Below are 230,686 nucleotides of genomic sequence, written 5' to 3'. Positions count from 1 at the left end.
TGCTTGCAGCATTGGAGAAGTGTCATCAGCAACTATACAAAAATATATTGAAAGTCAGAGATAATAAATAACGATTTACGAGGCTCCTCTCACCGCCTAAAGGCAGTGGGTTTCCGCCTATGACAAACAAAAGGATTTATTTATGAATACACTTATTAGAAATAATGATCATAGCTTACAGAATATCCAAGGAACTTTGGTGTTTGTGGTACCCACTTATGCCTGGAGAATACCTCGTATTGTTGAAGAATGGATTCGTTCGACAGCTTTTAAGGATGTTGAAGAAGTCTATTTTGTGATGGATTGTGGGGGAAATATAGGCAATGCAGGTCATTATAATAGAAAACTATGTGAGAAGAAGGGTTTCAATTATAAAGGTACAATGGAAATCATTATGCCAGAAAACTATCTCGCAATGTTTAATACACCAGAAGATGATGAAGCCAAAAAGATTATTAAACAGGCAGATTCTGTTATTAAACAAGCAGTTTCCTATATCCATCAGCATTTACCTTTTCCTAATATGTCATTACAATTGAAAGACAAGTTCCAATCTTCTATTGTGAATACAGTTTTCTATCCACTTTTTGTGAAAGCAGATGCTTTCTATAGTACGGATGAATGTATTGGATGTGGATTATGTGAGAAATTATGTCCGTTAGAAAATATACAAATAAAGGATCATCGTCCTGTATGGGGTAAGGAATGTACGCATTGTATGGCATGTATTGCGAAATGTCCTAAAAAGGCGATAGAATATGGGAAGAAAAGCAAGGGAAAGAATAGATATTATATTGACTAGGTACAACTTGATAGTTTATCGCTTATTCAACTAGATAGTTATGTTATAATAGTAGAAAAGAAAGGAGTGTCCATATGAGAAAAGCTATACCTTTAGGAGTAGTAGATTATGAAACCTTAAAGAATCAGAATTATTTTTTTATCGATAAAAGTATGATGATTTATGATTTTTTAATGAGAAAAAGTACTGTCACTCTTATTACTCGACCTAGAAGGTTTGGAAAAACAATCAATATGTCAATGATGTCTTCATTCTTTGATATTACTAAAGATTCTAAAGAAATATTCAAAGATACAAAAATTGTTGAAACAGAGTATATATCAGAAATGAATCAATATCCTACAATCTTCATTTCGTTTGCGAATGCGAAGAATGATAAATGGAATGTTGTAAAGGAAATTAAATTACAACTGCGTAAAGAATATGATCGATATGCTCATGTATTTGAACAAAAAATGACTGTATTTGAACAAAACGAGTATGAATCTCTTGTACAAGGGCTAATGACAAAAAATGATGGACTTCTAGATAATATTACCGATGCACTCTCTTTTTTGATGGAACGATTAGAGAAATACTATCACAAAAAAGTAATGGTATTCATAGATGAATATGACACACCTTTTATCGAAGCTCATGTTGGAGGATATTATGAAGAGTTGCGAGGGGGATTATCTTCCTTGCTTCATAATGCATTAAAGACATCTACGAGCCTACATTATGCAATGATGACTGGTATTCAAAGAGTAGCGAAAGAGAACATCTTCAGCGATTTGAATAATCTGGTTGTATGTACAGTAAAAGATCCAGAATATTCTCAATACTTTGGCTTTAAAGAAGAAGAAACGAAGCAAACATTAGAATATTATGATTTATCACTCAATGATGAAGTGAAATCTATGTATGATGGATATCATTTTGGAGAACATGATATCTATAATCCATGGTCTATCTTGAATTATGCTTCTAGAAAAGTATTAGAGCCTTATTGGGTGAATACGAGCAGTAATATAATGATTAAAAAAGCAATATCTAGCAGTGATGAAGCTTTTGAGAGAGGCTATGAGGAGCTTATTCGAAATGGCAAACTCGAAACCACTGTAAAAATGGATACGAGCTTTTTTGAAGTAAACAATACAGAAAACTTGTGGGGTCTTTTGGTTAATGCTGGATATCTCACATTACACAAAACAATATCTATTCAAGATAGCCTGTATATCATAAAAATTCCTAATCAAGAAGTTCAATTAGAGTTTAGAAAACTTACAGCCTATCATTTGAAAGCGACTGAAACAGATCTGACAGTACTATTTAATTCATTAAAACGTTGCAAAAAAGATGATTTTGAAGATAGATATCGAAAGATTTTACTCACATTACCTTCTTATCATGATTTGAAAGATGAAAATAGCTATCATATGATGCTGCTAGGAATGTGTGCCTGGCTTTCTAATGAGTATGAAGTAATCAGTAATCGAGAAGTAGGAAAGGGAAGATGTGATATCATACTAAAATCTAAGAAAAATCAAATATCATATATTCTAGAATTTAAGTATACAAATGATAGTTCAGTTGATTTGAAACAACTCGCAAAATCAGCGATAGATCAAATTGACAGTAGAAGATATGATAGTGAATTAAGTGGAACAGTGATTCGCATAGGACTAGCACATTATCAAAAAAATGTAGAAATTGAATGGCAATAAGAATATCGGATATTATTTCTGATATTCTTTTTTCTATGAAAAAGAGCTGTAACGCTCAAATATTCGTTACAACCTTTCACAAGTATTTTCCAATTTTACTATGCTTATTCTGCTTAATTTCTTCCACAGTTCCCGTCGCAATAATCTCTCCACCAAGTTGACCGCCCTCGGGTCCCATATCAATAATGTAATCAGAATTTCTAATAACATCTAAGTCATGTTCAATCACAATAATAGTCGCTTTTTGATGAATTAAAGTATCAAATACACGAAGTAGTGTCTCTACATCTAATGGATGTAATCCAATAGAAGGTTCATCAAAGATAAAGATGCTTCCATCTTGTACTTTTCCTATTTCTGATGCCAGTTTTAATCTTTGTGCTTCTCCACCAGATAAGGCAGGTGTTGCTTCACCAAGAGTCAAATAACCAATTCCTAAATCCACTAGAACCTGTAGTTTTTCTTTAATCTTCTTACTTTCTTTAAATACATCTAACGCTTCTAAGATAGTAAGAGACATCACATCCTTAATAGAATAACCATGGTACATTATAGAATCCACATCATTGCTGTAACGTGTTCCATCACAATGTTCACAAGTCATTTCTATATCTGGAAGAAACTGTATATCCATAGAAATAGTACCAGTACCTTCACATACAGGACATCTTAACTTACCTGTATTATAAGAAAAATCACCTGCACTATATTGATCACTTAATCTTCCATACAATCTTCTTAAATGATCAAATACACCAGAATAAGTTGCGACAGTACTTCTGACATTATTTCCAATAGGGGACGCATCGATCAAATTAATCTTATTGACCCATGATGCATCCAATTCTTTTACATGTTGAGGAAGTCTTTCGTGATTTAATGAAGCCTTTATAGCAGGATATAACGATTCAAGAATCAATGTTGTCTTACCACTTCCAGACATACCAGTAATTGTAGTAAGAACTCCTTTAGGAATAGAAATATCCAGTGGTTTGACAGTATGTATTGTATCTGTCTTAAGTCTTAAAAAGCCCTCATTAAAAATCTCTTTCTTATTTCTTACAAGAGTTTGATGTAAATCATTGAGATAAGGTCCAATGATAGAATTCTTATCCTGAATGATTTCATCAATAGTACCCTGACTAATTATAGAACCACCATTTTTACCTGCTTCAGGCCCTATTTCAATCATATAATCCGCTTCTTTAAGAATTCTTGTATCATGATCGACCAAAACAATAGAGTTCCCATCCTTAATCAATTCTTTCATAATCGCAATCAAGCCATCTACATTGGCAGGATGTAGTCCAATAGAAGGTTCGTCAAGAACATAAAGAACACCTGTCGTTCTGTTTTTTACAGTACGTGCAAGCTGTACTCTTTGTAGTTCCCCTGTTGATAATGTAGAAGAAGCACGATCAAGAGTCAAATAACCAAGACCTAAAGACAGCAATGCATGCGCATTAATCATGAATTCTTCAAGAATACTAGAACCTATTTCTTTCACATCATCATTAAGGGTATTGATTACCTGTGGAAGCCATGCAGCTAAATCCTTTAAACTCATCGCACATACTTCAGTTAAAGTCTTACCACCTAGCAATGTAGAATTCGCACGTGTATTAATACGAGAGCCATGACAAGTCGGGCATGTCTCTTCCTTAAGGAATTTACTGACACGCTTCATATTCTTTTCGTTCTTGACCTTCTTTAATGCATTCAAGACAGTTGCTTTGGCACTATAGTAAGTAAAATCTAATTCTCCTGCTTCCACGCTCTCTTTATTCTTAGGACGATAGAAAATATGTTTTTTAACCATTGGTCCATCATATACAATATGCTTCTCTTCTTCTGTTAATTCTTCAAAAGGAACATCAGTACGCACACCCATGGCGCGACAGACATCTTTCATCAATGACCACATGAGTGTATTCCATGGCGCCACAGCCCCTTCATCAATAGTTAGATGGGGATCAGGAATCAAAGAATCAATATTAATTGTTTGTACAATACCAGTGCCCTGACAATCAGGACATGCGCCTTGTGAATTAAAGGCATACTCCTGTGCACTTAATCCATTAAATCTTTCGTGGCAGATTGGACACTCAATCATTTCACCTCTCGCTACATTTGTACTCGCAGGTACTCTATGTCCGTTAGGACATAAATAATCTCCACAACGTGAAAATAATAAGCGAATAGAATTCAATAATTCTGTCAGTGTTCCAAAAGTAGAACGAATGCCTGGTATATTAGGTCTTTGATGTAATGCTAGAGTACTAGGAACATATCTAATAGAATCTACTTTGGCTTTTTCTCCTTGAGAGATTCGTCTTCTTGTATAAGTAGATAATGCTTCTAGATATCTTCTAGAACCTTCAGCATAGATGACTCCTAATGCTAAAGAAGACTTGCCACTTCCTGATACACCAGAAATAGCGACAATCTTATTTAGAGGAATATCAACGTCAATATTTTTTAAGTTATGTACCTTTGCGCCTCTTATTTCCATATGATCAATCATACAAAATCCTCCACATAATATAAAAAACTAGCTATCTCTAGCTAGTTCATCTTAATTAATGGTGCGGCCGATGAGATTTGAACTCACACAGACGTACGTCCACAAGTCCCTCAAACTTGCGTGTCTACCATTCCACCACGGCCGCAACTTTGTGCAACTCAAATTATACTTGAGTTGCACATAGAATTCAACTATTTTTTAAGAAGATTATAGAGAGACTGAGCGTAGATAGCAGCTGCAGTTAATAAATCATCTAATGAAATTAATTCATTTTCTTCATGCATATGATGGTTTTTGCCAGGGAATTCACAACCAAAAGCAACACAGTTAGGCATTTTCTTTGCATAAGTTCCACCACCGATAGTCTGAGGACCATGTTCATGATCATTTGTGAACTGTACATATGATTCATGAAGTTTCTGAACTAATTCACTATTAGGATCTACATATAATGCAGGACCAATATCATGTTCTTCACTCAAGCCATACTTATTAACAGCTTCATCTACATTCTTAACAAGTTCATCATTGTCTGAGTCATGAGGAAGACGTAAATCAAGAGTTAATGAACCTTCATTATTTTCATAATCTAAGATACCAAGGTTAACAGTTAAAGCACCCATTTCACCAGTAAATGCGACATTGAACTTTTCACCTAAATAATCATTGTATAAATATTCATCAACGAATTTTGCGTAGCTATTATCAGTTACACTTGCAATATAATGACATAGGTTACTTGCGGCATTATTACCTAACTGAGGCTGAGATGCATGGGCACTCTTACCTTTTAAGAATAAGTGTGTGTTACCATCTACAACTTCTAAAGAACCCTTGAAGTTATTTTCTTTTAAGAATGCATTATATGATTCTTCATAGTCAGTACCCTTTAATACAGCTTTAGCCTGATCTGGTACGATATTCACTACACGTCCTGAATGAATAGAGATTACCTTATCATCATCTGTTTTCCCCTTGATGATGAAATGACAGTTACCTTTTTCACCATATACAACAGGGAAATCAGCATCTGGAGTAAATCCCATCTTTGGATATGGACGATGCTGGAAATAGTAATGCATACAGCGAGAACCATTTTCTTCATTACATCCAAAGATGATACGAACCTTCATCTTCTTTTCAAAATCAAGTTCATTGACAATCTTAGCAGCATAATAAGCGGCAATTAAAGGCCCCTTATCATCAGCCACACCACGACCATAGAGTGTATCTCCATCAAGAGTCATATCATATTCTGGATAATCCCATTCCTGACCTTCAGTAGGTACAACATCTAAGTGTCCAAGAATACCAAAACAGTCTTCTCCTTCACCAATATCAATAGAACCAGCATATCCATCACAATCATCAGTAACAAATCCATCTCTTTGACCAATAGAAAGCATTAAATCAAGCGCTTTACGGTTGTTTTCACCAAATGGCTGATTTTCTTTCGCAGTAGATTCATCAAGAGTTGAAGGGATCAGACATAAGTCCTTTAAATCTTTCAGCATTTCATCTTTATGCTTTAATACTTCTTCTTTGAAATCAATCATTTTATTCACCTCAGTGACTATTATATACAATTTTTGAATTATTTGAAACACACATACTGCACCTTTTTGTAACGTTCGTTCAAGAGTTGTGCTAATATAGTAAAAAGGGGGCAAAAGAATATGGAGAATAAAGACATACAGTTTCATATTACAGTCAAAGGTATTGTGATTTATGAAGGTAAGACATTAATCTTGAAACGTGTGAGACCTTCATCAGATGGACTTGGTTATTGGGAATTACCAGGTGGGGGATTAGAATACGGGGAAGATCCTCACCAGGCATTAGTAAGAGAATTAAAGGAAGAAACAGGACTTGATATTGAAATCATTAAGCCAGTTTATACATTTACGGCTATTAGACCACATTATCAGACAGTGGGTATTGGTTTCTTGTGTATTCCTACAAATGATCAAGTTAAGATTTCATTTGAACATACAGATTATAAGTTTGTGGATGAAGATGAACTAGAGAAGACACTTGACCCACATATCTTTAATGATATTAAGAAAACAATCGAAGAATATAACCAGATAAGAGAATATAATGAACTAAAAAGAGAAGCGAACTAGCGCTTCTCTTATTTCATATAGATCTTTTCAACTTCACAGATATACATTGTATGAAAATCTTTATTAGGATAGTTCTTATCCACAAGCGTTTCATCTAAGAAACATTCAGGCTTGATTGTATCTTCATAGAGTTTCTTTCCCACAACAACAATGTCTGCTTCTTCAAATGTAGGAAGACCTTCAATAAAAGTAGGTGTTAAATCAGTCTTCGCAATCTTATCTCCATCACGTCCAGACTCTCTACCAAGTATTGTTAAATCTTTCATATGTTCTCCATTAAAGAATGAAAGAGTCATCTTATCATTAGAATCTATAAATTCCTTTGTATAACGCTGTGGTCTTACAAAACAAGTCATCACTGGCTTATTCCATAATGTACCCATCTCGCCCCATGAAATAGTCATAGTATTAAATGCGTCTTTATTACCTGCACTAAGTAGTGCCCATTCCTTATTCAATTTATTGAATATTTTTAAATCAAATGTATTTATATCTACTTCTTTAAACATAGTCATTACCTCCGTTTTTATATTATAAACTTATGCCACTATTTAATCAAATTTGTGCTTGTCAAACAATAGGTTATTTGATAAACTACAACTGTATTATACGACTGACGGAAGTGGAATTAACCACATGGAGTATAATTTCTTGAAGAGCCGACCGTCTGGGCAACGTCCTGGACTTAGTAGGCTCTTTTTTTGTTTTTTTAAAAAAATGGAAGCATGCAGGTACCGGATTAGTATATAATTGTTTTAAAAGAAAATAACCTGAAAGAGAGGAAAAACAAAAAAATGTTAACAGACGTAGAAATTGCACAGAGTACAGTCATGGAGCCAATTAAAAATGTGGCTGAAAAGATTGGACTGACTGAAGATGATTTAGAATTATATGGTAAATATAAAGCAAAAATCTCTTTGGAAACTATCAAGAAAGTTGAAAATAATCCAGATGGTAAATTAATCCTTGTAACTGCAATCAACCCAACACCTGCAGGTGAAGGTAAGACAACTACAATGATCGGTTTATCACAGGCATTACATCAGTTAGGCAAGAAATCTGTAGTTGCAATGCGTGAACCAAGTTTAGGTCCTTGCTTTGGTATTAAAGGTGGTGCAGCTGGTGGAGGATATGCCCAGGTTGTTCCTATGGAAGATATCAACCTTCATTTTACAGGTGATATTCATGCCATCACTTCAGCAAATAACTTGATTGCAGCAATGCTTGATAACTCTATTCAGCAGGGTAACCCTTTGAATATTGATACTAGACAGATTGTATGGAAGAGAGTTGTTGACTTAAACGATCGTGCTTTAAGACATATTGTTGTTGGTTTAGGCGGTAAACCAAATGGTGTTCCTCGTGAAGATGGTTTTGATATTAGTGTTGCAAGTGAAGTCATGGGTATCTTATGTTTATCTACTTCTCTTGAAGATTTAAAGGCAAGAGCAGCAAGAATGATTGTTGCTTATAATTATGATGGTGAACCAGTCACTGTTGATGATATTCATGCAACTGGCGCTGTGACTTTATTATTAAAGGATGCCATCAAACCTAACCTTGTACAGACTTTAGATCATACTCCAGTATTTGTACATGGTGGTCCATTTGCCAATATCGCTCATGGATGTAACTCAGTTATGGCTACGAAGCTTGCTATGAAGCTTGGTGATTATGCAATTACTGAAGCAGGATTTGGTGCTGATTTAGGTGCTGAAAAGTTCTTAGATATCAAGTGTCGTCAGGCTGGATTAAATCCAGATGCAGTTGTAATTGTTGCGACTGTTCGTGCATTAAAGATGCATGGTGGTGTCAATAAGAAGGAATTAGGTACTGAAAACCTTGAAGCATTAAAGAAGGGTATTGGTAACTTAACTAAACATATTGAAAATATTAAGAAGTTTGGTTTACCTTGTATCGTTGCTATTAATGCTTTCCCTACAGATACAGGAGCTGAATTAAAGCTATTAGATGATATGTGTAAGGAATTAAATGTTGAAGTATCTATTTCTGAAGTATGGGCTAAGGGTGGCGAAGGAGGCATTGATCTTGCTAACAAGCTATTAAATATCCTTGATACTGAAGAATCTCATTATGCACCAATCTATTCATTAGATATGCCTATTGATGAAAAGATCAAGACAATCGCCAAAGAAATTTATGGCGCAGATGATGTTGTCTTCACTAAGAAGGTGGCAAACAAGATCAAGAAGTTCACTGCTCAGGGCTTAGGTGATTTACCAATCTGTATTGCGAAAACTCAGTATTCTTTATCAGATGATCCTACTTTACTTGGACGTCCTGAAGGATTCAAGGTAACAATCAGTGATTTGATTCCAAATACTGGTTCTGGATTCTTAGTTGCTATTTCAGGAAATATTATGCGTATGCCAGGTTTACCAAAAGTACCTGCTGCCAATAATATGGACATTGATGAAGAAGGTAAAATTACTGGTTTATTCTAATAATTGAGGTCAAGTTTAGGTGAAAGGCCTCTGAGCACCTAGATCATGAAAGTCATAATGAAAATAATGGAGGACTGAAATGAAAGCTGCAGTAATTATGGGTTCTGCCTCTGATGAAGCAAAGGTAGAAAAAGGAATTGCTATATTAAAAGAATATGGCGTAGATGTTGAAGTACGTGCTTTATCTGCACACCGTGCACATCGTGCATTGAGTGAATTTGTAGAAGAATGCAACAACAATGGAACAGATGTTATCTTAACAGCTGCTGGTATGGCTGCTGCCTTACCTGGTGTCGTTGCTTCTATGACAGTGTTACCAGTTATTGGTATTCCAATTAAAGGTGCAAGTTTAGATGGAATGGATGCCTTATTATCAATTGTTCAGATGCCTTCTGGTATCCCAGTTGCAACAGTTGCAATTGATGGTGCTAAGAATGCTGCCTGGTTAGCACTTGAAATCATGGCAATCAAATATCCAGAATTAAGTGAAAAATTAAAGAACAACCGTCAGGCTATGGAAAAAGCCTGCTTAGATACAAATAACGAAATTTCAGAAAAATATAGATAAGAGGAGAAAACAACAATGGAAAAGAAAGAATTAATGTACGAAGGAAAAGCTAAGGAAATTTTTGCAACTGATAACGAAGATGTTATCTTAATGCATTATAAGGATGATGCAACTGCAGGTAATGGTGTAAAACATGATCAGTTTGCTGGTAAAGGTGTATTAAACCACACTATTTCAGGTATTATCTTTGACATGTTAGAAGAAGCTGGTATCAAGACTCATATGATTGAAAAGTTAAATGATACTGATGATTTAGTTAAGAAAGTAGAAATCTTCCCACTAGAAGTAATTGTGCGTAATATTACTACAGGTTCTTTCTGTAAGAGACTTGGTGCTAAGGAAGGTGTTGTTTTAGCAGAACCAATTTTTGAAATTAGTTATAAGAATGACGAATATGGTGATCCATTAATCAATGAAGACCATGCTGTAGCTTTAGGTCTTTGCACTAGAGATGAATATAACACTATCAAATCTGAAACATTAAAGATCAACGAATTACTTAAAGCTTTCTTCTTAAGATTAAACTTAAAGCTTGTAGATTTCAAAATCGAATTTGGTAAGACTAAAGAAGGCGAAATCGTATTAGCTGATGAAATTTCACCAGATTCTTGCCGTTTATGGGATGTAGATACTAACAAGAAGTATGACAAAGACGTATTCAGACAGGATATCGGTGACTTAATTGAAACTTATAAAGCAGTTCTTGCAAGAATGGAAAAATAATAGATAAAAGGATGAAGAAACATGGATTATAAAAAAGCTGGAGTAGATATTGAAGCAGGTTATAAGTCAGTGGAATTAATGAAGAAGCATGTTAAGGCTACTATGAGACCAGAAGTACTTGGTGGTATTGGTGGTTTTGCGGGTGCTTTTGATTTAAGCAAGATCAAGGATATGGAAGAACCAGTTCTTTTATCAGGTACTGATGGATGTGGTACAAAGGTTAAGCTTGCTTTTGTAATGGATAAACATGATACAATCGGTATTGATGCAGTTGCAATGTGTGTTAATGATATTGCTTGTTCAGGTGGAGAACCTCTATTCTTCCTTGATTACATTGCATGTGGTAAGAACTATCCTGAAAAGATTGCGACTATCGTTAAGGGTGTTGCTGAAGGATGTATTCAGTCTGAATGTGCTCTTGTTGGTGGTGAAACTGCAGAACATCCAGGTTTAATGCCTGTTGATGACTATGATTTAGCTGGTTTTGCAGTAGGTGTTGTAGATAAGAAAGATATTATCGATGGTTCTACAATCAAGCCTGGTGATGCTTTAGTTGGTATTGCATCTACTGGTGTACATAGTAATGGATTCTCTTTAGTACGTAGCGTATTTGATATGACTAAAGAATCTTTAGATACTTATTATGACGAATTAGGTACTACTTTAGGTGAAGCTTTAATTGCTCCTACTAAGATTTATGTAAAAGCATTAAAGAGCGTAAAGAATGCTGGTATCAAGGTTAAGGGATGCAGCCATATTACTGGTGGAGGATTCTATGAAAACCTTCCTAGAATGTTACCTGATGGTGTAAAGGCTGTTGTTAAGAAGGACAGTTATAAAGTACCTCCTATCTTTGGTTTAATTGCTAAAGCAGGAAACGTTGAAGAAAAGATGATGTACAACACATTCAATATGGGATTAGGTATGGTTCTTGCTGTTGATCCAGCAGATGTTGAAAAGACTATCGAAGCAATCAATGCTGCTGGCTATGAAAGCTATGAAGTAGGTTATATTGCTGAAGGTGAAAAGGGAGCAGAATTATGCTAAACATAGCTGTATGCGTATCTGGTGGTGGAACTGATCTTCAGTCCATCATCGATGCGTGTGAAGCCGGAAAAATCAATGGACAGATCCGTCTGGTTATTTCTAACCGTAAGAAGGCTTACGGTTTAGAAAGAGCCCGTCTTCATGGTATTCAGGCAGAATGGATCAAGGATGAAGATGAGATCTTAAAGAGATTTGAAGAAGAGAAGATTGATGTTGTTGTATTAGCAGGCTATCTTGCTATTGTGGGAGATAAGTTACTTGCACAGTATAAGAATCGTATTATTAATATTCATCCCTCACTTATTCCATCTTTCTGTGGTCCTGGATTCTATGGAATGCATGTCCATGAAGCGGTGTTTAAAAGAGGTGTGAAGGTGTCAGGTGCAACTGTTCATTTCGTTACTGGAGAAGTGGATGGTGGACCAATCATCTTACAAAGAGCGGTTGATATTTCAGACTTAGAGACTCCTGAAGACATTCAGGCACGTGTCTTAGAAATCGAACATGAAATCTTACCAGAAGCTGTTGCTTTATATTGTGAAGGACGTGTTTCTGTAGAAAATGAAAGGGTGAAGATCAGTTGAAAAGAGCGTTAGTATCAGTTACAAATAAAGAAGGTATTGTTGAATTTGCGAAAGGTCTTGAAGAATTAGGCTTTGAAGTTGTTTCTACTGGTGGAACATATAAGAAACTATTAGAAGCAGGTGTAAAAGCCATTGAAATTGATGATGTGACAGGTTTCCCTGAAATCCTTGATGGAAGAGTTAAGACACTTCATCCAAAAGTACATGGTGGTATTCTATTTAGAAGAGATGTAGAAGAACATGTCAAGACTGTAGAAGAAATGGGTATTACACCTATTGATCTTGTTTGTTGTAATCTCTATGAGTTTGAAAAAGCGCTTAAGGCTGGCAAGCCAATGGCTGAAATGATTGAAAATATTGATATCGGTGGACCTTCAATGATCCGTTCTGCTGCTAAGAACTTCAAGGATGTATTGATTGTTACTGATCCAAAAGATTATGATGCTGTATTAGAAGCTATTAGAGAAGATAAGACTGATTTTGAATTCAGAATGAATCTTGCTTATAAGGCTTATAGCTTAACAGGCAGCTATGATGCAATGATTTCTCGTTATTTCGCTGATCAGGTGCATGATGAATTCCCTGATATCTTAAATATTTCATTAAAGAAGACAGATCATTTACGTTATGGTGAAAACTCTCAGCAGAGTGCAAATGCTTATGTTGATCCATATGTTCAGCATTCTTTATTAGATTATGAACAGTTACATGGTAAGGAAATTTCTTTCAATAACGTGAATGACTTATATGGTGCAGTTGCCTGCGTAAGAGAATTTGGTGATCAGTTAGTGACTGTTGCAATTAAGCATTCAACACCTTGTGGAGTTGCTATTGGTAAGACTGGTTATGAATCTTATAAGCGTGCTTATGAAGGTGATCCAACTTCTATCTTTGGTGGAATCATCGCTGTAAACTATAAGATTGATAAGGAAACTGCTTTAGAAATGAAGAAGACTTTCTTAGAAATCATTGCAGCACCTGATTTTGATGATGATGCTTTAGAAGTATTAGAAAAGAAGAAGAACTTACGTTTATTAAAGCTTAAGAATCTTGATGCACGTGATGCTAAGTATGATATTAAGTATCTTGAAGGTAAAGCACTTGTTCAGGAATTAAATACTAAGCTTATTGATGAAATGAAAGTAGTAACTAAGAAACAGCCAACAGAAGCTGAATTATCTGATATGGAATTTGGTTTAAAGGTTGTTAAATATGTTAAGTCTAATGCGATTGTATTAGTGAAAGATGGATGTACTCTTGCAGTAGGTGGAGGACAGACTTCACGTATCTGGGCATTAGAAAATGCAATTCATAATAATCCTGATAAGGATTTTCATGGTGCTGTATTAGCAAGTGATGCATTCTTCCCATTTAGTGATTGTGCACAGGTGGCTGATAAAGCAGGCATTAAGGCTATTGTACAGCCTGGTGGATCTGTTCGTGATCAGGAATCTATTGACTATTGTGATGAACATGATATGACAATGGTCTTCAATGGTTATAGACATTTTAGACACTAAGGAGGCGTTATATGAAGGTTCTTGTTATTGGTAGTGGTGGAAGAGAACATGCAATTGCCTGGAAATTAAAACAGAGTAAACATGTTACTGAATTATATGCTATTCCTGGTAATCCTGGTATGGATGCTGTATGTATTCCAGGTAGTGTAGAAGATATGCCTTTTATCTTAAAGACTGTTGAAGAAAAGGGTATTGATTTAACAGTGATTGGTCCTGAAGTACCATTATGTATGGGACTTGCTGATTATCTTGAAGAAAGAGGACATAAAGTATTTGGCCCTAGAAAAGAATCAGCTATTCTTGAAGGTTCTAAAGCCTTCTCTAAGGATTTTATGAAGAAGCACAATATTCCTACTGCAAAGTATGAAGAAGTGACTGATTATGAATCAGCTGTTAAAGCATTAGATGCATTTGATCTTCCTGTTGTTGTTAAGGCTGATGGTCTTGCAGCAGGTAAGGGAGTTGTAATCTGTGAAACAAAAGAACAGGCAAAAGAAGAATTAAAGGTTATGCTTGATGGCAGTGCTTTTGGTGAAGCAGGTAAGAAGGTAGTTTTAGAAGAATTCTTAACTGGTTTTGAATGTTCTCTATTGTGCTTTGTAGACCATGATACAATCATACCTATGGTATCTGCAAAGGATCATAAACAGATTTATGATAATAATGAAGGTCCTAATACTGGAGGTATGGGTACAGTATCACCTAATCCATTCTTACCTGAAGGTATGGAAGGAACTTTCAAGGAAAAGATTCTTGATCCATTCATGAAAGCTTTACATGAAGATCATATGGATTATCGTGGGGTAGTCTTTATTGGATTAATGATCAAGGATCAGGATGTTAAGGTATTAGAATTCAATGTTCGTTTTGGTGATCCTGAAACTCAGGTTATCTTAATGAGACTTGACAGTGATTTATATGAAGTAATGTATGGATGTGCGACAAATACATTGAAAGATGTTGATGTTAAGTGGAAAGATGAACAGGCAACATGTGTTGTTCTTGCAAGTGGAGGCTATCCTGGATCTTATAAAAAGGGTAAAGTCATTACTGGTTTAGATCATCTTCCAGATGATATCGTTGTCTTCCATGCAGGTACTAAACGTAATGAAAACAATGAAATCGTCACAAATGGTGGACGTGTATTAAATGTTTGTGCATTAGGACATGATCTTGAAGAAACAAGAAAGAAAGTCTATGATGCAATTGAAAACATTCATTTTGATGGCATGTATATGCGTAAAGATATTGGCTTACATTAGGAGGATAACATGGCTAAAGTTTATCGCGTTTATGTAGAAAAAAGAAAAGAAAATGCGGTTGAAGCAGATTCTATCAAACATGATTTGATGACAAGACTTGGTTTAACTGACATTTCTAACTTAACAGTTGTCAACCGTTATGATCTTCAGGGTATTACTGAAGAAGTATTAGAAGAAGGTATTCCTACTATTCTTTCTGAGCCAATGGTAGATGAAGTATATCGTGAAGAATATGCAATTCCAGAAGGAGCTGTAAGTTTTGCGATTGAATATCTTCCAGGACAGTATGATGCTAGAGCTGATGCCTGTGAACAGTGCTTCCAGTTATTAACTGGTGAAAAAGGCGTTAAGGTTAAATGTGCAAAGCTTATTGTGATCGAAGGTGTTTCTAGTGATGAATTACCAGCAATTAAACATTATTTAATTAACCCTGTTGATTCTAGAGAAGCGTCTTTAGAAAAGCCAGCAGATTTAAATGATGCTGTTGTTGAAATCAAGAAGGTTCCAGTGATTGAAGGATTTATTGGTTTCACTGATGAAGAAGTTGAAGCATTACTTGAAAAGATGAGTCTTGCTATGAACTTTGATGACTTAAAGGTGACTCAGAACTACTTTAGAGATGTAGAAAAGAGAGATCCTACTGAAACTGAAATCAGAGTATTAGATACTTACTGGTCTGACCATTGTCGTCATACAACATTTGCGACTGTTATTACAGATATTGATATCGCAAATGGTGCATTTAAAGAAATCTTAGAAAAAGATGTAGAAAAATATAAAGCAAGCCGTCATGTTGTTTATGGTGTAGATACAAAGAGAACACTTACTTTAATGGATCTTGCAACTATTTCTATGAAAGAACTTAGAAAGCGTGGATATTTGGATGATATGGAAGTATCTGAAGAAATCAATGCATGTTCAGTTCGTTTAAAGGTTCATACAACTGATGGTGATGAAGATTGGTTATTAATGTTTAAGAATGAAACACATAACCATCCAACAGAAATTGAACCATTTGGTGGTGCTGCTACATGTTTAGGTGGTGCTATCCGAGACCCATTATCAGGTCGTGCTTATGTTTATCAGTCTATGCGTATTACTGGTGCTGGTGATCCTCGTCAGAAATTAGAGGATACACTTCCTGGTAAATTACCACAGAGAAAGATCTGTGAAGAAGCCGCTCATGGTTTCTCTTCTTATGGTAACCAGATTGGTTTAACAACTGGTTTTGTCCATGAAGTATATGATCAGGGTTATGTTGCTAAGAGAATGGAATTAGGTGCTGTTGTGGCAGCAGCTCCAGAAGAACAGGTTAAGAGATTAATTCCTGAAAATGGACAGATTGTCTTATTAATTGGTGGACGCACTGGTCGTGATGGTATTGGTGGTGCGACTGGTTCTTCTAAGAAGCATGAATTAAAGACAACTGAAACTGCTGGTGCTGAAGTACAGAAAGGTAACCCAGTTGAAGAAAGAAAGATTCAGAGATTATTTAGAAATAAAGAATTCTCTAAGAAGATTGTAAGATGTAATGACTTTGGTGCTGGAGGTGTCAGCGTTGCCGTTGGTGAATTAGCACCTGGTCTAGATATCAACTTAGATGCAGTATTAAAGAAATATGAAGGTTTAAATGGTACTGAACTTGCAATTAGTGAATCACAGGAACGTATGGCTATTGTCATCAATGAATGTGATAAAGACTTCTGTATCCAGGCAGCTCATGATGAAAACCTTGAAGTTGTACAGGTTGCTACAGTAACAGATAAGAACCGTTTAACTATGAAATATATGGGAGATACTATTGTAGATATCTCTAGAGACTTCTTAGATGAAGCAGGAGCTAAACGTTATCAGGATATCCATGTAGAATTACCTGATTTTGATCAGGCACCATTCAACCCAGAAGCAAAAGAAAACTTCACTGAAACAACTAAAGAAGTATTATCTCGTTTATCTACAGCTTCTCAGAAAGGCTTAGTAGAACGTTTTGACTCTTCTATCGGTAATGGTACTGTTCTTTCACCATTTGGTGGTAAGACATATCGTACAGAAACTGAAGGTATGGCTGCATTAATTCCAGTATTAGGAAAAGAAACAACTACATGTTCATTAATGAGTTATGGCTATAGCCCACTTATTTCTGAATGGTCACCATATCATGGTGCTATCAATGCAGTTGTAGAATCTGTAGCAAAGATCATCGCAATGGGTGGTACTTGGCATACAATTCGTTTCTCATTCCAGGAATTCTTTGAAAAGTTATTAAATGATCCTAAGAGATGGGGTAAACCATTCAGCGCATTATTAGGTGCTTATCGTGCTCAGGAAGAATTATTATTACCTTCTATTGGTGGTAAGGATTCTATGTCAGGTTCATTTGAAGACTTAGATGTTCCTCCAACTTTAGTATCATTTGCGATTACTGGTGGAGATGTACATAAAGTCATCACTCCTGAATTAAAAGAAGCAGGACATGTATTAGTAGAATTCATGCTTCCTAAGGATGAATTCCATGTATTTGATTTTGAAGCATTAAGAAAACAGTTCGATGCAGTAGAAGCATTGATCCAGTCTGGTAAGGCTTATTCAGCTTATACAGTTAAAGACGGTGGTTTAGTTGAAGCTGTTTACAAGATGGCATTTGGTAATGAAATTGGTGTAGCATTTGACGATGCATTAACACTTAATGATTTAGTTGAAAAGAACTTTGGACATATTGTTGTAGAAGTAGACAATGCAGAAGTTGTTGAAGGATATGAAAATGTTCGTATTATTGCTTCTACAAATGAAGAAAAGGCTGTATCATATAAGGGTGAGAAAGTTACACTTGATGATGCATATGAAATGAATAGTGCACCATTAGAATCTGTCTATCCTACTACAGCAAAAGCACCTACTACAAAAGTACGTACTGGTGGCTGCAATGAAAGAGGCAAAATGTTTGCTTCTAAGAAGTATGATGAAGTAAATGTTGTTATTCCTGTATTCCCAGGAACTAACTGTGAATTTGATTCTAAACGTGCATTTGAAAAAGCAGGTGCAAAGGTTCAGCTTGTTCTTATTAGAAATAAGACAGAAGAAGATATTAAGAAGTCTGTTGATGAATTAGAAAAAGCAATCCATAATGCACAGATCATGATGTTACCAGGTGGTTTCTCAGCTGGTGATGAACCTGAAGGTTCAGGTAAGTTCATTGCAACTGTATTACGTAACCCAAGATTAAAGGCTGCAATCGATGATTTATTAGACAATCGTGAAGGCTTAATGATTGGTATCTGTAATGGATTCCAGGCATTAGTAAAACTTGGTTTACTTCCTCATGGACATATTAAGGATATGAGTAAAGATGATCCTACTCTAACATTCAATACAATTGGACGTCATTTATCTCAGATGGTAACTACAAGAGTATCTAGTGTGAAGTCTCCATGGCTTGCTAATGTAGAGTTAGGTGATGAACATATTATCCCTATTTCTCATGGTGAAGGACGTTTCGTTGCACCTCAGGAAGTACTTGATCAGTTAATTGATAATGGTCAGGTAGCATTCCAGTATGTTGATCCAAATGGAAATGTGACTATGGAATCTCCATATAACCCTAATGGTTCTATGTATGGTATTGAAGGTATCATTTCTGAAGATGGTAGAGTATTAGGTAAGATGGGTCATTCTGAACGTCAGGGTGAAAACAGAGACCTTAACATCTACGGTGAAATGGATCAGAAGTTATTTGAAGCCGGCGTGAAGTATTTTAAAGGAGAATAACGAATGGATAAATTAGAATTTGAAAGTATGACACTCTGTCCTCTAGATGGACGTTATGGCAAGATTAAAGATCAGTTAGCTGATTATTTCAGTGAATATGCACTTGTTAAGTATAGAGTGTTTGTAGAAATCCAGTGGTTGAAGTTCCAGTTGGATCACCTTCATACAGAAACTTTAGACAAGGTTGATCCTAACAAGGTAGAGGATATTCTTGCGATTTCTAAGGATTTCAACTTTGATTCTTTCAAGAGAATTAAAGAAATCGAATCTGTTACAAGACATGATGTTAAGGCAGTAGAATATTTCATTGATGAAAAGCTTAAAGCTTTAGGTTATGAACATTTAGAAAGCTATGTACATATCGGATGTACTTCTGAAGATATCAACAATACATCATATGCATGTATGATTAAACATGGTTTAAAGGATGTTTGGTTACCTGCAGCTAAAGAATTTGCTTCAATGATCAATAAATTAGCAGTAGATCATAAGGATGATGCAATGCTTGCACATACTCATGGACAGCCTGCTACACCTACAACTATTGGTAAAGAATTCAAAGTCTATGCTTATCGTTTCTTTTCTAGTATTGAAAACGTTGAAAATGTCAAGATTAAAGCAAAATTCAATGGGGCAACTGGTAACTACAGTGCAATCTTAACAGCCTTCCCTAATGAAGATTGGCCTACATTAAATAAGGAATTCGTAGAAGACTATTTAGGACTTACATTCAATCCATTAACTACTCAGATTGAATCTCATGACTATACTTGTCATATCTTAGATGGTATCCGTCATTTCAATAATATATTGGCTGACTTAGATGTAGATATGTGGTTATATATCTCAATGGAATACTTTAAACAGATTCCTGTTAAGGGTGAAGTTGGTTCTTCAACTATGCCTCATAAGGTTAACCCAATCCGTTTTGAAAACTCTGAAGCAAACATTGATTTATCAAATAATCTATGTGTTGCATTATCTAACAAGCTTCCTAAGTCAAGAATGCAGAGAGACTTATCAGACTCTTCAAGTCAGCGTAACTTAGGATTATGCTTCGGATATTCATTACAGGCTATTTCTGAAACAACTGGCGGCTTAGCTAAGTGTGTTGTAAATAAAGAAAAGCTTGCAAAAGACTTAAATGAAAAATGGGAAGTTCTTGCAGAACCTATTCAGACAATGTTAAGAAAATATGGTGTACCAGATGCTTATGATACACTTAAGGCCTTAACTCGTGGTAAGAATATTTCTCAGGAAGATATTCAGGCATTCGCAAAGAGCCTAGAACAGTTAAGTGATGAAGACCGTCAGACTTTATTAGATATGACACCTTCTTCATACATCGGTTTAGCTTCAGAACTTTGTGATATCGAACTTTAATCATTAAGAGACAACCTCTATGGGGGTTGTCTTCTTTATTTTTGTAGATAGGTTTGTTATAATGTTGCAAAGGTGGTGAGAATCTTGAGAGATACACGATATGTATTTGCAGAATGCATCAAACAATTGATGAATCATCAGTCTCTTGATAAGATCACAGTGACTGATATTGTGGAAATAAGCGGTAAGACTAGACAGACATTTTATCGTTATTTTCGCGATAAATATGATCTTGTGAACTGGTATTTTGAAGTATTAGCGGATAAGTCTTTCTTACAGATTGGCAATAGTGAAACTTTAAGAGAAGGGCTTACTAAGAAATTTGAATTTATTTATCATGATAGAGTATTCTTTAAAGAAGCATTTAAATCTAAAGATTATAATAATGTAGAAAACTATGATTATAACTGTATTCTCACTTTCTATCAGAATATTATTAAGAGAAAGCTAGGTAATAATATCCCATCAGATATTGAATTCTTATTGGAAATGTATTGTCATGGGTCTATTACTATGACTGTAGATTGGGCAACAGGGGGATATAAGCTGAAGCCTGAAGAATTAGCTGATATGCTGATAGAAGCATTACCACCTAAGTTAGATGAACTATTAAGAGATCTGAAATAAGGTCTCTTTTTTGCATAATACAACATTCGTTCTAAATACTGTTCTTTTATGCTGCTTTTCAAGTTTTGTTAAAATAAAATAGTATAATAACAAAAGTCTTGAAAAGGATTACATAAGTAATCTATAAGAAGGGTAGACAATTATGTATAAACATTTTTACGCTTATGATGGACAGAAGAAATACATATGAAGGGACACTCTGATCTTTTTGACAAACTTATAGTGTATCGACATGAATTATTTATTCTTAATAGATATTCTATGCCTTTTTTGCATTATTAGAAAAGTTGAAAAGACTTCTTTTTGGGACAAATCAAATAAGGAGAAAACGATTATGAACAAGAAATTGATGACTATGTTAGTCGCTTGTGCTTTATCAGTATCAGCATTATCTACTACAGCAGTATTTGCAGAAGATGCAGTAGTCACTGGAGAAACTCCAGCTGTAACTGAAACTACACCTGCACCTGAAACCACACCTGCACCTGAAACTACACCTGCAGCTTATGAACCAGAAATCACTTTACTTACACCTAAATGGACAGGGGATAGTGATATTGTCTTTGAAGTAGATGCTAAAGGTGGAGCAGTTTATCCTCAGGAAATGTATGTTTATGGTGCAGACGACGCAGCAATGCCTATTATCAGTGTTTCATCTAAGGTAGAAGTAAATGAAGAAGGTAAAGGTAAGGTCACATTTACTAACGATGCATTAAAAAATGCAAAAACTTGGGATGATACTTTTACAAACCAGATTTCAGTAGATTGGACAAAGTATTCTAAAATTGAATTTGCTTTTGCATTCGAATTAAACGGTCAGGATAAATATAAGTCTATGTATGTAGAAACTTCAGTAAAGGCTCCAGCACCAACTGTAACTCCTACTACACCAGCTCAGCCTACTACACCTACAAAACCTGCAGGAAACAAAGGTACAACAACTACAACTACTACTAAGAAAGAAGCACCAAAAACTGGTGATACTATGAATATTGCATTATATGCTTCATTATTATTAGTCAGTGCTTTAGCAGCAGTTGTATTAGCTACAAAAAAGAAAGTTACTGAATAATCTGTCAATTAAAGTAAGCGTAAGTAAAATTGAATATTTAGGGAATGAAATGACAATTGAGAAATCGATTGTCTTTTTTTTAACAAGTTTTTGTAAAATTATTCACAAAGTGACAAATCTACTTATCTGTCACTTGAATGATAACACTTACAGTGTTAACATGAGTTCAGAAAAGTTAATTAAAAGGAGATTGATAATCATGTATAAGTTCATGTTAAATGAAACAAGTTATCATGGAGCAGGTGCTATTAAAGCTGTTCCTGAAGAAATTAAAGCAAGAGGATTTAAGAAAGTATTTGTTGCTTCTGACCCTGATTTAGTAAAGTTTGGAGTTACTAAGAAAGTAACTGATTTATTAGATGAAGCTGGTATTGAATATGTTCTTTACAGCAATATTAAACCAAACCCAACTATCGAAAACGTACAGACTGGTGTTGCTGCATTTAAAGAAGCAGGCGCTGACTGTATCGTAGCTATCGGTGGTGGATCTTCAATGGATACATCTAAAGCAATCGGTATCATCATTACAAACCCTGAATTTGCTGATGTACGTTCATTAGAAGGTGTTGCACCAACTAAGAATCCTTGTGCTCCAATCATCGCTGTTCCTACTACTGCAGGTACTGCTGCTGAAGTTACAATCAACTATGTAATTACTGATGTTGAAAAGAAACGTAAATTCGTATGTGTAGATAATCATGACATTCCAGTAGTTGCTGTTGTTGACCCAGAAATGATGTCTTCAATGCCAAAAGGATTAACTGCTGCTACAGGTATGGATGCTTTAACTCATGCTATTGAAGGTTATATTACTAAAGGTGCTTGGGAACTTTCAGATATGTTCCATATTAAAGCTATCGAAATCATCGCTCGTTCATTAAGAGGTGCTGTTGAAAACACTGCTGAAGGACGTGAAGGTATGGCTTTAGGTCAGTATGTTGCTGGTATGGGATTCTCTAACGTAGGTTTAGGTGTTGACCATTCTATGGCTCATACATTAAGTGCTTACTATGATATGCCTCATGGTAAAGCTTGTGCAATCTTACTTCCAACAACTATGGAATACAATGCTGAATATACTGGTGAAAAGTATAAAGATATCGCTAAGGCAATGGGTGTTGAAGGTGTAGATGGTATGACTCAGGAAGAATACCGTAAAGCTGCTGTAGATGCTGTTAAGAAGTTAGGTGAAGATGTTGGTATCGAAATGACTCTTAAGGGTGTTGTTAAGGAAGAAGATATTCCTCAGTTAGCTAAGGATGCATATGCTGATGCTTGCCGTCCTGGTAACCCAAGAGATACTTCAGTTGAAGATATTGAAGCATTATATAGATCATTACTTAAATAATAATCATTCATTGGGAGGAACATTTGTTCCTCCTTTTTGTTTTTTATTGATGTTTCTTATAAAAAATGTATAATAGACTTGTGCTTTTGTATATAGCACTCAATATAGTTATTAAAGGAGTATGATAGTGTCGTGGACTCGAGTCAGATAATGATGGTTGTTATTTTTATTATATTGATAGGATTGTCAGGCTTATTTTCTAGTGCAGAAACTGCATTTATGTCTGTTTCTAAGATTAGAGTAAAGACTGTAAGTGAGGATGAAGAGGATCCTCATCACGCCAAGGCTTTAATTGTTTCTAATCTTTTAGAAGATACAGATCATTTGTTAAGTACAATTCTAGTAGGCAATAACCTTGTCAACATTTTAGCTTCTTCATTGACTACATCATTTGTAATTAGTGTATTTGGTAATGAAGGAACAGGTGTTGCGGTTGCAACAGGGTTTGTTACGTTAATGATTCTTATTTTTGGTGAAATTACACCAAAGACTTTAGCTGTAAGTAAAGCAGAAGCATTATGTTATAGATTCTGTCGCTTTATTCAATTAATAAATTTCATATTTACACCAGTTGTCGTTATCTTAACAGCTGTGTCTCATGGCTTGATTCATATATTAGGTGGTAATATTGATCCACAACCTACACTTTCTGAAGAAGACTTAAAAACAATTGTAAACGTGTCTCATGAAGAAGGTGTATTAGAAGATGAAGAAAAAGAAATGATGCATAATATCTTTGATTTTGGTGATACTGATATTAAAGAAATCATGACACCACGTATTCACGTGGCTACAGTTGATTATGATGCGACTTATGATGAAGTGGTTGCTGTATTACAGGAATCACAATATTCTCGTTTACCTGTTCTTTCAGAAGAGGGTGATGAGATTGTTGGTGTATTACATATTAAGGATATCTTAATGAAGCCTGTTGATCATGAACATTTCCAGGTAAAGGATTATATGCGAGATGCTTATTTCGTTTATGAATTTAATCATATTTCAGATGTTTTTGCTTCTATGCGTAAGGAACATGTTTCTTTATCAGTTGTATTAGATGAATATGGTGTTATGGCTGGTATTGTGACATTAGAAGATATTGTCGAAGAAATCGTTGGTGAAATCGATGATGAATATGATGACAATAGTGAAGAAGTAAAGAAGATTTCTAAAAACGTCTATTTAGTAGATGGCAGTTTGAACATAGATGAAGTCAATGATCGCTGTGGTACAGAATTTGCTTCAGAAGAATTTGAATCTATTGGTGGTCTTGTCTTAGGTCAGGTGAATGGTTCACCAAATCCTCATCAGAAGGTTTATGTTGATGACTGTATGTTTATTATTGAAAAGATTGATAAAAACAGAATTGAATTATTGAGACTTATTATCCCAGAAGAGGAAAGTCAAAAAGAAAATGAAGAAAAACACGATTAAAGTGTTTTTTCTTTTGGAGGGGAGCAGTCATGAAAGATATATATAATAAGGCAATGGCTATATATGATGACTATCGTTATTATGTACCTAGTTTCTCTAGCGCCGCTTTATCATTTTATTTAATCATCCTGCTGATCCCTGCTACAACTATTATTGCAGTTGTGACATCTTCTTTACATATTAGCGTAGAGTTTCTAGAGATGTGTATTAAAGAATTTATTAAGCCCGCTTATGCAGAGATGATTCTTGATACATTAAAGGGCAACTCTTTAAATACAGTCTCTATATTAGTGTTTATTTGGTCTTTTTATGCTGTATCTAGAGGCATAGGGAATATCTATGATATTTCTAAGAAGATGTTTGCAGTAGAAGAGAGAAGTGAATCAGTGATTGCCTGGTATATTTATGTCTTTAAGGTGACAATGCTACTACTTGGTACATTACTGATTTCAATTGTATTACTTGCGACAGGACCTATATCAAGAGTATTTCATTTTTTATATGGCATTGCATTTATGCGCTTTGTCCTATTATTTCTTATTATGGTCCTATTTTTTATGGCTATCTATATGATAGTGCCTAGAGAACGTATCACATATCATGAAGCCCTTCAGGGAGCTTTTGTAACTTCTGGTGGGATAGTGATTTTATATATTGCATTAAACTATTATTTTAAATATGCAGATCTTACATCTTTATATGGACCACTTACCTCAATCTGTGTTATCTTATTTGTATTTGATTGGGCAAGTGAGATTTTCTATGTGGGAATGTATTTGACTCATATTGCATACTTAAGGAGGAACAACGCAAAATGGCAAGAGAAGATTTTGGAAAGAGTAAACCAAGAAGAAAAAATTTTGACAAAGACAGAAAAACTAGAAAGGATAGCCGCAAAAGCTTCAACAAGGGGTCTGATAAAGGCTATAAGAAAGAAAATAGAGGGCCAAGAAAAGATTTTGACAGAAAGCCAAGAAGAGACTCAGAATCAAAGCCAAGAAGAGATTTTGACAGAAAACCAAGAAGAGATTTTGATAAGAAGCCAAGAAGAGATTTCGACAGAAAACCAAGAGAAGACTTCGAAAAGAAACCAGTAAGAGAATTTGACAAAAAACCAAGAAGATTCACTTCAAAGCCAAGAAAAGATAGAGAAGAAATAAATATCAAGAAACTTGGTATTAATGGTGAAGGTATTGGTTATATTAAGAAGAAGGTTATCTTCGTACAGAATGCTTTACCATTAGAAATGGTTGAAGTAGAAATCGATAAGAAGACACAGACTTATATGTTAGGTCATGTGACTGCATATAAGAAGCCTTCATCAGCAAGAAAGGATCCTGAATGTGATCAGTACAATCAGTGTATGGGATGTGCTTTAAAGCATATGAATTATGCTGATCAGTTAGTTCATAAACGTGAATTATTAAAAGAAACACTTCATAAATATACAGATTTATCTGTAAAAGACTTGGATATCAAGCCTGTTGTAGGAATGAAAGAGCCAGAACATTATCGTCATATCGTTGCTTTCCCAATTACTTACTTTAGTGGAAAGTTATGTGTGGGCGTTTACCAGCGTGAAACAAAGTTCCTTACTTTAATGGATCATTGTCCTCTTCAGACACAGAAGATCAATTCCTTACTTGTGAAGATTGAAGATATTCTTAATGCAAATAAATGTCGTGATTATAATGATAAGTTCAAGAAAGGCTTAAGATTCTTAATCATTCGACAGATTGGTGAAGAAATGCAGGTGGCATTCGTTACTGGACAGGATGGTATCAGCCAGACTGTGACTAAGGAGATTGCTGCATTAGATGAAGTCACTGCATTATATTATACAGTGAATACATCTCGTTATCAGGATTTCTATGAACAGGGATTCAAGAGAATCTATGGTCAGACACATGCACAGTATAAGGATTTCAAGATTTCAGTACGTTCTGATATGATTCTTAATCCAGAAATGGATGATGAAAAGACAAGACAGATTGCTTCTTTATTAGATAAGAAGGAAGATGTTTTATCTATGGGTTGTGGTTCAGGAATCATGGAATTACAGTTAGAAAATAAAGTTGTCGCAATTGATGACAATAAGGTAAGTATCCATGATGCCACTGAAAATGCAAAGAGATTAGAGTTAGACAATAAGCTATTTATTGCTGGACATGTCAATGATCAGGCAGCACATCATTTAAAGAATCATAGTTATGATGCATTAATCATTAATGAAACTGTTGATGGAATGACTGATGACTTATTAAAGTCTATCACTTTATCAGGTATTAAGCATGTCATTATTGTTTCTGATAACATGAGTACTCTCGCAAAGACATTACATCAGTTAGAAGAAATGTTTGATGTGAATACTATAATTTCTTTAGATAAAGAACCTCATACACCTCGTTTAGAAATTATTGTAGATTTAAAGCGTAAGTAATATGGAAATAGTATTAAGTATTATTTGTATTGTATTATTGGTGATTGTTATCTATCTTCTCTATACATCACAGATGAAAATTCATGAAAAGATGATTCAGACAGAGGCTGCTCATTCATCACTTGATGGACAATATAATTCTATTATTTCTTTATTAAATGAAACAAATAGATCACTTGGTCAGTCCGATGTAAAAATTAATCATATGGTTGATGGCATGCATGAAATCAATGTGATTATGACCAATACAAAAAAGAGGGGGACTTTTGGTGAGTATCAGCTCTACCATATCCTATCTCTTTATTGTGGTGATAATCAGCATATCTATGAGGAACAGTATCATTTAAGCAATGGTAAGATAGGTGATGCAGCTTTACATTTACCTGGTAATACAAAAGTATTAATTATTGATTCTAAGTTTCCTATGGAAAACTATTTAAAGATAGTAGATAATCCAAAGGATATTTCTTATCAGAATGAATTCAAGAAGAATGTTAAGAAACATATAGATGATATCTCTAATAAATATATTACCGAGGAAACATTGGAAGAAGCGGTGATGTTTATTCCAAGTGAAGCCATCTATCTCTATTTATGTGATGAATGTGCTGATCTGTATGATTATGCACATAATAAGAAGGTATTAATGACTTCTCCTTCTACACTTATGGGAGTTGTCTTTACACTTATTAACATCACTAAGGACTTTAACCGTTCAGAGAATATTAAAGAAATAGAAAAACAAATTATCAAGCTTAAGAGTGATACTGATCGTTTAGATGACCGTTATGGTAAAGTTATGAAGAACTTAAATACTCTTGAAAAGAGTCTGAAGGAACTAGAGATATCTAAAGATAAGATCAGCAAAACAATCAATCAAGCTTATGATGGTGCTATAGAAGAGGAGTGATCCTCTTCTTTTTTATGCGTAAAAAAAACTGGAGGAAAATTCCTCCAGTAGACTAATTAAGTGAATTACTTTTATTCATGCTTTCAAGATATGTCATAATATCTTTCGCGTTATCACTATAATCACAACTCAAAACAGCCAATGACATCAATAAGAACAGATCACTATAATTACTTAATTCTAAGTCTATACCAATCGCATTCTCATCTCTTACTCCCACTAACTCCTGTGATTCATTCGCAAAGCCACGATCTACTGCCTGTGAAATAAGTAGTTCATAGCTTCCTTCATAATAACTAGAAACAAAATCATTAAAATCCTTACCTACAATCTCAATTACATTCTCGATTGTTTCATCAGATTCTTCTGCAAGTGTATTGATGAATTGTTCTAACATCACAATCACATACTCAATCACACTATCTGCATTTGCTGTTTTTTCGTTATATATGACATACATGCCTTTGTCATTATAGTAAGATGTAAATAAATGTTTCATTACTCTTCTTTACCTAAAGTTGCAACCATAACAGCTTTAATTGTATGAAGTCTATTTTCTGCTTCATCAAATACAACAGAGTTCTTGCTTCTGAATACTTCATCATCCACTTCACGAACATCTAATCCCTGTTCATGTTTTACTCTTGCTGTTTCTGTTTCGAAATCATGGTAAGATGGAAGGCAATGCATAAATAATGTATTGTCATTATGTGTCTTACTCATTAATTCTTTGGTTACTTTAAATGGACTTAATAATTCCACTCTTGGCTTATACAATGATTCATCTTCACCCATTGAAACCCAGATATCAGTATAGATGACATCTGCACCATCTACTGCATCTGTATCATCAGTAATAGTCAAACTTCCACCAGACTTTTTACATTCTTCCTGACAATAAGCTACAACTTCTGGATCCATTTCTAATGATTTAGGACCTAAACATACAAAATGCATTCCCACCTTACATGCACCATACATTAATCCATAACATACATTATTTCTAATATCACCAGTAAAGACAAACTTGATCTCATTTAAAGGTTTGTTTAGATGTTCCTGAATAGTAAGAAAATCAGCGAGTGTCTGAGTAGGGTGGTCAACATCGGTTAAACCATTCCATACAGGTACACCAGAGAACTTAGCCAATGCTTCAACATTTTCCTGCTTAAATCCTCTAAATTCAATCCCATCAAACATTCTACCTAGTACTTTTGCTGTATCTTCAATTGACTCCTTCTTTCCCATCTGTGACTGAGTCAAGAAAGTAGCATGTCCTCCTTCATCAAGAACACCTACTTCAAAAGCACATCTTGTACGTGTAGATGTTTTTTCGAATAATAAGGCAATATTCTTACCTTCAAGTGAATGGCCAATCTTTCCTGCTTTCTTCTTAGCCTTTAGCTTTTTAGCCAAGTCTAGAAGATAATAGATTTCTTCCTTAGTATAATCCTTAAGTGTTAAAAAACTTCTCCCGTGTAAATCCATAACTATACTTCCTTTCTACTTATATTTCTTTACCTACTACTTTACCAATTTCTCGTAATTCTTCAATAAGTTTTGTATATTTTTTAGGCTTTAATGACTGAGCCCCATCACATAATGCATGTTCAGGATCATTATGTACTTCAATAAGTAATCCATCACATCCTGCTGCAACACTTGCCTTAGCCATTGGTTCTACTAACCACCATTTACCACCAGCATGTGATGGGTCAATGATTACAGGAAGATGAGTCATTTTTCTAAGTACTGGAATAGCCTGTAAGTCTAGAGTGTTTCTTGTATATGTTTCGAATGTTCTTACACCTCTTTCACATAGGATGACATTCTCATTACCACTTGCCATGATATATTCTGCACTCATGATCCATTCCTGATATGTTGCACTTAATCCTCTCTTTAATAGGATAGGCTTCTTGACTCTTGCACCCACTTCCTTAAGTAAAGTGAAGTTCTGCATATTTCTTGCACCAATCTGAACGAGGTCTACCTTTTCATTGAATTCATCAATATCATCAGCACTCATAAGTTCTGATACGATTGGTAAGCCTGTTTCTTTCTTGGCAGCTACTAAGTAATCTAAACCAGTAGAACCTAATCCTTGGAATGCATATGGAGATGTTCTAGGCTTGAATGCACCACCTCTAAGCATATTAGCACCAGCTGCTTTTACTTCCTTGGCAATCGCAATAACCTGTTCTTCTGATTCTACAGAACAAGGACCAGCAATAAGAGCCATATGGCCTCCACCTACTTTTACACCATCTACATCCACAATAGTATCTTCTGGATGGAATGCACGGTTAGCTAATTTATAAGGCTGCTCAACTCTCATTACTTTTTCTACAGAAGGTGAAACTTCAATATCTCTTGGATCTACTTTAGTCGTATCACCAATTACACCGATAATAGTTGTTTCATGACCAGTAGAAACATGTGGTTCTAAACCATAGCCTTCAATCTTGTCAGTTACTTTCTTAATATCATTTTCATCACATTTTGGTTTTAATACAATAATCATAATCTTTTCTCCTTTGGATATATAAAAAGTCCCTCTCGATTATAAGGACGAGAGGGACTTCGCGTTACCACCTTATTTTATCCATATATCACTATATAGACCTCTGTGAGTACTATCATACTCTGACGATATAACGGTCGTACCCGTGGATACCTACTTTATTTCAATATCCCAACTCCTTGATGTATTTCATCCACATGGATCATTCCCTCTCAGCACTAGGAACTCTCTGTAAATCCAAAAACTGAATGTTCTTTTCAATTCACTGTCTTTTTTGTATATGAATCTAATATAAGAGCCTTAAAACTAAATGTCAATCATTTTTATAAAGTAAGCGAATACATTTAGAAAAAAATAAAATAATTTCTTTTAATGCTACCAATATAAGAGCCTTAAAACTAAATGTCAATCATTTTTATAAAGTAAGCGAATACATTTAGAAAAAAATAAAATAATTTCTTTTAATGCTACCAATATATACAAAATGAGATGTAGCTAAATATATCGTAGAGACATGAGTTAACATTTTGCTGAAATAAAACTATTTTTTTCTTGAAAACATCCTTTATGCATACTATAATAATAACGTTGTCAATGCCCTTGTGATGAAATTGGTAGACATAGCAGACTCAAAATCTGCCGGCTTCAAACCCGTACCGGTTCGAGTCCGGTCAAGGGCACCAACTATTAATGATTAAGCTGGGATATATTCTCAGCTTTTTTTGTGTCTAAAAAAAGGAATAGATGACTATTCCTCACTAAATAATACTTCTTCTACAATAGCAGCGGCATCTCTAATACAGTCAGGACAAGTTCTTAATAACTTACCTGTTTCTACACCTTTTAATACTTTACATGTAGTTGTAGAATTCTTTTCTTTAAATTTCTGCATGATTTCTCTAGATAACTTATAAGTACTTGCTTTACTATTTGGCTTATCTAGATTGCCTGTACTATTCTTACATCCTGCAAGAAGACATGCACCAGTAACAGCACCACAAGTCCCTTCCATGCAGCCTACACCTAGACCTAAGCCTTCAGCCACCTTAAACATTGTTTCTTCATCCATACCTACAAGATCACAATAAGTACATGCAATAGCCTGTGCACAGTTATAACCTTTATCATGTCTCTTAATAGTTTCATCAATACGTGTCATATCCTTTACCTCCATTCACAATTCAATAGATGATCATTATAAATGCCAATAGCCTGTAAATAGCTATAGACAATCACAGGACCAACAAACTTGAAGCCACGCTTTTTCATATCTTGAGATATCTTAGTAGACAATGCATCACTTGCAGGTATCTCTTTTTCATCTACATAACGATGATCAATTACCTTAAAATCTACAAAAGACCAGATATAATGATCAAAACTGCCAAACTCTTCCTGTACGCTTAAAAAAGCTTTCGCATTGATTATAATACTATTGATTTTCAAACGATTATGAATTATACCTTCAGCTTCATAGAGAGATTCTATTTTTTCTTTAGAATAAAAGGCAATCTTATGATAATCAAAATCATCAAATGCCTGATTATAAGCTTTTTCTTTCTTTAAAATAGTATCCCAGGATAATCCTGCCTGCATGCCTTCAAGAACAAGCATCTTAAATAACATTTTTTCATCGTGTGTTTCTTTACACCATCGATTATCATGATATTTGATTGCTTCTTTACTTTTAGCCCATGAACATCTCATTGAATAATCCCTCCTTTTCATATTGTAGCATATCAAAAGTAGTCAATACATCTATTTTTTTGTATAATAGTTCAGAAAGGACGTGAGTTTATGGAACAATTTGATGCCCGTATGAAGTCTTTATTAAAAGATGAATATGATGACTTTAAGAAGGCTTTATTAGAAAAGCCAGTTAAAGGTCTCTATTTAAATAGAAATAAGAAGAATGTAGAAAGGGTATTAGAAGAACAGTATATTGAACATCATCCTATTGTAGAGAATGGTTATCTCTATGATGAAAACTATCATCCAGGGAGAAGTGCTTATTTTCTTGCAGGACTCTATTATATCCAGGAACCAAGTGCGATGCTTGTAGCAGATGCATTACCTATTGAACCTGATGATTTTGTGTTAGATATGTGTGCGGCTCCAGGAGGTAAAAGCTGTGAGATTGCATCTCGATTAACAGGAGAAGGTGTATTAATTGCGAATGATATTGAAGCCTCTCGTGCACGCATTTTAAGTGAGAATATTGAACGTTTTGGATTAGACAATACAATTGTCACAAATGTTGATCCAATGCGCTTTACAAAGCAATTTCAGGAAGCGTTTGATAAGATCGTCCTAGATGCACCATGTAGTGGAGAAGGAATGTTTAGAAAGCTTGAACAGGCTGTAGATACTTGGAGTGAAGACAAGGTATTAGAATGTGCGCATATTCAAAAGAACTTGTTAAAAGGTGCCTATGATATGTTGAAACAGGGTGGTATGGTCATCTATTCTACATGTACTTATTCCTATGAAGAAAATGAAGCAATGGTTCATTATGCAGTCGATGAACTTGGCTTTGAATTACTTCCTCTTAGTAAATCTCATGGGTTATGTCCAGGCGTTGATCTAGATGAAGTAGTAAGATGTTATCCGCATCATTATCGTGGAGAAGGGCATTTTATAGCCTTACTAAGAAAGCCTGGAAACAGTCCAAGAAAAGTAGTTAGACCAATGAAACCTCAAGTGAGCCAAGCTGATTTAAAAGTATTAAAAGCCTTCTATCAGGAGACTCTCAATAAGAAGGTACCTGCTTATATCATAGAAAATAATGGTCATCTCTATGCAATCAAAAAGAACTTTCCAGAACTAAAGGGAATCAGAGTGTTACGTAACGGACTCTATTTAGGTGAAGTAAGAAAGAATAGATTTATTCCAAGTTATTCTCTTGCCTTAACTTTGACTAAAGAGGATGTAAAAAGAAGTTATGATTATTCATGTGATAGTGAAGAAATCAAGAAGTATATCCATGGTGAAACATTAGAAGGAACGGGAAATAAAGGATTTGGCGTCATCTTTGTCGATGGTTATCCACTTTCTTTCTACAAAGAAAGCAATCAGGTTAAAAATTTATTTCCTAAGGGACTCAGACGATGAATCGCTATTTTAGTATACGCGATGAGGTATTGCATCTTTTAGATGAAAAGAGTCATGGCTATTATAAAAGAGAGGCAATAGCGCATATGTTCCAAGTAGAAACACTGTGTGTACTTCTTGCGAAAGAAAGAGGACTTGATGAAGAATTATGTGCGATTATTGGTCTTCTTCATGATGTGGCAGTGCCTATTTATTCTTCTAGTTTCCAGCATGCGACGCGTTCAAGTGAATTGGCGAAAGAACTTCTTGGTCCAATATTTAGTGATGAAGAAAAAAATATCATTTTCACTGCGATTACTAATCATTCACGTAAAGAATGCATAGATGATGCTTATAGTGAACTGATTAAAGATGCAGATTGTTGGAGTCATTATCTTGAAAAGACAGTTTTAAAACACGAAGAATCAGAAAGACTGAAACTTCTTAAGATTGTGTGAATTTCTATATGAGATTGGGTTTTAATATAACTTGTGTTATAATTACTTGTACGTGAAGGAAGGTGATTTTGTGAAAAGAAGACATAAAATTGTGTCATTGCTTATTGCCGCTGCGATGGTAACACCGCTTGCTTTATCCAATGTGAATACAGTTGAAGCAGCTAATAAGTTTGCTGGTCAGGAATCAAAGTATTATAGACTTTGTTCATCAAAGACCCTTACTCGTTCAAATCAGAATACTTGTAAAGAGTTTAATAAGTACTTAAAGACAAAAAGTGCAAGTTTAAAAAATGAAATCAACAGTAAACAGAATAATGTTGATAGTGCGAAGTTATCTATCTCAGATGCAGCAAATAAGATTAATACTTTAAATAGTCAGATCAATGAAGCCAATCAGAAGATTGCTTATATGAATACTGCAATCACAAATGCAGAAAACAATCTGAACCAGAAAAAGGCTTTATTAAAAGATAGAATCTATTCAATGCAGAGTCAGATGAATTCTAATGCATATGTAGATTATTTATTTAATGCCAGCTCATTCTCTGATTTCTTCTCAAGAGCTGCTACTCTTAAAGATTTAACGGCTTATGAAACAGATTTGATGAATGAAATCAAAGAAGAACAGAAGCAGCTAGAAGTACAGAAGCAGACACTTGTTGATACTCAGACTGCATTAAATGCACAAAAGAGTGAAGCTGAAACATTACAGAAATCATTAGTAGCTAAACTTGAAGCCGAACAGAAAGCTTTACAGGATAAGCAGAGTGATTTATCTGATAATGAAAATAGTATTGGGACAATTGCACAGAACTTAGTTGAATTAAGTAAAGCATCAGATGAATCTAAAGTAAATGGTGTCACTCATGCAACACCTAATACAAATAGTGGTTCTTCTAGCAATAGTGGATCATCAAATAACAGTGGTTCATCAAATCATGGTGGTTCTTCTAATCATGGAGGAGGCAGTCAGAATACAACACCTGCACCAGCTCCAAGTGCTAATCAGTCTGCAAGAGGGCTTGCAATTGCGAATAAGGCATTAACACGTCAGGGCTATATGTATGTGTGGGGTGGATGCCACTCTATGAGTCAGATTTCTAATCCTAACTGGACTAAGTTTGACTGTTCTGGTCTTGTAAACTGGGCTCATTATCAGGCTGGTGTAAATATTGGATCAAATACAACAAAGTCATTATGTGGTGTAGGATCATATGTAGATCGTGGTTCTATGCAGGCTGGTGATATTATCTTATTTAGTTCAAATGGTTCATATTCTGGTGTTCATCATGTAGGTATCTATATTGGTGGTAACCGTATGGTGCATGCGCCTTCATCTGGTAAACCAGTACAGGTTGCATCACTAGCAAATAGCTATTGGCAGAGAAGTTTCTACCAGGCAAGAAGATGTTATTAATTACTGGCGAAAAAAACATAGGCTTGCCTATGGGATGAAAACCACATAATTTTTACTTAAGTTTTCTACCCGAATTGAGACTAATAGAATCAAAATAGCATAAAATAAACATCAGGGAGATTGACTATACTTCCATATCGCAAGATAGAAATTTACCGTTAATGTAGTCGTTGGACTGCTTGGTAATAGAAGTTCTTACTTAAATAGATTTACACTTGTATTCCGAAGTCTGAAAATGATGTACGATTATAAGCTAAACTTGACAATAAGAACCCCATGGGCAAGCCCGTGAGAGTAGTCAGTAAAAGGAATGCACAGGCATTCCTTTTTTTGTGTATAATAAAAAACGGTTATTAACCGTTCTTCTTTTTTAAGATTACTTTTGTAACGATGATGATTAATACTAATACGATTGCAGATGAAATATAGAAAGTATTCATTAGTGGTGGTTTGCTGAACCACTTAGTAGAATCTGCAATCATACGTGCAGCTAAGGCAATTGAGTAACCAGTAGAAGCAGCGCCTACTAAAGCAAGTAATGCTTTGAATAGTTTTCCAATAACTTCAGTAAATAGAATTGCGATTGCAAGAGTACATAACGCAATGAATATATAAATGACTAATTGCATCGGGGAAACCTCCTTTTCACACTTAGTAAAAGATATCATAAAATCTATATTTTTGCAATTGTGTTCTCATAATTAAACAGTAATATGTAAATTATGTGAAATCATAAGATAATATTCTTGTATTATGGACAAATTATGTGCCATTTGGTACTATTACTTGTGATATAGAAAGAGGTAAGAAGTATGAGAAGAAGAAAGAGAAATTATAATTATTCTCCTTACAGACATCGTAGAAGAATAAGATGGGATAACGTCTTAAAAGTTGTTATTCCTGTAGTTGTTGTATTGGTATTAGTTATTACATTTAACTTTTCACGTATTAGATTGGCTATGAAGGGTTATTCATGGTCTCAGCAGTCTGCTGTATTAAAACTAACAAGTGACAAAGTGAAGATGGTCATTGATGATGATTATTTAGATCATCTTGATTCATGGTTAAAGCATTCAAAGGATGTTAAGTATTATGCTGATTTTGAACAATATCAGTCTCTTCATAAGAAGATGAAATCTGCAGATGTTGTTGACACATTAACACCTTTGTTAGATGATCAGATTCCTACTTTAAAGAAGAAAGGCTTTACTGAAAAACAGATTTGGGCAATCTTAAAAACAGCGGATAGCGATGATTTGGATTATATTCTAGATAAAGGCTATAGCTATAATAAGATGAAGAATTATATGGCTGTTTCTGGTTTTAAATTCCAGGATTTGGATAAATATGAAGCAGCTTATAAATCAAGTAAGAATTATAACTATGCTGTATTAAGTACGTCTTATCCTTTTATTGGAGATTCTACTAAGGAAGCGACTAGACATACTATTACTAATCCAGCCCGTTACACTACACTTGTAAAGAAAGGCTTATATCTCCCTTCAGATTATAAACCAACTGATCTCGTGACACCTGATAAGAAATATATTACTAAAAAGTGTGATCATCCAAAACTTAGAAAAGAAGCCTATAAAGCATTCCTTGCTATGCGTAAAGCAGGTGAACAGGAAGGCTATTATATCATGATTAATAGTGGTTATCGTTCTTATCGTGAACAGAATGAAATCTACAAAGAATATAAGCAGAAGTGGGGAGAGCTTTATGCAATCCAGCACGTTGCTTTACCTGGTGCAAGTGAACATCAGACAGGACTTGGTATTGATATGAGTTCTGAAAGTGTCAATGAAGGTAAGAGACTTGTATTTGGTGATACATCAGAATATAAATGGGCATGCAAGAATGCACATAAATATGGCTTTGTATTACGTTTTGCGGATGGTACTTCTAAGATTACAGGTATTACACAGGAACCTTGGCATTTCCGTTATGTAGGTAAAAAAGCGGCTAAGATCATGTACGAAAACAACTGGACATTAGAAGAATATTGTCTTTATACAGGAGACCTTCCTGCATTAAAATCATAATGAATCCGGCATTTGCCGGATTTTTTTAAAGGAGATAAGAATTATGTTAAGTATGGTAGAGTATGTTCATGAACGTATGCATACATATGAAAATCTAGAAATAGGTGTAGATTTCACAATGGGTAATGGTCATGATACAAAGGCTTTAATTGAATGCTGCAAGGAAGTCTATAGCTTTGATATACAAGAAGAAGCATTAATACATACAAGAGAATTAGTAGGAGATAAAGCACACCTTATTCATGATTCTCATGAGAATTTTGATCATTATGTTGATACATTTGATATTGGTATTTTTAATCTCGGCTATTTACCGGAAGGAGATCATAACATCACAACAACACTTGATGTTACTCAAAGAACTCTTATTAAAGCTGTTGAACATATGAAAAAGGTCATCTTTATCACTTGTTATATTGGACATCCTCAGGGTAAAGAAGAAGCTTTATGGATTGATAACTATGTATCAGATTTAGATACACATACATTTAATGTATCAAGTTTTAAGATGATGAATAAAAAGAATGCACCTTATGTAATAGAAATAGAGAGAAAATAATGAAATATAAAGCTCTCATTTTTGATACTAATAAATACTCTTGATGTGAATATGATTCCTTTACATAAGATTCTTCAGAAAGAAAAGGGGGAAGAATGGACTTTAGAAGAAGTCTATCACTTTGCCTCATATCCAGGTATGAAGGCCATGGAAGAACTAGAAGTCAACAATCCTGAAGAAGTATATGCAAGATGGGTAAAATATGTGAATGAATATCAGGCAAGTCCTTATGAAGGAATGGATGACGTATTAAAGATATTGCATGAAAAGTTAAGATTTAGCGTTGTCTCTTCTAAAAATAAGAAACAATATGATATTGATGTAGTTTCTTTAGGACTAGATGATTACATGGAAGTTGTTGCGCTAGAGGATGATACCTCTAAACATAAACCGGATTCTGAACTATTATTATTGTGTATGGAACGTTTAGGATTAAGTAAAGAAGATGTTATTTATATTGGAGATGCTTATTCAGATCTTCTTGCTTCAAGAAATGCAGGCATTGATTTTGCGTTCGCAAAATGGGGTAGTGTAGAAAGTAAAGATATGAGTGATTCTGATTATATCTTAGAAAAGGTAGAAGATTTATTAAGAATCCTTTAAGTGTTATAATATAATACAAGGAGATGATTGTTATGAAGATAATCGCATTTACAGGTGCAGGAATATCTAAACAGAGTAATATTCCTACATTTATGGAAAGACCGGATGTCAGAGAAAAACTATTTAGAAGCTATGCACAAAGACATCACGAAGAATACAATGAAGTTATTAGACAATTAAAAGCGAATATGAATGGCGCAAAACCAAATGATGCGCATTATGCCTTGGCAGAGTATCATGTTCCTATTATCACAATGAATATTGATGGCTTACATAGACTTGCAGGTAGCGATGCATTAGAACTACATGGTGGTCTTCCTGAAGATGATGAAATGGATATTGCTTATTCTTTATACAATAAGCCAGTTCTTTATGGTGATCCAGCACCAAATTATCAATTAGCTTATGAAATGGTTTATACATTACAACCAGGAGATGTATTTTTAGTAGTAGGATGTTCATTCCATACAGGTATATCTGTAGATTTAAGAGAATTAGCCAAGTCTAGAGGAGCTCGTATTATTGAGATACAGGAAGATGCAGCTCATAATGTAAGAAAAGTGTTGAAAGAATTAACGGAAGAATGATGAATCAAACAATTTATTACCACTTACCAGGATTATTTGAATTCTATGAATTATATAAGAAATTCCTTCCTCTTTTTTATGATCATAGAGAATATTTTTATGACTGGTGTGAAATAGGTTCTATTTATGGTGCTCCAATGGACTGCTTATGGGGTGGAGGAAGACTAGGAGAAGGAGAAGATAACCCTCGTGAGGTATTAGACCTGATGAAAATGTATCATATTTCTGCAAGACTTACTTTTAGTAACTCTATGCTAGAAGAAGAGCATCTCTTAGATCCTAAATGTAATACATTATGTAGATTGTTTAATGAGGCAGGCAATAATGGAGTCATTGTACATTCTGATCTCTTGTTACACTATTTGATGAAGAAATATCCACATCTTTATTTTGTCTCTTCTACCACTAAAGTCATCACTGACTTTAATGAGTTTAAAGAGGAATGCGAAAGAGAAGAATTCCGTTATGTTGTGCCTGACTTCCGTTTGAATAAGAAACTTAAATTATTATCTACAATCAAACAGAAGGATAAAGTAGAATTCTTATGTAATGAATGCTGTTATGTAGGATGTCAGGATAGAAAGACATGTTATGAAACGGTGAGTTTACAGAACTTGGGTAAAGATATCCCGGATCATATTTGTAAAGCACCAAATGCAAAGCAAGGCTATCGTTTTTCTCATGCCATGCATAATCCTTCGTTTATCAGTATTGAAGACATACAGTCTATTTATAGGCCATTAGGCTTTACACAGTTTAAGATAGAAGGTAGAAGTCTAGGCAGTGCTCTTGTATTAGAGTTTCTGTTATATTATATGGTTAAGCCAGAATATTCAATTCATGTGAGAGAAGAAATCTATCTTGATAATATGCTTGATCTTTTTTAGATGTTATAATGAGTAAGAAAGAGAGGTTTCATATGAATGCATTAAAAGTAATGGAATTTGCGAAAGAACTGCTTTTAATTGATTCTCCTACAGGATATACAAAAGCAGTCATTGATTTTTATGAAAGGGAAGTCAAAGCCTTAGGCTATGAGACAATGCATACCAATAAAGGTAATCTGATTGTTAAGGTACCTGGTATCGGTCATTATACAAAGGCATTATGTGCTCACGTTGATACTTTAGGACTTATGGTCAGAAGTATCAAAGAAGATGGTACACTTGCATTCACTTTAGTAGGAGGCCCTATTGTTCCTACGCTAGATGGTGAATATTGTAAAATAGTAACAAGAGATGGCAGAACTTATACAGGAACAATTCTATCTAATTCTCCGAGTGCACATGTCTATGATGATTCTAAGAATGCCCCTAGAACTGATATGACAATGCATGTACGTATTGATGAATGTGTGTCATCTAAGAAGGAGGTAGAAGAATTAGGTATCATGCCAGGAGATTATATCTGTATTGATCCTAAAACTACAATTACTCCAAGTGGCTTTATTAAATCTAGATTCTTAGATGATAAACTCAGCGTAGCTATTCTATATGGCTTATTAAAGACAATGAAGGAAGAATTCATTATTCCTCGTGATACTTGGTATTTCTTGATTTCTACTTACGAAGAAGTAGGACATGGATGTGCTTATATTCCTGAAGAAATTGAAGAAGTTATTGCGGTGGATATGGGATGTATTGGTAAAGACTTAAGCTGCACTGAAAGAGATGTTTCTATCTGTGCGAAGGACTCTAGTGGTCCTTATGATTATCAGATGACAACAACACTTATTAATCTTGCGAAAGATAATGAATTATCTTATGCAGTTGATATCTATCCATTCTATAGTTCTGATGTCTCTGCATCTTTAAGAGGTGGCCAGGATATTAGAGGTGCATTGATAGGTCCAGGTGTGGCTGCAAGCCATGGTATGGAACGTTCACATATAGATGCAGTAGAGAACACAATGAAGCTGTTAATTGCTTATATGACAAAAAAAGACTGATGCTTATTGCATCAGCCTTTTTTATAATGATTATTCAACTACTGTAACGTTAGCTGCCTGTGGTCCACGATCGCCTTCAACAACGTCAAATTCAACAGTCTGACCTTCTTCTAAAGTCTTGTATCCATCAGCGTTGATTGCAGAGAAATGAACGAAGATATCTTTGCTCTGTCCTTCTACTGTAATGAATCCATAACCTTTTTCGGCCTTAAACCATTTTACTTTACCTGTCATCTGACATACCTCCTGTAAATTGCAATACATCAAGCAACTTTATTATAGGCTTTTGCAATCGATAGTGTACTACTGATAAAAAACCAATACAAAATGTCCTGTGTAACTGCTATCTATATCATATCACATGTGTAAAATAATAACAAGAAAAATGGAAATTCAACACGTAATATGTTATGCTTTTTCTGTTGACAAAGAATAGAAAATTCTTAGAATAATGGAGATGGGGTGTATTGATATGATGAATAAATATGCTGAATTGATAGTGAAAAAGGGCGTTAATCTTCAAAAAGGCCAGAAACTTGTAGTTACTGCGGATGTTGAATGTGCCTCTTTAGTGAAAGCAATCGCCAAAGAAGCGTATAAAGCAGGGGCTCAGGATGTAATCGCTCATTACGTAGATGAGGATATTACAAGACTTAGATATGAACATAATGATGTAGATTATTTCAAGAAGGTTCCTGATTATTTAGTTGAACTACGTAATAAGTATGCGTTAGAACATGCGGTTGTAGTTACTATTACATCAGAAAATCCTGATGGTTTTAAAGGTATTGACCCTTTAAAGATGGCTACTTACAGTAAAGCAATGCATGAACAGGCTAAGACCTTCTATGATCATTTAGATCTAGGTATTGATCGCTGGTGCATTGTTGGAGCACCTTCTCTTAAGTGGGCAAATAAGGTATTTCCTGATATGAATAATCAGGAGGCAACAGAAGCCTTATGGAAGGCTATTTATCATGTATGTTATGTAGATACAAAAGATCCTTTGAATGCCTGGGAAATGCATCGTGCGTCTTTTGAAGAACGTGTTAAGACACTTAATAAGATGACTATTGACTATTTACACTATACAAATAGTCTAGGAACTGATTTAAAAGTATACATGAATAAAGATTATTTATTTGCAGGTGGAGGAAGTTTTACAACTGATGGAGTTTATTCTTTCCCTAATATGCCTACAGAAGAAATCTTTACTTCTCCAGACTATCGAAAGACAGAAGGTATTGTTTATTCTTCATTGCCACTTAACCATGGTGGTTCACTCGTCAATGATTTTTATATTCGATTTAAGGAAGGTCGTGTTGTAGACTTTGATGCTAAGACAGGTAAAGATGTGCTTGCAAGCATCATTGATACTGATGATGGGGCTCATTATTTAGGGGAAGTGGCACTCGTGCCTGTTGATTCTCCTATATCAGAAATGGGGCTATTATTCTATAACACATTATTTGATGAGAATGCAGCATGTCATCTTGCTCTTGGTAAAGGGTTTAATGAATGTATTAAGGGCGGTTATGAGATGACTAAAGAAGAATTATATAAACATGGTGTCAATGATTCATTCACACATGTTGATTTTATGATTGGGACAAAAGACCTTGATATTGAAGCTGTGACTCAAGATGGAAAAACAGTGCAGATCTTCAAGAATGGTCAATTCGTAATTTAAGGAGGCTATATGTCAGAATTTGTAGATAAAGTAAGTAAACGTCGTACGTTTGCGATTATTTCTCACCCGGATGCTGGTAAAACAACATTAACAGAAAAGTTCTTATTATATGGTGGAGCTATTCAGGAAGCCGGTATGGTTAAGGGTAAGCAGAATATGCGTCATGCAGTCAGTGACTGGATGGAAATTGAAAAACAGAGAGGGATCTCTGTTACATCTTCAGTATTACAGTTCAACTATGATGGGTTCTGTATCAATATTCTAGATACTCCAGGCCATCAGGACTTCTCAGAAGATACATATCGTACTTTAATGGCAGCTGATTCAGCAGTCATGGTTATTGATGCATCTAAGGGTGTCGAAGCACAGACACGTAAGTTATTCAAGGTTTGTGCAATGAGACATATTCCTATCTTTACTTTCATCAACAAGATGGATAGAGAAGCCAAAGACCCTTATGAATTAATGGAAGAAATTGAACAGGAATTAGGTATGGATACATGTCCTGTTAACTGGCCTATTGGATGTGGTAAACAGTTCAAAGGTGTTTATGAAAGAGAATCTAAAAAAGTGATTCGTTTCGTACCAGTACAGGGTGGTAAGAAGGAAGTACAGGAAATCATTACTGATTATGATGATCCTGAATTAATTAAAGAAATTGGTGAAGATTATTATGCGACTCTTCAGGATGATGTCGAATTACTCGATGGTGCAGGTGCAGAATTTGATCTAGAAAGAGTACATCGTGGAGAATTATCACCAGTATGTTTTGGTAGTGCCTTAACTAACTTCGGTGTAGAGCCATTCTTACATCATTTCTTAGATTACTCTATGCCTCCTCAGCCAAAACAGAGTGATGATGGGCCAATTGATCCGTTCAATGAAGACTTCAGTGCATTTGTATTCAAGATTCAGGCAAACATGAATAAAGCACATAGAGATAGAATGGCATTCATGCGTATTACTTCTGGTAAATACACTAAGGGTATGGAAGTATTCCATATGCAGGGAAATAAGAAGATTAAATTAAGTCAGTCTAAACAGTTAATGGCTGATGACCGTGAAGAAATCCAGGAAGCTTATTCTGGAGATATCATCGGTGTCTTTGATCCAGGTATTTTCTCTATTGGTGATACAATCTGTACACCTAAGCACAAATTCAAGTTTGAAGGTATCCCTACATTCGCTCCTGAACATTTCGCACGTATCCGTAATACAGATACAATGAAGCGTAAACAGTTCGTTAAGGGTGTAGAACAGATTGCCCAGGAAGGGGCTATCCAGATCTTCACTGAAATTGGTGGTTCAATGGAAGAAATCATCGTAGGTGTAGTAGGTGTCCTTCAGTTTGAAGTACTTGAATATCGTTTAAAGAATGAATATAACGTAAATATCAAGAGAGAACCTCTTGGATATCAGTTCATCAGATGGATTGATAATGAAGAAATTGATCTATATAGCTTGAATCTATCTTCGGATACAAAGAGAGTTCAGGATTTAAGAGGAAAGTATTTATTACTCTTCTCTAATCAGTGGGGAATCAATTGGGCGACTGATAAGAACAAGGAATTAATCTTATCAGAATTCTCTAAAAACTAATGAAAAAGAATTGGCGTTATTGGTGGACGCTTTTGTACTTTGTAGTTTATCTGGTATGTTTCTTCTTTATTGAACATTTTATGCCAGTGACGCAATATCATATGATTTCTACACCAATAGATCATATGATTCCATTTAATGAGTGGTTTGTTTTCTTCTATATCAGCTGGTTTGGGTATATCTTCTTCTCTTTCTGGTATTTCTTCTTTAAAGATAAGGAAGAATACTTGCAGATGATCACATTCCTATTTACTGGTATGACACTCTTTGTAGTGGTATCAGTCATTTATCCTAATGGTTTAGATATTAGACCAAAACAATTAGGTCATAGTAATATTGCGTTAATACTTGTTGATTTGCTTTATAAGATTGATACACCAACCAATGTGTTGCCTAGTATTCATATCTTTAATTCTATTGGTATGTGTATGGCATTTAGTAAATCAAAGCATGCAACTCGTATTATGAAGAAGGGAACTACAATTCTTACAATAGGGATTATTATCTCTACTTTCTTAATCAAGCAACATGGAATTATTGATGCACTTTCTGCGGTTGTGCTATCAATCATTCTTTATGTTATTGTTTATAAGAAAAATACTTATTTATTAAAAAGAAAATCTTAAAAGTTCATGGGTGACCATGAACTTTTTTGTGTTAGAATACATACAGGGAGTGATAATGATGAAAATACTTGCTGCATTTGATTCTTTTAAAGAAAGCATGACTGCATATGCTGCAGGAGAAGCAGTACAGAGAGCTTATAATAATGTACATATTTGTCCTTTAGCTGATGGTGGTGAAGGGACAATGGAAGTCATGAATCGTTATCTGCATGGTGATATTCATGAAATAGAGGTAGCGGGACCGCTATTTAAGACAGTTCATGCAAAACTCGCTATTATGGATGATCTTGCTATTATAGAAAGTGCACAGGCATGTGGACTTGATTACCTGACTGAAGAAGAAAAGAACGGAACAGAAGCAACATCTTATGGTGTAGGAGAAATGATGAAATATGCTTATGATCATGGTGTCAAACGTTTCCTTTTGACTTTAGGTGGATCAGCTTGTAATGATGGAGGTATAGGTCTATTAAGTGGTATGGGTTATGGTTTCTTTGATCAGTTTGATCAGCGTATTCCAATGAATGCGAGAGGACTCGAAACACTTGATCATATTAAGAAAACACGTCTTGATTTATCAAATATAGAAGTAGAAGGGGCATGTGATGTCACCAATCCATTATGTGGGAATGAAGGAGCCACTTATGTCTTTGGCCCTCAAAAAAAGGTAAAAGATTTAGAAAAGACAGATCAGGCAATGAAGCATTATGCGAAAATAATGAGTGAATTAGTTGATAAGGATGATTCATGTGTACCTGGTGCAGGAGCAGCAGGAGGTATGGGCTATGCGATTGTTACAGGACTAAATGGTAAATTAGTGACTGGATTTGATGCAGTCAGTCGTACAGTTCATCTAGAAGAAGCAATCCAGAAAGCGGATATTATTTTTACAGGTGAAGGAAAAATGGATCATCAGACTTTATATGGCAAGACACCAATAGGTGTCTTGCGCTTAGCACAGAAATACAATAAGCCTGTTGTTGCATTTTGTGGAAAGTGTGAAGATAAAGAGACATTACTTGAAGCTGGATTTGAGGATGTACGCTGTATTAATCATACAGATGAACCTCTTTCTGTATTATTGGAAAAAGGTCCACAGTATTTAGAAGAAGAAGTGAGACGTTATTTGGAGGAAAAGAATGTATAAGGTTACAAAAGATGAATTACTATTAGATTCTCTTGTAGAGCATACTCGTAAGAAGAGAAATGATTGTAAGAATTTATTGAAATATAAATCAGTACAGGTGAATGGTGAAGTACAGACTTATCATGCCTTTGAATTACATCCAGGAGATGAAGTAGAAGTTGGTAAGAAGACGAATCTTCCTTTTGAACTTCTTTATGAAGATGATGACATGATAGTCATTAATAAGCCTTCGGGGCTTGTGAGTGAAGAGACACGTAATAATAAATATCAGACAGCTTTTTATATGGTGATGGAATATTGTCGTAAGAAGAGACAGCAGTGTTATCTTGTACATCGCTTAGACCAGGATACTTCTGGTGTACTTATGTTTGTGAAGAATAAGAAGCTTTATCAGGAATTAACTCATAACTGGAATAAGTATGTTAAAACAAGAGGCTATGTCGCAATATTAGAAGGACAATGTCGTAAGTCAGGCACAATAAAGAATCATCTTGTAGAAGATAAACAGTTAAAGATGCGTATTGCGAAAGAGGGACAATTGGCTATTACGCACTACAAGCCATTAGAAGTATCTAAGGATTATACAATGATGGAAGTATTTTTAGATACAGGGCGTAAGAATCAGATTCGTGTTCATATGGCTTCTTTGAATCATCCTATTATTGGTGATAGGAAATATGGTGCATGTACAAATCCTTTAAAGAGATTAGGTTTACATGCACATGAATTTGCATTCACACATCCTTTTACACATAAAACAATGACCTTTAAAGCACCGCTTCCTTCTTCTTTTAAGCAGATGTTTAAACCTTCTAAAAGATAAAGGAGAATAAACAGTGAAACATAGTAAACTGATCAGTCAAATTGTTGTACTTGCGGTATGTGTTGTTGCGGTCTTTTGTGGGTTGAAAATAAGAGACAAAATCAGACTACAGAAGGAAGTTGTCTTAAGTGTGAGTGTACATCCTTATGGCCTTATGGACGGAAAAGAAACATATTTAGTAGCCACACAGGTATTCTTTCCTAAGGCTGTTAATATGTCTCAGGCAAGCTTTACTGTAGGTGATTTTAGTCAGCTTGGTGAAGTGAATGAGACACTTTCTAAAGATAAGACTTTAACTGAGGATTATTATAATAGTAAGGTGTTGCTTGAAAAGAATACACGAGTCATGATTGATTATAAGATTGTACAGATGGAACGCCCGATGGATATAGAAAATCTCACAGTCAAGGCTACTATAAAGTATAGAGGCATAAAGATTCATGCGGTGAATGGTGTTATTACAGAAATTTAAAATAAATTAAAAAAAGTTATTGACAAGCACCTGTATATTAGGTAAGATGAACAAGTAAAAAGTGGAAAGAAGAAGTGCCTACTTCTCGCCCGATTGATACAGTCGATGGGCCAATGTCACTAGATTAAACTCTAACGATAAGTGGGCGCTAGTACGCTCACTTTTTATTTAATATGAAGTAAGCGGAGGTGGCTTTTATTAGACGTTATGATAGAACAAAACCAGTGAAGAAGGAAGATCCAATCAACGAAAATATTCGTTTTAAGGAAGTACTGGTTATTGATCAGAATGGAGAACAGTTAGGCGTTATGAGCAAGAGAGACGCAATGAATCGTGCTTATGATGCAGGACTTGATCTAGTTTGTGTTGCTCCTAAGGCAAAACCAGCGGTATGCCGTATCATGGATTACGGAAAGTATCGTTTCGAGCAGCAGAAGAAACAAAAAGAAATGAAGAAAAATTCAAAAGTTGTTGCGATCAAGGAGACGCAGTTATCTCCAACAATCGATGTACACGATAAGAACGTGAAGCTTAAACGTACTTTGAAATGGTTACAGGATGGCGATAAAGTCAAGGTAGCAATTCGTTTCAGAGGAAGACAGATGGCTCATGTTGATCTTGGACAGAAGATTATGGATGATTTTATTGCGGAATGTTCTGAATATTGCGTCGTTGAAAAGCCAGCTAAACTAGAAGGAAGAACATTGACAGCAATGCTCGCACCTAAAAAAGCAAAGTAAAATAGGAGGAAACTTATCATGCCAAAAATGAAAACACATAGCGGTCTTAAGAAGCGCTTAAAGAAAACAGCAAGTGGTAAATTAAAGAGAGGCCATGCATACGTATCTCACTTATCACATAATAAGACACATAAACAGAAAAAGCATCTCGCTAAGTCAACATTAGTACACCCATCAGATTACAAGAGAATCAAGTCTCGTATCTAATAGGTTAATTTTAAGGAGGATATACACATGGCAAGAGTAAAAGGCGGATTTACAACTAGACGCAGAAGAAAAAAGACATTAAAGCTAGCTAAAGGTTACTTCGGTAGCAAACATGCTTTATATAAAACAGCTCATGAACAGGTAATGCATTCTTTAAAGTATGCTTACAGAGATAGAAGACAGTTAAAGAGAGAAATGAGAAAGCTTTGGATTGCACGTATCAACGCTGCTTGCAGAATGAACGATATGTCATATTCAACTTTCATGCACGGTTTAAAACTTGCAGAAGTTAACGTTAACAGAAAGATGCTTTCAGAAATCGCAATTGCTGATCCTGAAGGTTTCAAGGCTTTAACTGATTTAGCTAAAGAACAGTTAGCAAAGTAATCTAAAGTGCCAGAGATGGCACTTTTTTCATGCTAAAAAATATAAGTGTTTTGGCTGTGATCTAGTGTATAATGAACTTATAAGTAAACAGAAAGTCATAGAAAAGGTGAAAAGCAGTGAAAGAAAAAGCGATGGATAGGTATGAAGATATAAAGCATGATTTTAGAACATCATATATCGATAGTGAGCAATCTGTGGGTATCTTCCATCTTAATGATTTAGGACCTCATTTTGATGAATGTCCTTTGCTTGCATTAAAAGTATCTCTTGCCTTGGCAACAATTGAAGCAGAATTATATCCTACACTTAATGACGGAGTAAACTATATGTTCTATCATACATATGAGAATGTTGATGAAATCATAGTGGGTGAGCATGTTGAAACGCAAGAGGAACTAGATGAGATGAAGCGTGACAGAGATTTTGTTCTAAATTCTGGAAAACTAGATTATGAAGATGCGTTTAGGGATGAGTAGAAGAAAATTTTTGAAATTTAATTTTTATTCGATATTCGGAGGTTAAAAGACATGCGCAATGATATAGTGATAGAAGTTATTGATAAGATAAAAAGTGGTAAACCTATACTTGTCATGCAGGCGATTCTTACAGGAATTGAAGCGAAAATAACTGATGAAGCCTTTGTTGAGGAAATAAAAAACAATAAAGAGAACGAAACGCGTTTGCTAAATATACCTATAGGTTATGTTGCAACAGCTGCATTAGATGTACTTGGAAAAGAAACATATATGGGTAGTAATGAATATATATTAAAAATGATAAGAGATTTTAAAAATGGTAGAACTAAAACCAATTGATGTCTTTTCGGTGTTTAAAAATATATATATAACAGAAATGGTTGAGAGTATATTATGTATAAGAGGATTAAAAAATGAGTGAATATTCTGATTTTAAACATGACTTTAGGACGGATTATGAAACCGGAGATCAATCAAGAGGTATGTTCCATCTTGATGACTTAGGACCTTCTTTTAAAGGTGACCCGATGTTTGCTTTGCGAGTATCTTTAGCTTTAGCAACTATCGAAGCAGAATTATATCCTACACTCAATGATGGTGTGAACTATATGTTCTATCACACTTATGAGAACGTAGATAGGATTATCGTAGGTGTACATGTTGAAACACAAGAAGAACTGGATGAAATGAAGCGAGACAGGGATTTTGTACTTAATTCAGGTAAACTAGATTATGAAGATGCATTTAGGGATGAGTAGGTAATTATGGAAGAACTAGAATATTATAGAGAAGTAAGAAATGATGTCTATCAGGAAATGGATTCACAGAAAGATACGCCTCATCCTATGTTTTATGGGAGTTCATATGTATTTTCAGACGAAATGCTAGGAGAAAATAGAGAACTGGAATATTTCATGTGCTTGTGCTATGTTGCTTGTGGACTCTATGAACTAGAACACTATCATGGTATTGAGCCAATCATTGAAATGTATATGACTTATTATATTTATCAATATGAAAATTATGGTAAATATAAGGATATGCTCTATGACTATGAGCTTTTAGAAAAAGACATCGAAAAGATCAAATCTATGAGAAAACTGAAGTTTGAACGATTAAAGTGCTACGAAGAATCAACCGACTGATGTCGGTTTTTTTCATGTTTAGAAAATTAATAGTGTGCTATGAAATGATTTTATATAATATATACCATGAATCTATTAAAAATATTAATCTGCTGTGGGGGTGGCTTCTCATCAAGCTATGTCACTACACGTATGCAGAAACAAATTAAAGAAAATCATTTAGAGAATCAAGTACAAGTTGATTTCTCACCCTTTAGCTTGATGCACGAAGTCATTGATCAATATGATGTAGTGATGTGCTGTCCACACCTGCTTATGGAAATTAAGTTGCATTTCAAGGATACAGGTGTACCTTTATATGTTCTTCCTCCTAGAATGTATGGCTTGATGAAACTTACTGAAATTGTAGATGATGCGAAAGGAGTAATAGACATCTATAAACAAACAAAACAGAATCCAGTTTATTTTCCTGGAGAAGAAAATATCTTAAGAGTGACACGTATTAACTCTTATCGCCATACTCATGGAGGTAAAGATCATGGGGACATTTAAATTTGCCTGTAAGATGTTGAAACGTGAAAAGAGACAAGCTATATCCTATGGTGTTACTGTTCTTTTTACTGTCTTTGTATCATTTATCTTCTTTAATATTATTAATAATGATACGTTAATAGATCAAACAGCAGCTGCAAGTGGTGGATCTTTTTCACAGGTCAGTGTTCCATTATCAAGTATTATCGCATTTGTTGTTATAATATTTTGTGGATTAATGATGGTTTATGCCAACTCATTCTTTTGTACACATAAGACAAAAGAATTTGCGATTCTTGCGATGAGTGGCAGCAGTTTTTTTGATTCAACGCTCTATTTATTTTATCAGGAAATCATTATCTCTTTAATTGCTTTACCTATAGGTTATTTGATTGGTATGGCAGGGGCAGTAGGAGTGAATTCAATCATGTATCACTCTATGCATATTCATAAGTCTATCTTCATGATTCCTATGCGTGCCTATGCAGATACACTTATGACTATTGCGATTCTTTTCTTTGTAACTATTCTAGGAGATTCAGGCTTTGTTTACCGCCATGATATCCAGACACTCTTACATGAATCTCATGAAAAGGTTGTGGATAAGAAATTACCTTCTTATCTTCCGCCATTCATTTATATATTTGCGATTATTTTATTAGTTACGACTCCTTATAGTCCAACTGGATTTGTATTCCCTTGTTTTGTGGGTGGAATAGGGGCGGCTTATGTATTATCGCAGTCAATCCCAGAAATACTTAGAAAAATCAAGAGTCAACGTTTAGGACATACTTTAGACCTGGTTTCTTTAAGTCATTTATCTACTTCTTTGACTAATTCAGGTGCTCTTATCCTTGTTTATGTTGTCACAAATGTTTGTATGAGTGCTATGATCATTGCTCAGAAAAATTCACCAAGAGAATATATGACCGCTATTATTGCTTACATTGTGATGACAATCTTATTATCTATCACAATTATGTATAAATATGCTGCAGAAACTATGAAAAGAGTGAAAGCCTTTAGTAATCTTTATAAGATAGGCTGTACAAGAAAGAAGATTGCTTCTTATATTAAGAAGGAAGTTATTCTCTTCTATGCATTACTTGTTTTAATACCTATTGTTTATCTTGCAATTGTCATGGTTCAGGTTTATATGCATACACCGGATACTTTAGGTCTTATTGTTATGTTGTTTGGTGTGGATATCATTCCACAGATGGTTCTTGCAGTGATGACTTATTATATTTATAAGAAGAATGTTTATACAGAAATCGGAGACGTACTATGAGTGAAATACTAGTTGCGAAAAATATAACTAAAATATATGGCATTGGTACAAGCCATACCTTTGAAGCGTTACATGGGGTCTCTATGACTATGAATGAAGGAGAATTCATCTGTGTCATGGGACCAAGTGGTGCAGGTAAATCAACTTTTATTAATAATCTATCTACAATAGATATTCCTACAAAAGGGAAGGTTTATATCAATGATACTGAAGTAAGAAGTATGGGTGAAAATGAAATAGGTAAGTTTCGTTATGAGAACCTTGGATTCATTTTCCAGGAATTCAACTTATTAGATTCTCTCACTATTCTTGAAAATATCGCAGTTCCTCTTTCTCTTGCGAATTTGCCACAGGAAGAAATAGAAGCAAGAGTTAAAGAAACAGCGTCACGTTTATCTATTGATTCATTACTTCATAAGTATCCTAATGAATGTTCAGGAGGACAAAGACAGCGTGCAGCCATCTGTCGTGCCCTTGTCACTCATCCTAAACTTATTGTAGCGGATGAACCAACAGGTAACTTAGATTCTCATACATCACATGAAATATTAGAAATATTCAAAGAACTCAATGATCAAGATGGTGTTTCTATACTTATGGTGACTCATGATCCAATGATTGCCAGTTATTCACAGAAACTGCTTTACATTAAAGATGGTGTCATTGCAAAGCAAGTCGTGAAGGGGGATTTGACACAGAAGGAGTATTTCCATAAAATAGTAGATGTTAACTCAGCAGAGTCAATGTCTTTATTTGAGGAGGAATAAGTATATGAGTGGAATTGTTTTAGAAGGTGGTACATTTAGACCAATCTTTTCATGTGGTATTATGGATTGTTTGAATGATCATGATATTATGTTTGATTATTGTATAGGTGTAAGTGCAGGGATCACTGATGGTGTTTCTTATGTATCAAAACAGCCTAGAAGAAATCTTGAGATACTAAAAACGTATCGTCATGATCCTCGTTATATTGGTCTTAGAAACTATAAGACGGATCATTCTTTATTTGGTTTAAAGTTTGCTTATGAAACAATGTCTAATGAACTTAATCCTTTTGATTATGATACATTTTATAAGTCTCATACAAAAGTACTTGTAGGTGTCACAAATGCGAATACAGGAAAAGCAGAATATATAGAGGGTCATAAAATAGATCGTCATTGTACAGTATTAAAGGCAACATGTGCTATTCCTATTGTATTTCCTGCAATCAAAATAGGTGAGAATGAATATTTTGATGGTGGTATTGCAGATTCTATTCCTGTAAAGAAAGCAATAGAAGATGGTAATAAGAAACTTCTGATTATTCTTACTAGACCAAAGGGCTATAAGAAGACACTCAATTTTTCAACTAAATTTGCAGCACAGGTTGTGTCTCGTAAATACCCACTTCTTAAAGATGCCCTGCTTTCACGTCATATCAACTATAATGAAACATTAGACTATATTGACAAGCTAGAAAAAGAAGGCAAGGCACTTGTATTCAGACCAACAGAAGAAGTCATAATTGATTCTATGGAAAAGGATTTAGATAAGATTCAAAGAATCTATGATTATGGTTATGCACTTGCTTTAGAACATCTAGAAGAAATTAAGGCAATATGTCATGAATAGAGTCTCTTGAAAGAGGCTCTTTTACTATTTATAATAGTTTCTGGAGGTTGATTTATATGAAACCTATTATCGGAATATTACCTTTATTTGATGAGAAAAAAGATAGTTATTGGATGCTTCCAGGATATTTGAAAGGTATTATGAATGCAGGAGGTATTCCTGTGATGTTACCTTTTATTGAAAATATAGAAGATATTAAACAATTATCAGAGAACTTTGATGGTTTTCTTTTTACTGGCGGACCAGATATAGATCCTGCTTATTATCATGAAGAAAAGAAGGAAAATTGTGGAGATTTAACACCTTATAGAGACACATTAGAAAGTCAATTATTTAAAGAAGTATATGCTTTAAATAAACCAATATTAGGAATATGTAGAGGGCATCAGTTACTTAATGTATTATGTGGTGGAACATTATATCAGGACTTACCATCAGAATATAAAAGTACTATAACTCACAGAATGAAACCACCTTATGACAATAAGCAGCATACAGTTACTCTTGTAGAGGATACACCATTAAAGAGTCTATTTAATAAAACTATTCTGCCAGTCAATAGCTGTCACCATCAAGCAATCAAAGAACTAGGAAATGATTTACAACCTATGGCCATAAGTGAAGATGGTTTAGTCGAATCATGTTATGCACCTAATAAGAAGTTTGTATGGGGTGTACAATGGCATCCTGAGTTTATGTGTACAGAGAAAGAAAGTCAGAAAATATTTGAAGAGTTTATAAGAAAATGCAGAGAGTAAAATGGAATATTGAATTAAAAGGACATATATACCCCTGTATTGTTTCATTTAAGAAGATGAAAACAATCAGAGTGAAGATCAGAGATAATTATTTAGAAGTCAGTGCACCTGTTGGTACGAGTGAGAAGTATATTCGTGATTTAATCTATGAAAATGAAGAGGATTTATATGCACGATTATCTTCCTATGTTCCTTATTTTGATCTAAGAGAGGATGGGTATGTCTATATCTTTGGTAAGAAATATCAAATAGTTGTCAGAGATATTAAGAAGAAACAATGTGCAATTCATGGAGATAGTATCTACGTGTATACTTCGTATATAGAAAATGCGTTAAGTATATATCTTTCTCAGATACTCTATGAATATTTAAAAAAGAGAACATCAGAATATCTTCCTTTATTTAATCGACCTATGCCACGTATACAAATTAAACAATATAAAGGAAGATGGGGCAGCTGTTATGATCAATTGAACTTTGTGACATTTAATTTCTCTTTAGTCTATTTAGATAAAGAGTTGATTGATTATGTAATTGTGCATGAGTTATGTCATTTTATTGAACCAAATCATTCTCCTCGATTCTATGCAGAAGTCAAAAAGAGAATGCCTGATTATAAGAAACGTATGAAAATATTGGAGGAAAAGCATGTATGATTCAATCAGTGAATAATAAAACAATTAAAGACCTTGTAAAATTAAAGAACAAGAAAACAAGAGATGAAAAAGGACTTTTTCTAGTGGATGGATTCCACATGGTAGAAGAAGCAAAAAAAGCAGGACTATGTGACTTGGTTATTAGTACAGATGAATCATTAGAAGGACAGGATAAAGTACTTGTTGTGTCTGATTCTGTCATGGAAAAGCTCTCTTATACTAAAACACCACAGCCTATTATGGCTGTATGCCATAAGAAGGATAATATTTTAAAACATTATGATCGTGTCTTGATTTTAGATGGTGTACAGGATCCAGGAAACTTAGGAACTATCCTTCGTTCAGCACTTGCCTTTGGCTTTAAACAGATTGTCATGAGTCCTGATTGTGTAGACTTATACAATGATAAGGCATTGCGTTCTACTCAGGGGGCTGTTTTTCATTTAGATATTGTCCGTGATGATTTGCATCATGTTATTCCAGAACTACAGAAGTTAGGGGTACGTGTCATTGCGACAAGCTTACATAATGCGTCTTCTATTGATGATATTAAATCAACAGATAAGATGGCATTTGTTATGGGGAATGAAGGGAATGGTGTGAGAGATGAAACAATTGCGATGTCTGATGCCTCTCTTTATATTCCTATTGATACAATGGAATCACTTAATGTTGGTGTAGCGGCAGGTATTGTGATGTATACATTTAAGGAGGTCTCATTATGATTAGACAGCATATCTATTTTTCAGGAAGAGTACAAGCTGTTGGATTTCGTTTTAGAGCACAGATGAATGCGACTCAGTTAGGACTTACTGGCTGGGTTAGAAATCTCTTTGATGGACGTGTAGAAGCAGAAGTACAGGGAGAAATAGAACAGATCAATCGTTTTATCAATAAAATGAAAAATGAACAATGGATAGATATCACAGATATAGAAGTGGAAGATATCCCTGTAGAAAAAGGAGAGAGAAGATTTGATGTCACATACTAGACAATCTCTTTTAAAATCTTTTCAGCATGCCTTTGAAGGCATTATCCATACAATAAAGAAGGAACGTAATATCAAAATACATCTTTCTTTTATGTGTGCAGTTATCTTATGTGGTTTCTATTTCCATATTACGAAGATTGAATGGATGATCTGTCTTATTCTATTTGCGCTTGTTTTGTCATTAGAACTTGTCAATACAGCAATTGAAGCCGTGGTGGACTTAGCCTCACCAGATATTCATCCTCTTGCAAAGCTCTCTAAAGACGCTGCAGCAGGTGCTGTTTTAATCAGTGCAATCATTTCAGCTATTATTGGCTTGATGATTTTTATTCCTTATATTATTTAAAAAAAGCGGGCTATTTAAATAGTCCGCTTTTATCCATCATGTCTAATGCATGTTCTATTGTATCATCGCTTTGTACAAGAGCCATACGTACATAACCTTCACCTTGAGTGCCAAATGCATTACCTGGTACCACAAGAACACCTGTTTTATCAAATAGTTCCTTTACAAAAGTTTCAGAATCTTTAAACTTATCAGGAATCTTTGCCCATACAAACATAGTACCCTTAGGCATATCGATATCCCAGCCAATAGACTTACAGCCATTGACTAATAAGTCTCTTCTATGTTTATAAGCATTTCTTGTTTTTTCTACACATGATTGATCCTGTGTTAATGCTTTAATCGCACCTTTTTGAACTGGTAAGAACATACCATAATCTAGATTAGATTTTAATGATTTCAGTTTTCCAATGATTTCTTTATTACCAAGTGCAAAACCAATACGTGCACCTGCTAAACCATATGTCTTACTTAATGAGTTGAATTCAATACCCACATCCTTAGCACCTTCAAACTCTAAGAAGCTGTGTCCGGGTCCTTCAAACAATAATTCACTATAGGCATTATCATGAAGAACCATGATGTTGTGTTTCTTTGCGAAGACAATGAGTTTCTTATAGAATTCATCATTCGCAACACCACATGTTGGGTTATTTGGATAAGACACAATCATATACTTTGCATCCTGTGCAGTCTTTTCATCAATCATGTCAAAATCAATTAAATAATCATTTTCCTTTAATAAAGGCATAGTAACAACTTTAGCTCCAGCAAGTAGTGGTCCATCTCTAAAGATTGGATAACATGGATCCTGGACAAGTACAATATCACCTTCATCTACTAAAGTTAAAGCAAGATGTGCTAAGCCATCCTGAGATCCAAGTAATGATGTCATTTCAGTTTTGGGATCAATAGTGACACCGTATCTTCTTTTATACCATTCTTTTACAGTGTTTTGAAGATCAACGGCATCCTTAATCGCATAAAGATAGTTTTCTGGCTTCATTGCCTCATTTGCGATTGTTTCCATGACTTCCTGAGTTGGAGGAATATTAGGTGCTCCAATACTCAAATCAATGACTTCTAGTCCTTGTTTTTTTCTTTCACTACGCATATTTGCGAGTGTAGTGAAGATGCTTTCTCCGAAGAGATCCATTCTTTTTGAAAATTTCATTTTTATATACGCCCTTTCTTCAAGTATCATAATACAAATATGAAACAAATGAAAGGGGGTTTCAATTTATAAAAAATCTACATGAAATGTATGTGTAATTACTATTTTCCTTGCTTTCGGCTTGTCCGATAGATTAGATTTCAGAAATGGATTTTGTAATCAATAGTTCTTATTGAAAATTAATGTATATGATGATATAAAAAATGGTGAAATAAAAGAAAGAAAAAATTTTATGAAAAATATGATTGTTGTAGGTGGTTTGTGTTTATCGACTGCTTGCAGCTCTGCTTTTTACATTGTTTCCAATGACAGTATATGCTATAAATACAATAGAATATGAAACTGAATATATGGAACCGATAGAAGAAAGTGATTATATTGTAAATCAAAATTCACGTAATATTTTTACAAAAATCGCAAAAAAAGCTATAAATAATAAGGCAAGATTAGTTGATTTTGCTGAAAAGGTGGCTGGTAAAACTGTAGCAAAAAATATAAATAAATTTTTTACACCTATAACAAAAGCATTAAAACCGTTATTAGAAGGGACATTATTTTAATATGAGAGAAGACGATTATAAATTATCAATGGAAAAATTATATCAACAAAATAGATTATTGATTTCGGCTTTACATGAAATATATGGAGAAGAAATTCAGTCAACAAGTTTATTTTGTTTAGAACATGATATTTCTTTTCTGACAAGGAACAAAATTATGTTGGTTTTAAATAAGTATTCAATGCAGCATACAATGTCTGAAGAATTATTTTGGAAAGAAAAGATATATTCAGAAGTAAAAGATTTTCCAAATTTGGATGATTGTGAATTTAAAAAAATGCTTTTGTTGTTTTGGAAAGATTATGTAATTACAGATGAATAACTATTAGAGATGCATATAAAATGCAAAAAAAGGACGGATTGTTCGATAGATTAGATTTCATCTTGTCTTTTTCCGAATAATTAGGTATAATACTTGAGAACACGAAGAAAAGGACTAGTATGTAATATACTTATATTGAGAGAGGAAGAGACAGGTGAAAATCTTCTTATAAGATATTATTGAATTCACCTTGGAGTGCGGCTAATCCCCGCCGTAACACTGACGTTATAAGTGATAAAGTGCATATAGTGTATACTATATGAATTTAGGATGGTACCGCGATTTAAGTCGTTCCTATTGGAACGGCTTTTTTATTTTTTTAAGGAGGAAAGTTATGGATGAATTATTAAAAATCCAGGAAGAAGCACTTGCTAAAATTTCTGCATGTGCTGATGCGAAAGAATTAAATGACTTACGTGTATTCTATCTTGGTAAAAAAGGACCTATTCAGGCTGCTATGAAATCAATGAAGACTATGGCTCCTGAAGAAAGAAAAACATTTGGACAGGTTTCAAATAAGACTAAACAGGAAATTGGACAGGCTATTGAAGAAAAGAAAGCTTATTTAGAAGAAAAAGCTTTAAATGAACGTTTACTTGCAGAAGATATTGATATCTCTTTACCAGGTAATCGCTTACCAGTAGGATCTGTACATCCTTTAACACGTGTTAAGGAAGACTTAGAAGAATTATTCCTAGGTATGGGATATAAGGTAGCTGAAGGACCTGAAGTAGAATCAGATCATTTCAACTTCGAATTAATGAACTTACCTAAAGGACACCCTGCAAGAGATATGCAGGATACATTCTATATTGATGAAAATACATTAATGAGAACACATACTTCTCCTGTACAGGCACATGTTATGTTAGAAGCAAAGGGTAAAGGTCCTATCAAGGTTATCTGCCCTGGTAAAACATACCGTCGTGATGATGATGATGCCACTCATTCACATCAGTTCATGCAGTGTGAAGGACTCGTCATCGATAAGAATATCACTATGGGTGATTTAAAGGGTACATTAGATGTTTTCGCTAAGAAGATGTTTGGTGAAAAGCGTGAAATTCGTTTAAGACCTTCTTATTTCCCATTCACAGAACCAAGTGTAGAAGTAGATATCTCTTGTGCCAACTGTGGCGGTAAGGGCTGTGCTATGTGTAAAGGTACTGGATGGATTGAAGTATTAGGTGCTGGTATGGTTAACCCTCATGTCTTAGAAATGTGTGGATTTGATCCTAAGGAATACCAGGGATTTGCATTTGGTATCGGACTAGAAAGAGTTGCTATGTTGAAATATGATATTGATAATATCCGTGATTTCTACAATAATGACTTAAGATTCTTAGAACAGTTCGAAAGAAAGGAGTAGTATATGTTAGCTAGTTTACATTTATTAAATAGATATGTGAAAGTAGATGATCAAGATCCTGCAGAACTTGCAGAAAAGATCACTCGTATTGGATTAGAAGTAGAAGGACAAGGACCTCTTGCAAAAGGAACTAAGCTTGTTGTTGGTTATGTAAAGGAATGTATTGAACATCCTAATTCTGACCATCTTCATATCTGTCAGGTAGAAACTGCCCCTGGTGAAGTAAGACAAATTGTATGTGGTGCACCTAATGTGGCTGCTGGTGAAAAGGTTATTGTGGCATTACCAGGATGTGAACTTGAAGGTGGTAAGATTTCTTCAGGTGCTATTAGAGGCGAAAAGTCTGATGGTATGATCTGTTCTATTGCAGAACTTGGATTAGATAGCCGTTTATTAAAAGAAGAAGATAAAGCTGGTATTCATGTATTACCAGAAGATGCACCAGTAGGGACAGAAGCACTAACTTATCTTGGTTTAGATGATTATATTCTTGATATTGGTTTAACGCCAAATAGAGCTGATTGTATGGCTATGCAGTCTTTAGCTTATGAAGCAGCTGCTGTATTAGGTAGAAAAGTTACTTTACCAGAAATCAAGAAATATCCTGAAGAAAAGAGTGAAATTGAAGTTCATGTAGAAACTCCTTTATGCTCATTCTTTGGTGCTAAATTAGTGAAGGGTGTAACAACTAAAGAATCACCTAAATGGATGCAGAATGCACTTCTTGCATCAGGTATCAAGCCTATTAATAATATTGTAGATATCTCAAACTTCGTCATGGTTGAAACAGGTCAGCCTATTCATATGTATGACTATGATAAGCTTGTAAAGAAGGCTTTCGTCATAAAGACTGGATTCAATCAGAAGGCTGTTCTTCTTGATGAAAATGAATATGAAATCTTACCTGAAGATGTTATTGTATCAACTGATGATGGCATTGGCTGTGTTGCTGGTGTTATGGGTGGTAATGACACTAAGATTGATGAGAATACTAAAAATATCGTTATCGAAGCAGCAACTTTTGATGGTGCTGCATTAAGAAATACAGCAAGACGTATGAACTTATTAACAGATGCATCACAGCATTATATCAAGGGTGCTATTGATACAATGAGTTCATTAAAGGTATTAGATCGCTGCACTGATTTATTAGTACAGTTTGCGGATGCTGAAACTATTTATGAAACAGTACATACACCTCTTGATGAAACAAGAAAAACTGTCACTATCGAATTATCAAGAGTAAACGGCTTACTTGGTACTTCATTAACTGTAAAAGAAGTATCTGATATCTTCGATAGCTTATGCTTTGAATATACATTAGAAGATGAATTATTTACTGTAACTGTTCCTACATATCGTAATGATATTACTATGGATGCAGATTTAGTGGAAGAAGTCGCACGTATCTATGGATATGATAATCTTCCAACTACTTTACCAGTTATGAATATGACAGATGGTGTCTTAACACCAAAACAGTCTAAAGAACAGTTAATTAGACATACACTTGTAGACCTTGGTTTACATGAAACATTAACTTATACATTAACAAGTGAAGCAACTGTCAATGAATTCAACTTATTCCATTCTTTAGACAATACAGTTAAGTTAATGAGTCCTTTAGGTGAAGAAAGAAGCGCTGCAAGAAAATCGCTTATTGGTTCTCTTTTACAGACAATTCATTACAACAATGCACATTCAAATAAGGATGTTAACATCTTTGAAATTGCGAATACATATTCTGACAAGGAAGTATCTAACTTAGCAATTGCAGTAAGTGGAGACTATGTCAATGTTCCTTGGATGGGTAAGAAGGAAGCCGTTGATTTCTATCTTGTGAAAGGTTTCGTAGAAACATTATTCAAGAAATTATGTATTGAAGAATCACGTTATACTTTTGAAAAGGTAGAAGCAGACAATAAGGATTTCCACCCAGGTAGAAGTGGTTATATCAAGATGGGTAAGGAAATTGTAGGTGTTATCGGACAGGTACATCCTGCAAAGGCAAAGGCTTATGAAGTTAATGATACATATGTGGCAGAATTGAACTTAACAGCTATTCTTGCATTACGTACTCGTGCATTAAAGTTCAAGGCTATTCCTCTATATCCAGCAGTATCTCGTGATATCGCTTTAGTTGTTGATTCTAAAGTACCTGCTGCAGATGTAGTTAAGACAATCAAACGTGCAAGCAAACAGCTTGTAAAGAGTGCAGAAGTATTCGATGTTTATGAAGGTGAACATATGGAAGAAGGTAAGAAGTCATTGGCTATCTCACTATTATTCCAGGATCCATCTCGTACATTGGATGACGCAACAATCAACTCAGCTATGGAAAAAATTCTTGAAGCCTGCAAGAAGGACCATAACGCCGTGTTAAGAGGTTAAGATCAGTGCTTGCACTGATCTTTTTTACTTATGAAACTGATTTTTTCGGATTTAGATGGGACACTCCTTCATAGTGATAATACGCTTTCTGATATGACATTACAGGCTATAAAGAAGGTGTATGAACATGATGATTTGTTTATTCCTATCTCTTCAAGACTTCCTGAAAGTATTCAATCATTTGTCCCTTATAAAGCACCTCTGGTGGCTCATAATGGCGCACTGATTATTTTAGGGGATGAAATCATCTCTTATACAATACCAACGGATATTGTCTATGATATATGTTCTTATTGTGATGATTTAGATTGGAATATTTATGATGGTAATAACTGGTATTCTACAAATCAATATTTTAAAGATCATGCGATAGAAGAGTCTTATATTGGTAAAATATCGATTAAGATTGGATTAGAAGACATAAAAAAAATACAGACCATTCATAAAATAGTCTGTATTGGATCTATTGATCATGTCACTTCTTATTTAAAGGAAACATATCCTTCTTTACATATAACACGTAGTGCTTCTTATTATCTAGAAATCACCAATAAAGAAGCCACTAAAGCCAATGCGATACAAACGGTGGCCCATCATTATCAAATACCATTAGAGAATACAATCGCCTTTGGTGATTATTATAATGATGAAGATATGTTAGATATTGCAGGGGTAAGTTATGTAGTAGACAATGCCCCTGATGACTTAAAAGAAAAAGCGGATCATGTTACTTTAAGTAATAATGATGATGGTGTTGCCTTTATTTTAAATCAATTTTACGATAAGGAATCGCTTTAATTGTTTCTTTAAAAAAGCCTGGATTCACTAAATCAAGAAGCTGTGCTCCTCTTTTTTCAATATCTAAAGCAGGATGCTTATGTTTTGTGATATTAGTGATGATTTTATATTCAGTATTCTTTTTAGCTGTCTTGATGTAACGCTGTCCACTCGCAGATAAGCCAAGAATATGAATATAATCAATATCCATGGCTTTTTTCATTTCTTCTTTTGTGTTATGAAGAAGAATATGAATAAGCATTCTTTGTATTCTGCTTCTTGTATAGCGTTTACTTGTTAAACTGTTAATTAACTCTTCTAGACTATAAGTTTCTTGATTCACTTTATACAAGCGGTCATCCAAACCTTCTTCTATCATATGAAGCCCTTCAAGAGGAGTAAAGGTAATTAAATACTTTAAATAAGGGTAGAACTCTTCGAGAGTAAAGAAATGAGAGTCTTTATATGTATTGTAGCCAGGTAATTGATGTGATACATCAATTCCTTGCTTGAGTGCAATGCGTAGAGATGTGGCGCTAGAAATTCTTTCAATATTTTTTGCATGATAATCATTGGTACGCTTAATGCAGTGCATGGAAATAGGATACTGATTATGAACCACCTCTTTGACATAACTTAGTCCTAATAAATCATTAGGTGTTCTCACTTCCTTATTTAAAATAAACTGCAATGCTTGATTACAAGCATCAGGATAGCGTAATCCATCCTTCATGCCTTCTTTTACTTTCATATTATAAGCATCAGGGTCTTGTTCAATGCCTTCAGCTATTTCTATGAATGTCTCAATATTGCCATCCTCACTGCCAAATACAAGATCAGTCACTCCCATTTCGTGGAGTAATGTCACTGCACCTTTTGCAAAATAATCGGCACTCTGACAGGCATAAACAAGTGGAAGTTCTATAACGATATCTATGCCTTCTTCTATTGCGATTGCAGCTCTTTTTTGATAGCTGATTATGGCAGGCTCACCTCTTTGTACAAAAGAACTGCTCATGACGCATATAGTTAAATCAGGCTTAATTAATTTTTTAGCTTCTTGAAGATGTAAACGATGGCCTAAATGATAGGGGTTATATTCTGTAATAATACCTAGTATTCTCATGGAATCACCTCAAAAAGTATTTTATCATAATGGACTGATAATACAAATAATGATATACTTTTTGTATTAGGAGGATTATTAATATGGCTTTAGAATTTAGATATGATACACAATTATTAATTGATGGTCATGACTTAGATGAAGATGAAATCAATGATTACATCACTGAACATTTTAAAGGAGACTGCCTTCTTGCAGTAGGCGATGAAGACTTAATTAAGATTCATTTCCATACAAATGAACCATGGCAGTTATTAGAATATTGTTCTACATTAGGTGAAATCTATGACATCGTTGTAGAAGATATGGATCGTCAGTCTAGAGGTCTTAAAGGATAACTTTCATCTTTGATGAAAGTTTTTTTATAACTATGTTTGGATTAGGTACGATTATTAACTGCAGTGCTATTATTATAGCGGGTATTGCAGGTATGGTATTTGGAAATCATTTAAAGGAGTCCATGCAGGATACTTTGATGAAGGCAGATGGCGTCGCTGTTATTTTCATAGGTATTGCAGGAGCATTAAGTAAAATGCTTGTAATAAAGGGTGGCACTATCGATACAACAGGTACTATGATGATGATTATTTCATTGTCTCTTGGTGCGATTGTAGGAGAAATGCTGGATTTAGATGGCAAGATGATTCACTTTGGTGAATGGCTTAAAATAAAAACTGGAAATGCGAAAGATAAGAAGTTTGTAGATGGCTTTGTGACAGCATCTTTAACAGTCTGTATTGGTGCGATGGCAGTTGTAGGTTCTATTGAAGATGGAATTCATGCCGATCATTCTATTCTTTTCGCAAAAGCAATACTCGATTCTGTGATTATTCTTGTCATGAGTGCAACTCTAGGTAAGGGATGCTTATTCTCTTTTGTACCAGTAGGCTTATTTCAGGGAACAATCACTCTTTTAGCAAGTCTGATCAGTCCTTTTATTACTGCATCAGCTATGAGTGCTCTCTCATATATAGGTTCAATACTTATATTTTGTGTAGGTGTTAATCTTGTATTTAATACAAAAATACGTGTTGCAAACCTTTTACCGGCTTTGATTGTGGCGTGTATATGCACTGTTTTTCCATTGTAAGAAACTTTTACTTGCAATTATTCTTGTTTTTTGTAGAATATTTATGAGGAGTGAAGACGATGGAAAACAAGATTCGATTAAGCCCGAAGAGAATCCTTAATAAAGAATTTTCTATTGAATCAAAAGGCTATAGCGCAAATGAGGTAGATAGTTATCTTGATATTGTGAAAGAAGATTATCTGAATTTCCAATCTATGCTGAATGATTCTTATGATGAAATTGAAAGTCTTCAAAAAGAGAATAGTGCTTTAAGAAGAAAACTCAATGAATTATTAAGAGAAAGACAGGAACAGAGAGATAATGTACGCGTCATGGAAGAGAACTTGAATAACAATGTCGATGTCCTCAGACGTATTTCTCAATTAGAAAGAGAAGTCTATCATAAAAATAAAGACTAATATGTGTCTGCGAGAACTGATCGCTGGAAACAGAGGAAAGTCCGTGCTGCCACTATCTGAGATGATAGTAGTGATCGTGCTGAGGCTAATAACCTCAGGCAGAAATGACAACGGTGAACGCCTAAGTCGTAAGATATGGAACTAGCCATAAAGTGCCACAGAAACGAATACTGTTAGAAATGACAGGGTGAAAAGGGGTAAACTTCGCGAGGCAGAAACCCAAATTTTGGTAGGGGAGTCTAGCAAAAGGAATTGAACGGATGCTAGGTAGAGTAATCTAAGATAAATGATGAGTTGAAAAACAGAACACGGCTTATAAGAGCAGGCTCATAGATGGTTTCCATTTGGGAACCGTCTTTTTTTGTCTGTCTATAATAGTTGTAAAATGCCACTATTTGTGGTTAAATAGACTTGATATAAATGCAAGGAGGCTTTGAAATGAATATTAGTGAAATAATAAAGAAAACGAGAGAGGAGAAAGGATTAACTGTAGAAGAGTTATCTTCTCAGACAATGCTTTCAGTTGCGATTATTAAAGATTTAGAAAATGGTGACTTTGATCATTATCAAGGTGAAGAAGCTTATGTGAAAATGTATTTAAGAAAGATTTGCCGCGCTCTTGATATAGATGAAAAAGAAGTACAGAACGAATATTTAAATCTTACTCAGAAAATTGAGTTAGAAGAACTACAGGAAGCAGAACAGCAGAATGAGGAAGTAAAGAAGAGACAGTCTGCAGATGAGGAAAAAGCTAAAGCTTTCCGTTTTGCAAAGCCACCGTTTACAAATTCAAATAAAGGTGTTATGGGTAATAAAAGTCATTTAAATGTCATAAGAGTGATTATTATTGTATTATTAGTGGCAATGATTTTCTTAGTGGCTTTCTTTGCAATCAGTAAAACAAAGTCAAATGTTGATGCACCATCATTTACATCCGACCAGCAGACAGCAGCAGGTGAAGTAACTAAGAAACCATCAAAGAAGAAAGACAAGACAACTCCAAAGAAGGATGAAACACCAGCTGTTACTTATACTAGAAATAGTGATTTAAATTATAATTTTAAATTAAAGGATTCTAATGCAGAAACATTCAAGTTAAAGGTTGAATATTCTAAGAAATGCTGGGGAAGCCTTTATGTAAACCGTGCTAAATATACTGAATTTGAAGGTAAGGTATATAATGAAGGTGATAGTGTTGAAGTGACACTCAATACTGCAGAATTCAATACATTAAGACTTGTAAGTGGTGAGCAGTCTGGTGTAAAGGTTTATGTTGATGATGTTGAAGTGCCATTAACAGACGAAGAAAAGGCTGAATCTGGATTGAAATATACTTATTTGACATTGGAGAAGTAAGATGAATTTACCAAATAGATTAACAGTAACACGTTTGTGTCTTGTACCAGTATTTATAATTTTATATTTATGTCCCTATTATACAGATATCAGTGTGCCTCAGATTCATTTCCTATTTACTGATATTTCTGTTATTCAGCTACTTGCCTTTGTTGTATTCTTAGGTGCTTCTATTACTGACTTTTTAGATGGCTACCTTGCAAGAAAAAATCATCTTATCACTACATTTGGAAAGTTTGTTGATCCAATTGCAGATAAGATGCTTGTTAACTCTGCATTAATCTTACTTGCCTGGAATAATAAGATGTCAGTTCTAGCACTTCTTGTTATGATTTTAAGAGATACTTTTGTGGATGGTGTTCGTCTTGTAGCCTCTGGCTCTAATAGAGTACTTGCTGCAAGTATTTATGGAAAATTGAAGACAGTGACTCAGATGGTAGGTATTTGTCTTCTTCTATTAAATAACCCAATCTTTGCATTATGGGATATTCCATTTGCAAACTATGTTATTAATGTTGCCGCATGTGTTTCATTATTATCAGGTGTTGATTATTTCTGGAAGAACAGAGATTTAATCATGGAGAGTATGTAAAATGGAAGAAATAGTAAGACTATTGATAGAAAAGAATGTTTCTATTTCAAGTGTTGAAAGTTTTACAGTAGGAAATTTTGCAGCAGCTCTTGGATCCGTTCCAGGAGTTTCTGCTGTTTATAAGGGAAGTCTTGTCAGTTATCAGAACATTATCAAGCATAAGGTGTTAGGCATCCCTCAGGAAGTCATTGACACTTATGGTGTTGTATCTAATGAAGTGGCAGGGCTTATGTGCATTAATGGACAGAAAATGTTCGATACAGATCTTTGTATTTCTTTTACAGGCAATGCAGGTCCAGATGCCATGGAAGGCAAGAAAGTAGGTCTCATTTATATTGGTATTGCCTATAAGAGTGATGTTCATACTTATGAATATGAACTGTCAGGAAGTCGCAAGCAGATTGTGGAACAGGCTATTGCGATTGGAAAAATGAAGATTTCTGAAATTTTGAAGTAATTTACAAATAATAATCGTATGAATATGTATGGAGGTATATGTTTATGGCGAAAGAAAAAAAGTCAGCGGTAAAAGATACTGATGCAGCATTGGATGATGCTATCAGTCAAATTGAAAAGAAATTTGGTAAAGGGTCAGTTATGCGTCTTGGAGACCGTACAGCAGTGGATGTGGATGTTATTCCTTCAGGCTCTTTAACTCTTGATAAAGCATTAGGTATTGGCGGTTACCCTAAAGGACGTATTATTGAAATCTATGGTCCTGAATCAAGTGGTAAAACAACTCTTACATTGCATGCGATTGCCCAGGCGCAAAAACAGGGTGGTAAAGCTGCATTTATTGATGCAGAGCATGCCATTGACCCTGTCTATGCAAAGAATTTAGGTGTTGATATTGATGAATTGATTCTTTCACAGCCGGATAGTGGTGAGCAGGCATTAGAAATTGCTGAAATGCTGGTGCGTTCTGGCGTGATTGATTTGATCGTTATTGACTCAGTTGCTGCTTTAGTTCCTCAGGTTGAATTAGATGGTGAAATGGGTGATGCGGCAGTTGGTTTACAGGCGCGTTTAATGAGTAAGGCCTTAAGAAAACTTTCAGGTGTTATGAATAAAACGAACTGCACAGTCATCTTTATTAACCAGTTACGTGAAAAGATTGGGGTTATGTATGGTAATCCAGAAACAACAACTGGTGGCCGTGCCTTGAAGTTCTATTCTTCTGTACGTGTAGAAATTAGAAGAAGTGAACAGATCAAACAGAATGGTGAAATTGTTGGTAATAAAGCCAATATCAAGGTTGTTAAGAACAAAGTAGCACCTCCATTTAAGACAACTCAGGTTGATATTATCTATGGTAAAGGTATTTCACGTGATGGTGAAATTCTTGATTTAGCAGTTGAAGGTGATATTGTGGAAAAATCAGGTGCCTGGTACGCTTATAATGGTGAAAAAATTGGACAGGGAAGAGAAAATGCGAAGAATTTCCTTCTTGAACATCCTGCCATCTTTGCAGAAGTAGAAGAAAAAGTTAAAGCACAGCTTTTTGGAACTGAAGAAGAAGCTGCTGCGTAAATAGTCTCATTTTCAGGCGGATGATTCCGCCTTTTATTGAAGTATGGTGTAAATATGAAGAAAACAGAACAACTTATTACAAAAACATTCTTGGAACTCGTTGAGGAAAAACCTCTTGATAAGATTACTATCCAGGATATTGCAGATCAATGTGGTATTAATAGAAACACTTTCTATTATCACTTTGCCGATATCTATTCCTTGATTGAAACAATCTTTAAAGATCATTTAGCAACTATTGAACAAATGTTTGAAGATGGTGCATCCTGGAGTGAATGTTCAGAGAAAGCCTTGAAATTTCTGGTAGAAAATCGTCGTGCTATTAGACATATTGCTTTCTCAATGAGTCGCAATCAGTTGGATCATTATCTATTTGTTGTTTTCAAAAAAATATTTACAGAATACTTATTAGATAACTTTATTGTGGATATATCTGATGAAAAGTTTGATGATCTTATTTTATTTTATACTTATGCAATCATGGGATGCATAGATCATAATTTTATTGAAAACAACAATGATATTGAATTAGAGGAACTTTTAGATAAGTTCAACACAACTTTATTGATGACAAATCCCCTTAAAACAAGTAAGTAGTCTTAATGGAAGACTGCTTTTTTCGTGTTTGTATGATTGAAAAGTTTATATAAATACCTTATAATGTAACTAGTGCTTTTTAGCACTTTTATACATAGGACACGGAGGACTTATATATGAGCTTAATTAAAGTCTTGACCTATGTTCTTGTATTTCTTTTAGGTATAGGATGTTATTGTCTATATATCCGTTTAAAAATTTCTAAAGCAAATACAGATGCCAAAACAATTGTTGAAGAAGCTAATACAAAAGCAGACAATCTAATTAAAGAAGCAACGCTTGATGCAAAAACAAAAGCTTATGAATATAAGCTTGAAGCTGAAAAAGAAGCAAAGCAGCAGCGCTTAGAATTGACTAAGTTTGAAAATAAGCTATTACAACGTGAACAGAACATCGACCGTAGAGATATTTCTTTACAGGGGAAGGAAGATGCTCTTGAAGCAAGAAGCCAACAATTAAATAAGAAAAAGGCGGAACTAGAGGTCAAGGAAGAAAAACTACAGCATCAGATTGATGAAAAAGTAGCCGAACTTGAAAAAATTGCAGCAATGTCTGCACAGGAAGCAAAAGCTGAACTCTTCAAGCAGGTAGAACAGCGTATGGAGACTGAAGTCACTGCTTATATCAAAGAACAGGAAGATGAAGCAAAAACAAAGGCTTCACTATTCGCAAAAGATATTATTGCGAATGCCCTTAATCGTTATTCTCAGGAAGAAGTCATTGAACGCACAGTCAGTGTAGTTGCTCTTCCAAGTGAAGAAATGAAAGGTCGTATTATTGGCCGTGAAGGTCGTAATATTAAAGCAATTGAAAATGCAACTGGTGTAGATTTGATTATTGATGATACTCCAGAAGTGATTACATTATCATGTTTTGATCCAATTCGTCGTGAAGTGGCACGTTTATCACTTGAAACATTAATTCATGATGGACGTATTCAGCCAGGACGTATTGAGGAAGTTGTCGCTAAGACTAAAAAAGATCTTGATGATACTATTTTAAAGGCAGGGCAGGATGCTGTCTTTGAATTAGGATTATCTAGAATGAATAAAGAACTTGTTATGATGATTGGTAAGTTGAAATATCGTACAAGTTATGGACAGAATGCTTTACAGCATTCATTAGAAGTGGCTCATTTTGCCGGTATTATGGCCGCTGAACTTGGATTAAATCAGCAGCTTGCTAAACGTGCTGGTTTATTGCATGACTTAGGAAAAGCAGTTGACCATGAAATGGAAGGAAGTCACGTTGAATTAGGTGCAAAATTCGCTAAGAAATTTGGTGAAAATGCGACTGTAATCAATGCGATTGAATCACATCATGGAGATGTTCCAGCAACATCAATTATTGCAGTACTGATCTCTGCAGCAGATACGTTATCAGCTGCTAGACCTGGTAGTAGAAGTGAAAAAATTGAAAATTATATCCAGAGACTTGAAAAACTTGAAGAATTACCTAAACAGTTTGACGGTGTGGATAAGGTATTTGCCATCCAGGCAGGTCGTGAAATCAGAGTAATCGTTAATCCAGAAAAGATTGATGACTTAAAAGCACATAAACTTGCAAGAGATGTCAAAGAAAAGATTGAAACCGAACTCACTTACCCAGGACATATTAAAGTAACTGTGATCCGTGAGATTCGTGCTAATGAAATAGCTAAGTAGATAGGATCATCCCTATCTACTTTTTAGTTAAGGATGTGAATAAAAATGAATATATTATTTATTGGTGATATTTTTGGTAAGACAGGACGTAAAATGATTGAAACGTACCTACCAAAAATTGTAGAGAAGTATAGTGTAGAATGTGTTATTGCGAATGGTGAGAATACAAGTCATGGCAAGGGATTACTACAGAAACACTATGATGAATTACTATCTCATGGCATTTCTTTGATTACAATGGGAAATCATACTTATTCTAAGAAAGAAATCTTTGAATATATAGATGAAGCAGACAAGCTGGTTGTCCCATTAAATAAGCCTAAGGCTATGCCTGGAGTAGGATCTAGAGTCATTGAAGTAAAAGGAAGGAAAATCAGGGTAACTAACTTACTTGGTCTTACATTTATGGATGGTAAACCACAGAATCCTTTTGAGGCAATTGAACCTGTTTTAGAAGATGATGACAGTGATATCCATATCATTGACTTTCATGGTGAAGCGACAAGTGAAAAGATTGCTTTTGGTTATTATGTCGATGGACGTGTCAGTGCAGTGCTTGGTACACATACCCATGTTCCTACAGGAGATGAAAAGATTCTTCCAAACGGAACAGCTTTTCAGTGTGATGTTGGCATGACAGGGCCGTATGAAAGTGTTATTGGCTGTGAAAAAGAAGCAATCATTGAACGTAGTGTAAAAGGTATCATGACACCTTTTAGAGTGGCTGAAGATGAAGGACAGCTATGTGCGACATTGCTTCATTTTGATGGTAACAAGTGTAAAAATATCGAAAGAATAAGAATTGACCCTCAGGTAAAGTTTAAGTAAAAATAAAAGAAAGCGTCTTCACTTTTTGTAAAGAATACAGTATAATGTTTCTAGTTATTGAAGGAGGACATAATTTTTATGGCTAAATGTAAAATTTTAATGCAGACTGCACAGGTGCAGAAGTTAATTACTTTTTTTGATGGATATAAGGATGACAAAGTAGAATTAAAGTATGTAAGCAAAGCTGGTATTAAGGCTACTTTTGAATGTGAAACAGAATTATCACCAGAAGATGCTGCTGCACATTGTAAGTCTTTATTCAAGAAGACTCCAGAAGGAAGTTATATGTACTTCTCAATCCAGCCTGACGGTTTCTTTGGATAAGATACATTTTGAGGCACAGGTGAATTCCTGTGCTTTTTTTGTTTAGAAGGGAGATTTTATGGATATAAATGTGATTATTGGACAGATGGTTGTTTTATTCGCCTTGATGGGGTTAGGCTTTTTATTGTATAGAGTAAATATTTTAGATTTGAATACCAATAGTAAACTCACATCTCTAGTTTTATCGGTCACAACACCGTGTATGGTGTTGAATTCTGTATTATGTACAGAAAAATATAGTGACTCTAAAACAATCTTTACTATTTTAGGTATTGCAGTTGTTACTTATTTTATTACACCTTTTATAGGATTATTAATTAATAAACTATTACGTGTACCAAGTAATCAAACAGGTTTATTTGTCTTTATGACAGTTTTTTCTAATATTGGCTTTATTGGTTATCCTATTATGAAGGCTATATTTGGAAATGATTCTGTTTTTCATACATCCTTATTTGGTATGGTTTTTAATATTATGCTTTTTACTCTAGGCGTATATTTGATTGAGATTGGCCAGCAGGGAAACAATAAACTGAATTTAAAGAACTTAATCACACCAGGCGTGATTTGTTCATTTTTAGCGCTTATTCTCTATTTGATGCATATAAGAGCACCTAAGATTATAACGGATTTTACAGGGATGGTAGGCGATATGACAACGCCTCTTGCAATGATTATTATCGGTGTCACACTTGGTGCTATGAATATTAAAGAGGTATTTAATGAATTGCGTGTTTATATATATACACTAGTCAAGCAGCTGATTTTACCAGTCATTGCCTATCCAATTATTGCATTTTTGATCAAGGACAATTATTTAAGAGGATTGACTTTGATTATGTTATCTATGCCAGTAGGTAGTTCTGCTGTCTTGTTTACTAATAAATATGGTGGAGATAGTGAATTAGCAGCTAAGACAATCTTTATGACAACGTTAATCTCTGTTTTTACTATTCCACTTGTCGTCTATATGTTTTTAATTTAACACTTTTACCCCAATTTAGGGGGTTTTTTTTATGAGGGGTATTTGTTATAATGGTGTCGAAAAGGAGCGTTTATGAAAGATTATAGTAAATATTTTAAAGGTCCTTCTTTGAAGGATGCACGTTCTAGAGGTCGTACTGAAGTACAACATTTAGATGATGCATTTGAGATTCCTGCGGATATGGTGGGAATTGGAAAAGGACAGACATATTATATCCAAACTTATGGATGTCAAGCGAATGAAAGAGATACTGAAACATTATCAGGTATCTTAGAAATGATGGGTTATACTCATACTGATGAAGTAAAACAGGCAGATGTTGTATTATTAAATACCTGCGCAATCAGAGAAAATGCAGAAGAAAAAGTATTTGGTAAGATTGGTTACTTGAAGAACATTAAGAAGACTAGACCAAATCTGATTTTTGGTGTATGCGGCTGTATGGCACAGGAAGAAGTAGTTGTTAATAAGATTCTAGAGAAATTCCCTCAGGTTGATCTTATTTTCGGTACACATAATATCCACCGTCTTCCAGTTTTATTAAAACAGGCAATGTTAGAAAAAGAACTTGTTCTTGAAGTCTGGTCTAAGGAAGGGGATGTTATTGAAAATCTTCCAAGTCATCGTGCCAATAACTACAAGGCATGGGTCAATATTATGTATGGATGCAATAAATTCTGTACTTATTGTATTGTTCCTTATACAAGGGGTAAGGAACGTTCTCGTGAATTAGAAGAAATTATCAAGGAAGTAGAAGAATTAAAGAATAGCGGCTATAAAGAAATTACATTACTTGGACAGAATGTTAACTCTTATGGTAAGGATTTAAATAACGGCACTGACTTTGCAACATTATTAGAAGCTGTCGCAAAGACTGGTATTGATCGTATTCGATTCACTACAAGCCATCCTTGGGACTTTAATGCGGATATGATTGATATTATCGCTAAGTATGATAATATCATGCCTTCTATCCATTTACCTGTTCAGTCAGGAAATGATGATGTTTTACAGCTGATGGGTAGACGTTATTCAAAGGAAAGCTATTTAAAACTATTTGATATGATTAAAGAAAAAATTCCGGACTGCACTGTGACAACAGATATCATTGTTGGTTTCCCAAATGAAACAGAAGAACAGTTCCAGGATACTTTATCTTTATATAACTATTGTAAGTATGATTTAGCTTATACATTTATTTATTCACCTAGAGAAGGTACTCCTGCAGCAAAGATGGAAGACAATGTCCCTCTTAGTGATAAGGAGCAGCGTTTATATCGCTTAAATGAACTTGTAAATAAATACGCAAATGAAGCCAATCAGAAATACTTAGGACAGGTTGTTAAAGTACTTGTAGAAGGTCCATCTAAGAAGAACCCGGATGTCTTATCAGGTTATACAGAACATAACAAGTTAATTAACTTTAAAGGTGATGCCTCAATGGTGGGACAGATTGTTGATGTTCGTGTGACTGAAGCAAAGACATGGGCTTTAACAGGGGAACAGGTTGAAAGCAGCAACTAAGACTAAGGCAGAAACTTTAAATAAGTTGATTCTAAGTGATCCGCTTATTCAGGAGTTTAAGAAGTATGAAGAGGCCTTAAAGCAGCACCCTGAATTGTTGGCTTTAGAAGATGAAATCAAAGAGGATAGCCAGATCATTCTAAAAAAGAAGGCACTTGGTGAGCTGACTGAAGAAGAGATGAAGGCTTATTCAAAGAAGAAAGAATACTTTGAAAATCATCCTCTCATTGTGAATTATTTGAATCTAAAAAGTGAAGTAAATGATTACCTTATACAAGTTGAAACAATCATCAATGAAGAATTATTAAAAGCTATTGACTAAATGTTTTTAAATGTTTATTATTGAACTAATTTATATAAAAAGGAGATTATTATGGCACATATTTTTAATGAACCCTCACACACTTTTAATGAATATTTATTGATTCCTGGTTATTCTAGTGAAGAATGCCAGCCACAGAATGTTAGTTTAAAGACACCTTTAGTTAAATTCAAGAAAGGTGAAGAACCAGCACTTTCATTAAATATCCCTCTTGTATCTGCAGTTATGCAGGCTGTATCTGATGATGGTATGGCAGTTGCTTTAGCAAGAGAAGGTGGATGTTCATTTATCTATGGTTCACAGACAATTGAATCACAGGCAGCAATGGTAAGACGTGTTAAAAACTATAAGGCAGGTTTCGTACCAAGTGATTCTAACTTAAGCGCTAATGATACTTTAGCAGATGTTCTTGCACTTAAAGAAAAGACTGGTCATTCAACTATGGCTGTTACTGAAGATGGTACAGCAAATGGTCGTTTGATTGGTTTAGTGACTGGTAGAGATTACCGTGTCAGCCGTATGGATGAAAATGAAAAAGTTGTTGATTTCATGACACCTTTTGATAAGTTAGTATGCGGACATAAAGATATTACTTTAAAAGAAGCAAATGATATTATCTGGGAAAACAAATTAAATGCTTTACCAATTATTGATGATGATAACAGACTTCTTTATTTCGTATTCAGAAAGGATTATGAATCAAGAAAATCAAATCCTAATGAATTATTAGATGAATCTAAGCGTTATGTTGTTGGTGCTGGTATCAATACAAGAGACTTTGCAGAAAGAGTTCCTGCATTAATTGAAGCAGGTGTAGATGTATTATGTATCGACTCTTCAGAAGGTTATTCAGCTTGGCAGGCTAACACTATCGCATGGATCAGAGAACACTATGGCGATACTGTTAAAGTTGGTGCTGGTAACGTTGTAGATGGTGAAGGATTCAGATTCCTAGCAGAAGCTGGTGCTGACTTCATCAAGATCGGTATCGGTGGCGGATCTATCTGTATCACTCGTGAACAGAAAGGTATCGGTAGAGGTCAGGCAACTGCAACTATCGAAGTAGCTGAAGCAAGAGATGCATATTTCAAAGAAACTGGTATTTATATCCCAATCTGTTCAGATGGTGGTATCGTTCATGATTACCATATGACACTTGCACTTGCAATGGGTTCTGATTTCATTATGTTAGGTCGTTACTTCTCTCGTTTTGATGAATCACCAACTAACAAGGTAAACATCAACGGTCAGTATATGAAAGAATACTGGGGTGAAGGTTCTGCACGTGCTAGAAACTGGCAGAGATATGACTTAGGTGGAGATAAGAAGCTTTCATTTGAAGAAGGTGTAGATTCTTATGTGCCATATGCTGGTAGCTTAAAAGATAATGTTAGTTTATCATTAAGCAAGATGAAGCATACAATGTGTAACTGTGGTGCACTTACAATTGCTGAATTACAGGAAAAAGCGAAGATCCAGCTTGTGTCTGCAACTTCAATCGTTGAAGGTGGCGCACATGACGTCTTATTAAAAGACTCTTCAAATTCAGGTAACAGATAATAGGAGGATGGAAGGAATAATATATTCCTTCCATTTTTGATTTTAAGGGGAATATTCATGGTAATTAATAAAGAAAGACTTGTTCAGACATTTTGTGAAATGGTTTCTATTGATAGTGAATCCTATCATGAAAAGAAGATGAAAGACTATTTGATGAAGGTTTTTAAAGAATGTCATATGGAGTGTATAGAAATGCCTATAGAAGGCTTTGAAGCAGGGAATATTTATGCGGTATTGAAAGGTGATGTTCATAAAGAACCTATTATGTTTTCAGGATATATGGATACTGTATCACCAGGTAATAGGAAGCATGCTATTGTTCATGAAGATGGACGTATTACAAGTGATGGAACAACAGTTTTAGGTGCTGATGATGTCTCTGCACTTGCTTCTTATATTGAAGCCATTCGTACAATCCAAGAACAGAATATTTCTCATGGTGATATAGAACTTGCTATCAGCGTAGCTGAAGAACCTTATGATGCAGGAAGCGCTTATTATGATTTTGGTCGTATTCAATCACGTATTGGTTATACATTTGATTTAGCCGGTGAAGTAGGCTTAGCAGCAATAGAGGCTCCTTCTATTGTTTCTTTTAAGATTGTTGTTAAGGGTAAAAGTGCCCATGCAGGTTTTAATCCTGAAGATGGTATTCATGCCTTAAAGATTGCCTCAAGTGCCATCATCCGTATTCCTAATGGCCGTGTCAATGATGAGACAACAGTCAATTTTGGTACTATTCAGGGTGGAGAAGGACGTAATATTGTCCCTAGAGAAGTTATTATTACCGGAGAAATAAGAAGTTTTGATCACCAAGATGCGCTTGACTGGAGCTGCTATATAAAGAAAATCTTCGAAGAAGAAGCAGCAAAAGAACATGGAGATATAGAATTCGGTGATTATGTGCATATAGAGGCCTATAAAATTGAAGAGGATGAAGAGGTTGTCGAACGCTTTAAACGTGCCTGTAATAAGCTTGGATTAGCACCCCGCCTTATTTCTACACATGGTGGTTCTGATAATAATAGATTTGTGAAAGAAGGAATCAGAGGTATTGTAGTTGCATGTGCCATGAATGATTGTCATAGTGTGAGTGAATATACAACAATAGATGAATTAGAAAAGAGTGCTCAATTAGCATTACTTCTTATGATTGATTAAAAATATGTTATAATGAGAGAGTTAGGAGTGGGTATCATTTTGAAAAAAGAAAAATACTCTCCCATGATGGAGAAATATTTAGAATTAAAAAAAGATTATCAGGATGCAATTGTAATGTATCGTATAGGAGATTTCTATGAAATGTTCTTTGATGATGCAGCAGTCGCTTCTAAAGCATTAAATCTTGCTTTAACAGGAAAAAATGCAGGTGTAAAAGAACGTGTTCCAATGTGTGGAGTTCCTTTTCATGCTGCAACAGGTTATGTAGAAGAATTGGTCAAACAAGGTCATAAGGTTGTTATTGTTGAACAGCTTTCAGATCCAAAAGCAAAGGGTCTTGTAGAAAGAGGTGTTGTTCAGATTGTTACACCTGGTACTTTGATGGACTTTAAGTTAAATGAGAAGGTTAATAACTTTATTGGTGCGTTAGGCGTTTTTGATTTTTCTTATACATTGGCTTATGCTGATTTATCAACAGGTGAATTCTATTGTTTAAATCTAGAGAAAAAGGAACATCTTTTACGTAATAAGATTGAATCGTTAGGTATTAAAGAAATAGTTGTGGAAGATGATTCTATTTCTATTGATGGCGTGATGATGTCTTCTTTTAAAGATGAAACAATAAAAGATAACTATAAGAAAATATTTGAGAATATTAATGATTTAAAACAAATCAAGATCTGTGCAAACCTATTGAATTATCTTCTTGATACACAAAAAAGAGAACTGGAATATATTCAGACGATTGTAGAAGTGAAACAGGAAGATTATGTTTATATGGAAAGTGCCACTAAAAAAGCACTAGAACTCACTAAGAATGCGAATAATGAAAAATATGGCACATTATTATGGTTATTAGATCATACACATAGTGCAATGGGTGGTCGTTTATTGAAACAATGGATTGATCAGCCTCTTATTTCTAAAGAGAAGATTGAAGAAAGACTCGATCTTGTTGAAGTGTTTATGGATAACTTCTTAGAAAGAGAAACGATCATTGATATGATCAATGATATTTATGATATTGAGAAGCTGGCTTCTCGAGTGGCTTTTGGAAATGTGAATGCGAGAGATTTAAAGTGGATTTGTTCTTCGTTGAAGGTGATTCCAGAATTAAAGTATCAGTTATTAAGTCTTGATCATCCACAATTAAATAATCTTGCTATGCAGTTGGTTGATTTATCACCTATTATCCAGACAATTGATGAAGCGATTGTCGATGATCCACCTCTAGTAATCAAAGAGGGAAATATCATCAAGGATGGCTACAATAAAGAGTTGGATGAATTGCGTGATATTCGTAAGAATGGTAAAAAATGGCTGATGGCCTTTGAGGAAAAAGAAAAAGAACGTACAGGAATCAAAGGTTTAAAGGTGGGTTATAACCGTGTATTTGGTTATTATATCGAAGTGACTAAAAGCTATTTACCTTTGGTTAAGGATGAATTCAACTATACAAGAAAACAGAGCTTATCAAATGCAGAAAGATTTATCACGCCTGAACTAAAGGATATGGAGAATAAGATTCTATCTGCGCAGGATCGTATTGTTGCTTTAGAATATGAAATATTCACACAGGTAAGACAATATATTAAAGGTTTTGTTCATGAGATACAGGATGTTGCCAAGGTTGTTGCTAAGGTGGATGTTTTCACATCTTTTGCACTTGTATCAGGTCGTAATGATTATGTACGTCCGGTTTTCAATGATGAGCATATTATCCATATTGAAGCAGGAAGACATCCTGTTGTGGAGGAAGTTATTTCAAAAGAGAATTATGTTAAGAATGATGTGTCTTTAGGTGAAGATGCAAAAATCATGTTGATTACTGGTCCGAATATGGGTGGTAAATCTACCTATATGCGTCAGATGGCTTTGACGATGATCATGGCACAGATTGGATGTTTTGTGCCGGCAAGAAGTGCCGTTCTTCCTGTTTTTGATGCAATATTTACACGTATTGGAGCAAGTGATGATCTGATTGGCGGTCAGTCTACTTTCATGGTAGAAATGTTAGAAGCAAATAATGCATTGAAATATGCAAGTGAGAACTCTTTAATCATCTTTGATGAAATTGGTAGAGGAACAGCGACATTTGATGGAATGGCACTCGCTCAAGGTATTTTAGAATATATAGCCAATCATAATCATTCGTTGACTTTCTTTTCGACGCATTATCATGAATTAACACGTATGGAAGGTGCTTCTATTAAGAATGTTCATGCAGGCGCTGATATCTCAAATGATTCTATTCGTTTCTTATATCATATTGAAGATGGACCTTCAGGTCAGTCCTATGGTATAAATGTTGCGAAACTGGCAAAATTACCTGAACAGGTTATTGTACGTGCTGATGCGATTTTAAAATCGTTAGAAAACAACAATATTGAAGAAAAGCTTCAAAATATAGAAGTGCAGTCTGTTGTTAAAACAAGTGCCGTAGAAGAAACACTTAAAGGTATTGATCCGATGAGTTTATCACCACTTGATGCTTTAAGTACATTAATTGAATTAAAGAAGATGTTGTAGGAGAGTATATGGGACATATTAGACAATTAAGTGAAAATCTAGCCAATAAGATTGCGGCAGGAGAAGTTGTTGAACGTCCTGCTAGTGTTATTAAAGAACTTACAGAAAATAGTATAGATGCCAAGGCAAAACGTATCACGATTCTTGTTGAACAGGGTGGTACAAGCAGTATGTCTGTTATCGATGATGGGATAGGAATGAATCGTACAGATGCACTTCTTTGTTTTAGTCGTCATGCGACAAGTAAGATTGTAGATGAGAATGATTTATTCAATATCACAACATTAGGCTTTAGAGGAGAAGCCATTCCTTCTATTGCTTCTATTAGTGTTTTCACACTTGAAACAAGTGACGGAGAAGAAAATACAAAAGTAGAATATGAATTTGGAAAAAGAAAATCAGTAGACAGCGTGGCAATGAATCGTGGTACAAAGATTACGGTTGAACGTATTTTCCAAAATGTGCCTGCGAGACTTAAATATATGAAGTCTATTAATGCTGAATTTGCAGCTATTTATTCTTATGTAGAACGTCTTGCTTTAGCACATCCTGAAATTTCTTTTACGCTTGTACATGACCATAAAACAATATTCAAGACCAATGGTAGAAATAATTTACTAGAAGTAATTAGCGAAATTTATGGTCTTCCTGTCGCAAAGAATATGATTCATGTTGATTTTGGAAATGAGGAATTCCATGTTTCAGGTTATATATCTAAGATTGATACATCGCGCTCTTCAAAAAATCATATTGTAACTCTTGTAAATCATCGTTATGTTAAAAATATGAAAACAATCAATACAATCAATGAGGTATATCGTCGCTACCTTGCGGATAAAAGATTTCCTATTGCGATTTTAGAGATTGATGTAGACCCTTATTTAGTTGATGTGAATGTTCATCCTGCTAAACTTGAAGTACGTTTTTCTAAAGAAACAGAACTTAAGGAATTACTTCTTAAAGGTTTAGAGGAGGCTTTATCTAAAAAGAATCTTACGTATAAACCTTCTACAAGAGAAACGGAAAAAGCATCTTTTAAGCCAAGTCTTGCTCAGATGACTATTCCTCTTGATGAAGTATTTGAAGAAGTCAAAGAAGAACCTGTTCTTGAAACAGTTGAAACAGTTCATGAAGACATACCTGTTTATGAACCTGAAAAGGTCGAAGTTAAAGCACAGCCAAAAGAAGAACCACTTAAACCTATTAAAGAAAAAATAAAGGTTATTGGACAAACAAGAGGCACTTATATTCTAGGAGAAAACGAACGTGGCTTTTATATCATTGATCAGCATGCTGCTCAGGAACGTATTAATTATGAATATTTCTTGAATAAGTTTTCTCATCCTGATTTATCTATACAGCCAATGATTGTTCCGCTTACTTTTGAATATCCAGAAAGTGAATGTTTAGTCATTGATGAGCATAAGGAACTGCTAGAAGAGGTAGGTATTCATCTTGAATCATTTGGCCGTCATTCTTATATCGTGCGTGGCCTGCCTTTGTGGATGAAAAATATTGATGAGAAGATTTTTATTGATGAAATGATCCAAGAGGTATTAAACAATCAGAGCGTGGATATTGTGGCAATGCAGGAGCATGCAATTGCGACACTTGCATGTAAAGCAAGTGTTAAAGGGAATACATATCTTACAACACAGGATATGCAGACTATTGTTGATAATTTGATGCGTTGTGATAATCCTTATGTTTGTCCTCACGGTAGACCAACAATTATATTCTATAGTGATTATGAAATAGAAAAGTTATTTAAGAGGGTTGTAGTATGAAAAAAGTAATTGCAGTTTGTGGACCTACAGCCGTAGGTAAAACACGTATGGGTGTTTCTCTTGCAGAAGCACTTCATGGAGAAGTCATTAGCGGTGATTCTATGCAGATCTACCGTACAATGGATATTGGAACAGCGAAAGCGACTCCTGAAGAAATGCAGGGCATTATCCATCATATGATTGATATCAAAAATCCTGATGAAACTTTTTCTGTCAGTGAATTCCAGAAAGAAGTGCGCCATTATATCGACACAATTGATATGCCTATAGTCGTAGGAGGAACAGGTCTTTATATTAAAGGGGCTCTTTATGATTATACTTTTGAAGAAACAGAATCAAAGCATGATGAAATCAAAGCAAAGTATGCACATTATACAAATGAAGAATTACATCAGTATTTAGCATCATTTGATCCTCAGTCTGCACAGGATCTTCATCCAAATAATCGCCAAAGAGTCTTGCGAGCTATTGAGATTTATGAGGAATCTGGTAAAAGAAAAAGTGATATTCTAGAGGCTCAGGAACATAAGCCTGTTTATGATATTTATTTTGTAGGGCTCACATTACCTCGTCCTGTTTTATATGAACGTATCAACAAGCGTGTTGATCTCATGATTGAACAGGGATTAGAAGAAGAAGTAAGAACTATCTATGACTCAGGCTTATCACGTAATGCACAATCTATGAAGGCGATTGGTTATAAAGAGTGGTTTGATTATTTTGAAGGTTTAAAATCAAAAGAAGAAATCATTGAAGAAATCAAGAAACATTCACGCAATTATGCGAAAAGGCAATATACATGGTTTAATAACCAGTTTGATGTTCACTGGTATGATGTGAATCTAGAAGATTTTGATTCAACGATTCAGAGCGTTTTAAAAGATATTAAAGAGTGGTATGAAAAAGGATAAGTCTCTTTAGCGAGGCTTATCCTTTTTGAGTTTTCTGATATTTGTTGTTCTGCCATGCTTGAGAATTCTTTGGTAATTCTCAGTCAATGACTTTTCATAACGGCTTGTCAGCCAAGGTACATAGAATTGTGCATCCTTGATTTCATCAGGAAGATACTGGAGATATTCCCATAAATCAGGTCTATTATAGTCATAACGATCTTCTTCAGCGACACCAACAGGTGTTAAACGGATATACTGAGGTGCCTTATGAGGTTCGCTGTGATAAGAAGCAAGCGCTGCATCGATTGCATCTTCACTAGATCTTGATTTAGGGGATAAAGCCAACTCTATAATACAGCTTGCAAGAGGAATTCTTGCTTCAGGAAAACCAATTGTCTTAGCTGCTTGAAAAGCGAGAACTGTACGCATACAGGCATTAGGATTGGCAAGACCTATATCTTCATAGGCAGTTGTGATCAATCTTCTTTCAAGAGATTCAATGTCTCCGGCATCAATTAGTTTTGCGAAATAATAAAGAGCACCATTAGGATCAGATCCTCTGATAGATTTCTGTAAACCGCTTAAAGTATCATAATATTGGTCCTCGTCTTTATCGAACTGCATATTAGCACGAGGTACAGCATCTTGTATTATATTTAATGTTATATGGGTATCAGGGGCATAGATAGTAGCAAGTTCTAAGCAATTATAAGCATAACGTACATCACCGCTGCTCATTCTTGCTATATAATCATAAACATCTTCATCTATTTCGTATGGATGATTCAGACCTCTTTCACTCACTGCTGCTCTTTTACATGCCTTTACAATTTCTTCATTATTTAAAGGCTTAACTTCGCATAAATGACATCTTGAACGAATGGCAGGATTGATTGAATGATAAGGATTGGCTGTTGTACAGCCAGCAATAATCAATAAGCCACTTTCGATATAGGGTAATAGATGGTCCTGCTTAGCTTTATTTAAACGATGAACTTCATCTACAATTACAAACAATCCTTCAGAAAGTTTTGCTTCTGTAATAATCTGATCCATTTCTTTCTTATTACCTGTAGAGGCATTAAAGATACGATAAGGAATATTCAGATCATGGGCAAGTGCTTTTGCGATAGTAGTCTTCCCACAACCTGGAGGACCATATAAGATAATGGACATAGGATGATCTTTCTTTACAAACTGTTTTAGTAATCTATTTTCGCCTACAAGATGTTTCTGTCCAATCACATCATCTAAACCAATAGGGCGCATAGAATCTGCAAGTGTCTTATGAATCATAGTTTGTTTCCTTTCTTTTAAGAATCATGTATAATTATAACATGATTTTGTAAGGAGAGCACAACATGAAAATTGTTTTACAAAGAGTAAAAGAAGCAAGCGTTACAATTGATGGAGAAATACATGGCGCTATTGGTAAGGGTTATATGATTCTTGTTGGATTTAATGAAGAAGATAATCACGAAATCATTGACCGTCTTGTAGAAAAAGTGATTCATTTAAGAGTATTTGAAGATGAAAACCAGAAAATGAATCGTTCGCTATTAGATGTCGAAGGTTCTATTCTTTCTATTTCACAGTTCACATTGTATGCAGATTGTCGTAAAGGAAGAAGACCAAGTTTTATTAATGCAGCTAAGCCAGATATATCTTCGCCACTTTATGATTATTTCAATGAATGTTTAAGAAATCAGGGGATTCATGTAGAAACAGGAATCTTTGGTGCTGATATGAAATGTGCGTTAATTAATGATGGACCAGTTACCATTGTTTTAGATAGCGATGAGTTAATACCACATAAATAAAGCAATTATAAGGTGATAAGAGGGCATGTAAGCCCCTTTTCATCTTTTTTAACAAAAAATGAATAAAATCGCAAAAAAGGCTTTACAAGCGAAATGAATGGTGGTAGTATAAGTGAGCACTCCGGTGAGGAGCGCGGACAGAACATTGAAAACTGAACAGATACACGTCAGATTTATTTGAAAACATTTAATTGATGAGCTGAACATCAGCTCTTCACATATTTTCGTGGAGAGTTTGATCCTGGCTCAGGATGAACGCTGGCGGCGTGCCTAATACATGCAAGTCGAACGAATCTTCTTCGGAAGATGAGTGGCGAACGGGTGAGTAATACATAGGTAACCTGCCCCTGTGCGGGGGATAACAGGAGGAAACTCCTGCTAATACCGCATAGCCATGAGCACCGCATGGAGCTCATGCCAAATATCCTTCACAGGATAGCGCAGGGATGGACCTATGGCGCATTAGCTAGTTGGCGGGGCAACGGCCCACCAAGGCAACGATGCGTAGCCGGCCTGAGAGGGCGGACGGCCACATTGGGACTGAGACACGGCCCAGACTCCTACGGGAGGCAGCAGTAGGGAATTTTCGGCAATGGGGGAAACCCTGACCGAGCAACGCCGCGTGAGCGAAGAAGGCCTTCGGGTCGTAAAGCTCTGTTGTAAAGGAAGAACGTCGGACACAGGAAATGGTGTGCGAGTGACGGTACTTTACCAGAAAGCCACGGCTAACTACGTGCCAGCAGCCGCGGTAATACGTAGGTGGCGAGCGTTATCCGGAATCATTGGGCGTAAAGAGGGAGCAGGCGGCCGCAAGGGTCTGTGGTGAAAGACCGAAGCTAAACTTCGGTAAGCCATGGAAACCGGGCGGCTAGAGTGCGGAAGAGGATCGTGGAATTCCATGTGTAGCGGTGAAATGCGTAGATATATGGAGGAACACCAGTGGCGAAGGCGACGGTCTGGGCCGCAACTGACGCTCATTCCCGAAAGCGTGGGGAGCAAATAGGATTAGATACCCTAGTAGTCCACGCCGTAAACGATGGTCACTAAGTGTCGGGGGTCAAACCCCGGTGCTGCAGTCAACGCAATAAGTGACCCGCCTGAGTAGTACGTTCGCAAGAATGAAACTCAAAGGAATTGACGGGGGCCCGCACAAGCGGTGGAGCATGTGGTTTAATTCGAAGCAACGCGAAGAACCTTACCAGGTCTTGACATCGATCTAAAAGGGATGGAGACATCCTCATAGCTATAGAGAAGACAGGTGGTGCATGGTTGTCGTCAGCTCGTGTCGTGAGATGTTGGGTTAAGTCCCGCAACGAGCGCAACCCCTGTCGCCAGTTACCATCATTGAGTTGGGGACTCTGGCGAGACTGCCTCTGCAAGGAGGAGGAAGGCGGGGATGACGTCAAATCATCATGCCCCTTATGACCTGGGCCACACACGTGCTACAATGGACGGGACAGAGGGAAGCGAAGGCGCGAGCCGGAGCGGACCCCAGAAACCCGTTCCCAGTTCGGACTGCAGTCTGCAACTCGACTGCACGAAGCCGGAATCGCTAGTAATCGCGGATCAGCATGCCGCGGTGAATACGTTCTCGGGCCTTGTACACACCGCCCGTCACACCATGAGAGTTGGCAACACCCGAAGCCGGCGGCCCAACCCGCAAGGGAGGGAGCTGTCTAAGGTGGGGCTGATGATTGGGGTGAAGTCGTAACAAGGTATCCCTACGGGAACGTGGGGATGGATCACCTCCTTTCTAGGGAGACAGACGTGTAATGTTCAGTTTTGAGTGCTCTGGCACTCAGGAGAGATCCTTGAAAATCAGATATGATCATCAAATGGAAAGTTTTAAAAACTTTCTGCACACAAAGATAAGATGTAAGTGAGATCGAGAAATCAAACAAAGATAAGAAGGTCTAGTACATCTGGTCTGAAGGCAAAAAATACTAAGAACAGAAATACTCAAGCGAACTAAAGAGAACCAATCACAAGGTCAAGGAAGAAAGGGCGTACGGAGAATGCCTGGGCACAGAGAGGCGATGAAGGACGCAGCGAACAGCGAAATGCGGCGGCGAGCGGTAAGCACGCGATGACCCGCCGATATCCGAATGGGGAAACCCCTCCGCTTTCGAAGCGGAGACCGCATGACGACCGTCATGACGGGGCAATACGCAGGGAACTGAAACATCTAAGTACCTGCAGGAAGAGAAAGAGAAGTCGATTCCGTAAGTAGCGGCGAGCGAAAGCGGAGGAGCCCAAACCGGACATAGTCCGGGGTTGTAGGACCGCCGAGAAAGATGACATGAAGAGTCAGGAGAATCCCATGGGAAGGGGATCCGCAGAGGGTGAGAGACCCGTATCCGAAGGCTCGACATGGATCGAGGCGGCACCTGAGTACGGCGGGGCACGTGGAATCCTGCCGGAATCATCGGGGACCATCCCGAAAGGCTAAACACTACTCTGTGACCGATAGCGAACCAGTACCGTGAGGGAAAGGTGAAAAGAACCCCGGGAGGGGAGTGAAAGAGAACCTGAAACCGCATGCCCACAAGAAGTCAGAGCCCGTCAAAGGGTGATGGCGTGCCTTTTGTAGAATGAGCCGGCGAGTCACGATCAGCAGGCGAGGTTAAGCAGGAGATGCGGAGCCGCAGCGAAAGCGAGTCTTAACAGGGCGACATAGTCTGAGGTCGTGGACCCGAAACCGGGTGATCTAGCCATGAGCAGGTTGAAGTCGGGGTGAGACCCGATGGAGGACCGAACCGACCCCCGTTGAAACGTTGGCGGATGACTTGTGGCTAGGGGTGAAATTCCAATCGAACCCGGAGATAGCTGGTTCTCCCCGAAATAGCTTTAGGGCTAGCGTCGCAGCGAGAGAGCCGTGAAGGTAGAGCACTGAATATGCGATGGCCGCATCCCGCGGTACTGAGCATAATCAAACTCCGAATGTCACGGTGTCATCTGCGGCAGTCAGACGGCGAGTGATAAGGTCCGTCGTCAAGAGGGAAACAGCCCAGACCATCAGCTAAGGTCCCAAAGTGCATGCTAAGTGGAAAAGGAAGTGGAGACGTGCAGACAACTAGGAGGTTGGCTCAGAAGCAGCCATCCTTCAAAGAGTGCGTAACAGCTCACTAGTCGAATGACTCTGCGCCGATAATTTACCGGGGCTAAGCATGACACCGAAGCTATGGACAGGAATGTGGTAGGGGAGCATTGCATGCAGCGGAGAAGCATGACCGAGAGGGCATGTGGAGCGCATGGAAGAGAGAATGCCGGCGTGAGTAGCGGCACGTGGGTGAGAATCCCACGCACCGATGGCCCAAGGTCTCCAGAGGAAGGCTCGTCCTCTCTGGGATAGTCGGGACCTAAGGCGAGGCCGAAAGGCGTAGCCGATGGACGACGGGTGGATATTCCCGTACCCGATGTGTGGCGATGGAGTGACGGAGAAGGCTCAGGCAACCAGCTGCTGGAATAGCTGGGGCAAGCGAGATACCTGCGCACCAGGGAAATCCGGTGCGCGCAGGGGGAAGGCGCGAAGCATACGGAAAGCTGCGGCAAGTACGGAAAAGCTGAGAGCAGGCTTCCAGGAAAAGCTTCTAGCACAACACGCATCGGCCCGTACCGAAAATGGACACACATGGGCAAGGAGAGAATCCTGAGGTGAGCGAGAGAACTATAGCTAAGGAACTCTGCAAAATGACCCCGTAACTTAGGGAGAAGGGGTGCTCCAGAAATGGAGCCGCAGTAAAACGGCCCAAGCGACTGTTTACCAAAAACACAGCTCTCTGCGAAGGCGCAAGCCGAAGTATAGGGGGTGACGCCTGCCCGGTGCTGGAAGGTCAAGGGGAGCTGTCAGCGCAAGCGAAGCAGCGAGCCGAAGCCCCAGTAAACGGCGGCCGTAACTATAACGGTCCTAAGGTAGCGAAATTCCTTGTCGGGCAAGTTCCGACCCGCACGAAAGGCGTAACGATTTGGGCGCTGTCTCAGCTGTAGACTCGGTGAAGTCTTAGTACCTGTGAAGATGCAGGTTGCCCGCGACTAGACGGAAAGACCCCATGGAGCTTCACTGCAGGTTGACATTGGGCTTGGATGCATGATGTACAGGATAGGTGGGAGGCTGTGAGCCGTGCGCGCCAGCGTACGGGGAGCCGCTGTTGGGATACCACCCTTCATGCATCTAGGTCCTAACCGGAGGCAACGGGCCACGGGACAGTGTCAGTCGGGCAGTTTGACTGGGGCGGTCGCCTCCCAAAGAGTAACGGAGGCGCCCAAAGATACCCTCAGCATGGATGGAAACCATGCATAGAGTGCAAAGGCATAAGGGTGTCTGACTGCGAGACATACAGGTCGAGCAGGGACGAAAGTCGGGCTTAGTGATCCGGCGGATCCGAATGGAAGGGCCGTCGCTCAACGGATAAAAGCTACCCTGGGGATAACAGGCTGATCTCCCCCAAGAGTTCACATCGACGGGGAGGTTTGGCACCTCGATGTCGGCTCATCGCATCCTGGAGCTGAAGTCGGTTCCAAGGGTTGGGCTGTTCGCCCATTAAAGCGGTACGCGAGCTGGGTTCAGAACGTCGTGAGACAGTTCGGTCCCTATCTGTCGTGGGCGCAGGAGGTTTGAGGAGAGCTGCCCCTAGTACGAGAGGACCGGGGTGGACGGACCGATGGTGCACCAGTTGTCACGCCAGTGGCACAGCTGGGCAGCCAAGTCCGGACGGGATAAGCGCTGAAGGCATCTAAGCGTGAAGCCCCCTCCAAGATGAGACCTCCCATTGGCGACAAGTAAGGCCCCTCGAAGACGACGAGGTTGATAGGCCGCGAGTGCAAGCGCAGCGATGTGCTTAGCGGGGCGGTACTAATAGGCCGAGGACTTGGCCAAGATTGGAGAGAGTAGAGAATAGTAGAGATGACGTATCTGGTTTTGAGGGATCCCTCGAGGATCTGGCGGCGATAGCATGATGGACACACCCGTTCCCATCCCGAACACGGAAGTTAAGCATCATAACGGCGACGATAGTGTGAAGACGCGACAATAGCAAGCTGCCAGGTCCTTTTTTTATGCCTTCCGCCAGGAGGGCTTTTTTTATTGAATTTGTTCATATCTTCTTGTAAAATTATTTTAGGAGGCGATATCTATGAAAAATATAGTTATTACAGATAAAGATATTCCTTTAGAATTTTTTAAAGAAAGCGTTGTAGTCAATCTTAATAATATTAAATATAGTCCCTGCACAGGCGATTATACTTGTCTTAAAAAGAGGACTCCATGTCGCTATCACGACGATATTTCTATAATCAATCAATGGATTGGGCAGGCTTCTCTCATTATTTTAGTTACACATATTTATTGTGGATGCTTTGATACACAGCTTAAATCCTTTATAGAACGCAATATTTCTTCATATGAGCCTTATTATACAACAGTAGGTGGAATAACCTGTCATGCTTCTTTAGCTCAGCAATCAAAGAAAATCCTTCTTATAGGCTATGGTGATATATCTGAGAAAGAACAGAAGATGTTGATGAATTATTTAAATGACTCACTTCTAGGTTATTTTATTTCTTCTATTAATACTTATTTTTGTACAGAGGAAGATTTAGATAACTCACTCAAGACATTTGGAGGTGTTGATTGTGGATAATATTCTTATAATTTTATCTGGTCTCATTTATACAAATAAGGTCATGTATAATCAAGCCTATAAGCTTGCTCATTATCTTAAAGGAAATGTATCAATCAAAACATTACAGGTGATAGAAGAAAAAGATGTAGAAGATAATAATACAATCATTTTTATGTTTCCTATTTCATCACAGACAATACCTTCATGTATGTTAGATTATATGAAAAATAATGAAAAATTGATGAATCATAAAACAATCTATAGTGTAATCTATTGTGATGAATATGAAGTTGATTATTGTGATTATGCAGATGAAATATTATCACTTTATTGCAAGAAAACACATGCCTATTATAATGGGTCTTTAAAGGTTGGAGCTTACTTTCTGATTGATCATATTCCTTATACATGGCGTGTCGCAAATACCTTAAAATCCTTTGCATCGTATATTAGAAAAGAAAAGGAAAGTGCTCTAGATATCACGTTTTTTTCTAGAAATCAATTCATTAAACGAGGAAATAAGTTCTGGGAAAAGGCCTATAAATCTAAAAAATAGTAATTCATTTTATGTCCTTTATTACGTGCTTTTTTTGTATTTTATCTCTTGAAATGATATGTAGATTTTGTTATACTACTCAAGGATAATTTATTAGGAGGCATTACAGAAGTGAATAAAAAAGAATTAATTAATATCGTTTCTGAAAAAAGAGATTTAACAAAAAAAGACGCTGAAATTCTTGTGAATACAGTTTTTGATACGATGGTAGAAAGTATGATTGATGGTGATAAAGTTCTTATTTCAGGCTTCGGCACATTTAAGATTAATCACTGCCTTGAACGTAAAGGCGTTTCACCAAAGACTAAGGAACCTATCATTATTCCAGCTAGTCGTACAGTTTCTTTCAAACCAAGTAATAGATTAAAAGATGCAATGAACTAATGCATCTTTTTTGTTTATATACAGTTAATAAATTTCATGTATACTAATTAATAGGAGTTGATGAAAATGAGTTATTATTTAATGACAAATCCAGGATATATGCTTGGTACAATCTTAGTAGGTATTGCGATGGTATTCTCTTTATATTGTCAGGCAAAGATTAAGTCGACTTATGCGAAATATCGTCGTAGACCAAATAGCCGTGGAATTACTGGGGCACAGGTTGCAAGGGAAATATTAGATTCTCATGGTATGACACATGTTCCGGTCTATGAAGTAAAAGGGGAATTATCTGATCACTTTGATCCTTCCAATAATAGTGTCAGTCTTTCTAGTGATATTTATCATGGTACAACAATTGCCGCTTGTGCTGTTGCGGCTCATGAATGTGGTCATGCTATTCAATATCATGAAAACTATATGCCAATAAGAGTAAGAAATGCGATTATTCCATTATGCAATGTAGGTAATTATTTGGGATGGATTGCGATTATGATTGGTCTTGCTTTAGGTTCTACAAGGCTCGCTTTTTTAGGATTCTTCTTAATGTGTGGTATTTTAGCTTTCCAGATTATTACATTACCAGTAGAAATTAATGCCTCTAAAAGAGGACTTGCGATATTACAAGCACAATATTTAAATGAAAATGAATATGCTGGTGCATGGCAGATGCTTTATGCTGCCGCATTAACTTATGTTGCTGGTGTATGTGCGACTCTTGCAAGTATGCTAAGAATTCTATTTATGATTTTAAGCAGTTCTAATAGAGATTCAAATTAATGAATCTCTTTTTTTTTGGTCCTAAATGCGCTATAATAGTGGCACTATGGAGGTCAATATGAATTATAATAATAAGAAAGACAATAATTGGATATATCGTGTAATTATCGCATTATTAGTGGTTATTCTTGTCTTTGTATCTTTCTGTATGTTGAATATACATGTCCCTTATTTCAATCATGAAAATAACATCGCATTAGAAAGAAACAAGATCATTACTAAATATAAGCTTAACTATGATGATTATTTCAATGAATATAACAGCTCTAAGACCTACTATATCATTCGTATTAAAGATAAGAAGAAAAAGATAGTTTACCAGGTCTACAATACTCAATATAAATTAGTAGATTCTTATAGTGGTTCTGTTGCAAAAAAGGAAGACATCATTCATACAATCAATAATGAATATAAAGTAAATGTCACTGATTTAACAATTGGATATGAAAATGGAGATCTTGTTTATTTTGGTAAATACCAGGACGATGCTCATCTCTATTATTTCTATTATTCTTTAGATGAAGGAAAGTTTGTGAAATATTATCGCCTATGAGTACACAAATGCTTACAGATTATCAATGTATAGACTTCAAGAAACTTCTCTTATTGAAGGGAAAGTCTATAGGACTAACAGATCAAGAAACACATATATTATTATTGATGATGACCTTGAGTGAATTAGGGGTAAGACCTATTTATCCTCAAAAAGTGGCTGAATTTTCTTCATTATCTATTAAAGACATTGATGATATCATGATAGGCCTTGTAGATCGTCATTATCTAGATAGAATTAATTTAAGAATTGATTTTAAACCTTTAGAAAAGCTATTACTTGGAATAAAGGTTGAAAAGAAGGAAGAAGTAAACCTTGTAGAAGTATTCGAAGATGCGTTTGGACGTACAATGAGTACTTTGGATATTGAATATATCAATCAGTTTAAAAGAACTGGTTACGATGATGAGATGATTGTATCTGCTTTAAAAGAAGCCGTAAAATCAAATGCGCTCTCTTTTAGATATGTAGAGAGAGTATTAGAAAACTGGGCTCATTCTAAGAATTATATAAAGAAATATCAAGAAGAAGAGCCAGAAGTCAGTGAAGAAGTAAGAAATTATAACTGGTGGGAAAATGATTAAAACAAAACAAGATAGAATACTCAATACATTTGATGAGATGTTTCCTAATGCACGTTGTGTACTGAATCATTCTAATAACTTAGAATTGCTTGTCGCAGTGATGTTATCTGCCCAGACAACAGATGAATCAGTCAATAAGCTTACATCGCATCTTTTCCAAAAATATAAAACAGTAGATGATTATGCGAATGCATCACTGCCTGAATTGGAGTCAGATCTTCATTCTATAGGGCTTTATAGGAATAAGGCAAAGAATATCAAGGCTATGGCTGTGGCCCTTCAGGCACGCTTTAATGGCGTTGTACCAGCATCTCATGATGCTTTAATATCTTTACCAGGAGTAGGAAGAAAGACTGCCAATGTTGTTATGGCAGAAGGATTTGGTTATCCAGCTATTGCGGTAGATACACATGTTGAGCGTATCTCTAAAAGACTTGGATTTGCGAAACCAGAAGATACAGTCCTCACTGTAGAAAAGAAATTAATGAAGACTATTCCTAAGAATAGATGGATTAAAACACATCATCAGATGATCTTCTTTGGACGATATCATTGTAAGGCAATGTCACCTCATTGTAAGGAATGTCCATTAGTAGATATATGTAAAGAAAAGAATAAGAAACTATAAAAGAATCCTTTGTTTGGGATTCTTTTTTCAATACACAAAAAAGGATTCCGTTTGGAATCCTTTTAATCATCATTTTGACTTTCTGCTGTCTGTACTGTAAAACGAATAGAACCAATATATTTAGATTCTCCACTTGCACTCTTTTCAGTGAAAGTAATCACATATGATCTACCGCTTGATAAACCACTGATTGTCGCACCACTGCCGCAGCTTACTGTCTGACTATTACCATTACATGAAACTATCATTGTATGACCGCTAGGACCAGATGTGCTGACATTGACAGATGTTGCTGAAATAGTAGAACCATTCGCAACTGCTGTGCCGTTCGCATTGACGCTAAATTTTGCAGTACCTAGTTCGCTTGTTCCGCTACTAGATAATCTCACTGACTTCTTATTAGAAGTTGTGTCACCGCTCTTTAGTTTATAATAACCAGTCACTGTATAAGTTTTTCCTGATTCAGCACGGTATTCAAGTGTACCGCTTGTTGAAGATAATGTTTCAGTTCTAGAAGAAGAACCATCACTGATTTCTACAACACAGCTGATTTTACCTTCAAATTCAGGATCATAAGAACCGAATGTGACAGAAATTGAATTGTTGGAATTTAAAGAAGCGTTAAATGATTTTAATTCAGGTACTTTGTATTCATCTGCATAAGAAGAACCATCATCCACACCACTAGGGCCATGACCCTTAACAAACCATGCAGTCATAATCTTATCTGATGGTGTAGAAGAACTTGGAGAAACATAAGGATATGCACCCTTAACCATACGTGCCTGTTCAACACTGCTAGGTGTTTCATAACTATTCTGTAACTTACGAGTTGCAAGCTTCTTCGCAATCTTTGCGGCAATAGTCTTTGCATCATTCATACCACTTGCAAGATACTTATGTTTCTTTGTAGATATTTCTCCAGGGAAACCATTCCAGCAAGCCCATGTATAATCAGGTGAATAAGCACATAACCAATGGTCTTTGTCTTTACCAGCGAGTGCAGGGATCGTTGCATCGAAGTTTGAAGTACCAGTTTTAGCACCAATCTGACTTCCAACATCAAATGCTGAATAACTGTTATTACTCTTAACATAGCTTGTCATAACCTGACGAAGTAAGAAAGCAGTAGAATCTTTCATGCCTTCACTTGCCTGTTTCTGGATATCATCATCAACGTTGATTGTTTCACCAGTTGTATTAATGACAATCTTCTGGATTGTATGAGGTTTGATATAAGTACCACCATTTGAGATTGCTGCATAAGCGGCTGCCTGCATTGTAGGAGTTGTACCATATTTCCATCCACCGATGGCATAGTTCAAGTTGAAATCTTCATCGTCCATGTTATAACCAAGACCTTTTAAGAAGCTTACAACCTGATTATTACCAACCTTTTTCACAACACTATTTAAAGTATGGATGGCTGCTAAGTTCCAAGAATTTGCGAGTGCATCTTCTAGAAGTACATCATCATGGTAGTTGTTATCCCAGTTCTTTGGATGCCAGCTGCCTTGAGTGAATTCTGAGTCATCTACTGTATGTCCACTAGACCAGTTCAGATATTCAAATGCTGTTGCATAGTCAACAATAGGTTTAATAGAAGAACCTGGCTGTCTTCTGTTTTTTAATGTATAAGCATAATCTAGATAAGTTGCATCTGAGTTATTCGCACGATAATTCTTTGCAGACATGAGGCCGATAATACGTCCTGTTTTTGATTCGAGTACTGAAGCAGCTGCCTGCATATCATGATCAGTGAATCTATAATTCTTACTTAATGATACATCATCAAGATACTGCTGCATATCATGATCCATGTAAGTATAGATTGTCATCTTAGTTTTGTTAGGATCATAACCTAACTCTTGTACTTCTTGAGTAACACGGTCAACATAAGAAGCATATTTACCATTTGTCTGAATTGGATCATTCTTTAAAATGTTTTCTACTTTTACGTTCTTCGCATCGTCTCTCTCTTTTGCAGTGATATATCCATGATCATGCATTAAGTTAAGAATGATATTTCTTCTTTTTGTTGCAAGAGTTAAATTCTTGAATGGGTCATATGAGACTGGTGAGTTAATAGTACCAGCAAGTAATGCTGCTTCTGGTAAAGTTAACTGATCAGGACTTTTACCAAAATAATAGTAGCTTGCCCCATAAATACCAATAGAACTATTTGCCTTACCGAAATAGATCTTATTGAGATAAAGTTCAAGTACTTTCTGTTTAGTAGTCTGCTGAGTCGCTTCAATAGAAAGAATGACTTCTCCAACTTTTCTTTCAATTGTTTTTTCTGCATCTGGATAATATGTTTTTTTGATAAGCTGCTGAGTAATTGTAGAACCACCGGCAACAGTATGACCAGCTAAGATATTTGTCATAAATGCTTTGATAATACGTGGAATATCAAAACCATTATGTACAAAATAACGTGAGTCTTCTGCAGAAACAACTGCATCAATCATAACTTCAGGAATATCATCATAACTTACATATTTCCCAATTGAACTGCCATACTTGTAATATGTTTCTCCATCTTGAGAAACCTGAGAAGAGTAGGAAGTTGTTGTTAGATTATCAATATCAAAATTGCTGATTTGCTGATAAATCTTGAATCCAAGGTAACCACTACCGCTCGCTACAAGAACACATAATGCGATAATACATATTTTGATTGTTTTCTTTATTTGTTTTGCGTCCTTGGTTGATTGAACCTTCATAAAGTGTCCTCCTTAAGGTAAAATTCATCGATTACATCTAAATAAGCCAATCTAGGCTGGTAGCCCTGCTTAATAAGATGTCCACTTTCTTTCACTTCATCATAACTTATATGCTGCTTCTTGTCATGAAAAAAGCGCTCTATCATAATTGAAGCATCCAGTAAATAGACTTCGCCCACAGATGTAAAGGCAATAATAATAAAGGCAATTCCTCCATGACGCTGCACACGTTCAAGATGATTGATCTGATGCTCTGAAATATTACGAAAAGGAAATCGTAATGATTTTGTTTCTTTGGCTTCGAAATCAATATATCTGCCTTTATAAATACCATTATAATCCGTAGTAGATGGCGCCTGGTAATATGCCTCAACTATACGGGCTTTATTTCGTGAAGGATAATCGACTTTTACAATCTGGATAGGCGTCGGTTTTTTATAGATGACAGCCTGATCAACAGATAAGTAATAGGTGTTAGATAGGTTGATGTCTTCTTCTAAGCTCATTCCACGAAAAGCAGTATAGTGCTTACTTGTAGAATTCTTAGGAATAGACACATTAACCGATGCCTTTTTCAGGTTTGGATAATTAACCATACTATTTCTCCTTTACCAAATCATTATAACATATTATTATTCAAAAAAAATGAAAAATGACTGAATCAGATTGATGAATGGGCAGAAAATCGCTAAGATATTCTAAGAAGGTGATAAAAAATGAAATATCGTAAATGGATTTGTATGCTATGTGCCATTTTTTTGCTGAGTGCATGTGCAACAAAAGAACCAGTCAAAGAGGAAAAGAAGAAAGTTGTTTCTATTCCACAGCCTACACTTAATACTGAAGATGTTTCTGCAGTGGTGATGGATGCTGATACCGGAAAGGTCTATTATGCAAAAAATGAACAGGAATCACGTTATCCTGCTTCTACTATTAAACTCTTAAGTGCTCTCGTTGCGATTGATTATTATAAGGATAATGACGCACTGACTACACGTAATATTATGTCTTTACCAGATCGTGTATTTATTCATACAGCACCAGTTTATGATGGTGAAAGAATTCCTTTTAAAGATGTGATCCATGGAATGCTTTTAAAGAGTTCTAATGAAATGGCCCTTACCCTGGCCGAGAATTATAAGGGGGGTTATGATGGATTTATTGAAGCAATGAACAAGAGGGCTAAAAAGATTGGCTGTACGAAAGTAGATGTTTCTAATCCTCATGGACTAAGTTATGCAGATAAAGGATGGCTAAAAGAAACATGCAGTACAAAGGATATGGCACTTATTGCAAAAGAATTCTATAAGAATAAGAAATTAAGAAAAATCATTTCTACAGAAAGCTATATCTTTGAATCCAATCCGAATCGTGAAATGAAGAATGTAAGGATGACACAGAAAGATTCTACTTATTATGATAAGAGAGTTATTGGTGGTAAAACAGGCTTTACAAATCTTGCGGGCAGATGTCTTGTTACTTATTCTAAAGTAAAAAAGAAGACAATCATTACAGTTGTCTTTAAAGAAAACACACGTGGAGAAACCTATACAGATACAAAGAAGCTTCTTGACTATGTCAACGATCTATTAGCAGCATAAATAAAAATGCTGCTTTTTTTAAGCAGCATGAAGTAAAGTGCGAATTAGATCATAAAGATAAGGTTTATATTCTTCAATAGAACAAGGAATTTTATTTACTATGCAGCTAAAGCATGTTGATCCAACAAGTTCTACAATAGTAAAGAATGTAATATCAATATTTTTAATATTTAAATTCTCTCTTTCAACGCCATCTTTAAATAATTCATAAAGACTCAAAGTATCTGTTTCTTTTAGAATCTTTGTAAGTTCCTGAGAATAAACACCAAGAGATAAATCTTTATTCATTAAAGTGAGAATTGTTGGATTAGCAACAAGGGCATTGATAACATGATCAATAATAAATATTAACGAATCTGCAAAATGAGTAATCTCATTATGCTTTTTTAACTCTTTCATTGCATTATCGAAAAGTTCGCTGCTGATTTCCTGAACTATCTGGTTCCTAATATCATATTTATCTTTGAAATATAAATAAAAAGTACCTTTTGCGACTTTTGCTTTATTTACGATATCAGAAATAGATGTATTATTAAAATTCCTTTCAGCAAATAGCGCAGTTGCACTTGCTAGAAGACGTTCCCTTTTTTCTTCTTTATTTTTCTCTATTTTAGATTTAATATCAGTCAGAGCATTCATATAAATACCTCCATTTAGAATTATACTAGCAATTGACCAAAAGTCAATTTTAACCTTCATGATCAAAAAGATCAAAAAGATTAAATTCATTGTAATGAATTCGCTTACACTTACATTCTTTGAAATGTTGAAAACGTATACATCAAAAAAGCATGAATTTATCAACTAAATTTAAATAAATTTTTTTATTTAAAACGCAAATATTTTATTATATTTGGGAAATGATTATACTATACTTCTAGGTATAGGAGAGTGAAATAAATTATGGCAATGACAGATTATTTAAATGACATGCCTGCTCAGGGTAACCGTAAGGTTGTTCTAGTTGGTACAGGTTTTGTAGGTATGAGTATGGCTTATACTTTAATGAACCACAAGGGTATTGACGAATTAGTATTAGTAGACGTTAATACTGAAAAAGCAGAAGGGGAAGCAATGGACTTAGTTCATGGTTTACCATATGCAAACGGTAAATTAAAGGTTTATGCAGGTGATTATTCTGACTGTGCAGATGCAAACGTTATCGTTGTAACTGCTGGTGCTGCTCAGAAACCAGGTCAGACAAGACTTGAATTAGTTGCAATTAACACAAAGATCATGGCTTCAGTTGGTAAGTCTATTAAAGAATCAGGATTCAATGGTGTTATCGTAGTAGCATCTAACCCATGTGATATCATGACTTACGTAATGCAGAAGGCTACTGGTCTTCATCCATACCAGGTTCTTGGTTCAGGAACTATGCTTGATACAGCAAGATTAAGATATGAAATTGGTAACTTCTTCGAAGTAAACCCAGCTTCAGTTCATGGTTATATCATGGGTGAACATGGTGATAGCTCATTCGTATCTTGGACAAACGCTTATATCGGATGTAAATCACTTCTTGAAGTAGTAGAAGAAAGAAAAGTACCATTTGACCAGTTACAGAGAATCTACGAACAGGTTAGAGATGCAGCTTATGAAATCATCAACAAGAAGAGAGCTACTTACTATGGTATCGGTATGTCTCTTGCTAGATTAGTAGATGCAATCTTAAACAACGAAAATACAGTTCTTCCATTATCATGCTACCTTGAAGGTCAGTATGGTCATGAAGGTTTATATATCGGTGTTCCAGCAATCATCAACAGAGCAGGTATCCGTGAAATCTTAACATTACCTTTAACTGAATCTGATCAGGAAAAATTTGACAGATCTTGTAATACTTTACAGGAAATCATTGATACTACTGTAAAACCTATTCTTGAAGGAAAAGCATAACATTGATTTTCACTTAAACTCTTAGGCTCGCGCCTGGGAGTTTTTTTTCTTTACATTAAATTAAGGTTTATTATAGGAGAATTGTGCTATAATACATGAACTAGGAGGAAATTTCATGAATAACAATGAATTTGAATACAGTGAAAAAACAAAGCGCCGTGTTAGAGTTTTTAAAAGAATCTTATCTTTTATTGTTCTTATTCTTGCAATTGCCACAATGGTTGCTTTATTCTATGTAAAAAAAGAAAAGATGCGCGTGCGATTGTTCTTCTCACTCTTACAATATATTGCAATGAGTATCGTTTTGATCTCACCAACACTCTTGAAGAAGTTTGCAAACTTTGAAGTACCAGTTGAAGTACATATCAGTGTTACAGCTTTTGCTTTTTTAGGATTAGTACTTGGTGATGGTTTAAACTTTTATGGAAAAATAGCCTGGTGGGATTCATTACTTCATTTCACTTCAGGAATCATTCTTTCATTTATCGCTTTATGGTTGCTACAGATGTTAGTCATGCGTACTAAATATCTATTTATGCATCGTGCTTTATTATATATATTTGTTGTTGCTTTCTCACTTGCTGTAGGGGCTGTATGGGAACTATGTGAATATACAGTTGATGATATCTTCCATACCAATAACCAGCAATATATGGCAACAACACGTGCAACAATTGTATCAAGTGATGATGAACCATTAGAAGGGCATGAAGCACTCGCTGATACTATGAAGGATCTTGCACTAGATCTTGCAGGTGCTATTTTAGTTGTTGGTTATGAGTGTTCTAAAAAAGAAATTACACAATATTATGTTTCTAAGAGAGACTAGTATTGGAATTGTCACATCTTGGTGTTAGAATAGATGCGATTATAGGAGAAATATTTATGAAAGATATTGTTTTAGGTAGAAGAAAGCATTCTGGTCACCTTTCTGCACCAAAGAAAGTATCTCTTTCTTTCCTTGCAGTTATTATAATTGGCGCTATAGTACTTTCTTTACCATTTTCAAATAAAAAAGAAGCTGCAAGTTTTTTGGATAACCTCTTTATTGCAACATCTGCTGTATGTGTAACAGGGTTATCACCTTTGACAGTTGTGAATCAATATAACCTCTTTGGTCAGACAGTTCTTATTATTCTTGTTCAAATTGGTGGTCTTGGATTCTTAACTTTCTTATATCTTTTCTTGTTTCTTGCAAGACAAAGAATTACATTAAGTAGAAAACTTGTCTTTACTGAAGCACTTAATCAGAATTCTTTAAGTATGCTTCCAAGGCTCTTGAAAACTATTTTTATTTATACTGTTTCAATAGAAACGATTGGAACAATCTTCTTGTCAATGTTTTTTATACCTCGTTTAGGGGCGCTTAAAGGCTTATATTATGGTATATGGCATTCCATTAGTGCATTTTGTAATGCTGGATTTGATTTATGTGGTTCAACATCACTTGTTGCCTATAACACCAATCCTATCATTAATTTCATTGTTCCATTTGAAATTATCATGGGTGGGCTAGGTTTTATTGTAGTATTAGATATTCATGATAAATATATTAAAGAAAAAAGAAGATCATCAAGCTTTTCATGGCATCATCTTTTTGGCAGCTTCGCTTTACATACAAAGATTGTATTAATGATGACTGTCTCTTTAGTTGTTATAGGTACATTATTATTCCTTATAATGGAATTCAACAATCCTGCAACTATTGGAAAAATGAATTTAGGAGATAAGCTTGTTGTATCATTCTTCCAATCAGTCACTACACGTACTGCTGGATTCTCAACAGTGGATATGTATTCATTGAATAGAGTTACAAAAATATTGATGTGTTCTCTTATGTTTATCGGTGGGTCTCCTGCATCTACTGCCGGAGGTATTAAAACAGTTACTTTTGCACTAGTATTACTATTAATGAGAACAACTTATCGAGGTATTGAAGAAACAACAGTATTCCAGCGTCGTATCAAGAAAAGAACACTCGTAAGAGCTTTTTCTATCTTTTTCCTTGGACTAATGCTTTGTATTATTTCATCTTCTATTATGCTTATAACAGAACCTAAACAGGATTACTTAAATATCCTAATGGAAGTATTCTCAGCATTTGGTACAGTAGGACTGAGTGCTTCTGTGACACCTGCATTAAGTATAGTTGGTAAATGCGTAGATATTATCTTGATGTATGCTGGACGTATTGGTCCAATTTCATTAATGATTTTATTTACTAAACGTTCACATGATAAAAATACAAAAGAATTTAAATATCCAGATGAGGATGTACTTGTTGGCTAGGAGGAGTAAACATGAGTAATAAACCAAAACAGGTAGCTATTTTAGGATTAGGGATCTTTGGCAGTACACTTGCTGAAACATTAGAAGACTTTGGAGTAGAAGTTCTTGCGGTTGATATTGACCCAGTATGTGTTAGTAGAATTAAAGACAATGTCACTAAAGCAATTGTTGCAGATGTCACTGATCGTGAACAATTATTAGAACTTGATATCAATACATTTGATGTTGCAGTTGTAGCTATTTCTAAACACTTTGAAGAAGCGGTATCATGTACACTATTATTAAAGGAATTAAATGTCCCTTATGTTATTGCGAAAGCACGTACAAAACGTAAGAAGATCATCTTAGAAAAAGTAGGGGCTGATCGTGTCATTAATACAGAAAAAGAAATGGCTTATAAGCTTGCTAAACATTTATTAAGACGTTCTATTGTTGATTTAGTAGAACTTGATGACGAATATTCTATTGTAGAGATTAGAACACTTAAGGATTGGGAAGGTAAATCACTTTCTAATGTTAATATCCGTCGAGTTTATGGTATGAACGTTGTAGGTATTAAACCTCAAGGTTCACCTAAGATGACAATGGATTTTAGTGCTGATTATATTATTCAGCCAGGAGATCATTTCCTTGTTGTAAGCAAAACAAAAGAAGTAGAGAAATGGGATTTTCTCACTAAGGAATAGCTTTTTGCTATTCCTTTTTTTGTCAGAGTCGCATTAAAAAGATCATTATTAGATTGAAGTTATAATAAAACTATGCTACATTTTTATCAGTGGAAGATAGTTTAGGCTGGCAGAACGTGTTGATGGACGAGGCTTCGGTTCAATTCCGGTTGACCACTATTAATCAAAGTGCTCATTAAGAGCACTTTTTTTGACTTTTATAGTGGCCTTCTTTATTTCCTTTGCTTATCCGGTCTATTATTCCTATAATGGTAATAGGAGGACATTATGAACCTATTACAACTCACAATTGAAACATTTGATAAGAATGTTGAGACTGACTTCACTTCATTAAAGAATCATTTAAATTATATTGAAAATTATAATACAGTCGTCAATGGTCTCACATTCGCTTTTTTTGGTTTAACAGAAATTATTATTAAGAGAGTTTATCTTACATTTGAACTAAACAGTACCATACATACCATTGAACGTATGTACAGGAATAGAAAATGTATTCTTCAATGTGATGGTCTAAAAGATGAAGAAGCCAAGCACCATATCCACAATATTTTAAATATGAATTATAATCAGTTCCTACATCAATTTATTATGCCTTCTTCTTTTATAGAAACTTGGATTCAATCACCTACAGAGGAATTTATGCGTTCCTTTGTATCTACAAAACCTGTTATGACGAGTGATACAAAAATGATAGAGGAACAGATTAATGACACAATGGCTTTCTTAAATAGTTATGAAGATTATAAGAGTGCATGCGCTTATATTACTAAGAATAAGCCTTATCTATCTCTCTATTCCAATCATTTAGATCAACTAGAAAAATCATTAGAAGATAAGAAAAAGAAGGTTCTGCGTGAAATAGAACTTGTCACTGAACTAGATGATATGGAAAAGAAAGCCGCTATTAGAAAGAAACAGCAGCAGACCATCGATAGACGTCGAGAAGGACTAAATGAGCTCTCATTACTTTATGATGAGTATTTACTTTCACAAGATCATCTATTTGATTTAGAACAGTCCTATAGTCGTGCTGTATATCTTTATGGTAGTGAAAATGATGACTATATGCGTATGTATCATCATTATATGAATAGTCTTGCAGGTATTCTTGCTAAGGACTTAAAAGAAGGAACACCTTGTCCTGTATGTGGCTCTTTTCATCATCCTAAACCTTGTTTGATAGAAGGAAGAGAAGTATCGCAAGAACTTCTTTTTAAAAAAGAAGCTATATTAGAAAAAACAAGAGAAGATCTAGAAAAGAAACGCATAGAAAAAGCCACTTATATGGTGCGTCATCAAAGACTTATTGAAAAGATTATTCAAAAGAAAAAAGAACTCAATATTACAGAAGATATCTCTAAAGAGATGTTTATTAGAGAACTCAGTGTATTAAATACAGATTATTTATCTCATTATAAGAAAGATAAGAAACTTCTAGATGAGATAGGGTATCTTCATAAATTAGAAAAACATCTTCCAGCACTTAAACAGGACTATCATGAAATACTCATGGCAATTGAAGAAGTCAAAGAAGAATATCTCAATTTAGAAGAAAAAATCAAGAATGCTGAAATGTTCTGTGATGACATCATTCAAAAATATTCTTTTATAATGTATGTTGATGAAGACGTCATAGAAAATAAGAAGAAGGAATGTTTGAATAATCAAAAGATTCTTACATTACTTCATAAGCAGACAATACCTCTAGAAGAAGATGTTACTTCTTTTATCACACAATTAATGAATACTGCTAACCGTTTGCTCAAACAAATCACCCATGATCGTCTTCAACTTATACTTGATAATAAACTATATCTTCAAGAAGAGGATCATTTCTCTCTAGTAGAGGATTCTTCAATGATTGGCTTATGTACAATTGTTTTAGGATATAGTTTATCTTCTTTGATTTCACATCAGGATATCTTATTTATTGATGATACACTGCAGTATAAGATGAATGATTATCATGAAACACTGATTCATGTATTATCTACATCTCCTTGTTTTTCAAAGCTTTATATCACTGATTCAGTGATTACAGCACATTATTATCAGCGTGCGTTAGATTAATCCTTTTCATTTTCACAAAAATAGTTATAATATTATCGTACAGGAGAGGAGAAAGTTATGGCAAAAAATAATATTAAAAATGATGCAATTACACCAAGAGACGTTGATTTTGCTCAGTGGTATACAGATGTATGTCGTAAAGCAGAATTGATGGATTATTCTAGTGTTAAAGGATTTATTATTTATCGCCCATATGGTTATGCTTTATGGGAACAGATTCAGAGTTACTTGGACAAGAGATTTAAAGAAACAGGACATCAGAATGTCTATATGCCAATGTTGATTCCTGAATCTTTATTAAATAAAGAGAAAGACCATGTAGAAGGATTTGCACCAGAATGTGCAGTTGTTACTAAAGGTGGTTTAGATGATTTAGAAGAACACTTAATCGTTAGACCTACTTCAGAAACATTATTCTGTGAACATTATGCTAAGATTGTAAATTCTTATCGTGATCTTCCAAAGAAATATAACCAGTGGTGTTCAGTTGTAAGATGGGAAAAGACTACTAGACCATTCTTACGTGGTTCTGAATTCTTATGGCAGGAAGGTCATACAATTCATGCTACTGAAGAAGAAGCACGTTCTGAAACATTAATGATGAGAGATATCTATGAAGAAACTGCAAAAGAATTACTTGCTATCCCAATGTTAACAGGACGTAAAACTGAAAGAGAAAAATTTGCAGGTGCTGAAGAAACTTATACTATTGAAGCATTAATGCATGATGGTAAGGCTCTTCAGTCTGGTACATCTCATTACTTCGGTCAGGGATTTGCAAAAGCATTCAACATGACATTCCTAGACAAGGATAACAAGTTAAAGCATGTTTATCAGACATCATGGGGTGTTTCTACAAGATTATTAGGTGCAATCATCATGGTTCATGGTGATGATAATGGTCTTGTTTTACCACCTAGACTTGCTCCAACACAGGTTGTTATTATCCCAATTCAGCAGAAGAAGGCTGGCGTACTTGAAAAAGCAGATGAAATCGCAGCACAGTTAAAAGCAGCAGGTATGAGAGTAAGTGTAGATGCAAGTGATAAATCACCAGGATGGAAGTTCTCTGAAGCAGAAATGCGTGGTATTCCAGTACGTATTGAAGTAGGACCACGTGATATTGAAAACGGTCATTGTGTTGTTGTAAAACGTAATGATGGTGTCAAGACTCAGATGGACTTAGATGAAAACCTTCCACAGGCAATTCATGATACATTAGAAACAATCCATAAGGAAATGTATGATAAGGCAGCAGCATTCTTAAATAGTCATATTACTCGTGTAAATACTTTAGAAGAAGTTGGTAAAGTATTAGATGAAAAGGGTGGTTATGTCAAGATGAACTGGTGTGGTGAAGAAGCATGCGAATTAAAGATCAAGGAACTTTATCAGGCAACTTCACGTTGTATCGATGAACATGAAGAAGCAGACGGCGTATGTCCATGCTGTGGTAAAAAAGCAAAACATGTCGTTTATTTTGCAAGAGCATATTAATAAAATGAATCTCAACAAGAATTTGTTGGGATTTTTTTATGTTTTTTAAATAGACCTTTTTTTTCTAGCATTTTTATTGTATTGTTTAATGTTAATTCTATGCTAAAATGGTATAATAATGTGCATTGAATGAAAAAGGGAGAAAAATATTTTGAAAAAGACACATACAGCACACTTATCTTTAATAGTAGGGACACTACTGATGCTTCTTGATCAGTTTTTTTGGACATCCCATGCCAATGTATTAAATACAAATAATGTCGGTCTTTTAATGAGTGCTTTACAGATCTGTCACATAGCTACATTGATGGGACTTGATCTTGTTATCCTATCTTTAGGATATATTTATTCTAATAAGGAAAACAGTCTTTCAGAAGCACTGAAATTATGGATTTATACTGTTGTGGCTGGTATATTTTCTGCTATTATCTGTTTCTTGCTTACAAAAGGAATAGATACAAATACCTTTTATTCTATCTTCTTTCCAGTTATAAGAAACGTATCTCCTGTGATCACAGGTGTGATTCTTTCTTTAATCTGCTATCCATTTATGAAGAAGGTTAACCATAAATATTTAAAGTATTTACTCTTAGGACTTCTGGCATTACCTACACTCAGTGGTATCGATCTATTGAGTTTTGGAGATGGATACAGTGTTCCATTCACATTTATATTATTTTATCTAGGCGTTATTGAAGCGCACGAAGACAATCATTTTTCGTTTATCCCATTTATTATAGTTGGATTAATGGATGTGCTATGTGTAAGTATCATGCCATTATGTTCTGATATTGTACATGGCGATATGTCTACCGCCTTACGCTTTACGACATCAACATCTTTCTTTGAAGTGATTATTGCCTGCCTTCTTATCCGATTATTAAAAAATATACCATTCTTAAATAGATGGTCTTCAATTTGTTATATTCCAATTGCATCTCTTGTCTTTATTGGGGCAGGGCGATTAGAAAATATTGTGTCATGGAATGAAACGCTTGTAGGTATTTCTTCAAAGAAGCTTTTTCTATTAGGTGGCTTTGAAGCATTCCTTATTGTTTTAATTATACTACTACTTACAGCATGTTTAATGCGTCTTCCATGTATCAAAACATTAAATCATGCTATCAATAAACACTTCGAAAACTTTGAGATGAGTGAAGAGTGGATCGAGAAAGAAATTCAGTATATTGAACAATTTTTATCGAATCATAAAATAAATATTGTTATGCTTATTTTTGCCTATATTCTCTCTTATGCTTCATTCATCAGCATGAACACAACCTATACGATTGAACCAAGCTCATCACAATCCTATAATATCTTTTTCTATATTTTCTTTAGAAGACAATTCTTTGTCTTATTGAATACATTTGTGCTTTTCCTAGTCGCACGCTTCCTTTTAGCTGTTACAAGACATTATTGGTTTTCTGTACTTATTACTGGCTTTGCCCAGATTGTTATTACAGTTGCGAATCATTTAAAGATTGTTTTCCGTGATGAACCAATTATTCCAGGTGATCTCGCTATGATCAAGGCTTGGAAGAGTTTACTAGGAATGATGGGAACAACAGTCATTATTGCAACAATTGTCCTTGTTGTCCTCGTTATTTTTCTTATTGTCTATTTAGAAAAGAAGCATCCATATGCATTCCATATGTCTCTAAAAAAGAGTGTGATCTGGGTACTTGTGACTGTCATCTTCTTTGGTGGAACAGTCGTTATGAATCATGATGGCTCTTATGTCAACGCATTAATGCGTAATTTGGGAGATGAGCCTTACTTCTTTAATCAGCTTTATGGTGCTAAAGTGAATGGCCCTATTCTCCAATTCCTTAATAATATTGATATTTCTATTATGGACGAACCAGAAAACTATAGTAAAGAAACGATGGAAGAGATTTATAAGAAATATGCGAAGGAATCAAAGAAAATTAATGCTAAAAGAGACAATGACTGGAATGATCAGATCGTTATAATGGCACTTGCTGAAAGCTTTGCAGATCCATATCGCATTCCTGAATTAACACTTTCTCAAGATCCTATTCCTTATATTAGAAATCTGATGAAATCCACAACATCAGGACTCATGTATAGCACAGGTTATGGGGGTGGGACAGCCAATATGGAATATATGGCTTTAACTGGTCTTAACCAAGGGTTCTTCTCTGCTGCTTTAACACCTTATACACAGTTAGTCACTGGACAAAATAATGCGTATGCTTTTTCTCGTTTATTTAATCAAGCTGTGGCTATTCATCCTTATATTGGTGTTTATTATAGTCGTCAGACAGTTTATGAAAATTTCGGCTTTGATAAATTCATGTATCTTGGTTCAGAGTATCCAATCAAGCATCAATATAGTATTGACCGCAGTCCTTATCTTTCAGATGAAACAGCTTTTGCAAATACGATTGATGAAATCATTGATGCAAAGGGCAGTAAACTGATCAACCTTGTTACTATGCAGAATCATCTGCCATATGACAACAATTACTACAATGGTAAAGAAAAATATGCCACAAGCGGTAATGCGGTGAATGATAGTAAGGTAAAAGCCATGGTAGAAGAATATGTTATGGGACTTCATCATACAGATGTTGCAGTCAAGAATTTTATTGAGAAACTCGATAGTATTAATAAGCCTGTGACATTTGTCTTCTATGGTGACCATCTACCTGGTATTTACTGGAATACAAAAAATAATACTGTTCTTCACCAGACAGATTATTTCATCTATTCTAATAAATATGCCAGAGAACATCTAGGTATGACAGATTATGATCAATATAAGCTTGTTTCACCAACAGATTTCATGGCACTTGTACAAAAACAGACATCTACTAAAACAACTCCTTATACTGCGTTGTTAGAAAAGGTGCTTGATGAATTGCCTGTTATAACAACAAAAGCTGCAGCAGGCTCTGAAGAAGACACTGATGCAGCAATGATGAATGATGAAGGAGAACTTGTGAAATATAAAGATCTTACATCATCACAGAAGAAATTATATAAAGAATATAAGCTTGTCCAATATGATATGACGGCAGGAAAAAATTATCTTGAGAATATGCATTTTACTGAAGGAGGCGTGTAATTACGCCTCTTTTATTTTGATATTTAATAAGTGTATAAAAGCTGATGATTGCATTTCATCAATGATTACGCCACTTACATCCTGTGGAGCTGCTTCAATTGCTTCAATAAGACATGTAGATAAATCAATGTTTTTAAGTGGTGCATGAAGAAACGATGTTTGAATCATTCTGCATTCCTTATATTTTGTCTTATTCATCGTAGTATCTTGAAATATAGCCTGACTCAAATCACATCGATTAAATAGTGTCTCCTTATTTCTCATGAAAGAGAAATTGGCGAAATGACATAAACAATCATTAAAAATAACCTGGTCAAAGCTTGATTCAGAAAAATCACTTCCTAATAACTTGCAATTATTGAACTGCACCTGTCTAAACATACAATTATCAAATTTGATATTAGATAAATCACATTGATTAAACATTGTCTGATAGAAGTAACAATTCTCAAACACGATATCCTGTGTTGTAATATTGTTGAAATGACATTGATGGAAATCACTCTGTTGATATGTCTCTTCTATCAGCCAATTATTCTCGTATGTTTGATTTATTAACTTCTTTTCATTAAAATCCATTTCTTTCACCTCATCTCTATTATATCTTCTTTATTGAAAAAAAGTGTTGATATGATAAAATACTTGTACGAGGTAAGACTATGAGACAAAAAAGAATGGCTTTAATTAATGACATAACTGGTTTTGGAAGATGTTCTATTGCGGTTATGGCACCAATTATATCTACTATGCGTATACAGACTGTACCGGTACCTACCGCTATATTATCTACCCATACGCAATTTCCTGTTTATCATTTTGATGACTATACAAAACATATGCCTGACTATATTCAGACATATAAGGATTTGAAACTAGAATTTGATGGTATTGCGACTGGTTTTCTAGGTTCAAAGGAACAGGTAGAAATCGTTATTGATTTCATTAAATCTTTTAAGCGCAAAGAAACATTTGTATTAGTAGATCCAGTTATGGGGGATCACGGACATCTTTATGCTACTTACAGCAAGGAAATGGCTGAAAGCATGAAGAATTTTGTTCACTATGCAGATATATTGACACCAAACTTAACAGAACTTGTCACACTATTGGATCGTGATTATCCAGAAGTAATTCCGACAGAAGAGGAATTAGGACAGATGTGCCATGAACTTTCTTTAAAAGGTCCACAGATGATTGTTGTGACAGGAATACCAGTAGATGATGCACATATCATGAATTTCATTTATGATCACGGAAAATCATCAAGCATTCTAGTAGATCGCATCGGACCAGACCGCAGCGGAACTGGAGATGTGGTATCAAGCGTTATTGCGGGAGGCTATTTGAATAATCATTCTTTCTATGATTGTGTAAAAAAGGCGACTGAATTCTCTTCTCAATGTATCGCTTATAGTGAAGAAATAGGGACACCTACTTATTATGGCTTATGTTTTGAACAATATTTAAGTGAATTAGGAGACTTTTAAGATGACTATTTTATATACACTTTATAAAAATACTTATATTGATCTTTCACATTTAGACTCTACCAAAGGAGTGACATGCTATGTTAATACAACTAACCGTTGTCCATGTGCCTGCACATTTTGTTTAAGACAGACAAAAGAGATGATGGAAAACAATTCTTTATGGTTGAAGGAAGAACCTTCTAAAGAAATGATTATTGAAGAATTCAAGAAGTATGATCTCAATGATTTTAAAGAAATTGTTTTCTGTGGATTTGGTGAACCAATGGAAAGATGGGATGATATCAAAGAAGTCATTGATTATATCCGTGATACTAAGAAAGATATGAAAATTCGTATTAATACCAATGGTTTAGCCAATGATATTTATGGTAGAGATGTCACTCCAGAATACAAAGGACGTTTTGATACAGTGTCTATCTCGTTAAATGCCCCTACAAAAGAAGAATTTTTAGAACTTACACGTTCTAAGTTTGGTATCTCTTCTTTTGACGATATGCTTGATTTTGCAAAAAAGTGTAAGGCTTATGTTCCAAATGTAGTATTAACTGTTGTTGATATTATTGGAGAAGAAAAGATTGAGGCATGTCAGAAAATTACAGATGAAATAGGTGTTACATTAAGAGTAAGACCTTTTGAGGAGTAAAATATGCAATATATGACAAGTGAAGAGCGTTTAATCGCTTTAGATAAGATGACAAATACAAGAGATCTAGGTGGATATGAAACACAGGAAGGCTACTATACAAAAAGCCATCATTATATTCGTGCTTCATCACCAGCGAATGCAACGGATGAAGATCTAGAAAAACTTTATGATTATGGTGTACGTGTCACTATTGATTTACGTTCTGATTTTGAAAAACAGGCCCAGCCATCACCATTTAAAGATTATCGCGATGTAGAAAACATTGAAATTAATTTGATGGATGATGCAGTCGTAAAGGTAGTGCCTAGTGAAGTCAAGGAATATAAAGACCTTGGTGGTGTTTATATTTATATGTTAGAAGCACATCAGAAACAGATCAAAGCTGTCTTTGATGTATTTAAGGATCATCTCTATGAAGGTGTTTTATTCCATTGTAGTGCAGGTAAAGACCGTACAGGTATTATTGCGGCATTACTATTAGAACTTGCAGGATGTCATGATCATGATATCATTAAGGACTACAGTGAATCTTACGCCAACAATCAGGAAATTATTGAAGCACTTAAAGAGATGATGGATGAAGAAACAGAAAGTTTTCTTACATCTTCACCACGTTATATGATGATTTTCCTAGATTATCTAAGAGAACACTATGGCAGTGCGAAAGCTTATTTATATCATATCGGTATGTCTGAAGAAGATATTGAAGATATTAAACAATCTTTTATTATTTAATGAGAAAAAACACCACTTATGGGGTATATACCCTATAGGAGGTGTTTTTATGACAAAGAAAGAAAAAATAAGAATTATTAGATTATTACTTAAACAATATGAGAAGGACAAGAATATACTCAACTCATTAAACCAGGCAAACTATTATCCTTCCATCAACTATGAGGACTATTATCAAACATCTTCTTCCTCTAAAGAAGATTATTTACTCAATAGAATACACTTAAAACAGGAACTCACCAAACGTGTTATCTTTATAGAAAAGTCACAATCCATTATCGGTGATGAGTATTATCATATCATTCTAGAAGATTATTTCTATGAACATAAGCATTGGTGGAAGACACGTTATTCTCGTGCTACTTACTACCGACGTCAGGAAGCAGCTATTGATGCATTTTTTGATTATGTGACAAGTATATTGTAATTTTGGGGATTGTTGTATTATAATTGATGTTGTGAGGTGAACAACATGAATTATTTTGATAAAATCAAAGAAGCTTTAAGCAGTAAATTAAAAGGCAAGGAACTAACATTAGATTTTAACTTGAGAGACCTTGGTATTGATTCTCTTGATGTTGTAGACTTAATTATGGATTTAGAAGAAGAATTAGGAATTGAATTCTCTGATGAAGAATTAATGTCTATTCATACTATGAAGGATGTATGTGATTTAATCGATAAAAAGAAGGCATAAGAAAATCCAGACAATTATCTGGATTTTTTTTATGCTTTGTTTTTGAATAGTTTACGAATAATCTTATCTACATAAGGGATTCCATTCAACATTTCTAAATGATCTTTGAAGATAAATAGAATACTGAAGAAATAAACAACCACACCAACTATAATTGCAAGGATAAGTGGAATAAAGACACGATGGAATACCTTGAAAAGTAGACAATAAGAACCATAGGCACATGCACCCATAAATAGTGAAGCAACTAATGGTAATAAAACAGCAGTCTTAAAATTGATATGATAGCCCACAAGTCTATTTAATGCGAACTGGTTAGTGACACACATTTGTAAGGCATAAAGCGAAGTTCCAATAACAAGTAGATAAATACCAACATCAAGGAACTGTGATGGCACTAATACAAGCATCAGTACAAGGATGATTACATGGACAACCAATGCTTTGGCAGCATTTCTTAAAGGTACTTTTACTGCGCCAATCGCCTGCAAGATACCGTTAGATAAAGTAGATAAACCATAAAGTACAATCGCAGGTGCACCAAGAGTAAGTGCAGTAGAGGCAATCTTCAATGTCTTAGGCTGTGGGAAAATCAGACCCATAACAGGATAAGCGAGTACACCCATACCTACAGCTGCAGGTATTAGAATAAGCATAGTAATAAAAGTACTATTCTTGATGTTGGCACGCACTTCCTTGAAATCTTTTAATGCATATGAACTAGAAATCGCAGGAATAGTAGCTGTACTCATAGCACTTGCAAGAGCAACAGGAACATTCATCAACACAACAAATTTACCTGCATAAACACCATAGAGTTTAACAACCTCAATCAGTTCTACACCACGTGCCTGCATAATACCATAGAAGATAAACATATCGATTGTAGAAACAAGGTTATAAATACATGTAGAAATAATGATTGGTGTGACAATATTAAGGATAGAACGGAATATGGCCTGTCCTGACTGTACACGAGGATCCGCGTCGGTCTCATCAATCATGTGTCTGCCTTTTCTTAAATAAACACATACCATATAAATAAGGGCAACAAGAACACCAAAGCCTGTACCTAAGGCACTTCCTCCAGCACCACGACTAGCAAGTAATGTATGATTATTTGCATATGGCTGAATAAATAAATAAGCAGCACCTACAGACACAAAGGCATTTAATAACTGTTCAATAATCTGAGAAACAGATGTATAAACAGTTGTTGAATATGCCTGGAAATAACCTCTTAAGACCCCAACTAAACCGGATAGGAAAATGGTAGGGCAAAGAATTCTTAATGCGAATACCGCATTTTCTGTTACTATCCATGGGGCTAAGATAAATGTAAGTATTGCAGCAGAACCACCAACGACAGTAATATAGATTAGTGCACATTTAAAAATTTTACGTGCATTATTATATTGATGAAGAGCGAGCTTCTCACTAATTAATTTAGAGATTGCGGTTGGAATACTGTAAGAAGAAATAAGCAGTACCATTGCATAAATATTATATGCAGTAGAGTAATAACCATTCCCTTCATCACCAATTAAAGCGGTTAATGGACTTCTATAAAGAACACCAATAATACGTACAAGTATACCAGCGAGCGCTAGAATAGAAGCCTGCTTGACAATTGATTTAGATTTGTTCAAAATATTCACTCCTTATAAAAATCTTTCATTTTTAATTTATATCATTTTTGTATGTCTATTACAATATATTCGCCAAAACATCTGATAAGTTTTTAGATTATTATTTTTAAAAGTCTCCCAGGTTTATATGTTTTATGATATACTTCATAGAGAATAAAAAAATTGGAGGGTAGTTTATGACTAAAAGCAGAGTAATTATTGCACTCGATTTCAAAAACAAAGCAGATGTTCTTGAATTCCTCGATAAATTTGATGAACCGCTCTTTGTGAAAGTAGGTATGGAACTCTTCTATGGAGAAGGACCTGCAATCATTCAGGCTATCAAAGAAAGAGGACATTCAATCTTCTTAGACTTGAAATTGCATGATATTCCTCATACAGTAAAGATGGCTATGAAGAATTTAGCACGTCTTGATGTTGATATCGTTAATGTTCATGCTTCAGGTTCTAAGGCTATGATGCAGGCAGCGATTGAAGGTTTAGAAGAAGAAAAGGGCAAGAATCGTCCTTTATGTATCGCAGTAACATGTCTTACTTCTTTAAGTCAGGAAGTATTAGATGATGAATTAGGTATTCATGAACCAATTCAGGATGTCGCAATCAGATGGGCTAAGAATGCAAAAGAAGCAGGATTAGATGGTGTTGTATGTTCACCATTAGAATCTAAAGGTATTCATGATGCAGTAGGAGAAGATTTCTTAACAGTTACTCCAGGTATCAGACTTGCCAGTGATGCCAAAGATGACCAGAAGCGTGTAACTACACCAGCTATGGCTAAGGATATGACTTCTAGCTATATCGTAGTAGGTCGTACAATTACTAAAGCAGCTGATCCAGTTGCAGCTTATAAAGAAGTATTTAATCAATTTCAAGGAGAATAATAATGAATAGAGAAGAATTAATTGCGAAAGATTTATTAAGTATCAAGGCTGTATTCTTAAGCCCTGATGAACCTTTTACTTGGGCTTCAGGTATTAAATCACCAATCTATTGCGATAATAGATTAACTTTATCTTATCCAGAAGTAAGAAATGATATCGAAAAAGGTTTAGCTGAACTTGTACAGGAAAACTATCCTGATTGTGAAGTATTAATGGGTACTTCAACTGCAGGTATCGCTCATGCTGCATTAGTTGCTGACATCTTAAATAAACCAATGGGATATGTACGTGGGTCAAACAAGTCTCATGGACGTCAGAACCGTATTGAAGGTGTTGTAAGAAAAGGTATGAAGGTTGTAGTAGTAGAAGATTTAATTTCTACTGGTGGATCTTCATTAGAAGTAGTAGATGCATTAAGAGAAGCTGGATGTGAAGTACTAGGATTAGTAGCTATCTTCACTTATGGCTTAAAGGATTCTATTAAGAACTTTGCTGATAAGGATTGTCATTTCGTGACTTTATCTAACTACGATGCACTTCTTCCTGTTGCTGTTGAACACAACTATATTAAAGAAGAAGCATTAGAAAAGTTAAAAGCATGGAAAGTTGATCCACATGATGAAAGCTGGATGATTAAATAATTATTTGAGGAGGGTATATCCCTCCTTTTTAAATATGGTATTTTTTATGTAAATAAAGTATAATGAAAAAGGCTAATATTGCTTTTTCAAGTATAATGCTGTATAAATATTAAGATAGATTATTAAGGAGGATCCAACGTGTTAGAAGCTGTAAAATATGTAATCAAAGAAAACAGCGAGAACTTGTTTCGTATTTATTCTATTTCGAAATATGAAGTACTAGCTGACATGCGTGACTCAAAGTTAGGTTTATTCTGGAACTTTGCGAATCCAATTATTCAGGTATTAACATATTGGTTTGTATTTGGATTAGTATTAAATCGTAAGTCAGTAGATGGTATTGAATATATCTGGTGGATGCTTGGAGGTATGGTTGTATGGTTCTTTATTTCTCCATGTATTACAGCAGGGTGTAATGCTATCTTCTCTAAAATAAATATTATTACTAAGATGAAATTCCCAGTCAGTGTTCTTCCGGCTACAGTGGTACTTTCTAAGTTATTTGACCACTTCTGCTTGATGTGTATATTGACACTCCTATTCTGTTTTGCTGGCTATTATCCATCACTACATTGGGTAGGTCTTATTTATTATTGTTTCTGTGGTGTTGTCTTCTCAATCTCGTTATCTATGACAACATCTGTACTTAATATGCTTGCACGTGATACAAGAAAACTAGTGCTCGCTATTATGCGTTTATTATTGTACATGACTCCAATTCTATGGAATGTGAAGAGCCTTCCATCTATTTTACAGAGAATCATGTTAACTAACCCTATTTATTATATTGTTCAGGGCTATCGTGACTGTTTCTTCTATCATCGTGGAATTATGTATTATAAATATTCTGCTTTCTGTTTCTGGGCTATTACAGCTTTCTTATTTGTGTTTGGTAGCTGTATTATGTATAAATTCAAATCTAAGTTTGTAGACTTTATTTAGGAGGCATTATGGATTCAAATATTGCAATTGAAGCACGTCATGCTTCTAAAATATATGAACTAAGATCTAAAGAGAAAAAAAGTGATGTCAAGTTCTATGCTTTAAAGGATTTGAACTTCCAGGTAAAGAAAGGGCAGGTTGTAGGTATTCTAGGGACAAATGGTTCTGGTAAATCTACTATGTCTATTATTCTAGCTGGAATCTGTGATCCTGATGAAGGGGAAATTATTGTGAATGGAACTCAGGCACTTATTGCTATTAATACAGGATTGAACGCACAGTTGACAGGGCTAGAGAATATTGAATTAAAGGGTGCTTTATTAGGACTCTCTAAAAAACGTATAGAAGCGATTAAAGAAGGTGTTATTAATTTCGCAGAAATTGGTGACTTCCTCTATCAGCCTGTAAAGAAATATTCATCAGGTATGAAATCAAGACTTGGTTTCTCAATTAACCTTTGTCTTGATCCAGATATTATGATTGTCGATGAAGCTTTAAGTGTAGGTGATAAAGGTTTTGCGGAAAAGTGTCTGAATAAGATGACTGAGTTAAAAGAACAAGGTAAAACCATTATCTTTATTTCACATAACTTAAGACAGGTACGTCAATTCTGTGATAGTGCTATGTGGATTGAAGGTGGCATGCTTCGTGAATATGGAGATATTGATGAAGTATGTGATCATTATGCTGACTATGTAGAGTACTACAATCATTTATCCGCAAAAGAGAAAAGGAAAGTGCGTGATGAGAAGTTCGCAAAGCGTGTTATTCCTAATTCTCGTCGTACACTAGGTGATAAGCTCTTTGCTGCTATTAAGACTAGATAAACAAAGGGCAGGGTAACCTGCCTTTTTAAATATAGGGAAAGGAAGTTTAATTATGAAATTATCAATTATCATACCATTTAATCGTTATATTCGTTATTTATATGACTGCTTAGAAAGCATTAAGGATCAGAAATTGTCTGATTATGAAGTACTTCTTATTGTAGATGCCATTGAAGATGTGAAGGATAAGATCCGTAAATATGATTTACCAATCACTCTTGTTGAATCAGGAGAAGCGTCAGTAGGTAAGAAGAGAAATATGGGTCTTGATCTTGCAAAGGGAGATTATGTTTATTTCTTAGATAGTGATGACTATGTCTTACCAGGCTGTCTGAATGCTTTGATGGAAGAAGCAGAAAAGTCTCATAATCAAGTTGTAGCAGGTAAAAGAATGGTTTCATGGTTCAAAAAACAGGTCTATGAAACAATGAGCGATGAAACAAACATTGAACGAAACTTAAAAGACAAGGATCATGATCGTCTTGAAAAAGTAGAAAGAAAACAAGAAAAACATGCTTATGATAATGAACCAGAACAGTTCAAGATTGATCTTCTTATTCGTACAAGACATGCATTAAGAAATGTTTCATGCTTAAATCTTCTTATTAAACGTTCACTTATTGAAGAGAATCATATTTCTTTTAAAGAAGAATTCTTCTGGTATACAGATGCACCATTTGTAGTTGAACTATTAAAATATACAAATGATGTGTCTTTTGTAGAAGATGCTATTCTAGTCAAACGTAAACATAATGACCCAATCAATCGTCCTGCTTTATCTCAGATTAAGGACCCTGATGGTCGCTTTGATGAATTTATTGAAGCGCATAACTATTGCTTAGAGATTTCTAAGGATTATCCATCTATTCATTATTATATTAATGCGAAGATGGCTAACTATTTTACAAGTTTCTTTGCTAAAAAGGTGAGAAGAAGTGAAGATGATAAGTGGAGAACAACACGTTTTGATACAATGGCAGAAGTATTAACTCGTATTGAACCAGAACTATTAAAGAAATCTCTTTATCGTCGCAGACTTTCTAAAGCATGTATGAATCATGACTTAAAGAAAGCACAAAAAATCATCGCAGCTCACTTAGCTGGTGTTAAAGCCAAGAAGATCTTTAAGAATAAGAATGAAATGAATAAGTATCTCTATAGACATAAATATAAAAATGAACCTATTCAGAAGAATCTAGTTATGTTTGAAACATTCCGTGGAGCAAGCTATGCTGATTCACCTAAATATATTTATGAATATTTGGCTAAGAACTTCCCAGGGCAGTATGAATTTGTCTGGGTACTCAATGATACGAAGACAAAACTTCCTTATGGTGGAACAGTCGTTAAACGTATGACACGTAAATATGCTTACTATCTTGCTGTATGTAAATACTTCGTATTTAATACAAGACAGCCATTATGGTATCGTAAAAGAGAAGGACAGGTCTTCTTGGAAACATGGCATGGTACACCATTAAAGCGTTTAGCCTTTGACCAGGAAGAAGTCACTGCAGCTTCTCCTACATATAAAGCACAGTTCTATCGCCAGAAACAGGAATGGGATTATTTGATTGCGCCTAATGCCTTTTCGAGTGAAATATTCAAGAGCTGCTTTATGTATAAGGATGAAGGAGATACTATGTTAGATACAGGTTATCCTAGAAATGACTTATTATCTGACCCTCATAAAGAAGAGATTGCAATTGAACTTAAGAAGAAGGTAGGTATTCCATTAGATAAGAAAGTCATTCTCTATGCACCAACATGGAGAGATGATGAATATTATGGAAATGGTGCTTATAAGTTCCAGTTAAAACTTAATCTTGAACAGATGAGAAAAGAATTAGGAGATGAATATGTCATTATTCTAAGAACACATTATTATATTGCAGATGTTCTTGATTTGACTGGTTTAGATGGTTTTGCGTTTAACTTAAGTAAATATGATGATATTACTGAGATTTATTTAATGAGTGATATTCTTATTACTGACTATTCAAGTGTATTCTTTGATTTTGCTAACTTAAAACGTCCAATGTTATTCTATACATATGACTTAGATAAATATCGTGATGTATTAAGAGGCTTCTATATTAATATGGAAGAAGAACTTCCAGGCCCACTTGTATTCACAACAGACGAAGTCATTGACACAATCAAGCATATGGATGAAATCACTGAAAAATATGCAGACCGTTATGTCACTTTCTATGACAAGTTCTGTGGCTGGGAAGATGGTCATTCTTCACAGAGAGTTGTTGAAACAGTATTTGAAAAGAATTAGCTTTCCTTTACAGGAAGCTTTTTCTTTTTATCGGTTTGATTGACTAGAACGGTCATTCTCACTATAATAGACCCTAATAAAGGAGAATATCATCGTGAAATTAATTAAGAAAATATTAGGTAAACTGATTCGTTTATTATATCGTCTCGTTTATCGCTTTATACCATGTGATGATCATACAATATTATTCATTTCATTCCATGGACGTGGCTATACAGATAATCCTAAGGCATTACACCAATATATCACGGATCATAAAGAATATACCTCATATCGTTGTATATATGCGATTAAGCATCATAAAGAAAAGAATCTCACTATTCCTAATGCTAAGATTATAGAATACTTCAGTATTCCTTATTTCTTCTATCTTGCAAGAAGTAAGTATTGGATTTCTAACTGCAAGCTTCCTAAATATGTATTAAAGAAGGATAACCAGGTCTATTTACAAACTTGGCATGGTACACCTTTAAAGAAGCTTGCTCATGATATTGAAGTACCAGAAGGGACAACATTCTATCGTTCTGGCATGTCTGTAGAAGAAATGCGTGCTACTTATGACAATGATGTCTCTAAATACAACTATATGATTTCTCCAAGTGCTTTTACTACAGAAGTCTTCCAGACATCTTTTAGAATCAATAAGGAAAGACTCATTGAAACAGGCTATCCAAGAAATGATATATTATCTAATTATACGAAAGAAGATGTAGAAACAATCAAGAATAGAATGCATTTACCTCTAGATAAGAAAATCTTACTTTATGCTCCTACATGGCGTGATAATTCATTCAATATGAAGGGGTATACATTTAAACTAGAAGTTGACTTCAAAAAATGGCAGGATGCATTAAGTGATGAATATGTTGTCGTATTCAAACCTCATTATTTAATTGTGAATGATTTTAATCTAGATGAGGTAAAAGATTTTGTTTATTATGTGGATCCTCAGGAAGATATTGCAGATTTATACTTAATTGCAGATGCATTAGTGACTGATTATTCAAGTGTCTTTTTTGATTATGCCATCTTAAAAAGACCAATCTATTTCTATATGTATGATTTAGAAAACTATCGTGATGAATTAAGAGGCTTCTATCTAGATATTTATAAAGATCTTCCTGGAGAAGTGATTACAGATGAAAACACATTACTTCAGAAGATTCATACACATGATTTTGATTATGACCGTCTAACAGGCTTTAATGAACGTTTTAATAATCATGAAGACGGACAGGCTAGCAAACGTGTCATTGATATACTATTAGGTGAACAGCATGGGGCTTAAGAAAATTGTATTAAACATCATTCTTTCATTTGTGAACATCTTTGTATCACTTGTTCCTATCAAAAAGAATCAGATTGCATTTGTTTCATTAGAAGACAATATTTTAAGAGATGACTTCTTAGATATCTATAATCATCTTGATATATCTCATTATTCTATTAAGAAAGTACTCATTCATTATGATAAAAAATCAATATGGAATGATTTCTTATATCTATTAAACTGTATTAAACAGATTATTGTGATTAATACATCCCATATCGTACTCATTAATGACAATAACTATGTAGTCTCTCATTATAAGAGACAAGGTGTTAAGGTCATTGAAGTATGGCATGCCACAGGAGCTATTAAGAAGTTTGGCAATGCAGTCAAAAGACAATATCCTATTAATAACTATGACTATGTCATTGCGAATAGTGATTATTGGATAGAACCTTATTCTTTGGCTTTTTCTGTAGATAAAGATAATGTACTTGTAACAGGTATGCCTCGAGTAGATCATCTTTTTGATGAAAATTATAAAAAGGAAGTCAGTGACAATTTCTATTCAAAATATCCAGAACTTAAGAATAAGAAGATCTTACTCTATGCACCAACGTTTAGAGGAAATATTTATAAAGGATTCAAAGCAGTTGGTTTTGATGGAAAGAAATTCATTCATACTTTTGATGAAGACACAGTCCTTATTTATAAGTATCATCCACTTATGAAAGATATTCCTATTGAAGAAGAGGGACATATCTTCAATATGAGCCATGAAAATACATATGAATTATTTGTGGTAAGTGATGCACTTATTTCAGATTTCTCTTCGATTATTTTTGATTATTCTATCCTAGATAAACCGATGTATTTCTTTGTGCCTGATTTAAAGGATTATATGCACCGTCTTGGATGTTTTGTGGACTATAAGAAGGAAATGCCTGGTCCGTTGTGTTATAATGAAGAAGAGTTAACAGATGCAATACATTCTAATGAACATTATGATATCAAACGATTTAAAAATAAATTCTTTAAATATCAGGATGGAAAGAATGTAGAGCGAGTAATCGCGTTAATTGAACAACTGATCAAGGAGGATTAATTATGAATATTTCAATGATTAAACAACGTGCAAGAGAAATAGCACGCGTGAATAAAACGAGTCTTGCCCGTATCTGCTTAATAGTAGGGGCGATTTCATCATTACCTAGTCTGTTGAGTTCTGATAATGGCATTATGAGTATTTTACATATTATTGTGGTTATATTAATAATTGCGGTAGAACAAGGCTATGTTGTTGCAGGACTTAAAGCTGTTACTGATCGTGAATATGAATTATCAGATAATGATGGTGTCTATGGTCTAGTTAACTGGATTGAATACGTACCAACTTATCTTGTAAAAGTACTTGTAAACTTTGTTATAGCATTCATTTTTGTAGCACTTATTGTGGTATGCTCTCTTGGCTCTTTTGGAGGTTTATTTATGCTATTAAGTGATCCTTATAGTGTTTCACCTATTACAGGAGTTGTTTCAGGTCTATCAGCACTAAGTGGCATATTGTTGTTTGTATTGTTATTTGCCTTCGCATTTGTAATGATCTGGGTTAATTTACGTATGTTTGCGATGACTTACTTACATCAGGAATATGGTATTAAAGGCTTTGAGGCACTTAAGGAATCATTCACATTAATGAAAGGTCATTGCGCGGATTTATTATTAATCAATCTTTCATTTATTGGATGGATTCTTCTATGTGCCATCATTAGTATTATGATTGGTGGCGTATTTGGTAATAATGGTATTGCAGGATTGCTTGGTTCAATTCTAAGTGCGGCAATAGCGGCTTATACATATCAGCCTGCTTATATTACTGTACAGGCATTATTTTATAAAGAGATTGCCTATAAGTTCTATGATGAGGGGAGAATCTAATGAGAAAAAGAATTGATCGTTTTACGAGAAGACTCTCAGGACAGGAACTTGTTTTAGGATGTGTCATCTTACTTCCATTATTCTTCTATTGTAATAGTTATATCGGAACAGCGATTGTAAAATGGATGATCTTAACATTTAACCTTTCAGTTGCTACCAATACTGCAACAATTTGGCTGAACTTTGCGGTTGATTTAATTACTGCACTTGTTGCAGTAATCATCTTAAGAAAGTTCATCAAACGTCAATGGAAAGACTTCATGAATAATAAGCTTTCTATTATTGTTGCAGGATGTTTTCTAGGATTCTTCCTCAATATTTGTGCTAATGCGATTGGAAGCAGTATAGTTAAGCTATTTGTGGATCAATCATCAAGTGTGAATCAGCAGCAGGTAGAATCACTCACTAAAAGTATTCCTGCCATCATGTTCTTTGTGACAGGGTTCTTAGCACCTATAGGAGAAGAATTGATCTTTAGAGGTGTTATTTTTACAGGTCTACGTAAATATAATAGATTCTTAGCTTATGTGGTCTCTGCTTTCTTATTTGGTTTTATTCATGTTATGAATTCAGTCTTTGCAGGTAATATCTTTGAAATGGTACAGATGATACCATATGCTTGCTCAGGACTAGTCTTTGCATATATTTATGAAAGTACAGATAATATCTGGGCTTCTATTCTTACACATATGACAAACAATATATTTGCGTTATTAGTCATCTTATTCTAAATAAAAATGCCAGACATTGTCTGGCATTTAAAGGTGTGCCGGGCATGGCACTGATTCAGTCGGAGATAAACCGACCACAGGTAGTTACCGCCAAGTGTAGTGAACCACAAGCCGATACCATAAAGGTAGGAGTGAAGGAAGTGGTGTAGCAATTCCTTTGAGCGTACGAACAGAAACTTGATATAAGGCTAAATGGTGGATAAGGTTGCCTTACAAACCGAAGTCCTAAAGGTAAACGTAAAACCAAGAGAGTAAATCAAGGCGTTGTGAAGGAAACAGGATTAGTGAATTACCCCGGGAGGCCTCACAGGCAACGAAGTCCAATATCTTTAAAATCAGTGATGGTAAGTTGTGCGACAAAAAGCTCACTGTGAGGAGTCAGCTGAGGTCATAGTAGGTGTCTCACCAACACTAAAGGACCTAATGTTTATATGATGTTACTCATCATAAAGCAATGTCTAGATAGTTCGAAATTGGAATCATTTCATAAATGGAAAACGTAATTTCTGTGGAGATGAAGGAAGAGGGAACAGTTCTAGATAAATCTACGATATGAAAAGGAGAACACAGACATGAGATTAATTGATGAAATACTTAGTGATTCTAACATCGACAGGGCTATTCTACAGGTCAAGAGAAACAAAGGTGTATCTGGAATCGACAAGATGACAGTAGATGAACTTGATGAATATTTCTATAAGTATAGAAGAGAGATTAGATACTCTATACTTAATAAGAAGTATAAGCCCCAATCAGTCAAGAGAGTCTATATCCCAAAGCCTAATGGCAAGAAAAGACCATTAGGTATACCTACAGTAGTGGATAGAGTTATTCAACAGGCTGTTGCACAGATATTGATGAAGAAATTAGATTCTTCATTCAGTGAATTCAGTTATGGATTCAGACCAAGAAAAAGTGCACAGATGGCTGTATTAAAGACTCTAGAATACATCAATGAAGGTTATGACTGGGTTATAGACTTAGATATTGAAGCATACTTTGACACTGTAAATCATGATAAATTAATCTCAATACTTAGAGAAAAGCACGTGAATGACTCAACAACATTACATCTTATTCGCAAATTCATGCAGGCAGGGATTATGGAAGATGGTTTAGTAAAACCTTCGAGAATCGGTGTGCCTCAGGGAGGTCCACTCTCACCAATCCTTTCTAACGTTTATTTAGATAAGTTTGACAAGGAACTGGAATATAGAGGACTACGCTTTGTTAGATATGCAGATGACTGCAATATCTTCGTTAAGAGCGAGATGAGTGCAAATAGAGTAATGAAGTCAGTCACTTCATGGCTAGAGAGAAAACTATTTCTTAAAGTCAGCGCTACTAAAACCAAAGTGGTCAGACCACCCGAAAGCAAGTTTCTAGGATTCACCTACCTCCAAAGGAATGGTGAATGGAAATGCAAGCCTTCAATCAGAGCAAGATGAAAATCTACGATAAATGTAGAAGAGAACTTATAAGAAGGATAGGAATTGCACGCCCTCTTGCAGTTACATTCAAGAGAATCAATCAGATTGTAGTGGGGTGGATTAACTATTATCGAATAGGCGTGATGAAATACTTCATTGACGTCTTTGGTCAATGGCTTCGCCATAAAATCAGAGTAATCATTTTGAAACAGTGGAAAAGACCTAAAACGATTTATAAAAACTTATACAAAATGAATAGGCTATTTTCTTGCCAATTTTCTGATGAACAAATCTTTTCGGTGGCAAACTCTAGACGCGGACTTTATAGCCAGGCCTGTGGTCATGTAATTAATAATATTATTAGTCCCAAATTCTTGGGTAAAAGAATAGGAGATAGACCTGGTCTGATCAATCCCCTTAATTACTATCTAAGTTAGTCTGAAATTATCATATAAATGTAGCGCCGTATACGAGACCCGTACGTACGGTGCAACGGGAGGCACAGAAATAATAGTTAATTAACCTTTTAATATTATTCCTTGTCTACCCTATTGTATATAGATACAAAAAAACACTTCCGAAGAAGTGTTAAATTACAAATGGCGGTCTGGACGGGGCTCGAACCCGCGACCTCCGCCGTGACAGGGCGGCATTCTAAACCAACTGAACTACCAGACCATTTGCAATGGCGCAGACAGAGGGATTTGAACCCTCGCGCAGGTTACCCCACCTACTCCCTTAGCAGGGGAGCCTCTTCAGCCTCTTGAGTATGTCTGCATCGGACTGCCTATTTAATATACCATGTATAAATATACTATGCAAGTACTTTTTGCATAAAAATCATAAATCTAAAGTGAAAAGTTAAATTCCACTTTAGGCATTATGAATTTATTATGATTTATTATGAATTCATCATCAAAATATGTGCATTATATACAAAAGCACTATTCCTTTTCCCAAAAAAACATTATAATAAGATTAGAAATATAAATATGATTGATTAATAAAAAAAAGCATATTTAAAAGAGAGGAGGTATAAAGCATTTTTTCAATCATAATAAATTTATTAAATAATTTCGCTTTTTTAAGTAAATTGTTGCTTTACGTTAACTTATTCAAAAAAATCCCATAACAATACTTGTAATATGCTTCCTTAATTGAAGTGGGCATAGGTATAGCTCTTATCATTTTGATACTGAAGATTTCTGTGTCCACAATCATTCTAAGAATCACAGATGCCATTTTTCTTCAATGTTTACTTTTCCAGTTTCATATGAAGTAGAAAATCTGATGTTAAGCTAAATTTGATGATCTAGTAGCAACATTTTTCTTGAACTTAGCGAATAATTTTAAAAAGGGAGGATTTTAAATGAATAGAAAAATTAAATTGTTATCATTTTTGAATACCCATAATCTACAGGTGACGATTTAAGAGAAGTGTGGAGCAGAAATATTCAGGATATATACTATCAGTCTATGACTGATAGGAAATGATTTCTGCAGGTACTTCTTGATTTTATCCATAACAGTCTTTCCCATATTTCTATGGTTAAATCTATACTCCTGTTCATTCAGGAATAAAGGCATCTCTCTTTTAGTTATTCCATGATATATCCCAGTAATATTATTTTTAATATTACCGATTATTATATTTAACCAGAGTAGTCTATGATTCTTTTCTTCATAGCTGATTTTCTCGTTCTTTACCTGTATTTCTGTGCCTAATGTATTAAAGCCTTTCTCGCCATCAGTATTAAGCAATGCAGCATGTGATAATACACAGCACTGTTCTATGTTTTTCTTAAGTGACAAACCAGTATAATCATTGATGAGTCTTAACTTAATAAACCGGGGATAGTTATTCTCTTTATCTGTAGATAGAATGCCCAAAACAGGTTGCTGTTCACTTGCACGACCCGCTTTATTCTTGGATTTTGCGCCAATATTAAAGACATCTGCTTCATAGAAAAGGCTGTTGAGCAGCTTGTCTGAATTGCTTAGTGACATAAGAATTCTACACTTGTTTTCAAGAAGAAGTGCAGTCTTGTAGTTAACGTCTAGTATTGAACATAAATCTACTGCACTGATTCCTTTATTTTTATTGAAGAAAAGGAAGATACCTAACAGAAGCTTGTATAGATCAAGCTTGCAACTCTGAAAAATAGTGCCTGAAAGCAGTGAATGCTGCTTATGGCATGAGCTGCATTCAAGAACATATGAAGTCTTGGTCTTTCCTACACGCTTGACTAGGTAATACTTATGACAGCCACAACGGTCACACGAAAAGCCTTCAGGCCATTTCATGGATTTGAAGAATTCAATGCAGTTATCAATATTGTTGGAATATTTCTGAGTGAACTGATAAAGAGAAGCTTTCTTAGGCTTTAATACTTTGTTTGACATATGATTATACCTCCATCTGATTTCTAATCTAATTATAGAACAGATGGAAATTTCGTGTGTCCGGTTCAGCTTCATGAACGCCGTTTAATCGGTGCTTATGAAATTTAATTTTCACTAACCTGTGGTTTGTGGGTATTCAAATTATCATTTATTTGTATTGCTATCACATTTGCTATGGTTTTTCCTAATCATATTGAAGCGTTAGAACCTAAATATCCAACTTTGCGTGAGTTAATAGAAAATGACATGATAGATTTATCTGAAATGAGTTATGCTGAGCCATATGGATTAGATGACCAAGTAGCCGGAGTATTAACTATTTATTCTTCGACATCAGGAAATAGTTCTCTAACCTCGCTAGGATTACAAGGACATGCATGGATCACAGTAAGAAACTATCAGAAGACAAGATCATATGGAACAAAATCTTTATCTTCAAATCAATTTTGTTCAATAGGAACATGGCCTTCTTTTATAACTGGATATAATGGAGTATGGTATAAGTGTGAAACAAAAATCAATCAAAACGTATAAAAAAAGACAAACTTAAAAACAAGTTTGAATAATTTAGAAAAAATAGAATAATTGAATATTATGGTTTAGTTAATTTGGAAACGTCAAAACCTGATTTCTTAAGAAACTCAATTGCTGATTCTTCTGTTAAAACTTGTTGCTTTATAGGTGGATTAGGATTTCTAAATGATTCATAATCTGAAGGATTAAATGTCTCTCCAGTAAGAATCATATGGTATATACTGACAAGCATCATTCTTGCAATTGCGATAATGGCTTTCTTGTGGCCTCGTCTCTTTTTGATGCGAGAATACTTAATTCCAAAATAGCCCTCCTTATCTTTGATTGCTCCAAGAGCACACTGAACTAATAAAGGTTTTAAATATTGACCTGCTTTAGAAATACGAACTGATTTTTTCTTATTAGCACTTTCGTTGTTTGCAGGTGCTAATCCAGCCCAACAGGTTAGTTGTTTATATGATTCGAATTGTTTCATATCTACTCCGATTTCTGAAATAATAAGGATTGCAGATAAAGTGCTGATACCTGGTAGTTGGGTGATGTGCATGAATTGATCGAACATTGGTGCTGCACGTTTTATCATTTCGATTTCACAGTTATTAATATGGACTTGTAATTCTTCCATATGAGTCATTGACTCATTCATTTTAAACCTTTGATCAGTTTCGATATTGCAGTGCTTAATGGAATCTAGAATCTTATCTTTATTTTTACACGATCCATGGATACATTTCAAAATTTTCTCATCTTCAATGATATCTGATTCAAGTACTTCTTTCATGATTGCTTGTGCAGACTTTCCGAACGGATCTGAAAATACAGAACCAATACCGATATTGGAAACTGTCATACAGTTTTGATATCGATTACGTTCAGAGGAACGCATTCCAACCAATTTATAGCGATAGCGAGATATTTCTCGTAAAGCTCTTATTTCTTTGGGTGGTATAAAAGAAAATTTGATTAGATCATGTTTAAATAAATCACAGATCCATTTTGAATCTTTCTTGTCAGTTTTCTTTCCTTTAATTGCTTTGACATATTTTGGATGAGTTAAGTAAATATTGATTTCATCTTCTAAGATGTTGAAAATTGGAATCCAATATTTACCAGTAGATTCCATGCATGCATCAAAGCATTTGTGATTAATGAGCCACTGTTTAAGATTCAGTAAATCAGGGTTTAAAGTTGAAAACGTTTCTTGGATGTATTCGGTAATACGAGTTTTCTTATTAGTAATACCGATTGTAGCCACAATGATATTCTTGTGAACATCCATGCCACAGCAGATTGGTCTAACAATCTTCATAAAAAAATCTCTCCTTTCATTGAAAGAAGAGAAGTGGCATTGACTGCTATCTAAGCTAATCACTCAGTTGATTGTACAATCATAAGTGTCCTGGCTCTAAGTCCAACTTATTTGTGCTTGAAAAGATAGCGGCGACTTATAATAATTCAGGATATTCTATTTGAGTAGAATTACCTACTCACCATCACGTGCTCTGTAGTATACCACCTCTCTTTGATTATACTATTATATCGAGATGCACACTAGAGTTTTGGTGGATTTGAGTTTGGTTATATATTTGTGTCCGCGCAACGAAGGCGCGGGGAAATGGAGAAAATTATGAAAGAAACAAACGATCTGGTTATGCAAATAATTCTTCACAAGTCACCTATGCAAAACAAACTTTTAGTCCTATTGCTTATTCTAGGTTGAATTCTGTAATAAATTCGTACGGAAAAACTTGGGCACCTGCAGATAATTGTACGCATTTTGCTACAAAAACATGGAACTCTGTGAGTAACATAAAACTAACCATTAATTCAAATGCTAATACACCTTCAAAATTATCTAATCAAATTAAAAGTAAATGTACATATCATATAGGAGTAAACGATGCAGATTTTACATCTTGCTCATCATCATCAGTATCACATTATTAAATTAAAAATAATATTAATAATCTTAATCTGTTTGCTATGTACAGGATGCTCTCAAGATAAAGTGAATATAAACAAAATAGATATTAAGAGTGTAGAAATCACTGACGTAATTGAAATTGAATATATTAATAATACTGATATATGCTTAAATTATGAATATTATTTTAAAAATGGAATTTTATCAATTTACTTTGTGGAAACTGATAAGAAAAACACTTATGAGAATTTAATACAGATAAAAAATACATTTTCAGATATAAAAGCAATTGAAATTATAGATGACACACAAAGCAGAGCAATATATCCGCAATTATTTTGGTAAAGGGAGTAAACTTATATGTTGAAAATCAGACGATTATTATTATCTTTTGTACTTTTAATATTTAATATTATTAATTTTTCAGTGTTACTAAGCAATATTGATGATGATTATGCAAATATTTTTATTACATTATTTTATTTGTTTTTAAGTTATCTTGTATATAAAGAATGGAAATATACACCTGTAGTCGCTGTTATAGGATATTTTGTTTGTGTGTGGTTATCTAGTACATTTGGAATAGCTTGGTTTGGTTGGTTTGGATTACATATTGGTTTAACAATATTGCTGATAATACTTTTTGAAATGAAATAGTTATAATAGAAAGAACTTATGCAGAAAAGTGTGAAACAAAAATCAATCAAAACGTATAAAAAAAGACGAACTTAAAAACAAGTTTGAATAATTTAGAAAAAATAGAATAATCGAATATTATGGTTTAGTTAATTTAGAAACGTCAAAACCTGATTTCTTAAGAAACTCAATTGCTGATTCTTCTGTTAAAACTTGTTGCTTTATAGGTGGCTTAGGATTTTTAAATGATTCATAATCTGAAGGATTAAATGTCTCTCCAGTAAGAATCATATGGTATATACTGACAAGCATCATTCTTGCAATTGCGATAATGGCTTTCTTGTGGCCTCGTCTCTTTTTGATACGAGAATACTTAATTCCAAAATAGCCTCCTTATCTTTGATTGCTCCAAGAGCACACTGAACTAATAAAGGTTTTAAATATTGACCTGCTTTAGAAATACGAACTGATTTTTTCTTGTTAGCACTTTCGTTGTTTGCAGGTGCTAATCCAGCCCAACAGGTTAGCTGTTTATCTGATTCGAATTGTTTCATATCTACTCCGATTTCTGAAATAATAAGGATTGCAGATAAAGTGCTGATACCTGGTAGTTGGGTGATGTGCATGAATTGATCGAACATTGGTGCTGCACGTTTCATCATTTCGATTTCACAGTTATCAATATGGACTTGTAATTCTTCCATATGAGTCATTGATTCATTCATTTTAAACCTTTGATCAGTTTCGATATTGCAGTGTTTAATGGAATCTAGAATCTTATCTTTATTTTTACACGATCCATGGATACATTTCAAAATTTTTTCATCTTCAATGATATCTGACTCAAGTACTTCTTTCATGATTGCTTGTGCAGACTTTCCAAATGGATCTGAAAATACAGAACTAATACCGATATTGGAAACTGTCATACAGTTTTGATATCGATTACGTTCAGAGGAACGCATTCCAACTAATTTATAGCGATAGCGAGATATTTCTCGTAAAGCTCTTATTTCTTTGGGCGGTATGAAAGAAAATTTGATTAGATCATGTTTAAATAAATCACAGATCCATTTTGAATCTTTCTTGTCAGTTTTCTTTCCTTTAATTGCTTTGACATATTTTGGATGAGTTAAGTAAATATTGATTTCATCTTCTAAGATGTTGAAAACTGGAATCCAATATTTGCCAGTAGATTCCATGCATGCATCAAAGCATTTGTGATTAATGAGCCACTGTTTAAGATTCAGTAAATCAGGGTTTAAAGTTGAAAACGTTTCTTGGATGTATTCGGTAATACGAGTTTTCTTATTAGTAATACCGATTGTAGCCACAATGATATTCTTGTGAACATCCATGCCACAGCAGATTGGTCTAACAATCTTCATAAAAAAATCTCTCCTTTCATTGAAAGAAGAGAAGTGGCATTGACTGCTATCTAAGCTAATCACTCAGTTGATTGTACAATCATAAGTGTCCTGGCTCTAAGTCCAACTTATTTGTGCTTGAAAAGATAGCGGCTACTTATAACAATTCAGGATATTCTATTTGAGTAGAATTGCCTACTCTGCCTCACGTGCTCTGTAGTATACCACCTCTCTTTGATTATACTATTATATCGAGATGCACACTAGAGTTTTGGTGGATTTGAGTTTGATTATATATTTGTGTCCGCGCAACGAAGGCGCGGGGAAATGGAGGAAACAATGAAAAAGGGGGACTGTAACGAGCAATAAATAAAGGTAATTTAAAATAATTAGGTGTTTCCTAAATTTTAATGATAATCAAACATGAGCACCACAATGGTGCTTTTGTTTTGCAGCATAATTCGCAATGCTGTCTTTTCTCCATGGATGATTCATTGGAGGAGTATACTTTTTCTTTTCTTTCTTAGGTGCTTCCTTAGGAGCATCAAATTCCTTTGATACTAGTTCATGTTTGGGTACTTCTTCCATTAGATAAAGCTTATCAGCGATATTTGCCAGAAACTGTCGATCAAATGACTCAATGACCATGCAGTCAGTCTTTCTTGCAAAGTATCTTCTGTCACCGTTTTCAGTTACTGGAAAATAGTATTTACTCTGGAATCTGATGCAGTGGTCTTTGTCTATAGTTCTAGTTAAAAGTATTGCAGGAGTACGATTAATTTCCTCCATAGATAGAACCGAAATAAGTCCTGAAATAAATCCTAAAATAAACCCTAAAATAAATGTCAACGCTTACAATATTTTTGTTGTGTTTTATATCTTATTTTAGTAAAATTAAATTATATGATTTTAAGGAGGTTATAATATGGCTAAAATCATGGCGGTAAACGCTGGTAGTTCATCATTAAAATTCCAGTTATTAGAAATGCCTTCAGAACTAGTAATCTGCTCAGGTATTGTGGAAAGAATTGGACTAGAAGAAGGAATTTTTACTATTAAACATAATGGACAGAAGAAAACAGAAAAATTACCTATTCCGGATCATAAGGTCGCTGTTTCTTTATTGTTAGACGCATTAGTGAAGGAAAAAATTGTTGAAAAGCTAGAAGAAATTGAAGGGGTAGGACATCGTATTGTACATGGTGGTGAATACTTTGATTCTAGTGCTGTTGTAAATGAAGACGTAGTAAGTAAGGTAGAAGAGTTATGTGAATTAGCACCACTACATAACCCTGCACACTTAGTAGGATATCGTGCATTCAAAGAAGCTCTTCCAGGAGTAGGACATGTATTCGTATTTGATACAGCTTTCCATCAGACATTGGATAGAGAAAGATATTTATATCCATTACCATTAGAATATTACACAGACTATAAGATTAGAAAATATGGCGCACATGGTACAAGTCATAAATATGTTTCTGAACAGGTTATTAAAGAATTAGGTAACCCTAAACATTCACGTATTATCGTATGTCATTTAGGTAACGGCGCATCACTTTCTGCGGTATTAGATGGTAAGTGTATTGATACATCAATGGGATTCACACCACTAGCAGGTGTAATGATGGGTTCTAGATGTGGTACAATCGATCCATCTATCATGCCTTACTTATGTAAGAAATTAAATAAAACACCTGATGAAGTATTAGACATCTATAATAAGAAATCAGGAATGCTTGGTATTTCAGGTATTTCATCAGATTCACGTGATATTGAAAATGCCTTATTCAATGAAGGTGATGAACGTGCATTATTAACTGGTTTATTATATTCACGTATTGTTTCTAAATATATTGGCCAATATTTCGTTGAATTAGGTGGCTTAGATGCGATTGCCTTCACTGCGGGTGTAGGTGAAAACGCTGCTTATTTAAGACGTTTGATTATCGATGATTGTTCTCGTGCTTTAGGAGTATTCCTCAATGAAGAATCAAATGCGATTCGTTCAGACGAAAATAGACTAATCTCTCATCAGTTCTCTAAGGTTGATGTCTTTGTAATCCCTACAAACGAAGAAGTAGAAATCGCTAGAGATACTATGAAACTATTACATTTAGGATAAAATGACAGACAGAAGTCATATATTGATTTCTGTCTTTTTTATTTGTATAAAAATATGTTAAAATGGGTGAAAAGGTGGGTTAAATTATGGATAAAATAATCAATTTATTAAAGCAATATAAACAAGTATTCTTATATCGTCATATTAATCCTGATTATGACGCTTTTGGTTCTACTGTAGGTATGTATTATTTCTTAAAAGAAAACTTTCCAGAAATCAATGTTGTGTTAAAAGGAAACTTTGAAAATGTTTTATGGGAAAAGTTCAATGCTACTATAGATGAGGAAAAAGAACTTCCTATTCTAGGTATTGTGATTGATACAGCCAATCGTGAACGTATTGATGGTGATATTTCTGTATGTGATAAAATCATTAAGATTGATCATCATATCGTTGTTGATTCTTATGGAGATATCAATATTGAAGATGCTACTGCATCAAGTGCCTCTCAGATTGTTTCTCTATTATTAGAAGAAGTGAAGGACAGTTATTCTTTAAATAAACAAGGTGCACGTGCTTTATATATGGGTATTATTGGTGATACAAATCGTTTCATGTATCGTTCCACAGATGCGCGTACATTCAAGGCAGCATCTTATTTATTGGAATCAGGTATTAATATTGAAGAAATCTATCAAACAATGTATTTAAGAGAAGAAAAAGATTTAAAAGTCACACAGTTTATCTTGAACAATTATCAAGTCAATGATAAAGTGGCTTACTATATATTGAAGGATGAAGACCTTAAAGAATTAGGTATTAGTCGTGAAGAAGGTTCTAGCTACGTCAATACACTTGCAAATGTCAAGGAATTTGAAGTCTGGTGTGCTATTACAGAAAACACTAAGGATAATGTTTATCGTGTCTCTATTCGCTCTAAAAATGCGATTATTAATGAAGTGGCTGCTAAGTTTGGCGGGGGAGGACATGCCCTTGCCTCAGGTGCAACACTTTCGAGTCTAGATCAGCTTGAGGACTTACTTTCATCTCTTCATGATGCAATAAGTATGATATAATGAGAATAAATGAGGTGAAATAAGATGAAATCTAAAATCATGGTTGTAGATGATGAAATGCATATTAGAGAATTAGTGCGTTTCTATCTCGATAAAGCAGGTTTTGATACAATTGAAGCGGCGAATGCTGAAGAAGCATTGGATATAGTAGAAAACCAATATATTGATTTGGCTGTTGTAGATATTATGATGCCAGGAATGGATGGCTTTGAACTTGTCGAACAGATGAGACAGTATCGTGAATTTCCAGTCATTATGTTGACAGCTAAATCTCAATCAAAGGATAAACTAAGAGGATTCTCTTTAGGTATTGATGACTATGTCACTAAGCCTTTTGACCCTGATGAATTAATGGCGCGTGTTAAAACAATCTTAAAACGTTATAGTATTAATTCTTCAAATGTGGTGAAGATTGGTGATGTGATCTTTGATGGTGATAAATATGAAGTACGTTATCAAGAGCAGGTCATTCATCTTCCTTTAAAACAGTTTGAATTGGCATTTGAACTCGCTAAGAATCCTAATCAGATTTTTACAAGAGAACAGCTTATTGAAAAAATCTGGGGGATGGATTATGACGGTTTTGATCGTACAGTAGATGTTCACATTAAGCGTATTCGTGAGAATCTTGGTCATCTTCCAGGATTCAAAGTTGTGACAGTACGTGGTTTAGGTTATAAAATAGAGGTTGAGTAATGAAGTCTATTTATAGTAAACTTGTAATTGGCTTTTTATTAACGTCTTTATTAAGTTTTTCTATCTGTTGCTTTTTTACAATAAAATCATATAACCGTGATTCTGATCAATTGGCTTTAGAAGAATTAGAACACTCTTCCAATCATATTGCAGATTTGATCAAGTTAATTAATGACAAGGATCAGGATAAGATTTTAGCGGATTATTCAGAAACATCAGAAATGTCTTTTACTGTCACATGTGAAGGACAGACAAAAAGCTATGGACATGTTAATAAGAAACTTATACTTAAAGATGATGAATTAAAGACACTTGCGACTTCAAAAGATAAGTCATTACGTAGTGAAGGAATTATTTCGCAATATGCAAAAGCATTTAAGATTGATAATCAAACATATGTGATTACAGTTCAGAAGGATTTTTCTGCTACAAAAGATATCTTTATGAAGTCTTATACGAGTGCAGCTATCATCTTTATGATGACAGGAAGTATTGTCTTCCTGATTGTTGCAGATATTATTGTGAAACCAATCTCACGTCTCACAAGGGTCACTGATGAGCTTGCGAAAGGGAATTATAAGGTGCGTGTCAATTATGAAGGAAAGGATGAAATATCCTCATTGTATGCTTCCTTCAATCAAATGGCAGTCAGACTCGCTAAGCAGGAAACAATCCGACAACAATTTATATCGGATGTATCTCATGAGTTCCAGACGCCTTTAACGGCTATTAGTGGATTTGCGACAATATTAAAGAATGAGAATCTGACAGATGAACAAAGAAAAAAATATGCAGATATTATATTGTTCAATTCAAATCGTTTATCTCATTTATCTAAGAATATGCTGCAGCTTACTTTATTAGATGGAGAAGATACAGCACTGGATAAGACAGAGTTTCCACTTATTGAACAGCTCAATCGTGTTATTGAGATGGAAGATAATGCGGCATTGAGTAAGGATATTGAAATAGAATTCATTCATCCTAAAAAGGAATTCATCATTGAAGCGGATGAAAGCCGTATGGAACAGGTATGGATCAATTTATTAAGTAATGCAATCAAGTATACAAATGAGCATGGTGTAGTAACAGTGGAAGTGAGAAGAACACCAACTGAACTACAGGTAAGATTTGAAGATACGGGTGTGGGAATGAGTCAGGATGCCATTTCTCATATCTTTGAAAGATTCTATAGACAGGATAAATCACGTACAATTGAAGGAAATGGACTTGGTTTATCAATAGTAAAAAGGATTATTGATTTACATCACTATAAAATAGATGTAGAATCACAAGAAGATGTTGGTTCTGTATTTACTGTTTATATCCCATATGAGATGTTTACAGGACTCACAAAAAAGAAAAAGGATTAGTGAAGATGGAAGAATTAAAGAAGAAGATTTTAGAAGACGGATATGTTATTAATGAAAATGTATTAAGAGTAGATAGCTTTTTAAATCATCAGATTGATGTAGAGTTATTTAATAAGATTGCAGATGAATTCTATGAAAGATATAAAAATAAACCAATCAACAAGATTGTCACTATCGAAGCAAGTGGTATTGGTTTAGCTGTTGTCGTTGCACAGAAATTCAATAATTGTCATGTAGTATTTACAAAGAAGGGTTCTTCTTCAATTACTGACAATGATTTCTATACAACAGAAATTCATTCTTATACTAAGAATAAGGATTATATTGGACAGATTTCTAAGAAATATTTAAGTCCAGAAGATCATGTGTTAATTATAGATGATTTCTTAGCTAATGGTGAAGCTGTTATGGGTATGATTGATTTATGCCATCAGGCAGGTGCAACAGTAGAAGGTATTGGTATTGTCGTTGAAAAAGGCTTCCAGCAGGGAAGACATAGAATTGAAGAAGCTGGATATGAAGTACAGTCTCTTGCAATCGTCAAGGGCTTTGAAAACGGCAAAGTTATTTTAGATTAGAGAGGAATAACATGTATTTAAAACGAATTGAACTTCATGGTTTTAAATCCTTTGCGGATAAAAGTGTAGTTGAATTCATGCCGGGTATTACTGGAATAGTAGGGCCTAATGGATGCGGTAAATCAAATATTACTGATGCCATCCGCTGGGTATTAGGAGAAAAGTCTGCCAAGGCGATGCGTGGAGAAACAATGACCGATGTCATTTTCTCAGGAAGTGAAGATCGTAAAGCACAGGGTGAAGCAGAAGTGACACTTGTCTTTAATAATGAAGATCATTTCCTTGATTTTGATTCTACTGAAGTGGAAATTACACGTCGTCTTTATCGTACAGGTGATTCTGAGTTCTTATTAAATAGAGAACAGTGCCGTTTAAAGGATATTACTGATTTAATTATGGATACGGGTCTAGGAAGAGATTCTTTATCTATTATTTCTCAGAATAATATCAATGAGTTTGTAAAAAGCAAACCTGAAGATCGACGTGCGATGTTTGAAGAAGCGGCAGGTGTTGCGAAATATAAGAAACGTAAGATTGAAACAGTCAGAAAACTTGAACGTACCACAGACAATTTAGACCGTGTTCAGGATATCTGTAGTGAATTAGAACGACAGATAGGACCATTGAAAAGACAAAAAGAAAAGGCTGAAACTTATTTAGAGTTCAAAGAAGAACTTCAGGAAGTAGAAGTTTCAGTACTTGTTAAGGAAATCAGTACTCTTTCTGAAGAATTAAAGACTTTAAATAAAGAGTTAGAAGACCTAGAAAATGAACGTATTACCAATGATGGTGCTGTTATTCTTGATGAAAAACAGAGTGAAGAACTTGAAAAGAAGATGTATGCACTCGATCAGGAAGTCAATGAACTTCAGGAAAAGCTATTAGAGGCGATGAATGAAGTAAGCAGCCTTGAAACACAGAAGGTAGAAATTGATGCCAATCGTAAGCATATATTAGAAACAACAAGCCAGGAAGATATAGAAGCAAAGAAAGCAAGTATGAAATCTATACTTCAAGACGCTATCATTGAATATAACGATAGAGTGAAGCGTTATAATGATGTTAAAAAGGAAAAGAATGACCTTTCTCAAAAAGATTCCTTAAATAAGAAGCAGCAGTCTAATCTTCGCTCGTTAATTGAAAAGAAGAATATTGAAATTCATAATTCTCGAACTGAAAAGACAAGATTAACTGATATTATTGAAAATAAGAGCGGCTATAGCTATGGTGTGCGTACTATTTTAGGTGCAAAGAATTCTTTATCTGGTATCTGTGGTGCACTAGGAGATCTGATTGAAACAGAAGAGACCTATGAAACAGCACTTGCGACTGCCCTTGGTGGTGCGATACAGTTCATTGTTACTCGTACAAATAATCAGGCAAAAGAAGCTATTTATTTCTTGAGAAAGAATAAGGCAGGACGTGCGACATTCCTACCTATTGATACAATGAAACCAAGATTATTAAGAGAAGAAGCAAAAATGCTTGCTGAACAGTCTTTAGGATATCTTGGTGTGATGAGTGATTTTGTGACTTATGATAAGTCTATCAGTGATGTTGTATTAAACCAGCTAGGTAATACAATTGTAGCGGATCATCTAGATCATGCGACAGAAATCGCAAAATCTATTTATCATCGTTATCGTGTCGTTACCCTTGAAGGAGATATCATCAATGTCGGTGGTTCCTTAACAGGTGGGGCATCTAAGCATACAAACAACGCAATGATGTCTAAAAGAGAATTAGAACGTGTGTCTCATACATTAGATCAGCAGGAAAAAGACCTCAACAAGATGAAGTCTGATCTGCATACATTAGAAAATGAGGGAAGAGAAATCGGACAGCTTTATATGCAGAAACAGATGTCTCTCGCAAAACTTGAACTTGTTGTCACAAACAAGAAGAGTGAGTATGAAGTAGCTAAGGCTGATTATGAAAACCTCACACATCAGAGTGTAGAACTTGATGAAGTGATCAAGGGGACTCAAAACAATGAATTACTTGATCGTTTGAATGATGCGAAGAGACGTCGTGATGAATTAAAAGAAACAATTCAGGCAAAACGTACAATCCGTATGGGTTATGTGAATGAAAATGAAGAAGTGTCTCGTCGTTTACGTGAACACCGTGCTGCTTTAAAGGATGTAGAAAGCCAGAGTACAGATAAGAAGGTTGCTAAGAGTCGTTTAGAAACAGAGATTCAGAACTACTTATTAAGACTTAATGATGCTTATGCTATGACATTTGAACATGCGCAGGAAAAAGCCGATATGTCCATTGATATAGATAAGGCAAAGGATAAGGTACGTGACTTAAGACAACGTATTGCTTCTCTTGGTCATGTCAATGTGGAATCTATTGAACAATACAATGATGTAAGTACACGTTATGAGACATTAAGTACGCAGCGTTCACAATTATTAGAAGCACAGGATAGCTTATTAAAAGCTATTAAGGATATGGATGCTATTATGGTTGAGAAGTTCAGCACTTCATTTGAAGCCATTAATAAGGCATTCAACGATGTATTCCGTTATTTATTTGGCGGAGGACATGCTTCACTTAAATATACTGATCCAGATAACATTCTAGAAACAGGTATTGATATTGAAGCACAGCCACCTGGAAAGGCTGCAAAACTGCATTCTTTCTCAGGAGGAGAAAACGCATTAATCGCATTAAGCTGCTTATTTGCGATGATTAGTGTGAAGCCATCTCCTTTATGTATTCTCGATGAAGTAGAAGCCGCACTTGATATTGCGAATGTAGAGCGTTTTGCGAAGTATTTACGTAGTTTCTCAGATGAGACACAATTTATTGTTGTTACACATCGTGAAGGAACTATGGCTGAATGTGACCTATTATATGGGGCTACAATGCAGGAAAAAGGTGTCACTAAGCTTGTCAGTGTTAAGCTTAAGGATGCGACTGAATATGCAAGCAGTTAGGAGGATGCATTATGGGATTTTTTCAAAAGATTAAAGAAACATTTGTAGGAAAATCTACAAAGCAGAATGAGAAGTATGTTGCTGGTCTTGATAAATCATCTGCTTCTTTCTCATCTAAAATTAATGCGTTAGCCGCAAGATATCGTGAAATCAACGATGAATATTTTGATGAGTTAGAAAATATCCTGATCATGAGTGATGTTGGTGTCAACATGGTTATGAAGATTGTGGATGAAATCAAGAAGGAAGTACGTCTTGAAAATATCAAGGATCCTCATGCGATTAATGATATTATCGTTGATAAGATGTTTGTCATCTATGCCAATGATTCATATATGACAACTAAGATCAACTATGCAGAAAATGATTTAACAGTTATCTTGATGGTTGGTGTCAATGGAGCAGGTAAAACAACTACTATTGCGAAGCTTGCCAATAAGATCATGCATGAAGAAGGCAAGAAGGTTATGGTGGCTGCCGGTGATACATTTAGAGCTGGTGCCATTGAACAGCTTGCTGAATGGGCAAATCGTTTAAATATTCCTTGTGTCAAGGGTAAAGAAGGGGGAGATCCTTCTTCAGTAATATTTGATGCGCTTGAACAGGCAAAAGAAGGCGGTTATGATGTACTTATCTGTGATACAGCAGGACGTTTACAGAATAAAGTAAACTTAATGAAGGAACTTGAAAAGATGAATCGTATCATCAAGAGAGTTGTGCCAGAAGGACCTCAGGAAACATTACTTGTTGTAGATGCAACAACAGGTCAGAATGGTATTTCACAGGCTGTCGAATTCTCTAAGATTACAGATATTACTGGTATTGTCCTTACTAAGATGGATGGTACTGCCAAGGGTGGTATTATTCTTTCAATTAAGGATATGCTCAATATCCCTGTTAAATTTATTGGTTTAGGTGAAAAGATTGATGATTTACAGGAATTTGATCTTGAACAGTATATTTATGGTTTATGTAATGATCTAATGGAGTAAGATGATGGATGAAGAATTAAAAAAGAAAGAACAAGTCATCCTCTTGATGGATTGTTATAGAGAATTGTTGACAGATAAACAGAAGCAGTATCTAACTCTTTACTATGAGGAAGATCTGTCTCTATCAGAAATAGCCGAAGACTTAGGAGTCTCTAAGAATGCTGTTTTTGATAATATTAAGCGTTCTGTGATGAGTTTAGAGAAGTATGAATCTAAATTACATATTCTTGAAAATCATCGCAAGAGACTTAATTTAATTAATAAGATTGAAGAAGAAAAGAATAAGAAGCATGAAGATATTGATGAATATCTTGAAATGCTGAAGAATATCTAGGGAGGTAATTATGGCTTTTGAATCTTTATCAGATAGACTCCAAGAGACATTAAAAAAGGTAACAGGACAAGCGACTCTTACTGAATCAAACATGGAGGAGATGCTTCGTGAAATCCGTTTGGCTTTACTTGAAGCCGATGTTAACTACCAGGTAGTTAAAGAGTTTATTGCAAATACAAAAGAAAAAGCAATCGGTCAGAACGTTATTGGTTCATTAAAACCAGGACAGGTTCTTGTTAAGATTGTTCATGATGAATTAGTATCATTACTTGGTACAGAAATGGTGACTGTAGACTACTCTAAAGATCCTACAATCATCATGATGGTTGGTTTACAGGGTTCAGGTAAAACTACAACGGCTGGTAAGATTGCTAAATTAATCACTGAAAAACAAGGCAAGAAACCTTTATTGGTTGCTGGCGATATTTATCGTCCTGCTGCCATTGATCAGTTAAAGACATTAGGTGCACAGCTTAATATTCCAGTATTCTCTAAAGGCACTGATACACCGGTAGAAACAATCGTAACTGAAGCTTTAGCTAAAGCGCGTGATGATCACAACGATGTAGTAATCATCGATACCGCTGGTCGTTTACAGATTGATGAAAAGTTGATGCAGGAGCTTGCAAACGTTAAAGAAATTGCCCATCCTGATGAAATCCTTTTAGTTGTTGACTCATTAGCTGGTCAGGAAATCGTGAATGTTGCTTCAACATTCAATGAAAGACTAGGAATCACTGGTGCCGTTTTAACTAAGTTAGATGGTGACGCGCGTGGTGGGGGTGCCCTCTCTATTAGACATGTCACTCACGTCCCTATTAAATATATCGGTACAGGTGAAAAATTAGACGAAATCGATTATTTCTATCCTGACCGTATGGCAGATCGTATCCTTGGTATGGGGGATGTTGTTTCTCTTGTAGAAAAGGTACAGGATGTCTATGATGAAAAAGAAAGTATGAAAGCTTTCAATAAGATGAAGGCTGGTACTTTTGGATTAGATGATATGCTTGATCAGATGAAGAAACTTCAGAAGATGGGACCTTTATCTGGTTTATTGAAGATGATTCCAGGAATGCCTAAGATTCCTAATTTAAATGATGATGATGCCGCTGCTAAAATGAAGATGACTGAATCAATCATTTATTCTATGACTAAAGCGGAACGTGCAAATCCTGATATGATTAATTCATCACGTAAAGAAAGAATTGCAAAGGGTTGTGGTCAACCTGTGACTGAAGTTAATAAGCTATTAAAACAGTTTGAACAGTCACGTAAGGTCATGAAGCAGCTAGGCAACATTGATCCTACAACTGGTATGCCAACACAAAGACCAATGAAGAATCAGCAGCAGTTCAATCCTTATCGTAAAAAGACAAGACATAAGAAAAAGAAGAAATAAAACCTCCTCGGAGGTTTTTTCTTTAGAATTATTTAAGAATTTCATCACGAATCTTTTTATTTTTAGTCACTATACTTATAAGCGAAGGAGGGATACATATGTTTGAAACATTTATGTTCACATTATTATTTCCTGTTATTATGATCAGCATTATCGCTTATTTAAGTACATTGACGCGCTGATTATGAAGAAGGGGAGTTAAGTTAATGAAACATACACTATTACTTGTAGAAGACGAGTTAGGTATTAGAGAAACAGTTAAGATCTTTTTAAAGAGCCAGAATTATGAAGTCATTGAAGCGGAGAATGGAAAAGAAGGGCTTGAAGCCCTTAAACATAACGATATTCATTTAGCTATTGTAGATATTATGATGCCTGTTATGGATGGACTCACTATGACAATGAAGCTTCGTGAAGTATCAGATATCCCTGTGATCTTCTTAACGGCTAAGACAGAAGATATTGATAAGATTACAGGACTTAATCTAGGGGCAGATGATTATATCACTAAACCTTTTGAACCTATGGAACTCATTGCAAGGGTTAATTCTAATTTAAGACGCTATGAACAGATCTTAAATTTAAAGGGAAATATACAAAAGCCAAACAATCAACTTATTGTAGGAGGCTTAGTATTAGACCAGGAGACTAAAGAAGTCTTTGTGAATGGACGTTCTGTTAGACTCACTAAGAAAGAATTCCAGATATTAGAACTATTAATGAGTTATCCTGGTAAGGTGTATTCTGCAGAAGAAATCTATGAATCTATCTGGGAAGAAACAGCCATTAATACAGAAACAATCATGGTTCATGTAAGAAGACTCAGAGAAAAGATTGAAGCCAATCCTAAACACCCTGAATACTTAAAGGCTGTCTGGGGTGTCGGTTATAAAATAGAAAAGATGGAGTGATGAGAATGAAGAAAAGACGTATATTTATTATTGGTTTAATTGTCTTATTATTGGCTTGTCCGAGCTGTATGATTTATATCACAGTCAAACAGCAGGATGGTTATAAGAAAAGAGTCGCAGACAATACAAATGAATATATGCTGCAGTTTCTTACAATGGCAGTTGAATCAAAAACAGATCCTGATTATAAGCCTTTAAATTTTAATGGGCTAGATGAAAAATCACAAGAAGCAGCTACTGCGACGATGAATGAAATATTCAAAACTGTTTTAGATATGGAACAGGATGATGATGGATTTCACTATGAAGCATATAATGAAAAGACAAGACAGTATTATAAGAATCAGAAATCTTATTATCCTGTCGCCTATGAAGAATTTTTTAAATCTAGTGCGCGTTCGAAATATTTTTACACGGATACTGTAGCTCTTTTTGATGAAAGTGATATTATTAGTAACCTTGATGCAGGATATAAGCTCGAAGAAGGAAAAGATGGAAAAAGATCTTTACTTAAAGTATATAATACGTATGTAGATTTAAATCAGGTAAGTATTAATTTACCTAAAGATATAGAAATGACTTATTATTGTACAATGTATGAATCGCCTATGACATATATTGAACGTAATTTTGTGGATGAATATGATATTGCAGTCCTTTCAGGAGTTGCTCTTCTTCTGGGTTTAGTTATCTTTATATATATTTTAATGAATTCATTAGAAGTAGAAGAAGTTATTAATCCATATCGCACAATTAAACAATGGAAGCTATTAACTGTTATTATCATTATTGGATTAACTAGTTTTATTTTTATGGGGGCATCAGGAGTAACAGGTGCTCTTGTGATGATGGGAGAACTTCAAGGTGCCCTTGCAAGACATAATATAGCTTATGCTACATCTATCAGTTATGGTCTCTATTTCTTCTGTATGGTCATTTTCTATTTCTTGTTCTCAATGTTATGCTTTACTGTTAAGTATATGTTTATGAATGGAATGAACTATTTTAAGAATAATACATGTACTTATGCACTTTATGCAAAAACAAAGGAACTAGGTAATAAAGTGACTGAATTTGATTTGAAGGATAATATCAATCAGGATATCTTGAAATTTACTATCTGTAATGCGTTGCTCGTTATTATTTTGTATGTCCTCTCACCAAGTAAGACAATCTTTGCGATTGTTTATGTTATGATCTCTTTCTTATATATAAGAAAGCAGACAATGAAGGTAAAGAATGATTATAAAAATATGCTTAACTTTACAGAACAGCTTTCTCATGGTCATTTTGATACAGAAATAGAAGATGATCTAGGTATTTTCAACATTATGCGTGATCGCTTAAATAACCTGAAAACTGGTTTTGAAGCAGCTGTGAAGGAAGAAACAAAATCACAGAATATGAAGACAGAACTTATTACTAATGTCTCACATGATTTAAAAACGCCTCTTACATGTATTAAGAACTATGTTATTTTACTTAAGAATACACAAGCTGATGAAGCAACAAGAACTGAATATTTAAACCAGTTAGAAAAATATACAAATAGACTCTCTAATCTTATCCAGGATCTCTTTGATGTTTCTAAAGCAACAAGCGGTAATATTGATCTTCATCCTATTGATTTAAGATTACAAGCATTAGTTGATCAATCCTTAGCTGAATGTATTGAAGTCTTAGAATCTAAAGATATCCAGGTCATTAAGAATGTCGAAGATGTCGTTGTACACTTAGATGGGGATAAGACATACCGTGTCTTTGAAAACCTATTAACTAATATTGGAAAGTATGCCATGCCACATAGTCGTGCTTATATTGATATTCATGAGGAAGAGGACTATGTTTCAGTCATATTCAAGAATATGAGTGAAGTAGAAATGAACTTCTCTAGCGAAGAAATCCAGGAACGTTTTGTACGTGGAGATAAATCCCGCCATGAAACAGGCAGTGGTCTAGGGCTTGCCATTGCGAAAAGCTTTGTTGTTGCTCAGGGTGGTACATTTGATATAGAAATAGATGGTGATCTCTTTAAAGTCATCATGACTTTCAAAAAAAACCTTTCAAAAAAAACAAAAGTGTCAAGTAAAAATACTTGACACCTAATTTGAATATGGTATTATAAGTAAGCAAATTAAATTAATCGGAGGAAAATACAATGGCAGTTAAATTAAGATTAAAGAGAATGGGTGCTAAGAAGTCACCATTTTATAGAATTGTTGCAGCTGATTCAAGAATGCCAAGAGATGGTCGTTTCATTGAACAGTTAGGAACTTATGATCCAAGACAGAACCCAGCTAAGGTTTCTTTAAAGAAAGAAGAAATCTTAAAGTGGTTAGGTAACGGTGCTCAGCCTTCTGACACAGTTAAGAACATCCTTTCTAAAGAAGGCGTAATCAAAGAATTTGCTGAATCTAAGAAGGCTAAATAATTATGGATTACGTTAAGGCATTACAGGACATCTGTCTTGAACTTGTCAATGATCGTGATAAGTTAGAGGTTAGAGAAATGCCTTCATTAGATGATAATGCGATTGTTCTATATGTTTATGCATCACATGATGATATTTCTAAATTAATTGGTAGAAAAGGTGTTATGGCTAATTCTATCAGACAGCTTATGTCTGTAAGTACACGTGGTATGCATAAGAGATTAGATATCAAATTTGAATCATATGGTGAGGAATAAAGGAAGTGTACACTTCCTTTTTTTTGGAGGTACAAATGGAGCTTGTAGAAATTGGTAAAATCATTAATACATTTGGAATCAAGGGTGATTTAAAGATTGCTTCTTCAACTGATTTTGGAGAACAGCGCTTTGCCCCTGGCAGCCATATTCTTGTGAAGACGCCAAGAGAATATCTTGATTTTGAAATCAGTAAGCACTATATCCATAAAGGTTTTGATATGATTGCCTTTAAAGGATTTACAGATATTAATGAAGTAGAAAAGTATAAGGGATGTATTTGTTATGCCCCTAAAGATACTTCTTTATTACCTGAAGGCATGCATTATATTTCTGATATTGTAGATTGTGAAGTCTATAATAATGGCACTTATATTGGTAAGGTCACTGATGTATATCAGGGGGCACAGGCTATTATTGGTGTTGATGTGAATGGTAAACAGGTAATGATTCCTTATATTGATGCTTTTGTAAAGAATAAGGATATTGAACATAAGCGTATTGATGTCTCATTGATTGGAGGCTTCTTAGATGAAGATTGATGTTCTTTCATTATTTCCAGAGATGTTTGAAGGATTCTTGACAACATCTATTATTAAAAGAGCTATCGATAGTGGTCATGTAGAAGTGACTATTCATAATTTTAGAGAATTTGCGACAGATCGTCATAAGAGTGTGGATGATACACCTTATGGTGGCGGACAGGGTATGGTACTTATGTGTAAGCCATTATTAGATTGTTTAAAGACAGTAGTCACAAAGGATTCACTTGTTATTTTAATGAGTCCTCAGGGTATGACTCATCATCAGGCTTATGCGGAAGAATTGGCTTTGAAGCAGAAGCATATTGTTATTATCTGTGGTCATTATGAAGGCTTTGATGAACGTATTCGTGATTATGTAGATGTAGAACTTTCTATTGGTGATTATGTACTCACAGGTGGAGAACTTGGCGCGATGGTAGTCATGGATAGTGTGATTCGTTTACTTCATGGAGTGATTACTCAGGCAAGTCATGAAGATGATTCGTTCTCTAATGGATTATTAGAATATCCACAGTATACAAGACCTTATGAATATGAAGGCAGCAAGGTTCCTGATGTCCTCTTAAGTGGTCATCATGAAAATATTCGTAAATGGCGTTTAAAGGAATCATTACGTAAAACTATGATTAAACGTCCTGATTTATTAGAAAAGCGCCCATTTACAGAAGAAGAATTAGAAATTCTAAAAGAATTAAAAAAGTAATTGATTTATAAAAAAGACGGTGCTATAATAGGCAAGTCGTAAGACACAGAAGTTCCGCTGGTTATATATACGAATGAGCTTCCAAGACTAAATTTGTGTAGGAGGAAATGTTATCATGAACATGCAGTTAGTAAATGAAATTACTAAGAGCCAGATCAAGACTGATGTACCTCAGTTCAAAGCTGGTGACACTTTAAAAGTATTCGTAAAGATCCAGGAAGGTAATAAGACTCGTCTTCAGATGTTCGAAGGTGTTTGTATTGCTAAAAAGGGTCATGGTATTGGTGAAACTTTCACTGTTAGAAAGATTTCTTACGGTGTAGGTGTTGAAAGAGTATTCCCAGTAAACTCTCCAATCATCGATCATATCGAAGTAGCTAAGGTTGGTAAAGTACGTAGAGCTAAATTACATTACTTACGTGGATTATCTGGTAAAGCTGCTAGAATTAAAGAAATTCGATAAGAGAATGGGGGCTTACCCCATTCTTTTTTCTATATTATGAATAAGTTAAAAAAACTGTGTTTACCTGGAATAGTGCTACTTATATTATGTCTATTTACATTTGTCGTGCTTCCGGTCAAGGTGAAAGGAACATCCATGATGCCAACTATTCATGATAGTGACTTTATCTTAATGACGGGAGTGACATCTTATAAACAGATTCATCGTTTTGATATCGTTGATGTACGCAGCAGCGCATTGAAAGAAGATGTCATTAAACGTGTTATTGGTCTTCCAGGAGAAGAAATCAGCTACAAGAATGATCATTTATATATTAATGGTCAATTAGTAGAAGAACCTTTTCTTAAGCTTCCTTTCATGAAAAAAGAAAAGATTAAATATGATTTAACACATTATACAAAAGATTTTAGAATTAAATTAAGACACGATGAATACTTTATTCTAGGTGATAATCGTCCTATGTCCTATGATTCAAGATATTTTGGACCAGTTCATATAGAAGATATTCGTGCAAAAAATGGATATATTATTTATCCAATCCAGCATATTAAGAGAAATGATTGAGGAGGAACTTATGGCAATGCAGATTCAGTGGTATCCAGGGCATATGGCTAAAGCCCAAAGAGAAATCGAAAGTAAATTAAAGTTGGTAGATATTGTGATTGAACTTGTTGACGCACGTGCTCCTTTTTCAACACATAATCCAGAACTTGATCATATGATCAAGAATAAACCTCGTCTTTATATTCTTACAAAGAAGGATTTGGCCGATCCTAAGGCAACAGAAGCTCTTATTGCAGAATTTAAAAGACAGGGACATAGCGCCATCGCAGTTGATTTAAAGAACTTCAAGGAAGAAAAGAAGATTGTGAACATGTGTCGCTATCAGTTAAAAGAAAAGCGTGAAAAAGAAGCCGCAAGAGGTTTAAAGCCTAAGCCAATTCGTGCTTTAGTGGCTGGTATTCCTAATGTTGGTAAATCTACTTTTATCAATAAGATTGCGAAAAGAAAAGCCGCTGCAGTAGGAAATAAGCCGGGAGTTACAAAGGCTCAGCAGATTATCCGTGTTGATAAGGATTTTGAACTTTTCGATACACCAGGTGTACTAGAACCTAAATTCACAGATATCAATAAAGCAATGAATGTCGCATTATGTGGCTCTATTAAGATGGAAATCCTTCCACTTGATGATTTATTTATTCATGCAATAGGTTATCTGGCGAAACATTATCCAGACATGTTGAAACAACGTTATAATTTGACTATTGATCTAGATTCAGATTGGGTAATTCCAGTCTATGATCATATCTCAGATTATCGTCATATTAAGAAATTAAGAGGCAAAACAGATTATGACCGTGTACAGGAAACATTCTTTAATGATTTAAAGAACGGTTCTCTTGGAAAAATCACATGGGAGCTTAGCGATGAATAAACAGGAACGTTTAAAATATGAAAACGAAGCTAGAGCTGCAGGCTACTCTAGAATACTGGGCGTAGATGAAGCAGGAAGGGGACCGATGGCTGGGCCGCTTGTTGTAGGTGGTGTCATTTTTCCTGAAGATTTCTATGATGAACGTATCAATGATTCTAAGAAATTGACTGAAAAGAAAAGAGAAGCACTCTATGATTTAATTATAGAAAATGCGCTTGCTTATCAAATAGAGGTTTTATCAGTAGAAGAAGTAGATACTTTAAATGTCTATGAAGCTTCTCGTACTGGTATGAAACGTATTGTTGAATCATTAGAACCTGACTTTACATTAAGTGATGCAATGCCCTTGGGAGATATTCCTCATCTTTCTATTATTAAAGGAGATGCGAAAAGTATTTCTATTGGGGCAGCAAGTATTCTTGCAAAGGTCACTCGAGACCGCATCATGAAGGAATATGGTAAACAATATCCAGAGTATGGCTTTGAAAAACATAAAGGTTATGTTACTAAAGCCCATAAAGAAGCATTAGAAAAGTATGGTGTCACTCCAATTCATCGTCGTTCTTTTGCGCCAGTACAAAAAGTACTGAATGAACAATTATCCTTTGATTTTGAAGAGAAAGATTAAAGATCTTTCTCTTTTTTGAGAAAATAAGCCTTCTATTAAGAATAGATATAGTAGGAGGTGATTGATGTGGAAGATATTCTACTTTATTTTTCATTGAAGTATAAGGGACAGTTTGATTTGATTTATAAGGCCTTAGAACGTAAGGAACGTGTGGATGAGTCTTTAAAAGAAGAACTCTTTAAAACGATTAAGAGTTCTTATACGACTATTATTAGTGATGATTATCCACAACAGCTTAAATATATCAACTGTCCACCATTTGTACTCTATTATTATGGTTCTTTATCTTTACTAGATAAAGACTGTATTGCGGTTATTGGTAAAAGAGACTGCAGCGAGTATGGTGTTCAGGCGACACGTGTACTTGTAAAAGAACTTGTGAAGAATGATATTGTGATTGTATCGGGAATGGCTAAGGGAATTGATGGCGTCAGCCACCGCACAGCTATTCGATCAAAGGGACATACTGTCGCAGTGCTTGGTAGTGGAATCGATTATCCTTATCCACCGATGAATGAAGATCTGTATTATGTATTGAAGAATGAACTTGTTTTAAGTGAATACCCTGGAAGTACGCCACCTCGTAAAGATCATTTTCCTAAACGAAATCGTATTATTGCAGGACTCTCGCAAAAACTTCTTGTTACAGAGGCTGATCTTAAAAGTGGCACGATGATTACAGTTGGTTTTGCCTTGGAACAGGGCAAGGATGTATTTGCAGTTCCAGGACGTGTGTATGACTCAAAAGGCTGTAATGCGCTGATTCAGCAGGGTGCAAAACTAGTTATGAATGTAGAAGATATCTTAGAAGAATAGGAAGCGTTTCGCTTCTTATTCTCACTAAGATGTTGACAAAATAAAAAAATCCCATATTATAATGTGATGAAGGAGGTTAGATGTATGAGTCATTTAGTAATTGTCGAATCACCATCTAAATCTAAAACAATTAGTAAATACCTAAGTGATGATTTTGTTGTAAAATCATCAAAAGGCCACATCAGAGACCTGGCTATCTCTGGCAAAGGCGGCTTAGGTGTAGATATAGAAAATGAGTTTGCCCCTCATTATGTTATTAGTAAAGATAAGAAAGATGTTGTAAAAGAATTAAAAGCATGTGCCAAAAAAGCAGATGATGTTTATCTCGCAACCGATCCGGACCGTGAAGGAGAAGCCATCTCATGGCATTTGGCAGAAGTATTAGGATTAGATCCTGAGACTACAAAAAGAGTCGAATTCCATGAAGTCACAAAGAATGCAGTTACAAAAGCGATTGATAATCCTCGCAAGATTGATATGGATCTTGTTCATTCCCAGGAAACAAGACGTGTCTTAGATAGAATTATCGGGTTTAAGCTTTCTAAACTTCTACAGAAGAAGATTAAATCTAAGTCTGCAGGACGTGTACAGTCAGTTGCATTAAGATTAATCTGTGAGAGAGAAGCAGAAATTGATGCATTCATCCCAGAAGAATTCTGGAAGATTGATGCTGATTTTGAAAAGGATAATATCCCCTTCAATGCAGAACTCACTAAGTATAAAACTAAGAAATTAGAAATCCATAATGGTGAAGAAGCACAAGCCATTTATGATGCATTGACACCTACATTTACTGTAGAGAAGATTAAGAAAACGACAAAGAAGAGAAATTCATATGCGCCATTTATTACCTCAACACTGCAGCAGGAAGCTTCTTCTAAATTAAATTTTAAAGCAAGACGTACGATGTCTATTGCTCAGAAGTTGTATGAAGGGATTGATATTGGAACTGAGACTGTCGGTTTAATTACTTATATGAGAACAGACTCTATTCGTTTATCACCTGAATTTACTGCAGCTGCAATGGATTATATTGAAAAGACATATGGTAAAGAATATGTAGGAAGTGTTAAAGTTTCTAAGAAGACTGAAAATGTACAGGATGCTCATGAAGCAATTCGTCCTACAAGTATTGAGCGTACACCAGAAAGTATTAAACAATACCTTACACAGGAACAGTATAAGCTGTATTCATTAATCTATGCACGTGCGCTTGCTTCATTAATGGCACCAAGCCAGTCTGCAAGTACATCTTTAGTATTAGATAACAATGATTATAAGTTTAATGCATCAGGCTCTATCTTAAAGTTTGATGGATGGTTAAAGGTTTATGGTGAATATGATAAGAGTAAGAACGAATTACTCCCAGATATGGATGAAAATGAATTGATTGATGCAAAGAAAATCAATAAAGAACAGCATTTCACTACACCACCAGCACGTTATACAGAAGCAAAGCTTATCAAGGCGATGGAAGAATTAGGTATTGGTCGTCCTTCTACTTATGCGACTATTATCGATACAATCGTTACAAGAGAATATGTCACTTTGGAAAAGAAGACATTCAAGCCTACAGAGTCAGGACTTTTGACTAATAAGAAGCTTCTTGAATATTTTGATTCAATCATCAATGTAGACTATACTGCAAAGATGGAAAATGAACTTGATGAAATTGCAAAGGGACAGGATACTTATGTTCATGCCTTAACTGAATTTGAACAGGCTTTTGAACCGCTATTAGAAAAAGCCTATGACGGTATGGAAAAGATTGAACCTAAAAAGACAGGAGAAAAATGTCCTGAATGTGGTGGAGATCTTGTCATTAGAAAAGGTCGCTTTGGTGAATTTGTTGCCTGCTCTAATTATCCAGAATGTAAATATGTCAAGGCTGATGAAAATAAGATCAATGAAGAAACAGGCGAGACATGTCCTAAATGTGGTTCTCCTATGATCTATAAAATGGGTCGTTTCGGACGTTTTGAAGCATGTTCTAATTACCCTAAGTGTAAATATATCAAGCCTCAGAAACTTGAAGAGACAGGTGAAACATGTCCTAACTGTGGCAGTCCAGTTGTATGGAAGAAGGGTCGTTTTGGTCCATTTAAAGCCTGCTCTAATTATCCAAAGTGTAAAACAATTATTAAAGAAAAGAAAAAGAAAGAAGAATAATGAACTGCCCATGCAGTTCATTTTCTTTCATTGGAGGAAAATATGATTAAGGAAGTAAATGTCGTTGGTGGTGGACTTGCTGGTGTTGAAGCCACTTACCAGCTTATTAAAGAAGGTATTCCTGTACATCTTTATGAAATGAGACCGGTTAAGAAGACAGATGTACATAAAACAAGTGATTTTGCAGAATTGGTATGTTCTAATTCATTACGTGCAGATGGCTTAAAGAATGCAGTAGGTGTATTAAAACAAGAAATGACAATGAATGACAGCATGATTATCAAGATGGCGAGAGACCATGCAGTTCCTGCAGGAGGTTCTTTGGCAGTCGATCGTGAAGGTTTTTCTCGTGCGGTGACAGAGTTTATTGAAAATCATCCTCTTGTTACTGTTCATCGTGAAGAAGTGACTCGTATTCCAGATGGACCGACTATTATTGCATCTGGACCTTTGACGAGTGATGCACTTGCAAAAGAGATTATGGATTTAATGGGTAATCAGGATTATTTCTATTTCTATGATGCAGCGGCTCCAATTGTCACAAAAGAATCTATTGATTTTAATAAAGCCTTTTATAAATCACGTTATGATAAAGGTGATGGGGAATATATCAACTGCCCAATGACTAAAGAAGAATTTGATGCTTTCTATGATGCACTTATCAATGCAGAAGTTGTAAAGCCTCATGATTTTGAAGAAAAGTTCTTTGAAGGCTGCATGCCTTTTGAAGAAATCGCAAGAAGAGGAAAGCAGACACTTCTTTTTGGTCCAATGAAGCCTGTAGGACTAGAAAAGGATGGTCAGCGTTTTGAAGCAGTTGTTCAGTTAAGACAGGATAATGCAGTGGGTTCTCTTTATAATATTGTAGGATTCCAGACACATCTTAAATGGGGTGAACAGGATCGTATTATTCATATGATTCCAGGGCTAGAAAATGCTTCTATTGTTCGTTATGGTATCATGCATCGTAACTGTTACTTCAATTCACCTACTTATTTAAATCCTACATATCAGTTCAAGAATCGTGAAGATTTATTCTTTGCAGGTCAGATGACAGGCGTAGAGGGATATGTAGAGTCTGCGCAGAGTGGTATTGTGGCTGGTAAGAATATGGTGAGATATTTAAAGGGAGAAGAACTTCTTACTTATCCTAGAGAAACAGTCATGGGCTCTTTGGCTTATTATATTACACATGCGTCCCCAAGTGATTTCCAGCCGATGAAGGCTAACTTTGGTATTCTTCCTGATTTAGAAGGTAAAGTGAAGAAAAAAGAAAAGAAAGAAAAATATGCACAGCGTGCATTAGAAAAGATGGAAGAATTCATCAATGGATGAAAAGAAAGCTTTTCTTCACTATCTTAAATATCAAAAGAACTACTCTGTACTTACTTTACAATCCTATGAAAGAGAACTGACTGATTTTCTCTTATTTATAGGTAAAGAAAGTATTTCTTTACAGGAAGTAGACTATTATGTAATTCAGAATTACTTGATTTATTTAAATGAGAAACATTTGTCTCATACAACAATCAATCATTATTTGAGTTCTCTTAGATCTTTTTTTAAATATTTATGTCAACAGAATAGTGTAGTCTCTAATCCTTTTTCACAGGTGCATTCTTTAAAAACAGGCTCTAGAAACCCTGATTTCCTTTATGTTGATGAAATGATGGGCTATCTAGACTCAATTGATACGCATACATCTCTAGGAGTAAGAAATAAAGCTCTTTTAGAACTCATGTATGCGTCAGGACTTCGTGTAAGTGAAGTAGTGTCATTGCGCTTGTCGCAGATTGATTTTAATAGACAAATGATTAGAGTGCTTGGTAAAGGAAGCAAAGAAAGAGAAGTACCATTTCATGATTATGCAAAAAAATGGTTACTGCAGTATATCAATGATGATCGTATCAGCATTATGAATGAATATCATGAAGCACATGATTATGTATTTGTGAATCGAAGAGGAAAGAAACTGACAAATAGAGGAGTAGAGAATATTATTGATCGCACGATGTATCTTTATGATCCTTTACGTAAGATTCATCCTCATACAATTCGCCATTCCTTTGCAACTCATTTACTCGATGCAGGTATGGATATCCGTGTTGTACAGGAACTATTAGGGCATTCCTCTTTATCTACGACCCAGATTTATACGCATGTATCACAAGAACATCTAAGAGAAGTGTATAATCGTACCTGTCCTAGACAAGAATTCAAGAAAATTGAAAAAAATATTGACGATAAGGGTAAGAAATGATATTATAATCAGCGTTGTAGACCTCTGACTACAACCGCACATAAAAGGTATTAAATGCAAGTGCTGCCTTGGTTGGCGAGTCTAAGAGAAAAAAATATGAAGGAGGTACACTGATGTACGCAATTATTGAAACTGGTGGAAAACAGTTAAAGGTTGAAGCCGGAGATACTATTTTTGTAGAAAAGTTAGATGTTGAAGAAGGCACTGAATACACTTTCGAAAAGGTTCTTTTAGTTGGTGATAACGGTGTTAAAGTTGGTCATCCTTATGTAGAAGGTGCTAAGGTTACTGCAACTGTTGAAAAACAGGGTAAGGAAAAGAAAGTCACTATATTCAAATATAAGCCTAAAAAGCATTATCATAAGAAACAGGGTCATAGACAGCCTTATACTAAGTTAACAATCAAAGAAATTAACGCTTAATGACTCACGTAGATGTCGTGTATCATGCAGGTCAGATTCAATCTATCAAGGTTGAAGGGCATGCTGGACAAAATGAATATGGTAAAGATCTTGCTTGTGCTGGAATCAGTACTGCAGTAGTAGGTATTTACAATATGCTTGAAGCCAAAGGCTTCATGAAAGATGGCAATCTTGCCAATGTAGAGAGTGGTTACTCTTATTTCGAGATATTCAATAATCGTGAAGATTATCAAATTATTCTAGAAACTTTAATAAAAATTCTAGAAACTGTTGAATACTCATACGAACAATATGTTAAAATTAACACTAGGGAGGTATAATACTATGTTAAAGTTAGATTTACAGTTATTCGCTTCTAAAAAGGGTGTAGGTTCTACTAAGAACGGTCGTGACTCTGAATCAAAGCGTTTAGGTGCTAAGCTTTCTGATGGACAGACTTGCACAGCTGGTTCAATTATTTATAGACAGAGAGGTACTAAGGTTCATCCTGGTACTAATGTTGGTAAAGGTGGAGACGATACTTTATTCGCTAAAGTTGATGGTGTCGTTAAATACGAAAGACTTGGTAAAAACAAGAAACAGGTATCTGTTTACCCAGTAGCTTAATCTCAAGAATCCCCTATGGGATTCTTTTTTTGAAGAAAGAAGGTGGATACATGAAATTTATTGATCGCGTTAAGATTTATGTTCAAGCTGGTACTGGTGGTAATGGTACAGTTGCGTTTAGACGTGAAGCACATGTTCCTAAAGGAGGTCCATCTGGTGGAGATGGAGGTCGTGGCGGAAGTGTTATCTTCGTTGCAACAAACTCATTATCTACTTTATTAGACTTAAGATATTATCGTGAATATAAAGCACAAAATGGTGAAAAAGGTCATGCTAAAAAGATGCATGGTGCTGATGCCGATGATTTAGTCATCAGAGTACCAGTGGGCACTTGTGTTTATGATGATGATACAGGCAATATTATTGCCGATCTTACAAAAGATGGTCAGCGTGCTGTTATCGCAAAAGGTGGCCGTGGTGGTCGTGGTAATGCAAGATTCGCTTCATCACGTAACCCAGCACCTAAAATCTGTGAAAATGGTGAACCAGGTGAAAAATTCAATTTAAGAGTAGAATTAAAGCTACTTGCAGATGTTGGATTAGTAGGATTCCCAAGTGTTGGTAAGTCTACTTTATTATCTGTTGTTTCAAAAGCAAGACCACAGATTGCTGATTATCACTTTACTACTATTGTGCCTAATTTAGGTGTTGTACAGGTTAAGGATGGTCGTTCATTTGTTATGGCTGACTTACCTGGTCTTATTGAAGGGGCATCACAGGGTAAAGGATTAGGTCATCAGTTCTTAAGACATATCGAAAGATGTCGTGTTATCGTGCATATTATTGATATGAGCGGTAGCGAAGGCAGAGATCCTTATGAAGATTATGTCACTATTAATAAAGAATTAGGTGAATATGAATATCGCTTATTAGAAAGACCACAGATTATTGTTGCTAATAAGATGGATGGCGATGAAGCAGAAGAAAACTTAAAGAAGTTCAAGGAAAAACTTGGAGATCAGAAAGTATTCCCAATCATTGCACCAATTCATGAAGGTATCGATGCTGTCCTTTATGCAGTTGCTGATGCATTAGAAACTGCACCAGACTTCTTTAATCAGGAAGAAGAACAGGAAAGTGTTCTTTATACTTATAAGGAAGATGAAAAACCATTCACTATCCATAATAAGGGTAATGGTGTATGGGAAGTTACTGGTAAGAAGGTTGAAAGACTTGTACAGATGGCATCATTTACTACAGATGACGGCTTCCAGAGATTCGCATTACAGATCCGTAATATGGGTATTGATGATGCATTAAGAGAAGCAGGCTGTGAAGATGGCGATACTGTACGCCTATATGACTTCGAGTTTGAATTTTATAATTAATACCATTTCTAGAAATGGTATTTTTTTTTGACATATGATAGAATTAGGGAATGCGTAAAGGAGAATTTTATGTATAGTTATATCAAAGGAATCATTGCAGGTTTGTATTCAGATCATATTGTCATAGATAATCATGGAATAGGTTATGAAGTACATGTATCTAATCCTTATAATTTTAAAAAGGGTGATGATGCAACAGTATATATATATCAACAGGTCAAAGAAGATGATCTTACCTTATTTGGCTTTAAGAAGAAAGAAGAAAAAGAATTATTTCAAAAGCTTATTCTTGTGAAAGGGATAGGCTGCAAGACGGCAATCGGTATTCTTGCGACAGGTGAGATTGATGCGATTATTGATGCGATAGAAGGTAAAAATATAGCATATCTTAAGAAGATACCAGGTATTGGACCTAAGGCGGCACAGCAGATCATTCTTGACTTGCATGGTAAGTTTGATAAACGTGCAATGAAGCCTCTTGGCTCTCCAGATTATGAGGAAGCTACTGAAGTATTAATCGCATTAGGCTATAAACAGAGTGATGTAGAAAAAGCTATGAAAGTATTATCGAGCGAAAATCTAGATACAAATGGCTATGTGAAACGTGCATTAGCCTTATTAACACAATAATGAAAGGAGAATCTTATGGATCGTGATGTTTTAGATACTAATGAACATATCGAAGATGAAGAAAGCTCTTTAAGACCGGCTTCTTTTGATGAATATGTCGGTCAGCATGATTTAAAAGAAAACCTTCGTGTCTTTGTAGGTGCTGCAAAGATGCGTGATGAAACACTTGATCATGTTTTGTTCTATGGTCCTCCAGGACTTGGTAAAACGACTATGTCGATGATTATTGCAAATGAAATGGGAACGCATATCAAGATTACAACAGGACCTTCTATTGAAAAAACGGGAGATCTTGTCGCTTTGCTTACATCTTTAGAACCAGGTGATGTTCTTTTTATTGATGAAATTCATCGTTTGAATAAAGTTGTAGAAGAAATACTGTATCCAGCAATGGAAGATTTCTGCGTGGATGTTATGATTGGTAAAGATGCCACAACACGTTCTGTACGTATTGATTTACCTCCTTTTACATTAGTAGGAGCGACTACACGTGCAGGAGATATTTCAGCCCCATTACGTGACCGTTTTGGTATTGTGGCTAAACTTGATTATTATAAAGATGAAGAACTCAGAGATATTATTTCTCGTACAAGTAAAGTCTACGGTATGACCATGGAAGAGGAAGCAAAGATGGAACTTGCCAGACGTTCAAGAGGGACACCACGTATTGCGAATAGACTCTTTAGACGTGTAAGAGACTTTGCACAGTTTTATGGTGATGAAATCATTACAAAAGACCGTACAATGCAGGCATTGGACCGTTTAAAAGTAGATAATCTAGGACTAGATGATGTCGATCATAAATACTTACTTGGCATTATCAATCGTTTCCAGGGTGGGCCAGTTGGTTTAGAAGCACTTGCTGCAAGTATTGGTGAAGAAAGAATGACATTAGAAGATGTCTATGAACCTTACTTACTACAAAAAGGCTTGATCAAACGTACTTCAAGAGGCAGAATTGCGACAAATCTTGCTTATAGACATTTTCATATTACAAGAGAGAATTAGATCAATTCTCTTTTTTTATGCGTCAAATTAAGATTATTGGGCTGATTCTTTTGAGTATTGCCTCATTTCTATATAGTTATCAAAAGCCTGAAAAAGTCAGCTCTACACAAAAATCAGAAGTTTATATCACGTTAGAAGGTGCTTTTAACCAAACAGGTGAAGTTCCTATAAAAGAAGGTATGACGATGAGTGATTTAGTAAAGAAAGTAGGGGTTAAAGAAAATGCTTGCATGGATTCTTTAAATATGAATAGAAGTATTCAAGCAGAAATGCGTTTTTATTTACCAGAAAAAAGAGCAAATATGATTTCGCTTAATAAGGGAACTTTAGAAGACTTTATGACTTTAAAAGGGGTAGGAGAGAAAACAGCACAGAAGTTCATTGACTATAGACAGATACAGCCTTTTTATTCGATAGAAGACATCATGAATATACAAGGAATCGGTGAGAAGAAATATCTCATCTATCGTGACTATCTATGCCTTTAAGATATCATTTAGTATATTATGCTGTATTTGTCTTATTGCTGTCAGTTGCTTATCTTGTTCATCCTTTATTTTATATATTTCTACTTGCTTATTTAATTTATCTAGTGAAACGATTTGGAAGAAAGATGTTGTTTCTTCTTTTTTTATTACCAATTATATTAAGACCAGTGACTTCACCAGAAGTGCCTTCTATTGTTTCTGGGAGGGTGAAAGATATAAGAGATAATTATGTTATTTTAAACACTGATTATGGGAAGATTAAAGCCTATACAGATCATTCATTTCAATACAATGATGAAGTACTTGTTAAACTTAGGTTTCTTGAAATTAAGCATCGCAAGGATCCGATAGGTTATGATGAATATCATTCATTCAAAGCTAACAATATCGTCGCAAAGGCTAAAATCACCCATATTACCTCTGTTTCATCCCATCCTTCCTTTTGTCAATTAATAGAAAAACATTTCTCTTCTTCGAAGTCTATTAAAAGTTATCAGAAACTCTTTGTTCTAGGTATAAAAGATGAAGCCATTAAAGAAGACTATTCACTCCTCACAAGTCTTTCTCTTATCCATATGTTTGCTCTTTCAGGTATGCATATACATTTACTTTATAAATGTTTGAGTCTTATTAAAACGTTTGTACGTGTTGATATTGCGGATATCATTATCAAAATACTCATAGCCTTTTATGTCTTTTCTATACCTTATAATATATCTCTTCATCGTGCCTTTTATATGCTTGTCATCTATGATCTTGTAAAAGAGAAGTTCAATCAATTAGATGTACTATCGTTACTTGTTTTATTTAATGTTATTAAAAATCCTTATATCATCTTTAGTATTTCTTTTGTCTTCTCTTACTTTATTTATTTCCTTGTCATTATGACCAAACATTTCCCATATCGCTCTTTCCTTATCTATTTGGGTGGTATTCCTATTGTCCTCGCGCTTAACTTCTCCATTAATATCTTTTCTTATTTTTTAACGGTTCTTCTTGCTCCTTTTATATCCTGTTTCTATATTGTAACGCTCCTCTCTCTCATTTTTCCAATAGATCTCATTATGAAGATGATGATCAACTACCAGCAGATGATCTTGAACTTTATCACTTCATTCAATGCAGAAATCATTTTTCAAAAACCAACGCTCTCATTTATTATTCTTTATTATGTCATCTTATTTTATATTTTCTTATTATTAGAAGAAAAGAAGAGTGTTCAGTTTTCTATGTCTCTATTATGTGCACTTATGATCAGCTTTCATATATATAGTATCTATAAACCATACACTCAGGTTTCTACTATTGATGTAGGGCAGGGGGATTGTTCATTGATCCGCCTACCTTTCAATCAAGGAAATTATTTGATTGATACAGGGGGTAACAGGGAATATGATATTGCTAGTCATAATGTTATTCCATTTCTTAAATCTCAAGGTGTTCCGTGTATTGATAGAGTTTATATATCTCATCACGATTATGATCACTATGGTGCTTTGGATTCGTTAAAGAAGAAATATAAAGTCAAGCGTATCATTGACTCCTATCAGGAAGAAGAGAAGAATAAGCTGATTACAATTAAAATGCTTAAAAGTGATGTGATTTATCCTTCTACCAATGAAAATTCTTTAGTCATGTTAGTAACAACAGGAGGCTATAATTATTTATTTACGGGTGATATCCCAAGCAATGTAGAAGAAGATCTTTATAAGAAATATGGAGAAATAGATATAGATGTTTTAAAAGTGGCTCATCATGGTAGTGGTTATTCTTCTTCTGTAACATTCTTTCAAATGGTACATCCACGTATTGCGATGATTGGTGTAGGAGAACATAATCTTTATGGTCACCCAGCTCGTATTGTGATTAAACGATTAGAAGAAAGAAAGATTAAAATACTGCGTACTGATCTTGATGGCAGCTTTTCTATTATCACTTATTTAGGGGAACATCTTATTTACCGTTAATCATGAATATATGGTAGAATAGGACAAAAGGATGGAAAACTATGAATATTGTATTATATGGAGAAGAAAAACTATTGCTTGCACAAAGATTAGAGGATTTAAAAAAGAAATATCAATGTACAAGTGATGATATGAATTATATGGTCTATCATGCAGGTGAAACGCCAATGAAGGAAATCATTGAAGATGCCTTAACACAGCCTTTCTTGACAGAATATAAGATGGTTGTCTTAAAGAATCCAATCTTTCTTACCAAAGAGAAGCCTAAAAAGAAGCTTGTCACAGATGAAGATATCAAGCTGTTTTTAGATTATATTGAACATGATAATCCGACAACAATCTTTGTTATATATCAGGATCAGCGTAATTTTGATGAAAGAAAGAAGGTAGTCAAATCATTACGTAAGCATGCGAAATGGTATGAAATGGAAAAACTGACCTTTGATCAGCTTTATAAAGCTACTAGAGAAGCGATCATTCATAGAAATGCCTCTATTGAAGATGATGCACTTACTTTGTTGTTAGATCGCTGTGGGAATGATCTTTTGACTATTTCTAATCAGGTAGAAAAACTATGTCTTTATACACATAATATAAAGAAGGAAGATGTTGAAAGACTTGTTCCACCACGTGTTGAAGAAGATGTATTTAAGTTGACAAATGCGCTTATGAATCATGATTTAAGAAATACGATGCGTGTTTATCAGGATTTGATTTCTCAAAACCATGAGCCTTTACAGTTGATTGGGTTAATTGCGAATTCATTACGTAATCTTTATCAGGTCTCTATTATGAGTAAGAAGGGCTATCGTGATACTGATATTGCATCTGCCCTTGGACTTAATCCTCGTGCAATCTATCCAATCCGTAAAAATGCGGCACACTTTGATATTACAGAACTTATGGAAAAACTTTATGCTTTATCTGAACTTGATTATGCGATCAAGACAGGGACAGTGGATAAATATAGAGGATTAGAACTCTTCTTGATGAGGATATAATATGGAAACAAAAGCACTTTATATTCATATTCCTTTTTGTGATCATATCTGTTCTTATTGCGATTTTGCAAAGGTTTATTATCGTGAAGAGTTTGTATTACAGTATCTAGAACGTTTAAAGGAAGAACTTGATACACTTCCTCATCATCCGATGGAAACTATTTATATAGGAGGAGGCACACCAAGTGCACTTTCTTTAAATCAATTAAAGATGTTATTAAATATGATAGATCCTTTTGTGGGTGATGGAACTCTAGAATATACTATAGAAGTCAATCCTGAATCAGCAACGCTAGATAAACTAGAAATTATGCATCTTCATGGAGTTAATCGCTTAAGTGTTGGAGTACAGACATTTGATAATACATTATTAAAAAGAATTGAACGTTATCATACATCTTCTATTGCAAAAGAAGTTGTAAGAAATGCGAAGGCTATTGGCTTTAAGCATATCTCTATTGATTTGATGTATGGATTACCAGGACAGACACTAGAAGATGTAAAAGAAGATTTACAGATTGCCTTATCACTTCCTATCAATCATTTATCCTACTATTCTCTTATACTAGAAGAACATACAAGACTTTATGACAATTATGAACCACTTGATGAAGAAACTGAAGGAATCTGGAGTGATTATATTGTAGAGACACTCTCTCGTGCAGGTTTTCATCGTTATGAGGTATCTAATTATGCATTAGGAAATCATGAATCTTATCATAATAAAGTCTATTGGCATTATGAGAACTATTATGGTGTCGGTATTGGCGCCACAGGTAAGATAGATGATGAACTTATTTCTCACTCACGTAGTCTCACTGATTACCTGCAGGGGAAGAATACAATATATATAGAAAAAGAAACAATCGAAGATACAATGTTTAATCATCTTATGATGTCTTTACGTCTTGAAGAAGGATTGGACCTTGATGAATTTAAAAGAAGATACCATCATACTATAGAAGAGGTCTATAAAGAAGCTCTCTCTAAGAATCTAGATAACCACAATCTGGTTATTGAAAATAATCATTTAAAAACAAATCATACGCTTGATCTTCTTAATTCCATTCTCCTTGATTTCTTGCCAGAGTAGTACAACGGTTTCTAGAAAATAGAAACCGTTTTTTAACACAAACTAGCACTAAAGGCTTGACACTGCTAAAAAAGAATGTATAATGAATCTAGCACAAGAGGAAAAAGAGTGCTAAGGAGGTGCTTGAGAGTGCTATCGGCAAGACAAATGCTAATATTTAAATATATTGTCGAAGAGTTTATTGAAACAGCAGAACCTGTTGGATCTAAACTATTGATGACAAAATATGAGTTACCTTATTCAAGCGCCACTATCCGAAATGAAATGAGCAAACTTGAAGAACTTGGCTTTCTAGTAAAGACACATACATCTTCTGGTCGTGTTCCTTCTAAGAAGGGCTACTACTATTATGTAAATACTTTGCTTCAGCCAAATGTTGATGAACAGGTGAAGAATCAGGTTGCAACAATCTTTAGTGATACACATCAATCATTGAATAGTTTGATTAAAGAAAGCTGCGAAATGTTAAGCCAGTTGACTGATCTGACGGCGGTTGCTCTAGGACCTAATTCAAGTTATGAATGCCTGCAGAATATCACATTAGTTCCTATTGGAACAAGAAATGTGACAGCCATCATAGTGACGGATAAGGGACATGTAGAAAATCGAGTTTTCACTTTATCTGAGACATTGAGTTTGGATGATTTACAATCCTGTGTATCGGTTATGAATGATACACTGGTAGGTACACCAATTAATCAGGTCGCAGATAAGTTAGAAAACGATGTCAAGCCAATCCTCAATACGAGAATCAAGGAACATGAAATCTTGTTTAATGCTTTCTTAGAAGCATTTATGAAATTTGCAAGAAACAATGTATATTTCTCTGGTAAAGATCATTTGTTATATCAGCCAGAATACAATGATGTCAATAAGTTAAGAAAACTAGTGAGTGCATTTGAAAATTCATCAAACTGGAATTTCTTAGCACCCACAGATGACGATGGCATTAAGGTATTGATTGGTGATGATTCAAATGTATCTGGACTTGATGATGTATCTGTTATTTCATCTTCTTTTGATACAGGAGGAGCTAACAAAGGAACGATTTCTGTAATCGGTCCAACGCGTATGCCTTACAAGAAAGTTGTATCGCTTGTAGAATATATTACTGAAAATATTGAAAGAATCATCAAGGAAAATGATGAGTAGAAGAGGTGAGACCATGGCAGAAGAAATGAAGAAAGAAGCAGAAGAAACTGTTGAAGAAACTACTAAGGAAGAAGCTGAAGAAGTAAAAGAAGAAACAGCTGAAGAAAAAGCTGAAGAAACAGTAGATCCTAAAGATGAAAAGATTAAGGATTTAGAATCTCAAATCAACAAGTGGAAGACAGATTATTATAAAGTATTCGCTGATATGGAGAACTTAAAGAAAAGACTTAAAACAGAACATGCAAATCAGTTAAAGTATGCAATGCAGTCTTTTATTGAAGAGTTACTACCAGTTATTGATAACTATGAAAGATCATTAACTGTAGAACCTGAAAGCGAAGAAGGTAAGAATATTCTTAAGGGTAACAAGATGATCTTAAACCAGTTAATGAATATTCTAGGTAAGAATGGTGTAACTGTGATTGAAGCACAGGGCAAGGAATTTGATCCTAATATACACCAGGCAGTCATGCAGGATGACAATCCTGACTTTGGTCCAAATATTGTGACTGAAGAATTACAAAAAGGTTATATGTTAAAAGATAGAGTTATTAGAGCAACTTTAGTGAAAGTGAATAAGGATTAATAGGAGGAGAACTTATTATGAGTAAAGTTATTGGTATTGATTTAGGTACAACAAATTCATGTGTCAGTGTAATGGAAAATGGTGAAGCAAAAGTAATTGCAAATCCAGAAGGAATGAGAACAACTCCATCAGTTGTTGCATTCAAGAATGGCGAAATTATCGTTGGTGAAGCTGCAAAGCGTCAGGCAGTTACAAATCCTGATACTGTAGCATCAATCAAGAGACATATGGGTACAAGCTATAAAGAACATGTCAATGGTCGTGATTATACACCAGAAGAAATTTCAGCAATGATTCTTCAGAACTTAAAAGCTACTGCTGAAAGTTATTTAGGTGAACCTGTAACTCGTGCAGTTATCACAGTTCCAGCTTACTTCAATGACTCACAGCGTCAGGCTACAAAAGATGCTGGTAAGATTGCAGGTCTTGAAGTTGAACGTATCATCAACGAACCTACAGCAGCAGCTCTTGCTTATGGTGTAGACAAGACTGAACAGGAACAGAAAGTATTAGTATATGACTTAGGTGGTGGAACATTCGATGTATCTATCCTTGACTTAGCTGATGGTACTTTCGATGTATTAGCTACTGCAGGTAACAACCACTTAGGTGGTGATGACTTCGATAAGAAAGTTATGGACTACATGATTAGTGAATTCAAGAAAGAAAACGGTGTTGATTTAAGCGCTGATAAGATGGCTATGCAGAGAGTTAAAGATGCTGCAGAAAAGGCTAAGAAAGACTTATCTGGTATGATGCAGACTCAGATTTCATTACCATATATCACAGCTGGTGCTAATGGACCACTTCATTTAGATATGACTCTTACAAGAGCAAAATTTGATGAATTAACATCTGATTTAGTTGCTGCAACTGAAACTCCAGTAAGACAGGCATTAAATGATGCTGACGTTACTCCATCAGAAATCGATCAGATCTTATTAGTTGGTGGTTCTACTCGTATTATCGCAGTACAGGAATCAGTTAAGAGATTATTAGGAAAAGAACCTAACAAGTCAGTTAACCCTGATGAAGTAGTATCTATGGGTGCTGCAATCCAGGGTGGTGTTATCACTGGTGATGTTAAAGATATCGTATTACTTGACGTTACACCATTATCACTTGGTATCGAAACAATGGGTGGTGTTATGACAGTATTAATTCCTCGTAACACAACTATCCCAACTACTAAATCACAGATCTTCTCAACTGCTGCTGATAACCAGCCAGCTGTAGATATCAACGTATTACAGGGTGAACGTGCTATGGCTAAAGATAATAAGCAGTTAGGCTTATTCAAACTTGATGGTATTGAACCAGCTCCAAGAGGCGTTCCTCAGATTGAAGTATCATTTGATATCGACGTTAACGGTATCGTAAACGTTAAAGCAAAAGATATGAAGACAAACAAAGAACAGTCTATCACTATTCAGAACTCTACAGGTTTAAGTGAAGAAGAAATCGATAGAATGGTTAAGGAAGCAGAAAGCAACAAAGCTGACGATGAAAAGAAACGTAAAGACATCGAAACTAAGAACAAAGCAGAAGCTATGATCAACCAGATTGATAAGGCTTTAGCTGAACAGGGTGCTAACCTTCCAGAAGATCAGAAGAAGCAGGCTACAGCTTTAAGAGATGAACTTAAGACTGCATTAGATAATAATGATATGGCTACTCTTGAATCTAAGATGAGCGAACTTGAAAAGATTGCTCAGCAGATGGCTGCTGCTCAGTATCAGCAGCAGAATGCTGGTAACACAGCAGGTGCAGACACTTCATCTAACAACAATAACGATGATTTCGTTGATGCAGACTTTACTGAAAAGAACTAACAAGAAAGCCAAGGGAATCCCCCTTGGCTTATATTAAATGAGGTGTGATTTATGGCAGATAAGAGAGATTACTATGAAGTCCTTGGTGTGTCCAAGGATGCTTCAAAAGATGAAATAAAACGTGCCTATCGTAAGATGGCAAAGAAATATCACCCTGATGTGAATAAGGCGCCTGATGCAGCAGAAAAGTTCAAGGAAGTTAATGAAGCCTATGAAATTCTTTCTGATGAGAATAAGAAGGCCGCTTATGACCGTTATGGACATGCAGCATTTGAACAGGGTGGTGCAGGTGCTGGAGGATTTGGTGGCCAGGGATTTGGTGGATTTGAAGATATGGACTTTGGTGATATCTTCGGTTCATTCTTTGGCGGAGGACAGTCACGTTCTAGAAGACCTACAGGACCACAAAAAGGTGAAGACCGTTATGTTCAGATAGAAATTGATTTCATGGATGCTATCAAGGGCAAAAAGACTGAACTTAAGATTAACTACGATGAACAGTGTTCTCATTGTCATGGTACAGGTGCGAAGAATCCTAATGATGTGCATACATGTTCTAGATGTGGTGGTACAGGACGTATTAGAGTACAGCAGCGTTCGCCATTTGGTACTATCATTAATGAAACAGTCTGTCCAGACTGTCATGGTACAGGTAAGGTAGTCAAGGATAAGTGCCCACATTGTCATGGTTCAGGATATATTAATAAGAATGTCACTGTTGAATTAACTATCCCAGCTGGTATTAATTCTCATCAGCAGTTACGTGTCGCTGGTAAAGGACAGCGTGGTGTCAATGGTGGACCTAATGGGGACTTATATGTAGAAATCTATGTTCGTCCACATAAATACTTTGTGAGAAATGGTAATGATATTTCTATATCAGTTCCAGTTTCTGCAGTCGATGCAACTCTTGGCTGTGAAGTAGAAGTACCTACTGTTTATGGTGATGTGACTATGAAGATTCCAGCAGGAACACAAACTGGTACAGTCATGAGACTTAAGGGTAAAGGTGTCAAGAACATGCGTAGTGATACTTATGGTGATCAGTATGTTCAGGTCAATGTTTCTATTCCTAAGAAACTCAGCAAGAAAGAAAAAGACCTTTACATGAAACTTAAGGAATTAGACGAAAAAGAATCTATTTTTGATCAATTTAAGAAATCATTCAAGAGATAGGGATATTGAGTATTCCTATCTTTTTCGTATAATGAAATAAGGAGGACATTATGAAATATAAAACTATATTATGGGATATAGATGGCACACTTCTTAATTTTGAAATGTCTGAAAAAATCAGCATGGAAAAATGTTTAGAGAAGCATGGCGTATCTATGACAGAAGCACAATTTGAAGAATACAAAAAGATTAATAAAGAATGCTGGAAGATGATTGAAAAGGATCATTCAAGAAGAAATGAACTCATGGTGAAACGTTTTGTAGATTTTTTTACATTACTTAATGTTTCTATTGATGGTGTTCAGTTTAATAAAGATTATCAGGAAGCATTAGGTACTTATTATTGTTTGAATGAATTCGCCTTAGATGTCATTTTGGCGCTTAAACCACATTGCAAGCAGTATGCAGCATCAAATGGCTCAAAAGTCGCTCAGTTAGGCAAATTAAAGGGTACAGGGCTTTATGATTTATTTGATGATATATTCATCTCAGAAGATGTAGGATATGAAAAACCTGATCTCACTTACTTTAATTATATTAAAGAAAAGACCCACTATGATCCTGATACCACAATTATTATTGGAGACTCACTTACAAGCGATATAAAGGGTGGAGAGAATGTAGGAATAGATACATGCTACTTTAATCCAGCTCATCAAAAAAACACTTCTCAAGCTGTCACATATGAAATAGACAAACTTATAGAAGTGTTAGACATAGTAAAATAAAAGAGGCTGTTACCAGCCTCTATTATTATATCGATTAAGCGCTCTTTCTTAAAGTTCTTAACTGTCTTGCAGAAACTCTTACCTTTGTAGGCTTACCATCGATGATGACAGTAGCTTTCTGTAAGTTAACATTCCACTTTCTTCTTGTAGCGTTTAATGCATGAGAACGGTTGTTACCAGACATAGGTCCTTTACCGCTAAGCTGACATTTTCTAGACATTGAATTCACCATCCTTTTACTTGTTTCACATACTCGTGTATCTTACCATCTACCTCATCAAAAATCAATCATTTTTTTTATTAATCTGTACAAAATGTAAAAAAAGGTGTATTTAAGCATTAAATAAGGATTGAAAAATCTTTATTGTTTGCTATAATCCTAATTGTTTGTAATGTTTGTGTATATGATATATAATTACTATTATGAAAAAAGAATAAAAATGGAGGAATCAATATGATTAAAAAAACAACTGATCTTGGAAATATAGATATTTCAACTGACGTTATTGCTACTATTTGTGGCGGAGCTGCAACAGAATGTTATGGTGTTGTAGGTATGGCTAGCCAGAAGATGATGGATGGTTTTTATGATCTTCTAGGTAAAGATAATTATTCTAAAGGAATTGTTGTTGAAGAAGGTCAGACTGGTTCTATTATTAATCTTTATATTATTGTAGGTTACGGTGTGAAGATTTCTGAAATCGTATATGAAGTACAGAAGAAAGTTAAATATGTACTAGAAAAGACTCTAGATATTGATATTGAAGCTGTGAATGTTTATGTTCAGAGCATCCGTGTAATGGACTAGGAGGATGAAGCATGAAGGAAATTAACGGTAAAATGTTTAAACAGATGGTCTTAAGCGGGGCTATCGTATTACATAATAATCATCCTGAGGTAGATGCTTTAAACGTCTTCCCAGTACCAGATGGAGATACAGGTACTAATATGTCTCTTACATTCAATTCTGGGGCTGAACAGGTTGAAAAGCTTGCTGATGATACATCTATTGGTGATATTGCTAAAACTCTTTCTAAGGGCTTATTAATGGGAGCAAGAGGAAACTCTGGTGTAATCCTTTCTCAGATCTTTAGAGGTGTCGCTAAATCACTTAAGGGAAAAGAAACTGCCAATGTTGCAGAATTATCTGATGCATTCTCTTCTGGGGCTAAAGTGGCTTATAAAGCAGTTATGCGTCCAGTAGAAGGAACAATCTTAACAGTTATTAGAGAATCTGCTGATGCAGCTGCTAAGTATGTACAGCCAGATATGGAAATTGAAGACTGGTTCTCTTACTTTGTAAAGAGTGCTGAAAAGTCTTTAGATAATACACCTGAACTTCTTCCAGTATTAAAAGAAGTAGGTGTAGTTGACTCAGGAGGAGCTGGTTTATTATTAGTATTAACTGGTTTCATGGCTGCTCTTGCTGGTGAAGTAATTGAAAAAGTAGATAATGTTGGTGCGGCAAGTGATGTGGAAATTGTACAGGAAGAAGAAAAGCCTTATGGTTATCGTGTACAGTTCACATTAAAGATTGATGACAGAAAGATGAATGCATTCAACTTAGATGGTTTCATCAATGAGTTAAAGAATTTACCAGGTAAGAACGTAGATGTAGCACAGAAAGATAACAAGGTTATTGGTAATGTAGATACATTAAAGCCTGGTAATGCATTAAATACAGGTCTTCGTTTTGGTGAATTCACTAAGGTAACTGTAGTCAATACTGAAGTATCTGAAGAAGAAAAAGAAGAAGAAATCCCAATGGCTCCTGCTAAGGAAATGGCTCTTATTTCTGTGGCTGCAGGTGATGGTATTAAGGATATGTTCCTTGAATTAAATTGTGATCATGTTGTATCTGGTGGTCAGACAATGAACCCAGCAACTGAAGATATCGTTAAAGCAATCAAGGGTGTGAATGCAAAACATGTCATCATTCTTCCAAATAACTCTAATATCGTAATGACTGCGCAGCAGGCGGCTACAGTATTAGAAGGAGAAGTAGACGTTGTAGTATTACCTACTAAGACTATTCCTCAGGGATTATCTGCTGCTATCATGTATAATCCAGAAGCAACATTAGATGAAAATGTGGATGAAATGAAGGAAGCTATTGCGAATGTAAAGACTGGTCAGGTGACTTTCGCAATCAAGGATACTTCAATTGATGGTTTAGAAATTAAAGCAAATAATTATATGGCTTTATGTGAAAAGAAGATTGTGGCTTGTGTGCCAGATAAGTTAGAAGCATTAAAGAATGTTTTAAGCAATCTTGTAGATGAAGATTCTGAAATCGTTACACTTATTTGTGGTGAAGACGTAACAGAAGAAGAACAGGAAGCAGCTGCAAGCTTCATTGAAGAAAACTATGAAGATGTAGAATGTGAAGTTCATGTTGGTAAACAGCCAGTTTACTCATTTATTGTTGGTGTAGAATAACTAGTTGAATTCCTACCACTTATGTGGTGGGAATTTTTTTGTTTACAATGAAAAGTCAAATCCATTGACATTATAGAATTATATGCTATACTTAAATAGTAATCATTCCTAATAAGGAATTAAAAAGGAGAAAAAGAATATGGCAAAATTTGTATGTAAAGTGTGTGGATATGTTTATGAAGGAGATGCAGCACCAGCTGAATGTCCAGTATGTCATGTAGGCGCTGATCAGTTTGAAGAAGTAAAGGGTGAAATGAAATTAGCTGCTGAACATGAATATGGTGTTTATGCTAAGACTGTAAAAAATAATCTTGATATCACTGATGAAGATAAGAAATTTATCTTTGATCAGTTAAAAGCAAACTTTGAAGGTGAATGTTCAGAAGTTGGTATGTATTTATGTATGGCTAGAATCGCACATAGAGAAGGTTATCCTGAAATTGGTTTATATTGGGAAAAAGCAGCTTATGAAGAAGCAGAACATGCTGCTAAATTTGCTGAAATGTTAGGTGAAGACTTAGAACCAAATATGAAATCAACTACTAAGGATAACTTAGCTTGGCGTGTAGATTGTGAATTTGGTGCAACTGCTGGTAAGGTTGAACTTGCTACATGTGCTAAAAAGAATAACTTAGATGCAATTCATGATACAGTTCATGAAATGGCAAGAGATGAAGCAAGACATGGTAAAGCATTAAAAGGTTTATTAGATAGATATTTTGGAAAATAATTGAATCAGTAAGAATACAAAGGCATCAACTTAAGGACCAAACATCCACAAAGTTGGTGTCTTTTTTTGTTAATGTAAATTATAATTGTTTTAAGTTATCTAAAGTAATTTTCATAATGAAGGTCCTTATAAAAAAGATCTGGCTGAAGTAAATAAGAAAATGCAAGACTCTTATTCTTCAAAATATGATGTATCAATTAATTCTATGCTTTGTTCAAGTGGAAATCTAGGTATTGTGTATGATATCAAAGATAATGGAATCACAACAGATATTCAGTATATGTTATTATATTCTCTAGATAATCACAAACTAGATACAATTGCATGTCGTTCCGATACAAGTGTAGAAAGAGCTGATTTCTATTTATGGTCCATTGTTTTGTTGAGAACTCTATCAGAAGAAGATCATTCTTCAACAGAATGGCTTTCATTACTTGCAGATTCAATGGATGGTCCTAATCAGGTAGGTGATTATTATTTCAAACTTGATATGGGTGATGAAAACTATATGTTTGTAGTATTACCTAAATAATTAAATGAGTGAGGAGCAGAAATGCTCCTTTTTGTTGATTATATGATTAATGTTTTTAAAAATTATAGTATAAAAAGAACTAGAGCTAAAATACACTCTAGTCCTTTTCTGATTTCGCAATATCTTCTCTAATCAGCTTTTTGATATATCCCATTTTTGAATCAACTTGATAAGCTTTTCAAGAATATCTGCATCTGTTTTCTTATTGAATGCAAGATTAACGCATTTTGTCATCTTTTTTGCATAGTTTGCACTTGCTTTCTTCTGTGCTTCAGTTGCCATGATTGCCTCTCCTTATAATAAATATGAAATTAAGAATACGAGTGCTGCAATAAGTCCGATGAGTTCAATTGCTTTTAAGAATAATTTGTTCATTGTTTTCTTTGAAAAGTAGTATTACAATAGTAATGGGAAGAGAGGACTAGCCTCTCAAGCCATTATTTAATTTGGTTTACCAAGATTAGAGTCCATCTAATTAAAGAAATGATTCTAATCACTAGCGTTTCGATTAACCCTGTAATTCGAAACGCTTTTCTTTTACCACTTTATTGCCTCCAATGCCTATTATAATATAAATTGAATAAGTTATCACTATCTCTTTAGATATCTATAATATTAGAAGAATTCTTTTCTAAAACTCGTGTTATAATAGACACGAGTCCAAAGAAAGGAATTCTTCTTTTTTAAGTAGAATAAGAGTATCAATGAAAGCTATATTAGTTATGACATCGGACAATCCCTTCTACATAGATGAACTCAAATCATTATGTATTGCATGTGATATTGAAGTAGAAGATGTTGTTATTCAGAAATTAGAAAAAATTAATCCTGCCACTTATATTGGTAAAGGTAAAATAGAAGAAATCAGATTAAGATTAGATGGAGAAATGGTTATCTTTGATGATGAACTATCGCCATTACAGGTAAAGAACCTTACTGATCAATTACAAACAGAAGTAACAGATCGTACAGATTTAATTCTTCGTATATTTGAACAGCGTGCACAGACAAAAGAAGCAAAATTACAGGTAGAAATAGCCAGAGACCAATATTTATTACCAAGACTTGCGGGAATGCAGGAACATATGTCACATCAGCAAGGTGGTTCTGGGTTTAGAGGATCTGGTGAAAAACAGATTGAGTTAGATCGTCGTATTATCTCTAGAAAGTTGTCCCGTTCTAGAAAAGAACTGGCACAGATTGTAAAACAAAGACAAACACAAAGAGAAAGACGTAAACGTAATAATGTCCCTGTGATTGCCTTGGTCGGTTATACAAATAGTGGAAAGTCTACTTTGCTTAATACTTTATGTCAGAATAAAGAGAAAAAAGTATTTGAGAAGGATATGTTATTTGCAACATTACAGACTTCTACTAGAAATATAAAGATTAAGAATCATACATGCTTGCTTACTGATACAGTTGGTTTTATTGAACGTTTACCACACAATCTGATTCAGGCATTCCGTTCCACTTTAGAAGAAGTGAAAGAAGCAGATTTATTACTCCATGTTGTTGATTCAAGTTTTGAAGATTATCAATTACAGGTTGATACAACCAATAAGGTATTAGAAGAATTAGGTGTTGAAAATACACCTATGATCTATGTGTACAACAAGGTTGATTTAAATAAGTATGGTTATGTACATCCTGTAGCTCCCTATGTTTTTATATCTGCGAAGGAAAAGATTGGTTTAGACTTGTTAGAAGATGAAATAAGTCATATCCTCTTTAAGGATTATGAAACTTTCCAATTAGGTATTCCTTATGATAAGGGGGAAGATTTCAAATATCTCTATGAGCATACCTATGTGGAACAGGTTGACTATCGCGATGATTATATCTATTTACAGATAGAAGCTAAAAGACAGGATATTAAAGACTATCTTATGTACATCCTTTTAAATTAATGAAACGGGGTTTCATTAATTAATCATTTTTTGTATATTTTATGAAACGTTATAATAATCAACCCTGAAACAGTTTACATTTGTGGGGCGTGATTGATAGGATGTGTTCATAAGATAAAGGAGACACATAAAATGGAAAGAAAAATGCCAAAAGATTTTTACTGGGGTGGTTCAGTATCATCATTCCAGACTGAAGGACACAGAAATGAAGGGGGAAAGGGTGTTTGTATCTATGACGTAAGACCTATGAACCCTGAATTCTCTGACTGGAACGATGCAATTGATGAATACACTCGTTATGATGAAGATATTGCTTTAATGAAAGGTATGGGATTCAACTTCTATCGTTTCTCAATCTGCTGGAGCCGTATCATTCCTAATGGTACATTAGATGAACCAGTAAACGAAGAAGGTGTAAAGTTCTACAGTGATTTAATTGATAAGCTACTTGCTGCAGGCATTGAACCAATGATCACTTTAGTACATTTCGATATGCCTTATCATCTTGTAAAGAACTACAATGGTTTTGCTTCAAGATATGTTGTAGACTGTTTTGAAAGATATGCAAAAGTTTGTATTGAAAGATTCGGTGATAGAGTGAAACATTGGATGTCATTCAATGAACAGAACCTTCATTCAATGATGTTAAGAGTTTCTAACGCTGAAGAAATTCCTGAAGGTGTAAGTCTTCCTAAACATTTATATCAGGTAAACCACAATGTTATGATGGCTCATTGTAAAGCAGTACGTGCTTTAAGAGAAATGCAGCTAGATGCTAAGTTCTGTGGTATGGGTGCCATCACTAATATTTATGCTTATGATAATAGCCCAGAAAATAATTTATTCGCCTCTCAGGCTTATAACTTATTAAATGGTTATCTTGTTGATACATTTGCACAGGGTAAATATCCTGATTACTGGAATGCTTACTTAGAAAATCGTGGATGGATGCCTACATTTGAAGAAGGCGATGAAGAACTATTAAAATATACTGTAGACTATATCGCATTCTCTTATTATCGTTCTAATACAGTTAAGACTGGTGTCTTTGATTATGAAAGACCCGCTTGTGACTGTGTGAATGAACAGCAGATCCAGAATCCTCATTGTGAAGCCAATGAATGGCATTGGGAAATCGATCCAGTTGGATTCAGATGGACTTTAAATGATTTACATCATAGAACAGGTTTACCAGTATTCGTACTTGAAAATGGTATTGGATGGCGTGAAGATATGACTCAGGAAGAAGTAGACAAAATGCTTGCTGAAGGTCGTACAATCGAAGATGATTATCGTATTAATTATCATAGAGACCATATTCGTGAAATGGAAAACGCAATGTTTGAAGATGGTGTAGACTGCTTAGGTTATATTACTTGGGGACCAATCGATATCCTAGCTAGTATGTGTAATATGGATAAGCGTTATGGATTTGTTTATGTTAATAGAACAAATAAAGATTTAAGAGATATGAAACGTATTCCAAAGAAATCTTATAATTATATCAAGAAAGTATTTGAATCTAACGGTGCTGATTTAGACTAATACTTGCTTCGACCATGCTCAATGCATGGTCTTTTTTTATGTGAATTTATAAACGTCTAGTGAATAAATTAACTTAATGTAAAGGCTTTCATTTTTCCTCGCATCGTCCTAAAATAGTATTAAAGGAGATTTGAGATATGATTACTTTTAGAGGTGGCGTCCATCCCTATGATGGAAAAGAATATACGAAAGATAAACAAATAGAAAAATTAGAAGCCAGTCAGGAGGTTGTTTTTTTAATGAAACAGCATATTGGTGCACCAAGTATTCCTGTAGTAAAGGTTAAAGATGAAGTGCATGTAGGTACATTGATTGCTCAGGCGGGTGGTTATGTATCAGCCAATATAATGTCTTCTGTCTCTGGTATTGTGAAACGTATTGAAAAAAGACAGGATGCATCAGGTCATTATCAGGATGCAGTCGTTATAGAAAATGATGGAAATTATACATCGGATTATGAGGCACATGAAAATAATATCGATACACTTACTTTTGAAGAAAAGATAGAAAAAGTAAAAAATGCAGGTGTAGTTGGCCTAGGTGGGGCAGGGTTCCCAACACATGTGAAGCTCAATGTAAAAGAACCAGAAAAAATAGAATATGTTATTGTGAATGGAGCTGAGTGTGAGCCTTATCTTACATCTGACTATCGTTTGATGCTTGAAAGATCTAAAGAACTGATTGAAGGATTAAAGATCATGTTAACTCTTTATCCTCATGCTGTTGGCTATATTGGAATCGAAGATAATAAGAAAGAAGCGATTCATACATTAGAAAAACTATGCGAACATGAAGAAAGAATAAGCGTTAAAGTATTGAAGACCAAATATCCACAGGGTGGAGAAAGAATGTTGATAGAAGCATTGACTGGAAGAAGACTCAATTCAAAGATGCTTCCTCTTGATGTGGGTTGTATTGTAGATAATGTGGCCACAGTTCTTGCGATTAGAGATGCGATTAAATATGATCGTCCTTTAATTTCTACAGTCATGACTCTTACAGGAGAAGGAGTAAATACTCCTTGTAATGTAGAGGTTCCTGTAGGAACTGATTTCCAGTTTATTGTTGAATCGCGTGGCGGTTTGAAAGAGAATGTAGAGAAAATCATCAGTGGAGGTCCAATGATGGGTAGTTCACTTATTTCTCTTCATATTCCTGCAATAAAGACAAGCAGTTCTATTCTTGCTTTTACTCATGATGAAGTGGCATTAAATACGCCTACAGCTTGTATTAGATGTGGACGCTGTATAGATGCCTGTCCAAGTCATCTCATTCCTCAAAAGCTAAATCAAGCTTCTTTGAAGAATGATATCAATACATTCATACAACTGAATGGTATGGAATGTATAGAATGTGGATGCTGCAGTTATGTATGTCCTGCAAAAAGAAATATGACACAGGCTATTAGAAAATGTAAGTCAATTGTTGCATCTCTTAAAAGAAAGTAGGGGAATGTTATGAATAAACTATTACATACATCATCATCACCTCATGTACGTGATCAAACAGATACAACACGTATTATGATTGATGTCATTATCGCCTTGATGCCTGCAACACTTTATGGAATTTATCAATTTAAGTTAAATGCAGCACTTATTGTCGTTGTATCAGTGCTTACTTGTGTATTATCTGAATATCTATTTGAATACTTTATGAAGAAGCCTATTACAATCAAGGATTGTTCTGCAATTGTAACAGGACTCATTCTTGCATTAAATCTTCCATCCACTGTTCCTTTATGGATACCAGTCATTGGTGCTCTATTTGCGATTATTATTGTGAAACAGTTATATGGTGGACTAGGACAGAATTTTATGAATCCTGCCTTGGCAGCACGCTGTTTCTTGCTTATTTCATTTACTGGACGAATGACAAATTTCGTCTTTGATGGTATCACTACTGCAACGCCACTCGCAATTCTTGAAACGAGATCTCATTATGACTTGTTCCGTTTATTTATCGGTACAACAGCAGGGACTATTGGTGAAACATCCACTTTGATGATTCTACTAGGTGGCGCTTATATGTTAGTAAAGAGAGTCATTAAACCAACTATACCAGTGGCTTATCTTCTATCTTTCTCACTCTTTACGCTTATTTTTTCACCATTCCGTTTTGATTTCTATTACCTCGCATGTCAGTTATGTGGAGGAGGCTTAATGCTTGGCTGCTTCTTTATGGCCACTGATTATGTGACAACACCTATTAATTTTGAAGGCCAGATTGTTTTTGGTATTTTAATAGGAATACTCACTGGTTTATTTAGATTTTTTGGGACAACCACAGAAGGTGTTTCTTATGCGATTATTCTAGGTAATCTTGTTGTACCTCTTATTGAGAAATATACACTTCTCTATAAAACAAAGAGGGCGGTGGTATCATGAATATAAAGAGAATCATCAAGGATACATGCATCTTATTTATCATTACTATTGTATCTGGATGTCTCCTTGGTTTTGTTTATAATTCTACAAAAGATAAAATAGCCGCAAAACAGGAAGAAACAAAGCTTCTTGCCTATAAGCAGGTTATGAGTGAAGCAGATGATTTCAAGGCAGATTACAGTAAACTCATTCAACAGAGTCCAAAGCTTCTTACAAAAGATTACGGTAAAAATGGTATTGAAATCACTAATGCTTTAGGGGCTTATAAAGATAATAAACTACAAGGCTATGTTATTCAGGTAACTGATAAAGATGGCTTTGGTGGTGAAATAGAACTTATTATTGGAATTGATTTGAATAAACAGATTAAAGGTGTAGAAATCTTATCTATTAATGAAACAGTAGGGCTTGGTATGAACGCGAAGAATGAATCTTTTAGATTACAATATTTGAATAAGAAGGTGGATTCATTTGTCATTACTAAAACAGGTAAAGAGAAGGATAATGAGATTGATTCTCTTTCTAGTGCCACTATTACTTCTAAAGCTGTCACAAATGGTGTCAATGGTGCCCTTGATTTCTATGATCTGTTGAAAGGTGATGGACAACATGAATAAATATATCAAGCCAGTCTATAATGGCATTATTAAAGAAAATCCTACATTTGTCTTGATGTTAGGTATGTGTCCAACTCTTGCTGTTACAACTTCAGCTATGAGTGGGATGGGTATGGGACTTACGACAATGGCTGTACTTATTATGAGTAACTTTGTGATTTCCGCATTACGTAAGATTATTCCTGAACGTGTTAGAATTCCAGCTTATATAGTCATCGTGGCCACTCTTGTGACTGTTGTACAGCTCCTATTACAGGCAAATCTTCCATCTTTATATGATACATTAGGTATTTATATTCCTCTTATTGTAGTTAACTGTATTATTCTGGGCCGTGCAGAAGCCTTTGCATCTAAGAATAATCCTATTCTTTCTATATTAGATGGTGTAGGTATGGGTTTAGGATTTACTTTAGCCCTTACCTGCATTGGACTCGTGAGAGAACTTTTAGGTGCTGGTACTGCTTTTGGTTATACAATCATGCCAAAAGCCTATGAACCTATTTCTATTTTTATCATGGCTCCAGGGGCATTCTTTGTCTTATCCATGTTAACCGCAATACAAAATAAATTAAAACTACCAAGTGCAACCAATATTGAACATTCTTCTACACTTGAATGTGGTGGGGATTGCACACATTGTCATGGTATTACTTGCTTTGAAGAATATAAGAAGGAGGCGCAGAAAAAATGAAAACATTACTTCTAACTTTAATTAGTGTCTCTTTAGTCAATAATGTTGTTTTATCTCAATTCTTAGGATTATGTCCATTCTTAGGTGTTTCTAAGAAAATAGAAACAGCAGCAGGTATGGGAGGTGCCGTTATATTCGTTATTACGATTGCTTCAGCTGTCACTTCACTTCTTTATCGATTATTAGTGAAATTCCATGTAGAATATCTAGAAACAATTGCGTTTATTCTTATTATTGCAGCACTTGTCCAATTAGTAGAATTATTCTTAAAGAAATATTCACAAGGGCTGTATCAGTCTCTAGGTGTTTATTTACCACTGATTACAACAAACTGTGCCGTACTTGGTGTGGCTTTGACGAATGTACAAAATCATTATAATTTCATCACAAGTGTTGTCGCTGGTTTTGGAACAGCTGTAGGCTTCACTATATCTATTATTATTCTTGCAGGAATTAGAGAAAGAATAGAAGATAATGATATTCCTCATAGCTTCAAAGGGTCTCCTATTGTATTGATTACTGCAGGTTTGATGGCCATTGCCTTTATTGGCTTTTCAGGCTTGATTTAAAGGGGGAGAATGAATATGAAGTCAATTATGATTGCAACTCTCCTTGTAGGTTTGATAGGGCTATTTATTGGAATAGTTCTTGGTATTGCGAGTGAGAAGTTTAAGGTTGTTGTAGATGAAAAAGAACAGAAAATCAGATCTGTTCTTCCAGGTAATAACTGTGGGGCCTGTGGTTATCCAGGGTGTGATGGTTTAGCTCATGCGATTGCAAAAGGAGAAGCACCTAGCAATCAATGTCCTGTAGGAGGTAATGAAGTAGGCGCAAAGATTGCTTCTATTTTAGGACAGCAAGCACAGGCAAGTACACGTTATACAGCCTTTGTGAAATGTAAGGGAACATGTGATAAAGTCACACCTGTGTCTGATTATACAGGTATTAAAGATTGTTTAAGTGCTGCATTAGTGCCAGGTAAAGGTGGTAAGATGTGTGTTTCAGGCTGTATTGGTTTAGGAAGCTGCGTACAGGCTTGTGATTTTGATGCAATCCATATTGTAGATGGTGTAGCTGTTGTAGATAAGGAAAAATGTAAAGGGTGTCAGAAATGTATGGAAGCATGTCCTAATCATCTGATTGAAATGGTACCTTATGATGCAATACATCGTGTTCAATGTAATTCTCATGATAAGGGAGCAGTTGTCACTAAAAGCTGTCAATCAGGTTGTATTGGCTGTCGCTTATGTACTAAAGTGTGTCCAAATGGAGCGATTACCGTCGATGATTTCTTAGCCCATATAGATTATTCTAAATGCACAAACTGTGGGGCATGTGTAGAAAAATGTCCTAGAAAAGTCATTCAATAAAAAAATCCCTTTATTGGGATTTTTTTAAGAGTGATTGAAGTTTTTTGTATAAGTGATTTGATTATTTGTATCAATAAAGCATGCTTCTACATCGTCTAGCGATTCAATCAGTGCTTTGCCTTTTTCGAGTCCTAAAGAGAAACATACAGTACTTAATGCATCACCCTGCATTGAAGAAGGGGATACAATAGTGACAGAAGCGAGTCCGTTATCATAACTATAACCCGTACGAGGGTTTAAAATATGATGATAAACATGATGGTTCACTTTTATCTGTCGTTGATAAATGCCACTTGTTACAACTGATTTATCTTCTATCTTAGTACTTATAATAGATGCATCTGTTTTTTGAGGATTGGTGATTCCAATACGATATCCTTCTGTCATCTTATCTCCGACACATAGGATATTACCGCCAAGATTAATCAAGGCATTATTGACTTTATGTTGGATTAAATACTCTTTAAGTTTATCTGCAATATATCCTTTTGCTATTGCACCTAAATCTATCATTGTATCAGGATTCTTATAGAGTATTCTTTTGTGATCACAGATAATATTTTGATAGTTGACTGATTGAAGACTTTCTTTTATGAGAGTTTCATCGGGCAAAGTGGCTTTATCACTCTTGAAATCCCACAAAGAACTCACAGCACCAATCGTAATATCAAAAGCACCTTTTGATAACTCACTATAATAAAGTCCCTGTTGAATGACAGAGGCGAGTTCGTTAGAAATAGTTTGATATTGGGTTTTATTCTTATTATGATTAATTTGATAGAGTTCACTATTTGTGTTCGTTGTAGAGAAAAGTAGTTCATATTTCTTACATAAATCAAAGCAGTTATTTAGAATCTTTTTTGAAGATGAATCATATAAAGTAATAGAGACAATTGTATCTAAACAGAACTCTTTTTGAGTAATGGGTTCATTATTAGGCTTACAGCCACTAAGTAAAGAAAAACATAGGATAAGTGAAAGTATTCTTTTCATAAAGTACCTCCTTATTCTATTATACAAGGAGTAAATAATGAAAAACAGAAAATATGATATTTATGTATTGGCTATTTTATTGATTATAGCTGCTGCTGGTTTTCTTCTTCGTCCTCAGTCCAAGAGTAATATGATTAAAATCACTTTAAACAAAGAAGTTTATGGCTATTATGATCTCAATAAAAACCAGACGATACATATTAATAAAGAGAATACATTAAAAATAGAAAATCATAAAATAAGAATGATTTCAGCCACCTGTCCAGATCATTTATGTATCAAGCAGGGGGCTATTAATAAAAAGGGGCAGAGTATCATCTGTCTTCCTCATAAACTCATTGTAGAGGTGGTGTCAGGAGATGAAAAACAACAAGATGATCAAGCATACTAAAGTCAGACAATTATGCTTTCTTGCAATATTCTGTACTATATCCATCATATTGAATTATATAGAAATGTTGTTTCCTATTTATTTAGGAATCCCTGGCGCAAAACTCGGCTTAGCTAATATTGTGTCTTTGACAATTCTTTTATGCTTTGGATTTAAATATGCATTGGGTGTCGCATTGCTTCGTATCTTTATTATAGGAATCACATTCACAAATCCTTATATGATGCTTTATAGCTTATCTGGAGGATTTCTTTCTATTGGTATTATGGCATTGATGGTAAAGACACATCTCTTCTCAAATATCGTTGTCTCTATAGTAGGAGGCGTATCTCATAATATAGGGCAGTTACTTGTTGCCTTTGTCTTCTTTTCTACCTCTGCCTTTGTCTATTATCTTCCATATTTAATATTACTTGGGATTGTATCAGGTACGGTGGTAGGAATAATTGCACAAATTATATATATTAAAATAAAAAGGCATATTATTGGGTAAAATATGGGAGTGAAATATTTCCATATTTTTTTGTATATGTTATTATAAGGCGGTATGTTTAAAAGAAGGGTGAAATTATGAAAGAACGTGAACAATTTAAATCAAGGATAGGCTTCCTGCTTCTTTCTGCAGGATGTGCTATTGGTATTGGAAATGTATGGAGATTCCCTTATGTTGTAGGACAAAATGGTGGAGGAATCTTTGTCTTCTTCTATTTGATTTTCTTGCTTCTTATTGGTGTTCCAATTCTAAGCATGGAATTCTCTGTGGGACGTGCAAGTGCAAAAAGTCCAGTTAAAGCTTATCAGGCTTTAGAAAAACCAGGGCAGAAGTGGCATTTACATGGTTATGTAGGATTATTAGGTAACTTCTGTTTAATGATCTACTATACTACAGTATCAGGATGGATGTTGAACTATTTCTATAAGTTCTTGACTGGTGGATTTACAGGAGTCAAAACATCTCAGGTTGCATCCGTTTTCCAAAATGTATTATCTAGTCCATCTCAGAATGTATTCTGGATGGTATTAGTTGTTGTTATTGGTATGTTAATATGTTCAATGGGATTACAGAACGGTGTAGAAAGAATTACAAAAGTCATGATGATTGGCTTACTTGGACTCATTGTAGTTCTTGCAGTACATGGTTTGACACTTGATAATGCGATGGCAGGTGTTAAATTCTATTTATATCCAGACTTTAATAAGATCAAACATATTGGCTTATTAAATGTGATTGTAGCGGCAATGAACCAGTCTTTCTTTACTTTAAGTATCGGTATTGGTTCAATGGCGATATTCGGTAGCTATTTAAAGAAAGATAAAACTCTTTTAGGGGAAGCAGTGAATGTTGCGGTGTTAGATACATTTGTTGCTATTGTGGCAGGTCTTATCATCTTTCCAGCATGTTTCTCATTTGGAGTAAATCCTGACAGCGGTCCTAGTCTGATTTTTATTACTTTACCTAATGTCTTTTTATCAATGACAGGAGGTAGAATCTGGGGTGCTCTATTCTTCATATTTATGGCTTTCGCATCATTATCTACAGTCATTGCAGTATTTGAAAATATTATTGCCTGCACAATGGAACTATGGAACATCACAAGAAAGAAATCAGTAATCATTAATTTGATTCTTATTACTGTATTCTCATTACCTTGTGCTTTAGGATTTAATGTCCTTGACTTCTTGCAGCCTCTTGGCAGTGGTTCAACAATATTAGATCTAGAAGACTTTATCGTAAGTAATCTTCTCTTACCACTTGGGTCTCTTGTTTATTTATTATTCTGTACATCTCGCCTAGGGTGGGGATTCAAGAATTATCAAACAGAAGCCAATATGGGGGATGGTCCTAAGATTCAGAACTGGATGCAGGGTTATCTTACAATTATATTACCTATTGCGGTCATATTCGTATTTATCAGCAGTTTGATGTAAACAGTGGATATTCCACTGTTTTTTTGTGATTTCTCCTAAATTATATGGAATATATTATATAGAGGAGGATCACTTAATGAAAAAAAGTCGTATAGAACATGTGAAGAAATATAGTATGCTTTCTCTTATAGAAGATTTAGGCTTTACTCTTGTTTATGAGAGTTCTAATTACTATCATCTTGAGGAACATGATTCATTAAAAATCAGAGTAAATATCAATAGATTCTATTGGTATTCAAAAGGATTTGGGGGAGACACGATTACGTTATGCCAGACATTGGGGTTAGAAAAGAGTCCAGAATTTCATTCTTTTATCTATACGATTCTTTATCTGGAAATGAGAATGTATGAGAATCCTCATCATGAATTTAAAAAGATTAAAAGACAAGAGAGAAAACTTGTTTTACCACGTAAAGATATTAATAATAAGAAGGTCTATTACTATTTATATGAAAGAGGCATTAGTCTCAATATTATTGATTACTTTATTAATCATGATTATCTCTATCAGGAATCAGTGCATCATAATCTTGTCTTTGTATCTTATAAAGGAAGTCAACCAGTATTCATAAGTAAAAGGGGAAGTGTGATAAATAATCGTTATATGCGTGAGCAGGTAGGAAATGATTATAACCATTGTTTTTATATATCGCATAACACGTCGCAGTTAATTGTGACTGAATCTATTATTGATATGATGTCTCTAATGACTTTAACTAACGATTTTAATAATTATGATTATCTATCATTGAATTCTGTCTCTCATTATCGTGCACTCTTTTATCATATAGAACATCAACCAATAGAAAGAGTCCTATTAAGATTAGACAATGATCAAGCAGGAAGAGGGGCAGTTCATACAATCGTTGATATTTTAAATAAGAACTATCCCTATATCAAAATAGATGTAGCCTATCCTTATAGGCATAAAGATTGGAATGATTATCTTGTTTATGGTATTAAGCAAAAAGAAAATGATATAATTATATTCTAGAGAGGATGAGATATATGAAACTTATATTAAAACAAAAGATCTTTAGTTTGATGGATAGTTATGATATCTATGATGAATATGATCAGGTTGTCTATACAGTAAGCAGTCGTCTTTCATGGGGTCATAAATTAGATGTATATAACCCATCAGGTCATTGTCTAGCAACCATTAAAGAAGAAATATTGACATTCATGCCAAGATTTAGTATCTACATAGATGATCATTATATCGGTTCATTCCAGAAGAAACTCAGTTTCCTATTTCCTAAATATGTCCTAGAATTTAACGACTGGTCTATTGATGGAGATTTTATGAACTGGAATTACACTATAAGCGATTCTTATCATGAAATTGCGACTATATCAAAAGAACTATTTCATTTTACAGATGTCTATGTCATTGATGTTCATAATAGCCAGGATGCACTATATGCATTACTTGTTGTACTTGCAATAGATGCTGAAAAGTGTTCAGCCTCAAATAACTAAAAAAAGAAGCCGAGGCTTCTTTTCTTATGCATCAGAACGGGCAAATTTATTCTTCATAGTAAAGCTTAATTCATCTAAGACAAGATGTAATGTTTTTGAAGTTTCCTTCTTCAACATATCAGCTGCCTTTTGATTGGCTTCATGTCTTAATTCTGTTTTTCTTGCTTCATCTGTTTCTTTTTCAATTAGTTCATCATATGTATGAATAATATGATGTGAATGAGATTGTACCACTCTTTGATAACGTTCAATATGGATGGCTGACTGTTTATCACATGCATCAGCCATAGCACCTATAAGTCTATTGGCCCAATAGAAGTTATCAGTAGATACTTCAGCAGTTGTATTGCTGTAATATTCAGGTACAGTATCAATATGAATATATAATGGAACAAGTGTATTAAATACATTTGAACCAAATGTAAACCATTCAATAGGTTCCTGGCCCTGTCTTACCTGTAATACAGATAAGAAGTCATTTCTATTGATTCCTACAGGACGTAATGCACCTTTATTAGATAAATCTCCACGCGTAATATATGGATCATAAGGCGTATTCTGGAAATGCGTTGATAATGCATATTTTACATCTTCTACAGTAATCTTTCTTTCAGGTACCATAGTCCAAGGAATATCATCAGAAAATGGTGTAAAGTCTGCATTTTCTCCATCCCATTTATAAGTATGTGGATTTAAATAACGTCTAATAAACCAATCACGTGGTGTGTTATAGACATGATCTGAATCATCATGTGAACCAAATGCATAACGTGCATTAAATGAATCATCTAGATTTAAACATAAATGATTCTTTTCAATAAATTCCTTTAAATCATCACTACATAAATGATTTTCTTGAGTAGTAAAAGCATCCTTTAAATCAAATGTATCAATACCTAACTGGTTAGGCATTACAACATAAGCATCATCTGGTACTCTTCTTGCAATCCAATGATGACCACCAATAGTTTCTAACCACCAGATTTCATCATGATCAGAGAAGGCAATTCCGTTCATTTCATATGTTCCATACTTTTCTAGCAGTGAACCAAGTCTTAATACACCTTCTCTTGCACTATGTATATAAGGTAATACAAGATAGACAATATCTTCTTCACCAATACCGCCTGGTGTATTTGTTTCTTCATCATATTCTACAAGTGGATCAGCCCCTAATACACGAGGATTAGAAGTGATTGTTTCTGTCGCTGTCATTGCGACTTCTGCTTCATTAATTCCACTTGCTGCCCAGATACCTTCACCTTTTAAGGCATTTGGCATCGCAGTATATCTCATTGGATTATCAGGTAATTGAATCTTTAAATGAGATAATACTGTTTCATAAACTCTATTTTGTTGTTCTGGATGAATCACTGCAAGTTTCTTTGGTGTAAATCTTGTAGATTGTGAATCATCATTTCTTGCGATTAAGGTAGAACCATCATAAGATGCATTCTTACCTACTAGTAATGTCGTACATGGCATACATTCATTCCTCCTTGTAGACTCTATTATAGACCTTAAAGTAAAATAATTCAGCACATATGTGCAACCAAATGGAGGGAATCATCGTATTAATAGTGAAGGGAGGGAAATATCATGACAATAGAAGATGTAATTGATACCTATGGGGATATGGTGACTCGCATTTGTATCATGAATTTGAGAAATAGTGATGATGCGAAAGACTGTTTTCAAGAAGTTTTCATTAAACTCTATAAGCACGGCATGATAGAAGACCATGATTATCTAAAACACTGGCTGATTCGTGTCACAATCAATACATGTAAGGATTATCGTCGTGTTTTCTATAAGAAGACAATTAATATAGAAGATGTGCTTATTCAAGATGAGAAGAAGGATTATGTATTACTTCCTGTGATATTAGATATGCCAACGCGTTATAAGAATGTACTTTATTTATATTACTATGAAGGATATAAAACAGATGAAATTTCAGAAATATTAAAGATGAATATCAATACAGTGAAATCAAGATTAAAAAGAGGAAGGGAGATACTAAAGAAGAAAGTGGGTGAGGATGATGAATAAATGGAAGGAATTTGATGATATTCATACGCCAGAAGATTGGAAGAAGATCACATATACACAAAAGAAAAAACATTATTCATTTTCTATGGTTTTAACAACTGTTATTGTATGTATTTCTTTAATAACTGTCAGTGCATTTCATTCTGATATGTCAGAATGGCTGACAAATCACTTTTCTAAAGAGGATATTCATCCTGTTGAGAATGTGGCTTTTAAGGATATCAGATGGGGTGAGGCCCCTTTTGGATATACATATACTAAGGATGATAAAATAAAAAATATCTATCTTATGCATCATAATCAAATCAAACTACAAAAACCACGTACATATAAGGGTGTTTATAAGAAACCATTCTCTTTTAGATATGTGCAATATCATCATGATATTTTCATGTATGATTTTTCAGGTTATGTAGAGTATGGTGTCAATCGTATATTCAATAATACTGTTTATTTATGTACAAAAAAGAATGATATCATAGCCTTGAATATGAAGACAGGAAATATTGAAGCAATAACCACTGATCATCGTTCTGTAAATCCATACCTATCACCTCATGGACGTTATCTACTTATTAATAAGCAGAATGAGTATTGGACAATCTATGATACAGTCAATAAGACAGAAAAGATTGTACCTGATATGTGTGGGTATGCTTTATCAAATGAACATTCATTTTATGGTGATGATTATATTATTACTTATGGTGATGATTATACGATTGTGATTGATTGTGCAACGCAGAAGGTGGTTGAAAAATGGAATGGTATTACTGAATTTGCGTCTGCATTTGAATTAGTAGATAATACAATCATTAATCATGTTACTAGAAAGAGTTGTGAAATAAAGGAAGAAAATTATCGTATAAAAATTGCAAGTTCTACAAGTCAATATCTTCTTATCACAAAGGAAAATGAAGATTCTTTCTATGATAAGCATGTCAATTATTATCTCTATGATATTCAAAAGAATAGCTATGTTCCATTATCTTTACCATTTAAAAATGGTGTTGATATTTCACTCTATGAATATGAAGGAGAAAACAAATTGATCATCTATGATGATAAACAAAGCTATTTAGTCAATCTTCAATCATTGTTCCAATAGAAAAGCGGGGGAGTTTTAATTGAACTCCCTCGCTTCATTATTTATTTAAAATCTTTTTTACTACATTTGCGGGTGCAAATTCATAATCAAGGAATTCCATTTCAAAGACACCCTGGCCTTGAGTCATAGAACGAAGATCAACTGCATAGTTCATCACTTCACTCATAGGTGCTTCTGCAATAATCTTAATTAATCCATCTTCAAATACATCAGAACCGATAACTCTCGCACGTAATGTATTTAAATGACTCATAATATCACCTGTAAACTCATCATCAATAATAACCTTCATCTTCATATATGGTTCAAGTAATGCAGGATCTGCTTTAGGCATCGCTTCCTTGAAGCACATAGATGTTGCAGTCTTAAAGGCCATTTCAGAAGAGTCAACAGAATGATAGGCACCATCAATAAGAGTTGCTTCAATACCTAATACTGGATAACCACCTAAGCATCCTGCTTTCACACTTTCAATAAGTCCCTTTTCAACAGCAGGGAAATAAGTACGAGGTACAGCACCACCAAATATTTCTTCCTTAAAAATATAAGGCTTATCATAATCACGAGAAGGTTTGAAAGTAATTTCTACTTCACCAAACTGTCCATGACCACCAGACTGTTTCTTATATCTTGTTCTTTGAGTGACTTCCTTTTTGATTGTTTCACGATAAGGAATCTTGACATCTTCAAACTTTGCTTCTACTTTAAATCTTGCTTTTAATTTATTGAGCACTGTATCAAGATGAATATCACCAATACCAGATAAGCATTGTTGCTTTGTTTCTTCGTTATATTCATAAACTAAAGTAGGATCCTCTTCGAGTAATCTATTAATCGCATTCGCAATCTTTTCTTCATTGCTCTTACCAAGAGGTACAATCGCTTTCTTATAATATGGTTTAGAATATTCTGTATCAGGAATAAGAATAGGAGAACGTGGATCACATAATGTATCATTTGTATGACATGTAGTTGAACGTGTAAATGCACCAATTTCCCCTGCATGAAGTTTATCTACTTCAATCAAGTTTTTACCCATAGGCTGATAAATCTTCACAATCTTTTCATCTTCTTTTTCTTTTGGATTATAAAGAGTCATACCTGCATATAAAGTACCACTTGTTACTTTGAAATAAGAAGTCTTACCTACAAATGGATCAGTAATTGTCTTGAAGACAAATAAGCTTGTAGGTGAATCTTCATTACATTCTAAAATCTTTTCATCGTCTTTCTTTAAATCTTTTACAATAAGTGCATTCTTTGGATGATTGGCTGAATCAAAGAAAGCACACATAGAATTTAAGATAATACTAATACCAATACGATCAGTACCACAAAGTACAGGAATCAAACTACCATCAGTTACACCCTGTCTTAATGCATTAGAAATCTCTTCTTTTGTGAAAGGTTCTTCTTCTAAATATTTTTCAAGTAATTCATCACTTGTATTCGCTACGGCTTCATCAATCATTGCTTTGATTGGTAATACTTCATCCATCATATCTTCAGGAATAGGGGCCTCATGTGTCTGACCATTTTCAAACATACGTCCTTCCATCTTTGCAACATTGACATAACCAATCATCTTGTTATTATCCATGATTGGTACCTGTATTGGGGCAATACCCTTACCATAAGTATCTTTTAACTGCTGAAGCTTTGTAGGATAATCACTATTTGGATTGTCTAATCCATTAATATAGATGATCTTACCTTTATCTCTTGCCTTATACATTGCTTGTTTTGTACCTGCTGAAATACCAGCATAACTTGGACAAATAATTAAAGCAGATTCACAAACAGATAAAGCTGCTTCTGTTTCACCTACGAAGTCAAAAGTACCAGGAACATCTATTAAATTAATCTTACAGTTATCCCATTCAATCGGAATGATTGATAAATTAATAGAAGATTGACGTGCAATCTCCTCAGCACTATAGTCACTAATTGTATTACCACTTTGGATATTACCAATCTGACCAATTGCTCCAGCACGGTAAGCCATTGTTTCTACTATACTTGTCTTACCACATCCAGAATGTCCTAAAACAGCTACATTTCCAATTTCGTGCGCATGATAATCTCTCATAAACATCTACCACCTTTCTAATGCACTTCTATGTAATGTAAATCTATAAAAATATTTTATCATACATCATTTTAATAATGGAAAATAATCACTGTTTTAAAAAAAGTTTTCTAAAATAAGGAGTGAATGGGTATAATGGAAGTGAAAGTACTTTGGTAAATAGATTATAACTGTATCATATTTACAAGATGATGATATGTGAAAAAGAGTTCTTTGTAACAATCGTGCTCGTGATAGCGCATCCATGGACTTACATTTCAGATTGTGTAAAATAGTACCTGTACAAGAGTTACGCCAACTCTTGAAAGGGAGGAAATTAAATGGACGCTTTTGCTGATAAGCTAGGACGTGTCGGTGCTTGGTGTGGTCAGAATAAGTACTTGAATGCAATCAAGAATGCATTCCAGAACTTTATGCCAGCTACAATCTCAGGTGCCGTTGGTGTTCTTTGGACAAACGTTTTAGTAAACGAAACAACAGGTTTAGGTGCTTTATGGTCTCCAATTATGGTTCTTAAAGTTCTTAACCCAATTTTTACTGCTATGCAGTATGCTACAATCTCATGTATTACTATTGGTATTACTATGTTACTTGCTTCTGAAATTGCTGAAGCAAATGGTGAAACTGGTGCTTACCCAGCTGTATTAGGATTCATCTTATGGATGATGGTAACTCCAACTTCATTTGCTGCAAAAGATTTATCTGCTTCATTCATCGATAAAGCTGGTAAATCTCATGGTTATACTTTAGGTGATTTTATCAACGTAACAGGTGCGGCTGCTAAAAATAAGATTACAGCTGATAGCTTCACTTACAGTGGTATCTTATCTAACTATACTGCTGCAACTGGTTTATTCACAGGTCTTATCGTTGCAATCGTTGGTATGGAACTTTACAATATGTTCCGTAAGAATGATGCATTAAAGATCAAGATGCCAGAACAGGTTCCACCTGGAGTTGCTCGTGCATTCGAAGTATTAATCCCAACTTGCTTAACTGCAATCGTTGTTGGTGCTGTTGGATTAGTATGTCAGTTAGCTACTGGTGCTGAATTAAACGCATTTATCTTTAATGTCGTTCAGAAACCATTACAGAGCTTAATTGGTAACAATATCTTTGCAGTTGCTATTCTTTATGTAATTATCTCATTATTCTGGTGCGTAGGTATTCATGGTAACAACATGGTTGCTGCTGTTAAGGAACCAATCTTCAGACCATTACTATATGCTAACACAGCTGCATATACTTCAGGTGCTGCTCAGAAGGACATTCCATATGTAATGAACTTAACTATGTTACAGATGTTTGGTGAATTCGGTGGTTCTGGTGTTACTATCGGTTTAGTAATCGCAATTCTTATCTTCTCTAAACGTGAAGATAACAGAACTATCGCTGGTATCTCTGTCGTTCCAGGTTTATTCAACATCAACGAAACTATGACATTTGGTGTGCCTCTAGTATTGAACCCAATTCTAGATATTCCATTTATCTTAGCTCCAGTAGTTACACTTGTTGTAGGTTATCTATTAGTTTCTAGTGGATTCTGTCCTAAGATCGTACTTGAAGTACCTTGGACAATGCCACCAGTATTCTTAGGATTCTTATGTACAGGTGGTAAACTAATGGGTGCTGTATCACAGTTAATCGTTATCGCATTATCTGTTGTAATCTATACACCATTCTTGATTGCTTACGAAAAATATCAGGCTAAACAGTCTGAGGCTGAATAATCAATCATTTCTAGGTACTTTCTAGGCGGGAAAGTACCTTTTTTATGCGTATAAGGGAGGAAAAGTTATGTTATTAGATGAACTTATAGAATCTGGAGGAAACCTTCAGAAAGGTATTGAATTAAATACAAAACTCAGTGATGCTGAAAAATCAATCTGTCAGTATATTATCGAACATTTAGATCAGGTGCCTTATATGTCTTCAAGAGAATTAGCACGTTTGACTTATTCTAATCCAACATCTATATTAAGACTCTCTAGAAAGTTCGGTTATGCCAATTTTAATGACTTTAAATTTGATATTGTATTAAAACTACGTGATATGCATATGCCTAAAGTAGAACTTAACAAAAATGATAGTGGCTTAGAATGTATTAATAAAACAGCACAGCTTTATGATAATGTAATCGCGCGTACAAAAAATAATATATCACTTGCACAATATGATGAAATTATTGATGTATTAAATAAATGTGAGGCAATTGATATTATTGCGACAGATATGAACGCAAATATTGCGCATTATGCGCAACATGTTTTGATGCCAATTGGTAAACAAATTCATGTTTATGAAAATCAGGACTTACAGGTACATGCTAGTCTAAATGTTCCATCAACTCATGTTGTTATCTTGGTCACTAAAACTGGCTTTAAACGACATATTCTGGATAATGCACGTATATTATGCCGTAGAGGTATTACAACTATTGCGATTACACCAGATGATAAAGGACCAATCTCTAAATGTGTCACATATACAATCAAGGCAGAAAGCAATGAGACATTTGTGAAATTACGAGATGTTATTTTCAGTATTTCTACTAAGTTTATCTTTGATTTATTCTTTACATCTTTATGTGCTATCAACTATGAGAATACATTGAATTCGGATGAATTTTACAATAAAACTGTTGGTTAAAACAAATAAAAAGGATTGAGCCATTGACTCAATCCTTTTGCCTTACTGAATGGTATCCAAGATATCCTTCATTTTCTTTGCTAGACCTTTAGTCTTTTCTACTGATAATGAACAGATAGCGACACGAATACCAAGATTGACCTTTACAGTAAAGATATTATTTGCCATTAAAGCTTCATGATATTTATCACGAGTTTCATTATCCATAGCAAGTGTAACGAAGAAACCTTCTTTATATGGATAATACTTTAATCCTACTTCATCGGCCTCAGTTGTGAAGATATCTCCTCTTTCTTTTAATAAGTGAACATATTTTAATCTTTCCTGATCATATTCTTCACAGTGGTTATCTAATACATCTACAAATGTTTCCATTGCTCCATTGTTGATATTTGACCAAGTTGCACGAGCATTCTTTTCAAATACGATCTTTACCTGATTCACTGATTCTTTCTTCTGACCTAAGATGATTGCTGCACCACATCTTAAACCATAGCTTGTCATTGACTTAGATAATGAGAATGAAACAACCACAATCACATTATCGCTGATCTTGTCAAACTGACCAAAATAAGTCTTAGCTTCTTTCTGGCGGCTTGAGAAATCAATATAAGCAATATCATTTAATAATACAACGGCATGAGTCTTGCTGCATTCATTTAAGAAAGTAATCACTTCATCCCATTCTTCATGAGTTAAAGAATAACCAGTAGGGTTATGACAAGGGTCATTGATGACAATCACTAACTTATTCTGTTTCTTCATTGTTTCAAGGCATGTTTCCTTGAAAGAAGCAATATTGAAATGATCTCCTTCAAATAAAGAATACTTAGCCATTTCAAGATTGTGCATCTGAGCCATTAATGCATAACTACCCCATGCAATTTCAGGTAGGATGACAGTCTGACCTTCATCTAAACATTCTTGAATAGTCATAGATACAGCACCAGTTCCTCCTGGAGTTGCCACTACTTCATGTTCAAGATGGCTATTACCATCTAATACCCAATCATAAGCCTTTTGTCTAAAAGTAGGGTTACCAGTAAAGCTTGCTGCATACTTTGCAAGAACCTTATTATCAAGATTCTTTAAAGAATTGAAGACACTGTCCAATGCGACAAGCTGACCTTCTTCATTATATAAAGAACCGATAGTTGCATCTACAACCTGATCAGCTCCATACTTTTCTTTCGCTTCCTTTGCTTTCGCAACAATAGTAAATACGGTATCTACTATTGGCTGCTGATTTACGCTATCTTTTACGAAATTCATACGTTATCCTCCGTTTGTTTAGTAATATAGATACTATTCTAATACGCTAATGCGTTTGAAACAAGTCAACAAAGCGATATTTCTCATTTGTTTCACAAAATCATTGTATTTTAATGTACATCATTGTACACTATGTATGGCGTTATTCTCAAATGAGAATAACGGAAAGGAGTTTGTATGAAGGATCGTTATAACCGTACAATTGATTATATGAGAATATCGATTACAGATAGGTGTAACTATCATTGTGTATATTGTAATCCAGATAAATTCAAATTTCTTTCACATAATGATATTTTACGCTATGAAGAGATACTAGATATATGCAAGGTGGCAGTTAAGCTAGGTATAGTGAACTTCAAGGTGACTGGTGGAGAACCGACGGTAAGAAAAGGATATCTTTCTTTTTTAAGACAGCTCAAACAGCTAGAGGGTGTGAGACAGGTAACTCTTACAACTAATGGCTTATTACTAGATGCACGTACTATGGATGAGTTAAAGGATATAGGCATTGATGGAATCAACTTCTCTATAGATACACTTGATTCAAAGAAATATGCTTCTATCTGTGGTAAAGATACACTTGATACAGTATTAAATAATCTTTTCTATGGTGTTTCTATTGGACTCAATATAAAAATCAATACAGTCGTAGGGCCACTTTTTACACAAAGTGATTTAGAAGGCTTGATTGATTTTTGTGAGAATTTACCAGTGAGTCTTCGTTTTATAGAACTCATGCCACTTGGTTTAAATAAAAGAGAAAATAAAATAGAAGAGGTACAGTCATATTTTGCATCACATTATAATATAGAAGAAATCACAGAAAGATTAGGCAATGGTCCTGCACATTATATAAGAATAAAGAATATGAAATGTGTCATTGGCTTTATTGAAGCCTTACATCATAAGTTCTGTCATGAATGTAATCGTGTGCGTTTGTCTAGTACAGGATCATTGAAATTATGCTTATTTCATAAGAATAGCATCGCATTAAAGCCTTATATAGGTGATGAAATCAAACTAGAAGAAGTGATGAGAGATGCCATTTATATGAAACCAGAACAGCACCATTTCGAAGATGAACAAAGCGGTACTGTAATGAATCAAATAGGAGGGTAATATGGGATTTACACATTTTGATGAAGATGGCAACGCCATTATGGTAGATGTATCTGATAAAGAGATCACAAAAAGAACAGCTTATGCAAGAGGGACTATTCAAGTCAATCATGAGATTATTGAGCATATTAAAAATAATACAATAGAAAAAGGGGATGTTCTTGGTGTTGCAAGAATTGCGGGTATTATGGCTGCAAAAAAGACAAGCGATATGATTCCGCTTTGTCATATATTAATGATTACTAATGTCACTGTTGATTTTGAAATAGATGAAGACAACAATCAGATTCATGCCTTTGCGACAGTGAAATGTAAAGGGAAGACAGGGGTAGAAATGGAAGCACTACACGCAGTAAGTGTTACATTATTAACTATTTATGATATGTGTAAGGCAATCAGTAAAGAAATGGAAATCAAAGATATTCATTTATTAAAGAAAACAGGTGGAAAGAGCGGTGAATTCAATTGGCAGGAAAAATAGAAGCAATTTGTATTAGTGAGAAGAAGGGAACTGAAAAGAAACCTATACAAGAAACTAAAATAATAGAAGATTTTGGCTTAGAACATGATGCCCATGCAGGTAAATGGCATAGACAGGTCAGCTTATTACCTTATGAAGAAAGAGAAGACTTTAAAAGACGTGGTGGAGATGTAGAAGATGGTGCTTTTGGTGAGAACCTTCTTATTTCTGGTATTGATTTTAATAAGCTTGTTGTAGGAAGCCATGTTCATATTGGTGAAGTGGATTTAGAAATCACACAGAGAGGTAAAAGCTGTCATGCTCATTGTCGTATTTATCACCAGGTAGGTGAATGTATTATGCCTCGACTTGGTATTTTCGCAAGAGTCATTCATGGCGGAGTGATTCATTCTGGTGATGAAGTGACTTATACACCACCTACTGATTCACGCATGCGTGTCGCAATACTCACTTTATCCGATAAAGGAAGTCAAGGATTAAGAGTGGATGAAAGTGGTCCTTCTATTAAGGAATATATGGAAGAAAGAGGTTATCATGTCACTTCTTTAGATATCCTTCCAGATAATCAGAAGATGATTGAGCAGGCTCTTATTAATCTAAGTGATCGATGTGAGAATGATTTAATTTTGACTACAGGAGGTACAGGCTTGTCACAAAGAGATGTGACACCTGAAGCGACATTAAAAGTGGCCACACGACTTGTGCCAGGTATTTCTGAAGCGATTCGTTATGAATCTATGAAATATACAAATCGTGCCATGTTATCTAGAGGTGTAAGTGTTATTAGAAACAACACGCTCATTATTAATCTTCCTGGAAGTGTCAAGGCAGTGAAGGAGAGTTTGGATATTATTATAGATCCTCTTCATCATGGCTTAGAAATCTTAAAAGGAGATGCACACGATTGTGCAAGAAATGATGATTGATTATTCACCTATATGGATCTCATTTAAATGCGCTGCTTTTTCTATATTTATCACATTCTTTTTAGGACTCTTTGCAGCAAGATGGATGATGACACTTAAAAATAAGGTCATTCAACTTATCTTTGATGGTATCTTCACACTTCCACTTGTTTTACCACCGACAGTAATGGGCTTTTTCCTATTATTGATATTTGGAGTTAATCAGCCGATTGGTTCATTTTTCTTAAATGTATTAGGCGTGCGTATTGCTTTTAGCTTTAGTGCCACAGTGATTGCGGCAGTCGTCATCTCTTTTCCCATCATGTATCGCTCGGCAAGAGGGGCTCTTGAACAGGTGGATGAAGATTTGGTCGATGCTGCAAGGACAATTGGCATGAGTGAAACAAGTATCTTTTTCAAGGTACTCGTACCTAATGCCTTGCCAGGTATTATCAGCGGGGGCGTATTATCATTTGCGAGAGGTTTGGGAGAGTTTGGTGCAACAGCGATGCTTGCAGGTAATATTGTTGGAAAAACACGTACACTGCCTTTGGCTGTCTATAGTGAAGTTGTCAGCAGTGATATGCATAGCGCATCTTTTTATGTTTTTGTTATTATCGCTATATGCTTTACGGCTGTGATATTACTGAATATCTATCAGTTATGGGTGAAGCAAAAGAGAGGTTATTAATATGTTATTAGAAGTGGATATCTATAAAAAACTAAGTGAATTTGACTTAGATGTTCATTTTAAGATTAATGAAATATGCTTGGGTGTGATGGGGCCAAGTGGCAGTGGTAAAAGTATGACACTTAAATGTATTGCTGGTATAGAAACACCCGATTCAGGAAGAATTGTCTTGGATGGAAGAGTACTCTATGATTCAGATCAACATGTTAATTTATCACCACAAGAAAGAAATATTGGATATATGTTTCAGAATTATGCATTATTTCCAAATATGACAGTTTATGACAATATTGCCTCACCTCTTGTGGCCCGCAGACTTGATAAGACTACAATTCATGATTCAGTGATTCAGCTGATGAAGGAGTTGCATATAGAAGGATTAGAAAAGCGTTATCCAAGACAGCTGTCAGGGGGGCAGAAACAGCGTGTTGCCATGGCAAGACTATTAATCTATAATGCTGAGGCGATTCTTTTAGACGAACCATTCAGTGCTTTAGATGAAGATTTAAAAAGGGAACTCTTAAAAGAGATGAAGACTAAACTAGATGCTTACCATCGACCTGTTGTCTTTGTATCCCATAATAAGGATGAAATCAAAACTTTGAGTCATGAAATGGATATTATAAAAAAAGGAGAAATGATTCATGAAGAAATTAGTTAGTATCTTATGTGCTTTTGCTCTCGTATTCGGTTTAGCTGGATGTGGCCAAGAAAAGAAGCCTGAAAAGAAAGTCACAATTACTATTGCGGCTGCAGCCAGTCTGGAAAAGACATTTGAAGAAACACTTATTCCTCGTTTTGAAAAGAAATATCCAAATGTGAACGTAAAGGGTGTTTATGACAGCAGTGGTAAATTACAGATTCAGATTGAACAGGGATTAGATGCTGATGTGTTCTTTAGTGCAGCCACTAAACAGATGGATAGCTTAGTTGATGAAAAACTTGTTGATTCTAAGAGTGTTGTAAATTTATTAGAAAATAAACTTGTATTAATCAAAGGGAAAGATACAAAAACTGCTGTAAAAGGTATTTCAAACATTACTGATGCGAAGATGATTGCGGTAGGTGATCCTGAAGTAGTACCTGCAGGTCAGTATGCGAAAATCGCACTTACTAACGCAAATACTTGGGATGCTATCCAGAATAAGATTTCTTTAGGTGGTAATGTCACTGAAGTATTAAGCTGGGTAGAAAGCGGAAGTGCTGAAGTAGGTCTTGTTTATTCTACAGATGCAGCCAGCAGTTCTAAAGTAACAGTACTTGAAAAGGTCAATAACAACTTATTAGATACACCAGTTATTTATCCAGTAGGACGTGTAACTAAAACTAAACATCAAGAAGAGGCCAATAACTTAATCAAGTTCTTACAGACTAAAGAATCTAAAGAAACATTCAAGAAGAGTGGTTTTACTATTTGTAAGTAGACTAGAGGAGGGGATTTCCCTCCTTTTTGTAAGTATTGACACATTAGATAATAAGAAATAAACTTTAACTATACGAGGAGGACAAATCATGAAACAAATCAAGACAGAAGATGCAGTAGGGGCAGTATTATGTCATGATATTACTGAAATTGTGAGAGGCGTAAGAAAAGGCGCACGCTTTAGAAAAGGTCATATCGTAAAAGAAGAAGATATTCCTGTATTGTTATCTTTAGGGAAAGAAAACCTCTATGTATGGGAAAATGATGAGACAATGATGCATGAAAATGAAGCGGCAGAAGTATTATGTAAGTTGTGTCAAAATGATCATATGTCTACAACTGAAATTAAAGAAGGTAAAATAGAATTAATTAGCACCATTGATGGCTTATTTAAAGTGAATAGAGAAAAGTTATTAGAAGTGAATCGTATGGGTGAAATGATGATTGCAATAAGAAACGGAAATACAGTTGTTCATTCAGGTGATCATCTAGCAGGTATGCGTATTATTCCATTAGTTATTAAAAAGGAAAAGATGGAAGAAGCATCAAAAATCACTGATACACCAATACTTGAAGTAAAGCCTTTTGTATTTAAGAAAGCAGCCGTTATTACTACAGGAAGTGAAGTCTATAAAGGACGTATCAAGGATACATTTACTCCTGTTATTATTGATAAATTAAAGGAATATGATGTAGAAGTCGTATTCCATAAACTATGTCCAGATAATCCAGATATGGTCACAGGTGCTATACAAGAAGCACTTGACATGCATGTAGATATGGTGATCTGTACTGGTGGTATGAGTGTTGATCCAGATGATAAGACACCACTCGCAATCAAGAATACAGGGGCCAATATTATTAGTTATGGTTCACCTGTTTTACCAGGTGCGATGTTCTTATTGTCATATAAGGGAGATACACCAATTGTTGGTTTACCAGGATGTGTGATGTATGCAAAAAGAACAGTCTTTGATTTAGTTCTTCCTCGACTTGTAGCCAATGATCCAATCACTGCTGATGAACTTGCAATGCTTGGTGAAGGTGGTTTATGTTTAAATTGTCCACAATGTACATTCCCAAATTGTGGTTTTGGAAAGGGCTGGTAGGATGACATATCATAATCCTGAAAAATTTGATTTTAGAGTTAGACTTTTTAATGAAGAACCCTGTTTTGGAAAAGGTGTCTCACAGTTGCTGCATTTATGTGATGAGTATGGCTCTTTAAGTAAGGCCTGTGAGGTTATGGGGATGTCCCATTCTAAAGCATGGAAGATATTAAAGAGAGCTGAAGAAGATCTAGATATGAAGTTATTAGAACGTGTATCTGGAGGAAGTAATGGAGGAGGAAGTGTTTTAAGTGAAGAAGGAAAGACATTATTAAAGAAATATGATGAATTCCAGAAAAGAATGAAAGACTTCGCAGAAGAAACATTTCAACAACTATTTTATGAAGAAAGATAAATATTTGATTATTGCGTTTGATTCTACAAGTCATGCACTAGACTTAGAGGATAAAGCAAAAAATAAGATGCAGGGAAGGCTGATTCCTCTTCCAAGAGAAATAGAAGCAGGATGTGGACTCTGTTTTGCTTCTTTAGAACTAGACCAAGAGAAATGGCATAGATTCTTAGAAGAAGAACATGTACAATATGCTTATATGAAAGAGGTGATTTTCTGATGAGCGAGAAGATTTACTGTCAGGGTGGAGGATGCAGCGCAAAGCTTGGCGCAAAGAAACTTTCTCGCATCCTTGAAAAGATTGATAAGTATGAAGATCCAGACTTGTTAGTAGGCTTTGATAGTCATGATGATGCATCTGTATTAAAGATAACGGAAGATAAAGGAATTGTCTCTACATTGGATTTCTTTCCTCCAATGGTAGAAGATCCTTATCTTTATGGTCAGATTGCAGCCACCAATGCATTAAGTGATGTTTATGCTATGGGAGGTATTCCTAGAACGGCTTTAAATATTGTTTGTTTCCCAGATGAAGAAGATTTAAATATATTAGGAAGAATTATTGAGGGTGGCAATGATAAGTTAAAAGAAGCTCATGTAACACTATCTGGAGGGCATTCTATTAGAGATACTTCTATTAAGTACGGCTTAAGTGTGACGGGTATTGTGGATGTTGATTCTATTAAGACAAACAATAATGCCCAGACGGGAGATGTACTTATACTTACTAAGAAATTAGGTGTAGGTATGACACTCAATGCGATGCGTATGAAAGACGCGGCGCCAGAAGTATTAGATGATGTCTTTAAGAGTATGACAACACTTAATAAGTATGCTGCAGAACTACTGAAACCATATGATGTTCATGCACTGACTGATGTCACAGGTTTTGGCTTAATGGTTCATTTAAATGAGATGTTAGATCATAAAAAGAGTGCACTGCTTTATGGAAATAATATTCCTTATTTTAGAGATTGCCCTTATTATGTAGATGAGTTCTATTTAAGTGGGGCTGCTCAGACAAATAGAAATAGTGTAGAAAAAGAAGTTGTTTTTGAGAAGGAAAACTTCTTCTTAGAAGAAATTTTGTATGATCCTCAGACAAGTGGGGGATTACTTGCGAGTGTTGCGAAAAAAGACTTAGATGACATACTTGATGCATTTAAAGAAGCAGGAAGAGAATGTTATGTCATTGGAGAAGTTATTGATTTAAAAGATAAAAGTATATATGTAGGAGAATAAAAATGAGAAAGTTAGATGCAAGAGGATTAGAATGTCCATTACCAGTTGTAAAGACTAAGGAATTATTAAAGGAAAGTAGTGAAGCAGTAGAAGTATTAGTGGATAATGAAACAGCTGTAGAAAACCTAAAGAAGTTTGCGAAAGTAAAGGGTTATGATGCCGTAAGTAGTAAAGTGAATGAAGATTATCATGTAGTCATCAGTTCGGGCGAACAGGTTGTAGAAGAAAAGAAGGCTGATAATATCTTAAAAGGACAGATTGTAGTTCTCAGCAGTGATAGAATAGGCAGTGACAAGGAATTAGGAAAAATATTAATGAAATCTTTCATCTTTGCGCTTACTAAGCAGGATGCCTTCCCAGAAACAATTATTTTCTATAATGAAGGTGTAAAGATCACTACACAGGAAAGTGATACAGTGAATGATTTATTATTCTTAGATTCTGTTGGTGTTGAAATTGTGAACTGTGGAACATGCTTGGATTTCTTTAAGTTAAAAGATGATTTAAAAGTGGGCAGCATTACAAATATGTATGATATTGTAGAAAGAATGGAAAAGGCTGAAAAAGTCATCAAGCCTAACTAATATGAATAATCTTGTAGTAGTAAGAGGTGGCGGTGATATTGCGACTGGCACTATTTATAAGCTTGCCCGCTGTGGGTTTCATGTTCTTGTATTAGAGATTGCCCATCCAAGTGCGATTAGACGTAATGTTGCATACTCTGAAGCAGTATATGATGGTCATAAGGAAGTGGAAGGTATTGAATGCGTACTGATTCATTCACTTAACGAATTAGAATCTGTATTTAAAGAAAATAAGATTGCGATGATGGTGGATCCTGAAGGTAGTTCTATTGATATCTTAAAGCCAGAAATTGTGATTGATGCGATACTTGCGAAAAAGAATATGGGTACTTCAAGAAATATGGCGCCTATCACGATAGGTTTAGGTCCTGGATTTAATGCAGGAAAAGATGTTGATATCGTGATTGAAACAATGCGAGGACATCGCTTAGGTCGCTTGATTGAAGAAGGACCAGCAATGAAAAATACAGGGATTCCAGGACTTATTAAGGGATATGGAAAAGAACGTGTCATTCATGCAGAAGTAGAAGGTACTGTTCATCAGATTAAGAAGATTACGGATACAGTTGAAAAAGGAGACGTGCTTGCTTATATAGAAAACAAGGAAGGACAGCATCCTGTATATGCTTCTATGTCAGGGTTACTTAGAGGTTTGATTCGTGAAGGATATTATGTCACAAAGGGATTCAAGATGGCAGATATTGATCCTCGTTTAGATGAATATGAGAACTGCTTCACTATTTCAGATAAAGCAAGATGTATTGCAGGTGGTGTATTAGAAGCTATCTTCTATTTAAGAGGTCAGCATGATTTATTTTGATCAAGGGGCAACAAGTTTTCCTAAACTGCCCTCTGTTAAACAAGCAGTAATGGATGCACTTGACCACAATATGAATGCTCAAAGAAGTACAGGTGCTTTTAAGACAGATCGTCTTTTATATTCAACGCGTAAACTTATTGCACAGTATTTTAATCTACCTTCTTTTGACCATGTTATCTTTAATAGTGGTAATACAGAAAGCTTGAATACATGTTTAAAAGGAATCTTATCAAAGGATGATCATGTCATTACGACTTATGCAGAACATAATTCTGTCTTAAGACCACTTCGTCAAATAGGTGTTGATTTAACTGTTACAGCACCTTATAAGGAAGACATTCTTAAAAAAATAAGAGAAGACACAAAGATGATTGTTATGACGCATAGTTCTAATGTGACAGGTGAACTCTATGATATAGATGCCATTGGTCAAATAGCCCATGAACATCATATCCTATTTGTGGTTGATAGTGCACAAAGTGCAGGTCATATATCTATTGATATGCAGAAATCTCATATTGACTTGCTTACTTTTAGTGGTCATAAGGCATTACTAGGAATGAGCGGGGTAGGAGGAATCTGTGTCAATACAGATATATTCATTCACCCACTTAAGACAGGTGGAACAGGCATTGATTCCTTTAATAAAAAACAACCTGATAGTTATCCTGAACACTTAGAAGCAGGTACTTTGAATATACCAGGTATTGCCTCTTTAAATGCAGGTATGACTTATTTATTAGAACATCAAAAAGAGATAGAAGAAAAAGAAAAACAGCTTTTTGATGCCTTATACGAGGGCATGAAACGTATTAACGGAATCTCGTTTTATTGTGATTATGATACCTGTAGCCATACACCTATCATTGCCTTTAATCTTGAAGATTATGACTCATCTAAAATCAGTGATGTCTTAAGTTATAAATATGATATCATTACACGATGTGGTGCCCATTGTGCACCACTGATGCATACACATCTTAATACAGTAGAAAGAGGCATTGTACGCTTCAGTTTATCATTTATGAATAGTATGGAAGAAGTCAATACTGTCATTGATGTCTTAAAGGAGATGACTGAAGAATGATCATTAGTATTATTGGGTCAGGTGGAAAAACAACACGTATGAAGGAATTACTTCATCAATATAAAGAAGAAGGAAAAAAAGTTCTTATGACGACTTCTACACATATGCGTATAGAAGAAGATACTTTAGTTGATCCAAGTTATAAAGAAATTCAGGAAGAACTAAAAAACAAAGGCTATGCCTTTGCAGGCAATCGTTTTGATGAAAAGAAAATCAAGGCACTTGATCATGATTTACTCAATCAGCTAAAAAAAGAAGTGGATGTTGTATTGATTGAAGCAGATGGCTCTAGAGGTATGCCTTTAAAGGTGCCTGCAGACTATGAACCTGTCATAGACGAGGATACAAATCAAATTATTTTGATTACATCTATGAAAGGCTTAGGAAAACGCGTGAAAGATGTGGTTCATCGTTATGAATTATTAGACCTTGATCCAGATAGAATAGTAGACGGTTCGCTTATTCAATATCTTGTGAGATATTATTTAAAGAGATATCCTGATGCAGTTATTGAAGTCAAGCAACCTGAAGGACTATATCAAAGAGCTTTGGCTTCCTTAATAGAACATAACGTAGATGTGACATGTATACAAAAAGAGTGGTTCATGCCCCAGCCAAAATTAGTATTACTAGGTGCAGGACATGTCTCACAGTATGTCGAAAAAACAGCACATCTATTAGATTTCTATACAATAGTCATTGATAATCGTGAAGAATTTGCGAATTCAGCTATCTTTACAAAGACCCAGGAAGTGCATTGTGTCAACTATGAAGAAGCCGATCACTATTTCCCTGAAGAAGACAATACATGTTATGTTATTGTGACAAGAGGGCATAAGGATGATAAGGTCTGTCTGAAAAAAGTTCTTAATCAAAAAGCACTTTATATAGGTATGATTGGAAGCAAAGGTAAAGTGAAAAAGACTATGGATGCCTTAATAGAAGAAGGGTATGACGAATCTTTATTAAAACAAGTTCATGCACCTATTGGTCTTCCTATCCATTCACAAACACCTGCAGAAATTGCGATTAGTATTATGGCTGAAATCATTCAAGTTAAAAATACCCATCAATACTCTACAATGACAAGTGATCTCTATCATACCAAAGAGAAAGGCACTCTTTGTATCATTACATCTAAAGAAGGATCTGCCCCCCGAGGAATAGGTAGCATGATGCTTGTTACAGATGAAAAAATCATTGAAACAATTGGTGGTGGACGTGTCGAATACCAGGCAATACTTGATGCAAGAAATGAAGAAGGCATTCGTTCTCATCACTATGAATTAAGCAATAAAGAAGGTGCCAAGCTAGGTATGATTTGTGGTGGTCGTAATGATGTATTATTTATTCCTTTAAATTAGAAAGCGTGCAGGGCTGATCAGTCTGCATGATAACGCAATCTGATTGTATATCATCATAAAGTAATATACGATTATTAGGAAATATATAACGTTGAACACGTGACTTATCAAAATCTACAATCAGCTGGTCAATAAAAGAAGGATGAAGTTTATTTTCTATAGAATGACATATTCTTAAGAAGATATCGCTTGATTCTTCTTTTTTTATTTTATAAACATATAAATAAGATCTCATAATTCTCACCTCTATAACTATTATATATATTTATAAAATAGAATGCGTTATGTATGCTTTTGACAACTCCTTAAATGAGGTGTCTATTTAAAATATGTGAAAATTAAGTGAAACATCTTTGTTTTTACACATAATATATTATGTTATGATAGAAAAAAGGAGTTGAGAAGAATGCTTACAATTAAGGATGTATGCAAACAATATCATACAGGTGAACTCACTCAGACAGCTCTTGATCATGTATCTCTATGTTTAAGAGATAATGAATTTGTCGCAATATTAGGACCATCTGGTTCAGGAAAAACAACTTTATTAAATGTGATTGGCGGCTTAGATCAATATGATTCAGGAGATCTTATCATCAATGGTATTTCCACAAAACAATATAAGGATAAGGACTGGGATTCTTATCGAAATCATACAATAGGTTTTATTTTTCAAAGCTATAATTTGATTCCGCATCAGACAATTCTTGCGAATGTAGAACTCGCTCTCACAATTTCAGGTGTTTCTAGAGAAGAAAGAACATGTCGTGCAAAACGTGCACTGACTCAGGTAGGACTTGGGGAACAGTTTCATAAGCTTCCTCATCAGTTATCCGGTGGACAGATGCAAAGAGTGGCTATTGCCCGTGCTTTAGTGAATGATCCTGATATTTTACTTGCGGATGAACCAACAGGGGCACTCGATAGTGAAACAAGTATACAGGTTATGGATCTTCTTAAACAGGTGGCGAAAGAAAAACTTGTCGTCATGGTCACTCATAATCCAGAACTTGCACATATGTATGCTAATCGTATTGTAACTCTTAAGGATGGTGTGATTGTCTCTGATTCTCATCCAGCATCTTTTAACAAAGAAAAGCCTGTTCATAAAAATCTAGGAAAGACATCTATGAACTTCCTAACCGCATTAATGCTTAGCTTTAATAACCTTAAGACAAAAAAAGCCCGTACAATACTCACGTCATTTGCTGGCTCTATTGGTATTATTGGAATTGCGCTTATTCTTTCTATTTCTACTGGTGTGAATGCCTATATCTCATCCATTGAAAAAGAGACGTTATCAGAATATCCTCTTTCTATTCAATCTACAGGAATTGATATGAGTGCGATGATGGGTGAACCTGTGAAGAGAAACAACAGTGAAGTTAAGGTTGTGGATATGATGGAGAATATGTTCTCTAAGATTGGTTCTAATGATTTAAAGAACTTAAAATCTTATATTGAAGAACATAAAGAAATCAATCAATATGCCCGTGCTGTAGAATATGATTATGGTATCTCACCACAGATTTATACAAATGACCAATATGGTATAAGACAGGTCAACCCTGATACAACTATGAAGAAGCTTGGAGTGGGAACAAGCAGTAATTCTATGATGAGTAGTATGATGAATACGAATGTTTTCTATTCACTTCCATCTCATGCATCTTTATATGATGATCAATATGATGTAAAAGCGGGGCACTGGCCTAAAAATAAAAATGAGTGTGTTTTGGTTCTTTCTAAAAAAGGTGGAATCAGTGATTTTATGCTTTATACATTAGGCTTAAGAGACCCAACACAATTAGATCAGATGTTAAAAGCTTTTAGTGAAGAAAAAAGTGTTAAAGTCACAACAGGTAAACAAGGTTATCGTTATAAAGATCTATTAGGTATTACTTTTAAAGTAGTGAATGCCTCTTCTTATTATCAATATGATGATACATATAAGGTATATAAAGATAAAAGTAATGATACAAACTATATCAATTCACTTGTACAAAATGGCAGTGATTTAAAGATTGTTGGTGTTGTACAACCTAAAGAATCGACGAATGCTTCGATGCTTGCTATGGGTATTTATTATCCTTACTCACTTGCCACTTCTACTATTAAAGATGCGAGTAATAGCCAGATAGTTAAAGAGCAGCTAGAAAACAAAAATATAAATGTGATTACTGGACAATCTTTTAATGATCCGTCTCAAAAGTCATTTGATTTATCTTCTATGTTTCAAGTAGACAATAATGCACTAAAGAATGCATTTCAGTTTGATACAAGCAAGGTGAATATGTCCATGCCACAAATGGACTTGTCACAGGTATTAAGCCAGATTAAGATTGATATTTCTGATACAGATGCAAGTGCTTTTATGTCCACTCTTACTTCAGGTTATAACGATTATTTAAAGGAGCATCCTTTAAAAGAAGCAGAAAATTTAAATGAGGTGGTTCAAAATTATCTTCAATCCCAAAGAGCATCAGATATTATTAAGAAAGGTATTGATGATGCAATTAAAGAAAATGGTGAAATAAAGATCACTGAAGAACAGATGCAGAAGATTATGAAGAATGTCGCGGATGACTTTAGTGATTATGCAAAAGAAGATATCAATTCATTTACACTAGGATTACAGAGTAGTATGATGAACTATCTCAATTCACAGGATTCTAAGCAGGTTATCAATCAATTTATTAATAAAGTGATCAAGGATAATCATCTTGATGCCCAATTAAATACAATTATGTCAGGTTACATGCAGACTGTCACAAAACAGATGTCCACATCTCTTTCTCAGGCATTTACTTTTAATCCAGATGTCTTTAAACAGGCCATTAAAATGAATAGAGATGGTGCAGATATGACTGAACTTTTAAAATCAATGATGAATACAGAGCAGTCAAGCTATGATAATAATATGAAAAAATTTGGTTATTGCAGCTTTGATGATCCAAGTAGTATTAGTATTTATCCTCAGGACTTTGAAAAGAAGCAGTCCGTTTTTGATTATTTGGACCATTATAATGAGAAGATGAAAAAGATAGATGAAGATAAAGTGATTACCTATACAGATGTTGTTGGAACACTTATGTCTTCAGTCACTGATATTGTGGATGTTATTAGTTATGTACTTATTGCCTTTGTAGGTATTTCACTTGTGGTTTCTTCAATTATGATTGGTGTTATCACCTATATCAGTGTATTAGAGAGAAAGAAGGAAATTGGAATACTGCGTGCCATTGGAGCATCTAAACATAATATTTCACAGGTATTTAATGCGGAGACATTCATTGTTGGTTTATTATCAGGACTCATGGGTATTGGTATTACCTTGATTCTATTAATTCCTACGAATATAATTATTCATAATGTATCCAACCAGGCCTCTATCAATGCAATGCTGCCAGTAAGTGGTGCAATTATTCTTATACTATTAAGTATCGGGCTGACACTACTAGGTGGCTTGATTCCATCTCGTAAAGCAGCTAAAGAGGATCCTGTCAAAGCATTGCGTACAGATTAAAGGAGTAAATTATGCCAAAGAACGTTATTGATGAAATCTATTCATCCTATGATCATTTCTTTGATTCAGAAAAGAAAATAGCAAAATATATCATGCATCATACAAGTGAAGTGGTCAATATGACAGTAGGAGACTTGTCACAGGCTAGTGGCGCAAGTGAAGCTTCTGTCTCTCGTTTTTGTAAGAGAATTGGATTAAAAGGATTCCATCATTTAAAAATCTCTCTTGCCCAGGAACTTGTAGAAATACCCTCATGCAATACTACTATTTCTAATCGTATCTCTATTACTGATGTGAATAATTCATTAGATAGTATTCTTGCAAATAAGGTAGAAGAACTCACACAGACTATCACGATGATGAAATCAAATAAACTCGATGAAATACTTGATTGTATATTAAAATCAAGACATATCTATTTTGTGGCAGTAGGGAATACAGTACCTGTTGCTTTAGATGGATGTTTTAAGTTCAATCAGATTGGTATTCCAAGTTCTACATCTTCCATATTAGAAACAGAACTTGGTATGATCTTGAATGTTTCTAAAGAAGATATGGTTATTGCGATTAGTAACTCAGGAGAATCTTCAGGTGTCTTAACAGCAATTAAGGAAGCGCATAATCAGAAAGCGACAACACTTTCTATTACTAATAGTGATAAGTCATCCATTGCGTTAGAAAGTGATTATCATATTACGACAGCAACACGTGAAAAGGTTTATTTAGAAGGTTATTGTTTTTCTCGAGTCAGTGCTACTGCAGTAATAGAAATACTCTATTTATTTTTAACAACTATGAAAGAAGATGCACATGAAAAGAGCGCTCAGCATGAAGATTTGATTGCAGGAGATAAGATATAAGGTATGCAGGTGATGCATGCCTTTTTATTTATCAAAAACAATAATAAAAGTATTGAAAACAATAATTCTATAAGTATAATTAAGTTGAAAAGGAGAGAAGAGTATGAGAAACAGAATTACAATATTAAAAGAGAAGATGCTTAATGAAAAACGTTATGCATCTATTGAACAAGCGCGTATCATAACACGTATTTATAAAGAGAATGAAACTCTTTCTGTTCCTATGAAACGTGCCCTCTCTTTAAAAGCAGCGTTAGAAGAAATAGAAATTGGTGTTGAAAAAGAAGAATTGATTGTTGGAAATCGTACAAAAGGTGTACGTGCAGGTGTTGTATTCCCTGAAAGTGGCTGTTCTTGGGTTGATAAAGAATTTGAAACACTTCCTACTCGTCCTCAGGACCGCTTTGAAGTGAGAAGTGAGGATATCAAAGAATTTAGAGAAACGATTTACCCATACTGGAAAGGACATTCTATGGAGGATGTCATTAGAACACGCTATGGCAAAGAAATTGATCATATCAGTAAAGTAGTCAAGATCAATCAGAAAGACCACGCACAGGGTCATATCTGTCCTGATTCAGCTTTATGGTTAAAGTATGGGCCTCAAGGATTATTAGATAAGATCAATGACAAACAAGAAACAGAATTCTATACATGCACAAAACTTGTATTAGAAGGGGCTATCACTTTCATGAAGAGATATCATGATTATATTATCTCTATGCCTGATTATCATGAGAGTGATGATTTAAAGCGTGTTGCAGATAACTGCCTCTCTTTATCTCAAAGACCTCCAAAAACATTCCATGAAGCAGTGCAGTCTTTATGGTTCTTGTTTGTAATATTACATATGGAATCCAATGCTTCATCATTCTCACCAGGGCGTATGGACCAGTACCTTTACCCATATTATGAACATGATTTAAAAGAAGGACTTATTAGTAAAGATGATGCATTAGAAATATTAGAATGTCTCTGGTTGAAGTTTAATCAGATTGTTTATCTTCGTAACAGTAATTCAGCTAAATACTTTGCGGGATTCCCGATTGGGTTTAATATTGCGGTAGGTGGCTTAGATGAAAAAGGACATGATACATATAATGATTTGTCCATGCTTTGTCTAGAAGCACAGAAGGAATTATGTCTTCCTCAGCCTAACTTATCAGTAAGACTCAATAAGAATACATCACATGAACTCATGCAGAAGGCAATTGAAGTTGTGGCATTAGGTAGTGGTATGCCACAGTTCTTTAACGATGAAGCGATTATTCCTGCGATGGAAAGACTTGGTATCAGTCACGAGGATGCTTTAAATTATGCGATTGTCGGATGCGTAGAACTTACAACCCATGGTAATAACCTAGGTTGGAGTGATGCGGCTATGTTTAACCTCAATAAGGCATTAGAACTTACTTTAAATAATGGTAAATGTTTATTGACGGGACAGAAACTTGGTCTAGATATGGGATCACTTGAAACATATCAAACATATGAACAGCTAGAAAAAGCTTTCAAGATTCAGATTGATTACTTTATTGAAATGATGATGAAAGCAGAAGAAGTTGTAGAAAGAGTACATCAGGAATGTTTGCCGACTGCTTTCTTATCATGCGTAATTGATGACTGTTTAGAAAAAGGCATGGATGTTACAAGAGGTGGCGCTAAATATAATTTATCTGGTATCCAGATGATTCAGATTGCGAACCTTGCAGACTCACTTGCAGCTATTAAGAAGTTAGTCTATGAAGACCATCTCTTAGATTCAAAAGAACTACTCACAGCTTTGCAGGATGACTTTAAAGGACACGAAATTACACAAGCCATGCTTTTAAGTAAAGTACCTAAATATGGTAATGATATTGCCTGGGTAGATGAATGTGGCGCTAAATGGGCACGTTATTTTAGAAATAAGATGAAAGAGTATAAGAATTATCGTGGTGGTCCTATTCATACAGGTATGTATACTGTTTCAGCGCATGTTCCAATGGGTGAAAATGTAGGAGCATCTCCAGATGGTAGAAACGCTTATACACCTCTTGCGGATGGTGGTATGTCACCTGTCTATGGTAGAGACTTAGCAGGACCAACAGCTGTCTTGAAATCTGTCTCTAAGCTCGATGATGATCTCACAACCAATGGGGGATTACTCAATATGAAGTTCTTACCAGACTTTTTTAAAACAGAAACAGGACGTATGAAGTTTGAAAACTTCCTTCGTGCTTTTGTAGACTTGCATGTACCTCATATTCAGTTCAATGTCGTGAATAAAAAAGATTTATTAGATGCGAAAATTCATCCTGAAAGACATCGTTCACTCACAATTCGCGTTGCTGGATATACAGCCTACTTTGTAGAACTAGCAGGTAAATTACAAGATGAAATTATTGCGAGAACAACCTATGACAACATCTAAATATCTTGTATTTGATATCAAAAGATTTGCGGTACATGATGGGGAAGGATTACGTACTACGGTATTCTTTAAAGGATGTCCTTTAAGATGCAGATGGTGTCAGAATCCTGAAGGACTTTTACCACAAAGAAAACCTATTTACTTAGAAAACAAGTGCATGCATTGTCGAAACTGTGAGAAGCAGGGAGCAGGTAAAATAGTCTATCAAGATAGACCCGTATTTATAGAAGATGATTTGGATGAAGTCTTTAAGTATTGTCCTACCGATGCGATTCAGTATGATAGCTCTTATTATAGTTTAGAAGAACTTGTTGATAAGGTGATGGAAGATGAGGTTTTCTTTAAATATGGTGGAGGTGTGACAGTTTCTGGTGGAGAACCTTTTATGCAGCAGGAAAAACTGATACAATTATTAAAGGAACTCCATCCAAAAGTACACACAGCCATTGAAACATCACTTTATACATCTTTAGATTTAGTTAAGCAGGCAGCACCTTATCTTGACCAGATTTATTGTGATTTAAAGATAGAAGATGACAAAGCTCATCGAGAAGCGACTGGTGTATCAAATACAATTATTAAAGAAAATCTAGCCTATTTACTCACAAGTGAACATAAAGATAAAGTGATTGTAAGAACACCACTTATTCCTGGATATACAGGTGATGATGACAATATTAAGAGTATTGCCTCTTATCTTTATAGTTTATATCCAGAAGTACGTTATGAATTATTAAATTATAATCCTCTTGCATCCGCAAAATATGATTTAACTGAATTTGAATATGGTGTCAAAGAGGATCAGAAGGCCTATAGTCAGGAAGAATTAAGCCATTACTATCAGATTGTATCTGATAGTGGAATAAAAAATATGATCAAGGGAGATTAAAAAATGGAATTTATTATTGATACTGTAGATTTAGAAGAAATTAGAGATGCGGTAGATCACTTACCAATCGTAGGTGTCACAAGCAACCCAAGTATTGTAAAGAAGACTAGCCCAAAGGATTTCTTTGGACATATGAGAGAAATCAGAAAAATCATTGGTGATGAACGTTCTTTACATATTCAGGTCATTGCGACAGAAGCAGATGAAATTGTGAAAGAAGCACACAAGATCTTTGAAGAAGTAGATGACAAGGTATATGTAAAGGTTCCTACTACTTATGAAGGTGTTAAGGCAATGAAGATTTTAAAGGCTGAAGGAAAAAATGTAACTGCCACAGCTGTTTATGATCTCATGCAAGCTTATATGGCCTTAGCTGCAGGTGCTGATTATATTGCACCTTATACAAATAGAATTGGAAACTTAGGAAATGATCCTTTTGAATTAATGGCTCATTTATCTAATAGAATTGTAGAAGACGGTTATGACTGCAAGATTCTTGCTGCAAGCTTCAAGGGCGTACAGCAGGTAAGAGATGCATTTAATGCAGGTAGTCAAGCTATCACTGCACCAGTCAGCGTATTAAAGGCAATCTTTGAAAATCCAAGTATTTCTAAAGCTGTAACTGATTTCAATAATGATTGGTATTCAGTATACGGAGAAGACAAAGGTCTTTGTGATATGTAATGAAAGAAACGAGCACACGCTCGTTTCTTTTTAAATGATATGATATTCTTTTAATTCTTCTTCTAGTTTTGAATGATCTGGCAAATGAATACCAGCCATGCCGACGCTCTTACATGCATTAATATTATCAAGAGAATCATCAATAAATAGACATTCATCTGCTTTTAACTGATAACGTTCTAATAATAATTCATAGATTTTTAAATCAGGCTTGATTAGCTTTTCTTTGGCACTAATAATAGCTCCATCAAATAGAGTAAACCAATCCTGCTTCTTTAAGAAACGATTATATGCATCTAAATGGAAATTAGAAATAATATAGAGAGAATAACCTTTCTCCTTTAATAGAGAGAGTAACTTGATATTATTTTCAATAGGAAGAAGTAATTCAATCCATTTTTCCATGATTTCTTCTATATCCAATGCAAGTTCAGGATATTCGTTGATTAATTTTTCTGTAAACTCTTCTTTTGTGATGGTCCCTTCGTCTAGTTTGATCCATAAAGGATTCTGGAAGATGATTTCAAATAATTCATTATAATGCCTATAGTTCTTCTTTTTCAGCCAAATTAAAGGCTGATAGTTTAAGAGAACACGCCCTAAATCAAATACAATATTTTTCATATTTTTCTCCATTTCCCCGCGCCTTCGTTGCGCGGACACAAATATATAACCAAACTCAAATCCACCAAAACTCTAGTGTGCCTCTCGATATAATAGTATAATCAAAGAGAGGTGGTATACTACAGAGCACGTAAGGGTGAGTAGGCAATTCTACTCAAATAGAATATCCTGAATAATTATAAGTCGCCGCTATCTTTTCAAGCACAAATAAGTTGGACTTAGAGCCAGGACACTTATGATTGTACAATCAACTGAGTGATTAGCTTAGATAGCAGTCAATGCCACTTCTCTTCTTTCATTGAAAGGAGAGATTTTTTTATGAAGATTGTTAGACCAATCTGCTGTGGCATGGATGTTCACAAGAATATCATTGTGGCTACAATCGGTATTACTAATAAGAAAACTCGTATTACCGAATACATCCAAGAAACGTTTTCAACTTTAAACTCTGATTTACTGAATCTTAAGCAGTGGCTCATTAATCACAAATGCTTTGATGCATGCATGGAATCTACTGGTAAATATTGGATTCCAATTTTCAACATCTTAGAAGACGAAATCAATATTTACTTAACTCATCCAAAATATGTCAAAGCAATTAAAGGGAAGAAGACTGACAAGAAAGATTCAAAATGGATCTGTGATTTATTTAAACAAGATCTAATCAAATTTTCTTTCATACCGCCCAAAGAAATAAGAGCTTTACGAGAAATATCTCGCTATCGCTATAAATTGGTTGGGATGCGTTCCTCTGAACGTAATCGATATCAGAACTGTATGACAGTTTCCAATATCGGTATTGGTTCTGTATTTTCAGATCCGTTTGGAAAGTCTGCACAAGCAATCATGAAAGAAGTACTTGAGTCAGATATCATTGAAGATGAGAAAATTTTGAAATGTATCCATAGATCGTGTAAAAATAAAGATAAGATTCTAGATTCCATTAAACACTGCAATATTGAAACTGATCAAAGGTTTAAAATGAATGAGTCAATGACTCATATGGAAGAATTACAAGTCCATATTGATAACTGTGAAATCGAAATGATGAAACGTGCAGCACCAATGTTCGATCAATTCATGCACATCACCCAACTACCAGGCATCAGCACTTTATCTGCAATCCTTATTATTTCAGAAATCGGAGTAGATATGAAACAATTCGAATCAGATAAACAACTAACCTGTTGGGCTGGATTAGCACCTGCAAATAACGAAAGTGCTAATAAGAAAAAATCAGTTCGTATTTCTAAAGCAGGTCAATATTTAAAACCTTTATTAGTTCAGTGTGCTCTTGGAGCAATCAAAGATAAGGAGGGCTATTTTGGAATTAAGTATTCTCGTATCAAAAAGAGACGAGGTCACAAGAAAGCCATTATCGCAATTGCAAGAATGATGCTTGTCAGTATATACCATATGATTCTTACTGGAGAGACATTTAATCCTTCAGATTATGAATCATTTAAAAATCCTAAGCCACCTATAAAGCAACAAGTTTTAACAGAAGAATCAGCAATTGAGTTTCTTAAGAAATCAGGTTTTGACGTTTCTAAATTAACTAAACTATAATATTCAATTATTCTATTTTTTCTAAATTATTCAAACTTGTTTTTAAGTTAGTCTTTTTTTATACGTTTTGATTGATTTTTGTTTCACACTTTTCTCCTTTTTACTATTATATGATATACTTAATGAAATGTATATGTTAATCAAAGGTGGTGATATTATGGACGAATTAAAAAAAGTAACAACAAGTCAAAATAGAATAGATTTATTACATGCTTCCTCTATTGATACGTTAGAAGATCTTATTTATCATTATCCTTATAAATATGATGAAGTGAGTGAAATATGGCCTCCAGTAGAAGATAAATGCTGTGTAGAGGGAGTTATCATAAGTAGTCCTAAAGTATTTTATAAAGGACGTTTTTCCCGTATGACATTCAATGCGTCTATTAAAGGCAATGACTATACAGTCACAATCTTTAATCGACATTTTCTTCGCCCTCATTTAACACTTAATCGTATCGTTACTTTACAAGGTAAGGTAGAAGGGAATCGTCTCACTGCTTCTAATATATTATTAAAGAATCTAGATCAATTATCAGGTATTACACCTGTCTATTCATTAAAAGATGGTCTCACAAGTCATGCCTTTTCCCAATATGTTAAAAAAGTATTAGGGATGAATATACCTATTGAAGATGGGCTTCCTATAGAGATAAGAGAAACAGTTGATCTCATGAGCAAGAAAGAAGCGCTCTATGCAGTCCATTTTCCGATGAACCATGAACAACTACAAAAGGGTATTAAAACTCTTAAGTATGAAGAATTCTTAAACTTTGAACTGGCTCTTTCTTATCGCAGAATGCAAAGAGAGCAGGAAGTAGGATATGCAAAGGACTTTTCTTTAGATGAAGTCAATGCCTTTATTCATACTCTTCCCTTTAAATTAACGAAAGATCAAAAACAAAGTGCAAAAGAAATATTGTTAGATCTTCATAATCCAACAATCATGTATCGATTTTTACAGGGAGATGTAGGAAGCGGTAAGACAATTGTGGCAGCTATAGGGTTATATGCGAACTATTTAAGCGGTTATCAGGGGGCTTTAATGGCACCGACTGAAGTACTGGCAACGCAACACTATAGTAAGCTTAAAAAGACATTTGAAGCATACAATATGAATATTGCGTTACTGACAGGATCGCTCACTTTAAAAGAAAAGAAAGAAATCTATGAAGGGTTAAAGAGCGGTGTAATTGATTTGGTGATTGGTACACATGCTTTATTTCAAGAGAGTGTTCATTATAAGAATCTAGGATTTGTGGTAACAGATGAACAGCATCGCTTTGGAGTGAAACAAAGAAAAGCCTTAAAACAGAAAGGTGAAGGTGTTGACTTCCTTGTCATGAGTGCGACTCCTATACCTAGAACACTTGCAATGAGCTTATATGGGGATATGGATGTTTCAAGTATAGAAACAAGACCGGAAGGTAGAAAGCCTATCTTAACAAAATATTTTGAAGGTAGTTCCATGAAACCTTTCTTGAAACAATTAAAGAGTTATTTATCACAAGATGGACAATGTTATGTCATCTGTCCTTTGATTGAAGATAACGAAGATCTTCCATTAAAAAGTGCTTTGACTATTTATGAAGCAATGTCTTCTTATTTTAAAGGACATTATCAAACAGGACTTCTTCACGGTTCTTTAAAGGATGAAGAGAAAAATGCAGTGATGCAGGATTTTAAAGATAATAAAATACAGATTCTAGTCTCTACGACAGTTGTAGAAGTAGGGGTTGATGTCCCCAATGCGAATATGATGGTTATTTATAATGCAGAAAGATTTGGCTTATCTTCTATCCACCAGCTACGTGGCCGTATTGGAAGAGGAGATCAACAAGGCTATTGTTTTTTGTTATCTGAAGCACAGGACGAGCCAGCAAAAGAGAGACTGCACTATCTAGAAGAACATGATGATGGATTTGAAATATCACAGTATGATTTAAAAACAAGAGGGCCAGGAGAACTATTAGGTGATAAACAGAGTGGTCTTCCAGCTTTTATGATGGGTGATATTTTTAAAGATATGAATATTCTAGAAGAGACAAGAAGATATGCAATTAAGATGATTCATGACTATTATAAGTACGGGGAATATGAAAACTATATTGAGATGATCAAGAAAAAGATAAAAAAAGGGAATGAATATATTGATTAGTTATGATATTATGTAACTGACGAGGTGATTTTTATGAAATTAGCAATCGATGCGATGAGCGGAGATTTAGGTAGTGCACCTGTTGTGGAAGCCTGCAGAAAGTTTGCAGAAAAGCATCCAGATGTTGAATTATATGTGACAGGTAAAAAAGAAGAATTAACAGCTTTAGAATCTATTAATTCTATTCATATTGTAGATGCACGTGATGTTGTATTAATGACGGATAGTGTATTAGGTGTAAGAAGAAAAAAAGAATCTTCAATGGTGAAGGCTTTAATGATGGCCCGCAAGGATGAAGTAGATGGTGTTGTATCATGCGGTTCTACAGGCGCTTTTTATACTGCTTCAATGTTGTTTGTAAAGCGTATTGAAGGAGTGGAAAAATCATGCTTAATGGCAACTCTTCCTACATATAGCGGCAATAGTACTTGCTTGATGGATGTTGGTGCCAATGCGACTAATACAGCAGAACAACTACAGGAATTTGCAATAATGGGTTCATTATATAGCAAACTTGTATTAGATAAGGAAAATCCAAAGGTTGCTTTACTTAATATTGGTGCAGAAGATCATAAGGGTGATGAAATGCATCAGGAAGCCTATAAACTATTAAAAGGCTGTGATAAGATCAATTTTACAGGGAATGTAGAAGGTAGAGATTTGTTGTCTGGTGATATTGATGTTATCGTGACAGATGGATTTAGTGGTAATATCGCATTAAAAGCATCAGAAGGTGCAGCTATTCTTCTTATGAAGGCACTTAAAGAATCTTTATTTGCGACATTAAGAGGTAAGATTGGTGCATTATTTGCGAAAACGCAATTATATGTGTTAAAAGATCGTTTTGATTATAAATCAGTTGGTGGTGCTTTATTTATGGGCTTTGAAAAAGCAATTGTTAAAGCGCATGGCAGTTCAGATGCCAAGGCAGTTTATAATGCAATGGAACTTGTATATAGAATGGTAGACTTAGATGTTGTAGGTCGTATGAAAGAAGGACTTCAATAATGAAAATATTAGATTTCTTACAGAAAGAAAACATTCCTTTTAAGCGTATTGGTCTTTATAAGGAAGCATTTACTCATTCATCTTATGCCAATGAATCAAATGCGCATATTCCTGATTATGAAAGACTAGAATTTATGGGAGATGCTGTTTTACAGCTATTTGTATCAGAATTCATTTTTGCATTACATCCAGAATATAAAGAAGGACAGTTAACACAGCTTCGTTCTAAACTTGTAAGAGAAGAATCATTGGCACGTTTTTCTGAAGAACTTCATTTGGGTGAACTTCTTTACTTAGGTGTAGGTGAAGAAAAGAGTGGCGGACGTCATCGTGAAAGTGTTCTTGCAAATATTTATGAATCATTTATAGGTGCGCTTTATTTAGATTGTGGTAAAGAACAGGTGATTCGTATTCTTGAAAAGACAATCTTCAAACATGTCAATGAAGTGAATGAATTTGATGATATCACTGACTATAAGACTAAATTACAGGAATTAGTGCAGTCAGATGACCGCAAGACTGTCAGCTATCATGTTAAGAGTTCAACTGGACCAGCCAATGCCCCTGAATTTGTTATCGAAGTTATTTTAGATGATATGATTTTAGGTACTGGTAAAGGAACAAGTAAAAAGCGTGCCGAACAGCATGCGGCAAAAGATGCATTAATGAAAATGGCAAAGAAGGCTTCATAGTCTTCTTTTTCTTATGCGTAAGTTTTGTAAAAAAAGACAAATCACTTTACTTTTTGTATAATGATAGTATGATAAAAAACAAACAAGTTAGGAGATTACAATATGGGAAATAGTACAGTAAGTGATGCAAGAAATATAACTCTTGTCATGGACTTTTATGAATTAACAATGTCATATGATTATTTTAAACAGGGAAAAAAGGATGAAATTGCATATTTTGATATGTTCTATCGAAAGAATCCTGATAATGGTGGTTATGTCATCATGGCAGGATTACAGCAGTTGATTGAAGCTATCAAAGATATGCACTTCTCAAAGGGGGATATTGACTATTTACGTACTTTAAATATGTTTGATGAAGAATTTTTATCTTATTTAGCTGATTTCAAGTTCGATGGTACAATCTGGGCTGTCCCTGAAGGAACACCTGTATTCCCTTATGAACCATTAGTCACTGTTAAAGGAAAATTGATTGAAGCACAGCTATTAGAAACTTTCCTTTTAGTGACAATTAACCATCAGTCTTTGATTGCGACTAAAACACATAGAATTGTACAGGAAGCTAAGGGCCGTCCTGTTATGGAATTTGGCGCAAGAAGAGCACAGGGATATGATGGTGCAACATATGGCGCAAGAGCCGCTTATATTGGTGGAGCAGCAGGAACTGCTACAGTATCAGCAGGTAAAGCTTTTGGTATTCCAGTACTTGGTACAATGGCACATTCTTTTGTTCAGTCATTTGACACTGAATATGATGCATTTAAAGCCTATGCTGAAATCTATCCAGATTCATGTATTCTATTGGTAGATACATATGATACATTAAAGAGCGGTATTCCAAATGCGATTAGAGTCGCAGAAGAAGTATTACAGCCAATGGGTAAGACATTAGCGGGTATTCGTATTGACTCAGGAGATATCGCATATCTTACTAAGAAAGCAAGAATGATGCTTGATGTTGTTGGATTAACTGATACAAAGATTTCTATTTCTAACTCATTAGATGAATATTTAATCCGTTCTGTACTTGAACAGGGTGCACGTATTGATTCATTTGGTGTAGGGGAAAACATGATTACATCTAAGTCTTCACCAGTATTTGGTGGTGTTTATAAGATGGCGGCTATGGAAAAAGATGGTCAGATTGTTCCTAAAATCAAGATTTCAGAAAATAAAGAAAAGATTACTAATCCAGGCTATAAGAAGGTCTATCGTTTAATAGAAAATGAAACAAATAAAGCGATTGCGGATATTGTAATGTTTGCGGATGAAACAATTGATCCAGAAAAGAATCTCACTATTTACTCTCAGTATGATAAATGGAAGAATAAAACATTAATAGGTGGGTCTTATACATTCTTTGAATTACAGAAACCTATCTTCGTGGATGGTGAATGTGTGTATGAAGAAAAGACACTTGAAGAAATCAGAGAAAACGTTAAAAAACAGGGTACATTATTATGGGATGAAATATTCCGTTTAGAATACCCACATGCTTATTATGTAGACCTTTCTGAAAGACTTATTGACTATAAATTAAAGATGCTTGAGGAAAAACGTGGATGAAAATTACAGTAGTAGGATTAGGCGTTATTGGCGGCAGTTTTGTTAAGGCGCTAAAAGGAAAGGGTTATGAAGTTTATGGTATCGATACAAACCAGCAGACTTTAGATATGGCTAAAGAAGAGGGCTGTATTATTGATGGTTATCTAGATGGAAAAGATATTATTCCTGAAACAGATCTAACAATCATCTGCCTTTACCCAAGTCTTGTCTTAGACTTTATTAAAAACAATCAATTTAAACCGGGAAGTATTGTTACAGATGCTGTAGGAATTAAGTCTTATTTCTTAAGAGAAGCACTATCTATCGTTCCAGAAGATGTAGAATATATTTCTATTCATCCTATGGCAGGTAGAGAAAAGAAGGGCTACCAATATGCCTCTAAACAGGTATTTGAAAATGCGAACTTCATTATTGTCTATCATGATGATAATAAGAAATCTACTATAGATTTTGTTCAGGAATTCTCTAAACAGTTAGGCTTCCGTTCAGTTAAGATCATGTCTCCTGAAGCACATGATGAAATTATCTCATTTACTTCTCAATTACCTCACTGTCTGGCTGTATCGCTTATGAATAGTGATGATCAGAAATATGAGACAGGAAAGTATATTGGCGACTCATTTAGAGATCTCACGCGTATTGCGAATATCAATGAAGACTTATGGGATGAATTGTTTATGAATAATAAGCAGTATCTTCTTGCTTCTATCGAACGCTTTGAAGAACAGCTAGACCTTCTTAAAAATGCGATTCGTGATAATGATGATGAGACTTTAAAGGCGGCATTTAGAAAATCTACAAAAAGAAGAGAACATTTGTAAGAATGTTCTTTTTTTTGCTTCGGAAGTTTAATATATAAAACAAAAAGTTTAAAAAAGAGGTTGAAAGATATCTTTATAAGTGTATAATATTGTTGTTTGATTAAGTGAACAAAAAGTTAATTATATAAAACAGGGAGGATTAGATGGATCTCGGAAGGAAAATTAAACAGCTGCGTCTTGCAAACGACTTAACTCTTGAAGAACTTGCAAACCGCAGTGAATTATCAAAAGGTTTCCTCTCCCAGGTTGAAAGAAATCTAACATCACCATCTGTCGCAACACTTGATGATATTCTTGAAGCATTAGGTACTAATCTTCATGATTTCTTTGATCAGCAGGAGGATGAACAGCTTGTTTTTGGCGAGAAGGATTTTTTTGTGAATGAACAGGATGATTACATCATTCACTATATCGTACCAAATGCTCAGAAAAATGAGATGGAACCTATTCTTATTGAACTAGAAAAGGATAAACGTTCAATGAAGATGGAACCTCATGGTGGAGAAGAGTTTGGTTATGTATTAGAAGGTAAAGTCGTTCTTCATTATGGGATGCGAGAAGAAATTGTTAAAAAGGGTGAAACATTTTATTTGAAGGGCACACGTGCACATTATTTAGAGAATCAGTGGGAAAGAAAGGCGAGAGTGATCTGGATTTCTACACCACCATTATTTTAAATGAGGAGAGTTTTATGAAGAAAATTATTGAATTAGATAATCTGACTAAATCATTTGATGGCCAGGTCATCCTAAAAGGAATTCACCTAGACATCTATGAAAATGAATTCGTAACACTTCTAGGGCCAAGTGGATGCGGAAAAACAACTACGCTAAGAATCATGGCAGGATTTGAAGAACCTGAATCAGGTACTGTATTATTCGATGGTATGAACATGGAAGGTGTACCACCTTATAAGAGAGAATTAAATACTGTCTTCCAGAAGTATGCTTTATTCCCACATATGGATGTTTATGATAATGTGGCTTTTGGTTTACATATTAAGAAGATGCCTGATGAAATTATTGATCATAAAGTAAGAAGAATGCTAGAACTTGTAGGCTTAAAGGGCTTTGAGGAAAGAAACATTTCTCAGTTATCTGGTGGTCAGCAGCAGCGTGTTGCGATTGCAAGAGCTCTTGTTAATGAACCAAAAGTACTTCTTCTTGATGAACCATTAGGCGCACTTGACTTGAAACTAAGAAAAACAATGCAGATTGAATTAAAGAAGATTCAACAGCAGGTAGGTATTACTTTCGTTTATGTTACTCATGATCAGGAAGAAGCACTTACTATGTCTGATAAGATTGTTGTTATGAACGAAGGTATGATTCAGCAGATTGGATCGCCTATAGATATCTATAATGAACCTGAAAATAGATTTGTTGCCAACTTCATTGGTGAATCTAATATTGTAGAAGGTCATTTCATTAAGGACTATCTTGTCGAATGGCATGGTCAGCAGTTTGAATGTGTAGATAAAGGATTTGAAGAAGGTCAGGAAGTAGATATTGTATTACGTCCTGAAGACTTAGATATTGTAGAACCAGGTAGAGGTAAAATTGCAGGTGAAGTCGTATCTGTTATCTTTAAAGGGGTACACTATGAAATCATGGTACGTACAGAAAATCAGGATTATAAGATTCATACAACAGATTTAACAGAAGTAGGAAAGAAAGTAGATTTAGATTTCTGGCCTGAAGATATTCATGTCATGGAACCAATGGGTACTTATTAATGAAACAGTATAAAAAACTCATTACACCTTATGTCCTATTTCTATTCCTGTTAACTGTATTGCCGATGGTGTTGATTGTATTCTATGCTTTTACACAAAAGGCATCTGCAATCAAGACTTTTGAATTTACATTCGCTAACTTTGCGAAATTCTTTGATCCAATCTTTGTCCAGGTATTAATTAAATCATTTGGGCTTGGATTACTTACTACATTTATCTGTTTATTGATTGGTTATCCAGTGGCTTTTATGATTTCTAAGTGTAAACAGCATACTCAGACTATTCTTATTATGCTTATTACTATTCCGACATGGATCAACCTTTTAATGCGTACTTATGCATGGGTTTCTATTTTATCTAGAAATGGTATTTTAAATAACATCCTAGGAATGCTAGGATTAGGATCATTTAGAATGTTATATACTGATGGAGCGGTTGCAATTGGGATGATTTATAACTTCCTTCCATTTATGATTCTGCCAATCCATACATCTTTAACTAACATGGATCCTTCACTTGTAGAAGCAGCTTATGACCTAGGTGCAAATAAAATTACGGCCTTCTTTAAAATTACTTTTAAACTTTCACTAGGAGGCGTTTTAACTGGTATTACAATGGTATTCTTACCAGCTATCAGTGAATTCGTTATTCCGAAGATGTTAGGTGGAGGACAGTATTCATTGATTGGTAATTTCATTGAAAACCAGTTCATTACTGTAGGTAACTGGCATTTCGGTAGTGCTGTATCACTCATCTTAGGTGTGATTGTCATTATTTCTATGGCACTCATCTACCGCGCTGAAAAGAAGACAAATAATGAAATTGAACAGGGAGGACTTACTAATGCGAAAAGAAAAAAAGCTCAGTAAAGTGATTATTATTTCACTTTGTATGGTCTTCCTCTATTTCCCAATATTTATTATGGGAGTTTTCTCATTTAATGGTGCGAAGTCTTTATCACATTTTGGCGGCTTCTCAGGACGCTGGTATGTACAGTTATTTAATAACACGCAGCTATTAAATGCTATCTTTGTATCAGTGAGTATTGCGGTCATTGCGACTATCTGTTCAGTTGTTTTAGGGACAATCACTGCCATTGCATTATCTAAATCTAAAAAGACTATCAGAACACTTGTGCAGCAGGTGAACAATCTGCCAATCATGAACCCTGAAATCGTTACAGCTATTTCTTTGATGTTATTGTTTAGTTTTGTGAGTTTTGAAAAGGGTTATATGACAATGTTACTTGCTCATATTGCATTCTGTACACCATATGTTATTACAAATGTTTATCCTAAAGTAAAGCAGTTAGATGATAATCTAGCAGATGCGGCCATGGATTTAGGGGCAACACCTTTCCAGACATTGACAAAGGTGATCATTCCTCAAATCAAGCCTGGTATCTTTGCGGGAGCACTTTTATCATTTACTATGAGTTTTGATGATTTCATCATTTCATACTTTGTATCTGGTAATGGTGTAGAAAATATTTCTATCGTCGTATATAACATGTCTAAACGTGTTGATCCAAGTATTTACGCGTTATCTACAGTTATTCTTGTAGTTATTTTAATTGGGGTATTATTAGGCACTTTTGTACCATATATTTATTTAAAGAAGAGAGGGGTAAAAAATGAAAAAGCTATTTAAAGGGTTACTTTGCGTTGCAGTTATCTGTGGCCTAATGACTGGGTGTGGGTCAAAAAACTATAAACACACATTGAAAGTATTCAACTGGGGGGTATACGCTGATATGGACGTTATTAAGGCGTTCCAGGATGAATATGACTGTAAGGTTATTTATGAAACATTTGATTCAAACGAATCAATGTATACTAAATTATTAGGTGGTAACCAGTATGATGTATTAGTACCATCAGATTATATGATTGAACGTATGATCAAGGAAAATCTTTTACAGAAGATTGACTGGTCTAAGATTACTAGTAAGAAATCATTAGATACTAAAGTATTAAACCAGCAATTCGATCCTAACAACGAATACTGGGTACCTTATTTCTGTGGTAACGTAGGTATCGTTTATGACAAAACACAGGTTAAAAAAGAAGATTTAAAAGCAGGATGGGAAATCCTACGTAATACTAAGTACAAGGGTAACCTTTATATGTATGACTCTGAAAGAGACTCTATGATGGTTGCTTTAAAGGCTTTAGGATACTCTATGAACACAACTAATGAAAATGAAATCCAGGCCGCTTTCAATTGGTTGGTAGAACAGAGAAAGACTATGGATCCTACATATGCAACAGATGACTCTATCGATAACATGAAGAATGGTGAAAAAGCACTTTGTGTTATGTATTCAGGTGATGCAGCAGATGTAATGAAAGAAAACCCAGATATGGGCTTCTATATGCCAGAAGAAGGGACTAACTATTGGTTTGATGGATTTGTTATCTCTAAGGATTGTAAGAACACAGATATGGCTAATAAATTCATTAACTATATGATTTCTGATAAGAACGCTTTCTTAAATACACAGGAAGTAGGCTATTTAACTACTAATACTGTAGCAGCAGCAAAAGCTAGAAAGAAAGAATTCAAGAACAACAATGCTTATAACATGCGTGTTGGACCAAAAGATGAATGTTTCAACTATCAGGATACAAAGACTAAAGAAATGTTTAGTAACTACTGGACAAAAGTTAAAGCAAAATAACAATAATTATGGTGATTCTAGTTTCTAGAATCACCATTTTTTTCTATCTTTGTAAGCATTCTCTTAGGAGTTCTGATAAAAAAGATATAATTTTTTGATTAAAAAAACCTTGTGTTTATCGAGTTAAATGTAAACACTTAGAAAAAAGTTCTAAAAACCCCTTGCATTATCTCAAAATACATAGTATAGTATACAAGCAATCTCGATTGCGACGGTTCCATAGCCAAGTTGGTAAGGCAGAAGACTGCAACTCTTCGATCATCGGTTCAAGTCCGGTTGGAACCTCCATACGTGTGCCCTGGTGGCGAAACTGGTAGACGCACAGGACTTAAAATCCTGCGG

General features: G+C 34.9%; 229 protein-coding genes, 6 tRNA genes, 3 rRNA genes, 1 other RNA gene, 1 pseudogene, 1 riboswitch and 3 other annotated features (2 of these 244 only partly in view). Of the genes and pseudogenes, 206 read left to right on the top strand and 34 right to left on the bottom strand.

Translation table 11 applies throughout. The features are described from left to right. From tnpA to NQ499_RS09640, 3 genes and pseudogenes are all read left to right on the top strand, one after another. A pseudogene (gene tnpA, locus NQ499_RS13695) lies at positions 1-64 on the top strand (IS200/IS605 family transposase) (it extends 339 nt beyond the left edge of the window). A gap of 78 nt (positions 65-142) precedes the next feature. Beyond that, positions 143-802: an EFR1 family ferrodoxin gene (locus tag NQ499_RS09645; RefSeq protein ID WP_006507000.1), complete on the top strand. Its 660-nt coding sequence runs from the start codon at positions 143-145 to the stop codon at positions 800-802. A gap of 74 nt (positions 803-876) precedes the next feature. After that, entirely contained in the window at positions 877-2,508 is a 1,632-nt protein-coding gene (locus NQ499_RS09640; protein ID WP_006506999.1) for an AAA family ATPase, read from the top strand. Between the two features lie 76 nt (positions 2,509-2,584). On the opposite strand, the gene NQ499_RS09635 is transcribed toward NQ499_RS09640, so the two are convergent. The 3 genes from NQ499_RS09635 to pepV form a co-directional block, all read right to left on the bottom strand. After that, the gene (locus NQ499_RS09635; RefSeq protein WP_006506998.1) at positions 2,585-5,032 is read right to left on the bottom strand and encodes an excinuclease ABC subunit UvrA; all 2,448 of its coding nucleotides are present in this window, start codon (positions 5,030-5,032) and stop codon (positions 2,585-2,587) included. A gap of 59 nt (positions 5,033-5,091) precedes the next feature. After that, positions 5,092-5,177 (bottom strand) — tRNA-Leu (locus tag NQ499_RS09630). 46 nt (positions 5,178-5,223) lie between these two features. Next, positions 5,224-6,588, bottom strand: a complete 1,365-nt coding sequence (gene pepV, locus NQ499_RS09625) for a dipeptidase PepV (RefSeq protein ID WP_040390228.1) — start codon at positions 6,586-6,588, stop codon at positions 5,224-5,226. 120 nt (positions 6,589-6,708) lie between these two features. Here pepV and NQ499_RS09620 point away from each other — a divergent pair, with 120 nt between their 5' ends. After that, complete coding sequence (locus tag NQ499_RS09620; protein ID WP_006506997.1) at positions 6,709-7,158, top strand: NUDIX hydrolase; 450 nt, start codon at positions 6,709-6,711, stop codon at positions 7,156-7,158. An 8-nt stretch (positions 7,159-7,166) separates the two neighbouring features. Here NQ499_RS09620 and NQ499_RS09615 read toward each other — a convergent pair whose 3' ends face one another. Continuing rightward, positions 7,167-7,667 (bottom strand): flavin reductase, encoded by a 501-nt coding sequence (locus NQ499_RS09615; protein ID WP_006506995.1) that lies wholly within the window; start codon positions 7,665-7,667, stop codon positions 7,167-7,169. Between the two features lie 90 nt (positions 7,668-7,757). Next, positions 7,758-7,838: riboswitch (ZMP/ZTP riboswitch) on the top strand. A gap of 114 nt (positions 7,839-7,952) precedes the next feature. Here NQ499_RS09615 and NQ499_RS09610 point away from each other — a divergent pair. From NQ499_RS09610 to NQ499_RS09535, 16 genes are all read left to right on the top strand, one after another. Further along, on the top strand, positions 7,953-9,623 hold the full coding sequence (locus tag NQ499_RS09610; RefSeq protein WP_006506994.1) for a formate--tetrahydrofolate ligase: 1,671 nt from the start codon (positions 7,953-7,955) through the stop codon (positions 9,621-9,623). 79 nt (positions 9,624-9,702) lie between these two features. After that, on the top strand, positions 9,703-10,191 hold the full coding sequence (purE, locus tag NQ499_RS09605; RefSeq protein WP_006506993.1) for a 5-(carboxyamino)imidazole ribonucleotide mutase: 489 nt from the start codon (positions 9,703-9,705) through the stop codon (positions 10,189-10,191). A 15-nt stretch (positions 10,192-10,206) separates the two neighbouring features. Further along, a complete protein-coding gene (gene purC, locus NQ499_RS09600; protein ID WP_006506992.1) occupies positions 10,207-10,914 on the top strand; it encodes a phosphoribosylaminoimidazolesuccinocarboxamide synthase in 708 nt (235 codons plus the stop codon). Positions 10,915-10,935: 21 nt separating this feature from the next. Beyond that, positions 10,936-11,961 (top strand): phosphoribosylformylglycinamidine cyclo-ligase, encoded by a 1,026-nt coding sequence (purM, locus tag NQ499_RS09595; RefSeq protein WP_006506991.1) that lies wholly within the window; start codon positions 10,936-10,938, stop codon positions 11,959-11,961. Then, positions 11,955-12,545, top strand: coding sequence for a phosphoribosylglycinamide formyltransferase (purN, locus tag NQ499_RS09590; RefSeq protein WP_006506990.1), 591 nt, complete (start codon positions 11,955-11,957; stop codon positions 12,543-12,545). Before purM ends, purN begins: the two co-directional genes overlap by 7 nt. Further along, complete coding sequence (purH, locus tag NQ499_RS09585; protein ID WP_006506989.1) at positions 12,542-14,065, top strand: bifunctional phosphoribosylaminoimidazolecarboxamide formyltransferase/IMP cyclohydrolase; 1,524 nt, start codon at positions 12,542-12,544, stop codon at positions 14,063-14,065. The genes purN and purH overlap by 4 nt, the downstream gene beginning before the upstream one ends. Before the next feature lie 11 nt (positions 14,066-14,076). Next, positions 14,077-15,327, top strand: a complete 1,251-nt coding sequence (gene purD / locus NQ499_RS09580; RefSeq protein ID WP_006506988.1) for a phosphoribosylamine--glycine ligase — start codon at positions 14,077-14,079, stop codon at positions 15,325-15,327. Positions 15,328-15,336: 9 nt separating this feature from the next. Further along, a complete protein-coding gene (locus NQ499_RS09575; RefSeq protein ID WP_006506987.1) occupies positions 15,337-19,092 on the top strand; it encodes a phosphoribosylformylglycinamidine synthase in 3,756 nt (1,251 codons plus the stop codon). A 3-nt stretch (positions 19,093-19,095) separates the two neighbouring features. Continuing rightward, positions 19,096-20,475 (top strand): adenylosuccinate lyase, encoded by a 1,380-nt coding sequence (purB, locus tag NQ499_RS09570; RefSeq protein WP_006506986.1) that lies wholly within the window; start codon positions 19,096-19,098, stop codon positions 20,473-20,475. Positions 20,476-20,559: 84 nt separating this feature from the next. Next, entirely contained in the window at positions 20,560-21,102 is a 543-nt protein-coding gene (locus NQ499_RS09565) for a TetR/AcrR family transcriptional regulator C-terminal domain-containing protein (RefSeq protein ID WP_238319903.1), read from the top strand. Positions 21,103-21,436: 334 nt separating this feature from the next. After that, positions 21,437-22,174: a sortase B protein-sorting domain-containing protein gene (locus tag NQ499_RS09560; protein WP_040390225.1), complete on the top strand. Its 738-nt coding sequence runs from the start codon at positions 21,437-21,439 to the stop codon at positions 22,172-22,174. Between the two features lie 199 nt (positions 22,175-22,373). Continuing rightward, positions 22,374-23,522: a lactaldehyde reductase gene (fucO, locus tag NQ499_RS09555; RefSeq protein ID WP_022424508.1), complete on the top strand. Its 1,149-nt coding sequence runs from the start codon at positions 22,374-22,376 to the stop codon at positions 23,520-23,522. Positions 23,523-23,672: 150 nt separating this feature from the next. Continuing rightward, positions 23,673-24,956, top strand: a complete 1,284-nt coding sequence (locus NQ499_RS09550; RefSeq protein ID WP_006506982.1) for an HlyC/CorC family transporter — start codon at positions 23,673-23,675, stop codon at positions 24,954-24,956. Between the two features lie 29 nt (positions 24,957-24,985). Then, complete coding sequence (locus NQ499_RS09545; RefSeq protein WP_006506981.1) at positions 24,986-26,053, top strand: YihY/virulence factor BrkB family protein; 1,068 nt, start codon at positions 24,986-24,988, stop codon at positions 26,051-26,053. A 59-nt stretch (positions 26,054-26,112) separates the two neighbouring features. Further along, the gene (gene rlmD / locus NQ499_RS09540; protein ID WP_040390229.1) at positions 26,113-27,396 is read left to right on the top strand and encodes a 23S rRNA (uracil(1939)-C(5))-methyltransferase RlmD; all 1,284 of its coding nucleotides are present in this window, start codon (positions 26,113-26,115) and stop codon (positions 27,394-27,396) included. 1 nt (position 27,397) lies between these two features. Further along, entirely contained in the window at positions 27,398-28,306 is a 909-nt protein-coding gene (locus tag NQ499_RS09535; protein ID WP_006506979.1) for a DNA recombination protein RmuC, read from the top strand. 52 nt (positions 28,307-28,358) lie between these two features. On the opposite strand, the gene NQ499_RS09530 is transcribed toward NQ499_RS09535, so the two are convergent. Genes NQ499_RS09530 through aroF form a run of 3 tightly spaced genes read right to left on the bottom strand, consistent with a single transcriptional unit; the run spans position 28,359 to position 30,830 of the window. Continuing rightward, positions 28,359-28,805, bottom strand: coding sequence for a hypothetical protein (locus NQ499_RS09530; RefSeq protein WP_006506978.1), 447 nt, complete (start codon positions 28,803-28,805; stop codon positions 28,359-28,361). Continuing rightward, positions 28,805-29,794, bottom strand: coding sequence for an ornithine carbamoyltransferase (gene argF, locus NQ499_RS09525; protein WP_006506977.1), 990 nt, complete (start codon positions 29,792-29,794; stop codon positions 28,805-28,807). Before argF ends, NQ499_RS09530 begins: the two co-directional genes overlap by 1 nt. 19 nt (positions 29,795-29,813) lie before the next feature. After that, the gene (gene aroF / locus NQ499_RS09520) at positions 29,814-30,830 is read right to left on the bottom strand and encodes a 3-deoxy-7-phosphoheptulonate synthase (protein ID WP_221710776.1); all 1,017 of its coding nucleotides are present in this window, start codon (positions 30,828-30,830) and stop codon (positions 29,814-29,816) included. A gap of 40 nt (positions 30,831-30,870) precedes the next feature. Next, positions 30,871-31,105, bottom strand: a binding site (T-box leader). Positions 31,106-31,426: 321 nt separating this feature from the next. On the opposite strand from aroF, the gene NQ499_RS09515 reads away from it, so the two are divergent. After that, positions 31,427-31,513 (top strand) — tRNA-Leu (locus NQ499_RS09515). A gap of 65 nt (positions 31,514-31,578) precedes the next feature. On the opposite strand, the gene NQ499_RS09510 is transcribed toward NQ499_RS09515, so the two are convergent. Beyond that, positions 31,579-31,989 (bottom strand): C-GCAxxG-C-C family protein, encoded by a 411-nt coding sequence (locus NQ499_RS09510; protein ID WP_202898382.1) that lies wholly within the window; start codon positions 31,987-31,989, stop codon positions 31,579-31,581. A 5-nt stretch (positions 31,990-31,994) separates the two neighbouring features. Then, the gene (locus NQ499_RS09505; protein ID WP_040389812.1) at positions 31,995-32,537 is read right to left on the bottom strand and encodes a DNA-3-methyladenine glycosylase I; all 543 of its coding nucleotides are present in this window, start codon (positions 32,535-32,537) and stop codon (positions 31,995-31,997) included. A gap of 90 nt (positions 32,538-32,627) precedes the next feature. Here NQ499_RS09505 and NQ499_RS09500 point away from each other — a divergent pair, with 90 nt between their 5' ends. From NQ499_RS09500 to NQ499_RS09490, 3 genes are all read left to right on the top strand, one after another. Further along, entirely contained in the window at positions 32,628-33,941 is a 1,314-nt protein-coding gene (locus NQ499_RS09500; RefSeq protein ID WP_006505429.1) for an RsmB/NOP family class I SAM-dependent RNA methyltransferase, read from the top strand. Next, positions 33,938-34,378 (top strand): HD domain-containing protein, encoded by a 441-nt coding sequence (locus NQ499_RS09495; RefSeq protein ID WP_006505430.1) that lies wholly within the window; start codon positions 33,938-33,940, stop codon positions 34,376-34,378. The genes NQ499_RS09500 and NQ499_RS09495 overlap by 4 nt, the downstream gene beginning before the upstream one ends. A gap of 70 nt (positions 34,379-34,448) precedes the next feature. Continuing rightward, positions 34,449-35,795 carry a C40 family peptidase gene (locus NQ499_RS09490; protein ID WP_050772165.1) on the top strand — a complete coding sequence of 449 codons (1,347 nt, stop codon included), beginning with the start codon at positions 34,449-34,451 and terminating at the stop codon, positions 35,793-35,795. A 353-nt stretch (positions 35,796-36,148) separates the two neighbouring features. Here the strand turns inward: NQ499_RS09490 and NQ499_RS09485 are convergent, their stop codons facing one another. Then, positions 36,149-36,424, bottom strand: coding sequence for a hypothetical protein (locus tag NQ499_RS09485; protein ID WP_040389813.1), 276 nt, complete (start codon positions 36,422-36,424; stop codon positions 36,149-36,151). A gap of 183 nt (positions 36,425-36,607) precedes the next feature. On the opposite strand from NQ499_RS09485, the gene NQ499_RS09480 reads away from it, so the two are divergent. Genes NQ499_RS09480 through NQ499_RS09455 form a run of 6 tightly spaced genes read left to right on the top strand, consistent with a single transcriptional unit; the run spans position 36,608 to position 41,537 of the window. Then, positions 36,608-37,840 (top strand): M15 family metallopeptidase, encoded by a 1,233-nt coding sequence (locus NQ499_RS09480; protein ID WP_006505433.1) that lies wholly within the window; start codon positions 36,608-36,610, stop codon positions 37,838-37,840. A gap of 43 nt (positions 37,841-37,883) precedes the next feature. Further along, positions 37,884-38,399, top strand: a complete 516-nt coding sequence (locus NQ499_RS09475; protein WP_006505434.1) for a tRNA (mnm(5)s(2)U34)-methyltransferase — start codon at positions 37,884-37,886, stop codon at positions 38,397-38,399. Positions 38,400-38,450: 51 nt separating this feature from the next. After that, positions 38,451-39,002, top strand: coding sequence for an HAD family hydrolase (locus NQ499_RS09470; RefSeq protein ID WP_006505435.1), 552 nt, complete (start codon positions 38,451-38,453; stop codon positions 39,000-39,002). 32 nt (positions 39,003-39,034) lie between these two features. Further along, positions 39,035-39,589 (top strand): Sir2 family NAD-dependent protein deacetylase, encoded by a 555-nt coding sequence (locus NQ499_RS09465; RefSeq protein ID WP_040389814.1) that lies wholly within the window; start codon positions 39,035-39,037, stop codon positions 39,587-39,589. After that, positions 39,589-40,476 (top strand): hypothetical protein, encoded by an 888-nt coding sequence (locus tag NQ499_RS09460; RefSeq protein WP_155812622.1) that lies wholly within the window; start codon positions 39,589-39,591, stop codon positions 40,474-40,476. Before NQ499_RS09465 ends, NQ499_RS09460 begins: the two co-directional genes overlap by 1 nt. Before the next feature lie 32 nt (positions 40,477-40,508). Beyond that, positions 40,509-41,537, top strand: coding sequence for a M42 family metallopeptidase (locus NQ499_RS09455; protein ID WP_040389815.1), 1,029 nt, complete (start codon positions 40,509-40,511; stop codon positions 41,535-41,537). Positions 41,538-41,567: 30 nt separating this feature from the next. On the opposite strand, the gene NQ499_RS09450 is transcribed toward NQ499_RS09455, so the two are convergent. Beyond that, entirely contained in the window at positions 41,568-41,771 is a 204-nt protein-coding gene (locus NQ499_RS09450; RefSeq protein WP_006505439.1) for a cold shock domain-containing protein, read from the bottom strand. Positions 41,772-42,009: 238 nt separating this feature from the next. Between NQ499_RS09450 and NQ499_RS09445 the strand changes: the two genes are divergently transcribed. The 22 genes from NQ499_RS09445 to NQ499_RS09340 all read left to right on the top strand — a co-directional run bounded on the left by NQ499_RS09445 (position 42,010) and on the right by NQ499_RS09340 (position 56,979). Beyond that, positions 42,010-43,227, top strand: coding sequence for an aminopeptidase (locus tag NQ499_RS09445; protein ID WP_040389816.1), 1,218 nt, complete (start codon positions 42,010-42,012; stop codon positions 43,225-43,227). A gap of 9 nt (positions 43,228-43,236) precedes the next feature. Further along, on the top strand, positions 43,237-44,826 hold the full coding sequence (locus NQ499_RS09440) for a peptide chain release factor 3 (protein WP_006505441.1): 1,590 nt from the start codon (positions 43,237-43,239) through the stop codon (positions 44,824-44,826). 32 nt (positions 44,827-44,858) lie between these two features. Then, complete coding sequence (locus tag NQ499_RS09435; RefSeq protein ID WP_238319834.1) at positions 44,859-45,452, top strand: hypothetical protein; 594 nt, start codon at positions 44,859-44,861, stop codon at positions 45,450-45,452. 55 nt (positions 45,453-45,507) lie between these two features. Continuing rightward, entirely contained in the window at positions 45,508-46,599 is a 1,092-nt protein-coding gene (locus NQ499_RS09430; protein WP_238319835.1) for a glycerate kinase family protein, read from the top strand. Continuing rightward, positions 46,592-47,422: an RluA family pseudouridine synthase gene (locus tag NQ499_RS09425; RefSeq protein ID WP_006505444.1), complete on the top strand. Its 831-nt coding sequence runs from the start codon at positions 46,592-46,594 to the stop codon at positions 47,420-47,422. The genes NQ499_RS09430 and NQ499_RS09425 overlap by 8 nt, the downstream gene beginning before the upstream one ends. A gap of 13 nt (positions 47,423-47,435) precedes the next feature. Further along, entirely contained in the window at positions 47,436-47,894 is a 459-nt protein-coding gene (locus NQ499_RS09420; RefSeq protein ID WP_006505445.1) for a hypothetical protein, read from the top strand. Positions 47,895-48,082: 188 nt separating this feature from the next. Further along, positions 48,083-48,634, top strand: coding sequence for a translation initiation factor IF-3 (gene infC / locus NQ499_RS09415; protein ID WP_006505446.1), 552 nt, complete (start codon positions 48,083-48,085; stop codon positions 48,632-48,634). 18 nt (positions 48,635-48,652) lie between these two features. Further along, a complete protein-coding gene (gene rpmI, locus NQ499_RS09410) occupies positions 48,653-48,841 on the top strand; it encodes a 50S ribosomal protein L35 (RefSeq protein ID WP_006505447.1) in 189 nt (62 codons plus the stop codon). 27 nt (positions 48,842-48,868) lie between these two features. Then, a complete protein-coding gene (rplT, locus tag NQ499_RS09405; RefSeq protein ID WP_006505448.1) occupies positions 48,869-49,228 on the top strand; it encodes a 50S ribosomal protein L20 in 360 nt (119 codons plus the stop codon). A 116-nt stretch (positions 49,229-49,344) separates the two neighbouring features. After that, a complete protein-coding gene (locus NQ499_RS09400) occupies positions 49,345-49,704 on the top strand; it encodes a hypothetical protein (protein ID WP_006505449.1) in 360 nt (119 codons plus the stop codon). Between the two features lie 51 nt (positions 49,705-49,755). Beyond that, positions 49,756-50,043 carry a hypothetical protein gene (locus NQ499_RS09395; protein ID WP_006505450.1) on the top strand — a complete coding sequence of 96 codons (288 nt, stop codon included), beginning with the start codon at positions 49,756-49,758 and terminating at the stop codon, positions 50,041-50,043. Between the two features lie 74 nt (positions 50,044-50,117). Then, a complete protein-coding gene (locus NQ499_RS09390; RefSeq protein ID WP_006505451.1) occupies positions 50,118-50,462 on the top strand; it encodes a hypothetical protein in 345 nt (114 codons plus the stop codon). Positions 50,463-50,468: 6 nt separating this feature from the next. After that, the gene (locus NQ499_RS09385; RefSeq protein ID WP_006505452.1) at positions 50,469-50,849 is read left to right on the top strand and encodes a hypothetical protein; all 381 of its coding nucleotides are present in this window, start codon (positions 50,469-50,471) and stop codon (positions 50,847-50,849) included. Between the two features lie 66 nt (positions 50,850-50,915). Next, positions 50,916-51,341, top strand: coding sequence for a PTS sugar transporter subunit IIB (locus tag NQ499_RS09380; protein WP_040389818.1), 426 nt, complete (start codon positions 50,916-50,918; stop codon positions 51,339-51,341). Further along, the gene (locus tag NQ499_RS09375) at positions 51,328-52,611 is read left to right on the top strand and encodes an ABC transporter permease family protein (protein WP_006505454.1); all 1,284 of its coding nucleotides are present in this window, start codon (positions 51,328-51,330) and stop codon (positions 52,609-52,611) included. Before NQ499_RS09380 ends, NQ499_RS09375 begins: the two co-directional genes overlap by 14 nt. After that, positions 52,608-53,378 (top strand): ABC transporter ATP-binding protein, encoded by a 771-nt coding sequence (locus NQ499_RS09370; protein ID WP_006505455.1) that lies wholly within the window; start codon positions 52,608-52,610, stop codon positions 53,376-53,378. Before NQ499_RS09375 ends, NQ499_RS09370 begins: the two co-directional genes overlap by 4 nt. 4 nt (positions 53,379-53,382) lie before the next feature. Next, complete coding sequence (locus NQ499_RS09365; protein WP_006505456.1) at positions 53,383-54,228, top strand: patatin-like phospholipase family protein; 846 nt, start codon at positions 53,383-53,385, stop codon at positions 54,226-54,228. 56 nt (positions 54,229-54,284) lie between these two features. Beyond that, positions 54,285-54,986 (top strand): gamma-glutamyl-gamma-aminobutyrate hydrolase family protein, encoded by a 702-nt coding sequence (locus tag NQ499_RS09360; protein ID WP_006505457.1) that lies wholly within the window; start codon positions 54,285-54,287, stop codon positions 54,984-54,986. Further along, positions 54,974-55,642 (top strand): M48 family metallopeptidase, encoded by a 669-nt coding sequence (locus NQ499_RS09355; protein ID WP_006505458.1) that lies wholly within the window; start codon positions 54,974-54,976, stop codon positions 55,640-55,642. The genes NQ499_RS09360 and NQ499_RS09355 overlap by 13 nt, the downstream gene beginning before the upstream one ends. Further along, positions 55,639-56,367, top strand: a complete 729-nt coding sequence (locus tag NQ499_RS09350) for a TrmH family RNA methyltransferase (protein ID WP_006505459.1) — start codon at positions 55,639-55,641, stop codon at positions 56,365-56,367. The genes NQ499_RS09355 and NQ499_RS09350 overlap by 4 nt, the downstream gene beginning before the upstream one ends. Then, positions 56,364-56,633, top strand: a complete 270-nt coding sequence (locus tag NQ499_RS09345) for an acylphosphatase (protein WP_006505460.1) — start codon at positions 56,364-56,366, stop codon at positions 56,631-56,633. Before NQ499_RS09350 ends, NQ499_RS09345 begins: the two co-directional genes overlap by 4 nt. After that, complete coding sequence (locus NQ499_RS09340) at positions 56,620-56,979, top strand: diacylglycerol kinase family protein (protein WP_006505461.1); 360 nt, start codon at positions 56,620-56,622, stop codon at positions 56,977-56,979. Before NQ499_RS09345 ends, NQ499_RS09340 begins: the two co-directional genes overlap by 14 nt. 10 nt (positions 56,980-56,989) lie before the next feature. On the opposite strand, the gene NQ499_RS09335 is transcribed toward NQ499_RS09340, so the two are convergent. Next, the gene (locus NQ499_RS09335; protein ID WP_040389819.1) at positions 56,990-58,153 is read right to left on the bottom strand and encodes an aminotransferase class I/II-fold pyridoxal phosphate-dependent enzyme; all 1,164 of its coding nucleotides are present in this window, start codon (positions 58,151-58,153) and stop codon (positions 56,990-56,992) included. Between the two features lie 350 nt (positions 58,154-58,503). Between NQ499_RS09335 and NQ499_RS09330 the strand changes: the two genes are divergently transcribed. The 5 genes from NQ499_RS09330 to NQ499_RS09310 all read left to right on the top strand — a co-directional run bounded on the left by NQ499_RS09330 (position 58,504) and on the right by NQ499_RS09310 (position 63,593). Further along, positions 58,504-58,713 (top strand): hypothetical protein, encoded by a 210-nt coding sequence (locus tag NQ499_RS09330; protein WP_155812625.1) that lies wholly within the window; start codon positions 58,504-58,506, stop codon positions 58,711-58,713. A 1-nt stretch (position 58,714) separates the two neighbouring features. After that, positions 58,715-59,035, top strand: a complete 321-nt coding sequence (locus NQ499_RS09325) for a hypothetical protein (RefSeq protein WP_006505464.1) — start codon at positions 58,715-58,717, stop codon at positions 59,033-59,035. Positions 59,036-59,130: 95 nt separating this feature from the next. Next, positions 59,131-59,334, top strand: a binding site (T-box leader). Positions 59,335-59,369: 35 nt separating this feature from the next. Then, on the top strand, positions 59,370-60,404 hold the full coding sequence (pheS, locus tag NQ499_RS09320; RefSeq protein WP_040389820.1) for a phenylalanine--tRNA ligase subunit alpha: 1,035 nt from the start codon (positions 59,370-59,372) through the stop codon (positions 60,402-60,404). A 3-nt stretch (positions 60,405-60,407) separates the two neighbouring features. Then, positions 60,408-62,795 carry a phenylalanine--tRNA ligase subunit beta gene (gene pheT / locus NQ499_RS09315; RefSeq protein ID WP_006505466.1) on the top strand — a complete coding sequence of 796 codons (2,388 nt, stop codon included), beginning with the start codon at positions 60,408-60,410 and terminating at the stop codon, positions 62,793-62,795. A 30-nt stretch (positions 62,796-62,825) separates the two neighbouring features. Beyond that, entirely contained in the window at positions 62,826-63,593 is a 768-nt protein-coding gene (locus tag NQ499_RS09310; protein ID WP_006505467.1) for a Cof-type HAD-IIB family hydrolase, read from the top strand. On the opposite strand, the gene NQ499_RS09305 is transcribed toward NQ499_RS09310, so the two are convergent. After that, a complete protein-coding gene (locus tag NQ499_RS09305; protein WP_006505468.1) occupies positions 63,556-64,698 on the bottom strand; it encodes a nucleotidyltransferase in 1,143 nt (380 codons plus the stop codon). The genes NQ499_RS09310 and NQ499_RS09305 overlap by 38 nt on opposite strands. Before the next feature lie 83 nt (positions 64,699-64,781). Here NQ499_RS09305 and NQ499_RS09300 point away from each other — a divergent pair, with 83 nt between their 5' ends. The 20 genes from NQ499_RS09300 to miaA all read left to right on the top strand — a co-directional run bounded on the left by NQ499_RS09300 (position 64,782) and on the right by miaA (position 83,856). Further along, a complete protein-coding gene (locus NQ499_RS09300; RefSeq protein ID WP_006505469.1) occupies positions 64,782-65,036 on the top strand; it encodes a hypothetical protein in 255 nt (84 codons plus the stop codon). 32 nt (positions 65,037-65,068) lie between these two features. After that, positions 65,069-65,788, top strand: a complete 720-nt coding sequence (locus NQ499_RS09295) for a DUF554 domain-containing protein (protein WP_006505470.1) — start codon at positions 65,069-65,071, stop codon at positions 65,786-65,788. Positions 65,789-65,847: 59 nt separating this feature from the next. Next, positions 65,848-66,186, top strand: coding sequence for a DivIVA domain-containing protein (locus NQ499_RS09290; protein WP_006505471.1), 339 nt, complete (start codon positions 65,848-65,850; stop codon positions 66,184-66,186). A 12-nt stretch (positions 66,187-66,198) separates the two neighbouring features. Next, positions 66,199-66,503: RNase P RNA component class B (rnpB, locus tag NQ499_RS09285), an RNA gene on the top strand. 121 nt (positions 66,504-66,624) lie between these two features. Beyond that, on the top strand, positions 66,625-67,542 hold the full coding sequence (locus tag NQ499_RS09280) for a helix-turn-helix domain-containing protein (RefSeq protein ID WP_040389821.1): 918 nt from the start codon (positions 66,625-66,627) through the stop codon (positions 67,540-67,542). A 1-nt stretch (position 67,543) separates the two neighbouring features. After that, positions 67,544-68,134: a CDP-diacylglycerol--glycerol-3-phosphate 3-phosphatidyltransferase gene (gene pgsA / locus NQ499_RS09275; protein WP_040389822.1), complete on the top strand. Its 591-nt coding sequence runs from the start codon at positions 67,544-67,546 to the stop codon at positions 68,132-68,134. Between the two features lies 1 nt (position 68,135). Further along, entirely contained in the window at positions 68,136-68,591 is a 456-nt protein-coding gene (locus NQ499_RS09270) for a CinA family protein (RefSeq protein WP_006505474.1), read from the top strand. A gap of 38 nt (positions 68,592-68,629) precedes the next feature. Next, entirely contained in the window at positions 68,630-69,664 is a 1,035-nt protein-coding gene (gene recA, locus NQ499_RS09265) for a recombinase RecA (RefSeq protein ID WP_006505475.1), read from the top strand. Between the two features lie 54 nt (positions 69,665-69,718). Then, a complete protein-coding gene (locus tag NQ499_RS09260) occupies positions 69,719-70,261 on the top strand; it encodes a TetR/AcrR family transcriptional regulator C-terminal domain-containing protein (protein ID WP_006505476.1) in 543 nt (180 codons plus the stop codon). A 116-nt stretch (positions 70,262-70,377) separates the two neighbouring features. Next, positions 70,378-71,925, top strand: a complete 1,548-nt coding sequence (gene rny / locus NQ499_RS09255; RefSeq protein ID WP_006505477.1) for a ribonuclease Y — start codon at positions 70,378-70,380, stop codon at positions 71,923-71,925. A 45-nt stretch (positions 71,926-71,970) separates the two neighbouring features. Then, entirely contained in the window at positions 71,971-72,753 is a 783-nt protein-coding gene (locus NQ499_RS09250; RefSeq protein WP_006505478.1) for a TIGR00282 family metallophosphoesterase, read from the top strand. Positions 72,754-72,831: 78 nt separating this feature from the next. Next, positions 72,832-73,077, top strand: a complete 246-nt coding sequence (locus NQ499_RS09245; RefSeq protein WP_006505479.1) for a hypothetical protein — start codon at positions 72,832-72,834, stop codon at positions 73,075-73,077. A 58-nt stretch (positions 73,078-73,135) separates the two neighbouring features. Beyond that, a complete protein-coding gene (locus NQ499_RS09240; protein WP_006505480.1) occupies positions 73,136-74,062 on the top strand; it encodes an AEC family transporter in 927 nt (308 codons plus the stop codon). A 72-nt stretch (positions 74,063-74,134) separates the two neighbouring features. After that, a complete protein-coding gene (gene miaB, locus NQ499_RS09235) occupies positions 74,135-75,586 on the top strand; it encodes a tRNA (N6-isopentenyl adenosine(37)-C2)-methylthiotransferase MiaB (RefSeq protein WP_006505481.1) in 1,452 nt (483 codons plus the stop codon). Next, a complete protein-coding gene (locus NQ499_RS09230) occupies positions 75,570-75,908 on the top strand; it encodes a YlbF family regulator (RefSeq protein ID WP_006505482.1) in 339 nt (112 codons plus the stop codon). The genes miaB and NQ499_RS09230 overlap by 17 nt, the downstream gene beginning before the upstream one ends. 51 nt (positions 75,909-75,959) lie before the next feature. Next, the gene (locus NQ499_RS09225; RefSeq protein ID WP_006505483.1) at positions 75,960-77,468 is read left to right on the top strand and encodes an IMP dehydrogenase; all 1,509 of its coding nucleotides are present in this window, start codon (positions 75,960-75,962) and stop codon (positions 77,466-77,468) included. A 57-nt stretch (positions 77,469-77,525) separates the two neighbouring features. Further along, positions 77,526-78,629, top strand: coding sequence for a M20/M25/M40 family metallo-hydrolase (locus tag NQ499_RS09220; protein ID WP_006505484.1), 1,104 nt, complete (start codon positions 77,526-77,528; stop codon positions 78,627-78,629). Positions 78,630-78,641: 12 nt separating this feature from the next. Continuing rightward, positions 78,642-81,158 carry a DNA mismatch repair protein MutS gene (mutS, locus tag NQ499_RS09215; protein ID WP_456301141.1) on the top strand — a complete coding sequence of 839 codons (2,517 nt, stop codon included), beginning with the start codon at positions 78,642-78,644 and terminating at the stop codon, positions 81,156-81,158. A gap of 8 nt (positions 81,159-81,166) precedes the next feature. Further along, positions 81,167-82,945 carry a DNA mismatch repair endonuclease MutL gene (gene mutL, locus NQ499_RS09210; protein WP_006505486.1) on the top strand — a complete coding sequence of 593 codons (1,779 nt, stop codon included), beginning with the start codon at positions 81,167-81,169 and terminating at the stop codon, positions 82,943-82,945. Then, a complete protein-coding gene (gene miaA / locus NQ499_RS09205; RefSeq protein ID WP_006505487.1) occupies positions 82,942-83,856 on the top strand; it encodes a tRNA (adenosine(37)-N6)-dimethylallyltransferase MiaA in 915 nt (304 codons plus the stop codon). The genes mutL and miaA overlap by 4 nt, the downstream gene beginning before the upstream one ends. A 6-nt stretch (positions 83,857-83,862) precedes the next feature. Here miaA and NQ499_RS09200 read toward each other — a convergent pair whose 3' ends face one another. Continuing rightward, entirely contained in the window at positions 83,863-85,131 is a 1,269-nt protein-coding gene (locus NQ499_RS09200) for a replication-associated recombination protein A (RefSeq protein WP_259848818.1), read from the bottom strand. A 68-nt stretch (positions 85,132-85,199) separates the two neighbouring features. Between NQ499_RS09200 and dtd the strand changes: the two genes are divergently transcribed. From dtd to nth, 11 genes are all read left to right on the top strand, one after another. Beyond that, complete coding sequence (gene dtd, locus NQ499_RS09195; protein WP_006505489.1) at positions 85,200-85,658, top strand: D-aminoacyl-tRNA deacylase; 459 nt, start codon at positions 85,200-85,202, stop codon at positions 85,656-85,658. Between the two features lie 223 nt (positions 85,659-85,881). Beyond that, positions 85,882-87,411, top strand: a 16S ribosomal RNA gene (locus tag NQ499_RS09190). A 235-nt stretch (positions 87,412-87,646) separates the two neighbouring features. Next, a 23S ribosomal RNA gene (locus NQ499_RS09185) occupies positions 87,647-90,534 on the top strand. Between the two features lie 61 nt (positions 90,535-90,595). After that, positions 90,596-90,704, top strand: a 5S ribosomal RNA gene (rrf, locus tag NQ499_RS09180). The 16S, 23S and 5S rRNA genes sit together here, the layout of an rRNA operon. Positions 90,705-90,790: 86 nt before the next feature. Next, positions 90,791-91,297 carry a flavodoxin family protein gene (locus NQ499_RS09175; RefSeq protein WP_006505233.1) on the top strand — a complete coding sequence of 169 codons (507 nt, stop codon included), beginning with the start codon at positions 90,791-90,793 and terminating at the stop codon, positions 91,295-91,297. Then, positions 91,290-91,835, top strand: coding sequence for a hypothetical protein (locus NQ499_RS09170; RefSeq protein WP_006505234.1), 546 nt, complete (start codon positions 91,290-91,292; stop codon positions 91,833-91,835). The genes NQ499_RS09175 and NQ499_RS09170 overlap by 8 nt, the downstream gene beginning before the upstream one ends. A gap of 111 nt (positions 91,836-91,946) precedes the next feature. Beyond that, positions 91,947-92,219: an HU family DNA-binding protein gene (locus tag NQ499_RS09165; protein WP_006505235.1), complete on the top strand. Its 273-nt coding sequence runs from the start codon at positions 91,947-91,949 to the stop codon at positions 92,217-92,219. Between the two features lie 66 nt (positions 92,220-92,285). Further along, entirely contained in the window at positions 92,286-92,999 is a 714-nt protein-coding gene (locus tag NQ499_RS09160) for a zinc metallopeptidase (RefSeq protein ID WP_238319828.1), read from the top strand. 58 nt (positions 93,000-93,057) lie between these two features. Next, positions 93,058-93,552, top strand: a complete 495-nt coding sequence (locus NQ499_RS09155; RefSeq protein ID WP_040389753.1) for a hypothetical protein — start codon at positions 93,058-93,060, stop codon at positions 93,550-93,552. An 8-nt stretch (positions 93,553-93,560) separates the two neighbouring features. Further along, entirely contained in the window at positions 93,561-94,136 is a 576-nt protein-coding gene (locus NQ499_RS09150; protein ID WP_040389754.1) for a DnaD domain-containing protein, read from the top strand. Beyond that, positions 94,129-94,764, top strand: coding sequence for an endonuclease III (nth, locus tag NQ499_RS09145; RefSeq protein ID WP_006505239.1), 636 nt, complete (start codon positions 94,129-94,131; stop codon positions 94,762-94,764). The genes NQ499_RS09150 and nth overlap by 8 nt, the downstream gene beginning before the upstream one ends. Before the next feature lie 62 nt (positions 94,765-94,826). On the opposite strand, the gene NQ499_RS09140 is transcribed toward nth, so the two are convergent. Further along, positions 94,827-97,490, bottom strand: a complete 2,664-nt coding sequence (locus NQ499_RS09140; RefSeq protein ID WP_006505240.1) for a transglycosylase domain-containing protein — start codon at positions 97,488-97,490, stop codon at positions 94,827-94,829. Further along, positions 97,487-98,086, bottom strand: a complete 600-nt coding sequence (gene recU / locus NQ499_RS09135; RefSeq protein ID WP_006505241.1) for a Holliday junction resolvase RecU — start codon at positions 98,084-98,086, stop codon at positions 97,487-97,489. Before recU ends, NQ499_RS09140 begins: the two co-directional genes overlap by 4 nt. Positions 98,087-98,206: 120 nt before the next feature. Between recU and NQ499_RS09130 the strand changes: the two genes are divergently transcribed. Continuing rightward, on the top strand, positions 98,207-99,091 hold the full coding sequence (locus NQ499_RS09130) for a D-alanyl-D-alanine carboxypeptidase family protein (RefSeq protein WP_006505242.1): 885 nt from the start codon (positions 98,207-98,209) through the stop codon (positions 99,089-99,091). An 18-nt stretch (positions 99,092-99,109) separates the two neighbouring features. Here the strand turns inward: NQ499_RS09130 and NQ499_RS09125 are convergent, their stop codons facing one another. Continuing rightward, the gene (locus NQ499_RS09125) at positions 99,110-99,730 is read right to left on the bottom strand and encodes a TetR/AcrR family transcriptional regulator (protein ID WP_040389755.1); all 621 of its coding nucleotides are present in this window, start codon (positions 99,728-99,730) and stop codon (positions 99,110-99,112) included. A gap of 264 nt (positions 99,731-99,994) precedes the next feature. Here NQ499_RS09125 and NQ499_RS09120 point away from each other — a divergent pair, with 264 nt between their 5' ends. The 7 genes from NQ499_RS09120 (at position 99,995) to NQ499_RS09090 (ending at position 110,629) form a co-directional block, all read left to right on the top strand. After that, a complete protein-coding gene (locus tag NQ499_RS09120; protein WP_006505244.1) occupies positions 99,995-100,990 on the top strand; it encodes an L-lactate dehydrogenase in 996 nt (331 codons plus the stop codon). A 115-nt stretch (positions 100,991-101,105) separates the two neighbouring features. Next, positions 101,106-101,819: a hypothetical protein gene (locus NQ499_RS09115; RefSeq protein ID WP_006505245.1), complete on the top strand. Its 714-nt coding sequence runs from the start codon at positions 101,106-101,108 to the stop codon at positions 101,817-101,819. A 56-nt stretch (positions 101,820-101,875) separates the two neighbouring features. After that, a complete protein-coding gene (locus tag NQ499_RS09110) occupies positions 101,876-103,279 on the top strand; it encodes a TrkH family potassium uptake protein (protein WP_040389756.1) in 1,404 nt (467 codons plus the stop codon). Positions 103,280-103,290: 11 nt separating this feature from the next. Next, a complete protein-coding gene (locus tag NQ499_RS09105) occupies positions 103,291-103,965 on the top strand; it encodes a potassium channel family protein (protein WP_006505247.1) in 675 nt (224 codons plus the stop codon). A gap of 267 nt (positions 103,966-104,232) precedes the next feature. After that, positions 104,233-106,038 carry a hypothetical protein gene (locus NQ499_RS09100; protein ID WP_006505248.1) on the top strand — a complete coding sequence of 602 codons (1,806 nt, stop codon included), beginning with the start codon at positions 104,233-104,235 and terminating at the stop codon, positions 106,036-106,038. Between the two features lie 57 nt (positions 106,039-106,095). Further along, the gene (gene proS, locus NQ499_RS09095; RefSeq protein WP_006505249.1) at positions 106,096-107,535 is read left to right on the top strand and encodes a proline--tRNA ligase; all 1,440 of its coding nucleotides are present in this window, start codon (positions 106,096-106,098) and stop codon (positions 107,533-107,535) included. A 151-nt stretch (positions 107,536-107,686) separates the two neighbouring features. Continuing rightward, positions 107,687-110,629, top strand: a complete 2,943-nt coding sequence (locus NQ499_RS09090; protein WP_050772159.1) for an LTA synthase family protein — start codon at positions 107,687-107,689, stop codon at positions 110,627-110,629. On the opposite strand, the gene NQ499_RS09085 is transcribed toward NQ499_RS09090, so the two are convergent. After that, positions 110,630-111,208, bottom strand: coding sequence for a pentapeptide repeat-containing protein (locus NQ499_RS09085; protein WP_050772160.1), 579 nt, complete (start codon positions 111,206-111,208; stop codon positions 110,630-110,632). An 80-nt stretch (positions 111,209-111,288) separates the two neighbouring features. Between NQ499_RS09085 and NQ499_RS09080 the strand changes: the two genes are divergently transcribed. From NQ499_RS09080 to NQ499_RS09060, 5 genes are read left to right on the top strand one after another with little or no spacing between them, the layout of a single operon-like run. Further along, positions 111,289-112,116: a pyridoxamine kinase gene (locus tag NQ499_RS09080; RefSeq protein ID WP_006505252.1), complete on the top strand. Its 828-nt coding sequence runs from the start codon at positions 111,289-111,291 to the stop codon at positions 112,114-112,116. A 1-nt stretch (position 112,117) separates the two neighbouring features. Beyond that, a complete protein-coding gene (locus NQ499_RS09075; RefSeq protein ID WP_040389758.1) occupies positions 112,118-112,762 on the top strand; it encodes a TatD family nuclease-associated radical SAM protein in 645 nt (214 codons plus the stop codon). 3 nt (positions 112,763-112,765) lie between these two features. Then, positions 112,766-113,500 carry a tyrosine-protein phosphatase gene (locus tag NQ499_RS09070; RefSeq protein ID WP_006505254.1) on the top strand — a complete coding sequence of 245 codons (735 nt, stop codon included), beginning with the start codon at positions 112,766-112,768 and terminating at the stop codon, positions 113,498-113,500. Between the two features lie 49 nt (positions 113,501-113,549). Then, positions 113,550-113,927 (top strand): MG284/MPN403 family protein, encoded by a 378-nt coding sequence (locus tag NQ499_RS09065; protein WP_040389759.1) that lies wholly within the window; start codon positions 113,550-113,552, stop codon positions 113,925-113,927. A gap of 45 nt (positions 113,928-113,972) precedes the next feature. After that, positions 113,973-114,197 carry an acyl carrier protein gene (locus NQ499_RS09060; RefSeq protein WP_006505256.1) on the top strand — a complete coding sequence of 75 codons (225 nt, stop codon included), beginning with the start codon at positions 113,973-113,975 and terminating at the stop codon, positions 114,195-114,197. Between the two features lie 29 nt (positions 114,198-114,226). Here the strand turns inward: NQ499_RS09060 and NQ499_RS09055 are convergent, their stop codons facing one another. Further along, positions 114,227-115,855, bottom strand: coding sequence for a putative polysaccharide biosynthesis protein (locus tag NQ499_RS09055; RefSeq protein WP_006505257.1), 1,629 nt, complete (start codon positions 115,853-115,855; stop codon positions 114,227-114,229). A 167-nt stretch (positions 115,856-116,022) separates the two neighbouring features. Here NQ499_RS09055 and pyrF point away from each other — a divergent pair, with 167 nt between their 5' ends. The 11 genes from pyrF (at position 116,023) to NQ499_RS09000 (ending at position 127,230) form a co-directional block, all read left to right on the top strand. After that, positions 116,023-116,727, top strand: a complete 705-nt coding sequence (gene pyrF, locus NQ499_RS09050) for an orotidine-5'-phosphate decarboxylase (RefSeq protein ID WP_006505258.1) — start codon at positions 116,023-116,025, stop codon at positions 116,725-116,727. Positions 116,728-116,729: 2 nt separating this feature from the next. Next, positions 116,730-117,368, top strand: coding sequence for an orotate phosphoribosyltransferase (gene pyrE, locus NQ499_RS09045; RefSeq protein ID WP_006505259.1), 639 nt, complete (start codon positions 116,730-116,732; stop codon positions 117,366-117,368). 138 nt (positions 117,369-117,506) lie between these two features. Continuing rightward, a complete protein-coding gene (locus NQ499_RS09040; RefSeq protein ID WP_006505260.1) occupies positions 117,507-118,310 on the top strand; it encodes an ABC transporter permease in 804 nt (267 codons plus the stop codon). An 8-nt stretch (positions 118,311-118,318) separates the two neighbouring features. After that, on the top strand, positions 118,319-119,137 hold the full coding sequence (locus NQ499_RS09035) for an ABC transporter ATP-binding protein (protein ID WP_006505261.1): 819 nt from the start codon (positions 118,319-118,321) through the stop codon (positions 119,135-119,137). 52 nt (positions 119,138-119,189) lie between these two features. Further along, the gene (locus tag NQ499_RS09030) at positions 119,190-121,424 is read left to right on the top strand and encodes a CDP-glycerol:glycerophosphate glycerophosphotransferase (RefSeq protein ID WP_006505262.1); all 2,235 of its coding nucleotides are present in this window, start codon (positions 119,190-119,192) and stop codon (positions 121,422-121,424) included. Between the two features lie 94 nt (positions 121,425-121,518). Next, positions 121,519-122,712 (top strand): CDP-glycerol glycerophosphotransferase family protein, encoded by a 1,194-nt coding sequence (locus tag NQ499_RS09025; protein ID WP_006505263.1) that lies wholly within the window; start codon positions 121,519-121,521, stop codon positions 122,710-122,712. Further along, positions 122,702-123,799 carry a CDP-glycerol glycerophosphotransferase family protein gene (locus NQ499_RS09020; RefSeq protein WP_006505264.1) on the top strand — a complete coding sequence of 366 codons (1,098 nt, stop codon included), beginning with the start codon at positions 122,702-122,704 and terminating at the stop codon, positions 123,797-123,799. The genes NQ499_RS09025 and NQ499_RS09020 overlap by 11 nt, the downstream gene beginning before the upstream one ends. A gap of 2 nt (positions 123,800-123,801) precedes the next feature. Then, entirely contained in the window at positions 123,802-124,632 is an 831-nt protein-coding gene (locus tag NQ499_RS09015) for a DUF975 family protein (protein WP_006505265.1), read from the top strand. Then, positions 124,632-125,363, top strand: coding sequence for a CPBP family intramembrane glutamic endopeptidase (locus tag NQ499_RS09010; protein ID WP_006505266.1), 732 nt, complete (start codon positions 124,632-124,634; stop codon positions 125,361-125,363). Before NQ499_RS09015 ends, NQ499_RS09010 begins: the two co-directional genes overlap by 1 nt. Positions 125,364-125,935: 572 nt before the next feature. Then, positions 125,936-126,811, top strand: coding sequence for a group II intron reverse transcriptase/maturase (ltrA, locus tag NQ499_RS09005; RefSeq protein ID WP_259848489.1), 876 nt, complete (start codon positions 125,936-125,938; stop codon positions 126,809-126,811). Then, positions 126,778-127,230: a group II intron maturase-specific domain-containing protein gene (locus tag NQ499_RS09000; RefSeq protein WP_259848488.1), complete on the top strand. Its 453-nt coding sequence runs from the start codon at positions 126,778-126,780 to the stop codon at positions 127,228-127,230. Before ltrA ends, NQ499_RS09000 begins: the two co-directional genes overlap by 34 nt. A 163-nt stretch (positions 127,231-127,393) precedes the next feature. Here NQ499_RS09000 and NQ499_RS08995 read toward each other — a convergent pair. The 3 genes from NQ499_RS08995 to NQ499_RS08985 all read right to left on the bottom strand — a co-directional run bounded on the left by NQ499_RS08995 (position 127,394) and on the right by NQ499_RS08985 (position 129,196). Then, positions 127,394-127,471, bottom strand: a tRNA-Asp gene (locus NQ499_RS08995). A gap of 8 nt (positions 127,472-127,479) precedes the next feature. Further along, positions 127,480-127,570 (bottom strand) — tRNA-Ser (locus tag NQ499_RS08990). Positions 127,571-128,221: 651 nt separating this feature from the next. Beyond that, a complete protein-coding gene (locus NQ499_RS08985) occupies positions 128,222-129,196 on the bottom strand; it encodes an IS1595 family transposase (RefSeq protein ID WP_259848487.1) in 975 nt (324 codons plus the stop codon). 246 nt (positions 129,197-129,442) lie between these two features. Between NQ499_RS08985 and NQ499_RS08980 the strand changes: the two genes are divergently transcribed. After that, positions 129,443-129,730: a hypothetical protein gene (locus NQ499_RS08980; protein WP_259848486.1), complete on the top strand. Its 288-nt coding sequence runs from the start codon at positions 129,443-129,445 to the stop codon at positions 129,728-129,730. A 58-nt stretch (positions 129,731-129,788) separates the two neighbouring features. Here NQ499_RS08980 and NQ499_RS08975 read toward each other — a convergent pair whose 3' ends face one another. Then, the gene (locus NQ499_RS08975; protein ID WP_259848485.1) at positions 129,789-131,039 is read right to left on the bottom strand and encodes an IS110 family RNA-guided transposase; all 1,251 of its coding nucleotides are present in this window, start codon (positions 131,037-131,039) and stop codon (positions 129,789-129,791) included. Between the two features lie 591 nt (positions 131,040-131,630). On the opposite strand from NQ499_RS08975, the gene NQ499_RS08970 reads away from it, so the two are divergent. Both NQ499_RS08970 and NQ499_RS08965 read left to right on the top strand, forming a co-directional pair. Continuing rightward, positions 131,631-131,999, top strand: coding sequence for a hypothetical protein (locus tag NQ499_RS08970; RefSeq protein WP_006504503.1), 369 nt, complete (start codon positions 131,631-131,633; stop codon positions 131,997-131,999). Positions 132,000-132,014: 15 nt separating this feature from the next. After that, positions 132,015-132,311 carry a hypothetical protein gene (locus NQ499_RS08965; protein ID WP_006504502.1) on the top strand — a complete coding sequence of 99 codons (297 nt, stop codon included), beginning with the start codon at positions 132,015-132,017 and terminating at the stop codon, positions 132,309-132,311. A gap of 117 nt (positions 132,312-132,428) precedes the next feature. Here the strand turns inward: NQ499_RS08965 and NQ499_RS08960 are convergent, their stop codons facing one another. The 3 genes from NQ499_RS08960 to NQ499_RS08950 all read right to left on the bottom strand — a co-directional run bounded on the left by NQ499_RS08960 (position 132,429) and on the right by NQ499_RS08950 (position 134,446). After that, positions 132,429-132,581 (bottom strand): hypothetical protein, encoded by a 153-nt coding sequence (locus NQ499_RS08960; RefSeq protein WP_161220274.1) that lies wholly within the window; start codon positions 132,579-132,581, stop codon positions 132,429-132,431. A gap of 20 nt (positions 132,582-132,601) precedes the next feature. Then, entirely contained in the window at positions 132,602-133,678 is a 1,077-nt protein-coding gene (locus NQ499_RS08955; protein ID WP_259848484.1) for an IS110 family RNA-guided transposase, read from the bottom strand. A gap of 396 nt (positions 133,679-134,074) precedes the next feature. Next, the gene (locus NQ499_RS08950; RefSeq protein ID WP_006504732.1) at positions 134,075-134,446 is read right to left on the bottom strand and encodes a hypothetical protein; all 372 of its coding nucleotides are present in this window, start codon (positions 134,444-134,446) and stop codon (positions 134,075-134,077) included. A 136-nt stretch (positions 134,447-134,582) separates the two neighbouring features. Between NQ499_RS08950 and NQ499_RS08945 the strand changes: the two genes are divergently transcribed. The 38 genes from NQ499_RS08945 (at position 134,583) to NQ499_RS08760 (ending at position 171,753) form a co-directional block, all read left to right on the top strand. Next, positions 134,583-135,782, top strand: coding sequence for an acetate/propionate family kinase (locus NQ499_RS08945; protein ID WP_006504731.1), 1,200 nt, complete (start codon positions 134,583-134,585; stop codon positions 135,780-135,782). Between the two features lie 86 nt (positions 135,783-135,868). Beyond that, positions 135,869-136,798, top strand: a complete 930-nt coding sequence (locus NQ499_RS08940; RefSeq protein WP_006504730.1) for a DHH family phosphoesterase — start codon at positions 135,869-135,871, stop codon at positions 136,796-136,798. Between the two features lie 24 nt (positions 136,799-136,822). Further along, the gene (locus NQ499_RS08935; RefSeq protein ID WP_006504729.1) at positions 136,823-137,494 is read left to right on the top strand and encodes a response regulator transcription factor; all 672 of its coding nucleotides are present in this window, start codon (positions 136,823-136,825) and stop codon (positions 137,492-137,494) included. Next, a complete protein-coding gene (locus tag NQ499_RS08930) occupies positions 137,494-138,867 on the top strand; it encodes a sensor histidine kinase (RefSeq protein ID WP_006504728.1) in 1,374 nt (457 codons plus the stop codon). Before NQ499_RS08935 ends, NQ499_RS08930 begins: the two co-directional genes overlap by 1 nt. A 5-nt stretch (positions 138,868-138,872) precedes the next feature. Further along, positions 138,873-139,445: a xanthine phosphoribosyltransferase gene (locus NQ499_RS08925; protein ID WP_040389622.1), complete on the top strand. Its 573-nt coding sequence runs from the start codon at positions 138,873-138,875 to the stop codon at positions 139,443-139,445. Positions 139,446-139,456: 11 nt separating this feature from the next. Then, positions 139,457-142,393 carry a chromosome segregation protein SMC gene (locus tag NQ499_RS08920; RefSeq protein WP_006504726.1) on the top strand — a complete coding sequence of 979 codons (2,937 nt, stop codon included), beginning with the start codon at positions 139,457-139,459 and terminating at the stop codon, positions 142,391-142,393. An 11-nt stretch (positions 142,394-142,404) separates the two neighbouring features. Beyond that, positions 142,405-143,385, top strand: a complete 981-nt coding sequence (ftsY, locus tag NQ499_RS08915) for a signal recognition particle-docking protein FtsY (RefSeq protein WP_006504725.1) — start codon at positions 142,405-142,407, stop codon at positions 143,383-143,385. A gap of 4 nt (positions 143,386-143,389) precedes the next feature. Then, positions 143,390-143,719 (top strand): YlxM family DNA-binding protein, encoded by a 330-nt coding sequence (gene ylxM / locus NQ499_RS08910; RefSeq protein ID WP_040389621.1) that lies wholly within the window; start codon positions 143,390-143,392, stop codon positions 143,717-143,719. A gap of 10 nt (positions 143,720-143,729) precedes the next feature. Continuing rightward, on the top strand, positions 143,730-145,121 hold the full coding sequence (ffh, locus tag NQ499_RS08905; RefSeq protein ID WP_006504723.1) for a signal recognition particle protein: 1,392 nt from the start codon (positions 143,730-143,732) through the stop codon (positions 145,119-145,121). A gap of 206 nt (positions 145,122-145,327) precedes the next feature. Next, on the top strand, positions 145,328-146,032 hold the full coding sequence (locus NQ499_RS08900; protein WP_006504722.1) for a response regulator transcription factor: 705 nt from the start codon (positions 145,328-145,330) through the stop codon (positions 146,030-146,032). 5 nt (positions 146,033-146,037) lie between these two features. After that, complete coding sequence (locus tag NQ499_RS08895) at positions 146,038-148,131, top strand: sensor histidine kinase (protein ID WP_162013146.1); 2,094 nt, start codon at positions 146,038-146,040, stop codon at positions 148,129-148,131. Positions 148,132-148,190: 59 nt separating this feature from the next. Then, positions 148,191-148,463, top strand: a complete 273-nt coding sequence (gene rpsP, locus NQ499_RS08890; protein ID WP_006504720.1) for a 30S ribosomal protein S16 — start codon at positions 148,191-148,193, stop codon at positions 148,461-148,463. Positions 148,464-148,465: 2 nt separating this feature from the next. Then, positions 148,466-148,720 carry a KH domain-containing protein gene (locus tag NQ499_RS08885; protein ID WP_006504719.1) on the top strand — a complete coding sequence of 85 codons (255 nt, stop codon included), beginning with the start codon at positions 148,466-148,468 and terminating at the stop codon, positions 148,718-148,720. 35 nt (positions 148,721-148,755) lie between these two features. Continuing rightward, positions 148,756-149,259, top strand: a complete 504-nt coding sequence (rimM, locus tag NQ499_RS08880) for a ribosome maturation factor RimM (protein WP_006504718.1) — start codon at positions 148,756-148,758, stop codon at positions 149,257-149,259. Beyond that, positions 149,249-149,965: a tRNA (guanosine(37)-N1)-methyltransferase TrmD gene (gene trmD, locus NQ499_RS08875; protein WP_006504717.1), complete on the top strand. Its 717-nt coding sequence runs from the start codon at positions 149,249-149,251 to the stop codon at positions 149,963-149,965. The genes rimM and trmD overlap by 11 nt, the downstream gene beginning before the upstream one ends. A gap of 115 nt (positions 149,966-150,080) precedes the next feature. Continuing rightward, a complete protein-coding gene (gene rplS, locus NQ499_RS08870; protein ID WP_006504716.1) occupies positions 150,081-150,428 on the top strand; it encodes a 50S ribosomal protein L19 in 348 nt (115 codons plus the stop codon). A gap of 36 nt (positions 150,429-150,464) precedes the next feature. Then, complete coding sequence (lepB, locus tag NQ499_RS08865) at positions 150,465-150,992, top strand: signal peptidase I (RefSeq protein WP_006504715.1); 528 nt, start codon at positions 150,465-150,467, stop codon at positions 150,990-150,992. Positions 150,993-151,002: 10 nt separating this feature from the next. Then, positions 151,003-151,863, top strand: a complete 861-nt coding sequence (gene ylqF / locus NQ499_RS08860) for a ribosome biogenesis GTPase YlqF (protein WP_040389620.1) — start codon at positions 151,003-151,005, stop codon at positions 151,861-151,863. Further along, positions 151,856-152,491: a ribonuclease HII gene (locus NQ499_RS08855; protein WP_006504713.1), complete on the top strand. Its 636-nt coding sequence runs from the start codon at positions 151,856-151,858 to the stop codon at positions 152,489-152,491. The genes ylqF and NQ499_RS08855 overlap by 8 nt, the downstream gene beginning before the upstream one ends. Positions 152,492-152,557: 66 nt before the next feature. Beyond that, positions 152,558-153,307 (top strand): DNA-processing protein DprA, encoded by a 750-nt coding sequence (gene dprA / locus NQ499_RS08850; protein ID WP_040389619.1) that lies wholly within the window; start codon positions 152,558-152,560, stop codon positions 153,305-153,307. A gap of 84 nt (positions 153,308-153,391) precedes the next feature. Continuing rightward, positions 153,392-155,476, top strand: coding sequence for a type I DNA topoisomerase (gene topA, locus NQ499_RS08845; RefSeq protein WP_040389618.1), 2,085 nt, complete (start codon positions 153,392-153,394; stop codon positions 155,474-155,476). A gap of 42 nt (positions 155,477-155,518) precedes the next feature. Continuing rightward, positions 155,519-156,811 (top strand): methylenetetrahydrofolate--tRNA-(uracil(54)-C(5))-methyltransferase (FADH(2)-oxidizing) TrmFO, encoded by a 1,293-nt coding sequence (trmFO, locus tag NQ499_RS08840; RefSeq protein WP_006504710.1) that lies wholly within the window; start codon positions 155,519-155,521, stop codon positions 156,809-156,811. Beyond that, positions 156,804-157,736, top strand: coding sequence for a site-specific tyrosine recombinase/integron integrase (xerA, locus tag NQ499_RS08835; protein WP_006504709.1), 933 nt, complete (start codon positions 156,804-156,806; stop codon positions 157,734-157,736). Before trmFO ends, xerA begins: the two co-directional genes overlap by 8 nt. A 22-nt stretch (positions 157,737-157,758) precedes the next feature. Further along, positions 157,759-157,829, top strand: a sequence feature (ribosomal protein L21 leader region). 20 nt (positions 157,830-157,849) lie between these two features. Next, positions 157,850-158,158, top strand: coding sequence for a 50S ribosomal protein L21 (rplU, locus tag NQ499_RS08830; protein WP_040389617.1), 309 nt, complete (start codon positions 157,850-157,852; stop codon positions 158,156-158,158). Then, on the top strand, positions 158,158-158,478 hold the full coding sequence (locus NQ499_RS08825) for a ribosomal-processing cysteine protease Prp (protein WP_006504707.1): 321 nt from the start codon (positions 158,158-158,160) through the stop codon (positions 158,476-158,478). The genes rplU and NQ499_RS08825 overlap by 1 nt, the downstream gene beginning before the upstream one ends. Positions 158,479-158,482: 4 nt before the next feature. After that, positions 158,483-158,764, top strand: a complete 282-nt coding sequence (gene rpmA, locus NQ499_RS08820; RefSeq protein WP_022425801.1) for a 50S ribosomal protein L27 — start codon at positions 158,483-158,485, stop codon at positions 158,762-158,764. Between the two features lie 50 nt (positions 158,765-158,814). Next, positions 158,815-160,092 carry a GTPase ObgE gene (gene obgE / locus NQ499_RS08815; RefSeq protein WP_006504705.1) on the top strand — a complete coding sequence of 426 codons (1,278 nt, stop codon included), beginning with the start codon at positions 158,815-158,817 and terminating at the stop codon, positions 160,090-160,092. Positions 160,093-160,161: 69 nt separating this feature from the next. After that, positions 160,162-160,722 (top strand): Holliday junction branch migration protein RuvA, encoded by a 561-nt coding sequence (gene ruvA / locus NQ499_RS08810; RefSeq protein WP_040389616.1) that lies wholly within the window; start codon positions 160,162-160,164, stop codon positions 160,720-160,722. Between the two features lie 15 nt (positions 160,723-160,737). Then, a complete protein-coding gene (gene ruvB / locus NQ499_RS08805) occupies positions 160,738-161,730 on the top strand; it encodes a Holliday junction branch migration DNA helicase RuvB (RefSeq protein WP_006504703.1) in 993 nt (330 codons plus the stop codon). A 17-nt stretch (positions 161,731-161,747) separates the two neighbouring features. Continuing rightward, the gene (locus NQ499_RS08800) at positions 161,748-162,218 is read left to right on the top strand and encodes a ComEA family DNA-binding protein (protein WP_006504702.1); all 471 of its coding nucleotides are present in this window, start codon (positions 161,748-161,750) and stop codon (positions 162,216-162,218) included. After that, a complete protein-coding gene (locus NQ499_RS08795) occupies positions 162,209-164,185 on the top strand; it encodes a ComEC/Rec2 family competence protein (RefSeq protein WP_006504701.1) in 1,977 nt (658 codons plus the stop codon). The genes NQ499_RS08800 and NQ499_RS08795 overlap by 10 nt, the downstream gene beginning before the upstream one ends. Positions 164,186-164,226: 41 nt before the next feature. Then, the gene (gene holA / locus NQ499_RS08790) at positions 164,227-165,186 is read left to right on the top strand and encodes a DNA polymerase III subunit delta (protein ID WP_006504700.1); all 960 of its coding nucleotides are present in this window, start codon (positions 164,227-164,229) and stop codon (positions 165,184-165,186) included. A gap of 1 nt (position 165,187) precedes the next feature. Further along, entirely contained in the window at positions 165,188-166,279 is a 1,092-nt protein-coding gene (gene hemW / locus NQ499_RS08785; protein WP_006504699.1) for a radical SAM family heme chaperone HemW, read from the top strand. A 129-nt stretch (positions 166,280-166,408) separates the two neighbouring features. Further along, positions 166,409-167,431 carry a heat-inducible transcriptional repressor HrcA gene (gene hrcA / locus NQ499_RS08780; RefSeq protein WP_040389615.1) on the top strand — a complete coding sequence of 341 codons (1,023 nt, stop codon included), beginning with the start codon at positions 166,409-166,411 and terminating at the stop codon, positions 167,429-167,431. A 13-nt stretch (positions 167,432-167,444) separates the two neighbouring features. Continuing rightward, positions 167,445-168,017, top strand: coding sequence for a nucleotide exchange factor GrpE (grpE, locus tag NQ499_RS08775; protein ID WP_238319814.1), 573 nt, complete (start codon positions 167,445-167,447; stop codon positions 168,015-168,017). Between the two features lie 17 nt (positions 168,018-168,034). Next, positions 168,035-169,849, top strand: coding sequence for a molecular chaperone DnaK (gene dnaK, locus NQ499_RS08770; protein ID WP_006504696.1), 1,815 nt, complete (start codon positions 168,035-168,037; stop codon positions 169,847-169,849). A gap of 51 nt (positions 169,850-169,900) precedes the next feature. After that, positions 169,901-171,025 carry a molecular chaperone DnaJ gene (gene dnaJ / locus NQ499_RS08765; RefSeq protein ID WP_006504695.1) on the top strand — a complete coding sequence of 375 codons (1,125 nt, stop codon included), beginning with the start codon at positions 169,901-169,903 and terminating at the stop codon, positions 171,023-171,025. 50 nt (positions 171,026-171,075) lie between these two features. Continuing rightward, entirely contained in the window at positions 171,076-171,753 is a 678-nt protein-coding gene (locus tag NQ499_RS08760) for a YjjG family noncanonical pyrimidine nucleotidase (RefSeq protein WP_006504694.1), read from the top strand. 34 nt (positions 171,754-171,787) lie between these two features. Here NQ499_RS08760 and rpmB read toward each other — a convergent pair whose 3' ends face one another. Then, positions 171,788-171,973: a 50S ribosomal protein L28 gene (gene rpmB / locus NQ499_RS08755; RefSeq protein ID WP_022425067.1), complete on the bottom strand. Its 186-nt coding sequence runs from the start codon at positions 171,971-171,973 to the stop codon at positions 171,788-171,790. Between the two features lie 234 nt (positions 171,974-172,207). On the opposite strand from rpmB, the gene NQ499_RS08750 reads away from it, so the two are divergent. The 4 genes from NQ499_RS08750 to NQ499_RS08735 all read left to right on the top strand — a co-directional run bounded on the left by NQ499_RS08750 (position 172,208) and on the right by NQ499_RS08735 (position 175,454). Then, positions 172,208-172,561: an Asp23/Gls24 family envelope stress response protein gene (locus tag NQ499_RS08750; RefSeq protein ID WP_006504692.1), complete on the top strand. Its 354-nt coding sequence runs from the start codon at positions 172,208-172,210 to the stop codon at positions 172,559-172,561. Positions 172,562-172,572: 11 nt separating this feature from the next. Further along, a complete protein-coding gene (locus tag NQ499_RS08745; protein ID WP_006504691.1) occupies positions 172,573-174,192 on the top strand; it encodes a DAK2 domain-containing protein in 1,620 nt (539 codons plus the stop codon). A gap of 139 nt (positions 174,193-174,331) precedes the next feature. Continuing rightward, a complete protein-coding gene (locus NQ499_RS08740; RefSeq protein ID WP_006504690.1) occupies positions 174,332-174,922 on the top strand; it encodes a rubredoxin-like domain-containing protein in 591 nt (196 codons plus the stop codon). Positions 174,923-175,082: 160 nt separating this feature from the next. Further along, on the top strand, positions 175,083-175,454 hold the full coding sequence (locus tag NQ499_RS08735) for a hypothetical protein (RefSeq protein WP_006504689.1): 372 nt from the start codon (positions 175,083-175,085) through the stop codon (positions 175,452-175,454). Between the two features lie 132 nt (positions 175,455-175,586). Here NQ499_RS08735 and NQ499_RS08730 read toward each other — a convergent pair whose 3' ends face one another. Then, positions 175,587-175,736, bottom strand: a complete 150-nt coding sequence (locus NQ499_RS08730) for a hypothetical protein (RefSeq protein WP_006504688.1) — start codon at positions 175,734-175,736, stop codon at positions 175,587-175,589. A gap of 422 nt (positions 175,737-176,158) precedes the next feature. Here NQ499_RS08730 and hflX point away from each other — a divergent pair, with 422 nt between their 5' ends. The 8 genes from hflX (at position 176,159) to NQ499_RS08690 (ending at position 183,974) form a co-directional block, all read left to right on the top strand. After that, positions 176,159-177,364 carry a GTPase HflX gene (hflX, locus tag NQ499_RS08725; protein WP_006504687.1) on the top strand — a complete coding sequence of 402 codons (1,206 nt, stop codon included), beginning with the start codon at positions 176,159-176,161 and terminating at the stop codon, positions 177,362-177,364. Positions 177,365-177,496: 132 nt separating this feature from the next. Beyond that, the gene (locus NQ499_RS08720) at positions 177,497-178,909 is read left to right on the top strand and encodes a glycoside hydrolase family 1 protein (protein ID WP_006504686.1); all 1,413 of its coding nucleotides are present in this window, start codon (positions 177,497-177,499) and stop codon (positions 178,907-178,909) included. Positions 178,910-179,046: 137 nt separating this feature from the next. Beyond that, positions 179,047-180,357 (top strand): electron transport complex subunit RsxC, encoded by a 1,311-nt coding sequence (gene rsxC / locus NQ499_RS08715; protein ID WP_259848483.1) that lies wholly within the window; start codon positions 179,047-179,049, stop codon positions 180,355-180,357. Positions 180,358-180,366: 9 nt separating this feature from the next. Beyond that, positions 180,367-181,296 carry an RnfABCDGE type electron transport complex subunit D gene (locus tag NQ499_RS08710; RefSeq protein WP_006504684.1) on the top strand — a complete coding sequence of 310 codons (930 nt, stop codon included), beginning with the start codon at positions 180,367-180,369 and terminating at the stop codon, positions 181,294-181,296. Next, positions 181,293-181,913 (top strand): RnfABCDGE type electron transport complex subunit G, encoded by a 621-nt coding sequence (locus tag NQ499_RS08705; protein WP_006504683.1) that lies wholly within the window; start codon positions 181,293-181,295, stop codon positions 181,911-181,913. Before NQ499_RS08710 ends, NQ499_RS08705 begins: the two co-directional genes overlap by 4 nt. After that, the gene (rsxE, locus tag NQ499_RS08700) at positions 181,906-182,604 is read left to right on the top strand and encodes an electron transport complex subunit RsxE (protein WP_006504682.1); all 699 of its coding nucleotides are present in this window, start codon (positions 181,906-181,908) and stop codon (positions 182,602-182,604) included. The genes NQ499_RS08705 and rsxE overlap by 8 nt, the downstream gene beginning before the upstream one ends. Then, a complete protein-coding gene (rsxA, locus tag NQ499_RS08695; RefSeq protein WP_006504681.1) occupies positions 182,601-183,173 on the top strand; it encodes an electron transport complex subunit RsxA in 573 nt (190 codons plus the stop codon). The genes rsxE and rsxA overlap by 4 nt, the downstream gene beginning before the upstream one ends. A gap of 15 nt (positions 183,174-183,188) precedes the next feature. Beyond that, the gene (locus NQ499_RS08690) at positions 183,189-183,974 is read left to right on the top strand and encodes an RnfABCDGE type electron transport complex subunit B (RefSeq protein ID WP_202898364.1); all 786 of its coding nucleotides are present in this window, start codon (positions 183,189-183,191) and stop codon (positions 183,972-183,974) included. Positions 183,975-183,998: 24 nt separating this feature from the next. Here NQ499_RS08690 and NQ499_RS08685 read toward each other — a convergent pair whose 3' ends face one another. Next, complete coding sequence (locus NQ499_RS08685; RefSeq protein ID WP_006504414.1) at positions 183,999-184,967, bottom strand: FAD:protein FMN transferase; 969 nt, start codon at positions 184,965-184,967, stop codon at positions 183,999-184,001. A gap of 37 nt (positions 184,968-185,004) precedes the next feature. Between NQ499_RS08685 and NQ499_RS08680 the strand changes: the two genes are divergently transcribed. The 5 genes from NQ499_RS08680 (at position 185,005) to NQ499_RS08660 (ending at position 188,769) form a co-directional block, all read left to right on the top strand. Further along, complete coding sequence (locus NQ499_RS08680) at positions 185,005-185,358, top strand: NusG domain II-containing protein (protein ID WP_006504413.1); 354 nt, start codon at positions 185,005-185,007, stop codon at positions 185,356-185,358. Further along, positions 185,327-185,851: a Gx transporter family protein gene (locus NQ499_RS08675; protein WP_238319809.1), complete on the top strand. Its 525-nt coding sequence runs from the start codon at positions 185,327-185,329 to the stop codon at positions 185,849-185,851. The genes NQ499_RS08680 and NQ499_RS08675 overlap by 32 nt, the downstream gene beginning before the upstream one ends. Positions 185,852-185,928: 77 nt before the next feature. Next, a complete protein-coding gene (locus NQ499_RS08670; RefSeq protein ID WP_006504411.1) occupies positions 185,929-187,287 on the top strand; it encodes a sodium-dependent transporter in 1,359 nt (452 codons plus the stop codon). A gap of 76 nt (positions 187,288-187,363) precedes the next feature. Then, the gene (locus tag NQ499_RS08665; protein ID WP_040389546.1) at positions 187,364-188,281 is read left to right on the top strand and encodes a toprim domain-containing protein; all 918 of its coding nucleotides are present in this window, start codon (positions 187,364-187,366) and stop codon (positions 188,279-188,281) included. Positions 188,282-188,295: 14 nt separating this feature from the next. Then, the gene (locus tag NQ499_RS08660) at positions 188,296-188,769 is read left to right on the top strand and encodes an LURP-one-related/scramblase family protein (RefSeq protein ID WP_006504409.1); all 474 of its coding nucleotides are present in this window, start codon (positions 188,296-188,298) and stop codon (positions 188,767-188,769) included. A gap of 24 nt (positions 188,770-188,793) precedes the next feature. Here NQ499_RS08660 and NQ499_RS08655 read toward each other — a convergent pair whose 3' ends face one another. Beyond that, complete coding sequence (locus tag NQ499_RS08655) at positions 188,794-190,254, bottom strand: C69 family dipeptidase (RefSeq protein ID WP_006504408.1); 1,461 nt, start codon at positions 190,252-190,254, stop codon at positions 188,794-188,796. 114 nt (positions 190,255-190,368) lie between these two features. On the opposite strand from NQ499_RS08655, the gene NQ499_RS08650 reads away from it, so the two are divergent. Together NQ499_RS08650 and NQ499_RS08645 are read left to right on the top strand one after the other, a co-directional pair. After that, positions 190,369-190,821: an RNA polymerase sigma factor gene (locus NQ499_RS08650; protein WP_006504407.1), complete on the top strand. Its 453-nt coding sequence runs from the start codon at positions 190,369-190,371 to the stop codon at positions 190,819-190,821. Next, the gene (locus NQ499_RS08645; RefSeq protein ID WP_155812553.1) at positions 190,814-191,929 is read left to right on the top strand and encodes a hypothetical protein; all 1,116 of its coding nucleotides are present in this window, start codon (positions 190,814-190,816) and stop codon (positions 191,927-191,929) included. Before NQ499_RS08650 ends, NQ499_RS08645 begins: the two co-directional genes overlap by 8 nt. Before the next feature lie 37 nt (positions 191,930-191,966). Here the strand turns inward: NQ499_RS08645 and NQ499_RS08640 are convergent, their stop codons facing one another. Beyond that, positions 191,967-194,018, bottom strand: a complete 2,052-nt coding sequence (locus NQ499_RS08640; protein ID WP_040389545.1) for an elongation factor G — start codon at positions 194,016-194,018, stop codon at positions 191,967-191,969. Between the two features lie 320 nt (positions 194,019-194,338). Here NQ499_RS08640 and NQ499_RS08635 point away from each other — a divergent pair, with 320 nt between their 5' ends. Next, positions 194,339-195,748 carry a PTS sugar transporter subunit IIC gene (locus NQ499_RS08635; RefSeq protein ID WP_006504404.1) on the top strand — a complete coding sequence of 470 codons (1,410 nt, stop codon included), beginning with the start codon at positions 194,339-194,341 and terminating at the stop codon, positions 195,746-195,748. 67 nt (positions 195,749-195,815) lie between these two features. Continuing rightward, positions 195,816-196,667: a MurR/RpiR family transcriptional regulator gene (locus tag NQ499_RS08630; protein WP_006504403.1), complete on the top strand. Its 852-nt coding sequence runs from the start codon at positions 195,816-195,818 to the stop codon at positions 196,665-196,667. Positions 196,668-196,709: 42 nt separating this feature from the next. Here the strand turns inward: NQ499_RS08630 and NQ499_RS08625 are convergent, their stop codons facing one another. After that, positions 196,710-197,939, bottom strand: coding sequence for an aminotransferase class I/II-fold pyridoxal phosphate-dependent enzyme (locus tag NQ499_RS08625; protein WP_006504402.1), 1,230 nt, complete (start codon positions 197,937-197,939; stop codon positions 196,710-196,712). A 177-nt stretch (positions 197,940-198,116) separates the two neighbouring features. Between NQ499_RS08625 and moaA the strand changes: the two genes are divergently transcribed. The 14 genes from moaA (at position 198,117) to yqeC (ending at position 209,119) form a co-directional block, all read left to right on the top strand. Further along, complete coding sequence (gene moaA, locus NQ499_RS08620) at positions 198,117-199,061, top strand: GTP 3',8-cyclase MoaA (RefSeq protein WP_006504401.1); 945 nt, start codon at positions 198,117-198,119, stop codon at positions 199,059-199,061. Position 199,062: 1 nt separating this feature from the next. Then, positions 199,063-199,542, top strand: coding sequence for a cyclic pyranopterin monophosphate synthase MoaC (gene moaC / locus NQ499_RS08615; RefSeq protein WP_006504400.1), 480 nt, complete (start codon positions 199,063-199,065; stop codon positions 199,540-199,542). Further along, a complete protein-coding gene (locus NQ499_RS08610) occupies positions 199,527-200,468 on the top strand; it encodes an MOSC domain-containing protein (protein WP_006504399.1) in 942 nt (313 codons plus the stop codon). Before moaC ends, NQ499_RS08610 begins: the two co-directional genes overlap by 16 nt. Continuing rightward, entirely contained in the window at positions 200,458-201,138 is a 681-nt protein-coding gene (gene modB, locus NQ499_RS08605) for a molybdate ABC transporter permease subunit (protein WP_006504398.1), read from the top strand. Before NQ499_RS08610 ends, modB begins: the two co-directional genes overlap by 11 nt. Before the next feature lies 1 nt (position 201,139). Next, positions 201,140-201,799: a sulfate/molybdate ABC transporter ATP-binding protein gene (locus NQ499_RS08600; RefSeq protein ID WP_006504397.1), complete on the top strand. Its 660-nt coding sequence runs from the start codon at positions 201,140-201,142 to the stop codon at positions 201,797-201,799. Further along, positions 201,783-202,562 (top strand): molybdate ABC transporter substrate-binding protein, encoded by a 780-nt coding sequence (gene modA, locus NQ499_RS08595; protein WP_006504396.1) that lies wholly within the window; start codon positions 201,783-201,785, stop codon positions 202,560-202,562. Before NQ499_RS08600 ends, modA begins: the two co-directional genes overlap by 17 nt. A gap of 88 nt (positions 202,563-202,650) precedes the next feature. Beyond that, positions 202,651-203,670 carry a molybdopterin-binding protein gene (locus NQ499_RS08590; RefSeq protein WP_006504395.1) on the top strand — a complete coding sequence of 340 codons (1,020 nt, stop codon included), beginning with the start codon at positions 202,651-202,653 and terminating at the stop codon, positions 203,668-203,670. A gap of 1 nt (position 203,671) precedes the next feature. Beyond that, positions 203,672-204,025 carry a winged helix-turn-helix domain-containing protein gene (locus NQ499_RS08585; protein WP_006504394.1) on the top strand — a complete coding sequence of 118 codons (354 nt, stop codon included), beginning with the start codon at positions 203,672-203,674 and terminating at the stop codon, positions 204,023-204,025. Continuing rightward, positions 204,012-204,242: a DUF3343 domain-containing protein gene (locus tag NQ499_RS08580; RefSeq protein ID WP_006504393.1), complete on the top strand. Its 231-nt coding sequence runs from the start codon at positions 204,012-204,014 to the stop codon at positions 204,240-204,242. Before NQ499_RS08585 ends, NQ499_RS08580 begins: the two co-directional genes overlap by 14 nt. Further along, the gene (gene selD, locus NQ499_RS08575; RefSeq protein WP_006504392.1) at positions 204,242-205,264 is read left to right on the top strand and encodes a selenide, water dikinase SelD; all 1,023 of its coding nucleotides are present in this window, start codon (positions 204,242-204,244) and stop codon (positions 205,262-205,264) included. Before NQ499_RS08580 ends, selD begins: the two co-directional genes overlap by 1 nt. A 2-nt stretch (positions 205,265-205,266) precedes the next feature. Next, positions 205,267-205,848, top strand: coding sequence for a sulfurtransferase-like selenium metabolism protein YedF (gene yedF, locus NQ499_RS08570; protein WP_006504391.1), 582 nt, complete (start codon positions 205,267-205,269; stop codon positions 205,846-205,848). A 1-nt stretch (position 205,849) separates the two neighbouring features. Next, the gene (yqeB, locus tag NQ499_RS08565) at positions 205,850-206,668 is read left to right on the top strand and encodes a selenium-dependent molybdenum cofactor biosynthesis protein YqeB (RefSeq protein ID WP_006504390.1); all 819 of its coding nucleotides are present in this window, start codon (positions 205,850-205,852) and stop codon (positions 206,666-206,668) included. Next, on the top strand, positions 206,655-207,755 hold the full coding sequence (locus NQ499_RS08560; protein ID WP_006504389.1) for an aminotransferase class V-fold PLP-dependent enzyme: 1,101 nt from the start codon (positions 206,655-206,657) through the stop codon (positions 207,753-207,755). The genes yqeB and NQ499_RS08560 overlap by 14 nt, the downstream gene beginning before the upstream one ends. Then, complete coding sequence (gene yqeC, locus NQ499_RS08555) at positions 207,752-209,119, top strand: selenium cofactor biosynthesis protein YqeC (protein WP_006504388.1); 1,368 nt, start codon at positions 207,752-207,754, stop codon at positions 209,117-209,119. The genes NQ499_RS08560 and yqeC overlap by 4 nt, the downstream gene beginning before the upstream one ends. On the opposite strand, the gene NQ499_RS08550 is transcribed toward yqeC, so the two are convergent. Then, on the bottom strand, positions 209,103-209,354 hold the full coding sequence (locus NQ499_RS08550) for a hypothetical protein (RefSeq protein ID WP_006504387.1): 252 nt from the start codon (positions 209,352-209,354) through the stop codon (positions 209,103-209,105). The two genes, yqeC and NQ499_RS08550, sit on opposite strands and share 17 nt — an antisense overlap. A 171-nt stretch (positions 209,355-209,525) precedes the next feature. Between NQ499_RS08550 and NQ499_RS08545 the strand changes: the two genes are divergently transcribed. From NQ499_RS08545 to NQ499_RS08525, 5 genes are all read left to right on the top strand, one after another. Then, positions 209,526-212,645 carry an ABC transporter ATP-binding protein/permease gene (locus tag NQ499_RS08545; RefSeq protein WP_006504386.1) on the top strand — a complete coding sequence of 1,040 codons (3,120 nt, stop codon included), beginning with the start codon at positions 209,526-209,528 and terminating at the stop codon, positions 212,643-212,645. A gap of 11 nt (positions 212,646-212,656) precedes the next feature. Continuing rightward, on the top strand, positions 212,657-213,505 hold the full coding sequence (locus NQ499_RS08540; protein WP_006504385.1) for a MurR/RpiR family transcriptional regulator: 849 nt from the start codon (positions 212,657-212,659) through the stop codon (positions 213,503-213,505). A gap of 103 nt (positions 213,506-213,608) precedes the next feature. After that, positions 213,609-215,918 carry a glycyl radical protein gene (locus tag NQ499_RS08535; protein ID WP_040389544.1) on the top strand — a complete coding sequence of 770 codons (2,310 nt, stop codon included), beginning with the start codon at positions 213,609-213,611 and terminating at the stop codon, positions 215,916-215,918. Continuing rightward, a complete protein-coding gene (locus NQ499_RS08530; protein WP_155812555.1) occupies positions 215,905-216,807 on the top strand; it encodes a glycyl-radical enzyme activating protein in 903 nt (300 codons plus the stop codon). The genes NQ499_RS08535 and NQ499_RS08530 overlap by 14 nt, the downstream gene beginning before the upstream one ends. A gap of 3 nt (positions 216,808-216,810) precedes the next feature. Further along, positions 216,811-217,491: a fructose-6-phosphate aldolase gene (locus tag NQ499_RS08525; RefSeq protein ID WP_006504381.1), complete on the top strand. Its 681-nt coding sequence runs from the start codon at positions 216,811-216,813 to the stop codon at positions 217,489-217,491. Between the two features lie 30 nt (positions 217,492-217,521). Here NQ499_RS08525 and NQ499_RS08520 read toward each other — a convergent pair whose 3' ends face one another. Beyond that, on the bottom strand, positions 217,522-218,115 hold the full coding sequence (locus tag NQ499_RS08520) for an HAD family hydrolase (protein WP_040389543.1): 594 nt from the start codon (positions 218,113-218,115) through the stop codon (positions 217,522-217,524). A gap of 318 nt (positions 218,116-218,433) precedes the next feature. Between NQ499_RS08520 and NQ499_RS08515 the strand changes: the two genes are divergently transcribed. From NQ499_RS08515 to NQ499_RS08455, 13 genes are all read left to right on the top strand, one after another. Next, positions 218,434-219,684, top strand: coding sequence for an IS110 family RNA-guided transposase (locus NQ499_RS08515; RefSeq protein WP_259848482.1), 1,251 nt, complete (start codon positions 218,434-218,436; stop codon positions 219,682-219,684). Between the two features lie 157 nt (positions 219,685-219,841). Beyond that, complete coding sequence (gene recG / locus NQ499_RS08510; protein ID WP_040390025.1) at positions 219,842-221,842, top strand: ATP-dependent DNA helicase RecG; 2,001 nt, start codon at positions 219,842-219,844, stop codon at positions 221,840-221,842. A gap of 33 nt (positions 221,843-221,875) precedes the next feature. Then, complete coding sequence (gene plsX, locus NQ499_RS08505; protein ID WP_006506221.1) at positions 221,876-222,850, top strand: phosphate acyltransferase PlsX; 975 nt, start codon at positions 221,876-221,878, stop codon at positions 222,848-222,850. Continuing rightward, positions 222,850-223,542 (top strand): ribonuclease III, encoded by a 693-nt coding sequence (rnc, locus tag NQ499_RS08500; RefSeq protein ID WP_006506220.1) that lies wholly within the window; start codon positions 222,850-222,852, stop codon positions 223,540-223,542. Before plsX ends, rnc begins: the two co-directional genes overlap by 1 nt. Before the next feature lie 102 nt (positions 223,543-223,644). Beyond that, on the top strand, positions 223,645-225,108 hold the full coding sequence (locus tag NQ499_RS08495) for a nicotinate phosphoribosyltransferase (RefSeq protein WP_006506219.1): 1,464 nt from the start codon (positions 223,645-223,647) through the stop codon (positions 225,106-225,108). Continuing rightward, complete coding sequence (locus tag NQ499_RS08490) at positions 225,105-225,929, top strand: prephenate dehydrogenase (RefSeq protein ID WP_006506218.1); 825 nt, start codon at positions 225,105-225,107, stop codon at positions 225,927-225,929. Before NQ499_RS08495 ends, NQ499_RS08490 begins: the two co-directional genes overlap by 4 nt. Before the next feature lie 143 nt (positions 225,930-226,072). Next, positions 226,073-226,606, top strand: coding sequence for a helix-turn-helix domain-containing protein (locus NQ499_RS08485; RefSeq protein WP_006506217.1), 534 nt, complete (start codon positions 226,073-226,075; stop codon positions 226,604-226,606). Positions 226,607-226,620: 14 nt separating this feature from the next. Continuing rightward, positions 226,621-227,664, top strand: coding sequence for a spermidine/putrescine ABC transporter ATP-binding protein (potA, locus tag NQ499_RS08480; protein WP_006506216.1), 1,044 nt, complete (start codon positions 226,621-226,623; stop codon positions 227,662-227,664). Next, the gene (locus NQ499_RS08475) at positions 227,664-228,533 is read left to right on the top strand and encodes an ABC transporter permease (RefSeq protein ID WP_006506215.1); all 870 of its coding nucleotides are present in this window, start codon (positions 227,664-227,666) and stop codon (positions 228,531-228,533) included. The genes potA and NQ499_RS08475 overlap by 1 nt, the downstream gene beginning before the upstream one ends. After that, a complete protein-coding gene (locus NQ499_RS08470; protein ID WP_006506214.1) occupies positions 228,508-229,314 on the top strand; it encodes an ABC transporter permease in 807 nt (268 codons plus the stop codon). Before NQ499_RS08475 ends, NQ499_RS08470 begins: the two co-directional genes overlap by 26 nt. Then, positions 229,298-230,344, top strand: coding sequence for an ABC transporter substrate-binding protein (locus NQ499_RS08465; RefSeq protein WP_006506213.1), 1,047 nt, complete (start codon positions 229,298-229,300; stop codon positions 230,342-230,344). Before NQ499_RS08470 ends, NQ499_RS08465 begins: the two co-directional genes overlap by 17 nt. Before the next feature lie 213 nt (positions 230,345-230,557). Continuing rightward, a tRNA-Cys gene (locus NQ499_RS08460) sits at positions 230,558-230,632 on the top strand. Between the two features lie 7 nt (positions 230,633-230,639). After that, positions 230,640-230,686 (top strand) — tRNA-Leu (locus NQ499_RS08455); it runs 42 nt beyond the window's last position.

It is taken from the genome of Catenibacterium mitsuokai, from assembly GCF_025148785.1.
In the GTDB taxonomy this organism is placed as follows: domain Bacteria; phylum Bacillota_I; class Bacilli_A; order Erysipelotrichales; family Coprobacillaceae; genus Catenibacterium; species Catenibacterium mitsuoka.
This window is presented reverse-complemented; position numbering and strand designations above follow the sequence as displayed.

What these genes read in the sequence shown, in the direction of transcription:
- NQ499_RS08580 (WP_006504393.1), top strand. Translation starts at nt 204,012, where the DNA reads ATGAAGAAAGATAAATATTTGATTATTGCGTTTGATTCTACAAGTCAT.
- NQ499_RS08670 (WP_006504411.1), top strand. Translation starts at nt 185,929, where the DNA reads ATGAAAGAACGTGAACAATTTAAATCAAGGATAGGCTTCCTGCTTCTT.
- rplT (WP_006505448.1), top strand. Translation starts at nt 48,869, where the DNA reads ATGGCAAGAGTAAAAGGCGGATTTACAACTAGACGCAGAAGAAAAAAG.
- NQ499_RS09480 (WP_006505433.1), top strand. Translation starts at nt 36,608, where the DNA reads ATGAGAAGAAGAAAGAGAAATTATAATTATTCTCCTTACAGACATCGT.
- rnc (WP_006506220.1), top strand. Translation starts at nt 222,850, where the DNA reads ATGAAAATATTAGATTTCTTACAGAAAGAAAACATTCCTTTTAAGCGT.
- NQ499_RS08760 (WP_006504694.1), top strand. Translation starts at nt 171,076, where the DNA reads ATGAAATATAAAACTATATTATGGGATATAGATGGCACACTTCTTAAT.
- NQ499_RS08680 (WP_006504413.1), top strand. Translation starts at nt 185,005, where the DNA reads ATGAAAAACAGAAAATATGATATTTATGTATTGGCTATTTTATTGATT.
- purM (WP_006506991.1), top strand. Translation starts at nt 10,936, where the DNA reads ATGGATTATAAAAAAGCTGGAGTAGATATTGAAGCAGGTTATAAGTCA.
- NQ499_RS09360 (WP_006505457.1), top strand. Translation starts at nt 54,285, where the DNA reads ATGAAACCTATTATCGGAATATTACCTTTATTTGATGAGAAAAAAGAT.
- rny (WP_006505477.1), top strand. Translation starts at nt 70,378, where the DNA reads ATGAGCTTAATTAAAGTCTTGACCTATGTTCTTGTATTTCTTTTAGGT.
- NQ499_RS09020 (WP_006505264.1), top strand. Translation starts at nt 122,702, where the DNA reads ATGGGGCTTAAGAAAATTGTATTAAACATCATTCTTTCATTTGTGAAC.
- NQ499_RS09085 (WP_050772160.1), bottom strand. Translation starts at nt 111,208, where the DNA reads ATGGATTTTAATGAAAAGAAGTTAATAAATCAAACATACGAGAATAAT.
- NQ499_RS09260 (WP_006505476.1), top strand. Translation starts at nt 69,719, where the DNA reads ATGAAGAAAACAGAACAACTTATTACAAAAACATTCTTGGAACTCGTT.
- NQ499_RS09310 (WP_006505467.1), top strand. Translation starts at nt 62,826, where the DNA reads ATGAAACTGATTTTTTCGGATTTAGATGGGACACTCCTTCATAGTGAT.
- NQ499_RS08655 (WP_006504408.1), bottom strand. Translation starts at nt 190,254, where the DNA reads ATGCCATGTACGACATTACTAGTAGGTAAGAATGCATCTTATGATGGT.
- NQ499_RS09155 (WP_040389753.1), top strand. Translation starts at nt 93,058, where the DNA reads ATGAATTATAATAATAAGAAAGACAATAATTGGATATATCGTGTAATT.
- NQ499_RS09150 (WP_040389754.1), top strand. Translation starts at nt 93,561, where the DNA reads ATGCTTACAGATTATCAATGTATAGACTTCAAGAAACTTCTCTTATTG.
- NQ499_RS09395 (WP_006505450.1), top strand. Translation starts at nt 49,756, where the DNA reads ATGCGCAATGATATAGTGATAGAAGTTATTGATAAGATAAAAAGTGGT.
- NQ499_RS08660 (WP_006504409.1), top strand. Translation starts at nt 188,296, where the DNA reads ATGAAACTTATATTAAAACAAAAGATCTTTAGTTTGATGGATAGTTAT.
- NQ499_RS09375 (WP_006505454.1), top strand. Translation starts at nt 51,328, where the DNA reads ATGGGGACATTTAAATTTGCCTGTAAGATGTTGAAACGTGAAAAGAGA.
- purD (WP_006506988.1), top strand. Translation starts at nt 14,077, where the DNA reads ATGAAGGTTCTTGTTATTGGTAGTGGTGGAAGAGAACATGCAATTGCC.
- NQ499_RS08950 (WP_006504732.1), bottom strand. Translation starts at nt 134,446, where the DNA reads ATGGAGGAAATTAATCGTACTCCTGCAATACTTTTAACTAGAACTATA.
- NQ499_RS08935 (WP_006504729.1), top strand. Translation starts at nt 136,823, where the DNA reads ATGAAATCTAAAATCATGGTTGTAGATGATGAAATGCATATTAGAGAA.
- NQ499_RS08800 (WP_006504702.1), top strand. Translation starts at nt 161,748, where the DNA reads ATGCGTCAAATTAAGATTATTGGGCTGATTCTTTTGAGTATTGCCTCA.
- NQ499_RS09015 (WP_006505265.1), top strand. Translation starts at nt 123,802, where the DNA reads ATGAATATTTCAATGATTAAACAACGTGCAAGAGAAATAGCACGCGTG.
- modA (WP_006504396.1), top strand. Translation starts at nt 201,783, where the DNA reads ATGAAGAAATTAGTTAGTATCTTATGTGCTTTTGCTCTCGTATTCGGT.
- purN (WP_006506990.1), top strand. Translation starts at nt 11,955, where the DNA reads ATGCTAAACATAGCTGTATGCGTATCTGGTGGTGGAACTGATCTTCAG.
- NQ499_RS09635 (WP_006506998.1), bottom strand. Translation starts at nt 5,032, where the DNA reads ATGATTGATCATATGGAAATAAGAGGCGCAAAGGTACATAACTTAAAA.
- pheT (WP_006505466.1), top strand. Translation starts at nt 60,408, where the DNA reads ATGTTAGCTAGTTTACATTTATTAAATAGATATGTGAAAGTAGATGAT.
- NQ499_RS09305 (WP_006505468.1), bottom strand. Translation starts at nt 64,698, where the DNA reads ATGAGAATACTAGGTATTATTACAGAATATAACCCCTATCATTTAGGC.
- NQ499_RS08965 (WP_006504502.1), top strand. Translation starts at nt 132,015, where the DNA reads ATGTTGAAAATCAGACGATTATTATTATCTTTTGTACTTTTAATATTT.
- NQ499_RS08495 (WP_006506219.1), top strand. Translation starts at nt 223,645, where the DNA reads ATGGGAAATAGTACAGTAAGTGATGCAAGAAATATAACTCTTGTCATG.
- recU (WP_006505241.1), bottom strand. Translation starts at nt 98,086, where the DNA reads ATGGTTAATTATCCAAACCTGAAAAAGGCATCGGTTAATGTGTCTATT.
- fucO (WP_022424508.1), top strand. Translation starts at nt 22,374, where the DNA reads ATGTATAAGTTCATGTTAAATGAAACAAGTTATCATGGAGCAGGTGCT.
- NQ499_RS08735 (WP_006504689.1), top strand. Translation starts at nt 175,083, where the DNA reads ATGCAAGACTCTTATTCTTCAAAATATGATGTATCAATTAATTCTATG.
- trmFO (WP_006504710.1), top strand. Translation starts at nt 155,519, where the DNA reads ATGATTAAGGAAGTAAATGTCGTTGGTGGTGGACTTGCTGGTGTTGAA.
- NQ499_RS08560 (WP_006504389.1), top strand. Translation starts at nt 206,655, where the DNA reads ATGATTTATTTTGATCAAGGGGCAACAAGTTTTCCTAAACTGCCCTCT.
- NQ499_RS08485 (WP_006506217.1), top strand. Translation starts at nt 226,073, where the DNA reads ATGGATCTCGGAAGGAAAATTAAACAGCTGCGTCTTGCAAACGACTTA.
- NQ499_RS08685 (WP_006504414.1), bottom strand. Translation starts at nt 184,967, where the DNA reads ATGAAAAGAATACTTTCACTTATCCTATGTTTTTCTTTACTTAGTGGC.
- NQ499_RS08600 (WP_006504397.1), top strand. Translation starts at nt 201,140, where the DNA reads ATGTTATTAGAAGTGGATATCTATAAAAAACTAAGTGAATTTGACTTA.
- NQ499_RS09140 (WP_006505240.1), bottom strand. Translation starts at nt 97,490, where the DNA reads ATGAAGGTTCAATCAACCAAGGACGCAAAACAAATAAAGAAAACAATC.
- NQ499_RS09105 (WP_006505247.1), top strand. Translation starts at nt 103,291, where the DNA reads ATGAGTAATAAACCAAAACAGGTAGCTATTTTAGGATTAGGGATCTTT.
- NQ499_RS08690 (WP_202898364.1), top strand. Translation starts at nt 183,189, where the DNA reads ATGAAGTCAATTATGATTGCAACTCTCCTTGTAGGTTTGATAGGGCTA.
- NQ499_RS09060 (WP_006505256.1), top strand. Translation starts at nt 113,973, where the DNA reads ATGAATTATTTTGATAAAATCAAAGAAGCTTTAAGCAGTAAATTAAAA.
- miaB (WP_006505481.1), top strand. Translation starts at nt 74,135, where the DNA reads ATGAAAGATTATAGTAAATATTTTAAAGGTCCTTCTTTGAAGGATGCA.
- NQ499_RS09270 (WP_006505474.1), top strand. Translation starts at nt 68,136, where the DNA reads ATGGAAGAAATAGTAAGACTATTGATAGAAAAGAATGTTTCTATTTCA.
- NQ499_RS09330 (WP_155812625.1), top strand. Translation starts at nt 58,504, where the DNA reads ATGGAACCGATAGAAGAAAGTGATTATATTGTAAATCAAAATTCACGT.
- ruvA (WP_040389616.1), top strand. Translation starts at nt 160,162, where the DNA reads ATGTATAGTTATATCAAAGGAATCATTGCAGGTTTGTATTCAGATCAT.
- NQ499_RS08545 (WP_006504386.1), top strand. Translation starts at nt 209,526, where the DNA reads ATGCTTACAATTAAGGATGTATGCAAACAATATCATACAGGTGAACTC.
- NQ499_RS09475 (WP_006505434.1), top strand. Translation starts at nt 37,884, where the DNA reads ATGTTAAGTATGGTAGAGTATGTTCATGAACGTATGCATACATATGAA.
- NQ499_RS08550 (WP_006504387.1), bottom strand. Translation starts at nt 209,354, where the DNA reads ATGAGATCTTATTTATATGTTTATAAAATAAAAAAAGAAGAATCAAGC.
- NQ499_RS08635 (WP_006504404.1), top strand. Translation starts at nt 194,339, where the DNA reads ATGGACGCTTTTGCTGATAAGCTAGGACGTGTCGGTGCTTGGTGTGGT.
- miaA (WP_006505487.1), top strand. Translation starts at nt 82,942, where the DNA reads ATGAAAAAAGTAATTGCAGTTTGTGGACCTACAGCCGTAGGTAAAACA.
- NQ499_RS09615 (WP_006506995.1), bottom strand. Translation starts at nt 7,667, where the DNA reads ATGTTTAAAGAAGTAGATATAAATACATTTGATTTAAAAATATTCAAT.
- grpE (WP_238319814.1), top strand. Translation starts at nt 167,445, where the DNA reads ATGGCAGAAGAAATGAAGAAAGAAGCAGAAGAAACTGTTGAAGAAACT.
- NQ499_RS08475 (WP_006506215.1), top strand. Translation starts at nt 227,664, where the DNA reads ATGAAACAGTATAAAAAACTCATTACACCTTATGTCCTATTTCTATTC.
- NQ499_RS08980 (WP_259848486.1), top strand. Translation starts at nt 129,443, where the DNA reads ATGATAGATTTATCTGAAATGAGTTATGCTGAGCCATATGGATTAGAT.
- potA (WP_006506216.1), top strand. Translation starts at nt 226,621, where the DNA reads ATGAAGAAAATTATTGAATTAGATAATCTGACTAAATCATTTGATGGC.
- hflX (WP_006504687.1), top strand. Translation starts at nt 176,159, where the DNA reads ATGAAAGCTATATTAGTTATGACATCGGACAATCCCTTCTACATAGAT.
- ylqF (WP_040389620.1), top strand. Translation starts at nt 151,003, where the DNA reads ATGGCAATGCAGATTCAGTGGTATCCAGGGCATATGGCTAAAGCCCAA.
- NQ499_RS08665 (WP_040389546.1), top strand. Translation starts at nt 187,364, where the DNA reads ATGAAAAAAAGTCGTATAGAACATGTGAAGAAATATAGTATGCTTTCT.
- NQ499_RS09610 (WP_006506994.1), top strand. Translation starts at nt 7,953, where the DNA reads ATGTTAACAGACGTAGAAATTGCACAGAGTACAGTCATGGAGCCAATT.
- NQ499_RS09035 (WP_006505261.1), top strand. Translation starts at nt 118,319, where the DNA reads ATGGATTCAAATATTGCAATTGAAGCACGTCATGCTTCTAAAATATAT.
- NQ499_RS09175 (WP_006505233.1), top strand. Translation starts at nt 90,791, where the DNA reads ATGAAAAATATAGTTATTACAGATAAAGATATTCCTTTAGAATTTTTT.
- recA (WP_006505475.1), top strand. Translation starts at nt 68,630, where the DNA reads ATGTTTATGGCGAAAGAAAAAAAGTCAGCGGTAAAAGATACTGATGCA.
- NQ499_RS09240 (WP_006505480.1), top strand. Translation starts at nt 73,136, where the DNA reads ATGGATATAAATGTGATTATTGGACAGATGGTTGTTTTATTCGCCTTG.
- NQ499_RS08740 (WP_006504690.1), top strand. Translation starts at nt 174,332, where the DNA reads ATGGCAAAATTTGTATGTAAAGTGTGTGGATATGTTTATGAAGGAGAT.
- NQ499_RS08925 (WP_040389622.1), top strand. Translation starts at nt 138,873, where the DNA reads ATGGAAGAATTAAAGAAGAAGATTTTAGAAGACGGATATGTTATTAAT.
- obgE (WP_006504705.1), top strand. Translation starts at nt 158,815, where the DNA reads ATGAAATTTATTGATCGCGTTAAGATTTATGTTCAAGCTGGTACTGGT.
- NQ499_RS09640 (WP_006506999.1), top strand. Translation starts at nt 877, where the DNA reads ATGAGAAAAGCTATACCTTTAGGAGTAGTAGATTATGAAACCTTAAAG.
- argF (WP_006506977.1), bottom strand. Translation starts at nt 29,794, where the DNA reads ATGGATTTACACGGGAGAAGTTTTTTAACACTTAAGGATTATACTAAG.
- NQ499_RS09345 (WP_006505460.1), top strand. Translation starts at nt 56,364, where the DNA reads ATGATTAGACAGCATATCTATTTTTCAGGAAGAGTACAAGCTGTTGGA.
- NQ499_RS09160 (WP_238319828.1), top strand. Translation starts at nt 92,286, where the DNA reads ATGAGTTATTATTTAATGACAAATCCAGGATATATGCTTGGTACAATC.
- NQ499_RS08640 (WP_040389545.1), bottom strand. Translation starts at nt 194,018, where the DNA reads ATGAGAGATTATCATGCGCACGAAATTGGAAATGTAGCTGTTTTAGGA.
- NQ499_RS09370 (WP_006505455.1), top strand. Translation starts at nt 52,608, where the DNA reads ATGAGTGAAATACTAGTTGCGAAAAATATAACTAAAATATATGGCATT.
- rsxE (WP_006504682.1), top strand. Translation starts at nt 181,906, where the DNA reads ATGAATAAATATATCAAGCCAGTCTATAATGGCATTATTAAAGAAAAT.
- NQ499_RS09350 (WP_006505459.1), top strand. Translation starts at nt 55,639, where the DNA reads ATGATTCAATCAGTGAATAATAAAACAATTAAAGACCTTGTAAAATTA.
- NQ499_RS09220 (WP_006505484.1), top strand. Translation starts at nt 77,526, where the DNA reads ATGGTAATTAATAAAGAAAGACTTGTTCAGACATTTTGTGAAATGGTT.
- NQ499_RS09075 (WP_040389758.1), top strand. Translation starts at nt 112,118, where the DNA reads ATGACTATTTTATATACACTTTATAAAAATACTTATATTGATCTTTCA.
- NQ499_RS09010 (WP_006505266.1), top strand. Translation starts at nt 124,632, where the DNA reads ATGAGAAAAAGAATTGATCGTTTTACGAGAAGACTCTCAGGACAGGAA.
- NQ499_RS09460 (WP_155812622.1), top strand. Translation starts at nt 39,589, where the DNA reads ATGAATCAAACAATTTATTACCACTTACCAGGATTATTTGAATTCTAT.
- ftsY (WP_006504725.1), top strand. Translation starts at nt 142,405, where the DNA reads ATGGGATTTTTTCAAAAGATTAAAGAAACATTTGTAGGAAAATCTACA.
- NQ499_RS08945 (WP_006504731.1), top strand. Translation starts at nt 134,583, where the DNA reads ATGGCTAAAATCATGGCGGTAAACGCTGGTAGTTCATCATTAAAATTC.
- NQ499_RS09125 (WP_040389755.1), bottom strand. Translation starts at nt 99,730, where the DNA reads ATGAATGCTCTGACTGATATTAAATCTAAAATAGAGAAAAATAAAGAA.
- NQ499_RS08795 (WP_006504701.1), top strand. Translation starts at nt 162,209, where the DNA reads ATGCCTTTAAGATATCATTTAGTATATTATGCTGTATTTGTCTTATTG.
- NQ499_RS08745 (WP_006504691.1), top strand. Translation starts at nt 172,573, where the DNA reads ATGAAGGAAATTAACGGTAAAATGTTTAAACAGATGGTCTTAAGCGGG.
- NQ499_RS08515 (WP_259848482.1), top strand. Translation starts at nt 218,434, where the DNA reads ATGAAGATTGTTAGACCAATCTGCTGTGGCATGGATGTTCACAAGAAT.
- proS (WP_006505249.1), top strand. Translation starts at nt 106,096, where the DNA reads ATGGCAAAAAATAATATTAAAAATGATGCAATTACACCAAGAGACGTT.
- yqeC (WP_006504388.1), top strand. Translation starts at nt 207,752, where the DNA reads ATGATCATTAGTATTATTGGGTCAGGTGGAAAAACAACACGTATGAAG.
- NQ499_RS08970 (WP_006504503.1), top strand. Translation starts at nt 131,631, where the DNA reads ATGCAGATTTTACATCTTGCTCATCATCATCAGTATCACATTATTAAA.
- NQ499_RS08825 (WP_006504707.1), top strand. Translation starts at nt 158,158, where the DNA reads ATGACTCACGTAGATGTCGTGTATCATGCAGGTCAGATTCAATCTATC.
- ylxM (WP_040389621.1), top strand. Translation starts at nt 143,390, where the DNA reads ATGGATGAAGAATTAAAAAAGAAAGAACAAGTCATCCTCTTGATGGAT.
- NQ499_RS08750 (WP_006504692.1), top strand. Translation starts at nt 172,208, where the DNA reads ATGATTAAAAAAACAACTGATCTTGGAAATATAGATATTTCAACTGAC.
- pyrF (WP_006505258.1), top strand. Translation starts at nt 116,023, where the DNA reads ATGACTAAAAGCAGAGTAATTATTGCACTCGATTTCAAAAACAAAGCA.
- NQ499_RS08590 (WP_006504395.1), top strand. Translation starts at nt 202,651, where the DNA reads ATGAAACAAATCAAGACAGAAGATGCAGTAGGGGCAGTATTATGTCAT.
- NQ499_RS08705 (WP_006504683.1), top strand. Translation starts at nt 181,293, where the DNA reads ATGAATATAAAGAGAATCATCAAGGATACATGCATCTTATTTATCATT.
- purE (WP_006506993.1), top strand. Translation starts at nt 9,703, where the DNA reads ATGAAAGCTGCAGTAATTATGGGTTCTGCCTCTGATGAAGCAAAGGTA.
- NQ499_RS09100 (WP_006505248.1), top strand. Translation starts at nt 104,233, where the DNA reads ATGAACCTATTACAACTCACAATTGAAACATTTGATAAGAATGTTGAG.
- NQ499_RS09000 (WP_259848488.1), top strand. Translation starts at nt 126,778, where the DNA reads ATGGAAATGCAAGCCTTCAATCAGAGCAAGATGAAAATCTACGATAAA.
- NQ499_RS09495 (WP_006505430.1), top strand. Translation starts at nt 33,938, where the DNA reads ATGAATCGCTATTTTAGTATACGCGATGAGGTATTGCATCTTTTAGAT.
- NQ499_RS09485 (WP_040389813.1), bottom strand. Translation starts at nt 36,424, where the DNA reads ATGCAATTAGTCATTTATATATTCATTGCGTTATGTACTCTTGCAATC.
- moaA (WP_006504401.1), top strand. Translation starts at nt 198,117, where the DNA reads ATGAAGGATCGTTATAACCGTACAATTGATTATATGAGAATATCGATT.
- NQ499_RS09280 (WP_040389821.1), top strand. Translation starts at nt 66,625, where the DNA reads ATGAATATTAGTGAAATAATAAAGAAAACGAGAGAGGAGAAAGGATTA.
- pyrE (WP_006505259.1), top strand. Translation starts at nt 116,730, where the DNA reads ATGAATAGAGAAGAATTAATTGCGAAAGATTTATTAAGTATCAAGGCT.
- NQ499_RS09430 (WP_238319835.1), top strand. Translation starts at nt 45,508, where the DNA reads ATGATGAAAATACTTGCTGCATTTGATTCTTTTAAAGAAAGCATGACT.
- holA (WP_006504700.1), top strand. Translation starts at nt 164,227, where the DNA reads ATGAATATTGTATTATATGGAGAAGAAAAACTATTGCTTGCACAAAGA.
- rpmB (WP_022425067.1), bottom strand. Translation starts at nt 171,973, where the DNA reads ATGTCTAGAAAATGTCAGCTTAGCGGTAAAGGACCTATGTCTGGTAAC.
- selD (WP_006504392.1), top strand. Translation starts at nt 204,242, where the DNA reads ATGAGCGAGAAGATTTACTGTCAGGGTGGAGGATGCAGCGCAAAGCTT.
- NQ499_RS08855 (WP_006504713.1), top strand. Translation starts at nt 151,856, where the DNA reads ATGAATAAACAGGAACGTTTAAAATATGAAAACGAAGCTAGAGCTGCA.
- NQ499_RS09340 (WP_006505461.1), top strand. Translation starts at nt 56,620, where the DNA reads ATGTCACATACTAGACAATCTCTTTTAAAATCTTTTCAGCATGCCTTT.
- NQ499_RS09030 (WP_006505262.1), top strand. Translation starts at nt 119,190, where the DNA reads ATGAAATTATCAATTATCATACCATTTAATCGTTATATTCGTTATTTA.
- rpsP (WP_006504720.1), top strand. Translation starts at nt 148,191, where the DNA reads ATGGCAGTTAAATTAAGATTAAAGAGAATGGGTGCTAAGAAGTCACCA.
- NQ499_RS09545 (WP_006506981.1), top strand. Translation starts at nt 24,986, where the DNA reads ATGAAAGATATATATAATAAGGCAATGGCTATATATGATGACTATCGT.
- NQ499_RS08675 (WP_238319809.1), top strand. Translation starts at nt 185,327, where the DNA reads ATGAAAAACAACAAGATGATCAAGCATACTAAAGTCAGACAATTATGC.
- pheS (WP_040389820.1), top strand. Translation starts at nt 59,370, where the DNA reads ATGGATGAATTATTAAAAATCCAGGAAGAAGCACTTGCTAAAATTTCT.
- mutL (WP_006505486.1), top strand. Translation starts at nt 81,167, where the DNA reads ATGGGACATATTAGACAATTAAGTGAAAATCTAGCCAATAAGATTGCG.
- NQ499_RS08885 (WP_006504719.1), top strand. Translation starts at nt 148,466, where the DNA reads ATGGATTACGTTAAGGCATTACAGGACATCTGTCTTGAACTTGTCAAT.
- NQ499_RS08940 (WP_006504730.1), top strand. Translation starts at nt 135,869, where the DNA reads ATGGATAAAATAATCAATTTATTAAAGCAATATAAACAAGTATTCTTA.
- NQ499_RS08630 (WP_006504403.1), top strand. Translation starts at nt 195,816, where the DNA reads ATGTTATTAGATGAACTTATAGAATCTGGAGGAAACCTTCAGAAAGGT.
- NQ499_RS09380 (WP_040389818.1), top strand. Translation starts at nt 50,916, where the DNA reads ATGAATCTATTAAAAATATTAATCTGCTGTGGGGGTGGCTTCTCATCA.
- NQ499_RS09070 (WP_006505254.1), top strand. Translation starts at nt 112,766, where the DNA reads ATGCAATATATGACAAGTGAAGAGCGTTTAATCGCTTTAGATAAGATG.
- rplS (WP_006504716.1), top strand. Translation starts at nt 150,081, where the DNA reads ATGAACATGCAGTTAGTAAATGAAATTACTAAGAGCCAGATCAAGACT.
- NQ499_RS09335 (WP_040389819.1), bottom strand. Translation starts at nt 58,153, where the DNA reads ATGAAATTTTCAAAAAGAATGGATCTCTTCGGAGAAAGCATCTTCACT.
- NQ499_RS08710 (WP_006504684.1), top strand. Translation starts at nt 180,367, where the DNA reads ATGAATAAACTATTACATACATCATCATCACCTCATGTACGTGATCAA.
- NQ499_RS09295 (WP_006505470.1), top strand. Translation starts at nt 65,069, where the DNA reads ATGTTTGGATTAGGTACGATTATTAACTGCAGTGCTATTATTATAGCG.
- NQ499_RS08585 (WP_006504394.1), top strand. Translation starts at nt 203,672, where the DNA reads ATGACATATCATAATCCTGAAAAATTTGATTTTAGAGTTAGACTTTTT.
- NQ499_RS09550 (WP_006506982.1), top strand. Translation starts at nt 23,673, where the DNA reads ATGATGGTTGTTATTTTTATTATATTGATAGGATTGTCAGGCTTATTT.
- NQ499_RS09325 (WP_006505464.1), top strand. Translation starts at nt 58,715, where the DNA reads ATGAGAGAAGACGATTATAAATTATCAATGGAAAAATTATATCAACAA.
- ffh (WP_006504723.1), top strand. Translation starts at nt 143,730, where the DNA reads ATGGCTTTTGAATCTTTATCAGATAGACTCCAAGAGACATTAAAAAAG.
- NQ499_RS09120 (WP_006505244.1), top strand. Translation starts at nt 99,995, where the DNA reads ATGGCAATGACAGATTATTTAAATGACATGCCTGCTCAGGGTAACCGT.
- NQ499_RS09535 (WP_006506979.1), top strand. Translation starts at nt 27,398, where the DNA reads ATGGAAATAGTATTAAGTATTATTTGTATTGTATTATTGGTGATTGTT.
- NQ499_RS08960 (WP_161220274.1), bottom strand. Translation starts at nt 132,581, where the DNA reads ATGATTCTTACTGGAGAGACATTTAATCCTTCAGATTATGAATCATTT.
- NQ499_RS08650 (WP_006504407.1), top strand. Translation starts at nt 190,369, where the DNA reads ATGACAATAGAAGATGTAATTGATACCTATGGGGATATGGTGACTCGC.
- rimM (WP_006504718.1), top strand. Translation starts at nt 148,756, where the DNA reads ATGGAGCTTGTAGAAATTGGTAAAATCATTAATACATTTGGAATCAAG.
- NQ499_RS08645 (WP_155812553.1), top strand. Translation starts at nt 190,814, where the DNA reads ATGAATAAATGGAAGGAATTTGATGATATTCATACGCCAGAAGATTGG.
- pgsA (WP_040389822.1), top strand. Translation starts at nt 67,544, where the DNA reads ATGAATTTACCAAATAGATTAACAGTAACACGTTTGTGTCTTGTACCA.
- dnaK (WP_006504696.1), top strand. Translation starts at nt 168,035, where the DNA reads ATGAGTAAAGTTATTGGTATTGATTTAGGTACAACAAATTCATGTGTC.
- NQ499_RS08465 (WP_006506213.1), top strand. Translation starts at nt 229,298, where the DNA reads ATGAAAAAGCTATTTAAAGGGTTACTTTGCGTTGCAGTTATCTGTGGC.
- NQ499_RS08490 (WP_006506218.1), top strand. Translation starts at nt 225,105, where the DNA reads ATGAAAATTACAGTAGTAGGATTAGGCGTTATTGGCGGCAGTTTTGTT.
- NQ499_RS09455 (WP_040389815.1), top strand. Translation starts at nt 40,509, where the DNA reads ATGAATGCATTAAAAGTAATGGAATTTGCGAAAGAACTGCTTTTAATT.
- NQ499_RS09425 (WP_006505444.1), top strand. Translation starts at nt 46,592, where the DNA reads ATGTATAAGGTTACAAAAGATGAATTACTATTAGATTCTCTTGTAGAG.
- NQ499_RS08525 (WP_006504381.1), top strand. Translation starts at nt 216,811, where the DNA reads ATGGAATTTATTATTGATACTGTAGATTTAGAAGAAATTAGAGATGCG.
- NQ499_RS09250 (WP_006505478.1), top strand. Translation starts at nt 71,971, where the DNA reads ATGAATATATTATTTATTGGTGATATTTTTGGTAAGACAGGACGTAAA.
- yedF (WP_006504391.1), top strand. Translation starts at nt 205,267, where the DNA reads ATGAGAAAGTTAGATGCAAGAGGATTAGAATGTCCATTACCAGTTGTA.
- purC (WP_006506992.1), top strand. Translation starts at nt 10,207, where the DNA reads ATGGAAAAGAAAGAATTAATGTACGAAGGAAAAGCTAAGGAAATTTTT.
- aroF (WP_221710776.1), bottom strand. Translation starts at nt 30,830, where the DNA reads ATGATTATTGTATTAAAACCAAAATGTGATGAAAATGATATTAAGAAA.
- NQ499_RS09385 (WP_006505452.1), top strand. Translation starts at nt 50,469, where the DNA reads ATGGAAGAACTAGAATATTATAGAGAAGTAAGAAATGATGTCTATCAG.
- NQ499_RS09445 (WP_040389816.1), top strand. Translation starts at nt 42,010, where the DNA reads ATGATGAATAAATATGCTGAATTGATAGTGAAAAAGGGCGTTAATCTT.
- NQ499_RS08520 (WP_040389543.1), bottom strand. Translation starts at nt 218,115, where the DNA reads ATGAAAAATATTGTATTTGATTTAGGGCGTGTTCTCTTAAACTATCAG.
- lepB (WP_006504715.1), top strand. Translation starts at nt 150,465, where the DNA reads ATGAATAAGTTAAAAAAACTGTGTTTACCTGGAATAGTGCTACTTATA.
- dnaJ (WP_006504695.1), top strand. Translation starts at nt 169,901, where the DNA reads ATGGCAGATAAGAGAGATTACTATGAAGTCCTTGGTGTGTCCAAGGAT.
- NQ499_RS09225 (WP_006505483.1), top strand. Translation starts at nt 75,960, where the DNA reads ATGGCACATATTTTTAATGAACCCTCACACACTTTTAATGAATATTTA.
- pepV (WP_040390228.1), bottom strand. Translation starts at nt 6,588, where the DNA reads ATGATTGATTTCAAAGAAGAAGTATTAAAGCATAAAGATGAAATGCTG.
- NQ499_RS08920 (WP_006504726.1), top strand. Translation starts at nt 139,457, where the DNA reads ATGTATTTAAAACGAATTGAACTTCATGGTTTTAAATCCTTTGCGGAT.
- nth (WP_006505239.1), top strand. Translation starts at nt 94,129, where the DNA reads ATGATTAAAACAAAACAAGATAGAATACTCAATACATTTGATGAGATG.
- NQ499_RS09245 (WP_006505479.1), top strand. Translation starts at nt 72,832, where the DNA reads ATGGCTAAATGTAAAATTTTAATGCAGACTGCACAGGTGCAGAAGTTA.
- NQ499_RS08900 (WP_006504722.1), top strand. Translation starts at nt 145,328, where the DNA reads ATGAAACATACACTATTACTTGTAGAAGACGAGTTAGGTATTAGAGAA.
- purB (WP_006506986.1), top strand. Translation starts at nt 19,096, where the DNA reads ATGGATAAATTAGAATTTGAAAGTATGACACTCTGTCCTCTAGATGGA.
- moaC (WP_006504400.1), top strand. Translation starts at nt 199,063, where the DNA reads ATGGGATTTACACATTTTGATGAAGATGGCAACGCCATTATGGTAGAT.
- NQ499_RS09505 (WP_040389812.1), bottom strand. Translation starts at nt 32,537, where the DNA reads ATGAGATGTTCATGGGCTAAAAGTAAAGAAGCAATCAAATATCATGAT.
- NQ499_RS09115 (WP_006505245.1), top strand. Translation starts at nt 101,106, where the DNA reads ATGAATAACAATGAATTTGAATACAGTGAAAAAACAAAGCGCCGTGTT.
- rpmI (WP_006505447.1), top strand. Translation starts at nt 48,653, where the DNA reads ATGCCAAAAATGAAAACACATAGCGGTCTTAAGAAGCGCTTAAAGAAA.
- NQ499_RS09365 (WP_006505456.1), top strand. Translation starts at nt 53,383, where the DNA reads ATGAGTGGAATTGTTTTAGAAGGTGGTACATTTAGACCAATCTTTTCA.
- NQ499_RS08895 (WP_162013146.1), top strand. Translation starts at nt 146,038, where the DNA reads ATGAAGAAAAGACGTATATTTATTATTGGTTTAATTGTCTTATTATTG.
- NQ499_RS08470 (WP_006506214.1), top strand. Translation starts at nt 228,508, where the DNA reads ATGCGAAAAGAAAAAAAGCTCAGTAAAGTGATTATTATTTCACTTTGT.
- yqeB (WP_006504390.1), top strand. Translation starts at nt 205,850, where the DNA reads ATGAATAATCTTGTAGTAGTAAGAGGTGGCGGTGATATTGCGACTGGC.
- NQ499_RS08530 (WP_155812555.1), top strand. Translation starts at nt 215,905, where the DNA reads ATGACAACATCTAAATATCTTGTATTTGATATCAAAAGATTTGCGGTA.
- NQ499_RS08930 (WP_006504728.1), top strand. Translation starts at nt 137,494, where the DNA reads ATGAAGTCTATTTATAGTAAACTTGTAATTGGCTTTTTATTAACGTCT.
- NQ499_RS08540 (WP_006504385.1), top strand. Translation starts at nt 212,657, where the DNA reads ATGCCAAAGAACGTTATTGATGAAATCTATTCATCCTATGATCATTTC.
- rpmA (WP_022425801.1), top strand. Translation starts at nt 158,483, where the DNA reads ATGTTAAAGTTAGATTTACAGTTATTCGCTTCTAAAAAGGGTGTAGGT.
- NQ499_RS09470 (WP_006505435.1), top strand. Translation starts at nt 38,451, where the DNA reads ATGATTCCTTTACATAAGATTCTTCAGAAAGAAAAGGGGGAAGAATGG.
- NQ499_RS09130 (WP_006505242.1), top strand. Translation starts at nt 98,207, where the DNA reads ATGAAATATCGTAAATGGATTTGTATGCTATGTGCCATTTTTTTGCTG.
- NQ499_RS09110 (WP_040389756.1), top strand. Translation starts at nt 101,876, where the DNA reads ATGAAAGATATTGTTTTAGGTAGAAGAAAGCATTCTGGTCACCTTTCT.
- NQ499_RS08535 (WP_040389544.1), top strand. Translation starts at nt 213,609, where the DNA reads ATGAGAAACAGAATTACAATATTAAAAGAGAAGATGCTTAATGAAAAA.
- NQ499_RS08720 (WP_006504686.1), top strand. Translation starts at nt 177,497, where the DNA reads ATGGAAAGAAAAATGCCAAAAGATTTTTACTGGGGTGGTTCAGTATCA.
- plsX (WP_006506221.1), top strand. Translation starts at nt 221,876, where the DNA reads ATGAAATTAGCAATCGATGCGATGAGCGGAGATTTAGGTAGTGCACCT.
- xerA (WP_006504709.1), top strand. Translation starts at nt 156,804, where the DNA reads ATGGATGAAAAGAAAGCTTTTCTTCACTATCTTAAATATCAAAAGAAC.
- NQ499_RS09300 (WP_006505469.1), top strand. Translation starts at nt 64,782, where the DNA reads ATGGCTTTAGAATTTAGATATGATACACAATTATTAATTGATGGTCAT.
- modB (WP_006504398.1), top strand. Translation starts at nt 200,458, where the DNA reads ATGATGATTGATTATTCACCTATATGGATCTCATTTAAATGCGCTGCT.
- NQ499_RS08730 (WP_006504688.1), bottom strand. Translation starts at nt 175,736, where the DNA reads ATGGCAACTGAAGCACAGAAGAAAGCAAGTGCAAACTATGCAAAAAAG.
- NQ499_RS09510 (WP_202898382.1), bottom strand. Translation starts at nt 31,989, where the DNA reads ATGACACGTATTGATGAAACTATTAAGAGACATGATAAAGGTTATAAC.
- NQ499_RS09465 (WP_040389814.1), top strand. Translation starts at nt 39,035, where the DNA reads ATGAAGATAATCGCATTTACAGGTGCAGGAATATCTAAACAGAGTAAT.
- NQ499_RS09560 (WP_040390225.1), top strand. Translation starts at nt 21,437, where the DNA reads ATGAACAAGAAATTGATGACTATGTTAGTCGCTTGTGCTTTATCAGTA.
- ruvB (WP_006504703.1), top strand. Translation starts at nt 160,738, where the DNA reads ATGGATCGTGATGTTTTAGATACTAATGAACATATCGAAGATGAAGAA.
- mutS (WP_456301141.1), top strand. Translation starts at nt 78,642, where the DNA reads ATGAGAGAGTTAGGAGTGGGTATCATTTTGAAAAAAGAAAAATACTCT.
- ltrA (WP_259848489.1), top strand. Translation starts at nt 125,936, where the DNA reads ATGAGATTAATTGATGAAATACTTAGTGATTCTAACATCGACAGGGCT.
- NQ499_RS08955 (WP_259848484.1), bottom strand. Translation starts at nt 133,678, where the DNA reads ATGAAGATTGTTAGACCAATCTGCTGTGGCATGGATGTTCACAAGAAT.
- NQ499_RS09645 (WP_006507000.1), top strand. Translation starts at nt 143, where the DNA reads ATGAATACACTTATTAGAAATAATGATCATAGCTTACAGAATATCCAA.
- NQ499_RS08985 (WP_259848487.1), bottom strand. Translation starts at nt 129,196, where the DNA reads ATGTCAAACAAAGTATTAAAGCCTAAGAAAGCTTCTCTTTATCAGTTC.
- hemW (WP_006504699.1), top strand. Translation starts at nt 165,188, where the DNA reads ATGGAAACAAAAGCACTTTATATTCATATTCCTTTTTGTGATCATATC.
- NQ499_RS09440 (WP_006505441.1), top strand. Translation starts at nt 43,237, where the DNA reads ATGTCAGAATTTGTAGATAAAGTAAGTAAACGTCGTACGTTTGCGATT.
- dtd (WP_006505489.1), top strand. Translation starts at nt 85,200, where the DNA reads ATGAAAATTGTTTTACAAAGAGTAAAAGAAGCAAGCGTTACAATTGAT.
- NQ499_RS09080 (WP_006505252.1), top strand. Translation starts at nt 111,289, where the DNA reads ATGAGACAAAAAAGAATGGCTTTAATTAATGACATAACTGGTTTTGGA.
- rsxC (WP_259848483.1), top strand. Translation starts at nt 179,047, where the DNA reads ATGATTACTTTTAGAGGTGGCGTCCATCCCTATGATGGAAAAGAATAT.
- NQ499_RS09355 (WP_006505458.1), top strand. Translation starts at nt 54,974, where the DNA reads ATGCAGAGAGTAAAATGGAATATTGAATTAAAAGGACATATATACCCC.
- NQ499_RS09290 (WP_006505471.1), top strand. Translation starts at nt 65,848, where the DNA reads ATGGAAAACAAGATTCGATTAAGCCCGAAGAGAATCCTTAATAAAGAA.
- topA (WP_040389618.1), top strand. Translation starts at nt 153,392, where the DNA reads ATGAGTCATTTAGTAATTGTCGAATCACCATCTAAATCTAAAACAATT.
- NQ499_RS09500 (WP_006505429.1), top strand. Translation starts at nt 32,628, where the DNA reads ATGGAACAATTTGATGCCCGTATGAAGTCTTTATTAAAAGATGAATAT.
- NQ499_RS09450 (WP_006505439.1), bottom strand. Translation starts at nt 41,771, where the DNA reads ATGACAGGTAAAGTAAAATGGTTTAAGGCCGAAAAAGGTTATGGATTC.
- NQ499_RS08975 (WP_259848485.1), bottom strand. Translation starts at nt 131,039, where the DNA reads ATGAAGATTGTTAGACCAATCTGCTGTGGCATGGATGTTCACAAGAAT.
- NQ499_RS09530 (WP_006506978.1), bottom strand. Translation starts at nt 28,805, where the DNA reads ATGAAACATTTATTTACATCTTACTATAATGACAAAGGCATGTATGTC.
- NQ499_RS09390 (WP_006505451.1), top strand. Translation starts at nt 50,118, where the DNA reads ATGAGTGAATATTCTGATTTTAAACATGACTTTAGGACGGATTATGAA.
- trmD (WP_006504717.1), top strand. Translation starts at nt 149,249, where the DNA reads ATGAAGATTGATGTTCTTTCATTATTTCCAGAGATGTTTGAAGGATTC.
- recG (WP_040390025.1), top strand. Translation starts at nt 219,842, where the DNA reads ATGGACGAATTAAAAAAAGTAACAACAAGTCAAAATAGAATAGATTTA.
- NQ499_RS08625 (WP_006504402.1), bottom strand. Translation starts at nt 197,939, where the DNA reads ATGAATTTCGTAAAAGATAGCGTAAATCAGCAGCCAATAGTAGATACC.
- rsxA (WP_006504681.1), top strand. Translation starts at nt 182,601, where the DNA reads ATGAAAACATTACTTCTAACTTTAATTAGTGTCTCTTTAGTCAATAAT.
- NQ499_RS09065 (WP_040389759.1), top strand. Translation starts at nt 113,550, where the DNA reads ATGACAAAGAAAGAAAAAATAAGAATTATTAGATTATTACTTAAACAA.
- NQ499_RS09575 (WP_006506987.1), top strand. Translation starts at nt 15,337, where the DNA reads ATGGCTAAAGTTTATCGCGTTTATGTAGAAAAAAGAAAAGAAAATGCG.
- rplU (WP_040389617.1), top strand. Translation starts at nt 157,850, where the DNA reads ATGTACGCAATTATTGAAACTGGTGGAAAACAGTTAAAGGTTGAAGCC.
- NQ499_RS09620 (WP_006506997.1), top strand. Translation starts at nt 6,709, where the DNA reads ATGGAGAATAAAGACATACAGTTTCATATTACAGTCAAAGGTATTGTG.